This window comes from Massilia sp. P1_C10 (assembly GCF_056406475.1).
The window spans coordinates 392,488-619,988 of the sequence record NZ_JBFUAC010000002.1 but is presented as its reverse complement, the minus strand read 5'-3'; the positions used below and the strand labels follow the sequence as shown (position 1 = coordinate 619,988).

The 227,501-nt window shown below is 65.2% G+C and carries 212 protein-coding genes and 3 tRNA genes (1 of these 215 running past the window's edge); 147 read left to right on the top strand and 68 right to left on the bottom strand.

What is annotated here, in order from left to right; translation table 11 throughout:
• The 3 genes in view from thiD to AC1D02_RS07120 are tightly spaced (at most 1 nt apart) and all read left to right on the top strand, a layout consistent with a single transcriptional unit that may run on beyond the window.
• Positions 1-628, top strand: the 3' portion of a protein-coding gene (gene thiD / locus AC1D02_RS07130; RefSeq protein WP_477315146.1) for a bifunctional hydroxymethylpyrimidine kinase/phosphomethylpyrimidine kinase. Its footprint begins 128 nt before the window's first position; only the last 628 of its 756 coding nucleotides appear in the window; its start codon lies off the left edge, out of view; it ends in the stop codon at positions 626-628.
• Positions 625-1,236 (top strand): thiamine phosphate synthase, encoded by a 612-nt coding sequence (gene thiE / locus AC1D02_RS07125; RefSeq protein WP_477315144.1) that lies wholly within the window; start codon positions 625-627, stop codon positions 1,234-1,236. Before thiD ends, thiE begins: the two co-directional genes overlap by 4 nt.
• Position 1,237: 1 nt before the next feature.
• On the top strand, positions 1,238-2,494 hold the full coding sequence (locus tag AC1D02_RS07120; protein ID WP_477315142.1) for a D-amino acid dehydrogenase: 1,257 nt from the start codon (positions 1,238-1,240) through the stop codon (positions 2,492-2,494).
• On the opposite strand, the gene AC1D02_RS07115 is transcribed toward AC1D02_RS07120, so the two are convergent.
• From AC1D02_RS07115 to AC1D02_RS07085, 7 genes are all read right to left on the bottom strand, one after another.
• Positions 2,477-3,070, bottom strand: a complete 594-nt coding sequence (locus AC1D02_RS07115) for a hypothetical protein (RefSeq protein WP_477315140.1) — start codon at positions 3,068-3,070, stop codon at positions 2,477-2,479. The two genes, AC1D02_RS07120 and AC1D02_RS07115, sit on opposite strands and share 18 nt — an antisense overlap.
• A 13-nt stretch (positions 3,071-3,083) precedes the next feature.
• A complete protein-coding gene (locus AC1D02_RS07110; RefSeq protein ID WP_477315138.1) occupies positions 3,084-4,037 on the bottom strand; it encodes a hypothetical protein in 954 nt (317 codons plus the stop codon).
• 95 nt (positions 4,038-4,132) lie between these two features.
• Entirely contained in the window at positions 4,133-5,152 is a 1,020-nt protein-coding gene (locus AC1D02_RS07105) for an NADP-dependent oxidoreductase (RefSeq protein ID WP_477315136.1), read from the bottom strand.
• A 132-nt stretch (positions 5,153-5,284) separates the two neighbouring features.
• Complete coding sequence (locus AC1D02_RS07100) at positions 5,285-5,713, bottom strand: hypothetical protein (protein ID WP_477315134.1); 429 nt, start codon at positions 5,711-5,713, stop codon at positions 5,285-5,287.
• A 314-nt stretch (positions 5,714-6,027) separates the two neighbouring features.
• A complete protein-coding gene (locus AC1D02_RS07095) occupies positions 6,028-6,216 on the bottom strand; it encodes a hypothetical protein (RefSeq protein ID WP_477315132.1) in 189 nt (62 codons plus the stop codon).
• Between the two features lie 82 nt (positions 6,217-6,298).
• Positions 6,299-8,869 (bottom strand): cyanophycin synthetase, encoded by a 2,571-nt coding sequence (gene cphA / locus AC1D02_RS07090; RefSeq protein ID WP_477315130.1) that lies wholly within the window; start codon positions 8,867-8,869, stop codon positions 6,299-6,301.
• A 64-nt stretch (positions 8,870-8,933) separates the two neighbouring features.
• Positions 8,934-11,111: a cyanophycin synthetase gene (locus tag AC1D02_RS07085; protein ID WP_477315128.1), complete on the bottom strand. Its 2,178-nt coding sequence runs from the start codon at positions 11,109-11,111 to the stop codon at positions 8,934-8,936.
• Between the two features lie 333 nt (positions 11,112-11,444).
• On the opposite strand from AC1D02_RS07085, the gene AC1D02_RS07080 reads away from it, so the two are divergent.
• The 5 genes from AC1D02_RS07080 to AC1D02_RS07060 all read left to right on the top strand — a co-directional run bounded on the left by AC1D02_RS07080 (position 11,445) and on the right by AC1D02_RS07060 (position 17,288).
• Positions 11,445-13,721 (top strand): cyanophycin metabolism-associated ABC transporter, encoded by a 2,277-nt coding sequence (locus tag AC1D02_RS07080; RefSeq protein WP_477315126.1) that lies wholly within the window; start codon positions 11,445-11,447, stop codon positions 13,719-13,721.
• Between the two features lie 2 nt (positions 13,722-13,723).
• Positions 13,724-14,194 carry a cyanophycin metabolism-associated DUF1854 family protein gene (locus AC1D02_RS07075; RefSeq protein ID WP_477315124.1) on the top strand — a complete coding sequence of 157 codons (471 nt, stop codon included), beginning with the start codon at positions 13,724-13,726 and terminating at the stop codon, positions 14,192-14,194.
• 8 nt (positions 14,195-14,202) lie between these two features.
• Positions 14,203-14,505, top strand: a complete 303-nt coding sequence (locus AC1D02_RS07070; protein ID WP_477315122.1) for a YciI-like protein — start codon at positions 14,203-14,205, stop codon at positions 14,503-14,505.
• A gap of 174 nt (positions 14,506-14,679) precedes the next feature.
• Complete coding sequence (locus AC1D02_RS07065) at positions 14,680-16,839, top strand: putative bifunctional diguanylate cyclase/phosphodiesterase (protein WP_477315120.1); 2,160 nt, start codon at positions 14,680-14,682, stop codon at positions 16,837-16,839.
• Positions 16,840-16,853: 14 nt separating this feature from the next.
• Complete coding sequence (locus AC1D02_RS07060; RefSeq protein ID WP_477315118.1) at positions 16,854-17,288, top strand: GNAT family N-acetyltransferase; 435 nt, start codon at positions 16,854-16,856, stop codon at positions 17,286-17,288.
• A gap of 2 nt (positions 17,289-17,290) precedes the next feature.
• On the opposite strand, the gene AC1D02_RS07055 is transcribed toward AC1D02_RS07060, so the two are convergent.
• Positions 17,291-18,025 (bottom strand): Mut7-C RNAse domain-containing protein, encoded by a 735-nt coding sequence (locus AC1D02_RS07055; RefSeq protein WP_477315116.1) that lies wholly within the window; start codon positions 18,023-18,025, stop codon positions 17,291-17,293.
• A 55-nt stretch (positions 18,026-18,080) separates the two neighbouring features.
• Here AC1D02_RS07055 and AC1D02_RS07050 point away from each other — a divergent pair, with 55 nt between their 5' ends.
• The 16 genes from AC1D02_RS07050 to AC1D02_RS06975 all read left to right on the top strand — a co-directional run bounded on the left by AC1D02_RS07050 (position 18,081) and on the right by AC1D02_RS06975 (position 40,860).
• Entirely contained in the window at positions 18,081-19,376 is a 1,296-nt protein-coding gene (locus AC1D02_RS07050) for a glycosyltransferase (RefSeq protein ID WP_477315114.1), read from the top strand.
• A gap of 216 nt (positions 19,377-19,592) precedes the next feature.
• Complete coding sequence (locus tag AC1D02_RS07045; protein ID WP_477315112.1) at positions 19,593-20,735, top strand: OmpA family protein; 1,143 nt, start codon at positions 19,593-19,595, stop codon at positions 20,733-20,735.
• A 150-nt stretch (positions 20,736-20,885) separates the two neighbouring features.
• Positions 20,886-23,423, top strand: a complete 2,538-nt coding sequence (gene uvrA, locus AC1D02_RS07040) for an excinuclease ABC subunit UvrA (RefSeq protein ID WP_477315110.1) — start codon at positions 20,886-20,888, stop codon at positions 23,421-23,423.
• 78 nt (positions 23,424-23,501) lie between these two features.
• Positions 23,502-26,966: a response regulator gene (locus AC1D02_RS07035; protein ID WP_477315108.1), complete on the top strand. Its 3,465-nt coding sequence runs from the start codon at positions 23,502-23,504 to the stop codon at positions 26,964-26,966.
• 35 nt (positions 26,967-27,001) lie between these two features.
• Complete coding sequence (locus AC1D02_RS07030; RefSeq protein WP_477315367.1) at positions 27,002-27,793, top strand: CheR family methyltransferase; 792 nt, start codon at positions 27,002-27,004, stop codon at positions 27,791-27,793.
• Positions 27,790-28,389 (top strand): chemotaxis protein CheB, encoded by a 600-nt coding sequence (locus AC1D02_RS07025; RefSeq protein ID WP_477315106.1) that lies wholly within the window; start codon positions 27,790-27,792, stop codon positions 28,387-28,389. Before AC1D02_RS07030 ends, AC1D02_RS07025 begins: the two co-directional genes overlap by 4 nt.
• Positions 28,386-29,636: a hybrid sensor histidine kinase/response regulator gene (locus AC1D02_RS07020; protein WP_477315104.1), complete on the top strand. Its 1,251-nt coding sequence runs from the start codon at positions 28,386-28,388 to the stop codon at positions 29,634-29,636. Before AC1D02_RS07025 ends, AC1D02_RS07020 begins: the two co-directional genes overlap by 4 nt.
• A 76-nt stretch (positions 29,637-29,712) precedes the next feature.
• A complete protein-coding gene (locus AC1D02_RS07015) occupies positions 29,713-30,261 on the top strand; it encodes a peroxiredoxin (RefSeq protein WP_477315102.1) in 549 nt (182 codons plus the stop codon).
• A gap of 59 nt (positions 30,262-30,320) precedes the next feature.
• Positions 30,321-30,842 (top strand): carboxymuconolactone decarboxylase family protein, encoded by a 522-nt coding sequence (locus AC1D02_RS07010; protein ID WP_477315100.1) that lies wholly within the window; start codon positions 30,321-30,323, stop codon positions 30,840-30,842.
• Between the two features lie 330 nt (positions 30,843-31,172).
• The gene (locus AC1D02_RS07005; protein WP_477315098.1) at positions 31,173-32,870 is read left to right on the top strand and encodes a RecQ family ATP-dependent DNA helicase; all 1,698 of its coding nucleotides are present in this window, start codon (positions 31,173-31,175) and stop codon (positions 32,868-32,870) included.
• Positions 32,871-32,961: 91 nt separating this feature from the next.
• A complete protein-coding gene (locus tag AC1D02_RS07000; protein ID WP_477315096.1) occupies positions 32,962-33,984 on the top strand; it encodes a ligase-associated DNA damage response exonuclease in 1,023 nt (340 codons plus the stop codon).
• Positions 33,977-35,605, top strand: coding sequence for an ATP-dependent DNA ligase (locus AC1D02_RS06995; RefSeq protein ID WP_477315094.1), 1,629 nt, complete (start codon positions 33,977-33,979; stop codon positions 35,603-35,605). The genes AC1D02_RS07000 and AC1D02_RS06995 overlap by 8 nt, the downstream gene beginning before the upstream one ends.
• Positions 35,602-38,064: a ligase-associated DNA damage response DEXH box helicase gene (locus tag AC1D02_RS06990; RefSeq protein ID WP_477315092.1), complete on the top strand. Its 2,463-nt coding sequence runs from the start codon at positions 35,602-35,604 to the stop codon at positions 38,062-38,064. Before AC1D02_RS06995 ends, AC1D02_RS06990 begins: the two co-directional genes overlap by 4 nt.
• Positions 38,061-38,711, top strand: coding sequence for a ligase-associated DNA damage response endonuclease PdeM (gene pdeM / locus AC1D02_RS06985; protein ID WP_477315090.1), 651 nt, complete (start codon positions 38,061-38,063; stop codon positions 38,709-38,711). The genes AC1D02_RS06990 and pdeM overlap by 4 nt, the downstream gene beginning before the upstream one ends.
• Before the next feature lie 137 nt (positions 38,712-38,848).
• Positions 38,849-39,895 carry a glycine zipper 2TM domain-containing protein gene (locus AC1D02_RS06980; protein ID WP_477315088.1) on the top strand — a complete coding sequence of 349 codons (1,047 nt, stop codon included), beginning with the start codon at positions 38,849-38,851 and terminating at the stop codon, positions 39,893-39,895.
• Positions 39,896-39,981: 86 nt separating this feature from the next.
• On the top strand, positions 39,982-40,860 hold the full coding sequence (locus tag AC1D02_RS06975) for a PhzF family phenazine biosynthesis protein (RefSeq protein ID WP_477315086.1): 879 nt from the start codon (positions 39,982-39,984) through the stop codon (positions 40,858-40,860).
• A gap of 88 nt (positions 40,861-40,948) precedes the next feature.
• On the opposite strand, the gene AC1D02_RS06970 is transcribed toward AC1D02_RS06975, so the two are convergent.
• From AC1D02_RS06970 to AC1D02_RS06960, 3 genes are all read right to left on the bottom strand, one after another.
• On the bottom strand, positions 40,949-41,752 hold the full coding sequence (locus tag AC1D02_RS06970) for a Crp/Fnr family transcriptional regulator (protein WP_477315365.1): 804 nt from the start codon (positions 41,750-41,752) through the stop codon (positions 40,949-40,951).
• A 453-nt stretch (positions 41,753-42,205) separates the two neighbouring features.
• On the bottom strand, positions 42,206-42,850 hold the full coding sequence (locus tag AC1D02_RS06965; RefSeq protein WP_477315084.1) for a response regulator: 645 nt from the start codon (positions 42,848-42,850) through the stop codon (positions 42,206-42,208).
• Between the two features lie 118 nt (positions 42,851-42,968).
• Positions 42,969-43,433, bottom strand: a complete 465-nt coding sequence (locus tag AC1D02_RS06960) for a universal stress protein (RefSeq protein ID WP_477315082.1) — start codon at positions 43,431-43,433, stop codon at positions 42,969-42,971.
• A 377-nt stretch (positions 43,434-43,810) separates the two neighbouring features.
• On the opposite strand from AC1D02_RS06960, the gene AC1D02_RS06955 reads away from it, so the two are divergent.
• From AC1D02_RS06955 to AC1D02_RS06865, 19 genes are all read left to right on the top strand, one after another.
• Complete coding sequence (locus AC1D02_RS06955; protein ID WP_477315080.1) at positions 43,811-44,626, top strand: protein phosphatase CheZ; 816 nt, start codon at positions 43,811-43,813, stop codon at positions 44,624-44,626.
• Complete coding sequence (locus tag AC1D02_RS06950; RefSeq protein ID WP_477315078.1) at positions 44,626-46,506, top strand: chemotaxis protein CheA; 1,881 nt, start codon at positions 44,626-44,628, stop codon at positions 46,504-46,506. Before AC1D02_RS06955 ends, AC1D02_RS06950 begins: the two co-directional genes overlap by 1 nt.
• Before the next feature lie 255 nt (positions 46,507-46,761).
• Complete coding sequence (gene leuC / locus AC1D02_RS06945; protein ID WP_477315076.1) at positions 46,762-48,165, top strand: 3-isopropylmalate dehydratase large subunit; 1,404 nt, start codon at positions 46,762-46,764, stop codon at positions 48,163-48,165.
• Between the two features lie 65 nt (positions 48,166-48,230).
• Positions 48,231-48,878 (top strand): 3-isopropylmalate dehydratase small subunit, encoded by a 648-nt coding sequence (leuD, locus tag AC1D02_RS06940; RefSeq protein WP_477315074.1) that lies wholly within the window; start codon positions 48,231-48,233, stop codon positions 48,876-48,878.
• A 26-nt stretch (positions 48,879-48,904) separates the two neighbouring features.
• Positions 48,905-49,978, top strand: a complete 1,074-nt coding sequence (gene leuB / locus AC1D02_RS06935; RefSeq protein ID WP_477315072.1) for a 3-isopropylmalate dehydrogenase — start codon at positions 48,905-48,907, stop codon at positions 49,976-49,978.
• Positions 49,979-50,043: 65 nt separating this feature from the next.
• Positions 50,044-51,171: an aspartate-semialdehyde dehydrogenase gene (asd, locus tag AC1D02_RS06930; protein WP_477315363.1), complete on the top strand. Its 1,128-nt coding sequence runs from the start codon at positions 50,044-50,046 to the stop codon at positions 51,169-51,171.
• 273 nt (positions 51,172-51,444) lie between these two features.
• On the top strand, positions 51,445-54,276 hold the full coding sequence (locus AC1D02_RS06925; RefSeq protein ID WP_477315070.1) for a motility hub landmark protein FimV: 2,832 nt from the start codon (positions 51,445-51,447) through the stop codon (positions 54,274-54,276).
• A gap of 24 nt (positions 54,277-54,300) precedes the next feature.
• Positions 54,301-55,098: a tRNA pseudouridine(38-40) synthase TruA gene (gene truA / locus AC1D02_RS06920; RefSeq protein ID WP_477315068.1), complete on the top strand. Its 798-nt coding sequence runs from the start codon at positions 54,301-54,303 to the stop codon at positions 55,096-55,098.
• 9 nt (positions 55,099-55,107) lie between these two features.
• Positions 55,108-55,800, top strand: coding sequence for a phosphoribosylanthranilate isomerase (locus tag AC1D02_RS06915; protein ID WP_477315066.1), 693 nt, complete (start codon positions 55,108-55,110; stop codon positions 55,798-55,800).
• On the top strand, positions 55,784-57,031 hold the full coding sequence (trpB, locus tag AC1D02_RS06910) for a tryptophan synthase subunit beta (protein WP_477315064.1): 1,248 nt from the start codon (positions 55,784-55,786) through the stop codon (positions 57,029-57,031). The genes AC1D02_RS06915 and trpB overlap by 17 nt, the downstream gene beginning before the upstream one ends.
• Positions 57,032-57,076: 45 nt before the next feature.
• A complete protein-coding gene (gene trpA, locus AC1D02_RS06905) occupies positions 57,077-57,877 on the top strand; it encodes a tryptophan synthase subunit alpha (RefSeq protein ID WP_477315062.1) in 801 nt (266 codons plus the stop codon).
• A gap of 148 nt (positions 57,878-58,025) precedes the next feature.
• Positions 58,026-58,301: a DUF2277 domain-containing protein gene (locus AC1D02_RS06900; RefSeq protein ID WP_477315060.1), complete on the top strand. Its 276-nt coding sequence runs from the start codon at positions 58,026-58,028 to the stop codon at positions 58,299-58,301.
• Between the two features lie 173 nt (positions 58,302-58,474).
• On the top strand, positions 58,475-59,347 hold the full coding sequence (accD, locus tag AC1D02_RS06895) for an acetyl-CoA carboxylase, carboxyltransferase subunit beta (protein WP_477315058.1): 873 nt from the start codon (positions 58,475-58,477) through the stop codon (positions 59,345-59,347).
• Positions 59,348-59,414: 67 nt separating this feature from the next.
• Entirely contained in the window at positions 59,415-60,713 is a 1,299-nt protein-coding gene (folC, locus tag AC1D02_RS06890; protein WP_477315056.1) for a bifunctional tetrahydrofolate synthase/dihydrofolate synthase, read from the top strand.
• A 96-nt stretch (positions 60,714-60,809) separates the two neighbouring features.
• The gene (locus AC1D02_RS06885; RefSeq protein WP_477315054.1) at positions 60,810-61,640 is read left to right on the top strand and encodes an SPOR domain-containing protein; all 831 of its coding nucleotides are present in this window, start codon (positions 60,810-60,812) and stop codon (positions 61,638-61,640) included.
• Between the two features lie 20 nt (positions 61,641-61,660).
• The gene (locus AC1D02_RS06880; RefSeq protein ID WP_477315052.1) at positions 61,661-62,149 is read left to right on the top strand and encodes a CvpA family protein; all 489 of its coding nucleotides are present in this window, start codon (positions 61,661-61,663) and stop codon (positions 62,147-62,149) included.
• 42 nt (positions 62,150-62,191) lie between these two features.
• Positions 62,192-63,712, top strand: coding sequence for an amidophosphoribosyltransferase (gene purF, locus AC1D02_RS06875; RefSeq protein ID WP_477315050.1), 1,521 nt, complete (start codon positions 62,192-62,194; stop codon positions 63,710-63,712).
• Between the two features lie 14 nt (positions 63,713-63,726).
• Positions 63,727-64,968, top strand: coding sequence for a cystathionine gamma-synthase family protein (locus tag AC1D02_RS06870; RefSeq protein WP_477315048.1), 1,242 nt, complete (start codon positions 63,727-63,729; stop codon positions 64,966-64,968).
• Positions 64,969-64,990: 22 nt separating this feature from the next.
• Positions 64,991-65,755: a sel1 repeat family protein gene (locus tag AC1D02_RS06865; RefSeq protein WP_477315046.1), complete on the top strand. Its 765-nt coding sequence runs from the start codon at positions 64,991-64,993 to the stop codon at positions 65,753-65,755.
• Between the two features lie 3 nt (positions 65,756-65,758).
• On the opposite strand, the gene lexA is transcribed toward AC1D02_RS06865, so the two are convergent.
• Positions 65,759-66,397: a transcriptional repressor LexA gene (gene lexA, locus AC1D02_RS06860; RefSeq protein ID WP_477315044.1), complete on the bottom strand. Its 639-nt coding sequence runs from the start codon at positions 66,395-66,397 to the stop codon at positions 65,759-65,761.
• A 297-nt stretch (positions 66,398-66,694) separates the two neighbouring features.
• Between lexA and AC1D02_RS06855 the strand changes: the two genes are divergently transcribed.
• The 8 genes from AC1D02_RS06855 (at position 66,695) to AC1D02_RS06820 (ending at position 72,075) form a co-directional block, all read left to right on the top strand.
• Positions 66,695-67,183 carry a DUF29 domain-containing protein gene (locus tag AC1D02_RS06855; RefSeq protein ID WP_477315042.1) on the top strand — a complete coding sequence of 163 codons (489 nt, stop codon included), beginning with the start codon at positions 66,695-66,697 and terminating at the stop codon, positions 67,181-67,183.
• Between the two features lie 118 nt (positions 67,184-67,301).
• Positions 67,302-67,700, top strand: coding sequence for a 30S ribosomal protein S6 (gene rpsF, locus AC1D02_RS06850; RefSeq protein ID WP_477315040.1), 399 nt, complete (start codon positions 67,302-67,304; stop codon positions 67,698-67,700).
• A gap of 30 nt (positions 67,701-67,730) precedes the next feature.
• Positions 67,731-68,024 carry a primosomal replication protein N gene (gene priB, locus AC1D02_RS06845; RefSeq protein ID WP_477315038.1) on the top strand — a complete coding sequence of 98 codons (294 nt, stop codon included), beginning with the start codon at positions 67,731-67,733 and terminating at the stop codon, positions 68,022-68,024.
• Positions 68,025-68,055: 31 nt separating this feature from the next.
• Positions 68,056-68,346, top strand: coding sequence for a 30S ribosomal protein S18 (gene rpsR, locus AC1D02_RS06840; RefSeq protein WP_008450941.1), 291 nt, complete (start codon positions 68,056-68,058; stop codon positions 68,344-68,346).
• 26 nt (positions 68,347-68,372) lie between these two features.
• Positions 68,373-68,825 carry a 50S ribosomal protein L9 gene (gene rplI / locus AC1D02_RS06835; RefSeq protein ID WP_477315035.1) on the top strand — a complete coding sequence of 151 codons (453 nt, stop codon included), beginning with the start codon at positions 68,373-68,375 and terminating at the stop codon, positions 68,823-68,825.
• A gap of 144 nt (positions 68,826-68,969) precedes the next feature.
• On the top strand, positions 68,970-70,355 hold the full coding sequence (locus tag AC1D02_RS06830; protein ID WP_477315033.1) for a replicative DNA helicase: 1,386 nt from the start codon (positions 68,970-68,972) through the stop codon (positions 70,353-70,355).
• Between the two features lie 67 nt (positions 70,356-70,422).
• A complete protein-coding gene (locus AC1D02_RS06825; RefSeq protein WP_477315031.1) occupies positions 70,423-71,049 on the top strand; it encodes a DUF47 domain-containing protein in 627 nt (208 codons plus the stop codon).
• A gap of 15 nt (positions 71,050-71,064) precedes the next feature.
• Complete coding sequence (locus tag AC1D02_RS06820) at positions 71,065-72,075, top strand: inorganic phosphate transporter (protein ID WP_477315029.1); 1,011 nt, start codon at positions 71,065-71,067, stop codon at positions 72,073-72,075.
• A 49-nt stretch (positions 72,076-72,124) separates the two neighbouring features.
• On the opposite strand, the gene AC1D02_RS06815 is transcribed toward AC1D02_RS06820, so the two are convergent.
• Entirely contained in the window at positions 72,125-72,901 is a 777-nt protein-coding gene (locus AC1D02_RS06815) for a glutaminyl-peptide cyclotransferase (RefSeq protein WP_477315027.1), read from the bottom strand.
• A gap of 179 nt (positions 72,902-73,080) precedes the next feature.
• Here AC1D02_RS06815 and AC1D02_RS06810 point away from each other — a divergent pair, with 179 nt between their 5' ends.
• Positions 73,081-74,265 carry a TonB family protein gene (locus AC1D02_RS06810; RefSeq protein ID WP_477315025.1) on the top strand — a complete coding sequence of 395 codons (1,185 nt, stop codon included), beginning with the start codon at positions 73,081-73,083 and terminating at the stop codon, positions 74,263-74,265.
• A gap of 241 nt (positions 74,266-74,506) precedes the next feature.
• Here AC1D02_RS06810 and AC1D02_RS06805 read toward each other — a convergent pair whose 3' ends face one another.
• The 10 genes from AC1D02_RS06805 to AC1D02_RS06760 form a co-directional block, all read right to left on the bottom strand.
• Positions 74,507-76,267, bottom strand: a complete 1,761-nt coding sequence (locus tag AC1D02_RS06805) for a PhoH family protein (RefSeq protein WP_477315023.1) — start codon at positions 76,265-76,267, stop codon at positions 74,507-74,509.
• Between the two features lie 242 nt (positions 76,268-76,509).
• Entirely contained in the window at positions 76,510-76,980 is a 471-nt protein-coding gene (locus AC1D02_RS06800; RefSeq protein ID WP_477315021.1) for a peroxiredoxin, read from the bottom strand.
• Positions 76,973-77,977 carry a polysaccharide deacetylase family protein gene (locus AC1D02_RS06795; protein ID WP_477315019.1) on the bottom strand — a complete coding sequence of 335 codons (1,005 nt, stop codon included), beginning with the start codon at positions 77,975-77,977 and terminating at the stop codon, positions 76,973-76,975. The genes AC1D02_RS06800 and AC1D02_RS06795 overlap by 8 nt, the downstream gene beginning before the upstream one ends.
• A 4-nt stretch (positions 77,978-77,981) precedes the next feature.
• Positions 77,982-79,034 carry a bifunctional UDP-4-keto-pentose/UDP-xylose synthase gene (locus AC1D02_RS06790; protein WP_477315017.1) on the bottom strand — a complete coding sequence of 351 codons (1,053 nt, stop codon included), beginning with the start codon at positions 79,032-79,034 and terminating at the stop codon, positions 77,982-77,984.
• Positions 79,035-79,053: 19 nt separating this feature from the next.
• Complete coding sequence (locus tag AC1D02_RS06785; RefSeq protein ID WP_477315015.1) at positions 79,054-79,968, bottom strand: formyltransferase; 915 nt, start codon at positions 79,966-79,968, stop codon at positions 79,054-79,056.
• A complete protein-coding gene (locus AC1D02_RS06780) occupies positions 79,968-80,969 on the bottom strand; it encodes a glycosyltransferase (RefSeq protein ID WP_477315013.1) in 1,002 nt (333 codons plus the stop codon). Before AC1D02_RS06780 ends, AC1D02_RS06785 begins: the two co-directional genes overlap by 1 nt.
• Positions 80,966-82,108, bottom strand: coding sequence for a DegT/DnrJ/EryC1/StrS family aminotransferase (locus AC1D02_RS06775; RefSeq protein ID WP_477315011.1), 1,143 nt, complete (start codon positions 82,106-82,108; stop codon positions 80,966-80,968). Before AC1D02_RS06775 ends, AC1D02_RS06780 begins: the two co-directional genes overlap by 4 nt.
• Before the next feature lie 66 nt (positions 82,109-82,174).
• On the bottom strand, positions 82,175-82,546 hold the full coding sequence (locus AC1D02_RS06770) for a DMT family transporter (protein ID WP_477315009.1): 372 nt from the start codon (positions 82,544-82,546) through the stop codon (positions 82,175-82,177).
• Positions 82,543-84,210, bottom strand: a complete 1,668-nt coding sequence (locus AC1D02_RS06765; RefSeq protein ID WP_477315007.1) for a phospholipid carrier-dependent glycosyltransferase — start codon at positions 84,208-84,210, stop codon at positions 82,543-82,545. The genes AC1D02_RS06770 and AC1D02_RS06765 overlap by 4 nt, the downstream gene beginning before the upstream one ends.
• A complete protein-coding gene (locus AC1D02_RS06760; protein WP_477315005.1) occupies positions 84,210-84,593 on the bottom strand; it encodes an Mth938-like domain-containing protein in 384 nt (127 codons plus the stop codon). The genes AC1D02_RS06765 and AC1D02_RS06760 overlap by 1 nt, the downstream gene beginning before the upstream one ends.
• Positions 84,594-84,802: 209 nt before the next feature.
• On the opposite strand from AC1D02_RS06760, the gene AC1D02_RS06755 reads away from it, so the two are divergent.
• Positions 84,803-86,032, top strand: coding sequence for a pyridoxal phosphate-dependent aminotransferase (locus AC1D02_RS06755; protein ID WP_477315003.1), 1,230 nt, complete (start codon positions 84,803-84,805; stop codon positions 86,030-86,032).
• 21 nt (positions 86,033-86,053) lie between these two features.
• Complete coding sequence (locus AC1D02_RS06750) at positions 86,054-87,376, top strand: homoserine dehydrogenase (protein WP_477315001.1); 1,323 nt, start codon at positions 86,054-86,056, stop codon at positions 87,374-87,376.
• A 74-nt stretch (positions 87,377-87,450) separates the two neighbouring features.
• Here AC1D02_RS06750 and AC1D02_RS06745 read toward each other — a convergent pair whose 3' ends face one another.
• The 3 genes from AC1D02_RS06745 to AC1D02_RS06735 form a co-directional block, all read right to left on the bottom strand.
• Positions 87,451-87,648, bottom strand: coding sequence for a hypothetical protein (locus AC1D02_RS06745; RefSeq protein WP_477314999.1), 198 nt, complete (start codon positions 87,646-87,648; stop codon positions 87,451-87,453).
• Positions 87,649-87,719: 71 nt separating this feature from the next.
• Entirely contained in the window at positions 87,720-89,183 is a 1,464-nt protein-coding gene (locus AC1D02_RS06740) for a sensor histidine kinase (RefSeq protein ID WP_477314997.1), read from the bottom strand.
• 1 nt (position 89,184) lies between these two features.
• Entirely contained in the window at positions 89,185-89,877 is a 693-nt protein-coding gene (locus AC1D02_RS06735; RefSeq protein ID WP_477314995.1) for a response regulator, read from the bottom strand.
• Between the two features lie 134 nt (positions 89,878-90,011).
• On the opposite strand from AC1D02_RS06735, the gene AC1D02_RS06730 reads away from it, so the two are divergent.
• The 7 genes from AC1D02_RS06730 to AC1D02_RS06700 all read left to right on the top strand — a co-directional run bounded on the left by AC1D02_RS06730 (position 90,012) and on the right by AC1D02_RS06700 (position 97,659).
• The gene (locus AC1D02_RS06730) at positions 90,012-91,076 is read left to right on the top strand and encodes a porin (protein ID WP_477314993.1); all 1,065 of its coding nucleotides are present in this window, start codon (positions 90,012-90,014) and stop codon (positions 91,074-91,076) included.
• Between the two features lie 9 nt (positions 91,077-91,085).
• On the top strand, positions 91,086-92,042 hold the full coding sequence (locus AC1D02_RS06725) for a tripartite tricarboxylate transporter substrate binding protein (protein ID WP_477314991.1): 957 nt from the start codon (positions 91,086-91,088) through the stop codon (positions 92,040-92,042).
• Positions 92,043-92,067: 25 nt separating this feature from the next.
• The gene (locus AC1D02_RS06720) at positions 92,068-93,168 is read left to right on the top strand and encodes an ABC transporter substrate-binding protein (protein ID WP_477314989.1); all 1,101 of its coding nucleotides are present in this window, start codon (positions 92,068-92,070) and stop codon (positions 93,166-93,168) included.
• Between the two features lie 73 nt (positions 93,169-93,241).
• A complete protein-coding gene (locus tag AC1D02_RS06715; protein ID WP_477314987.1) occupies positions 93,242-95,011 on the top strand; it encodes an ABC transporter permease in 1,770 nt (589 codons plus the stop codon).
• A 27-nt stretch (positions 95,012-95,038) separates the two neighbouring features.
• Entirely contained in the window at positions 95,039-96,103 is a 1,065-nt protein-coding gene (locus AC1D02_RS06710; protein WP_477314985.1) for an ABC transporter ATP-binding protein, read from the top strand.
• Positions 96,100-97,146: an AbrB family transcriptional regulator gene (locus AC1D02_RS06705; protein WP_477314983.1), complete on the top strand. Its 1,047-nt coding sequence runs from the start codon at positions 96,100-96,102 to the stop codon at positions 97,144-97,146. Before AC1D02_RS06710 ends, AC1D02_RS06705 begins: the two co-directional genes overlap by 4 nt.
• A 57-nt stretch (positions 97,147-97,203) precedes the next feature.
• A complete protein-coding gene (locus AC1D02_RS06700) occupies positions 97,204-97,659 on the top strand; it encodes a cupin domain-containing protein (protein WP_477314981.1) in 456 nt (151 codons plus the stop codon).
• A 55-nt stretch (positions 97,660-97,714) separates the two neighbouring features.
• On the opposite strand, the gene AC1D02_RS06695 is transcribed toward AC1D02_RS06700, so the two are convergent.
• Positions 97,715-98,500 carry a DUF2145 domain-containing protein gene (locus tag AC1D02_RS06695; protein ID WP_477314979.1) on the bottom strand — a complete coding sequence of 262 codons (786 nt, stop codon included), beginning with the start codon at positions 98,498-98,500 and terminating at the stop codon, positions 97,715-97,717.
• 2 nt (positions 98,501-98,502) lie between these two features.
• The gene (locus AC1D02_RS06690) at positions 98,503-98,919 is read right to left on the bottom strand and encodes a hypothetical protein (protein ID WP_477314977.1); all 417 of its coding nucleotides are present in this window, start codon (positions 98,917-98,919) and stop codon (positions 98,503-98,505) included.
• 202 nt (positions 98,920-99,121) lie between these two features.
• On the opposite strand from AC1D02_RS06690, the gene AC1D02_RS06685 reads away from it, so the two are divergent.
• From AC1D02_RS06685 to AC1D02_RS06660, 6 genes are all read left to right on the top strand, one after another.
• Positions 99,122-101,008 (top strand): MFS transporter, encoded by a 1,887-nt coding sequence (locus AC1D02_RS06685; protein ID WP_477314975.1) that lies wholly within the window; start codon positions 99,122-99,124, stop codon positions 101,006-101,008.
• A gap of 145 nt (positions 101,009-101,153) precedes the next feature.
• Positions 101,154-101,230 (top strand) — tRNA-Pro (locus AC1D02_RS06680).
• A gap of 393 nt (positions 101,231-101,623) precedes the next feature.
• A complete protein-coding gene (locus AC1D02_RS06675; protein ID WP_477314973.1) occupies positions 101,624-103,045 on the top strand; it encodes an App1 family protein in 1,422 nt (473 codons plus the stop codon).
• A gap of 306 nt (positions 103,046-103,351) precedes the next feature.
• On the top strand, positions 103,352-103,627 hold the full coding sequence (locus AC1D02_RS06670; protein WP_477314971.1) for a hypothetical protein: 276 nt from the start codon (positions 103,352-103,354) through the stop codon (positions 103,625-103,627).
• On the top strand, positions 103,620-104,042 hold the full coding sequence (locus tag AC1D02_RS06665) for a response regulator (RefSeq protein ID WP_477314969.1): 423 nt from the start codon (positions 103,620-103,622) through the stop codon (positions 104,040-104,042). Before AC1D02_RS06670 ends, AC1D02_RS06665 begins: the two co-directional genes overlap by 8 nt.
• Positions 104,043-104,244: 202 nt before the next feature.
• Positions 104,245-104,529, top strand: coding sequence for a hypothetical protein (locus tag AC1D02_RS06660; protein WP_477314967.1), 285 nt, complete (start codon positions 104,245-104,247; stop codon positions 104,527-104,529).
• A gap of 99 nt (positions 104,530-104,628) precedes the next feature.
• On the opposite strand, the gene AC1D02_RS06655 is transcribed toward AC1D02_RS06660, so the two are convergent.
• Positions 104,629-104,859 (bottom strand): hypothetical protein, encoded by a 231-nt coding sequence (locus AC1D02_RS06655; RefSeq protein WP_477314965.1) that lies wholly within the window; start codon positions 104,857-104,859, stop codon positions 104,629-104,631.
• A gap of 304 nt (positions 104,860-105,163) precedes the next feature.
• Between AC1D02_RS06655 and AC1D02_RS06650 the strand changes: the two genes are divergently transcribed.
• Positions 105,164-105,631 carry a hypothetical protein gene (locus tag AC1D02_RS06650; RefSeq protein WP_477314963.1) on the top strand — a complete coding sequence of 156 codons (468 nt, stop codon included), beginning with the start codon at positions 105,164-105,166 and terminating at the stop codon, positions 105,629-105,631.
• 79 nt (positions 105,632-105,710) lie between these two features.
• On the opposite strand, the gene AC1D02_RS06645 is transcribed toward AC1D02_RS06650, so the two are convergent.
• On the bottom strand, positions 105,711-106,697 hold the full coding sequence (locus AC1D02_RS06645) for an NAD(P)H-quinone oxidoreductase (protein WP_477314961.1): 987 nt from the start codon (positions 106,695-106,697) through the stop codon (positions 105,711-105,713).
• A gap of 225 nt (positions 106,698-106,922) precedes the next feature.
• On the opposite strand from AC1D02_RS06645, the gene frc (AC1D02_RS06640) reads away from it, so the two are divergent.
• From frc (AC1D02_RS06640) to fdhF, 3 genes are all read left to right on the top strand, one after another.
• Positions 106,923-108,170 (top strand): formyl-CoA transferase, encoded by a 1,248-nt coding sequence (gene frc, locus AC1D02_RS06640; protein WP_477314959.1) that lies wholly within the window; start codon positions 106,923-106,925, stop codon positions 108,168-108,170.
• A 111-nt stretch (positions 108,171-108,281) separates the two neighbouring features.
• Positions 108,282-109,979, top strand: coding sequence for an NADH-ubiquinone oxidoreductase-F iron-sulfur binding region domain-containing protein (locus AC1D02_RS06635; RefSeq protein WP_477314957.1), 1,698 nt, complete (start codon positions 108,282-108,284; stop codon positions 109,977-109,979).
• A gap of 8 nt (positions 109,980-109,987) precedes the next feature.
• Entirely contained in the window at positions 109,988-112,828 is a 2,841-nt protein-coding gene (gene fdhF / locus AC1D02_RS06630; protein ID WP_477314955.1) for a formate dehydrogenase subunit alpha, read from the top strand.
• Positions 112,829-112,988: 160 nt separating this feature from the next.
• Here the strand turns inward: fdhF and AC1D02_RS06625 are convergent, their stop codons facing one another.
• From AC1D02_RS06625 to AC1D02_RS06615, 3 genes are all read right to left on the bottom strand, one after another.
• Positions 112,989-113,537 (bottom strand): hypothetical protein, encoded by a 549-nt coding sequence (locus AC1D02_RS06625; RefSeq protein WP_477314953.1) that lies wholly within the window; start codon positions 113,535-113,537, stop codon positions 112,989-112,991.
• Positions 113,538-113,547: 10 nt separating this feature from the next.
• Complete coding sequence (locus AC1D02_RS06620; RefSeq protein WP_477314951.1) at positions 113,548-113,934, bottom strand: CHAP domain-containing protein; 387 nt, start codon at positions 113,932-113,934, stop codon at positions 113,548-113,550.
• A gap of 127 nt (positions 113,935-114,061) precedes the next feature.
• On the bottom strand, positions 114,062-114,976 hold the full coding sequence (locus AC1D02_RS06615; RefSeq protein WP_477314949.1) for a LysR family transcriptional regulator: 915 nt from the start codon (positions 114,974-114,976) through the stop codon (positions 114,062-114,064).
• Between the two features lie 259 nt (positions 114,977-115,235).
• On the opposite strand from AC1D02_RS06615, the gene gcl reads away from it, so the two are divergent.
• From gcl to AC1D02_RS06590, 5 genes are read left to right on the top strand one after another with little or no spacing between them, the layout of a single operon-like run.
• Positions 115,236-116,984: a glyoxylate carboligase gene (gene gcl / locus AC1D02_RS06610; protein ID WP_477314947.1), complete on the top strand. Its 1,749-nt coding sequence runs from the start codon at positions 115,236-115,238 to the stop codon at positions 116,982-116,984.
• 13 nt (positions 116,985-116,997) lie between these two features.
• Positions 116,998-117,783 carry a hydroxypyruvate isomerase gene (hyi, locus tag AC1D02_RS06605; protein WP_477314945.1) on the top strand — a complete coding sequence of 262 codons (786 nt, stop codon included), beginning with the start codon at positions 116,998-117,000 and terminating at the stop codon, positions 117,781-117,783.
• Between the two features lie 15 nt (positions 117,784-117,798).
• A complete protein-coding gene (gene glxR, locus AC1D02_RS06600; RefSeq protein WP_477314943.1) occupies positions 117,799-118,689 on the top strand; it encodes a 2-hydroxy-3-oxopropionate reductase in 891 nt (296 codons plus the stop codon).
• Position 118,690: 1 nt separating this feature from the next.
• The gene (locus tag AC1D02_RS06595; RefSeq protein WP_477314941.1) at positions 118,691-119,953 is read left to right on the top strand and encodes a glycerate kinase type-2 family protein; all 1,263 of its coding nucleotides are present in this window, start codon (positions 118,691-118,693) and stop codon (positions 119,951-119,953) included.
• Between the two features lie 26 nt (positions 119,954-119,979).
• A complete protein-coding gene (locus AC1D02_RS06590; protein ID WP_477314939.1) occupies positions 119,980-120,909 on the top strand; it encodes a histone deacetylase family protein in 930 nt (309 codons plus the stop codon).
• A gap of 194 nt (positions 120,910-121,103) precedes the next feature.
• On the opposite strand, the gene AC1D02_RS06585 is transcribed toward AC1D02_RS06590, so the two are convergent.
• A complete protein-coding gene (locus AC1D02_RS06585) occupies positions 121,104-122,039 on the bottom strand; it encodes a LysR family transcriptional regulator (RefSeq protein ID WP_477314937.1) in 936 nt (311 codons plus the stop codon).
• 125 nt (positions 122,040-122,164) lie between these two features.
• Here AC1D02_RS06585 and AC1D02_RS06580 point away from each other — a divergent pair, with 125 nt between their 5' ends.
• The 4 genes from AC1D02_RS06580 to AC1D02_RS06565 all read left to right on the top strand — a co-directional run bounded on the left by AC1D02_RS06580 (position 122,165) and on the right by AC1D02_RS06565 (position 126,069).
• Entirely contained in the window at positions 122,165-122,485 is a 321-nt protein-coding gene (locus AC1D02_RS06580; protein ID WP_477314935.1) for an HAD family hydrolase, read from the top strand.
• Positions 122,486-122,876: 391 nt separating this feature from the next.
• Positions 122,877-124,193, top strand: a complete 1,317-nt coding sequence (gene oxlT / locus AC1D02_RS06575; protein ID WP_477314933.1) for an oxalate/formate MFS antiporter — start codon at positions 122,877-122,879, stop codon at positions 124,191-124,193.
• A 73-nt stretch (positions 124,194-124,266) separates the two neighbouring features.
• Positions 124,267-125,034, top strand: coding sequence for a fumarylacetoacetate hydrolase family protein (locus AC1D02_RS06570; RefSeq protein WP_477315361.1), 768 nt, complete (start codon positions 124,267-124,269; stop codon positions 125,032-125,034).
• A gap of 18 nt (positions 125,035-125,052) precedes the next feature.
• Positions 125,053-126,069 carry a 2-dehydropantoate 2-reductase gene (locus AC1D02_RS06565; protein WP_477314931.1) on the top strand — a complete coding sequence of 339 codons (1,017 nt, stop codon included), beginning with the start codon at positions 125,053-125,055 and terminating at the stop codon, positions 126,067-126,069.
• A gap of 67 nt (positions 126,070-126,136) precedes the next feature.
• On the opposite strand, the gene AC1D02_RS06560 is transcribed toward AC1D02_RS06565, so the two are convergent.
• From AC1D02_RS06560 to AC1D02_RS06550, 3 genes are all read right to left on the bottom strand, one after another.
• Positions 126,137-126,286 carry a hypothetical protein gene (locus AC1D02_RS06560; RefSeq protein ID WP_477314929.1) on the bottom strand — a complete coding sequence of 50 codons (150 nt, stop codon included), beginning with the start codon at positions 126,284-126,286 and terminating at the stop codon, positions 126,137-126,139.
• A 195-nt stretch (positions 126,287-126,481) separates the two neighbouring features.
• Entirely contained in the window at positions 126,482-126,652 is a 171-nt protein-coding gene (locus tag AC1D02_RS06555) for a hypothetical protein (RefSeq protein WP_477314927.1), read from the bottom strand.
• Between the two features lie 173 nt (positions 126,653-126,825).
• Positions 126,826-127,434, bottom strand: coding sequence for a Crp/Fnr family transcriptional regulator (locus tag AC1D02_RS06550; protein ID WP_477314925.1), 609 nt, complete (start codon positions 127,432-127,434; stop codon positions 126,826-126,828).
• Positions 127,435-127,627: 193 nt separating this feature from the next.
• Between AC1D02_RS06550 and oxc the strand changes: the two genes are divergently transcribed.
• From oxc to AC1D02_RS06535, 3 genes are all read left to right on the top strand, one after another.
• Entirely contained in the window at positions 127,628-129,343 is a 1,716-nt protein-coding gene (oxc, locus tag AC1D02_RS06545) for an oxalyl-CoA decarboxylase (protein ID WP_477314923.1), read from the top strand.
• 37 nt (positions 129,344-129,380) lie between these two features.
• Positions 129,381-130,634 carry a formyl-CoA transferase gene (gene frc / locus AC1D02_RS06540; protein WP_477314921.1) on the top strand — a complete coding sequence of 418 codons (1,254 nt, stop codon included), beginning with the start codon at positions 129,381-129,383 and terminating at the stop codon, positions 130,632-130,634.
• A 99-nt stretch (positions 130,635-130,733) separates the two neighbouring features.
• Positions 130,734-131,174, top strand: a complete 441-nt coding sequence (locus AC1D02_RS06535; protein WP_477314919.1) for a PAS domain-containing protein — start codon at positions 130,734-130,736, stop codon at positions 131,172-131,174.
• 54 nt (positions 131,175-131,228) lie between these two features.
• Here AC1D02_RS06535 and AC1D02_RS06530 read toward each other — a convergent pair whose 3' ends face one another.
• From AC1D02_RS06530 to AC1D02_RS06505, 6 genes are all read right to left on the bottom strand, one after another.
• The gene (locus AC1D02_RS06530) at positions 131,229-131,840 is read right to left on the bottom strand and encodes a DUF6932 family protein (RefSeq protein WP_477314917.1); all 612 of its coding nucleotides are present in this window, start codon (positions 131,838-131,840) and stop codon (positions 131,229-131,231) included.
• A gap of 30 nt (positions 131,841-131,870) precedes the next feature.
• Complete coding sequence (locus tag AC1D02_RS06525) at positions 131,871-132,434, bottom strand: HAD-IIIA family hydrolase (RefSeq protein WP_477314915.1); 564 nt, start codon at positions 132,432-132,434, stop codon at positions 131,871-131,873.
• A gap of 3 nt (positions 132,435-132,437) precedes the next feature.
• The gene (locus AC1D02_RS06520; protein ID WP_477314913.1) at positions 132,438-133,427 is read right to left on the bottom strand and encodes a glycosyltransferase family 2 protein; all 990 of its coding nucleotides are present in this window, start codon (positions 133,425-133,427) and stop codon (positions 132,438-132,440) included.
• A gap of 75 nt (positions 133,428-133,502) precedes the next feature.
• Positions 133,503-134,387: an alpha/beta hydrolase gene (locus AC1D02_RS06515; RefSeq protein ID WP_477314911.1), complete on the bottom strand. Its 885-nt coding sequence runs from the start codon at positions 134,385-134,387 to the stop codon at positions 133,503-133,505.
• Positions 134,388-134,391: 4 nt separating this feature from the next.
• Positions 134,392-135,267, bottom strand: a complete 876-nt coding sequence (gene ypfJ, locus AC1D02_RS06510) for a KPN_02809 family neutral zinc metallopeptidase (RefSeq protein WP_477314909.1) — start codon at positions 135,265-135,267, stop codon at positions 134,392-134,394.
• 142 nt (positions 135,268-135,409) lie between these two features.
• Entirely contained in the window at positions 135,410-135,742 is a 333-nt protein-coding gene (locus tag AC1D02_RS06505; protein ID WP_477314907.1) for a hypothetical protein, read from the bottom strand.
• A 302-nt stretch (positions 135,743-136,044) separates the two neighbouring features.
• On the opposite strand from AC1D02_RS06505, the gene AC1D02_RS06500 reads away from it, so the two are divergent.
• The 7 genes from AC1D02_RS06500 to AC1D02_RS06470 all read left to right on the top strand — a co-directional run bounded on the left by AC1D02_RS06500 (position 136,045) and on the right by AC1D02_RS06470 (position 140,898).
• Positions 136,045-136,395 (top strand): KGG domain-containing protein, encoded by a 351-nt coding sequence (locus AC1D02_RS06500; RefSeq protein WP_477314905.1) that lies wholly within the window; start codon positions 136,045-136,047, stop codon positions 136,393-136,395.
• 190 nt (positions 136,396-136,585) lie between these two features.
• Positions 136,586-136,948: a hypothetical protein gene (locus AC1D02_RS06495; RefSeq protein WP_477314903.1), complete on the top strand. Its 363-nt coding sequence runs from the start codon at positions 136,586-136,588 to the stop codon at positions 136,946-136,948.
• Positions 136,949-136,958: 10 nt separating this feature from the next.
• Positions 136,959-138,080 carry a M14 family metallopeptidase gene (locus AC1D02_RS06490; RefSeq protein ID WP_477314901.1) on the top strand — a complete coding sequence of 374 codons (1,122 nt, stop codon included), beginning with the start codon at positions 136,959-136,961 and terminating at the stop codon, positions 138,078-138,080.
• Between the two features lie 3 nt (positions 138,081-138,083).
• The gene (locus AC1D02_RS06485; protein WP_477314899.1) at positions 138,084-138,548 is read left to right on the top strand and encodes a CYTH domain-containing protein; all 465 of its coding nucleotides are present in this window, start codon (positions 138,084-138,086) and stop codon (positions 138,546-138,548) included.
• The gene (locus AC1D02_RS06480) at positions 138,548-139,678 is read left to right on the top strand and encodes a serine hydrolase domain-containing protein (protein WP_477314897.1); all 1,131 of its coding nucleotides are present in this window, start codon (positions 138,548-138,550) and stop codon (positions 139,676-139,678) included. Before AC1D02_RS06485 ends, AC1D02_RS06480 begins: the two co-directional genes overlap by 1 nt.
• A 30-nt stretch (positions 139,679-139,708) precedes the next feature.
• Positions 139,709-140,356, top strand: coding sequence for a dihydrofolate reductase family protein (locus tag AC1D02_RS06475; RefSeq protein WP_477314895.1), 648 nt, complete (start codon positions 139,709-139,711; stop codon positions 140,354-140,356).
• A 74-nt stretch (positions 140,357-140,430) separates the two neighbouring features.
• Positions 140,431-140,898 (top strand): YbhB/YbcL family Raf kinase inhibitor-like protein, encoded by a 468-nt coding sequence (locus tag AC1D02_RS06470; RefSeq protein ID WP_477314893.1) that lies wholly within the window; start codon positions 140,431-140,433, stop codon positions 140,896-140,898.
• Between the two features lie 56 nt (positions 140,899-140,954).
• On the opposite strand, the gene AC1D02_RS06465 is transcribed toward AC1D02_RS06470, so the two are convergent.
• The 5 genes from AC1D02_RS06465 to AC1D02_RS06445 form a co-directional block, all read right to left on the bottom strand.
• Positions 140,955-142,232: a DUF2863 family protein gene (locus AC1D02_RS06465; RefSeq protein WP_477314891.1), complete on the bottom strand. Its 1,278-nt coding sequence runs from the start codon at positions 142,230-142,232 to the stop codon at positions 140,955-140,957.
• Positions 142,233-142,363: 131 nt separating this feature from the next.
• Complete coding sequence (gene acnA, locus AC1D02_RS06460; protein ID WP_477314889.1) at positions 142,364-145,072, bottom strand: aconitate hydratase AcnA; 2,709 nt, start codon at positions 145,070-145,072, stop codon at positions 142,364-142,366.
• Positions 145,073-145,104: 32 nt separating this feature from the next.
• Positions 145,105-146,040, bottom strand: a complete 936-nt coding sequence (locus AC1D02_RS06455) for a hypothetical protein (RefSeq protein WP_477314887.1) — start codon at positions 146,038-146,040, stop codon at positions 145,105-145,107.
• On the bottom strand, positions 146,040-147,038 hold the full coding sequence (locus tag AC1D02_RS06450) for an HpcH/HpaI aldolase/citrate lyase family protein (protein ID WP_477314885.1): 999 nt from the start codon (positions 147,036-147,038) through the stop codon (positions 146,040-146,042). The genes AC1D02_RS06455 and AC1D02_RS06450 overlap by 1 nt, the downstream gene beginning before the upstream one ends.
• Positions 147,039-147,141: 103 nt before the next feature.
• Complete coding sequence (locus AC1D02_RS06445) at positions 147,142-148,131, bottom strand: malate dehydrogenase (protein WP_477314883.1); 990 nt, start codon at positions 148,129-148,131, stop codon at positions 147,142-147,144.
• 269 nt (positions 148,132-148,400) lie between these two features.
• Between AC1D02_RS06445 and AC1D02_RS06440 the strand changes: the two genes are divergently transcribed.
• The 8 genes from AC1D02_RS06440 (at position 148,401) to AC1D02_RS06405 (ending at position 155,028) form a co-directional block, all read left to right on the top strand.
• The gene (locus AC1D02_RS06440; RefSeq protein WP_477314881.1) at positions 148,401-149,186 is read left to right on the top strand and encodes a GntR family transcriptional regulator; all 786 of its coding nucleotides are present in this window, start codon (positions 148,401-148,403) and stop codon (positions 149,184-149,186) included.
• Between the two features lie 247 nt (positions 149,187-149,433).
• Entirely contained in the window at positions 149,434-149,856 is a 423-nt protein-coding gene (gene sdhC, locus AC1D02_RS06435) for a succinate dehydrogenase, cytochrome b556 subunit (RefSeq protein ID WP_477314879.1), read from the top strand.
• Between the two features lies 1 nt (position 149,857).
• Positions 149,858-150,223 carry a succinate dehydrogenase, hydrophobic membrane anchor protein gene (sdhD, locus tag AC1D02_RS06430; RefSeq protein ID WP_477314877.1) on the top strand — a complete coding sequence of 122 codons (366 nt, stop codon included), beginning with the start codon at positions 149,858-149,860 and terminating at the stop codon, positions 150,221-150,223.
• Between the two features lie 2 nt (positions 150,224-150,225).
• Positions 150,226-152,004 (top strand): succinate dehydrogenase flavoprotein subunit, encoded by a 1,779-nt coding sequence (sdhA, locus tag AC1D02_RS06425; RefSeq protein WP_477314875.1) that lies wholly within the window; start codon positions 150,226-150,228, stop codon positions 152,002-152,004.
• Between the two features lie 13 nt (positions 152,005-152,017).
• Positions 152,018-152,728: a succinate dehydrogenase iron-sulfur subunit gene (locus AC1D02_RS06420; protein WP_477314873.1), complete on the top strand. Its 711-nt coding sequence runs from the start codon at positions 152,018-152,020 to the stop codon at positions 152,726-152,728.
• Between the two features lie 72 nt (positions 152,729-152,800).
• Positions 152,801-153,067: an FAD assembly factor SdhE gene (locus tag AC1D02_RS06415; protein ID WP_477314871.1), complete on the top strand. Its 267-nt coding sequence runs from the start codon at positions 152,801-152,803 to the stop codon at positions 153,065-153,067.
• 53 nt (positions 153,068-153,120) lie between these two features.
• Positions 153,121-154,422, top strand: a complete 1,302-nt coding sequence (locus AC1D02_RS06410; RefSeq protein ID WP_477314869.1) for a citrate synthase — start codon at positions 153,121-153,123, stop codon at positions 154,420-154,422.
• Between the two features lie 234 nt (positions 154,423-154,656).
• Positions 154,657-155,028 carry a hypothetical protein gene (locus AC1D02_RS06405; RefSeq protein WP_477314867.1) on the top strand — a complete coding sequence of 124 codons (372 nt, stop codon included), beginning with the start codon at positions 154,657-154,659 and terminating at the stop codon, positions 155,026-155,028.
• A gap of 257 nt (positions 155,029-155,285) precedes the next feature.
• Here the strand turns inward: AC1D02_RS06405 and AC1D02_RS06400 are convergent, their stop codons facing one another.
• Positions 155,286-155,711, bottom strand: coding sequence for a hypothetical protein (locus AC1D02_RS06400; protein WP_477314865.1), 426 nt, complete (start codon positions 155,709-155,711; stop codon positions 155,286-155,288).
• 185 nt (positions 155,712-155,896) lie between these two features.
• Between AC1D02_RS06400 and AC1D02_RS06395 the strand changes: the two genes are divergently transcribed.
• The 3 genes from AC1D02_RS06395 to AC1D02_RS06385 all read left to right on the top strand — a co-directional run bounded on the left by AC1D02_RS06395 (position 155,897) and on the right by AC1D02_RS06385 (position 158,311).
• On the top strand, positions 155,897-156,388 hold the full coding sequence (locus AC1D02_RS06395) for a nuclear transport factor 2 family protein (protein WP_477314863.1): 492 nt from the start codon (positions 155,897-155,899) through the stop codon (positions 156,386-156,388).
• 1 nt (position 156,389) lies between these two features.
• Complete coding sequence (gene gluQRS / locus AC1D02_RS06390) at positions 156,390-157,289, top strand: tRNA glutamyl-Q(34) synthetase GluQRS (protein ID WP_477314861.1); 900 nt, start codon at positions 156,390-156,392, stop codon at positions 157,287-157,289.
• Positions 157,290-157,351: 62 nt separating this feature from the next.
• Positions 157,352-158,311: a hypothetical protein gene (locus tag AC1D02_RS06385; protein ID WP_477314859.1), complete on the top strand. Its 960-nt coding sequence runs from the start codon at positions 157,352-157,354 to the stop codon at positions 158,309-158,311.
• A gap of 4 nt (positions 158,312-158,315) precedes the next feature.
• Here the strand turns inward: AC1D02_RS06385 and AC1D02_RS06380 are convergent, their stop codons facing one another.
• From AC1D02_RS06380 to AC1D02_RS06370, 3 genes are all read right to left on the bottom strand, one after another.
• Complete coding sequence (locus tag AC1D02_RS06380) at positions 158,316-158,651, bottom strand: hypothetical protein (protein WP_477314857.1); 336 nt, start codon at positions 158,649-158,651, stop codon at positions 158,316-158,318.
• 162 nt (positions 158,652-158,813) lie between these two features.
• Positions 158,814-159,464 (bottom strand): response regulator, encoded by a 651-nt coding sequence (locus AC1D02_RS06375; protein ID WP_477314855.1) that lies wholly within the window; start codon positions 159,462-159,464, stop codon positions 158,814-158,816.
• Positions 159,461-160,957 (bottom strand): ATP-binding protein, encoded by a 1,497-nt coding sequence (locus AC1D02_RS06370; protein WP_477314853.1) that lies wholly within the window; start codon positions 160,955-160,957, stop codon positions 159,461-159,463. Before AC1D02_RS06370 ends, AC1D02_RS06375 begins: the two co-directional genes overlap by 4 nt.
• A gap of 273 nt (positions 160,958-161,230) precedes the next feature.
• On the opposite strand from AC1D02_RS06370, the gene AC1D02_RS06365 reads away from it, so the two are divergent.
• From AC1D02_RS06365 to AC1D02_RS06340, 6 genes are all read left to right on the top strand, one after another.
• The gene (locus tag AC1D02_RS06365) at positions 161,231-164,086 is read left to right on the top strand and encodes a 2-oxoglutarate dehydrogenase E1 component (protein WP_477314851.1); all 2,856 of its coding nucleotides are present in this window, start codon (positions 161,231-161,233) and stop codon (positions 164,084-164,086) included.
• A 60-nt stretch (positions 164,087-164,146) separates the two neighbouring features.
• The gene (gene odhB, locus AC1D02_RS06360; protein WP_477314849.1) at positions 164,147-165,394 is read left to right on the top strand and encodes a 2-oxoglutarate dehydrogenase complex dihydrolipoyllysine-residue succinyltransferase; all 1,248 of its coding nucleotides are present in this window, start codon (positions 164,147-164,149) and stop codon (positions 165,392-165,394) included.
• A gap of 62 nt (positions 165,395-165,456) precedes the next feature.
• Positions 165,457-165,792 (top strand): PspC domain-containing protein, encoded by a 336-nt coding sequence (locus AC1D02_RS06355; protein WP_477314847.1) that lies wholly within the window; start codon positions 165,457-165,459, stop codon positions 165,790-165,792.
• Between the two features lie 12 nt (positions 165,793-165,804).
• Positions 165,805-167,232, top strand: coding sequence for a dihydrolipoyl dehydrogenase (gene lpdA, locus AC1D02_RS06350; protein ID WP_477314845.1), 1,428 nt, complete (start codon positions 165,805-165,807; stop codon positions 167,230-167,232).
• 60 nt (positions 167,233-167,292) lie between these two features.
• Positions 167,293-168,390: a cell division protein ZapE gene (zapE, locus tag AC1D02_RS06345; RefSeq protein ID WP_477314843.1), complete on the top strand. Its 1,098-nt coding sequence runs from the start codon at positions 167,293-167,295 to the stop codon at positions 168,388-168,390.
• Positions 168,391-168,406: 16 nt separating this feature from the next.
• Positions 168,407-169,021 carry a hypothetical protein gene (locus AC1D02_RS06340; protein WP_477314841.1) on the top strand — a complete coding sequence of 205 codons (615 nt, stop codon included), beginning with the start codon at positions 168,407-168,409 and terminating at the stop codon, positions 169,019-169,021.
• Between the two features lie 52 nt (positions 169,022-169,073).
• Here AC1D02_RS06340 and AC1D02_RS06335 read toward each other — a convergent pair whose 3' ends face one another.
• The gene (locus AC1D02_RS06335; RefSeq protein ID WP_477314839.1) at positions 169,074-169,883 is read right to left on the bottom strand and encodes a PP2C family protein-serine/threonine phosphatase; all 810 of its coding nucleotides are present in this window, start codon (positions 169,881-169,883) and stop codon (positions 169,074-169,076) included.
• Between the two features lie 152 nt (positions 169,884-170,035).
• Here AC1D02_RS06335 and AC1D02_RS06330 point away from each other — a divergent pair, with 152 nt between their 5' ends.
• Both AC1D02_RS06330 and AC1D02_RS06325 read left to right on the top strand, forming a co-directional pair.
• Positions 170,036-170,236 (top strand): YdcH family protein, encoded by a 201-nt coding sequence (locus AC1D02_RS06330; RefSeq protein WP_477314837.1) that lies wholly within the window; start codon positions 170,036-170,038, stop codon positions 170,234-170,236.
• Positions 170,237-170,264: 28 nt separating this feature from the next.
• Positions 170,265-172,295 carry an ATP-dependent DNA helicase gene (locus tag AC1D02_RS06325; protein ID WP_477314835.1) on the top strand — a complete coding sequence of 677 codons (2,031 nt, stop codon included), beginning with the start codon at positions 170,265-170,267 and terminating at the stop codon, positions 172,293-172,295.
• A gap of 58 nt (positions 172,296-172,353) precedes the next feature.
• Here the strand turns inward: AC1D02_RS06325 and AC1D02_RS06320 are convergent, their stop codons facing one another.
• Positions 172,354-173,328: an NADPH:quinone oxidoreductase family protein gene (locus tag AC1D02_RS06320; protein WP_477314833.1), complete on the bottom strand. Its 975-nt coding sequence runs from the start codon at positions 173,326-173,328 to the stop codon at positions 172,354-172,356.
• A gap of 152 nt (positions 173,329-173,480) precedes the next feature.
• Between AC1D02_RS06320 and AC1D02_RS06315 the strand changes: the two genes are divergently transcribed.
• The 7 genes from AC1D02_RS06315 to rlmD all read left to right on the top strand — a co-directional run bounded on the left by AC1D02_RS06315 (position 173,481) and on the right by rlmD (position 181,554).
• A complete protein-coding gene (locus AC1D02_RS06315) occupies positions 173,481-174,089 on the top strand; it encodes a toll/interleukin-1 receptor domain-containing protein (protein WP_477314831.1) in 609 nt (202 codons plus the stop codon).
• A gap of 10 nt (positions 174,090-174,099) precedes the next feature.
• Positions 174,100-176,361 carry a tetratricopeptide repeat protein gene (locus tag AC1D02_RS06310; protein ID WP_477314829.1) on the top strand — a complete coding sequence of 754 codons (2,262 nt, stop codon included), beginning with the start codon at positions 174,100-174,102 and terminating at the stop codon, positions 176,359-176,361.
• A gap of 157 nt (positions 176,362-176,518) precedes the next feature.
• Positions 176,519-177,256 (top strand): 5'/3'-nucleotidase SurE, encoded by a 738-nt coding sequence (gene surE, locus AC1D02_RS06305; RefSeq protein ID WP_477314827.1) that lies wholly within the window; start codon positions 176,519-176,521, stop codon positions 177,254-177,256.
• On the top strand, positions 177,253-178,134 hold the full coding sequence (locus AC1D02_RS06300) for a protein-L-isoaspartate(D-aspartate) O-methyltransferase (RefSeq protein ID WP_477314825.1): 882 nt from the start codon (positions 177,253-177,255) through the stop codon (positions 178,132-178,134). The genes surE and AC1D02_RS06300 overlap by 4 nt, the downstream gene beginning before the upstream one ends.
• A gap of 37 nt (positions 178,135-178,171) precedes the next feature.
• The gene (locus AC1D02_RS06295) at positions 178,172-179,083 is read left to right on the top strand and encodes a peptidoglycan DD-metalloendopeptidase family protein (RefSeq protein WP_477314823.1); all 912 of its coding nucleotides are present in this window, start codon (positions 178,172-178,174) and stop codon (positions 179,081-179,083) included.
• Positions 179,084-179,104: 21 nt separating this feature from the next.
• On the top strand, positions 179,105-180,121 hold the full coding sequence (gene rpoS, locus AC1D02_RS06290) for an RNA polymerase sigma factor RpoS (protein ID WP_477314821.1): 1,017 nt from the start codon (positions 179,105-179,107) through the stop codon (positions 180,119-180,121).
• Positions 180,122-180,207: 86 nt separating this feature from the next.
• Complete coding sequence (gene rlmD / locus AC1D02_RS06285; protein ID WP_477314819.1) at positions 180,208-181,554, top strand: 23S rRNA (uracil(1939)-C(5))-methyltransferase RlmD; 1,347 nt, start codon at positions 180,208-180,210, stop codon at positions 181,552-181,554.
• 97 nt (positions 181,555-181,651) lie between these two features.
• On the opposite strand, the gene AC1D02_RS06280 is transcribed toward rlmD, so the two are convergent.
• Positions 181,652-182,335, bottom strand: coding sequence for a Bax inhibitor-1/YccA family protein (locus tag AC1D02_RS06280; RefSeq protein ID WP_477314817.1), 684 nt, complete (start codon positions 182,333-182,335; stop codon positions 181,652-181,654).
• 227 nt (positions 182,336-182,562) lie between these two features.
• Here AC1D02_RS06280 and ndk point away from each other — a divergent pair, with 227 nt between their 5' ends.
• The 17 genes from ndk to AC1D02_RS06195 all read left to right on the top strand — a co-directional run bounded on the left by ndk (position 182,563) and on the right by AC1D02_RS06195 (position 199,531).
• Positions 182,563-182,976 carry a nucleoside-diphosphate kinase gene (ndk, locus tag AC1D02_RS06275; RefSeq protein WP_477314815.1) on the top strand — a complete coding sequence of 138 codons (414 nt, stop codon included), beginning with the start codon at positions 182,563-182,565 and terminating at the stop codon, positions 182,974-182,976.
• 95 nt (positions 182,977-183,071) lie between these two features.
• Positions 183,072-184,241 carry a dual-specificity RNA methyltransferase RlmN gene (gene rlmN / locus AC1D02_RS06270; RefSeq protein ID WP_477314813.1) on the top strand — a complete coding sequence of 390 codons (1,170 nt, stop codon included), beginning with the start codon at positions 183,072-183,074 and terminating at the stop codon, positions 184,239-184,241.
• Positions 184,238-185,029 (top strand): type IV pilus biogenesis/stability protein PilW, encoded by a 792-nt coding sequence (gene pilW / locus AC1D02_RS06265; protein WP_477314811.1) that lies wholly within the window; start codon positions 184,238-184,240, stop codon positions 185,027-185,029. The genes rlmN and pilW overlap by 4 nt, the downstream gene beginning before the upstream one ends.
• A 13-nt stretch (positions 185,030-185,042) precedes the next feature.
• On the top strand, positions 185,043-185,978 hold the full coding sequence (locus AC1D02_RS06260) for a helix-turn-helix domain-containing protein (protein WP_477314809.1): 936 nt from the start codon (positions 185,043-185,045) through the stop codon (positions 185,976-185,978).
• 16 nt (positions 185,979-185,994) lie between these two features.
• On the top strand, positions 185,995-187,254 hold the full coding sequence (ispG, locus tag AC1D02_RS06255) for a flavodoxin-dependent (E)-4-hydroxy-3-methylbut-2-enyl-diphosphate synthase (protein ID WP_477314807.1): 1,260 nt from the start codon (positions 185,995-185,997) through the stop codon (positions 187,252-187,254).
• Complete coding sequence (gene hisS / locus AC1D02_RS06250; protein WP_477314805.1) at positions 187,255-188,583, top strand: histidine--tRNA ligase; 1,329 nt, start codon at positions 187,255-187,257, stop codon at positions 188,581-188,583.
• 28 nt (positions 188,584-188,611) lie between these two features.
• A complete protein-coding gene (locus AC1D02_RS06245) occupies positions 188,612-189,268 on the top strand; it encodes a YfgM family protein (protein ID WP_477314803.1) in 657 nt (218 codons plus the stop codon).
• A 56-nt stretch (positions 189,269-189,324) separates the two neighbouring features.
• Positions 189,325-190,479, top strand: a complete 1,155-nt coding sequence (gene bamB / locus AC1D02_RS06240; RefSeq protein ID WP_477314801.1) for an outer membrane protein assembly factor BamB — start codon at positions 189,325-189,327, stop codon at positions 190,477-190,479.
• Between the two features lies 1 nt (position 190,480).
• Complete coding sequence (der, locus tag AC1D02_RS06235) at positions 190,481-191,818, top strand: ribosome biogenesis GTPase Der (protein WP_477314799.1); 1,338 nt, start codon at positions 190,481-190,483, stop codon at positions 191,816-191,818.
• Between the two features lie 142 nt (positions 191,819-191,960).
• Positions 191,961-192,197, top strand: coding sequence for an RNA chaperone Hfq (gene hfq, locus AC1D02_RS06230; RefSeq protein ID WP_211463703.1), 237 nt, complete (start codon positions 191,961-191,963; stop codon positions 192,195-192,197).
• A 39-nt stretch (positions 192,198-192,236) separates the two neighbouring features.
• Positions 192,237-193,421 (top strand): GTPase HflX, encoded by a 1,185-nt coding sequence (gene hflX, locus AC1D02_RS06225; protein ID WP_477314796.1) that lies wholly within the window; start codon positions 192,237-192,239, stop codon positions 193,419-193,421.
• 1 nt (position 193,422) lies between these two features.
• Positions 193,423-194,709, top strand: a complete 1,287-nt coding sequence (hflK, locus tag AC1D02_RS06220; protein WP_477314794.1) for an FtsH protease activity modulator HflK — start codon at positions 193,423-193,425, stop codon at positions 194,707-194,709.
• Positions 194,709-195,605, top strand: a complete 897-nt coding sequence (hflC, locus tag AC1D02_RS06215; protein WP_477314792.1) for a protease modulator HflC — start codon at positions 194,709-194,711, stop codon at positions 195,603-195,605. Before hflK ends, hflC begins: the two co-directional genes overlap by 1 nt.
• Before the next feature lie 167 nt (positions 195,606-195,772).
• A complete protein-coding gene (locus tag AC1D02_RS06210) occupies positions 195,773-196,927 on the top strand; it encodes an ATP phosphoribosyltransferase regulatory subunit (protein WP_477314790.1) in 1,155 nt (384 codons plus the stop codon).
• A gap of 5 nt (positions 196,928-196,932) precedes the next feature.
• Positions 196,933-198,246 carry an adenylosuccinate synthase gene (locus tag AC1D02_RS06205; protein ID WP_477314788.1) on the top strand — a complete coding sequence of 438 codons (1,314 nt, stop codon included), beginning with the start codon at positions 196,933-196,935 and terminating at the stop codon, positions 198,244-198,246.
• A 27-nt stretch (positions 198,247-198,273) separates the two neighbouring features.
• A complete protein-coding gene (locus AC1D02_RS06200) occupies positions 198,274-198,819 on the top strand; it encodes a phosphoribosyltransferase (protein ID WP_477314786.1) in 546 nt (181 codons plus the stop codon).
• Between the two features lie 115 nt (positions 198,820-198,934).
• Positions 198,935-199,531, top strand: a complete 597-nt coding sequence (locus tag AC1D02_RS06195; protein WP_477314784.1) for a MarC family protein — start codon at positions 198,935-198,937, stop codon at positions 199,529-199,531.
• Positions 199,532-199,556: 25 nt separating this feature from the next.
• Here AC1D02_RS06195 and AC1D02_RS06190 read toward each other — a convergent pair whose 3' ends face one another.
• Positions 199,557-199,871 carry a hypothetical protein gene (locus tag AC1D02_RS06190; protein WP_477314782.1) on the bottom strand — a complete coding sequence of 105 codons (315 nt, stop codon included), beginning with the start codon at positions 199,869-199,871 and terminating at the stop codon, positions 199,557-199,559.
• A 489-nt stretch (positions 199,872-200,360) separates the two neighbouring features.
• On the opposite strand from AC1D02_RS06190, the gene AC1D02_RS06185 reads away from it, so the two are divergent.
• Complete coding sequence (locus AC1D02_RS06185) at positions 200,361-201,428, top strand: SDR family oxidoreductase (RefSeq protein WP_477314780.1); 1,068 nt, start codon at positions 200,361-200,363, stop codon at positions 201,426-201,428.
• 220 nt (positions 201,429-201,648) lie between these two features.
• Here the strand turns inward: AC1D02_RS06185 and AC1D02_RS06180 are convergent, their stop codons facing one another.
• Both AC1D02_RS06180 and AC1D02_RS06175 read right to left on the bottom strand, forming a co-directional pair.
• A complete protein-coding gene (locus AC1D02_RS06180; RefSeq protein WP_477314778.1) occupies positions 201,649-202,116 on the bottom strand; it encodes a hypothetical protein in 468 nt (155 codons plus the stop codon).
• Between the two features lie 78 nt (positions 202,117-202,194).
• On the bottom strand, positions 202,195-204,240 hold the full coding sequence (locus tag AC1D02_RS06175; RefSeq protein WP_477314776.1) for a S9 family peptidase: 2,046 nt from the start codon (positions 204,238-204,240) through the stop codon (positions 202,195-202,197).
• A gap of 197 nt (positions 204,241-204,437) precedes the next feature.
• On the opposite strand from AC1D02_RS06175, the gene AC1D02_RS06170 reads away from it, so the two are divergent.
• The gene (locus AC1D02_RS06170) at positions 204,438-204,806 is read left to right on the top strand and encodes a hypothetical protein (protein WP_477314774.1); all 369 of its coding nucleotides are present in this window, start codon (positions 204,438-204,440) and stop codon (positions 204,804-204,806) included.
• Here AC1D02_RS06170 and AC1D02_RS06165 read toward each other — a convergent pair.
• The 3 genes from AC1D02_RS06165 to uvrB all read right to left on the bottom strand — a co-directional run bounded on the left by AC1D02_RS06165 (position 204,754) and on the right by uvrB (position 207,595).
• Complete coding sequence (locus AC1D02_RS06165; protein ID WP_477314772.1) at positions 204,754-205,071, bottom strand: hypothetical protein; 318 nt, start codon at positions 205,069-205,071, stop codon at positions 204,754-204,756. The genes AC1D02_RS06170 and AC1D02_RS06165 overlap by 53 nt on opposite strands.
• Before the next feature lie 200 nt (positions 205,072-205,271).
• Positions 205,272-205,496 (bottom strand): hypothetical protein, encoded by a 225-nt coding sequence (locus tag AC1D02_RS06160; RefSeq protein ID WP_477314770.1) that lies wholly within the window; start codon positions 205,494-205,496, stop codon positions 205,272-205,274.
• Between the two features lie 11 nt (positions 205,497-205,507).
• A complete protein-coding gene (gene uvrB, locus AC1D02_RS06155; protein WP_477314768.1) occupies positions 205,508-207,595 on the bottom strand; it encodes an excinuclease ABC subunit UvrB in 2,088 nt (695 codons plus the stop codon).
• Between the two features lie 109 nt (positions 207,596-207,704).
• On the opposite strand from uvrB, the gene AC1D02_RS06150 reads away from it, so the two are divergent.
• The 5 genes from AC1D02_RS06150 (at position 207,705) to AC1D02_RS06130 (ending at position 211,791) form a co-directional block, all read left to right on the top strand.
• Positions 207,705-208,919, top strand: a complete 1,215-nt coding sequence (locus tag AC1D02_RS06150) for an amino acid aminotransferase (RefSeq protein ID WP_477314766.1) — start codon at positions 207,705-207,707, stop codon at positions 208,917-208,919.
• Between the two features lie 119 nt (positions 208,920-209,038).
• Positions 209,039-209,114: transfer RNA gene (locus AC1D02_RS06145), tRNA-Asn, on the top strand.
• Positions 209,115-209,261: 147 nt separating this feature from the next.
• Positions 209,262-209,609, top strand: coding sequence for a hypothetical protein (locus AC1D02_RS06140; RefSeq protein ID WP_477314764.1), 348 nt, complete (start codon positions 209,262-209,264; stop codon positions 209,607-209,609).
• 109 nt (positions 209,610-209,718) lie between these two features.
• A tRNA-Asn gene (locus tag AC1D02_RS06135) sits at positions 209,719-209,794 on the top strand.
• A gap of 143 nt (positions 209,795-209,937) precedes the next feature.
• Positions 209,938-211,791, top strand: coding sequence for a di-heme-cytochrome C peroxidase (locus AC1D02_RS06130; protein WP_477314762.1), 1,854 nt, complete (start codon positions 209,938-209,940; stop codon positions 211,789-211,791).
• On the opposite strand, the gene AC1D02_RS06125 is transcribed toward AC1D02_RS06130, so the two are convergent.
• On the bottom strand, positions 211,792-212,466 hold the full coding sequence (locus tag AC1D02_RS06125) for a glutathione S-transferase family protein (RefSeq protein WP_477314760.1): 675 nt from the start codon (positions 212,464-212,466) through the stop codon (positions 211,792-211,794). It abuts the gene before it with no gap.
• A 122-nt stretch (positions 212,467-212,588) separates the two neighbouring features.
• On the opposite strand from AC1D02_RS06125, the gene AC1D02_RS06120 reads away from it, so the two are divergent.
• From AC1D02_RS06120 to AC1D02_RS06110, 3 genes are all read left to right on the top strand, one after another.
• A complete protein-coding gene (locus AC1D02_RS06120) occupies positions 212,589-212,981 on the top strand; it encodes a YybH family protein (RefSeq protein ID WP_477314758.1) in 393 nt (130 codons plus the stop codon).
• Positions 212,982-213,018: 37 nt separating this feature from the next.
• The gene (locus AC1D02_RS06115) at positions 213,019-213,741 is read left to right on the top strand and encodes an SDR family oxidoreductase (RefSeq protein WP_477314756.1); all 723 of its coding nucleotides are present in this window, start codon (positions 213,019-213,021) and stop codon (positions 213,739-213,741) included.
• Positions 213,742-213,860: 119 nt separating this feature from the next.
• The gene (locus tag AC1D02_RS06110; protein ID WP_477314754.1) at positions 213,861-215,474 is read left to right on the top strand and encodes a response regulator; all 1,614 of its coding nucleotides are present in this window, start codon (positions 213,861-213,863) and stop codon (positions 215,472-215,474) included.
• 6 nt (positions 215,475-215,480) lie between these two features.
• On the opposite strand, the gene AC1D02_RS06105 is transcribed toward AC1D02_RS06110, so the two are convergent.
• The 3 genes from AC1D02_RS06105 to AC1D02_RS06095 form a co-directional block, all read right to left on the bottom strand.
• Positions 215,481-215,924, bottom strand: coding sequence for a response regulator (locus AC1D02_RS06105; RefSeq protein WP_477314752.1), 444 nt, complete (start codon positions 215,922-215,924; stop codon positions 215,481-215,483).
• Positions 215,925-216,045: 121 nt separating this feature from the next.
• Positions 216,046-216,507 carry a response regulator gene (locus tag AC1D02_RS06100; RefSeq protein WP_477314750.1) on the bottom strand — a complete coding sequence of 154 codons (462 nt, stop codon included), beginning with the start codon at positions 216,505-216,507 and terminating at the stop codon, positions 216,046-216,048.
• Positions 216,508-216,529: 22 nt separating this feature from the next.
• Positions 216,530-218,755 carry an ATP-binding protein gene (locus AC1D02_RS06095; protein WP_477314748.1) on the bottom strand — a complete coding sequence of 742 codons (2,226 nt, stop codon included), beginning with the start codon at positions 218,753-218,755 and terminating at the stop codon, positions 216,530-216,532.
• Positions 218,756-219,040: 285 nt separating this feature from the next.
• Between AC1D02_RS06095 and AC1D02_RS06090 the strand changes: the two genes are divergently transcribed.
• Both AC1D02_RS06090 and AC1D02_RS06085 read left to right on the top strand, forming a co-directional pair.
• Positions 219,041-221,305, top strand: coding sequence for a polysaccharide biosynthesis tyrosine autokinase (locus AC1D02_RS06090; protein ID WP_477314746.1), 2,265 nt, complete (start codon positions 219,041-219,043; stop codon positions 221,303-221,305).
• A gap of 200 nt (positions 221,306-221,505) precedes the next feature.
• Positions 221,506-222,033 carry a CHRD domain-containing protein gene (locus AC1D02_RS06085; RefSeq protein WP_477314744.1) on the top strand — a complete coding sequence of 176 codons (528 nt, stop codon included), beginning with the start codon at positions 221,506-221,508 and terminating at the stop codon, positions 222,031-222,033.
• 68 nt (positions 222,034-222,101) lie between these two features.
• Here AC1D02_RS06085 and AC1D02_RS06080 read toward each other — a convergent pair whose 3' ends face one another.
• Both AC1D02_RS06080 and AC1D02_RS06075 read right to left on the bottom strand, forming a co-directional pair.
• Entirely contained in the window at positions 222,102-223,622 is a 1,521-nt protein-coding gene (locus AC1D02_RS06080; protein ID WP_477314742.1) for a serine hydrolase domain-containing protein, read from the bottom strand.
• Positions 223,623-223,715: 93 nt separating this feature from the next.
• Complete coding sequence (locus AC1D02_RS06075) at positions 223,716-224,720, bottom strand: phenylacetate--CoA ligase family protein (RefSeq protein ID WP_477314740.1); 1,005 nt, start codon at positions 224,718-224,720, stop codon at positions 223,716-223,718.
• Positions 224,721-224,835: 115 nt separating this feature from the next.
• Here AC1D02_RS06075 and AC1D02_RS06070 point away from each other — a divergent pair, with 115 nt between their 5' ends.
• Positions 224,836-225,258: a hypothetical protein gene (locus AC1D02_RS06070; protein ID WP_477314738.1), complete on the top strand. Its 423-nt coding sequence runs from the start codon at positions 224,836-224,838 to the stop codon at positions 225,256-225,258.
• Complete coding sequence (locus tag AC1D02_RS06065) at positions 225,255-226,175, top strand: pyridoxal-phosphate dependent enzyme (RefSeq protein ID WP_477314736.1); 921 nt, start codon at positions 225,255-225,257, stop codon at positions 226,173-226,175. Before AC1D02_RS06070 ends, AC1D02_RS06065 begins: the two co-directional genes overlap by 4 nt.
• A 136-nt stretch (positions 226,176-226,311) precedes the next feature.
• Here the strand turns inward: AC1D02_RS06065 and AC1D02_RS06060 are convergent, their stop codons facing one another.
• Positions 226,312-227,487, bottom strand: coding sequence for a dienelactone hydrolase family protein (locus tag AC1D02_RS06060; RefSeq protein WP_477315359.1), 1,176 nt, complete (start codon positions 227,485-227,487; stop codon positions 226,312-226,314).
• Positions 227,488-227,501: the final 14 nt, after the last annotated feature.

The window sequence follows — 227,501 nt, the reverse complement described above, 5'->3', positions numbered from 1 at the left end:
GCAGGATAACGACCGCGTGTTCGAGGTTCTTCCGGTGGATGCCGATGTGGTGAGCCGACAGGCGCGCGCGCTGATCGACAAAATCGCGATCGGCGCGGTAAAGATCGGCATTCCGGGCAGCCGCGGCAACGCCGAGGCGATCGCCGCCCTGATCTGCGAACTGCGCCGCGATAACCACGGATTGCCAGTGGTGCTCGATCCGGTCCTCGCGAGCGGGGCCGGCGATGGGCTGTCGTCGATCGGGGCGCTGGCGCCATTGCTGCCGCTGGTGACGGTGATCGTGCCGAACCTGCCGGAAGCGCGCGCGCTGTCTGTCCTGACGGACGATTTCGCCAACGTGCTGGTGACCGGCGGCCACGCGGATGGCGCGATGGTGGTCAATCGCTGGACCGGGGAGGGCGGCGAACGGGAATGGCGCTGGCCGCGCCTGCCGGGCGAATTTCACGGCAGCGGCTGCACGCTGGCTGCGGCCATTGCCGCGCGGCTGGCGTGCGGCGACGCCATCGAGGTCGCGTTGACGGCGGCGCAGGCTTACTGTCACCGAGCGCTGGCGGAATCGTATTCGATCGCCGATGGCCAGCGCATTCCGCTGCGCTCCTTTCAAACTACTTCGCAGGGATCCCCATGAAAGGCCTTTACCTCGTCACTCCCAACTGGGACGACACCGCCGCGCTGGTCGACAGGACGGAGCAGGCGCTGCGCGCGGGCGCCGCGCTGGTGCAGTATCGCCACAAGAGCGCGGGCCCGCAACTGCGCCGGGAGCAGGCGGCGCTGCTGCTGGCGCTGTGCCGCCGTCACGGCCGTCCGTTCATCGTCAACGACTTCATCGACCTGTGCCAGGAACTCGATGCGGACGGCGTTCACGTCGGCGGCACCGATGCTTCGGTGGCGCAGGCCCGCAAGGCGCTTGGCGCCGGCAAGATAGTCGGCGCCTCCTGCTATGGCGACCGGCAACTGGCGCGCGACGCCGCGGCGGGCGGCGCGAGCTACGTCGCGTTCGGCGGCTTTTACCCTTCGCGCGTCAAGCAGTACCCCGTCACCACGGCGCCGGACATCGTCAGCTGGGCCAAGGCGGAAATCGCGCTGCCGTGCGTGGTCATCGGTGGCATGACGCCGGAAAACGCGGCGCCGCTGGTGGCGCGCGGCGCCGACATGGTGGCGGCCATCAGCAGCGTGTACGGCGCCCCGGCGATCGACGGCGCGACGCGCGCGTTCTCACGCCTGTTTTCTCGATGAGATGAAAGTCATCGTACTGGGCGCCGGCGTGGTCGGAACCGCGTCCGCATGGTACTTGCGGCAGGCCGGCCATGAAGTCACGGTGCTGGAGCGGCAGGGCGGGGCGGCGCTCGAAACAAGCTTCGCCAACGGCTGCCAGATATCGGTGTCGCACGCCGAGCCGTGGGCGAATCCCGCGTCCCTGCTCAAGGTGCTGGGTTCCCTCGGCCGCGAGGACGCGCCGCTGCTGTTTCGCCTGCGCGCCGATCCGCAGCAATGGCGCTGGTGCCTGCGCTTCCTGCGCGAATGCCAGCCGGCGCGCGTCGCGGCCAACCTGCGCCGCATCGTCGCCATCGCCGAGTACAGCCGCCGCAGCCTGCAGGCGCTGCGGCGCGAGACCGGCATCGAATACGACCATCTGACGCGCGGCATCCTGCACTTCTACACCGACCGGCGCGAGTTCGCGCGCTCGGCCGGCGCCGCCGCCGCGATGCGCGCGCTAGGCTGCCCGCGGGAGCCGGTCAGCGCGGACGAGGCGCTGCGCATCGAACCCGCGCTGGCCGGCGCGCACGAGAAAATCGTCGGCGGCGATTTCACCGCCAGCGACGAATCCGGCGACGTTTTCAAGTTCACGTCCCGGCTTGCGCGGCTCGGCGCGGCGGCCGGCGTCGAGTTCCGCTACAACTCCGGCGTGACGCGCCTGCTCGCGGAGGGCGGCAAGGTACAAGCGGTCGAGTTTATCGACAGCGATGGGCGACACGCCAGGCTGCGCGCAGATGCCTTCGTGGTCGCACTGGGAAGTTTTTCGGCGCCGCTGCTGGCGCCGTTGGGGATTCGCCTGATGATCTACCCGGGCAAGGGCTATTCGGCGACCTACCGAATCGTCGATCCCGTCAAGGCGCCGACCGTGTCGCTCACGGACGACGGCCACAAGCTGGTGATTTCGCGCCTCGATTCGCGCCTGCGCGTGGCCGGCACCTGCGAATTGAACGGCTATTCACGCGCGTTGAACCCGGTGCGCTGCGAGGCGATCACGCGCCGCGTGCGGATGCTGTTCCCGGGTGCCTGCGACTACGACGCGCCGGCATACTGGGCTGGGCTGCGGCCCTTGACGCCGTCGGGCGTGCCCTACATCGGCAAGAGCGCTTTTCGAAACCTGTACCTCAATACCGGTCACGGCACGCTGGGTTGGGCGATGGCGTGCGGCTCCGGCCGGGTCATCTCCGACATCGTTTCGGGCCGCGCGCCTGACCTGGAGGCTTCAATGCGGATGAGCTGACGGGATGTGGCGCAGCACTTTTGCCGCGAGCTTGCGCCATTTTTTGTGCGCCGTAGCGGCCGATGCGGGCGGCTCGCCGGCGTCGGCGCGCAGCGCCAGTGCGCCGCGCTCGGCGCCGACCCGGATCACGCGGTAGCAGTAGGCGCCGCCGGCCTCGGGCGCCGGCGCCTTGGCGACCAGGACGAATTCCCCGGCCGCCGCGGCCGCAGTCCCGGGCCTGGCGCACAGGGGCACCGGCCCGAAGCGATCGGGCACGCCGTGTTCGGCCGCCTCTGCCAAAAAATCGGATTTGATGAAGCGCGTCCCTTCCAGCTCGAGTCCGGCGCGGCCGGTCGCGCCGCGGTCGAACAGATAGGTCCGGGTGCCGTCGGCCGCGCCGCACTGGATCAGCGTCGCGCCGCTCGATTCGCTGTAGGCGACCAGCACCGGCTGTCCCTTGCACGGCGCCTCGCGCACCTGGCTGGCGGCGACGTTGAAGCCGCATACGCCGCCGGCGCAGGCGAAGCGCGACACCTTGCCGGCGCCGCTGGCGGGCAGCGCGAGCGACATCGCGGCCGCCAGGAGCAGGATGCGCATTGCGGCGCTTCGTTCAGATGCCGGCAACTCGCGCGGCTCCGAACTGTCCGATCAGCACCAGCTGCGGATTGGCGCGCTTCTTGGTGACGCCTTGTTCCGACGATTCGAACGGCGCGCCGGTAAGGATACCCATGCGGCGGCTGATGCAATCGGACTGGAAACCGGGCTTCCCGCGCCTGGCACGCTCGACGACGGCAATCTTCAGCAGCGCGGACTGGGTGGCCGGTTTCTCGTTCTTCACGCGCAGCTTGATCTGGTCGAGCGCCTTGGTGAGGCCGCTCTGCTGCACGCAAAGGTCGAACAGTGCCGCATAGCTGCGAAACTGCACCGCGCCCATCAGCGCCGGCGCGATGAGCCGCAGCTGGCTGACCGCCTGCATCGCCAGCGGATGGAAGGCGGCCTCCGCCTCGGCCAGCTGGATGGCGTTGAACCGGTCGATGGCGCCGAGCGCGTGGAAGGCGGCGCGCCATGCCGGCTTGTCGCGCGCCTGGAGTTCGCGCGTCCAGTCGAGTTGGGCCTGCTGGTCGTTTCGGTCGAGCGCCGACTTTAGGACCGAGAATCTGGTGCTGGGAGCGAAGCAGGCCGCGAAGGCCGGCTGGTCGGCGGCCAGCATCTTGTTCAGCAGGGGCCCCAGCGTGTCCTGGCCGAAGTTCCATTGGATCAGCCCGAAAGACATGCCCTGCAGGTCGAAGTCGTCGGCCAGCGCCTGGTAATCCATCGACTTGCTGCTCTCGAAGAAGGTGGTGATACGCAGGGCCATCTCCTGCGCTTGCGCCAGCGTCACTTGTGCGGCGGGCCCGGCGGGGGAGGTTGCCAGCGGCGGCGCGGCGCCCGAAATGGCCTGGTTGCCGGCGGCGTCGAACTGCCGCGCGCCGGCGCTGCCCGGGCTGCCCTGCTGGCTCTGGTGTCCGCCGATGAAGCCTGGCTTGTCCGCGCCGGCGGGTTCGCTTCTGTTCGAATTTCCCATACCAACCTCCATGCTGTGCAAGGGCGATTGCCTGATATTCTCACCTATAGAACAGGTATGACAGTATCAAATGTGATGGGTTCCTTCGCGCGCGCTTATACGCGCACCAGCAGCTTGCCCAGGTTCTTCCCTTCGAACAGGCTGTTGAGCGCGGCCGGCAGCTGGTCGAAGCCGTCGACGTAGGTCTCCTGCGAGACGATCTCGCCGCTCCTGACCCACGGCGCCACGGTCTTGACCATTTCGTCCATGCGGCTGGTGAAGTCGCGCGCCAGGATGCCCTGGATCGTCGCGCGCTTGAACAGCATGTGCTGCAGGAAGCGCGGCGCCAGGTCGGGCGTGTCGAGGCCGCCGTCGTATTGCGCGATCGCGCCGCAAATGATGATGCGCGCGCGCAGTTTGATCAGCGGGATCACCGCGTCGGTGACCATGCCGCCGACGTTGTCGAAGTAGATGTCGACGCCGCCGGTGGCTTGTTCGATCGCGGCGCGCAGGCCCTCGACCGTCGGATGCGCGCGATAGTCGACGGCGCCGTCCAGCTTCAGGGTGTCGGTCAGGAAGGCGCACTTGGCGGCGCCGCCGGCGATGCCGATCACGCGGCAGCCGGCGCGCTTGCCGAACTGCGCGACCAGCGAGCCGACCGCGCCGGCCGCGCCGGACACCACCAGCGTGTCGCCCGGACGCGGCTTGCCCGCTTCGGTCAGGCCGAACCACGCGGTGCGGCCAGGCATGCCGAGCACGCCGAGCGCGGTCGATACCGGCGCGGCGGCCGGATCGAGCTTGGTCAGTTCGCTGTGGTGGCACTTGGCGTACAGCTGCCAGCCGCTGTAGGCCGACACCCAGTCGCCTTCCTTGAACAGCGGGCTGGCGGACGCCACGACTTCGCCGACCACGCCGGCGCGCTGGACGATGCCGAGCGGATGGGGCACGTCGTAGGTGTTGCGCTTGTGCTGCTGGATGCGGATGTAGGGATCGACGCTGACGATGCGCGCGCGGATGATGACTTCGTTGGCCGCCAGCGTGCCGTCGAGCTCCGTCTCGCGCAGCTCGTAATGCTCGTCGCTGACGCGCGCGTCGGGACGTTTGACGTAAAACCACTGTCGGTTCTGAAAGCTCATGGGAATAGGCCGCGCTGCTGAAATAGGGCAGCCATTTTATCAGCAAAGGAATTGCGCCACGGCCGGGTAGGCCGCGGAACGCATGATGCCTGCGCAGGTGACGCAAGCTTGCGTGTGGCGCGACAGGCGATGCTAGACGGTGTCGCCGAGTGCATCGATCCGCCTGACTTCGGCGGCAATCATCTTGCGCAGGTTCTCCTTGTGCAGCTCAGCCACCTGGCGCGCATGGTGCAATGCCTCGCCGCTGAAGTCGATCTGCATCGGCGTCATGGCGGGAAACACCAGCGACGGCGCCAGCAGCTGCATCAGGCGCCCGGTGGCGTCGGGATCGGCCAGGGTGGCGGCCAGCGTCGATTCGGGCTGGGTCAACGCTTGCAGCTTGTGGTACTTGGCGCGGTCCGCCACGATTTGCGCCATGTAGGTCGAGTGGGCGATTTGCGCGCCTATCCGCTCCACCTCGTCCATCGCTTCGGCCAGCTGCCCGAGGGATTGTTCCAGCCGGGCTGCCGCATGCAGATACGCTTCGGAATGCCTGCTGGGAGGGTCGATTGTGCCGTTCATGATAATTCCTTCGAAGTTCGTCGGAATCTTCATTGTGCGCCGAAATAGTTAATTTTGCTGCACGCATTTTTACCCGCAGATCAGGGCGTCCTGTGTATATTTCTGCGATGGAATAGCGCGCATTTCACCATGGATGCGGGGTTCGGCGAACAGCTCTGCGGTAAGCGCTGGCGGCGCGCGCACGTTTGATCCAGCGCAAGGCGCGGCCCGCGGCGGCGGGTCAAATTAACAATTCGGCCGGCTGCCGGTCAGCCGGGCGGCTGCCGGTGCAGCGCATCGTGGCGGCGTCCCGGCGCGTCAGCCGGCCGACGCGATTACTGCGATGGCGTGGTCGTGCCGGCGCACAGCTTGTCGTTTCGTCGGCGACGGTGGGAAGGAGAAGCGGGGACCCCGGCCTGTGCGGCGCGGCGGTCGGTTTGTGCGCGCGGCCTGTATTCGGCCCGGACCGATGATGCCGGCTCCGGGTCGTGGCGCGTGAGATAGTCGGTGGTGAGATCCAGCATGGCAGCTCCCGAACGGTAAATCCTGCTTGCAGGATAAGTTTAACCGGACGGAAGCGCAGTGGAAGCCCTATCGCAAGATTTCTTAGCCTTGCGCAACACGTGCCGCGATATGGGCCAGCGCCTCGTCGACCTGGTCGATCAGGATCAGGCACAGGTCGCCTTCGGACAGGCGCGCCAGCGCCTTGTCGATCGCCACGAACTCGCCGTTGATCTCGTCGATATGCGTGGTGCGGCGCGCACCTTGCAGGCCCTGGCGCAGCAGCGCGACGACTTCGCCGTCTTCGCGCCCGCGCTGGCACTGGTCCTGGTACAGCAGCACGTCGTCGAACGCGTTGCCGAGGATCTCGGTCTGCTGGCGGATGTCCTCGTCGCGGCGGTCGCCGGCGCCGGAGATGACCACCGAACGGCGCTTGGCCGGCATGCTGTCGACCGCCTGCACCAGCGCGATGATCGCGTCCGGATTGTGGCCGTAGTCGGCGATCACGGTGGCGCCGCGGTAGGGGAACACGTTGAAGCGGCCCGGCGCGTTGTCGCTCTCGTTGGCGAACGACTTCAGGCCGGCGCAGATCGCGTCCCACGGCATGTTGACGCCCCACGCCGCGGCCACCGAGGCCATCACGTTCTCGACCTGGAAGCCGACCGTGCCGCCGCGCGTGATCGGCACTTCGGTCAGCGCGACCTTGTACTGGGTCTTGCCTTGCGCGGCGACCAGGTAGCCGTTGTCGATGTAGACCACGCGCCGTCCCTTGGCGCGGTGCATCGACATCACCGGATGCTGCGAGTCGGCGGCGAAGAAAGTCACGTCGCCGCGGCAGTTGTCGGCCATGCTGACGACGATCGGATCGGCGGCGTTGAGCACCGCCATGCCGCCGTCGGCGACGTTCTGCACGATCACGCGCTTGAGGACCGCGAGGTCTTCCAGCGTGGTGATGTAGTTCAGGCCGAGGTGGTCGCCCGAGCCGATGTTGGTCACGACAGCGACCTGGCAGCGGTCGAAGGCCAGGCCTTCGCGCAGCAGGCCGCCGCGCGCGGTTTCGAACACGGCCGCGTCGACGTCCGGGTGCATCAGCACGTTGCGCGCGCTGCGCGGGCCGCTGCAGTCGCCGCGGTCGATCGCGCGGCCTTCGATATAGACGCCGTCGGTGTTGGTCATGCCGGTGCGCAGGCCGCCAGCGGTGAGCAGGTGGGCGATCAGGCGCACCGTGGTGGTCTTGCCGTTGGTGCCGGTGACGGCGACGACCGGGATGCGGCCGTCCTCGCCGTCGGCGAACATCGACGAGATGATCGCTTCGCCGACCGCGCGGCCTTTGCCGAACGACGGCGACAGGTGCATGCGCAGGCCCGGCGCGGCGTTCACTTCGACCACGCCGCCGCCTTGTTCTTCAATCGGTTTCAAGACGCTGTCGCACACCAGGTCGACGCCGCAGATGTCGAGGCCGACCATGTGCGCCGCGGCGACCGCGCGCGCGGCCACTTCCGGATGCACGTCGTCGGTGACGTCGGTGGCGGCGCCGCCGGTCGAGAGGTTGGCGTTGTTGCGCAGGATGACGCGGCGTCCGCGCGGCGGCACCGACTCGGCTTCGTAGCCTTGCGCGGCCAGGCTGGCCAGCGCGATGTCGTCGAAGCGGATCTTGGTCAGCGACGTCGAATGGCCGTTGCCGCGGCGCGGGTCGAGGTTGACCTGGTCGACCAGCTGGCGCACCGACAGCACGCCGTCGCCGATCACCTGCGGCGGATCGCGGCGCGCGGCGGCCACCAGCTTGTCGCCCACCACCAGCAGGCGGAAGTCGTTGCCGGGCAGGTAGCGCTCGACCATGATGTCGTCGCGGAATTCGGACGCGGCCACGAAGCCGGCCGTCATCTGTTCCTTGGTCGTGATGTTGACCGTCACGCCCTTGCCCTGGTTGCCGTCCTTCGGCTTGATCACGACCGGCAGGCCGATCTCCAGCGCGGCGGCCCAGGCGTCGTCGGCGTCGACGGCGACGCGGCCGTGCGGCACCGGCACGCCGGCGGCGTCGAGCAGCTTCTTGGTGAGGTCCTTGTCCTGCGCGATCGACTCGGCGATGGCGCCGGTGCGGTCCATTTCGGCCGCCTGGATCTTGCGCATCTTGCTGCCCCAGCCGAAGGCGACCAGGCTGCCTTCGGTCAGGCGGCGGAACGGGATGTTGCGGGCGACGGCCGCGTGCACGATCGAGCCGGTCGACGGGCCGAGGCGCAGGTCTTCATCGAGCTCGCGCAGCTGGGCCAGCGCGCCGTCCAGGTCGAACGGGGCGTCGTCCAGCGCGGCCTTGATCAGCTGCTCGGCCAGTTCCAGCGCGAGGCGGCCCACCGCTTCTTCCGAATATTCGACCACGACCTGGAATACGCCTGGCTCGGTGGTGGCGGTGGTGCGGCTGAAGGTGACCGGGCAGCCGGCCTGCGCCTGCAGGTCGAGCGCGGCCAGTTCGAACACGTGCGCCATCGGGATGCGGTCGTCGTGGCCGGTCGGCTGCAGCGGCGACAGGGCGGGGAAGCGCGCGCGCAGGCGCGTTTCGAAGCCGGCGAGGTTGCCCACGCATTCTTCGTCGGGAGTGCAGTTGAGGACCGCCTCGACCGACGTGTGGTGACTCCAGAGGTTGGGGCCTCGCAGCGCCCGTACGCGTGAAACTTGCATAAACCGTTAATCCTGTCTGATGGGCTGTGCCCGGAACCTGGCGCGCGGCGCCAGGCTTGATTCGTTAATGAGGCGCGTGCTTGGCGGCCGGGTCGAAGGTACGCAGGCCGGCGGCCATGATTTCCGCCTCGACGCCCAGCGCCCAGGCCGCCGCGACCGCCGCCAGCACGCTGGCGGGGTACTTGACGGTGGCGGGATTGAGCGCGGACAGCGGCAGCAGCACCGCTTCGTCCTGGCCGTCGGCCATCACGATGGCGCCGTCACGCACGACCACGCTGCGCTTGCCGGCGGCGCGATGGGCCGCCACCACGGCGTTGTCCGGGTTCTCGGCGTAGAAGATCACGTCGCCGTCGCACAGGTCGGCCAGTTCGGCCACCGCTTCGTTTTCGGCGTTGAGCACCGCCACGCCGTGCGGCAGGATCACGTCGACCTGGGTGCGCAGCACGTTGGCCATGTCGTCGGCGTCGCGGATGTAGAACTCGGCGAGGCCGTCGATGCCTTCCATGTCGGTGACGATGCCGACCTGGCACTTGTCGTAGGCCAGGCCTTCGGACAGGATCATGCGGGCATTGCTCTCGAAGACCGCGGTCTTCAGGGTGCGGTTGATCAGCAGGCGCTGGCCGGCTTCCCACTTGATGCAGTCGCCCTTGACCACTTGGCGGTGATCCAGGTAAAGGCCCTGGCCGCTGGCGACGCCGACGTGGATGCCGGTCAGGTTGACCAGGCAGCCGACCATGCGCGCGATCAGGCTGGTGCCCTGGGTGCCGGTGACGCCCACGATCGGAATGCGGCCGCTGTCGGCAGGCTCGAACAGGTGGGCGACGATGGCCTTGCCGACCGGGCGCGCTTCGCCGTTGGCCGGCTTCAGGTGGGCCAGCAGGCCCGGGCTGGCGTTGACTTCGATGACGGCGCCGCGCTGCTCGTCGAGCGGGCGCGAGATGTCTTCGCACACCAGGTCGACGCCGGCGATGTCGAGGCCGACCACGCGCGCCGACAGGGCGGCCGCGTGCGCGACCGACGGATGGATCCTGTCGGTGACGTCCCAGGCCACGTTGCCGTTCGGCTGGATCAGCACCTTCTGGCCGTCCTGCGGAATCGAGTACGCGGTCATGCCCTGGCGCTGCAGTTCGAGGATGATCTCGGCGCCTTTTTCCGGCGCCAGCGCGTTCAGCGGCGCGTCTTCGGTGGTGCCGCGGCGTGGATCGGTGTTGATCTGGCTGTCGACCAGTTCGATGATGTTCGATTTGCCGTCGCCGGTGACCCACAGCGACTCGCCCTTGGCGACCGCGACGACTTCGGTGCCGACCACCAGGATGCGGTGTTCGTCGCCGGTGATGAAGCGCTCGACGATGACGCTCTGGCTGCCGCCCTTGCGGCTGGCCAGCTCATACGCCGCGGTGACGTCGGCCTCGGTCATCAGGTTCAGCGATACGCCGCGGCCGTGGTTGCCGTCGTACGGCTTGACCACCACCGGCAGGCCGATGTCCTGGGCTTCTTCCCACGCTTCGGCGGCGCTGCGCACCAGCGCGCCTTCCGGCACCGGGATGCCGCACGACTTGAGCATCGACTTGGTCAGGTCCTTGTCGCTGGCGATCGACTCGGCGATCGCGCTGGTGCGCTCGGTTTCGGCGGTCCAGATGCGGCGCTGCGCGGCGCCGTGGCCCAATTGGACCAGGTTGCCGTCGGTGAGGCGGATCGACGGGATGCGGCGCTCGGTGGCCGCTTCGACGATGTGCGCGGTGGACGGGCCGAGGCAGTGCTCGTCGACCAGTTCCTTCAGCGCCGCGACCTGCGCGGCAAGATCGTATTCGGTGTCGTTGATGGCGGCCAGCAGCAGCTCGCGGCCGGCGGCCAGCGCGGCGCGCCCGACATGCTCGTCGCGGGTGCGGAAGGCCATCTTGTAGATACCCGGCTCGCCGGTCGAGCGGGTCTTGCCGAAGCCGGTCTTCATGCCGGCCAGGTTCTGCAGCTCCAGCACGACGTGCTCGAGGATGTGGCCGGCCCAGGTGCCGTCGCGCAGGCGCTCGAGGAAGCCGCCATGCTCTCCGACGCCGCAGCGGTGCACCACCAGTCCTGGCAGCCATTCCACCAGGCGTTCGTACAGGCCAGGAATCTTGTTCGACGGCGCCTCTTCCAGCGCGCCGATATCGACCACGACCTCGATGACGGGGCGGTAGGTCCAGATGTTCGGACCGCGCAGATGCGTCACACGGAGGAACTCAAGGTCTTTCTTGTTTGTCATGTAAATAATTTCTTGATAACGGTTGCGCATTCTTCGGACGCGCTGAGCCGTTCCGAGGCATTGCCTGTGTTTGACTGCATCTGCGTTCTTCAGGCGCGCCAAGGCTTCCAAAAGAACATCATGTTGTATACTTGCTGAAACGAAGCTTACCGTGCCGAACCGATTTCTGCCAGTCTGGGCCCTCCGATAGAATACCGTAGATTGCTCCTTCGCTCTGGGAGCACCCTGTATCGGCTAGACCTGCCTGCAACAGTTTCCTCGGGCAGACAGTGCGGGCCGAAGCGGCCTTTCCTAATTACTCGAGAAGACTTGCCTGTAACAGGCGGCATGACAATGACATCTCAACAACTCGTTGCTCCTTTGACGCCAGCCCTGACGGCCAGTTTCCTGCCCGATTCGTGGTTACCTGACGTCGAGAAAAAACTTTTACCGGGAGAGAACGTTCTAAGTAGCGTCGAGGTTGACCTCGACGCGAAATTACGTTTCACAAAAGGGATCGTGGTCATCACCGACCGCCGCCTGATCGCGCGCACGCCCGGCGAAACCGAATGGCGCGACTGGTCGTACCGCCCCGGCCTGCGGCTTAAGCATCACGATCACGCCGGCGTCGGCCACCTCGAGCTGGTCGACCAGCAGGGCAGGCTGGCCGCCTGGCGCTTCACGCTGGGCCAGAACCTACACGCGATCCGCGTGCTCGACCAGTTCCGCGAGCAGCAGGAAAGCCACGTCAGCGGCCGGCCGGTGCAGGTCGCCGAGCAGCACGTCTGCCCGAGCTGCAAGGCGCCGCTCGAGCCCGACCAGGAAGAGTGCCCGATCTGCACCAAGGTGCTGTACACGCCGCCGTCGACCTGGACCCTGTTCCGCCTGTGGAAATTCGCCAAGCCGTACAGCGGCCAGCTGGCGCTGGGCTTCTTCCTGATGGTGGCCAGCACCGCGGCGCACATGATCCCGCCCTACCTGACCATGCCGCTGATGGACAACGTGCTGATCCCTTTCCAGAACGGCCAGCCGGTCGACCAGAAACTGGTGTGGCTGTACATGTCCGGCCTGTTCGGCGCCGCGGTGCTGGCCTGGCTGCTCGGGTGGTGGAAGACCTACGTGCTGGCGCTGGTGTCCGAGCGCATGGGCGCCGACCTGCGTTCGACCACCTACGAACACCTGATGCGGCTCTCGCTCGAATTCTTCGGCGGCAAGCGCACCGGCGACCTGATGTCGCGCATCGGCAGCGGCTCCGACCGCATCTGCGTGTTCCTGTCGCTGCACCTGCTCGATTTCGCCTCCGACGTCCTGATGATCATCATGACCGGCGTGATCCTGTGCTCGATCAATCCGCTGCTGGCCGTGATTACGCTGGTGCCGCTGCCGTTCATCGCATGGATGATCCACATCGTGCGCGACCGTTTGCGCACCGGCTTCGAAAAGATCGACCGCGTGTGGGGCGAAGTGACCAACGTGCTGGCCGATACAATTCCCGGCATTCGCGTGGTGAAAGCCTTCGCCCAGGAAAAGCGCGAGGCGGTGCGCTTCCGCGAAGCGAACAAGCACAACCTGGCGGTCAACGACAAGCTGAATAAAGTGTGGTCGCTGTTCTCGCCGACGGTGTCGTTCCTGACCGAGCTTGGCCTGCTGGTGGTGTGGGTGTTCGGCATCTGGCAGGTATCGAAGGGCGACATCACGGTCGGCGTGCTGACCCTGTTCATCACCTACAGCAGCCGCTTCTACGGGCGCCTCGATTCGATGAGCCGAATCGTGTCGGTGACGCAGAAATCGGCGTCGGCCGCCAAGCGCATCTTCGACATTCTCGACCACGTGTCGAGCGTGCCGGAGCCGGCCAATCCGGTCAGGCTGGACAAGATCGAAGGCCGCATCGACCTGCGCGAAGTCGGCTTCAGGTACGGCAACCGCGCCGTCAACCGCGGCATCTCGCTCAATATCAAGGCGGGCGAATTCGTCGGCCTGGTCGGCCACAGCGGCTCGGGCAAGAGCACCCTGGTCAACCTGATCTGTCGCTTCTACGACGTGTCCGAAGGCGCGATTTTGCTCGACGGCGTAGACATCCGCTCGTTCGCGGTGGCCGACTACCGCCGCAACATCGGCCTGGTGCTGCAGGAGCCTTTCCTGTTCTTCGGCACCATCGCCGAGAACATCGCCTACGGCAAGCCGGGCGCCACCCGTGAAGAGATCATCGCCTCGGCGCGCGCCGCGCATGCCCACGAATTCATCCTGCGCCTGCCGCAGGGCTACGACTCGATGGTCGGCGAACGCGGGCAGGGCCTGTCGGGCGGCGAGCGCCAGCGCATCTCGATCGCGCGCGCGCTGCTGATCGACCCGCGCATCCTGATCATGGACGAGGCCACGTCCTCGGTCGACTCCGAGACCGAAAAGGAAATTCAGAAGGCGCTCGACAACCTGGTGCAGGGCCGCACCACGATCGCCATCGCGCACCGCCTGTCGACGCTGCACCGGGCCGACCGCCTGGTGGTGCTCGACCGCGGCGTGGTGGTGGAAGAGGGCAGCCACGACGAGCTGATGGCGCGCGAGGGCGCCTACCACCGGCTGTATGAAGCGCAGGCGCGCAACGTCGACTCCGACATGGACGAGGAAGAATAACGATGGCGACAAGTAAATTCGCATTGGCACGCGACAGCTTCGGCGTGCTGTCGCTGACGGCCGAAGACGGCCAGGTGCACCAGGGCGTCGCGCCGGTGCGCGCGTTCCCGATCCAGTCGCCCAGCCAGGGCATCTCGCTGGTGCTGGGCGACGGCAAGGAAGTGGCGTGGATCGACGACATCGCCGACCTGCCGGCGGCCGAGCGCGCGCTGCTGCAGGACGAACTCGATGGGCGCGAATTCATGCCCGAGATTTCGCATATCTCCAGCGTCAGCAGCTTCGCCACGCCGTGCACCTGGTTTGTCAAGACCGACCGCGGCGACACCGAATTCACGCTCAAGGACGAAGGCGATATCCGCCGCATCGGCGACGCCTCGCTGCTGGTGGCCGACAACCACGGCATCCACTACCTGATCCGCAACATGTTCACGATCGACAAACACACCCGCAAGATCCTCGACCGCTTCCTGTAGGAGTTCGCATGCACTATCTGCTCTGTTACGACCTGGCCCCCGACTACCTCGAACGGCGCACGCAGTACCGCGCCGAGCACCTCGAACTTGCGTGGCAGGCGCAGGAGCGGGGCGAGCTGGTGCTGGCCGGCGCGCTGTCGGACCCGGTCGACACGGCCGTGCTGATGTTCCAGGCCGATTCGTCCGAACCGGTCGAATCGTTCGCCAAGTCCGACCCGTACGTGATCCACGGCCTGGTGACCTCGTACAAGGTCCGGCCGTGGAACACGGTGGTGGGCGAAGCGGCGACGACCCCAATTCGTCCGTCCTGACGCGACGCGGAACAGGAACCGGGGGGCAGGTTAGGTGGACCTGACGCCCGGTTTCGTCGGCGCCGCGAACCAAGGTTCAAGCGCGCCATCGCTCTAATATTTAAGATAGACTGAGTGATCGTGGTTCGAACACCGGCCTGAGTCGCCGGCCTGCACGTTTAGACGGAGTGGCGGATGGCGCAAGCTGGCGACGCGGTTTTCGACGAGAGGCGGCTGGAGCTGGCCGTCCTTGACCGCGAACGCTCGCAAGCGCTGCTGCGCCACGCCAGCGACGGCATCCACATCATCGATCTCCACGGCTTCCTCACCGAGGCCAACGACGCTTTCTGCGCCATGCTCGGCTACGCGCCGGGCGAAATGGTCGGCATGCGCATCTCGCAGTGGGACGCCCAACTCGACGAATCCCGGATCAGCGCCAATATCGAGCAGCTGCTGTTGCACCGGCGCCGCATCCAGTTCGAGACCACCCATCGCCGCAAGGACGGCTCGCTGCTGGACGTCGAGGTGAGTTGCAGCCCGGTCGAAATCGGCGGCCAGCTGGTGATGTTCAATTCATCGCGCGACATCAGCGAGCGCAAACAGGCCGAGCTTGCGCTGCGCCTGCAGCAGCGCCAACTTGCCGAGAGCGAGGCGCGCTACCGCGAGTTGCTGGAGAACCTGCACACCGCCATCGTCGTCCACGCACCCGACACCTCGGTCGTGTTCAGCAATCCGCGCGCCTCTGCGCTGCTCGGCATGACCGACGGCCAGATGCGAAGCAAGAGCGCGCTCGATCCGACCTGGCACTTCATCGACGAGCACGGCGAGCGCATGGCGGTCGAGGACTATCCGGTCAACCGCGTGCGCGCCACCCTGGAACCGCTGCAGGCGCTGGTGGTCGGGGCCGTCGGCGGCGCCAGCGACACCGTCACCTGGCTGCTGGTCGGCGCCTTTCCCGATTTCGACTCGGACGGCAAGCTCAAACAGATCGTCGTCAACTTCGACGACATCAGCGCCCGGAAACAGGCCGAAGAGAGCGTGCACCGGATGGCGTTCTTCGACATCCTGACCCACCTGCCGAATCGGCGCCTGCTGATGGACCGCCTGAACGCGGCGCTGGCGTCCTCGGCGCGCAACCGCCACTACGGCGCGGTGCTGTTCATCGACCTCGACAAATTCAAGAACATCAACGACGTCTACGGCCACGACGCCGGCGACCTGCTGCTGGTGGCAGTCGCCGAGCGCGTGCGCGGCTGCGTGCGCGAGGAGGATACGGTGGCGCGCCTGGGCGGCGACGAATTCGTCGTGCTGCTCGCCGAGATCGGCGCCGAAGTGGAGGCGGCATCGCAACGCAGCGCCCTGGTCGCCGAGAAGATCCGGCTGGCGCTGAACGCGCCATTCGAGCTGCACGGGCATGCGCACCACACCTCGCCCAGTATCGGCGTGGCGATGTTCTTCGGCGCCGCCGAGGCGCCCGACGTGCTGCTGCGCCAGGCCGACATGGCCATGTACAAGGCCAAGGACGCCGGCCGCAACACGCTGCGCTTTTTCAGCGCCGCCATGCAGATGGCGGTCGAGACCCACGCCGCGCTCGAGGCGGACCTGCGCCACGCCGTGCCGCGCGGACAGCTGTCGCTGCATTACCAGCTGCAGGTCGACGCCGCGCTGCGGCCGGTCGGCGCCGAAGCGCTGGTGCGCTGGATGCACCCGCGGCGCGGCGCGGTGTCGCCGCTGCAGTTCATCCCGATCGCCGAGGACAGTTCGCTGATCCTCGAAATCGGCGCCTGGGTGCTCGACACGGCCTGCGCACAACTGGCGCGCTGGGCCGGCGACGCGGCGCTGGCCGGGTTCACCCTGGCCGTCAACGTCAGCGCGCGCCAGTTCCGCCAGGACGAATTCGTCGACTCGGTCGAAGCGGCGCTGGCGCGCCACGCGTTCGACCCGGCCCGCCTCAAGCTCGAACTGACCGAAAGCGTGATCGTCAACGACGTCGAGGACGTGGTCGGCAAGATGCAGCGGCTGCGCGCGATGGGCGTGTCGCTGTCGATGGACGATTTCGGCACCGGCTACTCGTCGCTGGCCTACCTGAAGCAGCTTCCGCTCGACCAGATTAAAATCGACCAGAGCTTTACGCGCGACATCACCACCGACCCGAACGACGCGGTGATGGTCAAGACGATCATCGGCCTGGCCGTCAACTTCCGGATGCAGGTGATCGCCGAGGGCGTGGAGACGGCCGAGCAGCTGGAATTCCTGCGCGCGCACGGCTGCATGGCCTACCAGGGCTACCTTTTCGGCAAGCCGACGACGATCGACGCGTTCGAAGCGCTGGCGCGGCAACCCGGTTCAATGTAATCAAAGGAGGGGAAGTGGCACTGGAATGGAGTGAATCGATCGAGTCGTTCGACTGGGAGGCGCTGTCGGCGCTATTCGAGGCGTCGCCGCCGTTGGGCAACAAGAAGCCCGCCGACCTGGAAATCGCCTTCGGCAACAGCATGTTCCGCTGCTTCGTGCATGACGGCGACAGGCTGGTGGGCGTGGGCCGGGCGCTGGCCGACGGGGTCTACACCTGCTACCTCGGCGACATCGCGGTTCATCCCGAGTACCGCGGAATCGGCCTGGGAAAGCAGATCGTCGCCGAACTGCTGCGCCGCTCCGCAGGGCACAAGAAGGTGATCCTGTACGCGGCGCCAGGCGCGGAGGGGCTGTACCGGAAGTTCGGATTCCGGCGCATGCGCACGGCGATGGCGCTGTTCGAGAATCAGGAGCTGGCGATGGAGCGCGGCTACCTCGAGGCGGCATAGCGTTACACCGACCCCTCGCGCGCAAGCGACGCGTCCAGCAGCGCGCACATGCGCTTCCAGTGCGAGCCTTTCCAGTACACCCGCCCGCACTGGTCGCAGGTGGAAAACTGCTGGTGGTGCGCGCGCACGCTGTCGGGCAGCCGGTCTTCCACCTGCTCCTTGGCGACCTCGCGCAGCGGCGCATTGCAGTGCAGGCAGACGGTGAACGGCGCGGCGTGCGGCGCCAGCGCAAGGCGTTCGACCACTTCGGCCAGCTGCTGCGCGGGGCGCAGGGCGTGCACGTAGCGCCCATAACTGACGCCGCGCCGCTTGAGCAGCTCGCGGTCGCGCGTCAGCACTACCCGTTCCCCGGCGGCGGCGAGCGCGGCGATCGTGGCGTCGTCGAAGCCGTTGTCGTACAGCGTGTCGAAGCCGGCCATGCGCAGCATCCGCGCCAGTCCGCCGAGGTGGGCGTCGGCGACGAAGCGCCAGGCCGGCGGCTGCGGCGCGCCGACGTCGAATAGCGCGAAGCGCGGATACACCGCCAGCCGGTCGCCGTCGCGCAGCAGCCGGTCCAGCGGCGCCGCCTCGCCATTGAGCAGCGCCAGCGCCACTTCGGTGTGCGGCACCCCGAGCGCTTCGACCACGTGCTTGACCGTGGCGTTGCGCGCACACGACGCCGCGAAGGTCCGCTGGCGCCGCGCCGGGGCGAGAAAGGCGTTCAGTTCAGCGTAAAAGCGGAATGTGGCGGTGGTCATCGGAGAAGCCGTTGGATATTTACGCGCTTTGTCGTAAAGTATAGCCAAGATAGCAATGCAGGGGAGGCACACGATCGAAGCGAATCGCATTCATGCAGTGGTGGTTTCCATTGGATCCGCGGGGGACCTGTTTCCCATGCTGGCGATGGCGCTCGCGCTGCGCGACGCCGGCCACAAGGTCAGCTTCCTCGCGCCCGGCCAGTTTCGGGAGCAAGTGGCCCCCACCGGGCTGGCGTTTCATGCGCTGGCGGTCGATGAAGCGGTGCTCGACGATCCCGAACTGTGGGATGCGCGCAAGGGCTTCGGCGTGGTCTGGCGCGCCACCCGCGCCGCCGCGGCGCAGCTGCCGGCCTTCGTCGACACCTTGCCGGCGTCCGAAGCCTGCGTGCTGCTGGTGCACCCTCTGGTGCTGCCCGAAGCGGACCTGTGCCGCGCCGCGCGCCCAGACATCCGCATCGCCTGCGCCTGCCTGGCGCCGTCCAATATGCCTACCGTGCACGACCCGTTGACCATCGGCCCGCTGCGGATCCCGCCGTGGATGCCGTTCGTCGTGCGGCGCTGGCTGTGGCGGCGCGCCGGCGCCAGGGTGATCGACCCGGTGGCGCTGCCCGGCATCAATGACGCGCGGCGCCAGCGCGGGCTGCCCGCGGTGCGCAGCCTGCTGACCTGGATGTACACCGTGCCCGACCTGACCATCGCGCTGTTCCCCGAGTGGTTTGCGCGCACCCAGCCGGACTGGCCGCGCCCGCTGCTGCACGCCGGCTTTCCGCTGTACGACCCGGATCCGGCCAGCGCCATCGACCCCGAGCTGGCGCGCTTTCTCGACGCCGGCCACGCCCCGATCGCCTTCACGCCCGGCACCGGCAACCGCCAGGCGGCGCGGTTCTTCGCCAGCGCGCTGACGGCGGCGCACAAGCTTGGACGGCGCGCGCTGTTCCTGACGCCGCACCGGGACCAGCTGCCGCCCGCGCTGCCGGCCGGCGTGCTGTGGCGCGACTATGTGCCGATGGCCGCGCTGCTGCCGCGCGTGGCCGCGCTGGTGCACCACGGCGGCATCGGCACCACCGCCGAAGCGCTGCGCACGGCGACGCCGCAGCTGGTGGCGCCGTTCGCCCACGACCAGTTCGACAATGCGGCGCGGGTCGCGGCCCTCGGCGTCGGCCAGGTGTTGCCAGGCGCGCGCCTGGACGCGGCGCGCCTCGAGCGCAGCCTGCGCAAATTGCTGTCTTCACCCCATGTCACGGCGCAGTGCGAGGCGGTCGCACTGCGTTTCGGCCAGGGGCCGGCCCTCGGCGCCGCATGCGCCGCGCTGGCCGCTTTGCCCCTGCCGGTGCAATCGGTTCGACCATGATGTTGTTTAGTTGGTACAAATGCGCAAATACTTTTCCTTATGAGCGTTAGCGAACAGAGCGGTATATGGCAGATCGGCAATAGTTGAGTCCATGGTCGACAGCCCTTTTGCATAGACCGACAAGGTTCCTGTCCTGGCGAGGCGTATTTCTCCAGGCGGGTTTGAAATTCAGGCTTTTACCACCCCCATCAAAAATACTTAGAACGGATACCAACCATGAAAATTGCTAAAAACATGCTCAAACTGACCGCTGTAGCCGCCGCCATCCTGGCTAGCCAGGCCAGCTTCGCCGGTGAAAACGACTTCGTCAATCCGGACTGGGCCGACCACGCATGGTACGTCGGCCTGGGCCTGGGCCAGTCGCGCGCTTTCATCGATCAGGACCTTAACCTGGGCGGCCTGGCTCGCCAAGGCACGATCAACGCCTACTCGGAAGACCACAAAGGCGTGGGCGGCAAACTGATCACCGGTAAGCAGCTGAACCGCAATTTCGCGGTCGAGTTTTCGTACTACGACCTGGGCAAGTTCGACTACAACGCATCGACCTCGAACGGCCGCATCCTGAACCGTAATGTCGGCATTCGCGGCGGTTCCCTCGACCTGGTCGCAATGATGCCGCTGTCGCAGCGCTTCTCGGTACTGGGCCGCATCGGTGGTACCTACAGCATGACCAAAGAGCACTACACCGGTAACACCCTGCAGGCGATCGACGGCAACAGCAACCCGCGCTACAAGTCGGGCGGCTACAAGGCCGGCCTGGGCCTCGAGTACAAATTCACCGAAGCGCTGGCAGTGCGCGGCGAGATCGAGCGCTATCGTACCAAGGACGCGTGGACCCGCCGCGCCGACGTCAACCTGGCATCGGTCAGCCTGATCTGGAAAATGGGCCGTCCGGTCGCAGCGCCAGTGGTCTACACCCCGCCGCCGGCACCAGAGCCAATGCCAGCTCCGGCTCCAGTCGTGCAGACCCCGCCGCCACCGCCGCCAGCACCAATGCCAGTGTCGGAAAAAGTCTCGTTCGCTGCTGAAACCCTGTTCGACTTCGACAAGTCGGTCGTCAAGCCAGCCGGCAAGGCAGCGCTGGACGACCTGATGATGAAGCTGCAGGGCATGAACACCGAAGCCATGGTCACCGTCGGCCACACCGATTCGATCGGCACCAACGAGTACAACCAGCGCCTGTCGCTGCGTCGTGCCGAAGCCGTCAAGGCTTACCTGGTGTCGAAAGGCGTCGATGCATCGCGCGTGTTCATCGAAGGCAAGGGCGAGACCCAGCCAGTCGCTGACAACAAGACCGCTGCCGGCCGCGCTCAGAACCGTCGCGTCACCGTCGAAGTCGTCGGTACCCGCAACAAGTAATACTGCGACGTTCCGCTGAAAGCCGCCCGGTGCAAGCCGGGCGGTTTTTTTACGTCCATGCATAAGCTTTTCTTATGCATGGAAACGGTGTGGCAACGAACCGATTTTTAACGCCAGCGGCGGTTTAATCGAACCCTTGCTGACAGGGAGATGACGATGCCGGACACGATGGACGGGCCTTTGGCCGGATTTGTACAGGTGCGCGGCGCGCGCGAGCACAACCTGAAAAATGTCTCGCTCGATATTCCGCGCGATGCGCTGGTGGTGTTTACCGGCGTGTCCGGCTCGGGCAAGTCCTCGCTCGCCTTCGGCACCCTGTACGCCGAGGCGCAGCGGCGCTACCTCGAATCGGTGTCGCCCTACGCGCGCCGCCTGTTCCACCAGATGCCGGTGCCCGAAGTGGACGACATCACCGGCCTGCCGCCGGCCGTCGCCCTGCAGCAGCAGCGCGGCTCGCCCACCACCCGGTCCTCGGTCGGCAGCGTCAGCACCTTGTCCAATTCGCTGCGCATGCTGTATTCGCGCGCCGGCGACTACCCGCGCGGCCAGGAGCTGCTGTACGCCGAATCGTTTTCGCCCAACACGCCGGAAGGCGCCTGCCCGGAATGCCATGGCCTCGGCCGCGTCTATGAAGTGACCGAAGCGTCGATGGTGCCGGACGATACGCTGACCATCCGCGAGCGCGCGGTGGCGGCCTGGCCCACCGCCTGGCACGGCCAGAACCTGCGCGACATCCTCACCACCCTGGGCTACGACGTCGACACGCCGTGGCGCGACCTGCCGAAGAAGGACCGCGACTGGATTCTGTTTACCGACGAGCAGCCGACCGCGCCGGTGTACGCCGGCTTCACGCCGAAGGAAGTGAAGGCCGCGCTGAAGCGCAAGGAAACCCCCAGCTACCAGGGCACCTTCACCGGCGCGCGCAAGTACGTGCTGCAGACCTTCGCCACCACCGAAAGCGCCTCGATGAAAAAGCGCGTGGCGCGCTACATGGTCAGCTCGGAGTGCCCGCAGTGCCGCGGCAAGCGCCTGCGCGGCGAGTCGCTGTCGGTGACCTTTGCCGGCTACGACATCGCCGACATCTCGCGCCTGCCGCTGGAACGGCTGGCGGCGATTCTGCGCCCGCACGCGGAGGGCAGCGCGCGCAAGGACGCGCAGGCCGCCGCCGCGCATCCGGAAAAGGCGATCGTCACCCAGCGCATTGCGCAGGACGTGTGCGCGCGCCTCGGCGTGCTGCTCGACCTGGGCCTGGGCTACCTCGCGCTCGAGCGCAGCACGCCGACCCTGTCGCCGGGCGAACTGCAGCGCCTGCGCCTGGCGACCCAGGTGCGCTCGAACCTGTTCGGCGTGGTCTACGTGCTCGACGAGCCGTCGGCCGGCCTGCACCCGGCCGACACCGAGGCGCTGCTCACCGCGCTGGCCCAGCTCAAGGCGTCCGGCAATTCGCTGTTCGTGGTCGAACACGCGCTCGACGTGATCCGCCACGCCGACTGGATCGTCGACGTCGGCCCGGCCGCCGGCGAGCAGGGCGGCCATGTGCTGTACAGCGGCGCGCCGGACGGCCTGAAGAAGGTCGAAGAATCGCAGACGCGGCGCTTCCTGTTCGCCGCCGACAAGCCGCCGCGGCGCGAACCGCGTGTGCCGGCCGACTGGCTGCGCCTGGAAGGCGTCACCCGCAACAACCTGCACAAGCTGAAGGCGGAATTCCCGCTCGGCGTGCTGACCGGCGTGACCGGCGTGTCCGGCTCGGGCAAATCGAGCCTGGTCAGCCAGGTGCTGGTGGAACTGGTGGCGGCCGGCCTGGGCCACGCGCTGGAAGCGGAGCCGGAGGAGGGCGACGCGCTGGCGCAGGAGGAGGCCCTGCCGCTCGAAGGGCGCATCGTGCACGGCCTGGCCGGGATCAAGCGCCTGGTGCGGGTCGACCAGAAGCCGATCGGGCGCACGCCGCGCTCCAACCTGGCCACCTACACCGGCCTGTTCGACCATGTGCGCAAGCTGTTCGCCGCGACGAAAATGGCCAAGTCGCGCCGCTACGACGCCGGGCGCTTTTCTTTCAACGTGGCCAAGGGCCGCTGCGAGCATTGCGCCGGCGAGGGCTTCGTGATGGTCGAACTGCTGTTCCTGCCCAGCGTGTACGCGCCGTGCCCGACCTGCGGCGGCGCGCGCTACAACGCCAAGACGCTGGAAGTGCGCTACCAGGACAAGAACATCGCCGAGGTTCTGGCGCTGACGGTCGATGCGGCCGCCGAATTCTTCGCCGACGATCCCTCGGTGGCGCGCTCGCTCGAGACCCTGCGCGAAGTCGGCCTGGGCTACCTGCGCCTTGGCCAGCCGGCCACCGAGCTGTCCGGCGGCGAGGCCCAGCGCATCAAGCTGGCCACCGAACTGCAGCGCGCCGCGCGCGGCAACCTGCTGTATATATTGGACGAGCCGACCACCGGCCTGCATCCGGCCGACGTCGAGAAGCTGGTGGTCCAGCTGGACCGCCTGGTCGACGCCGGCAACACCGTCATCGTCGTCGAGCACACGATGCGCGTGATCGCCGCCTGCGACTGGGTGATCGACATCGGACCGGGCGCGGGGGAGCAGGGCGGCACCATCGTCGCCGCCGGGCCGCCGCGCGAAATCATCAAGGCCGCCGCCAGCCGTACGGCCCCCTATTTAACCCGGTATTTTGACCAAAAGTGACTGCTGGAATCGCTCGTGCGCGCCCTCTCATACGTTAAACTAAGGGAATTTTGTTAACAGACCAGGTATTCAACGACGATGATCGATAACACTCAGTTCCGGCGCATCCTGTCCCGCAACGTCGCCATGCCGCTGGGCGTGGGTTTTCTCAGCGCAGTGGTGTTCGTCGCCGTCATCGTTTACCTGATCAGCGTCCTGAACTGGGTTGAGCACTCGCAGCGCGTGATCGGCGACGCCAACCAGGTCAGCAAGCTGTCGTCCGACATGGAAACGGGGATGCGCGGCTACCTGATCAGCGGCGATCCTGCGTTCCTGGCCCCTTACCGGACCGCCAAGCCTCAGATCGAGTCCGAACTGGAGGCACTGGTGGCAGAGGTGTCGGACAATCCGCAGCAGGTTGCGCGCCTGCGCAAGGTGCAGTCGGCCCAGAAGCTGTGGGAGGAGTTCGCCAATGAAGCGATCGAGCTGCGCCGCACCGACGGCGATTACGTCGCGGCGGTCAAAAGCGGCCGCGGCAAGGCGCTGACCGACGAGGTCAGGCGCCAGTTCGCCAGTTTCCTCGAAACGGAAGAGAAGCTGCTGGCAGTGCGCAACGAAGAGGCGAAAAGCACCACGCGCTGGTCGGTCATCATCTTCCTGTTGTTCAAATTCGGCGTGTCCGGCATGCTCGCCTTCTTCGGCCGGCGCGACCTGGTCGGCTTGTCCAAGTCCTACACCAGCGCGATGGAGCAGCAGCGCGCCCATACCGAGCTGCTGGAAAGCCAGTCCTGGCTGCGCACCGGCCAGTCCGAACTGGCCGTGGCCATGACCGGCCACCATGCGATGGCGCCGATGGCCCAGGCCGCGCTCGAGCAGATCACCCGCTACGTCGACGGCCTGGTGGCCGCGATGTACGTGCGCGAAAACGGCGGCGCCATGCGCCGCGTCGCCACCTACGGCTTCTCCGAAGCGTGGGCCGGGCAGAACCAGATCTTCCAGCCGGGCGAGTCGCTGGTCGGCCAGGCCGTGCGCGAGGACCGCATCCTGGCGCTCGACGAGCTGCCGGCCGATTACATCAAGGTGTCGTCCGGCCTTGGCCGTTCGGCGCCGCGCCAGCTCGTGATCGCGCCGTTCCGCAACGAAGGCGAAGTCAACGGCGTCATCGAAATCGGCTTCCTGCACGAGACGTCCTCGCGCGACCTCGAATTCCTGCAGCTGGTGAGCGAGGGCGTCGGCGCCGCGGTCGCGGCGGCGAAATACCGCAATCGCCTGCAGGAGTCGCTGGCCGAGACCCAGCAGCTCAACGAAGAACTGCAGGTCCAGCAGGAAGAGCTGCGCACCGCCAACGAGGAACTCGAAGAGCAGTCGCGCGTGCTGGAGGAGTCGCAGTCGCACCTGGAAAACCAGCAGGCCGAACTCGAACAGACCAACGACCAGCTGGCCGAGCAGGCCCTGAGCCTCGACGCCAAGAACAGCGCACTGAACGCAGCCCAGGACGAATTGCGCCAGCGCGCGCAGGACCTCGAACGCGCCAGCCGCTACAAGTCCGAATTCCTGGCCAATATGTCGCACGAGCTGCGCACGCCGCTCAATAGCTCGCTGATCCTGGCCAAGCTGCTGTCCGATAACGTCAAAGGCAACCTCTCCGAGGAACAGGTCCGCTTCGCCCAGACCATCTACTCGGCCGGCAACGACCTGCTGCACCTGATTAACGACATCCTCGACATCTCCAAGGTCGAAGCGGGCAAGCTGGAACTGGTGCTCGAATCGCTGCCGCTGCGCCGCGTGGTGGAGTCGCTCTCGATGACGTTCGAACCGCTCGCGCACCAGAAGCAGCTGCGTTTCAACGTGCAGGTCGATCCGTCCGTCCCGGCGACCATCTGGACCGACCGCCAGCGCCTCGAACAGGTGCTCAAGAACCTGCTGTCGAACGCCGTCAAATTTACCGAAGCGGGCGCCGTGACCATGACCGTCAGCAGCACCCCGGGCGGCCCGGTGAAGTTTGCGATCGAGGACTCCGGCATCGGTATCTCGCCCGACCAGCAGCAAAAGATTTTCGACGCCTTCCACCAGGCCGACGGCACCACCAGCCGGCGCTTCGGCGGCACCGGCCTTGGCCTGTCGATTTCGCGCGACCTGGCCGCGCTGCTGGGCGGCGAGATCAGCGTCACCAGTTCGCCCGGCAACGGCAGCGTGTTCACCCTGACCATGCCCCGTACCTGCCCGGCCGAAGCGGCGCCCAACGCGCCGGCCGAGCCTTACGTGCAGGCCGCTCCGGCGCCAATTCCGGCGCCCGTCGCCGCGCCCGCTCCTGTTGCGCCTCCGGCCGAAACGGTGGCGTCGTTTGCCGACGATCGTGCGCTCGCCACGTCGGACGACCAGCGTTCCGTGCTGGTGATCGAAGACGATCCGGCGTTTGCCGCCATTTTGTTCGACCTGGCTCACGAAATGCGTTACCGCTGCCTGGTCGGGCTGACGGGGGCCGAAGGCCTGCAACTGGCGACCCAGTTCCTCCCCGACGCGATCCTGCTCGACATGCGCCTGCCGGACCGCTCCGGTTTGTCGGTGCTGCAGCTGCTGAAGGAAAATGCCCAGACGCGCCACATTCCGGTGCACGTGGTGTCGTCGACCGACAACGGCGGCGAGGCGCTGAACCTCGGAGCGATAGGCTACGCCCTTAAGCCGACCACCCGCGGCGACCTGGAACAGGTCTTCCGCAAGCTGGAAGAAAAATTCACCCAGAAGATCAAACGCATCCTGCTGGTCGAGGACGACGAACGCCAGCGCGAAAGCGTGGTCCAGCTGATCGCCGACAGCGATGTCGAAATCGCCGCCGTCGGATCGGGCGAGGAAGCGCTGGCGCTGCTGCGCACCAATGTCTTCGACTGCATGATCATCGACCTGAAGCTGCCGGACATGCAGGGCAAGGAGCTGCTCGAAAAAATGTCGACCGAGGACCTGTGCTCGTTCCCGCCGGTGATCGTCTACACCGGCCGCAACCTGACGCGCGACGAGGAAAACGACCTGCTCAAGTACTCCCGCTCGATCATCATCAAGGGCGCGCGTTCGCCCGAGCGCCTGCTCGACGAAGTCACGCTGTTCCTGCACCAGGTCGAAGCCAAGCTGTCGACCGAGCGCCAGAGCATGCTGAAAACCGTGCGCGGCCGCGACCGTGTGTTCGAGGGCCGCACCATCCTGCTGGTGGACGACGACGTGCGCAACGTGTTCGCGCTGACCTCCGCGCTGGAGCAGCGCGGGGCGAAAGTGGAAGTCGGCCGCAACGGCTTCGAGGCGATCAGCAAGCTCGATGAAGTGCCGGGCATCGACCTGGTCCTGATGGACATCATGATGCCTGGCATGGACGGGATGGAGGCGATGCGCCGCATCCGTGCCGATGGCCGCTACGGACGGCTGCCGATCATCGCCATCACCGCCAAGGCCATGAAGGACGACCAGGAGCAGTGCCTGGCCGCCGGCGCCAACGACTACCTGGCCAAGCCGATCGATTTGAACCGCCTGTATTCGCTGCTGCGGGTCTGGATGCCCAACCTGGAACGTATTTGAAAACTCCGCTGCACGTCACCGACATTGAATTGCGGATGTTGATCGAGGCCGTCTACCTCCAGTACAACTACGACTTCCGCGATTACACCGGCGCTTCGCAAAAGCGCCGGGTGCTGCACGCGTTGCGCGAAATGGGCTGCGACAGCATCTCGGCGCTGCAGGCGCGCGTGATGCACGACGCCGCGGCGTTTTCGCAGCTGCTGCAATACCTGACCATTCCCGTCACCGAGATGTTCCGCGACCCGAGTTTCTATGCCGCGCTGCGCGAACACGTGGTGCCTTTCCTGAAAACCTACCCCTCGCTGAAAATCTGGGTGGCCGGCTGCAGCACCGGGCAGGAAGTCTATTCGATGGCGATCATGCTGCGCGAAGAGGGCCTGCTCGAGCGGGCTATCCTGTACGCGACCGACATCAATCCGGAGTCGCTGGAGATGGCCAAGCGCGGCGTGTTCCCGCTCGAGCAGATGCAGCTCTACACCGAAAATTACCAGGCCGCCGGCGGCAAGCGCGCGTTTTCGGATTACTACACGGCGGCCTACGGCGGCGCCCTGTTCGACAAGTCGCTGGTGGAGAACGTGACATTCGCCGACCACAGCCTGTCGACCGACAGCGTGTTCTCGGAGACCCACCTGATCAGCTGCCGCAACGTCATGATCTACTTTAACAAGCGCCTGCAGAACCGCGTGTTCGGCCTGTTCCACGAGTCGCTGTGCCACCGCGGCTTCCTGGCGCTGGGCAGCAAGGAGAGCATCGAATTCTCCGAATACGCCGGCCAGTTCGAACCGCTGGTCAAGCGCGAGAGGATTTACCGGAAGGCCGGCAAATGACCGCGTTCGCCCCCGAGATCCTGGCGCGCCGCCCCGAGGCGATCATCGTCGCCGGATCGGCCGGCGGCGTCGAAGCCCTGGTCAAACTGCTCGCGGGCCTGCCCGACACGATGCGGGTGCCCTTGATCTGCATGCTGCACATGCCCGCCAACCGCGACAGCCGGCTGGCCGAGCTGTTCGACGAGCGCATGGCGGTGCCGGTGCTGGAAGCTGTCGACAAGCAGGCGATCGCCGATGGCACCGTCTACTTCGCCGCATCGGGTTACCATCTGTCGGTCGAACAGGATCGCAGCTTTTCCCTGAGCTGCGAGCCGCCGGTGCATTTCGCGCGGCCGGCGATCGACGTGCTGATGACATCGGCGGCCGACGTCTACGGCCGCGCGCTGGTCGGCATCCTGCTGACCGGCGCCAACATGGACGGCGCCGACGGCATGGCGGCGATCCATGCGCGCGGCGGGCTGACCGTGGTGCAGGATCCGGCCGAGGCGCAGGTGCCGACCATGCCGCAGGCGGCGATCGACGCCTGCGCCCCCGACCTGGTGCTGCCGCTGGCGGGCATCCATGAATTGTTGCAGTTGATGGTGGAGAGAACATGAAGGATCCGGTCTTGAGCAAGGTACTGATCGTCGACGACCTGGCGGACAACCTGCAGGCGCTCGACGCGCTGATCCGCGACGAAAAGCGCTTGATTTACCACGCGTCGTCCGGCGAACAGGCGCTGCAGCTGCTGCTCGAACACGAGTTCGCGCTGGCGATCCTCGACGTGCAGATGCCGGGCATGGACGGCTTCGAGCTGGCCGAACTGATGCGCGGCACCGAGCGCACCCGCCACATCCCGATCGTGTTTACCAGCGCGGCGGGGCGCGAACTCAATTACGCCTTCAAGGGCTACGAGACCGGCGCCGTCGACTTCCTCTACAAGCCGCTCGACAGCGATGCGGTGCGCAGCAAGGTCAATGTGTTCGTCTCGCTCGACCAGCAGCGCCACGAAGTGCGGCGCCAGGTCGCCGCGCTGGAAGAAAGCCGCAAGGAGCAGCAAGTGCTGCTCGAGCAGCTGCGCGAGACCCAGGGCGAGCTGCAACGCTCGCTGCGCATGCGCGACGACTTCATGTCGCTGGTGGCGCACGAACTGCGCACCCCGCTCAACACCCTGTTCCTGGAAAGCCAGATGCGCATGCTGCAGCTCCAGCGCGGCAACGTCGAGGCGCTCGGCCCGGACCGGCTGCCGGCGATGATCGCGCGCGACCAGCGCCAGATTCAGTCGATGATCCGCCTGATCGACGACATGCTCGACGTCTCGCGCATCCGCAGCGGCAGCCTGTCGATCCGGCCGACCGATTTCGAGCTGGTGGCGCTGTTGAAGCGGGTGGTGGCCGACCTGTCGCTGCAGGCTTCCGGCTACGGCGCCAGCATCAAGCTGCATCCGCACGGTCCGGTCGAAGGGCGCTGGGACGAGTTCCGCATCGAGCAGGTGGTGATCAATCTGCTGACCAACGCGCTACGCTACGGGAACGGCAAGCCGGTCGACATCGTGGTCGAGGCCGACGCGCAGGAAGTGCGGATCGACGTCATCGATTCGGGCATGGGCATCTCCGAAGAGGACCAGCGCCGCATCTTCGAGCCGTTCGAGCGCGGCACCGGCAGCGGCGAAGTCAAGGGGCTCGGCCTCGGCTTGGCGATTTCGCGCCAGCTGGCCGCGGCCCACGGCGGGCGCCTGTTCGTGACCAGCGACGGGCAGACCGGGTCGATTTTCAGCCTGGTGCTGCCGCTGTTCGCCAGTCCGGACGTGAGCGCCAACGCGGCCGCCGCGGCCGAAGCCGCAAGCTATCGTCCTGCTCAATAAATACTATTTCTACTATCAATCCATTAGTTCTATACTAGACAACCTGATTCACTCAACAACGCAAGGAAACTAAACAATGAAAACTGTCGGCGATAAATTGGACGCATTCAGCGTCACGGCTGCCAAGCCAGGTTTTAACCAGCACGAAGAAAATGGCGTCTCGGCGTTCGAGCAAATCACCGAATCGTCGTTCCCGGGCAAGTGGAAAGTCATCTACTTCTACCCGAAAGACTTCACCTTCGTCTGCCCGACCGAAATCGTTGAATTCGGCAAGATCGCCGACGACCTGGCAGACCGCGATGCGGTGCTGATGGGCGGCTCGACCGATAACGAGTTCTCGAAGCTGGCATGGCGCCGCGAACACAAGGACCTGGACAAGCTGAACCACTTCTCGTTCGGCGACTCGAAGGGCGCCCTGGTCGACATGCTCGGCGTGCGCGACAAGCAGGCCGGCGTCGCACTGCGCGCGACCTTCATCGTCGATCCGGAAAACACCATACAGCACGTGTCGGTGAACAATCTGAACGTCGGCCGTAACCCGCAGGAAATCCTGCGCATCCTCGACGGCCTGCAAACGGACGAACTGTGCCCTTGCAACCGCGCCCTGGGCGGCAACACGCTGTAATCAGCCTCATCCAACCCGCTTCGGCGGGTTTTAAAAACCCGACACGATAGGATTTAACAATGGACTTCTTGAATTCGATTAAGGAATTGATTCCCGACTATGCGAAGGATATTCGCCTGAACATCGACGGCACCATCGCGCGTTCCAGCCTGCAAGGCAATGACGCGGTCGGCGTGGCCCTGGCGGCTGCGTTTGCGTGCAAGAGCCGCAAGATCATCGACATCATCGTCGCCAGTGGCGCGCTGTCGGAGGAAGAGAAGAATGCGTGCCTGACGGCATCGGCCCTGATGGGCATGAACAACGTGTGGTATCCGTATGTCGAGATGACGGAGGACGCAGACCTGAAGACTCAGCCGGCCCAGTTACGGATGAATGCCTATGCGACCAATGGCGGCATCGACAAGCGGCGCTTCGAGATGTTCGCGCTGTCGGCGTCCATCATCGGCAAGTGCCAGTTCTGCATCAAGTCGCATTTCGATTTGCTCAAGCATGAAGGGATGTCCTCGCAGCAACTACGCGACGTCGGCCGGATTGCGGCGGTCGTGAATGCGGCTTCGCAGGTCATCGCGGCGTCGAACTGATTAGTGCAGGAAGATCGCGGCGCCGCGCAGCAGGTCGGTGGTGCAGACCAAGTAAGCCGAAGCGCCGGCCAGTGCCATTTGGATTCCGGTCCAGGTCATTGGGAGTTTGCTCATCATGGTAGTGCCCCTTAAAAATTTGTTGGTGTGTTTGTATGACTCCATCTTATCGACGGTAGTGACATAAAGCATCGGCAAAGGGACTGTCGTCTTGTAGGACATTGCCGTAAGACCTTGTATGACACGCAACGACAGGGCAGGGGCGCGCCTCCTACGCAGGACGTAGGCTGCGTCCTATGGCAAGCGCCAATCGTGCGCCATACAGTTGGTTCCATGACAAAACATGACCCCCAACTGATGCATAAAGGCATGCGCGCCGTGCGCCGCAACGCCATTGCCAAGCTGCTGCGCGGCGTCTTCGGAGTCGAGCGCCTGCGCGCCGGCCAGCAGGACGTCATCGACAGCGTCCTCGACCGTAAAGACACCCTGGCGATCATGCCCACCGGCAGCGGCAAATCGCTGTGCTACCAGATCCCCGCCAAGATCCTCAGCGGCGCCACCATCGTGGTGTCGCCGCTGATCTCGCTGATGAAGGACCAGCTCGAAAAGCTGCAGGAGCTGGGCATCCACGCCACCCAGGTCAACAGCAGCTTGTCCGCCGACGAGGAGCGCGCCGCGCTGGAAGGCATTCGCAATCGCAGCCACGAGATCGTGTTCTGCACGCCCGAGCGGCTGGCGCAGCCGGAATTCCTGTCGGTCTTCAAGGAGCTCGACATCGCGCTGGTGGTGATCGACGAGGCGCACTGCATCTCGCAATGGGGCCACGACTTCCGCCCGGCCTACCTGGAGATGGCGGCGTCGATCGACGCCTTGGGCAAGCCGCCGGTGCTGGCGCTGACCGCCACCGCCACCGACGACGTGATCGAGGACATCGGCAAGCAGCTTGGCCGGCGCCTGAACACCATCAACACCGGCATTTACCGCCCGAACCTGCATTACAGCGTGGTGCAGGTGGTGAACGCGCGCGAGAAGATCGGGGCGGCGCTGCGCATCGTGCGCGACTCGAACGGCTTCGGCATCGTCTACGCCGCCACCGTCAAGGCGGCCGAGGAGATGCTCGAGGCGCTGACCGAGGCGGGCGAGAGCGCCACCATCTATCACGGCAAGCTGTCGGCGCGCGAACGCAAGGAAAACCAGGACCTGTTCATGGAAGGCCAGCGCCGCATCATGGTGGCGACCAATGCCTTCGGCATGGGCATCGACAAGGCCGACACGCGCTTTGTGATCCACCTGCAGGTGCCGGCCAACCTCGAGGCCTATTACCAGGAATCGGGCCGGGCGGGGCGCGACGGCCAGGACGCCTGGTGCACGCTACTGTTCCTGCAGGACGACAAGCGCGTGCAGCAGTTCTTCCTGGTGAAGCACTATCCGACCGCGCCCGAGCTGATGGGCGTTCATCAGGCAGTGACCGAATTGCTCGGCAGCGGGCCGGTGAACTTCGAGCGCATCGACGAGGCGATCGACGAGCTGGCCGCCAGCAAGCTCAAAATCTGCCTGAAGCTGCTCAAGGACGGCTGCCTGCTGCGCCAGAACCGTTCGCTGCAGTTCGTTCTTGGCAAGGCCGAGCCGACCCTGGCGCTGTTCGAGGAGCTGGCGCAGTTCTACGCGCAGAAGCAGGAACGCGACCGCGAAGCGCTCGAGCAGATGGTGTCGTACGCGGTCAGCGGTTTTTGCCGCTGGAAGGTGATGCTCGATTACTTCGGCGACCAGGTGCCCGGCTTCGAGAAGTGCTGCCGCTGCGACAACTGCCTCAAGCCGCCCGTCCCGATGGAGATCGACGAGATCCGCGACGACGAATTCGCGCCCGCAGTTGCCGAAGCCGAGGCGCCCTTGTTCGAAGTCGGCGCAAAGGTCACGGTGGCGAAGCACGGCGAAGGCATCGTGCAGAGCGTCGCCGGCGACCAGGTCACGATAGAATTCCCCGACCAGAGCAGCCGGACCTTCATGGCCGATTTCGTCGAGCCGGCGTGACTCTCGAACGTTGGCGTCACAAAATGGGGTCAGGTCCGCCGGACCTGACCCCAGGGTTGACGCCGACTCCATTTTGACCAGGAGGGCATGAATGGCCGACATGGTAGTGGTGCGCAAGGAAGGCCTGTACTGCGTTCCGGGACAGTTCTACATCGATCCGTGGCGCCCGGTTGACCGGGCGGTGATCACGCACGCCCACGGCGACCACGCGCGCATGGGGCACGGCCACTATCTGTCGGCCGCCAGCGGCGTCGGCATCCTCAAGTCGCGCCTGGGACAGGACATTCACATCGACGGCCTCGAATACGGCGCGCGCATCGAGCATAACGGGGTGACCATCTCGCTGCACCCGGCCGGCCATGTGCTCGGCTCTGCGCAGGTGCGCATGGAGCACAAGGGCGAAGTGTGGGTGGCCTCGGGCGACTACAAGGTGGAGCCGGACCGCACCTGCGTGCCGTTCGAGCCGGTCAGGTGCGACACCTTCATCACCGAATCGACCTTCGGCCTGCCGATCTACCGCTGGGACCCCGAGCAGTCGATCTTCGACGACATCAACGCCTGGTGGCGCAAGAACGCCGCCGAGGGCCGCTGCAGCGTGATATTCGCCTACTCGTTCGGCAAGGCCCAGCGCATCCTGTCCGGCCTCGATCCGTCGATCGGGCCCATCGTCTGCCACGGCGCGGCCGAACCGCTGAACCGCGTGTACCGCGAAGGCGGGGTGGCCTTGCCGCCCACCGTGATGGTCACCGACGTCGAGAAGGCCGCGCTGAAATCGGCGATCGTCATCGCGCCGCCGTCGGCCGCCGGCTCGCCGTGGATGAAGCGCTTCGGCGACTACAGCGACGCCTTCGCCAGCGGCTGGATGCAGCTGCGCGGCGCGCGGCGGCGCCGCGGCGTCGACCGCGGCTTCGTGCTGTCCGACCACGCCGACTGGCCCGGCCTGATGACCGCGATCCGCGCCACCGAGGCGCCGCGCGTGATCGTTACCCACGGCTCGATCCCCGTGATGGTGAAGTGGCTGCGCCAGGTCGGACTCGACGCCTCCGGTTTCGATACCGAGTACGGCGACGATGAAGCGGACGAAAAGGCGCCGGTGGAGACCACGAATGCGTGAATTCTCCCGCCTGTTCGCCGAGCTTGACGAGACCACCGCCACCAACCGCAAGCTCGAGGCGCTGCAAAACTATTTTTCCAGCGCGGCGCCGGAGAACGCCGCGTGGGCGGTCTATTTTCTTGCCGGCGGCAAGCCGCGCCAGGCGGTGCCGACCAAGCTGCTGCGCCAGTACGCGATCGAATACGCCCAGCTGGACGACTGGCTGTTCGAGGAGTGCTACCAGGCGGTCGGCGACCTGGCCGAGACCATCGCCCACATCCTGCCGCCGCCGGAGCGCCAGAGCGACATCGGGCTGGCCGAGTGGATGCAGGAGCGCATCGGCCCATTGCGCGGCGCCGATCCCGCGACCATCCGCGAGGCGCTGTTCGGCTTCTGGAATGAGCTCGACACGCGCGAGCGCTTCCTGCTGACGAAGCTGATCGGCGGCGGCTTCCGGGTCGGCGTCTCGAAACTGCTGGTCACGCGCGCGCTGGCGAGCATCGCCGCCGTCGACAGCAAACTGATTGCGCAGCGCCTGATGGGCTGGACCGACGGCAGCGTGAGGCCCACGGCGCAAGGCTTCCTTCAACTGATCGCCGAGCAGTCCGACGACGAGCACAAGCTGCGCGGAGGCCAGCCATACCCGTTCTTCCTCGCGCACCAATTGCAGGGCGAGCCTTCCGCGCTGGGCGACTTGAACGGCTGGCAGGTGGAGTGGAAGTACGACGGCATCCGCGCCCAGCTGGTCCGGCGCGGCGGCCAGAACTACCTGTGGTCGCGCGGTGAGGACCTGATCACCGAGCGCTTCCCGGAACTGGCCGCATTGCGGCTGCCCGAAGGCACGGTGGTCGACGGCGAGGTGCTGATCTGGGATAACGGCCCGGCGCCGTTCGCCGACCTGCAAAAGCGCATCGGCCGCAAGACCCTGAGCGCGAAACTGCTGGCCGAACTGCCGGCGGTGCTGGTCGCCTACGATTTGCTGGAAGAGGATGGCGTCGACTTGCGCACGGTGCCGCAGCATGAGCGCCGCACCCTGCTCGAAGCATTGGTGGAATCCAGCGCGCAGGAGCAGCTGAAGCTGTCGCCGCTGGTGCAGGCGGAGAGCTGGGACCAGCTGGCCGAGATCCGCACCGAGTCGCGCGCGCGGGGCGTCGAGGGCATGATGGTCAAGGCGAAGAGCGCGGAGTACGGCGTCGGCCGCACCAAGAACGTCGGCACCTGGTGGAAGTGGAAGATCGACCCGTACAGCATCGACGCGGTGCTGATCTACGCGCAGGCGGGCCACGGCCGCCGCGCCTCGCTCTACACCGACTACACCTTCGCGGTGTGGGATTCCGACGAAGACGGCGAGCGCAAGCTGGTGCCTTTCGCCAAGGCCTACTCGGGCCTGACCGACGCCGAGATCGCGGTGGTGGACAACGCCATCCGCAAGACCACGGTGGAAAAGTTCGGACCGGTGCGCAGCGTGCGTCCGACGATGGTGTTCGAGATCGGTTTCGAGGGCATCGCGCTGTCGTCGCGCCACAAGGCCGGCATCGCGGTGCGCTTCCCACGTATCCTGCGCAAGCGCGACGACAAGACCATCGACGACGCCGATTCGCTCGACACCCTGAAAGGCCTGCTGGCCACGGCGCAGGCATGAGCAAGAGCCAGGCGGCGCAGGCCGTGGATACCTGGTTCGCCGCGCGCGGCTGGAAGGTGTTCCCGTTCCAGCGCGCGGTGTGGCGCGCGGCGGTGGCCGGCGAATCCGGTTTGCTGCACGCGAACACCGGCTCGGGCAAGACCTACGCCGTGTGGTTCGCCGCGCTGCTGCGCGGGATGGCCGCGAAGGGCCGCAAGAAGAGCGGCCTGCGGGTGCTGTGGATCACGCCGATGCGCGCGCTGGCGGCCGACACCCAGCGCGCGCTGGAAGAATCCGCGGCGCAGTTGTCGCCCGGCTGGACCATCGGTTCGCGCACCGGCGACACCAGTTCGGCCGAACGCGCGCGCCAGTCGCGCAAGCTGCCGACCGCTTTGATCACCACGCCGGAAAGCCTGTCGCTGCTGCTGTCCCACGCCGCGGCGAAGGAGCAGTTCGCGAACCTGGACATGATCATCATCGACGAGTGGCACGAGCTGATGGGCAGCAAGCGCGGCGTGCAGGTGCAGCTGGCGCTGGCTCGCCTGCGCCACTGGAACCCGGAACTGGTGGTGTGGGCGCTGTCGGCCACGATGGGCAACCTGGACCAGGCGCGCGCGGTGCTGCTGGGAGAAGGGCAGGGCGTGCTGGTCGAAGGCGACCTGAAAAAGCAGATCGTGGTCGACGCGCTGGTGCCGGCCAACGTCTCCCGCTTCCCGTGGGGCGGCCACCTCGGCATCCAGATGCTGCAGCCGGTGATCGACGAGATCGAGCACTTCAACGCGACGCTGGTCTTCACCAACACGCGCTCGCAGTCGGAGCTGTGGTACCAGAACATCCTCGAGGCGCGTCCCGACTGGGCCGGCCTGATCGCGCTGCACCACGGCTCGCTCGACCGCGAGGTGCGCGACTGGGTCGAGCTGGGGCTGAAGAAGGGCGAGCTGAAAGCGGTGATCTGCACCGCCAGCCTGGATCTCGGCGTCGATTTCCTGCCGGTCGAACGGGTGCTGCAGATCGGCAGCGCCAAGGGAATCGCGCGCCTGCTGCAGCGGGCAGGGCGCAGCGGCCACGCGCCCGGGCGGATCTCGCGTGTGACGCTGGTACCGACCAACAGCCTCGAACTGCTGGAGGCGGCGGGCGCCAAGGAGGCCGTCGCCTCGCGCCGCATCGAAGCGCGCCTGGTGCCCAACAAGCCGTTCGACGTGCTGGTGCAGCACCTGGTGACAGTGGCGCTGGGCGGCGGCTTTCGCTCGGAGGAGCTGCTGGCCGAGGTGCGCACCGCCTGGTCCTACCGCCACATCAGCGATGAGGAGTGGCAGTGGGCGCTCGATTTCGTCGCGCGCGGCGGCCAGAGCCTGACCGTGTATCCCGAATACCGCCGCGTGCTGCCCGACGAGGAGGGCGTCTACCGCGTGCCCGATGCGGCTGTCGCGCGCCGGCACCGCATGGGCATCGGCACCATCATGTCCGATTCGAGCGTGCAGGTGAAGTACATGAGCGGAGGGCGCATCGGCAGCGTCGAGGAGTCCTTCGTCGGGCGCCTGAAGGCCGGGGACCATTTCCTGTTCGGCGGCAGGATTCTCGAATTCGTCCGGCTGCACGAGATGACGGCATTCGTCAAGCGCGCCACCGGCAAGCGCGGCGCGGTGTCGCGCTGGATGGGCGCCAAGATGCCGCTGTCGTCCGAGCTGGCGCACGCGGCCCTCGAACAGTTGCGGCTTGCGGCGGCGGGCCAGTTCATCGGCCCGGAGATGGAGGCGCTGCGCCCGCTGATCGAGATCCAGCAGCGCTGGTCGGCGCTGCCCACCATCGACACGCTGGTGATCGAGGCGATGAAAAGCCGCGAGGGCCATCACCTGTTCATGTATCCGTTCGCGGGACGCTCGGTGCACATGGGCCTGGCCTCGCTGCTGGCGTACCGGGTCGGCCGCATGCTGCCGATCACCTTCTCGATCGCGATCAACGACTACGGCTTCGAGCTGCTGTCGGCCGAGCCGGTCGACTGGAAGGCGCTGTTCGCCGGCGCCACCGGCGCGCAGGTCGGGCTGCTGTCGACCGGGCGTCTGCTGGAGGACGTGCTGGAGAGCCTGAACGCCACCCAGCTGTCGCAGCAGCGCTTCCGCGAAGTGGCGCGCATCGCCGGGCTGGTGTTCCAGGGCTATCCGGGCCAGCCGAAAAGCGCGCGCCAGCTGCAGGCTTCGTCCTCGCTGTTCTTCGAGGTGTTCCGCAAGCACGACTCCGGCAACCTGCTGCTGACGCAGGCGCAGCGCGAAGTGATGGAGCAGGAGCTGGAGCTGACGCGCCTGCGCGACACGCTCGACGAGCTGCATGCGCGCGCCATCGCCTACCGCGAGGTCAAGCGCGGCACGCCCTTCGGCTTCGCGCTGATGGTCGAGCGCTTCCGCGAAAAGGTCACCACCGAGAAGCTGTCGGACCGCGTGGCGCGCATGGTGCGCGAGCTCGAAAAGGCGGCGCAGCCGTGAGCGCGCGGGAGGCGATCGTGGCCGGCGAGACGGTGCTGCTGCTGGCGCAAAAGGCGCTTTACTGGCCGCGCGAGAAGATGCTGGTGATCGCCGACATCCACTTCGGCAAGGCCGCCTCGTTCCGCGCCCAGGGCGTGCCGGTGCCGCGCGGGACCACCACCCAGAACCTGGCCGAACTCGATGCGCTGATGATGGAACACGAGGTCGCGCACATCATGTTCCTCGGCGACTTCCTGCACGCGCGCGCCGCGCACGCCATCGCCACCGTGGCCGCAATGCTGGCCTGGCGCCTGCGCCATCCCGCGCTGAAGCTGACCCTCGTGCGCGGCAATCACGACCGCCACGCCGGCGATCCGGCGGCCTCGCTGGCGATCGACATGGTCGACGAGCCGCACGTCATCGGGCCGTTCGGATTCTGCCACCACCCCGACATCGCCACCGACGCGTACGCGTTGGCCGGCCACATTCACCCGAGCTACCTGCTGGCGACGCGCTTCGACGCGCTGCGCCTGCCGTGCTTCGTGGTTGGCCCGAAGCGCATGATCCTGCCGTCGTTTGGCGCCTTCACCGGCGGATACCTCATCACGCCCGAGGTGGGCGACGCTATTTACGTTACTTCGGGCGAAGCGGTGCACTTTGTACGGTAGCGCACGGACGTACAGACGAGCTGAAGGGTACCTTAAGGGTACTCGCTGTAAATACGCAGCCAACTGCTAAGGAGAATATTATCAAAACATCAAATAAACTCATCGCCGGACTGGTCTCAGTGCTGCCACTGTTTTCCATGACTTTCGCCGCAGCGCCTGCCCAGGCCCAGCAATACAACACCGCCGAACGCGGCTACGCGCCTGTGATCCGCGGTTTTAACGTCGACGAAGTACGCCGCCTGGCTCCAGGCGTCGAGCTGAACTTCGACGTCTACGGCACCCCTGGTGGCCGTGTCTACCTGCAGATCGCCGGCGCCGCCCGCGGCCTGCAGCTGACCGAAACCGCGCCGGGCCAATATGAAGGCACCTACACGATCGGCACCCGCGACCGTATCGCCGCCAACAGCGCGGTGACCGCGAACATGCGCGTCGGCAATCAAGTGACCACTGGCGTGCTGAGCGAATCGCTGCTGCGCGGCGTTGGCCGTCACAACGCACCGCGCCGCGGCGACCTGGCCGACATGCCGCGCGTCGAGCGTTTCGAAGTGGCGCCGGAAACCGACCTGCGTCCGGGCAACGAGCTGAACTTCCGCCTGCACGGCACCCCTGGCGCCAAGGTGGAAATGGCGATCTCGGGCACCCGCGGCGTGTTCTTCATGCCTGAAGTGCGTCCGGGGGACTATGAAGGCTCGTACGTGATTCGTCGCGGCGATCGCCTGACGCCGACCACGCCGGTTACCGCCACCATGCGCCTGAACGACCGCGTCGCGACGGCGACGCTGCGTACCCCGCTGGTCGTGGCGGGCGCCGTGCCGCTGACCTCCGACGCCCGCGTGGTGCGCTATTGCACCAACTGCGCGACCGTGGAAGCGATCAACGTGATCGAAGTGAACGGTGAAGGCAACTACATCGGCACCCTGGGCGGCGCGGTTGTCGGCGGCCTGCTGGGCAGCCAGGTGGGCGGCGGCAGCGGCAAGACCGCGGCCGAAGTGGCCGGTGCACTGGGCGGCGCGTATGCCGGCCGTAACTACGACCGCAACAACGCTCGCCAGACCCGTCACTTCGAGGTCGTGATCCGCTTCGCCAACGGCGGCACCCAGACCGTGCAGTATGCCAACGATCCTGGCCTGCGCGTCGGCGAAAAAGTGAAAGTCAACGACGGCGTGCTGACCCGCGACAACTAATCGTCGCAGCCGTCCTCGAAAAGCCGGTCCCGCAAGGGGCCGGCTTTTTTCATTACAATGGAGATCGCTCATATTAAGAGGGATCCATGCGCAGCCTTTCATTCAAGCAGGTCGACGTCTTCACCAGTGTCCGCTTCATGGGCAACCCGGTTGCGGTGGTGCTGGAGGCCGACGGCCTGAGCAGCGGCCAGATGCAGCAGATCGCCAACTGGACCAACCTGTCCGAGACTACCTTCGTGCTGCCCGCCACCGATGCCGGCGCCGACTACCGCCTGCGCATCTTCACGCCCAACGCCGAACTGCCGTTTGCCGGCCATCCGACGATCGGCACCGCGCATGCGCTGATCGAGGCCGGCGCCGTGCAGCCGAAGGACGGCGTGCTGGTGCAGCAATGCGCCGCGGGACTGGTTCGGCTGAAGGTGTCGGAGCAGGCGGGCGGCGAACGCTGGGTCGCGTTCGACCTGCCGCCGGCAGTGCTGACGCCTTTGTCGGCCGATCGCATCGGGGAACTCGAGACGATACTGGGCGCCTCGCTGGAGCGCGAACCGCCGCCGAAGATCGTCGACGTCGGCCCGCGCTGGCTGGTCGTGCAGCTCGAGTCGGCCGAAGCGGTGCTGGCGCTGCGGCCCGACATCGCGCGCATGAAGGAGCATGACAAGCGGATCGGCATCACCGGCATCGTGGCGTTCGGCGAATACCCGGATGGCCATTCGGCCCGCATCGAAGTGCGCGCCTTCGTGCCGGCGCACGGCATCGACGAAGACCCGGTGTGCGGCAGCGGCAATGGCGCGGTCGGCGCCTTTATCCGCGACAGCGGCCAGGTGCACCATTTCGGTACCGAATTCATCGCGGCCGAGGGCGTGGTGGTGGGCCGGGCCGGTGTGGTGCGGCTGTCGGTGACGCCCGACCGCATCCAGGTCGCCGGCAAAGCAGTCACCTGCATCGACGGCAGCTTGAGGGTCTGACCTTGATTGTCGTACCTGCCTTCGAAGGTGCGACAAGCTGAATAAAAAACCCGCCTTCGCGGCGGGCAAAAGGGGATCGTTGGAGCGGTCAGGCCGTGGTGGCCAGCACCTGGTCGTCGCCCGGCGGCTCGGCTTCGGCCTTGAGCTTGGCGGCGGTGGCCTGCTTGGTGCGCGAGCGCGATGGCGGCAGCCGGCGCAGTGTCTTGAGCGCCTCGGCGTCCTTGATGCCGATGGTGCGCTGGTCCACCGTGATCAGGCCGATTTCATTGAACGCCGACAGCGTGCGGCTGACCGTCTCGAGCGTCAGCCCGAGATAGCTGCCGATCTCGTGGCGCGTCATGCGCAGGTTGAACAGTTTGCTGGAATAGCCCATCGCGGCGAAGCGGTCGGCCAGCGACACCAGGAAGCGCGCCACCCGCGCCTCGGCCGACAGGGCGCCGAGCATGCCGATCATGGCCTGCTCGCGCACCAGCTCGCGGCTCATCACGCCGTACATGACGTTTTCCAGTTCCTGGTGCACGCGCCCGAGCGCGGTCAGCTTCTTGAATGGCAGCAGGATCAGGTCGCAGTCCGACAGCGCCACCGCTTCCGATGCGTAGTGGCGCGTGTGGATGCCGTCCACGCCGAGCATGTCGCCCTTCATCGGGAAGCTCAGCACCTGCTCGTTGCCGAATTCGTCGATCAGCACCGTCTTGAGGAAACCGGAGTTGACGATGTACAGGGTGTCGAAGGACTGGCCGATGGTGTGCACGCGCTGGCCGGTCTTGAACTGGACGTGCTGGAACAGCAATTCTTCGGTGTTGACCGAGACCGCGGCGGTGATATGGAGCAGGTCGCAGACTTCTTTCAGGTTCGACCACAGGCGTCCCTGGCGCTGGCGGCCGGCTTCCATCGGCGACGAGTGCATGGTCGACGAGGAAGGGGAACGTGGTTCTGACGTTTGCGTGGACATTATTCTCATCTCCATGTGAAGGAACTTTTAGTTTCAGGCTGCAGGCGATCACGAGTGGGAACATCGATCGGGAACTGCAGGGACCGGTGCTTCAACAGTGATGGAACAGTGCGCTGGGCCAAACTCACGTAAATGAAAATTACCGCGAGCAAGTCGGATCGCTGAATTCAGTATGCCAACACGAGTCCGGCATGGATATCAGCGAACCCTGAATCTGACGGTAGGAAGCGGCGCGAAAGTGTAGGACTACTCTTACGTCGACGACCTCGCGCCAGAGTGAAACCCGCAGCTCGCGCGAAACTGCAAATAAAGTGATAGGGAAATACCAGGTACCCTGGGTGCGACACGAATGGCACAAAACCGTGGCGCCGTTGTCTAATTCTTTTCGCCGTTTCAGGTCTTGAAAGGCGACAGCAGGCGGTGCGCGACGGCGTACTGCACCATCTCCGACAGGGAGGTCATCCCCATCTTCTGCATGATCCGCGTCTTGTGGGTACTAACGGTTTTCACCGACAGGTGCAGGCTGTTGGCGATCTCGGTGATCGACTTGCCGCCCACCAGCAGCGAAAACACCTCGAACTCGCGGTCCGACAGTTGCTTGTGCAGCAATTGCTCGTTCGGCGTCATGATGTTCAACGCCAGTTGCTCGGCCACCTCGGTGCTGATGTAGGGCCGCCCCGACGCCACCTTGCGGATCGCGCCCACCAGCTGGGTGCCCGCGCTTTCCTTGGTCAGGTAGCCCTGGGCGCCGGCGCGGATCGCGCGCACCGCGTACTGCTCTTCCTCGTGCATGGTCAGGATCAGGATCGCCAGCTTCGGCGCCTCGTTCTTGATCTGGCGGATCAGGTCGACCCCGCTGCGGCCCGGCATCGACAGGTCCAGCAGCAGCAGGTCGAAGCCGCCCTGGCGCACGTGTGCGAGCACTTCGAAGCCGTTGATGGCTTCTCCGACGATATCGATGTCGGCGGCGCCGTCGAGGATGCGCTTGAGTCCTTCGCGCATGATCGTGTGGTCGTCAGCGATGACAATGCGGATCATAAGGTCGCCATATAAATAAGAGGGTTGCAAACCGGCCTGGCGTACACCTAAGCGTACGTCCATCTTGCGCCAGGGCGCAATACAGGAAGTGATAGGTTGACGAAGCCGCCCTGCTGGACTAGCTGCCCGGTTCCTTGATGAGGCGGTGCACCAGCACCGGCTTCTGGGTGTGCGACAGCACCTTGTTGGTGACGCTGCCAAGCAACAACTGGCCCCAGCCGCTGCGCCCGTGCGAGCCCATGAAGATCAAGTCGCAGCCGCGCTCCTCGGCCACCTCGACGATCTTCAGCGCGGCCGAGTCGGCGAACGCGGTCATCGCGCTGTGCACCAGCCCGCATTTCTGCGCCTCCGCCTCGATCGGCGCGGTGTGCTCGGCCCCGGTGCGCTCCATGGTCTCGACGTACTCCTCCTCGATCGGGTAGGAGGGCGGGATGATTTCCACGTACACCGGATACTGGTACTCGGGCGCGACGAACAGCACCAGGACCTCGGCGCCCATCTGCTGGGCGAACTTGACCCCGGCGCAGGCGGTCTGCTTCGACACGGCCGAGCCATCGGTCGTGATCAGAATTTTCCGGTACATGGTGAGCTCCTCCGACAAGACATGTCATTTTGTATTGTAGTTTGGCTTTCGCCTATTGTAAGAACGCACACGATTGATCTTGCTCAACCATTAATGCCGCGCGGCCGGTCGCGGCCTCATGCGGTTCGCCTGCGCGTCGAAATACAACACTTCCTGGCCCCAAAGTGTTGCTATCGCGCGATTTGATTGGCATCGGAATAAGTTTCCCACTTGAAATCAATCAAGCCTTGCGACAGGAGATTTACCAACGGCAACTACGCTGCTAAACTCGGGGGAACGCGGCTAAAGGTCGCATCCGCTTTGCCCGAACCCCGCACAGCCCCACCCCGACACCGCAATGATTCATTGCAAAATTAGCAAATTATGGAGAAGCAGGTATGAGCAACGCCGCTGATGATTTCGACGCACTATTCGACGAGGTGTCCGCCCAGCGCGACGTCGCGCCGGTGGCGCAGCCTGCCGTCGCCGCGGCCGCCGCCGAAGACGACCTCGAGGCATTGTTCGACCAGGTAGCGTCCGCGCAGCCGGTCGCGCCTGCCGCGCCGATGGTTGCCGAGGCAGCGCCGGCCGATACCGCCGCGTCGGCCGACGGCTCCGCCAATCCGATGTTCGAACGCCTCGGCGGCATCGTGCGCCTGCTGCACGACTCGCTGCGCGAACTGGGTTACGACAAGGCCCTGACCGAAGCGTCGTCGCAGATCGTCGACGCCCAGGACCGTCTCGAATACGTCGCCACCCTGACCGAACAGGCCGCCAACAAGGTGCTCAACACCCTCGACGACGGCATGCCGGCCCAGGACGTGCTGTCCAAGCAGGCCAGGGAAATGGAAACGCGCTGGACCGAGCTGTTCGACGGCAAGCTGTCGATCGACCAGTTCAAGGCCCTGGCCGGCGATTCGCGCGAGTTCGCCAGGAAGGTGACCGCCGCGACCGACGCCGAAAAGGCCCGCCTGCTCGACATCATGATGGCCCAGGACTTCCAGGACATCACCGGCCAGCTGATCAAGAAAGTGGTCGCGATCACCAAGACGGTCGAGCAGGATCTCGCCCAGCTGCTGCGCGATAACGCGCCGCCGGCGGTGCGCGAAAAGCTGGCGGCCGCCAAGCCGGCCCTGATGTCCGGCCCGTCGGTGCCGTCGGTGGCGCTGGACCAGGATAATGTCGACGACCTTCTTGCCGATCTGGGGTTCTGATGGACGATATGCTCAAGGATTTCGTCGTCGAGGCGATGGATCTGGCGGTCAACGTGGAAGAGCACCTGCTGCGGCTCGAGCGCGATCCTGACAACAAGGAAACGCTCAACGCGGTGTTCCGCTCGTTCCACACGATCAAAGGCGGCGCCGGCTTCATGAACCTGACGGCGATGGTGGCGGCATGCCACCTGACCGAAAACCTGTTCGACGCGCTGCGCAATGGCGCCGCGCCGGTCACCCCGCTGGCGATCGAGGCCGCGCTGCAGGCGTCGGGCTTCGTCGCCGACCAGCTGACCGACCTGAATAACGGCGCCGCGCCGGAGCAGCTGGCGTCGATGCCGGACTCGCTCGAACGCATCCTGGTCGACGCCATCGAAGGCAAAGTCAACGTGCCGGCCAAGGCCGCCGCGCCGGCGCCCGCCGCCGCACCCGCGCCCGCGCCGGTCGCCGCCGCCCCTGTCGTCACTACGCCTGGCGCGGATGGACTGGACTGGGAAGCGATGTACATGGCCGTGGTGCCCGCCGGGACCTACACCCCGGCCGTCAGCGCGCGCGACGAAGGCGTCGCCGCAGCCCGCGCCGCCGCGGTCGAAACGGCGCCGCTGTCGGTTGCCGCCGTCGCCGCCAAGCAGGCATGGGACGGCGTGGATCGCCGCGAAGAGAAGGTGCAGGAATTCCGCGCCGCCTCCGCGCCGGCCAAGGAAGACTCGATCCGCGTCGACGCCGTCAAGCTCGACGCGCTGCTGGAAGTGGCCGGCGAATCGGTGCAGGCCGCCAACCAGGCCGCCGTGCTGCTCGAACGCCTGCTGCAATTCAAATTCGAAGGCCCCGCCGCCGGCCTGATGGCGACCCTGACCGAAACGCTGGAACGCGCTTCGCGCTACTCCGCCGAACTGCAGCGCGCCACCCTGGCGACCCGCATGCAGCCGGTCGGCCGCCTGTTCCAGAAATTCCCGCGCCTGGTGCGCGAGCTGGCCAAGGACCTCGGCAAGGACGTCGAGCTGACCATCGAAGGCGCCGAGACCGAAGTCGACCGCGTCGTCGTCGACAGCCTGTACGACCCGCTGGTCCACATGCTGCGCAATGCGCTCGACCACGGCGTCGAATCGCCCGAGCAGCGCGTCGCCTCCGGCAAGCCGGCAAAGGCGTTCATCTCGCTCAAGGCATGGCAGGAAGCGAACAGCGTCATGATCGTGCTGCAGGACGACGGCAAGGGCATGGACCCGGCCGCGCTGCGCAAGAAGGCCTTCGAAAAAGGCCTGATCAACGAGAACGGCGCCCCGAGCGACGAAGAAGCCTACCAGCTGGTATTCCTGCCTGGCTTCTCGACCAAGGAGCAGGCCACCTCGGTGTCCGGCCGCGGCGTCGGCATGGACGTGGTGAAGACCGCCGTCGAGAAGAACCGCGGCGCGATCCACATCGACTCCTCGCTGGGCCACGGCACCAAGTTCGCGATCCGCCTGCCGATCGAACTGTCGATCGTGCCGACCATGCTGGTGTCGACTTCCGGCGCCGCGCTGGCCCTGCCGATGGCGGTGGTCCAGCGCGTCGTCGAACTGCCGGACACCTTCATGAACGTCGGCGGCGCCCCGGTACTGAAAGACCAGGGCCGTCCGCTGCCGGTGCGCTCGCTGGCCGCGTCGCTCGGCTACGAGCCGTGTTCGGAGAAGGTCGGCATCGTCGTCGCCGCGCCGCAGCCGTACATCCTCGCGGTCGCCGCGGTCGACGGCACCGCCGACCTGGTGATCAAGCCGATGACCGCGATCGCGGTCGAAGGCATCACCGGCACCGCGCGTTCGGCCGAGGGCGAACTGGTGCTGGTGGTCGGCCTGTCGTTCCTGATGGACGGCTGCCGGGGAGCGGTGAAGCTCGCGGCGTAAATTAGTTGCACAAAATCGGTGCGTGGGCGAAAAAATCCCGCACCGCAGAAACACATGAAAATGCCCGCTGGCACCCGGCGGGCATTTTTTATTTGCAAAACGGATTGCGATTGCAAAGGGAATTTGCATAAATCGAATTAAATGCAAATTATGTTCAAAATGGCCGCCCCTGCTGACGCACTGCACAAATATGGCATAATCAATCGAGCTACCTGATCCACGCAGTCGTTTCATCTTAAGTTCGACCTTAAAGACATGAATAAAACGCTCTACGACAAACTCTGGGAATCGCACGTGGTGCGTGCCGACGACGACGGCACCACGGTCCTCTACATCGACCGCCACCTGGTCCACGAGGTCACCAGCCCGCAAGCGTTCGACGGCCTGCGTGCAGCGCACCGCCCGCTGTGGCGCACCTCCGCCAACCTGGCCGTGGCCGACCACAACGTGCCGACCACCGACCGCAAGGGCGGCATCGCCGATCCCACCTCGCGCCTGCAGGTCGAAACGCTCGACGCCAACGCGAAAAGCTACGGCCTGACCTACTTCAACATGAACGACGCGCGCCAGGGCATCGTCCACGTGATCGGGCCGGAGCAGGGCGCCACCTTGCCCGGCATGACGGTTGTCTGCGGCGACTCGCACACCTCCACCCACGGCGCCTTCGGCTGCCTCGCGCATGGCATCGGCACCTCCGAAGTCGAGCACGTGCTGGCGACGCAGACCCTGCTGGCCAAGAAATCGAAATCGATGCTGGTGCAGGTCGACGGCGCGCTGCCGGCCGGCGTCACCGCCAAGGACATCGTGCTGGCCGTGATCGGCAAGATCGGCACCGCCGGCGGCACCGGTTACGCCATCGAATTCGGCGGCTCGACGATCCGTTCGCTGTCGATGGAAGGCCGCATGACGGTCTGTAACATGGCGATCGAAGCGGGCGCGCGCGCCGGCATGATCGGCGTCGACGACACCACCATCGACTACGTCAAGGGCCGCCCGTTCTCGCCCGCCGGCCCGCACTGGGATATGGCGGTCGCCTACTGGCGCACCCTGCACACCGACCCGGGCGCCAAATTCGACCTGGTCGTCACGCTCGACGCCTCCCAGGTCAAGCCGCAGGTCACCTGGGGCACTTCGCCCGAGATGGTCACCTCGATCGACGGCCGCGTGCCCGACCCGGACAAGGAACACGACGCGGTCAAGCGCGACGCGATGGAAAAGGCGCTGGTCTACATGAACCTGAAGCCGAACACGCCGATCGCCGACATCCGCATCGACAAGGTCTTCATCGGCTCCTGCACCAACTCGCGCATCGAAGACCTGCGCGCGGCAGCGGCGGTGGTGCGCGGCAAGCAGCGCGCCTCGAACGTGCGCCTCGCGCTGGTGGTCCCGGGTTCGGGCCTGGTGAAAGCCCAGGCCGAGCGCGAAGGCCTCGACAAGATATTCAAGGACGCCGGCTTCGAATGGCGCGAGCCGGGCTGCTCGATGTGCCTTGCGATGAACGCCGACCGGCTCGAACCGGGCGAGCGCTGCGCCTCGACCTCGAACCGCAATTTCGAAGGTCGCCAGGGACAGGGCGGACGCACCCACCTGGTGTCGCCCGCAATGGCGGCGGCGGCCGGCATCACCGGCCATTTCGTCGACGTTCGCGCGCTGGGCTGAAAGCAAAACTACCACCACGTCGCTCCCGCAGGCGGGAGCCCATACTGAGCAAGCATCCCGAGGTCATGGACAAATTTACGATATATGAAGGCTTGGTGGCTCCTCTGGACCGCGCCAACGTCGACACCGACGCCATCATCCCGAAGCAGTTCCTCAAGTCGATCCACCGCACCGGCTTCGGCCCGAACCTGTTCGACGAATGGCGCTATCTCGACCACGGCGAGCCGGGACAGGACAACAGCCGCCGTCCGCTCAATCCCGACTTCGTGCTGAACCAGCCGCGCTACCAGGGCGCCTCAATTCTCCTGACGCGCAAGAATTTCGGCTGCGGCTCCTCGCGCGAACACGCGCCGTGGGCGCTCGACCAGTACGGCTTCCGCGCCATCATCGCGCCGAGCTTCGCCGACATCTTCTTCAACAACTGCTACAAGAGCGGCCTGCTGCCGGTCGTGCTGCCCGAATCGCAGATCGACCACCTGTTCAACGAAGTCAAGGCCTTCCCCGGCTTCCGCCTGGTGGTGGACCTCGAGCAGCAGCGCGTATCGACGTCCGACGGCGCCATCAGCTACCAGTTCCAGATCGATCCGTTCCGCAAATACTGCCTGATGAACGGCCTCGACGACATTGGCCTGACCTTGCGCCACGCCGACGAGATCCGCGCCTTCGAAGAGCGCCACCTGGCCAGCCAGCCCTGGCTTGCCAACGTCATCTAAGAATTCAACACTACGAGAACAAGAACATGAAGATCGCAATCCTGCCCGGCGACGGCATCGGCCCCGAAATCATGGCGCAAGCGGTGAAGGTGCTGAACGTGCTGGGCGAGCAGTTCGAGATGGAGACCGCCGACGTCGGCGGCGCCGGTTACGCCGCCCACGGCCACCCGCTGCCCGAAGGCACGCTGGCGCTGGCCAAATCCGCGGACGCGGTGCTGTTCGGCGCCGTCGGCGACTTCAAATACGACGCGCTCGAGCGCTCGCTGCGTCCCGAGCAGGCGATCCTCGGCTTGCGCAAGGAGCTTTCGCTGTTCGCCAACTTCCGCCCCGCGATCCTGTATCCCGAACTGGCCGGCGCCTCCACGCTCAAGCCCGAAGTCGTGTCCGGCCTCGACATCCTGATCATCCGCGAACTGACCGGCGACATCTACTTCGGCAAGCCGCGCGGCGTGCGCGAATGCCCGGACGGCCCGTTCAAGGGCGAGCGCGAAGGCTTCGACACCATGCGCTACGCGGAATCCGAAATCCGCCGCATCGCCCACGTCGCCTTCCAGGCCGCGCGCAAGCGCGACCGCCGCGTTACCAGCGTCGACAAGGCCAACGTGCTCGAGACCTTCCAGTTCTGGCGCGACATCGTCACCGACGTGCACAAGGAATACCAGGACGTCGCGCTCGACCACATGTACGTCGACAACGCCGCCATGCAGCTGGTGCGCGCGCCGAAAAAATTCGACGTGCTGGTGACGGGGAACATGTTTGGCGATATCCTGTCAGACTGCGCCGCGATGCTGACCGGCTCGATCGGCATGCTGCCGTCGGCGTCGCTGGACGCGAATAACAAAGGGCTGTACGAACCGTCGCATGGTTCGGCGCCCGACATCGCCGGCAAGGGCATTGCCAATCCGCTGGCGACCATCCTGTCGGCCGCGATGATGCTGCGCTTCTCGCTGGGCCGCGAAGCGCAGGCGGCGCGCATCGAGAACGCGGTCAAGTCGGTGCTGGCGCGCGGCTTGCGCACCGCCGACATCTACGAAGAGGGTACGACGCGTGTCGGTACCGAGGAAATGGGCAACGCGGTGGTGAAAGCGCTGGCCAACTGAAACATGGGGTCAGGTCCGCCGGACCTGACCCCGCCTTTGCACAGAAACTGATAAGAGAGATGATGATGAAATTAGTAGGCTTGGTAGGTTGGCGCGGCATGGTCGGTTCGGTCCTGATGCAGCGCATGCGCGACGAGGGCGATTTCGAGCACATCGAACCGGTTTTCTTCACCACCTCGAACCCGGGCGGCAAAGCGCCGGCGATGGCGAAAAACGAAACCACGCTGAAAAGCGCGAGCGACATCGCCGAGCTGTCGAAATGCGAGATCATCATTTCCTGCCAGGGCGGCGACTACACCAGCGAGGTATTCCCGAAGCTGCGCGCCTCCGGCTGGAACGGCTACTGGATCGACGCCGCGTCGACCCTGCGCATGAACGACGACGCCGTGATCGTGCTCGACCCGGTCAACCTGGACGTCATCAAGAACGCGATGACAAAGGGCGTCAAGAACTTCGTCGGCGGTAACTGCACCGTGTCGTGCATGCTGATGGGCCTGGGCGGCCTGTTCGAGCACAAGCTGGTCGACTGGATGTCGTCGATGACCTACCAGGCCGCATCGGGCGGCGGCGCGCAGCACATGCGCGAGCTGCTGACGCAATTTGGCACCATCAACGGCGCAGTGCGCGGCCTGCTCGACGATCCGGCGTCGGCCATCCTCGAGATCGACCGCACCGTGCTGGCGATCCAGCACGGCATGTCCGCCGACGAGACCAAACAGTTCGGGGTGCCGCTGGCCGGCAACCTGATTCCGTGGATCGACAAGGACCTGGGCAACGGCCAGTCGAAGGAAGAGTGGAAGGCCGGCGCCGAGACCAACAAGATCCTCGGCCTGGGCGAAGGCTTCGGCACGCCGGCAATTCCGGTCGACGGCCTGTGCGTGCGCATCGGCGCGATGCGCTGCCACTCGCAGGCGCTGACCATCAAGCTGAAGCGCGACGTGCCGCTGGACGAAATCAACGACATCATCGCCTCGAACAACCAGTGGGTGAAGGTGGTGCCGAACAACCGCGAAGCGTCGATGCGCGACCTGTCGCCGGCGGCCGTCACCGGCAGCATCACGATCCCGGTCGGACGCCTGCGCAAAATGTCGATGGGCGGCGAATATCTGTCCGCGTTCACGGTTGGCGACCAGCTGCTGTGGGGCGCGGCCGAACCGCTGCGCCGCATGCTGCGCATCGTGCTGGACAAATAAGCTTCTGTTAACGGTCGTTATTCGGGTGGCATGAAACCGGGTCGGATTGTTCCGGCCCGGCCCGGTTTACAGCGCAGTTTTCATTCTGTAGCATGGCAAGAATAACAGCGGCGGATGTGCGAAAAAGTCGCGTTAACTGAGCATCCTGCTCACATCCTTTGCGTTGTAGCTGGGGAAACAGCCCTAAAGCTTGCATGCTCCAGAGCATGATGATATGTTGGGACCTCCCGGGACATGCCTTGCCCCTCGACAACTCTTAAGACGCTGCCCATTATGCATTTGAAAACTCGCCCACGGATCCTGTCGTTTGCGCTGAAAACCCTTTACGGCGCCGTCGCCGGTGCGGTGTTTTTCTCCTCCGCGGCCACCGCGGCAGGGCTCGGCAAACTGACCGTTCTTTCCGCGCTCGGCCAACCCCTGCGCGCCGAAATCGAGTTGACCGCGGTGTCGGCCGAAGAGGCCAACGGCCTGGTCGCCAAGCTGGCGCCGGCCGACGCGTTCCGGGCCGCGAACATCGAATTCAATCCGGCGCTGATGTCGCTGCGCTTCGCCGTCCAGCAGCGCAACGGCCGCCAATACATTCAAATCACCTCGTCGCAGCCGGTCAATGAGCCGTTCGTCGACATGCTGCTCGAACTGAGCTGGAACAGCGGCCGCCTGGTGCGCGAGTACACCTTCTTGCTCGACCCGGCAGAACTGCGCGCCACCCAGCCGGCGCAAGTGGCCGCGGCGCCGGTCGCCGTCCCGCAAAGCACCCGTCCGACGCCTGCGCCGGCACGCCCGTCTAGCCAGTCAAGCCAGGCAAGCCAGGAACCGTCGCAGCCGGCGCCGCAGGCCGCCCAGCCGACCCGTCCGAAAGTGGAGCGCGCGGAATCGTCGCGCGCGCCGACCGTCGACGCCACCGAATACAAGGTCAAGTCCGGCGACACGCTGGGCGGCATCGCGGCCCGCCTGAAGCCGGCCGAGATCTCGCTCGACATGATGCTGGTGGCTCTGTACCGCGCCAATCCGGACGCCTTCATCGGCAATAACATGAACCGCCTGAAGTCGGGCCAGATCCTGAGCGTGCCCGATTCCGACGCGATCAAGGGCGGCTCCGACAGCGAGGCGCGCGGCGTCGTGGTGGCCCACGCAGCCGACTTCAACGCCTACCGCAATAAGCTGGCCGGCCAGGTCGCCAGCGCGGCGCCGTCCAGGACGCCGGAAGCGACGCAGAGCGCGGCCGGGAAGATCACCGCCAAGGTCGAGGAACGCCCGACCGCGGCCAACGAATCGAAGGACCAGCTCAAGCTGTCGAAAGCCGGCGCCGGCGGCGGGGCCACCGGCAAGAGCGCGGCGCTGGAGGCCGAAGACAAGATCGCCAAGGAACGCGCGCTGGCCGACGCCACCGCCCGCGTCAAGGAACTGGAAAAGAACGTCAACGACCTCGAGAAGCTGATGGTCGTCAAGAGCAAGGCCGGCACCGAAGCGTCGAAGACCGCGATGGCGGAAATCGCACCGGCCACGCCGGCGGCGCCCGCGACCGTCGTCACGCCCGCGCCGGCCGCCCAGCCGCCGGCGGCCGCCGTGCCGGCGCCGGTCAAGCCGAAGCGCATCATCACCACGCCGCCGCCTCCGCCGGAGCCGACACTGGCCGACACGCTGATGGACAACATCGCCTACATCGGCGCCGGCCTGGCCATCGCGCTGCTGGCGCTGTTCGGCCTGTCGCGCCGCCGCAAGAAGGACGCGGTCGCGCCGACCGAGCCGTCGATCCTCGGCGCGCCCACCGACCAGGCCCAGTCCATGTTCGCCGAAACCGGCGGCCAGAGCGTCGACACCAGCAACAGCGTATTCAATTCCAGCTTCGCCCCTTCGGCCAGCCAGCTCGACACCAATGAAGTCGATCCGGTCGCCGAGGCGGACGTCTACATCGCCTACGGCCGCGACGCCCAGGCCGAGGAAATCCTCAAGGAAGCCCTGCGCACCCATCCGGAGCGCATGCCGGTCCGCCTCAAGCTGCTCGAGATCTACGCCGCCCGCAAGGACCTGCGTTCGTTCGAAACCCAGGCCGGCGAGATGTACGGCCTGACCAAAGGGCAGGGCGAGGACTGGGCGCAAGCCGCCGCGCTGGGCATGACGATCGATCCGGCTAACCCGCTGTACGCCAGCGCCGGCGCCGCCGCGCCGGTCGTGCCGAGCACCCCGGAAGCGATCGCCGAACACGCCATCCTCAGCCAGATGCATGAAGAAGGCGTGTCGACCGAACCGGACGCGATGGACCTGACCTTCGCCGACAGCGAGCCGACCGCCTTGCCGGAGCCGGTGCAAGCCGCCGCCGCGCCGGCCGACGACCACACGCTCGACTTCGACCTGGGCGGCCTGAGTTTCGAGCCGATCACCGACGAACCGACGCCGACGCCGGCGCCAGCGCCGCTCGCCGCCGCGCTGGAAGCCAATCCGCACGAAATGGAATTCACCTCCGAGCCGATCGCCGCAGCCGCGCCGCCGGCCGAAGCGGAGCCGTCGTTCGACATGGCCTTCGACATGGACTTCGATGCGCCGCCGGCGGCCGCGACCCAGGCGGTCGAAGAAAAGGCGCTGGACGACATCAAGCTGGACTTCTCCAGCCACGCCGAACTGCCGGCCGAAATCCACATGGCCGACCCGGTGCACAGCTTCGATTTGCCGACGCTCCCTGAAGCGGCGCCGGCCGCCGGGGCGCATCCGCTGGCCGACCTCGACGCGATGAACTTCGACCTGCCGATGACGCCTGCCGCCGCGCCGGCGGAAGATCCGTTCGCGCTGCCGGAACTGCCGGAAGCGGCGCCGAGTTTCGCCGCGTCGCCGACCTTCACGGCCGCGCCGCAATTCGACATGTCCGGCATCGACCTGGACCTGCCGTCGGACAGCCTGCCCGTGTTGGCGACCGAAGAGCTGGCGCCGGTCGGCCAGGTCGACCTGTCGGCCTCGCACATGGAAATGGAAACCAAGCTTGACCTGGCGATCGCCTACCAGGAGATCGGCGACAAGGAAGGCGCGCGCGAACTGCTCGACGAAGTGATCAAGGGCGGCAGCGCCGACCAGGTCAGCAAGGCCAACGACATGCGCGCCAAGCTGGCATAAGACACGACAAGTAATGGATATGATTTGAAACGGATAGCACTCGGCGTCCAGTACGACGGGTCGCCCTGGAGCGGCTACCAGAAGCAGTCAGATAAAAACACGGTGCAGGACCGGCTCGAAATCGCGTTGCGCGAATTCGGCCGGGTCGATTTTGCCACCACCTGCGCCGGCCGCACCGACACCGGCGTCCACGCCCTCGAACAGGTGGTCCACTTCGACACCGACCTCACGCGCGACATGCAGTCGTGGGTGCGCGGCGTGAACGCCTTCCTGCCCGATTCGATCGCGGTGCGCTGGGCCGCGGAGATTCCTTCCGATCCCGAGCACGAATTCCATGCGCGCTTCTCGGCGCGCGCGCGCACCTATCACTACGTCCTGTACAACAACCCGGTGCGCTCGCCGCTGCTGGTGGGCCGCGCCGGCTGGACCTTCCGTCCGCTCGACCTCGAGCGCATGCGCGAAGCGGCGCAGCACCTGGTCGGCGTGCACGACTTCTCGGCGTTCCGCTCGTCGCAGTGCCAGGCCAAGTCGCCCATCAAGCAGATGCACGAGGTGTCGGTGGAACGGCGCGGCGAGGCGCTGGTTTTTACTTTGCGCGCCAACGCCTTCCTGCACCACATGGTGCGCAACCTGATCGGATCGCTGATCTACGTCGGCAACGGGCGCCATGAGCCGTCCTGGCTGGCCGACGTGCTGGCGGGGCGCGACCGCAACGACGCCGCGCCCACTTTCATGCCCGACGGCCTGTACCTGGCCAAAATAGATTACGATCCGAAGTGGGGACTGCCGCAGGAAGCGACCAGCCCATTGCCCTGGTTTTGATCGACATCCATGCACCGTACCCGTATCAAAATCTGCGGGATCACCCGCGAGCAAGATCTCCGCGCCGCCGTTGACTCCGGCGCCGACGCGCTCGGCTTCGTGTTCTACGCGCCCAGCCCGCGCTTCGTCAGCGCGCAGCAGGCCGGCGCGCTGATCGCGGCCCTTCCGCCGTTCGTCACGCCGGTCGCGCTGTTCGTCAACGCATCGCTGGAAGAGGTGGCCGAGGTGGCGCGCCATGCGCCGTTCGCGCTGCTGCAGTTCCATGGCGACGAGACGGCGGCGCAGTGCGCGGCCATCGCCGCTGCGGTCAATCGCCCCTTCATGCGCGTGTTCCGGATGAAGCCCGACACGAGCGCGGCCGATTTGCTAGAATATGAAGATCAATACCGCGCCGCCAGTCCCTTGTTCTCGAGCCTCTTGCTCGACACCTATGTGGACGCCTACGGTGGGGCAGGAAAGGTTTTTGATTGGTCTCTCATCCCAAAAGAACTCGCGCCTCGGGTCGTTTTAAGTGGTGGCTTGAGCGTAAACAACGCGACTGACGCGGTAGCACGTGTTCGTCCCTTTGCCGTTGACATCAGCAGTGGAGTCGAAGCGCAGAAGGGGATCAAGGACGCCCGCAAGATCGCCGCCTTCATCGACGCGGTGCGGGCGGCAGACGCCACCTACGAAAGCGACAATCCTCATGAAAGCAGCACCTGAACGCGGCCCGGCCGCGCCATTGTTCCAGACCACCGACTACCAGCTTCCCGACGCACGCGGCCACTTCGGCCCGTACGGCGGCTCTTTCGTCGCCGAGACGCTCAGCCACGCGCTGGCCGAACTGAACGAGGCGTACGCCAAGTACAGCCATGACCCCGAATTCCTCGACGAGTTCCGCTATGAGCTCAAGCACTTCGTCGGCCGGCCTTCGCCGATTTATCACGCGAAGCGCTGGTCCGACCAGATCGGCGGCGCGCAGATCTACTTCAAGCGCGAAGACCTGAACCACACCGGCGCCCACAAGATCAACAACGTGATCGGCCAGGCGCTGCTGGCCAAGCGCATGGGCAAGCCTCGCATCATCGCCGAGACCGGAGCCGGGCAGCATGGCGTGGCCACCGCCACCATCTGCGCGCGCTTCGGCCTCGAATGCGTGATCTACATGGGCAGCGAGGACGTCAAGCGCCAGGCGCAGAACGTGTACCGCATGAAGCTCCTGGGCGCCACCGTGGTGCCGGTCGAATCGGGCTCGAAGACGCTCAAGGACGCGCTCAACGAAGCGATGCGCGACTGGGTTACCAACATCGAAAACACCTTTTACATTATCGGCACCGTGGCCGGTCCGCACCCGTATCCGATGATGGTGCGCGACTTCCAGTCGGTGATCGGCGAAGAGTGCCTGGTGCAGATGCCCGAGATGACGGGGCGCCAGCCCGATTACGTGCTGGCCTGTATTGGCGGCGGCTCGAACGCGATGGGCATCTTCTATCCCTACATCGACGAGAAAAACGTCAAGCTGATCGGCGTCGAAGCGGCGGGCGAGGGCATCGAGTCGGGCAAGCACGCGGCGTCGCTGTCCGCCGGATTCGCGGGCGTCCTGCACGGCAACCGCACCTACCTGCTGCAGGACGCGAACGGCCAGATCATCGAGACGCATTCGGTGTCGGCCGGCCTCGATTATCCCGGCGTGGGTCCGGAGCACGCCTGGCTAAAGGACCTGGGGCGCGCGCAGTACGTGTCGATCACCGACGACGAAGCGATCGCCGCGTTCCACGACACCTGCCGCATCGAAGGCATCATCCCGGCGCTCGAATCGTCGCACGCGATCGCGTACGCCACCAAGCTGGCCGCCACGCTGCCGAAGGACCAGATCATCCTGGTCAACCTGTCGGGCCGCGGCGACAAGGACATGCACACCGTGGCCGAGAGGATGGGGCTCGACTTCAGCTGACCGATTGCTGAATCGCCTTCATCCATCCACTACGAGAGAACAACAATGTCCAGAATCGAAGCTACATTTTCCGCGCTCAAAGCGCACAACAAGACCGGCCTCGTGACCTTCATCACCGCCGGCGACCCGGGGCCCGAACTGACGGTGCCGCTGATGCACGCGCTGGTCGCGGGCGGCGCCGACGTGCTCGAACTCGGGGTGCCGTTTTCCGATCCGATGGCCGAGGGGCCGGTGATCCAGCGCGCCTGCGAGCGCGCGCTCAAGTTCGGCATCGGCCTGCCCGACGTCTTCAACTTCGTGCGCGAGTTCCGCAAGACCAACCAGACCACGCCGGTGGTGCTGATGGGGTATGCCAATCCGATCGAGCGCATCGGCCCGAATGCCTTCATCGCGGCGGCGAAGGACGCGGGCGCGGACGGCGCCATCGTCGTCGACTATCCGCCCGAGGAGTGCGAAGAGTTTGCCGCGGCGATGCGTGCGGCCGGTCTTGACCTCATCTTCCTGCTGGCGCCGACGTCGACGCCGGAGCGCATCGCGCAAGTGGCGCGGGTCGGCAGCGGCTTCAGTTACTACGTGTCGCTCAAGGGCGTGACGGGCGCCGGCACGATCGACACGGCCGACGTGGCGCGCCGGGTGGCGGCGATTCGCGAGCACGTCAAGCTGCCGATCGGCGTCGGCTTCGGCATCCGCGACGGCGCGACCGCGAAGGCGGTGGCGAGCGTGGCCGACGCCGTGGTGATCGGCAGCCGCATCATCCAGGAGCTGGAGAACACGCCGAAGGAGGGCGCGGTGGCGGCGGTGCAGGCATTCGTGGCCGGCATCCGCAGCGCGCTGGACGAGGCTTAAGCTTCACGCGGCGCCGACCAAGGGTTGGGGGTCAGGTCCACCGGACCTGACCCCGGGGTTGTCGGCGCCGCGGATCCCAGGGGGAACGAACGTTTGATGACAAAATGGGTCAGGTCCGGAGGGCCAGACCCCGCCGCAGGAGCAAACTATGTGCAGAAATATCAAGACGTTGTTTAACTTCGAGCCGCCCGCCACCGAAGACGAAATCCGCGCCGCCTCGGTGCAGTTCGTCCGCAAGTTGAGCGGCTTCAGCAAACCGTCGCAAGCGAACCAGGCCGCGTTCGACAAGGCGATCGAGGAGGTCACTACCGCTGCGGCCGCGCTGATCGGCGCGCTCGTCACCAACGCCGAGCCGCGCGACCGCGAAGTCGAAATCCTGCGCGCCCGAGCCCGCAATGCGGTGCGGTTCCAGCCGCGCGAATAGGCCTGGCCGCACGGCAATCGCACGCCGCGCTCGCGCGTCCGGTGCTATGCTGGCGCGATTACTGCCATTCCTGCAACCATGCCAAAACAATCAGGTTTTGGCGCAATGTTCGACAAGGCGGCCTTCAGCGGCTAAACTACCGCAACTGAAGAATAGCCGCAGAAGGAGAATGTATGAGTTGGTTGGAAAAACTGCTGCCCCCCCGGATCCAGCGCTCGGACGCCGCTTCCCGCAAGACCATGCCGGAAGGACTGTGGGTCAAGTGCCCATCGTGCGAAGCCGTGCTGTACCGCACCGACCTGGAATCGAACCTGCACGTTTGTCCAAAATGCAGCCACCACATGCGCATCCGCGCCCGTTCACGGCTCGACAGCCTGCTCGACGAAGGCGGCCGCTACGATATCGGCCAGGAAACGCTGCCGGTCGATACGCTGAAGTTCAAGGATTCCAAGAAATACCCCGACCGCCTCAAAGCGGCGATGGACGCGACCGGCGAGACCGATGCGCTGATCGTCATGGGCGGCGCCATCATGAGCCTGCCGGTGGTCGTGGCCTGCTTCGAATTCGAATTCATGGGCGGCTCGATGGGCTCGGTCGTCGGCGAGCGCTTCGTGCGCGGCGCCCAGGTCGCGCTCGAGCAGAAGGTGCCATTCATCTGCATCACCGCCACCGGCGGCGCGCGCATGCAGGAAGGCCTGCTGTCGCTGATGCAAATGGCCAAGACCACCGCGATGTTGACCAAACTGTCGGAGAAGAAGCTGCCGTTCATCAGCGTGCTGACCGACCCGACCATGGGTGGCGTGTCCGCGTCGTTCGCCTTCATGGGCGACGTTGTGATCGCCGAGCCGAAAGCACTGATCGGCTTCGCCGGCCCTCGCGTGATCGAAAACACCGTGCGCGAAAAGCTGCCGGAAGGTTTCCAGCGCGCCGAGTTCCTGGTCACCAAGGGCGCCGTCGACATGATCGTCGACCGCCGCAAGATGCGCGAAGAAATCGCCCGCCTGATGGCGCTGCTGCAAGACCAGGCCGCCGAAGCCGTCGCGTAACACCCGCCGTTCCATGGGCGCCCGCAGGCCGAGCTTGCGGGCGCCCGTTTCACCTGAAGTCGATCCCATGCCCACGCTCCCGACCACATTGCCCGACTGGCTGGCCCTGCTCGAGTCGCGCCACGCCGAAGTTCACATCAACATGGGCCTCGACCGCGTGCGCGCGGTGAAAGAGGCGATGGGCCTGCATTTCGACTGCCCGGTCATCATGGTGGCCGGCACCAACGGCAAGGGCTCGACCTGCGCCATGCTCGAATCGATCCTGCTGCGCGCCGGCTACAAGGTGGGCCTGTACATCAAGCCGCACTTCCTCGACTTCAACGAGCGCGCGCGCATCGGCGGCGAGCTGGCCACCGACCAGCAGCTGATCGACGCCTTCAACGCCGTCGAAGCCAAGCGCGGCGCGACCGACCTGACGTACTTCGAATTCACCACGCTGGCCATCATGCACCTGCTCGCCGCCAGCAAGCTCGACGTGGCGATCCTCGAAGTCGGCCTGGGCGGGCGCCTCGACGCGGTCAACGTGATCGACGCCGACGTGGCCATCGTCACCAGCGTCGACATCGACCACACCGACTTCCTCGGCACCACGCGCGAGCAGATCGGCTTCGAAAAAGCCGGCATCTTCCGTCCCGGCAAGGCGGCGATCTGCAGCGACCCGGTGCCGCCCGCATCGCTGGTGGCGCACGCCGAGGCGATCGGCGCCGACCTGTGGCTGCTCGGCCGCGATTTCAATTATTCCGGCGACAAGCAGCAGTGGAACTACGGCGGCCGCAGCCAGCGCCGCAACTCGCTGGCCTACCCGAGCCTGCGCGGCGCCAACCAGCTGCTCAACGCCTCGGCCGCGCTGGCCGCGCTCGAGGTGCTCAAGCTCGAACTGCCGGTCGGCGCCCAGGAAGTGCGCACCGGCCTGGTGGTGGTCGAACTGCCGGGACGCTTCCAGGTGCTGCCTGGCCGCCCGACCGTGATCCTCGACGTCGCGCACAATCCGCACGCCGCCTCGGCGCTGGCCCAGAACCTCGGCAACATGGGCTTTCACCCGTACACCTACGCCGTGTTCGGCGTCATGCAGGACAAGGACATCGCCGGGGTGATCGCCCCGATGGCCCAGTACGTCGACCACTGGTGCATCGCCGAACTGCCGTCGCCGCGCTCGGCGCACATGGACGAACTCATCGCGATCATCGACGGCCTGGCGCCGGAAGACGGCAAACCGGGCGAGCGCTCGGTGACCGCGTTCGCCGATCCGGCAAAAGCTTTTGCGAATGCAATGAGCCGTGCGGGGGAGAATGATAGAATTGTGGTCTTTGGTTCGTTCTATACGGTTGCCGGCGTGATGGCAGCCCGAAAATCCTCCTCACACTGAAAAATATATCGCATGGGCTTGTTCTCATTTCTCAATAAAAACAAGCAAGACACCACTGGCGACGACAGTGGTTATTATTCCCGCGACTCAGATCCGGTGGCCGCCAAAGCCCGTTCCAAGCGCGCCTCGAGCGCCGGCGAACCGGCCGCGCCGCGCGGACGCAGCCGGACCCGCAGCGAAGACGATCCGGTCCTCCCAGAAAAGAAACGCGCGCGCCGCCGCCTGGTAGGGGCGATCGCGCTGGCGCTGGCCGTCGCCGTCGGCCTGCCGATGCTGCTCGACTCCGAGCCGAAGCCGCTGGCGAACGACATCGCGATCCAGATCCCGGCGCGCGACAAGGCGCCGCCGCTGCCGATGCCGGCCGCGCCACCGCCGGTCGCTCCCGCCGACACCCTCGACAAGCGCGAGCAGTTCGTCGAGCCGGCTAAGCCGGCCCCGACCGAGATCAAGACCGTGGCGCTGGACACCCGCGCCGCCGAGCCGAAGCCGGAAGCCGCGCCCGCGCCGAAGAAGGAAGATCCGAAGCCGGCCGCGAAGGCCGAGGTCAAGCCGGCGGAAGCGAAGCCGGCGGCAAAGCCGAAGGCCGAAGAAAAGGTCGAGAAAGTCGCCGCCAAGCCGGCGCAGTCGCCGGAAGACGCTGCGCGCGCGCTGGCCATCCTCGAAGGCAAGGCTGCCGACAAGCCGAAGGCGCCGGAAAAATTTGTGGTGCAGGTCGCCGCGCTCGGTTCGGCCGACAAGGTCGCCGAACTGCAGGACAAGCTCAAGGAGGCCGGCATCCGCTCCTTCACCCACAAGGTGGCGACGTCCTCGGGTGAGCGGATCCAGGTCAAGGTCGGCCCGTTCTCGCGCGAGGAAGCCGACAAGATGCGCGCAAAGCTGGACAAAGTTGGCTTGTCGGGCAGCATGGTCAAGCCTGACGGCAAATAGCGAAGGCAGGCGACCCCGGCGTGACGATTTTCGATTATTTGGTATTGTTCGTGCTGCTGGCCTCGGTCGTGATCAGCACCATGCGCGGCCTGGTCAAGGAGATCCTGTCGCTGCTGAGCTGGGTGGTGGCCTTCGTCGTCGCCAACATGTACGGCGCCACGCTGGCCCCGATGCTGCCGGCGATGATTCCCGGCGAGGCGGTGCGCCTGATGGTGGCCTTCGTGGCCCTGTTCCTCGGCGTGCGCATCCTGATGGGCCTGCTCAGCATGGCGGCCGAGGCGGTGATCAAGGCCAGCGGCCTCTCGCTCGCCGACCGCGGCCTGGGCGGGCTGTTCGGCCTGGCGCGCGGCATTGTAATCGTGCTGTTCGGCGTCATATTGTGCGGGATGACCTCGATCCCGCAACAGGATTTCTGGAAGAACGCGCTGCTCGCGCCGATGGCGGAAACCGGGGCGCGCACCGTCAAACCTTTCTTGCCGGCTGCGCTGACGCAGCACGTGCATTTTTAGAACGATTTTCAATTTTTGCTGTCCAGGCTTTAGGAGTGCACCATGTGTGGCATCGTCGGCGTCGTCTCCCATCAACCCGTCAATCAAGTCCTGTATGACGCCTTGCTGCTGCTGCAGCACCGCGGCCAGGATGCGGCGGGCATCGCAACCAATCACAGCAGCATGTTCTCCATGCACAAGGCCAATGGGCTGGTGCGCGACGTCTTCCGCACCCGCAACATGCGTTCGCTGCAGGGCAATTCGGGTATCGGCCACTGCCGCTATCCGACCGCAGGTTCGTCGAGCGAGGAAGAAGCGCAGCCGTTCTACGTCAACGCACCGTTCGGCATCACGCTGGCGCACAACGGCAACCTGACCAACCAGGAAGAGCTGAAGCAGGCGCTGTTCAAGAACGACCGCCGCCACATCAACACCGATTCCGATTCCGAAGTATTGCTCAACGTCCTGGCGCACGAGATCCAGGAAGCCGCCACCGGCTACACGCTCGATCCCGACGCCGTGTTCAAGGGCGTGGCGATGGTGCACCGCCGGGTGCGCGGCGCCTACGCCGTGGTGGCGCAGATCGCCGGCCACGGCCTGCTGGCGTTCCGCGATCCCTTCGGCATCCGTCCGCTGTGCCTGGGCGTCAACGAAACGGATGACGGCGTCGAATACATGGTCGCCAGCGAATCGGTGGCGCTCGAAGGCATCGGCTTCCGCTTCCTGCGCGACATCGCGCCGGGCGAGGCGGTGTTCATCGACAACGACGGCGTGCTGCACCAGCGCCAGTGCGCCGACAATCCGTCGCTCAACCCGTGCGCCTTCGAATACGTCTACCTGGCCCGCCCCGACTCGATCCTCGACGGCGCCTCGGTCTACGCCACGCGCCTGAAGATGGGCGAGCACCTGGCCGAGAAGATCCGCAAGGAATTCTCGTCGGGCGAGATCGACGTCGTCATGCCGATTCCCGATTCGTCGCGCCCGGCCGCGATCCAGCTGGCGCTCAAGCTCGGCATCGAGTACCGCGAAGGCTTCATCAAGAACCGCTACATCGGCCGCACCTTCCTGATGCCAGGCCAGGCGATGCGCAGCAAGTCGGTGCGCCAGAAGCTCAACGCGATCGCCTCCGAATTCAAGGGCAAGAACGTGCTGCTGGTGGACGACTCGATCGTGCGCGGCACGACCAGCCGCGAGATCGTCCAGATGGCGCGCGAAGCCGGCGCCAAAAACGTCATCTTCGCCTCGGCCGCGCCGCCGGTGCTGTTCCCCAACGTGTACGGCATCGACATGCCGACCCGCGGCGAGCTGATCGCCTACGGCCGCAGCAACGAGGAAATCTGCCGCGAGATCACCGCCGACAAGCTGGTGTACCAGGACGTCGACGCGCTCAAGCGCTCGATCTCGGACGTCAACCCGGCGCTGACCAATTTCGAGGCATCGTGCTTCGACGGCATCTACGTGACCGGCGACATTTCCCAGGCTTACCTGGACCGGCTCGAATTCGCGCGCCACAATCCCAAGAACGCACCGCTGGAAGACGCGGTCACGACCCAGTTGCACCTGAAACCGGTGACGGCGGAATAAGGGCGCGGCACACCATGAGCGAGAAGAAGACCTTCGGCTTCACCACCACGGTCCTGCACAACGACCGGCGCAAGCCGATCGAGCAGGGCTCGCTGCACAAGCCGGTGCACACCTCGGTCGCGTTCGGCTACACCGACGCGCGCCAGCTGGCGTCGGTATTCCAGGGCAAGGAGCCGGGCTTTCGCTACGGCCGCCAGGGCAATCCGACGGTGGCCGCGCTGGAAGACAAGGTCACGCGCATGGAAGACGGCGTCGCGACCTTGTGCTTCGCGACCGGCATGGGCGCGATCGGCGCCATCTTCCAGGGCCTGCTGCGCGCCGGCGACCACGTGGTGTCGTCGTCCTTCCTGTTCGGTAACACCAACAGCCTGTGGCAGACAGTGGCGGGGCAGGGCGTGGCGGTCGATTTCGTCGACGCCACCGATGTCGCCAACGTCGAAGCGGCGCTGAACGCGAACACGCGGCTGGTGTTCGCCGAGACCATCGCCAACCCGCGCACCCAGGTCGCCGACCTGGCCCGCATCGGCGCGCTGTGCCGCGCGCGCGGCATCCTGTTCGTGGTCGACAACACCATGACCACGCCCTGGCTGTTCCGCCCCAAGGCGGTCGGCGCCGGCCTGGTGGTCAACTCGCTGACCAAGTCGATCGGCGGCCACGGCATCGCGCTGGGCGGCAGCCTGACCGACACCGGCGAATACGACTGGAACAACTACCCCAATATCGCCGACAACTACAAGCGCAATCCGCCGGCCCAGTGGGGCATGGCGCAGCTGCGCGCCAAGGGCCTGCGCGACTTCGGCGCCTCGCTCGGGCCGGAAGCGGCGCACCACATCGCGGTCGGCGCCGAGACGCTGGCGCTGCGCATGGAGCGCAGCTGCGCCAACGCGATGGCGCTGGCGCGCATGCTCGAAGCCGACCCGCGCGTGGCGGCGGTGCACTATCCGGGCCTGGTCTCGCATCCGCAGCACGACCTGGCCGGCGCGCTGTTCCGCTCCTACGGCTCGCTGTTCAGCTTCGAGCTGGCGGACGGCATCGATTGCTTCGACTACCTGAACCGGCTGAACATCGGCATCCCGGCCAGCAACCTGGGCGACACCCGCACCCTGGTGATCCCGGTGGCGCACACCATCTTCTTCGAGATGGGGGCCCAGCGCCGCGCCAGCATGGGCATCGCCGAATCGCTGATCCGCGTGTCGGTCGGCATCGAGGATACGGCGGACCTGCTGGCCGATTTCAAGGGCGCGCTGGACGCCTGACACTTTCGAAAGACTGGACCCGATGAAGAAATTTGTACTCTGCCTGAGCCTTTCCTTCGCTGCCCTGGGCGCCAGCGCCGACGAACTCGCCGACGCGAACGCCCAGTTCCAGAAAAAGGCTTACCCCCAGGCATTGCAGGCCTACACCAAACTGGCCAATGGCGGCAATGCTGAAGCCCAGCGCCACCTGGCCGAGATGTACTGGTACGGCGAGGCGGGCGCGATCGACGACGCCAAGGCGCAGTTGTGGTTCACCAAGGCGGCGGCGAAGGGCGACAAGGTCGCCGTGGCGGCGCTCGAAGTGATGCGGCAGCGGACGGCGCGGCGCGCCGAGATCGACTACTGGGTGACGAAGTACGACGGCGCCGACCTCAAATCGGGCAAGTTCAGCTGCGCCGCACCGCGCATTCCCGCGATCTCGAAGGGCAACGACGACATCAAGCGGGTCGCCGACAAGGTCGAAATCTGGCAGGATTGCTATAACGGCTTCGTGGCTAACATGAACGCGCACGCCACGCTGGAGTCGGTGGTGCCCGACGACCTGTTCAAGTTATTCAACCAGCAGGAGACGGAAGCGGCGAGGGCGCGCCTGGAAGAGGCGCGGCAGCGTATCGTGGCCGACGCCTCGATCGGCGCAAAGCTGACGCTGGCCGACTACGCCGCCTGGCGCGGCGCGACCGAGGCCTGGGTCAAGGAGCACAACGAACTGGTCAAGTCCTCGGACAGCGGCGGCCGTGCCGCCGAGCTCGAGGCGCGCAAGAACAACTACGTACCGGTCAGCAAATAAGGCTTAGTGCCAGGTCCGCATCAGGCCGACGGCGAGTCCTTCGAGGGCGAAGTCGTCGACTGAGGGATCGACCTTGATCACCTTGAAGTCCGGGTTCTCCGGCAACAATTCAATCAGCGCGCCGGTCTTGCGGTAGCGCTTGACGGTGACGTCGTCGCCGATGCGCGCGACCACGATCTGGCCATTCTTCGCGCTGTCGATCTTCTTCACGGCCAGCAGGTCGCCGTCCATGATGCCGGCGTCGCGCATCGACAGGCCGCGCACCTTCAGTAGGAAGTCCGGTTTCGACGAAAACATCGCCGGGTCGACGCTGTAGGTGGCCTCGACATGCTCGAGCGCCAGGATCGGCGAGCCGGCGGCGACGCGGCCGACCAGCGGCAGCGACATCATCAGCGTCGGCGGCGGCATCGGCATCGATTCCGGGATGCCGGCGCCGACCAGCCGGATGCCGCGCGAGGTGCCGGGCGAGATTTCGATGACGCCCTTGCGCGCCAATGCCTGCAGGTGCTCCTCGGCGGCGTTGGCCGACTTGAAGCCCAGTTCGGTGGCGATTTCGGCGCGGGTCGGCGGAAAGCCCGTGTTCTCGATTGCATCCCGAATCAGGTTAAGGATCTGTTCTTGCCGTGCTGTGAGCTTGATCATTGGGTGTGCGGGTGCTGGTTGTATGAACAGACTGTATTTTTGTACAGTATTTCGTCCAGCGCAAGGGAAACTTCACAAAAAACCGGTGTCAGCGCTCCGAAAATTCGAAAAACCGCAGTTTTCCACCCAAATTGAGCAATTTTCCCGATCAAGCCAAGAGCGAAACCCGATATTCACGTCACTGTTTGCCGGCGGAGTTCGATGCTTCCGGAGGTCTGACCCCGATTGGTGCATGTTGCCGGGTTCGCTGGACGAGTCGATAAGCGAGTGCTAACGTGACTCAATAGGAGGTTCACCATGTTGGAACTCAAAACGGACAGGCAGGATAGCGCCGACTATGAAGCGGATATGGTGCTGTGGTTCGAGCATCAGATCGCATTGTTGCGCCAGCGCCGCTTCACCGAGCTGGACCTGGAAAACCTGATCGAGGAACTTGAGTCCATCGTGAAACATGAGCGCAGGGCGCTGGAAAGTCGCCTCGAGGTGTTGCTGATGCACTTGCTGAAGTGCGAATTCCCGCCCGAACGCATGTCAAAGAGCTGGTTGCGCACGCTGTACGAACAACGTCGGCGGATCGAAAGAAAGCTGAAAGATAGTCCCAGCCTCGTGCCTGCACTGGCAGAGGTTGCGGAAGAGGCGTATCCGCACGCCGTTCAGCTTGCGGCCATCGAGACCGGCCTTGCGCCTTCCGCCTTCCCTGCCGCTAATCCGTATACCCTGGCCCAGCTGCGCGACGCCGGTTTCGTGCCTGGCAGCGCGGCTGGATCCGCTCCGCCCGCGCCCTGACGCCACAAACCCATTGCCAGCGCCGCCGCTTCCGCGCTATAATTGCCGGCTTTCCCTTCCCACACTCGTCTTGACGCCGAGGTGGGCTTTTGTTTTAAACGTCCCTAAGGAGTTATGCATGCGTCATTATGAAATCGTTTTTATCGTCCACCCGGACCAAAGCGAGCAAGTCCCGGCGATGATCGAACGTTACAAGGCCAGCGTCACCGCGCGCGGCGGTAACATTCATCGCGTCGAAGACTGGGGCCGTCGTCAGATGGCTTACTCGATCCAGAAGCTGCCTAAGGCACACTACATCTGCATGAACATCGAGTGCGACAACGAGACCCTGGTGGAACTCGAGACCGCATTCAAATTCAATGATGCCGTGCTGCGTCACCTCACCGTTAAGATGAAGAAGGCTGAAACCGCGCCGTCGCCGATGATGAAGTCGGTACAACGTGAAGACGCAGCCAAGAGCCACCGCACGGAAGCGCCGGCTGCCGCCGCTGCTCCAGCACCCGCCGCCGCTGCCTGATTGTTTGGGCTGGAACCTTAAGCTGGTGAAGTGAATCAACTTCAGTTTGTAGCATCGATTTCGGAGCGCGACGTATTGCGCTATACCCCGGCCGGCGTGCCGATCGTGTCCGCCACCCTGACGCATAGTTCGCAGCAGGTGGAAGCAGGGGTAGCCAGGTTGACCGAGTTTGAAATTACCGCGCTCGCCGCGGGTGAAATTTCAGGACGGTTTGCACGGGCCGAGTTGGGCGCAGTCCACCAGTTCACGGGATTTCTGGCCAAAAAGAATCGCAACAGCAAAGCGCTGGTGTTTCACATCATTGATTTCAGTGCCGCCGCCTAAGCGGGGTACTTTTTAGATACAGGAGCCTCAAATGGCATTCGGTAAAAAATTCGACAAGAACAAGCTCAAGCTTAAAGAAAAGCGCAAACAACAGAACCCACTGTTCAAGCGTAAGAAATTCTGCCGCTTCACCGCAGCAAACGTGGAGCAGGTCGACTACAAAGACGTCGACACCCTGAAGGACTTCGTCCAGGAAAACGGCAAGATCATGCCAGCACGCCTGACCGGCACCAAGGCGCACTACCAGCGCCAGGTTGACACCGCCATCAAGCGCGCACGCTACCTCGCGCTGCTGCCATACACCGACCTGCACCACGCTTAATCGCTGCAGAGAACCTGGAGAAAAATATGCAAATCATCCTGTTAGAAAAAGTCGTTAACGTCGGCAACCTCGGCGACGTCGTCAAAGTCAAAGACGGTTACGCTCGTAACTTCCTGATCCCGCAAAAGATGGCCCGCCGCGCCACCGCTTCGGCGGTCGCCGAATTTGAAGTCAAGCGCGCCGAACTGGAAAAAGCCGCCGCCGCCAAACTGGCAGCGTCGCAAGCCCAGGGCGAGAAACTGTCCGGCATGACCATCACCATCGCTCAAAAAGCGGGCGTCGATGGCCGTCTGTTCGGTTCCGTGACCAACTTCGACATCGCTGAAGCGCTGTCGAAGCAGGGTTTCGCGGTCGAGAAGGCCAATGTGCGCATGCCGACCGGCCCGCTCAAGACCGCCGGCGAGCATCCAGTCGCCGTCGCTCTGCACACCGACGTCGTGGTGGAAATCACCGTGTCCGTCGTTGGCGAAGCAGCCTAAGCAGCACGATCGGAGCGCGGGCCATGCGCCCGCGCGATGACACCATAAAGCCGGGTTATCCCGGCTTTTTTTACGTCCCTGCACGGCACTTTTTTCTCACCAATTATTGCTAGTGGGCGACCCGGAGCGGGTATAATTCGCGCCATGAATGCCCCCTCCGATCCGCAAGTCGACGCCCTCCGCATCCCCCCGCACTCGATCGAGGCGGAACAGTCCGTCATCGGCGGCCTGTTGCGCGACAACGCCGCGTGGGACCGCATCGCCGACTTCATGCATGCGGAAGACTTTTACCGCTACGACCACCGCATCATCTTCGAGCAGCTCGTCAAGCTGATCAACGCGGCCAAGCCGGCCGACGTGATCACCGTGTTCGAAGCGCTCAACAATCTCGGCAAGGCCGAGGAAGTGGGCGGCCTGCAATACCTCAACGCGATGGCGCAGAACACGCCGTCGGCGGCCAACATCCGCCGCTATGCCGAGATCGTGCGCGACCGCGGCATCCTGCGCAAGCTGATCACGACGGCCGACGAAATCTCCGGCAACGCGTTCAACCCGCAGGGCAAGGAAGTCAAGCAGATGCTCGACGAGGCCGAGTCGAAGATTTTCGCCATCGCCGAAGCCGGCTCGCGCGGCCAGCAGGGCTGGGTCGCGGTCCAGCCGCTGCTCACCCAGGTGGTCGAGCGCATCGACGAGCTGTACTCGCGCGACAACCAGAGCGAAATCACCGGCGTGCCGACCGGCTTCATCGACCTCGACCGCATGACTTCGGGCCTGCAGCCGGGCGACCTGGTGATCGTCGCCGGCCGTCCGTCGATGGGCAAGACCGCGTTCTCGGTCAACATCGGCGAGAACGTCGCGATCGACGCCGGCCTGCCGGTGGCCGTGTTCTCGATGGAGATGGGCGGCGCCCAGCTGGCCATGCGTATGCTCGGTTCGGTCGGCCAGCTTGACCAGCATCGCCTGCGCACCGGCCGCCTGCTCGACGAGGACTGGCCGCGCCTGACCCACGCGATCCAGAAAATGAACGACGCCCAGCTCTACATCGATGAGACGCCGGCGCTCAATTCGATCGAACTGCGCGCGCGCTCGCGCCGCCTGTCGCGCCAGTGCGGCAAGCTGGGACTGATCATCGTCGACTACCTGCAGCTGATGACGGGTAACCAGCCGGGCGACAACCGCGCTTCCGAGATTTCCGAAATCTCGCGCGGCCTGAAGGGCCTGGCCAAGGAACTGCATTGCCCGGTGATCGCGCTGTCGCAGCTGAACCGCTCGCTCGAGCAGCGCCCCAACAAGCGCCCGATCATGTCCGACTTGCGCGAGTCGGGCGCTATCGAGCAGGACGCCGACGTCATCATCTTCCTGTACCGCGACGAGGTCTACAACCCGGACTCGCCCGACAAGGGCACCGCGGAGATCATCATCGGCAAGCAGCGTAACGGTCCGATCGGCGCGGTGCGCCTGACCTGGATCGGCCAGTACACCAAGTTCGGCAACTACAGCGGCGGCCTGGCACTGTACCAGGGCGACTAACCAATCCGAAGGCGGCCACGCCGCGTGGACGCCTTCAGCACTTGCAGCACCCCTAACGGAGAATAATATGTTTGGACGCTTGATGCCCACCGAGGGCAAATTCTTTGACCTGTTTAACCAGCACGCCGCACTGTGCGTCAAGGGCGCCCACGAAATGGTCGGCCTGATGACCAATTTCGACGACCTGGAAAACCGCTGCCACGCCATCGAAGGCATCGAGAAGCAGGCCGACAAGATCACTTACGCCACGGTCGACATGCTGCACAAGACCTTCATCACGCCGATCGACCGCGACGACATCCACCAGCTGATCACACGCATGGACGACATCCTCGACCTGATGGAAGACGCTGCGCAGACCGTATCGCTGTACGACCTGAAGGCCGTCACGCCGGAAGCGAAGCGCCTGGCCGAACTGTCGCTGGCGTGCTGTGAAAAAGTGCAGGCCGCCGTCGGCATGCTGCACAACATGGACAACTCGCAGAAGATCGTCGCCATCTGCGAAGAGATCGACCGCCTCGAGTCGGACGCCGATCACGTGATGCGCGCCGCGATGTCCAAGCTGTTCCGCGACGAGCCGGACGTGCGCAACCTGATCAAGCTGAAAGCGATCTACGAGATCCTGGAAACCGTCACCGACCGCTGCGAAGATGTTGCCAACATCATCGAAGGCATCATCGTCGAAAACGCGTAAGCGGAAAGCCTGTACATGCAAACTCTTCACATGAGTATCTATGTGCTCGGGCTGTTGATTGCCCTGGCGCTGCTGTTCGACTTCATGAACGGTTTTCACGACGCGGCCAACGCGATCGCCACGGTGGTCTCGACCGGCGTGCTGAAGCCGCAGACCGCGGTCGCCATGGCGGCGGTGTTCAACTTCATCGCGATCTTCATTTTCGGCCTCGGCGTCGCCGCCACGGTCGGCAAGGGCACGATCGATCCGCATGTGGTCGACCAGTACGTGATCTTCGGCGCGCTGGTTGGCGCGATCATCTGGAACATCATTACCTGGTACTACGGCATTCCATCGTCGTCCTCGCACGCGCTGGTCGGCGGCCTGGTCGGCTCCGCGGTGGCCAAGGCCGGCACCGGCGCGCTGGTCGGCGGCGGCCTGCTCAAGACAGTGATCTTCATTGTCGTCTCGCCGCTGCTCGGCTTCGTATTCGGTTCGATCATCATGTTGATCGTGTCGTGGGTATTCGTGAAGTCCACGCCGCGCAAGGTCGACACCTGGTTCCGCCGCTTCCAGCTGTTCTCGGCCGCGGCATATAGCCTCGGCCACGGCGGCAACGACGCGCAGAAGACCATCGGCATCATCTGGATGCTGCTGATCTTCGCCGGCTACTCGCTGCCGACCGATCACGCGCCGCCGATGTGGGTGGTGATCTGCTGCTATACGGCGATCAGCTTCGGGACCTTGTTCGGCGGCTGGCGCATCGTCAAGACCATGGGCCAGAAGATCACCAAGCTCAAGCCGGTGGGCGGCTTCTGCGCCGAAAGTGGCGGGGCCATGACCTTGTTCATCGCCAGCGCGCTGGGCGTGCCGGTGTCGACCACCCATACCATCACTGGCGCCATCGTCGGCGTCGGCTCGGCGCAGAAGATGTCGGCGGTTCGCTGGGGCGTGGCGGGTAACATCGTGTGGGCCTGGGTCTTCACGATCCCGGCGTCGGCCTTCATGGCGGCGATCGCCTGGTGGATCGGCACCCACGCGCTGTAAGCATCGAGATTCAAGCGAAAGGGCCAGGTTCGTCGAACCCGGCCCTTTTTTATTTGCGGCCGGTGCGCTCCACCAGCTCGATCTCGAACAGCTTCGGCCAGTGCTTCCCCGTCACGAACAGGCGCTTGTGCTGCGCGTCGTAGGCAATCCCGTTCAGCACATCGTCCGGCCCCATGCCTTTCCAGCTCTTGTCGGCCAGGCCGGTCAAGTCGATCCAGCCGACCACATTGCCGCTGGCCGGGTCGATCCGCGCAATCACGTCGCTGCCCCACACGTTGGCGAACAGCTGGCCCTCGACCCATTCCAGTTCGTTCAGGCTGGCGATGGGCCGGCCTTCGGCGTTCACCTGGATGCGCCGCACTTCGGCCAGCGTCTTCGGATCGAGCACGCGGATCGCCGCGGTGCCGTCGCTCATGAACAGGTTGGCGCCGTTGGAGGTCAGGCCCCAGCCCTCGCCGGTGTAGGCGAACTTGCGCTTCATCGCGAAGGTCTTGGCGTCGAACACGAAGCCGACCTGGGTGGTCCAGGTCAGGCTGACGATCTCGTTGCCGACCGGCGCGATGCCCTCGCCGAAGAATTCGTCGGCGATGTCCTTCTTCTGCAGCACGCGGCCGGTCTCCAGCTGGACCCGGCGGATCGACGACTGGCCTTTCAGTCCGGTGCTCTCGAACAGCGCGCCGTCCTTGATGAACAGGCCCTGGGTGAACGCGCCGGTGTCGTGCGGATAGGCGTGCTTGACCATGAAAGCGTAGATCGGGATGGCGGCCTGCGCCGTTCCCGCGGCCAGCACGAGGGCGCCGGCGGCGGCGTAAGTCAGTTTTTTCAATTGGCACCTGTAGTGATGGCGGCTCGCTGCCGCTGCCAGACTCTACCTCAAAATGCGGCGCGCCGTCACCCACCGCGCCCGCCGCAATTTTGTTGATTGTCGGAACGGAAAACGGCATACTTGTGACCACTTGGACAAGATGGGCATTTTGCCAATCGTCCTTTTCCGGAACCAACGCCATGATTCGTGCAGCAATCCTCCCCTGCCTGATCGCCGCCGCAGTCAGCCTTCCGCTCGCGGCGCATGCCGCCGACCCCGGCACGCGTGCGGCGGTCGCCGATTTCAACACCTGCGCCAAGCCGGAATGGCCGAAGGACGCGCTGCGCAAGGAACAGACCGGCAAGGTCACGCTGGCCTTCCTGATCGGCGCCGACGGCCAGGTCAAGGACAGCAAGCTGAAGGCGTCGAGCGGATTTCCGCTGCTGGACGAAGCAGCCCTGAACGGCGTGATGCGCTGCAAGTTCAAACCCGCGCTGCGCGGCGGCGAGCCGGTCGAGGCGTGGATGCAAATGCAGTATGTGTGGACGCTCGAAGGAAGCCCGGCGGCAGTGAACATCGCGGCGTTGACCGAGGCGGCCAATCGCGGCGACGCGGAGGCGCAGAACAACCTGGGCCTCGCGTATGAATACGGGCGTGGCGTCAAGCGCAATATGGCCGAGGCGGTGGCGTGGTACCGCAAAGCGGCCTTGAATGGGCACGCGTGGGCCCAGTCCAACCTCGGGTTTGCCTACGCGCACGGGCGTGGCGTCGAACGCAACGACGTCGAAGCGAACGCCTGGCTGCTCAAGGCGGCCGAACAGGGCCTGGCGCGAGCGCAGGTGGGGCTTGGATTCCGCCTGATCAACGGCATCGGCGCACCGCGCGACGAAGTGGCCGCGACCGCCTGGTACCGCAAGGCCGCCGACCAGGGCGACCCGATGGGGCAGAACAATCTCGGCTACAGCTACGAACTCGGGACCGGCGTGGGGCGCGACTATGCAGAGGCGCTGCGCCTGTATCGTATCGCGGCGGCGCACGGCAACGCATACGCCGAAGAGGCGCTCGGCAACCTGTACGACAACGGGCTCGGTGTCGCGGCGGATTTGCCGACCGCGTTGGGCTGGTACTACAAGGCCGCCGCGAAAAACAATCCGCCTGGCTTGCGCAAGTTGGGCATGCTGCACGAGGCTGGCCGCGGCGTCGAAAAGAATCCGGCGATCGCGCTGGGCTACTTTGAGCGCGCCGCCGCCGATGGCGACCAGGCCGCGATGCGGCGGCTGGCCAGGGCCTATGCGTCCGGCGAGCTGGGGCTGGCGCCGGATGCCGCCATCGCAAAGCAGTGGCAGGAGCGGGCGGAGCGCGTCTACGCCACGGTCAACCGCTGACTGATTGAGATGAAAAAATCCCAGTAAATCCCAGTGGGGTCAGACCCGCTTAAAAAACGGGTTTGTCCGTCGCTGCGAATAAAAAAGTCGGCTGAACCACTTCTTTGTATTAGAAAAATCGCGTTTTTATTGAATTGGCCGATTAAAAAGCGGGTCTGACCCCGACGGTTTTATAGTGTTGAGGCGAAAAAAATCCCGCATACCGGAAAGTATGCGGGATTTTGCATCATCGCAGACTGGCCTACAGCACTTCGCTCGCGTGGTCCGCCAGGCGCGAACGCTCGCCGCGCGCCAGCGTCACATGCCCGCTGTGCGACCAGCCCTTGAAGCGGTCGACCACGTAGGTCAGGCCGCTCGAGCCTTCGGTCAGGTAGGGCGTGTCGATCTGCGCGATGTTGCCCAGGCAGAGGATTTTGGTGCCCGGACCGGCGCGCGTGACCAGCGTCTTGATCTGCTTCGGCGTCAGGTTCTGCGCCTCGTCGATGATCAGGAACTTGTTCACAAAAGTGCGGCCGCGCATGAAGTTGAGCGACTTGATCTTGATGCGCGAACGAATCAGGTCCTGCGTGGCCGCGCGGCCCCACTCGCCGCCGTCCGAATCGGACTTGTTGAGCACTTCGAGGTTGTCGTCGAAGGCGCCCATCCACGGCGACATCTTTTCTTCCTCGGTGCCCGGCAGGAAGCCGATGTCTTCGCCCACCGGCACCGTGACGCGGGTGACGATAATTTCGTTATACAGCTTGGTCTCGAGCACCTGTGCCAGCCCCGCCGCGAGCGCCAGCAGGGTCTTGCCGGTGCCGGCCTGGCCGAGCAGGGTGATGAAGTCGCATTCGGGATCCATCAGCAGGTTCAGCGCGAAGTTCTGTTCGCGGTTGCGCGCGGTCACGCCCCACACGTTGTTCTTGTTGTGGCTGAAGTCGCGCAGGGTGCGGATCACCGCCGTCTTGCCGTTCAGCTGCTTGACCTGGCCGTAGAAAGGCGCCTCGCCGTTCTTCGGTTCCATGTAGACGAACTGGTTCACCAGCAGGGACGGGATGGTCGGGCCGGTGACGCGGTAGAACGTCGACGACGCGCCGTTCTTGCTCTCCTGCCAGGACTCCATGTCCTTGCCGTTCTTGTTCCAGAAGTCGTCCGGCAGCTGCACGATGCCCGAATACAGCAGGTCGGTGTCTTCCAGCACGTGGTCGTTGAAATAATCCTCGGCCGGCAGGCCCAGCGCGCGCGCCTTGATGCGCATGTTGATGTCTTTCGACACCAGCACGATGGCGCGGCCCGGCAGCTCGCTCTCGAGGTTGCGCACGACGCCCAGGATCTGGTTGTCGGCCTTGCCGACCGGCAGGCCTTCCGGCAAGGTCGGACCGCTCTGCAGGCGCGTCTGGAAGAACAGGCGGCCCTTGGCGTCCTTGTTGCCCAGCTTGTTGAGCGGGATGCCTTTTTCGATCGCGTCGTCGTCGATGTTGGCGATCAGCGCGTCGAGCGTGCGCGACACCTGGCGGGCGTTGCGCGCCACTTCCGACATGCCTTTCTTGTGATCGTCGAGTTCCTCGAGCGTCATCATCGGCAGGTAGACGTCGTGCTCCTCGAAGCGGAACAGCGACGTCGGGTCATGCATCAGCACGTTGGTGTCGAGCACGAACATCTTGGTGGTGCCGCTCTTGTCGGCCAGGCGGCTGGTCGACGACTTGATGACCGCCTCGACCGGCTTGTGCTTGGCCGGATGCGGCGCGCCGCGTTCGTTGTCGACCGGCTGCGGCGCGCGCGCGAGCGGCGCCGCCACGGCGGCGATCGGCGTCACGGCGGCCACCGGCGCCTTCTTGCGCGCGGCCGGCTTCGGCGCGGCCACGGCCTTGCCGCTGATCAGGTCTTCGACCGGATCGAGCGGGGCGGCGGCGACCGCAGGGGCCGGCACGGCGCGCATGGCGCCCTTGCGCGGTTCGGCTTTCGGGTAATCTTTGGCCAGCAGCAGCGCGGCTGGCTTGGTCGGAATTTTTGGCAGTGGCATCAGGGTCTCAATCTAAAAAAGTTCCGAAGGACAGCGCGGCGGCGAATGCAAGCGGGGCTTGCACGACGCGGTCGGCGCGGCCTGGTCGAAGGATGGGAGAGTGGCGCTGGACAGCTCCGGCACGGTTGCCGGCCTGGCGGCGCGCCAGATCAAGATGATGCGAAGTGAAAAAGCGGTGACTCAAAATGGGCGGCGGCAATCGACGTTTTACAGCAGGGTTGATCGACGAGGAGCCATCCTTGCTAAGGCTGGCTCTTCACAAACTCCAGCACTTCATCGGCGTGCTCTGCAACCTTCACGCCACGCCATTCTTTCACCAATTTGCCCTCAGCGTCAACGATAAACGTGCTGCGTTCGATGCCGCGAACTTGCTTACCGTACATATTCTTCATCTTCATGACGCCGAACTGCTGGCAGACCAGTTCTTCCGGGTCGGAAATGAGCTCGAACGGCAGTCCCAGCTTCGATTTGAAGCCTTCGTGCGAGCGCAGCGAATCGCGGCTGATGCCGTAGATTTCGGTGCCGGCCGCGGCGAACTGCTCGTGCAGCTCGCGAAATGCGATGCTTTCGGTGGTGCAGCCTGGCGTGTTGTCCTTCGGATAGAAGTACAGCACGGTGTAGCGCGCGGGGCGCCCGGCCAGCTGGAACGTCTTGTCGCTGGTCATGGCGGCGGAAAAATCGGTGAAGCTTGCGGTCGATGGGCTGTCAGCCACGGTGTTCTCCTGGACGCGCTGCGATCGGGGCGGGCACGATCAGTTCGCCTGATCGGCCCGGCACTTCGCCCCAGCTGACCGGATAGTCGGGCAGGGGCAGGTCCTTCACTTTCTGGTAGTAGTCGGCCATCGACGCCAGCTGGTAGCCCTGGGCCTTCCAGCCGTTCAACAGCTCTTCGAAGATGGGGGCCAGTTTCTGGCCTTCAAGCTCGGCGTGCAGGGTGTAGACGTGGTCGCGGCGGTACGGCGCTCCGGCGGCGCCGGCGGTCAGCTTGAGCAGGTGGGCGGCGATGTTGCGCGTGGTGATGGTCACGCCGTCGATGGTGCGGCCCAGCAGCTCGTCGAGCGTCGGCAGCGTGGTCGGCAGCTGGATGCAGCGCGTGCCCTGCACGCGGTACGGGCCGATGTCCGGATCCTTCAGCGAGCCGTCTTCGTTCAGCAGCGCGCGCCCGTCCGACGCGTAGGCGTAGCCGGCCGCGTCGTGTTCGGCGAAGGCGAAATTGTTCATCTGCCAGCCGGCCGCGCCGTGGGTGTGCGGCGAAATGCCGAACACGTAGCGGAAGCGGTCTTCGGCGCGCCGCATCACGTGCGAGGTCCAGCCGGCGCCGCGTTCGCGCACATGGTCCTGCCACACCACGTGGTCCCAGGTGTGGATGCCGCACTCGAAGCCGGCGTGCGCGACCTTGCGCAGCTCGTCGATGCAGCGGCGGCCGATGTCCGGGCCGGGCAGCATGACGCCGTACATCAGCGTCTTGAAGCCGTAATGTTCCAGCACCGAGGTGCGCGAGACTTTCTTGAAGAAGCCGGGCCGGAAAGCGCGGCGCAGGGCCCAGCCGGTGTGGTCCGGGCCGAGCGAAAACAGGAAGGTGGCGTGGGCGCCGTGATCGCTCAGCATGCGCACCAGGTTCGGCACGCCTTCGCGCGTGCCGCGATAGGTGTCGACGTCGATCTTGAGCGTCAGCAGCGGGCCCTGGTTGTTGGAGGTGGGTTCGGTCAAATCGTCAGTCCATCAAGGCTTTGGCTTCGGCGACCTGGCCGCGGTAGGCGTCGAAAATGCCGCGCAGCGCGTCGGCCATCGTCACCTGCGGTTTCCAGCCCAGTTCGGATATCGTGTTGTCGATCTTCGGCACGCGGTTCTGCACGTCCTGGTAGCCCTTGCCGTAGTAGGCGCCCGAGCTGGTCTCGACCAGCTTGACCTTGGCGGCCGAGTCGGCGTACTCCGGGTATTCCGCCGCCAGCGTCAGCATCATGCCGGCCAGTTCGCGGATCGAGTAGTTGTTGGCCGGGTTGCCGATGTTGTAGATCTTGCCGCTTGCGACACCGCCTTCGTTGGCGATGATGCGCACCAGCGCGTCGATGCCGTCGTCGGAATAGGTGAACGAGCGTTTCTGCTCGCCGCCGTCGACCAGCTGGATGTTCTCGCCGCGCACGATGTGGCCGAGGAACTGGGTCAGCACGCGCGACGAGCCTTCCTTCGGCGTGTGGATCGAATCGAGGCCGGCGCCGATCCAGTTAAACGGACGGAACAGCGTGAAGTTCAGGCCTTCCATGCCGTAGCCCCAGATCACGCGGTCCATCAACTGCTTGGCGCAGGCGTAGATCCAGCGCGGCTTGTTGATCGGGCCGTACACCAGCGCCGAATTCTCCGGATCGAACTCGGCGTCCGGGCTCATGCCGTAGACTTCCGAAGTGGACGGGAAGATCAGGTGCTTGCCGTACTTGTGCGCCGAACGCACGATCGGCAGGTTCGCCTCGAAGTCCAGCTCGAACACGCGCAGCGGATCGGTGACGTAGGTCGACGGCGTGGCGATCGCCACCAGCGGCAGGATCACGTCGCATTTCTTGACGTGGTACTCGACCCATTCCTTGTTGATCGTGATGTCGCCTTCGAAGAAGTGCAGGCGCGATTTGAACGCATCGTTCTCGAGCAGGTCGGTGATGCGGTTAGACTGCATGTCCATGCCGTACACGTCCCAGTCGGTCGTTTCGAGGATGCGCTTGGACAGGTGGTGGCCGATGAAGCCGTTGACGCCGAGGATGAGGACTTTTTTCATGGAGTGGGCTCTTGTCTTGTTAGGCCGTCAGGCGCTCTTGCAGCTGCGCCGGCGTGACGGGAACGCCATCGGCGAGCAGGCTTGAAATTGCCAGCAGGCGGCCGTCGCCGCACACACCGACGACGCGATTATCCACCACAGCCAGCCCGGGTGGCAAATCGACCGGCGCGCTGCGGGAAAGCCGTGCACGTTCGATAACATAACGCTGGCCGCCGGCGTCGGTGAAGGCGCCGGGGTAGGGCGGCGCCACCGCCCGGTGCAGGTTGTAGACCTGCTGCGCCGGCAGGGTCCAGTCGATGCGGCCGTCTTCCGGCTTGCGCCCGCCGAAGTAGCCGCCCTGCCGCAGGTCGTTGACGGTGCGCGGCGCGGTGCCATCGAGCAGCGCGGGCAGCACGCGCCACAGGCATTGTTCGGCCGCGACGGTGACCTTGCCGAACACCTCGAACGCAGTGTCGTCGGGCAGGATCGGCACGGCGCTTTGCGCAACGATGGCGCCGGCGTCCGGCTTGACCGTCATCTCGTGCAGGGTGGCGCCGGTCTCGCAGGCGCCGTGCAGCACCGCCCAGTTGACCGGCGCGCGGCCGCGGTACTGCGGCAGCAGCGAGCCGTGCATGTTGAACGCGGGCGCCACCGCCAGCAGCGCGGCCGGCAGCATGTTGCGGTAGTAGAAGCTGAACATCAGGTCCGGCTTGCAGGCTTCGACCTGCGCCAGCAGCCCGGGCGAATTCGCGTCGCTCGGCGTGATGTAGGGGATGCCTTCGGCCTGGCACAGCGAGACCACCGATTCGAACCAGATGTTCTCGCTGGCGCTGTCCTCGTGCGTGACCACCAGCGCGACGTCGACCCCGCCGGCCAGCAGCACTTTCAGGCAGCGGACGCCGACATTATGATACGCAAAAACGACTGCGCGCTTGTTTTTTGTATCATTAACCACTAGCGGCTCACCTGGCGTTTTTCGACGGCGAGGTCGATCTGTTCATCCTTGCCCGGCACGTGCTGCAGGATGGTCTGCACCACGTAGCGCGGCCGGGCGCGCACCTGCTGGAAGATGCGGCCGACGTACTCGCCCAACAGGCCAATGCCGAACAGGATCACGCCCATGAAGAAGAAGGCGATGGCGAACAGCGTGAACACGCCTTCCGCCTCCGCGCCCATCACGAAGCGGCGAATCAGCAGCATCAGCACCAGCAGCGCCGACGCCAGGGACATCATCATGCCCAGCATCGAGAACATCTGCAGCGGCACCAGCGAGAAGCCGGTGACCAGGTCGAAATTCAGGCGGATCAGCGAGTACAGCGAATACTTCGATTCGCCCGCCGCGCGTTCCTCGTGCTCGACGGTGATCTCGGTCGGCTTGCGCGCGAACTTGTAGGCCAGCGCCGGCACGAAGGTATTCACCTCGCCGCACTGGTTGACCAGGTCGATCACGTTGCGCCCGTAAGCGCGCAGCATGTTGCCCTGGTCGGTGATCTTGATGTTGGTGATGCGCTCGCGCAGCCGGTTCATGGCCTTCGAGGCGATCGTGCGCCACGCCGAATCCTGGCGCTTGCGGCGGATCGAGCCGACGTAGTCGTACCCTTCGCGCATCTTCTCGACCAGCTTGTGGATTTCCTCCGGCGGATTCTGCAGGTCGGCGTCGAGCGTGACGGTGATCTCGCCGCGGGTCGCTTCGAAGCCCGCCAGGATCGCCATGTGCTGGCCGTAGTTACCGTTGAACAGGACCACGCGCGTGACGTCCGGGCGCGCGCGGAACTGCTCGGCCAGGATCGCCACCGAGTTGTCGCGGCTGCCGTCGTTGACGAACACGATCTCGTAGGGGATGCCGATCTTGTCGAGCGCCGGGTACAGGCGCGCGAACAGCGAGGCCAGTCCCGCCTCTTCGTTGTAGATCGGGATGACGACCGACAGTTCCGGTTTCAGTGCGTCGAGATTCATTTCGCCAGCACCGCGTTGACCGCGCCGACCACGCGCTCGACGTCCGCCTTGGTCATCGCCGCGAATATCGGCAGGGTGACGGTCAGGCGCCCGATGCGCTCGGACTCGGGGAACATCCCCTCGTGGAAGCCGCGCTCGCGGTACATCGTAAACAGGTGGATCGCCGCGTAATGAAAGCCGGTGGCGATGTTGTGCTCATTCTTCAGCGCCGTCATGAAATCGGCGCGCGTGTTCGGGCCGCGGTCCGGCAGGATGATCTGGAACAGGTGCCAGTTCGACGTGTCGAAAGCCTGCACCGGCAGCTGGGCGCCGGTGCGCGCTTCGAAGTCGGCGCCGAAGGTGTCGAAGTAGTGATGCGCCAGTTCCGCGCGATGCGCGGTGACGGCGTCGATGGTCTTCATCTGGCCAAGGCCGATCGCCGCGGCGATGTCGGTCATGTTGTATTTGCCGCCCAGGACATCGACGTCGATGCCGTCCACGCCGGAGCGGGTCACGCCCTGCAGGCGGTACTTCTCGGCCAGCACGGCTTCTTCAGGCGTGTTCATGACCAGGCAGCCGCCTTCGCCGGTGGTCAAATTCTTGTTGACCTGGAAGCTGAACGAGACGAAGTCGCCGAACGCGCCGATGCGCTGGCCTTTCCAGGTCGAGCCGAAGGCCTGGGCCGCGTCTTCGACCACGCGCAGATTGTGCTTTTTGGCGATCGCGTACAGGCGGTCCATGTCGACCGGCAGGCCGGCCAGGTAGACCGGGATGATGGCGCGGGTGCGCGGGGTGATCGCCGCTTCCACCTTATCGAGGTCGATGTTGCGCGTGACCGGGTCGATGTCGGCGAACACCGGCGTGGCGCCCACTTCCAGGATGACGTTGGCGGTGGCGACCCAGGAGATCGGGGTGGTGATCACTTCGTCGCCCGGACCGATGCCGGCGATCCGCAGCGCGATCTCCATCGTGCAGGTGCCAGAATTGTAGGTGCGCACCGGGCGCCCGCCGAAGTACGCGGACAGCTGGGCCTCGAACTCCGCCACTTTCGGGCCGCCATTGGTCAGCCATCCGGAGCGCAGCACGTCGCCGACCATGGCGATCGTTTCTTCGTCGATGGTCGGTTTTGAAAAGGGCAGGAACGGCAAAGGGGCGGTCATTGATTTCTCTTATTAAATTGTTATTGCTGACACGTCAAGGCGTGCCAAAAGCGCATTCTATCAGCGTTAGGTACGCGAAAGCAGCACCACGCCAAGCAGGATCACGGCCATCGCGCCGATGCGCTGCAGCGTGACGGCCTCGCCCAGGAACATCCAGGCGCCGACCGCGCTGACGACGTAGCCGAGCGAGAGCATCGGGTAGGCGATCGTCACGTCCGTGCGCGACAGGCCCATGATCCACACCAGCAGCGAGATCACGTAGCAGGCCAGGCCGGCCAGGATCGGCAGCTGGGAAAACACCTTCACGCCGGTGGAGAACCAGTTCTGCGCGTTGACGTGAATGACGCCGAGCGCGTTGGTGCCGGCCTTGAGCAGCAGCTGGGCGGCGGCGTTGAGCAGCACGCCGGTGATGATGAAAGCGAAAGCGGATAGGTTCATGGTGTCTTTACGTCGTTGGCGATGATGGTGCGGCGCGAATCCCGCGCCACGATGCGCACCGGGACGCCTTTCTGTTGGAGGTCCTTGACGATGTCGGCGCGTATGATCGCCACGTCGCGCACGCCGGCGGCGGCGTCGCGGGTCCACTGCTCGACGAACTTGTCGACGGTCGGAATGGCCAGCGCCGGCTGCTGTTCCAGCCCAAAGGTGAATTCGTCCAGGTAGTCGACCAGGATGACCGGGCGGCGCAGGTAGAACGTCAGCGACTGCTCATAGGTCCCGACCGAATAGATCCTGGTGTCCGGCTTCAGTTCGGCCTGGATGGCCGGCAGCAGCCTGGTGCCGGCGCGGCCCTGGCCGAGCGGCTCGAAGCCGGGAATCAGGAGGGCCCAGGTGGCAAATCCGGCGATCGCCAGGGTGACGACGAACAGGTCGCGCTGCATCTGGCGCGCGTAAATGAAGGCGAGGCCGCCGCCGGCCAGCGCGACGAAGCCGCTGGCGAGCACCCACGGCTGGAACGCCTGGTACAGCACCGACTCGCCGGAGTGGCCGGACATCTTTGGCAGGAAGGGCACGGTCGCCAGCAGCGCGACGCCGATCAGCGACAGCAGGACAGCCGTCACTGCGCGGCTGGTGCGTGTGCCGGCTTCAAGGTAGTTCGCCGCCAGCAGCGCCAGGGCGGGGAATATCGGCAGGATGTAGCCGGGCAGCTTGGAGTTCGACTTGGTGAAGAACAGGATGATGAACACGGCCCACACCAACGCCATCAGGCGCGGGCGGAACTGGCCCGCTTCGCGCTGGGCGCCCAGCTTCAGGCTCTGGAACAGGATGCCGACCCACGGCGCCATGCCCGCAACGGCCAGCACGAAGAAGGTATACCAGGCCTGCTCGCGGTGATGCTCGGTCTTGAAGTAGCGGTCCCAGTGTTCGTGGATGAAGAAGAAGTGCGGCTGCTCGGGATTGCGCATTGCGACCAGCACGAACCACGGCGCGGCGATGGCGAGGAACAGCAGCAGTCCCTTGACCAGGTGCAGGCGGGTCCACAGCTTCCAGTCGCGCGTGATCAGCGTGTAGACCACCAGCACGCCGCCCGGCAGCACCAGGCCGATCAGGCCTTTTGCGAGCACCGCCAGCGCCATGCCGGCCCAGCAAACCAGCATCCAGTTGCGCCGTTCGGCGGGCGTGGCGGCGTCGCGCTGGGCGATCAGCAGAGCGCACAGCGAAATCGTCATCATGCCGGACAGGCTCATATCGAGCGAATCGATCTGGCTGCAGGCGGCCCAGTAGAAGCACGATCCCAGCACCAGCGCGGCGTAGAAGCCGATGCGGCGGCCGAACACCCTGGCGCCGGCGTAACCGGTCAGGGCCACGCCGCCGATGCCGCACAGGCCAGTCCACAGGCGCGCCTGCCAGTCGCCCAGCCCGAACAGGGTGAACGACAGCGCGTTCATCCAGGTCTGCAGCGGCGGCTTCTCGAAGTACTTGATGCCGTTCAGGCGCGTGGTGACCCAGTCGCCGCTGGCGAACATCTCGCGCGCCATCTCGGCGTAGCGGCCCTCGTCGGGCGGCACCAGGGTGCGCACGCCGAGCAGGTACAGGGTGGCGATGGCGAAGGCGGCGAACAGGCTCCAGGCGAGTTTGTTGGACAGGTGGAGTTCTTTCATCAGGCGCCCGGCGCTCCGAGGATCAGCGCCAGCGTGACCTTGCGGCCTTCGCCCATCAGGATGTTGTACGTACGGCAGGCGGCCTGGTTGTCCATGCACTCGACGCCGATGCGGCGCGACGACAGGGCCGTGACCAGGCGCGGGTGGATGAAGCGCTGCTTGTCGCCAGTGCCAAGGATGACGACGTCGGGCGATTCCACGGCGATCGCGTCGAAGTGCGCCTCCGTCAGATCCTCGAACGCGGCCACGGGCCACGGCCGCGGCGGCACTTCCGGCATCACCAATAGGCTGTAGTCAAAGGGCGCGGCGTTGATTTCGACACCGCCGTCGAAGTAGCCGGTGACGGTCTGGTATTGTTGGGTCGAGCTGGAGTGGAGCTTCATGTGCGGATATGGTTGACGCGGCAGGCAGGCCGCTTGCGGGCGTTAGCATGCCACAAACGGCAATAAAGCGCGAATTTCTCCTATCCTGCGAGCAATTCGTGCCATCGGGCAGCATGTAGCGGCCTTGGCGGTTGATTAATTCGGGCGCTTTCGGCAGAATGGGATTTTTCGCACTGCAACATAGCGCGCCACCGGACAGGGAAAAGACTTTGCGACCGATTCTGAAATCGAACAAGCTCGACGACGTGTGCTACGAGATCCGCGGCCCGGCCATGGAAAAGGCGCGCCAGATGGAGGAGGACGGCCACAAGATCATCAAGCTCAACATCGGCAACCTGGCGGTGTTCGGCTTCGACCCGCCGGACGAGATCGTCCAGGACATGATCCGGAACCTGCACGGCGCGGCCGGCTACACCGACTCGAAGGGCATGTTCGCGCCGCGCAAGGCGGTGATGCACTACACCCAGGGCAAGAAGATCGCCAACGTCAAGATCGACGACATCTACCTGGGCAACGGCGCCTCCGAGCTGATCGTGATGGCGATGAACGGCCTGCTGAACAACGGCGACGAAGTGCTGGTGCCGGCGCCCGACTACCCGCTGTGGACCGCCGCGGTCAGCCTCTCGGGCGGCAATCCGGTGCACTACGTCTGCGACGAGCAGGCCGGCTGGTTCCCCGATATCGAGGACATCCGCCGCAAGATCACCTCGAACACCAAGGCGATCGTCGTCATCAACCCGAACAACCCGACCGGCGCGCTGTACCCGCGCGAGGTGCTGCTCGAGATCATCGAACTGGCGCGCCAGCACCAGCTGATCATCTACGCCGACGAAATCTACGACAAGACTTTATATGACGGCGAGGAGCACGAGTCGATCGCCGCGCTGGCCGACGACGTGCTGTTCGTGACCCTGAACGGCCTGTCGAAGAACTACCGCTCGTGCGGCTACCGCGCCGGCTGGATGGTGGTGTCGGGCGAGAAGCGCCACGCCAAGGACTACATCGACGGCCTGAACATGCTCGCCTCGATGCGCCTGTGCGCCAACGCGCCGGGCCAGTTCGCGATCCAGACCGCGCTGGGCGGCTACCAGAGCATCGCCGACCTGGTCGGCCCGGGCGGGCGCCTGCTCAAGCAGCGCGACCTTGCGCACAAACTGTTAACCGATATACCGGGCGTTACCTGCGTCAAGCCAAAAGCTGCGCTGTACATGTTCCCGCGCCTCGACCCCGCGATGTATCCGATCGCGGACGACCAGCAGTTCGCCTGCGACCTGCTGTCCGAGGAAAAAGTCCTGATCGTGCAGGGCACGGGATTCAACTGGATCGCGCCGGACCATTTCCGGCTGGTGTTCCTGCCGAACTCCGATGACCTGACCGATGCATGCGGCCGCATCGCCCGCTACCTCGATGGCTACCGCCGGAGGCACGGGCGCGGCTGAAACCCCTCACCGTCAAAGAATATGAAACCCATCAAAGTAGGCCTGCTAGGCATCGGCACCGTCGGTGCGGGCACATTCCACGTCCTGAAACGCAACCAGGAAGAGATCCGGCGCCGCGCCGGCCGCGGCATCGAGATCGCCATGGTCGCCGCGCGCAATACCGAGCGCGCCGGCAGCCTGGTCGAAGGCCAGTGCCAGGTCGTCGGCGACCCGTTCGCCGTGGTCGACCATCCCGACATCGACATCGTCGTCGAACTGATAGGCGGCTACGAGCTGCCGTACGAACTGGTGATGCGCGCCATCGCCAACGGCAAGCACGTCGTCACCGCCAACAAGGCGCTGCTGGCGCTGCACGGCAACGAGATTTTCGCCGCCGCGCAGGAGAAGGGCGTGATGGTCGCGTTCGAGGCCGCGGTGGCCGGCGGCATCCCGATCATCAAGGCGCTGCGCGAAGGCCTGACCGCCAACCGGATCGAATCGGTGTGCGGCATCATCAACGGCACCACCAACTTCATCCTGTCCGAAATGCGCGACAAGGGGCTCGACTTTTCGACCGCGCTGGCGCAGGCGCAGGGACTGGGCTACGCCGAAGCCGATCCGACCTTCGACATCGAAGGCGTCGACGCGGCGCACAAGCTGACGATCATGTCGGCGATCGCGTTCGGGATCCCGGTGCAGTTCGACAAGGCGCACATCGAAGGCATCAGCAAGCTCGAAGCGGTCGACATCAAGTACGCCGAGCAGCTGGGCTACCGCATCAAGCTGCTGGGGATCACGCGGCGCACGGTGATCGACGGCGTCGAAGGCATCGAACTGCGCGTGCACCCGACCCTGATCCCGGCCAAGCGGCTGATCGCCAACGTCGAAGGCGCGATGAACGCGGTGCTGGTGCAGGCCGATGCGGTCGGCGCCACGCTCTACTACGGCAAGGGCGCCGGCGCCGAGCCGACCGCGTCGTCGGTGATCGCCGACCTGGTCGACATCACCCGCCTGGCCACCGCCGATCCCGAGTACCGCGTGCCGCACCTGGCGTTCCAGCCGAACCAGATGACCGACGTCGCGATCTGGCCCATGTCCGAGATCAACACTAGCTACTACCTGCGCGTGTACGTGAAGAACCGCTTGGGCGTGATGGCGGACCTGACGCGGATCCTGGCGGACGCGCGGATCTCGATCGACGCGGTGCTGCAGAAGGAGCCGGCGGAAGGGGCGACGCGACTCGACATCATCATGCTGACGCACCAGACGCGCGAGAAGAACATCGACGCGGCGATCGAGAAGATCGAAGCGCTGGAGACGGTGGTAGGCAATGTGACGCGCATCCGCCTCGAAAGCCTGAGCTGACCTGCGGCCGCCGCTAACCCGGGGGTCAGGTCCGTCGGACCTGACCCCAGACCGTGGTCAGCGGCGCCGGCCAATCACCCATTGTTATCATCAGCGCGCCTGCTTCGCGGCGCCTGCAGCAGGAATTCATCGGAAAACTCATCGACCGGCTGACAGGGCGGGGCGTCGTCGTCGTGCTCCAGGTCGACGCTGATCAGCGCGCGCAGTTCCTGGTCCTCGTCCTCCGGACCAAGCGTGTCCGGCGCGATCAAATTGTCATTTGGCGTTTTCATCCGGCGATTCTACGCGCCTCGCGCCGCGCCGAAACTCCCGGCCCGCGCGACCTTTGAGCCTACTCAACGCCCTATGGCGCAGCGGAATCTTGTTGCCGCGCAGGCGGAAAGCCGACGCTGATTCTCAGCCCGCGGCCGTCGGCCCCCTCCGACAGCGTGATGCCGGCCCCGTGCAGCATCGCAATGTCGCGCACGATCGCCAGCCCGAGCCCGGTGCCGTCCTGGTTGGTCGCCAGCGATGCGCTGGAACGGTAGAACGGCCGGAACACCTTTTCGCGCTCGGCCTCGGCGATCCCTTCGCCGCTGTCCTCCACCTGCAGCAGCGCGCCCGACGGCGTCGCCCGCACGCGCAGGATCACGTGGCCGCCGGCCGGCGTGTAGCGGATCGCGTTGTCGACCAGGTTGCTGACCATCTCGTGCAGCATCAGCGACTGGCCGTCGACCAGCACCTCGCCTGCCGCTTCCAGCGACAGGTCGATCTTCTTCTGCACCGCCGGCAGCGCCAGCTCCAGCGCGACCTGGTGCACGATCTGCGTCAGCGACACGGGCGCCAGCGCCGCCGCTTCGCTGCCATGCTCGATGCGCGCCAGCGTCAGCAGCCGGTTGGCCAGGTGGACGGTCGAATCGGTGGTCGCCGCGATCGACGCGACGATGGAGCGCATCGCGTGCACGTCGTTCTCGCGCAGCGCCAGCTCGGCCTGGGTCTTGAGCACCGTCAGCGGCGTGCGCAGCTGGTGCGAGGCGTCGGCGATGAAGCGGCGCTGGCCGGCGATCAGCTTCTGCATGCGGCTCATGGTGGTGTTCATCGCGGCCACCAGCGGCCGCACTTCGCGGTGCACCAGCGCCGGGTCGACGTCCGACAGGTCGCGCACCTCGCGCCGCTCGACCTCGTTTTTCAGGCGCATCAGCGGCGCCAGCACCAGCCGCACCGCGAACCACACCAGCGCGGCCACGGCCAGCAGCATCGCGCCCTGACGCAGCAGCGTGTCGAACAGGATCTTGCGCGACAGGCCGCGGCGCGCCTCCATCGTCTCGCCGACCTGGATCAGGGCGATGCCGCGCATCGAATCGTCGAACACCGGCTGCAGCAGCGCGGCGATGCGCACCGGCTCGCCGTTGTAGTCGGCCTTGTAGAAGCGCACCAGCGCGGGATAGGCTTCCGAGCGCGGCACGTTGGCCGGCACCGGCGGCAGGTCGCCGAAGCCGGACACCGTCTCGCCTTTGAGGCCGGTGACCTTGTAGTAGATGCGGCCCAGGGTGTCGGTCTCAAAGCTGTCGAGCGCGACGTAGGGCACGTCGGCGACCACCTTGCCGTCCTTGATCGAGACCCGTTCTGCCAGCGCCCGCGTCGATGCCAGCAGCGAGCGGTCGTAGGCCAGGTCGGCCGCGTCGATGCCGTTGTTGTAAGCCGAGATCGTGTTGACCGCCACCAGCAGCACCAGCGGCACCAGCAGCCAGCGCAGCAGCTGGCTGCGCAGGCTGCCGAGCGGCGTGGCGGCTAGCCGCCGCTGCAGCAGGGTGGCCAGCGGCGCCATGTCAGGCCGGGTCGCGCGGCTGCAGCATGTAGCCGATGCCGCGCAGGGTGGTGATGGCGGCGCCGTTACTGGCGACCTTGTCGAGCTTCTTGCGCACGCGGTGGATGTACAGCTCGATGGCGTCGACGTTGGCGTCGTCCGACAGCGCGAACACTTCGTCGAACAGTTTTTCCTTCGGCACCGCGCGGCCCGGGCGGGTGATCAGCGCTTCGAGCACCGCGTGCTCGCGCGGCGTCAGCGCCAGCGGCGCGCCGTCGTAGGTGAACATGCGCGTGACGGTGTCGAACGACAGCGCGCCGCACTGGTGCACCAGCGCTTCGTTGCCCTGGCTGCGCCGCAGCAGCGCTTTCACGCGCGCCTCCAGCTCGGCCAGTTCGAACGGCTTGGCCAGGTAATCGTCGGCGCCCAGGTTCAGGCCCTGCACGCGTTCTTCCAGTCCGCCGCGCGCGGTCAGGATCAGCACCGGCGTCTTGGCGCGCGGGCCGCCGCGCGCGCGCAGCCGGCGCAGCACTTCCAGCCCGTCCATCTTGGGCAGGGTCAGGTCCAGCAGCACCAGCGAATAGTCCTGGGTGTGCAGCAGGGCGTCGGCGTCGGCTCCGTTGGTCGCCGTTTCGACGGTGAGCTTGGCGTCGCGCAGGGCCTTGGCCAGCCAGTGGGACAGTTCGAGGTGGTCTTCAACTAAAAGTATGCGCATGGGGTGAAGTGTAAGCCCAACTGTGATCTTTGCGCTACAGGCGGGGCTGAAAGCGAATTGAAAGGATGGGAGCCATATAGTATGGCCAGAAACACCAGCATTCAAAACCATAACTAACGTCCAGGAGACATTTAATGAAGAAGTCCGTCCTTTCGCTCGCCGTTTTCGCAGCCCTCGCCACCGCCGGCGCGGCCCACGCGCAATCCAACGTCCAGGTCTACGGCCTGCTCGACGTGGGCGTCGAAGAACTGAATCATGCCAACGCGAACCAGAACACCGTCACCAAGGTCATCTCAGGCGGCAAGAACACGTCGCGCTGGGGATTCCGCGGCACCGAAGACCTGGGCAGCGGCCTGAAAGCCGTGTGGAACCTCGAAGGCGGCATCCTGATGGACACCGGCGCGGCGGACGGCGCGATGTTCAAGCGCCAGGCCTACGTCGGCCTCGAAGGCGGTTTCGGCCGCCTCGTGATCGGCCGTTCGTTCACCACCACCTACGACTTCGTCATCCTGTTCGACCCGCTCGGCTACGCGCCGAACTACTCGTGGGCGACCTCGTCGAACGCGACCGGCCCGTCGAAATACGGCATGACCACCGCCTTCGACAACCTGGTCAAGTACTCGGGCAGCACCGGCGAATTCAAATACGGCGCGACCATTGGCCTGGGTGAAGTCGCCGGCAGCGCCGCCGACAGCCGCAAGTATGCTGTGGGCGGTTCGTGGACCCACGCCGGCCTTGGGCTGATGGCCGCCTACGAGCAGATCAACGGCAACACCGTTGTCGCCACCGGCAACCGCGACGAAACCAAAGCCTACCACCTGGCCGCCGACTACAAGACCAACGACTGGCGCTTGACCGCCGGCATGCGTGGCTACAAGCTGGTGGCCGGCAAAGCCGCCACCGCCGACGTGCGCGCCGATACCTACTGGGGCGGCGTGAGCTACTACATCAAGCCGGCCATCACCGTGACCGGCGCGGTCTACCACGTCAACGTCAAGGAAGTCGCGGCCGGCCAGGACGCCGATCCGACCATGTACGTCGCGCGCATCCTGTACGCGCTGTCCAAGCGCACCGACCTGTACACCTCGGCCGCTTACGCCAAGGCCAAGAACGGCAAGCTGGTCGGCCTGTCGCGCGACGATGCCGGCTTCGGCAACTCGCAGACCGGCGTCACCGTCGGCATCCAGCACCGCTTCTAAGGCGACCAGATGAACGCCCGCCTGCCGTTGTTCGCCGCTGTCGTCCTGCTGCTGGCAGCGGGCGGCGCCGCGCGCGCGGCCGACGCCGAGTGCATCGTGCCGTCCAAGCCGGGCGGCGCGATGGACCTGACCTGCAAGCTGGCGCAGAAGGCCCTGCACGGCAACGGCCCGATGCGGCTGAACTACATGCCGGGCGGGATCGGCGCCGTGGCCTGGCATACGCTGGTGTCGCAGCGCGCCAGCGAGCCGAACACCCTGGTCGCGTTTTCGGGCGGTTCGCTGCTCAATCTCGCGCAGGGCAAGTTCGGCAAGGCCAAGGCGTCGGACGTGCGCTGGGTCGCGGCGCTGGGCGCGGACTACGGCATGATCGCGGTGCGCTCCGACTCGCAGTACAAGACGCTGGCCGAACTGCTGGCGGCGCTGAAGAAGCATCCCGAAAAGGTGCTGATCGGCGTGTCCGGCACCATCGGCAGCCAGGACTGGCTGAAGATGGCGCTGGTGGCCAGGCTGGCGGGCGTCGACCCGAAGGTGCTGCGTTTCGTGGCACTCGAAGGCGGCGGCGAATCGTTCACCGCGCTCGACGCCAGCTTCGTCCAGGTGGTGTCGGGCGACGCGTCGGAAGCGTCGCTGTACGCCGGCGCCGGCAAGGTGCGGGTGCTGGCGGTGCTGTCGGAGAAACGCCTGCCGGGCATTCTTGCCGGCGCGCCGACCGCGCGCGAGCAGGGCATCGACGTGGTGTGGCCGATCATCCGCGGCGTGTGGATGGGGCCGAAGGTTTCCGATGCCGATTATCGGCGCTGGGTGCATGCCTTCGAACAGGCGGAAGCGAATCCCGAGTTCGCGCAAATCCGCGCATCGTATGGGTTTTACCCGTTCAGCATGACGGGCGAAGCATTGACGCAGTATGTGACAAAAGCGATCGACGATTACAACCGGCAGGCCAGGCAGTTCAAGCTGGTCCGCTAAAAAAACATAAACCAGGAGACGAGACATGAAACTTACCAAGACCATTTTGAGCGCTGCCATCGCAGCGACCCTGGCCGGCGCCGCAATGAGCGCGTTCGCCCAGGTCCCGGCCGGCTATCCGGCCGACTACCAGAAGCTGATCGACGGCGCCAAGAAGGAAGGCAAGCTGGTGATCTACGGCGCCACCGACAGCAAGGCCACCCAGCCGCTGATCAAGGACTTCAGTGCGTTGTACCCGGGCATCACCGTCGAATACAACGACATGAATTCGACTGAAGTGTACAACCGCTTCATCTCCGAAGCGGCGGCCGGCGGCAATACCGCCGACGTGATGTGGTCGTCGGCGATGGACCTGCAGGTCAAGCTGGCGTCGGAAGGCCACGCGATGGCCTACAAATCGGTCGAAGCGTCGAAGATCCCTGGCTGGGCGGTGTGGAACGACATGGCCTACGGCACCACGTTCGAGCCGGCGGCCATCGTCTACAACAAGCGCCTGGTCGATGCCAAGGAAGTGCCGCAGACGCACGCCGAATTCGCCAAGCTGATCACGGCCGAAAAGTTCAAGGACAAGGTCACTACCTACGACATCGAGAAATCGGGCGTCGGCTTCATGTTCATGACCCAGGATGCGCAGGACTATCCGCAGTTCCCGGTACTGGCACAGGCCCTCGGCACGGCGCGCGTGCGCGTGCAGTCGTCGACCGGCACCATGCTCGAACGGATCTCGTCCGGCGAGAACCTGATCGGCTACAACGTGCTCGGCTCCTACGCGCTGGTGCGCGCCAAGACCGACCCGTCGATTGGCATCGTCCTGCCGAAGGACTACACGCTGATCATCTCGCGCGTCCAGTTCATCAACAAGGCGGCCAAGAACCCGAACGCGGCAAAGCTGTGGATCGACTACATGCTGTCGCACCGCGGCCAGACCGTGATCGCCAACGAATCGAAGCTGTATGCGATCCGCGCCGACGTCAAGGGCGAAACCACTTCGGCCGACCTGATCAAGCTGATCGGCGAGAAGAACATCAAGCCGGTGCCGGTCGGACCAGCCGTGCTGACCTACCTGGCGCCTGCCAAGCGCATGGCCTTCCTGAAGCAGTGGAAGGAAACTGGCGGTAAGAAGTAATTTGCAAGATGGCGGGCCGCGGCGCGGCCTGCCTTGTCGGTCGCCGTACCCCATCCTTCATCGGGAAATTCTCATGTCTACCTTATCCTTGTCCGGATCGCGCAGCCTTAACTGGCCGCGCGGCCTGGTGGTGACGCTCACCTGTATCGCCGTCTTCCTGCCGCTCGCGCTGATCTTCTACCAAAGCTTCCTGTCGGCGCCGTTCTTCATGCCGACCAAGGTGCTTGGGCTGGAAGCCTACCAGTTCATCTTCGACGACTCCGACTTCTGGATGGCGGCCAAGAACGGCTTCATCCTGGCCACGGGCCTGGCCGCGATCGCCGTGCCGCTGGGCGCCATGCTGGCATTCCTGATGATCCGCACCGACCTGCCGGGCCGCGGCTGGATCGCGCCGCTGCTGCTGGTGCCGATCTTCGTGTCGCCGATGGTGATGGGCTTCGGCTACGTCGTCTCGATGGGACCGGTCGGCTTCTACTCGACCTGGGCCAAGCAGCTGCTCGGCTTCGTGCCCTGGAATATCTACTCGTTCACCAGCATTGTCGTCATCGCCGGCCTGACCCACGTGCCGCACGTCTACCTGTACGCCTCGTCGGCGCTCAAGAGCCTGGGCTCGGACGTCGAGGAAGCCGCCCGCGTGGCCGGCGCCTCGCCGCTGCAGGTGATGCTCAACGTGTCGCTGCCGATGATCATGCCGGCGCTGGCGTATGCCGGCGTTCTGGTGTTCTTCCTCGGTTTCGAAGTGTTCGGCCTGGTGCTGGTGCTGGGCGACCCGGAAGGCCACCTGGTGCTGGCGACCTACCTGTACAAGCTGACCAACAAGCTCGGCACCCCGTCGTACCATCTGATGGCCGCCGTCGCGGTGTGCCTGGTGATGGTGACGATGCCGCTGGTGATGGCGCAGCGCTGGCTGCTCAAGTCGGCCAATAAATACGTCTCGATCAAGGGCAAGGGCGCGCGCCAGAAGGTGATGCCGCTGGGCCGCTGGAAGTGGATCGCGTTTGCGCTGCTGGCCGGCTGGCTGATCTTCACGATCATCATGCCGATCAGCGGCATCGTGCTGCGCTCCTTCGTGCAGTACTGGGGCGAGGGCGTGCACCTGGCCGACGTGCTGACCCTGCAGCACTTCCGCGACATCTTCGAGCAGCCGTCGCTGATGCGCGGCATCTTCAACACGATCCTGATCGGCGTGGTCGGCGGCGCGCTGGCCGTGGCCTGCTACAGCGCGATCGCACTGGCGATGCATCGCAAGCCGGACGGCATCACCCGCCTGCTCGATTACAGCGTGCTGGTGCCGCGCGCCGTGCCTGGCCTGCTGGCCGGCCTGGCCTTCCTGTGGGTGTTCCTGTTCGTCCCGAGCTGGCTCGATGGGATGCTCCAGGGTAGCGACAGCGGCATCGCGGTGTACCTGCACGAGCACCTGATCCCGGCGCTGCGCGCGGTGCGCTCGACCATCTTCGCCCTGTGGCTGGCGTATTCGGTGGTGTGGCTGGCCTACGGCATGCGCCTGATTTCGACCGCGCTGCTGCAGGTCGGACCGGAACTGGAAGAAGCGGCGCGGGCGGTGGGCGCGAGCCGCGGCCAGGTGACGCGCGACGTCACGCTGCCGCTGGTCAAATTCGGCCTGCTGGGCGCCTGGCTGATGGTGTTCCTGATTTTCGAGCGCGAATATTCGACCGGCGTCTACCTGCTGTCGCCGGGTACCGAAGTGATTGGCGCAATGCTGGTATCGTTGTGGGCGGGCGGTTCGACGGACCTCGTGGCCGCGCTCTCCTTCATCAACATCACACTGGTTGCGATCGGCCTCGGCCTCGCGTTGCGCTTCGGCGTCAAGCTGCATAACTAATATACGATCATGAAACGAGACCTCAACATGAATGAACTGTCCGTCACCGACCTGCACCTGGACTACGGCACGGGCGCTTCCGCCAACCCTATCCTCAAGGGCGTATCGATGCACCTGCAGCGCGGCGAAGTGGTGGCGCTGCTCGGGCCTTCGGGCAGCGGCAAGACCACCTTGCTGCGCGCGGTGGCCGGCCTGGAAAGCCCGAAGCTGGGTACCATCGACATCGGCGAGCGCCGCGTGTTCGACGGCGCCTCCGGCATGGAGATGCCGGCCGAAGCGCGCAACCTGGGCCTGGTGTTCCAGTCGTACGCGCTGTGGCCGCACAAGACGGTGTTCGACAACGTCGCTTACGGCCTCAAATTGCGCAAGATGGCAAAGAACGAGATCGAAGCGAAGGTCAACGACGTGCTGGCGCAGCTTGGCTTGGGCCACCTCGGAGCCCGCTTCCCGCACCAGCTGTCTGGCGGCCAGCAGCAGCGCGTGGCGATCGCGCGCGCGCTGGTGTACAACCCGCCGGTGATCCTGCTCGACGAGCCGCTGTCGAACCTCGACGCCAAGCTGCGCGAGGAAGCGCGCGCTTTCCTGCGCGAGCTGATCGTCCGCCTCGGCCTGTCGGCGCTGATGGTCACGCACGACCAGGCCGAAGCCATGGCGATTTCGGACCGCATCCTGCTGCTCAATAACGGCAAGATCGAGCAGCAGGGCAGCCCGCAAAGCATGTACGAGACGCCGGACACGCTGTTCACCGCCGAATTCATGGGCAGTAACAACCGCCTGCCGGGCAAGGTGGTCAGCCGCGACGGCGCCAATGTGCAGCTGGTGGTCGACGGCGTGCCGATGAAGGGTACCGCGCGCGGCGCCAACACCGGCGCCGACGTTCAGCCGCTGATCCGCGTCGAGGAAGTGCGCGTCAGCCCGACCCCGGTCGACAATGCGCTCGAATTGCCGCTGCTGACCTGCATGTACCTGGGCGATCGCTGGGAGTGCCTGTTCACGCGCGGCGAATTGAGCCTGCGCGCCTACTCGAAATACCGCCTCGACCCGGGCAACTACTGGCTGCACATGCCGGCCGATAAGCTCTGGGTATTTTGAAGCCATCCGAGCAGCTTCCGCTGCTTGGCGCATTGCTGCTCGCGCTGATCGCGGCGCAGCTGTGCGTGTGGCTCGACACGCCGCTGCCGTGGATGATCGGGCCGCTGTTCGCCACCGCCGCGGCCTGCATGTTCGGCGCGCAGCTGCATGCACCGGTGCAGGTGCGCTGCGCCGGCCAGTGGGCGATCGGCACCGCGCTTGGACTGTACTTCACGGCGCCGGTGTTGGCGGTGCTGGCGTCGTACGCCGGCTGGATCGTGCTCGCGGTGCTGTTTGCGATGGTGCTGGGCGCCTTGTCCGGCAAGCTCCTGCAGCGCCTCTCCGGCGCCGACAAGGTGACGTCGTTCTTCGCGATGGCAGTCGGCGGCGCCTCCGAGATGGCGGCGCAGGGCGAGCGCCATGGCGCCGCGGTCGAACGCGTGGCGGCCGCGCACAGCCTGCGCATCATGATGGTGGTGGCGACGATTCCGTGGGCGATCCGCTGGTGGAGCGGCCATGGCCTTGGTCCCGGCCTCGACATGTACGTGCCCGGCGCGGCGGAGGTCCACTACGGTTACCTGCTGATCCTGGTGGCGCTGACTGTGCTCGGCGCGCTCGCGATGATGCGCATCGACGTGCCCAACGCCTGGGTGATCGGGCCTTTGTTCGTGGCGCTGATGCTGACCGCGAGCGGTATCAACCTGAGCCGGCTGCCGGAATGGATGATTCGCCTCGGCCAGCTGTTTATCGGCGTCTCGCTCGGCACGCGCTTCACGCCGGCGTTCGTCCACACGGCGCCGCGCTACATGGCCAGCGTGGCGATCTGCACCTTGTTGATGATGGTACTCGGCGCCGGCTTCGGCACCGGGCTGGCGGCGTGGGCGGGCATCAATCCCGGCGTCGCGATCCTGGCGACTTCGCCGGGCGGCATTGCCGAGATGTCGCTGACGGCGCGCGTGCTGCACCTGGGCGTGCCCATCGTCACCGCGTTCCACGTCTCGCGCATGGTGTGCGTGGTGTTGCTGATCGGACCGTTGTACCGGCTGGTCATTCACGAGGATTGAAAATCGGTCGCGCGCCGCTATGATGAAAAGATCATCGACGATAGCGAGGTGATTGCCATGAAGCGAATAATTCTGATGGCGGCGATGCTGGTGACGGCAACGGCTGCCTACCCGCAAGAAGCCAAGTTCATCAATTCGTCGGACATCAAATGGGAAGACGGTCCCCCTTCGTTGCCGAAGGGGGGCAAGGTCGCGGTGCTATTCGGCGACCCATCCAAGGACGGACCATTTTTAATGCGCGCGAAGATGCCGGCTGGCTACATGGTGGCGCCGCATTTTCACACCAATGGCGAGAGCCTGACGGTGCTTAGCGGCGCGCTGTATATCGGCATGAGCGACACGGTCGACAAGAAAACGGCGCAGGCGCTCAAGGCCGGCGGCTTCCACCACATGCCGGGCAAGGTGCATCATTACGCGTTCACCAAGGCGCCGACCGTGCTGCAAATTGCTGGCGACGGGCCGTTCGACATCAACTATCTGAATGCCGCGGACGATCCGCGCACCAAGAAGTAAGCTTGCGGCGCAGACCAACGCCCGGGGCCAGGTCCGCCGGACCTGACTCCGAACTTCAGAGGGCGACCAGGATCTCCCACGACCCTGGATCGCGCTGATGGACGAAGCGAACCACCGAATCGACCGTCACCGTGTCGATGCGTCCCGCCATGCGCCGCTCGAACGGCTGGTCGTCGAATGAGACGTTGGCGCGGAACATGCGCGCGCCCAGCCGCGTCATCGCCGGAATGTCGATCGTGATCGGCGCGAAGCCGGCCAGCTTGAGCCATGCTTGCGCCTGCGCGCGCCCGTCGATCGGCAGGTCCGATACGCTCGCGGCCCAGGTCTCGAGCAGCCACTGGTTCGAGTTCTGGTAACTGGTCGCAAACGGAAACGCCAGCATGTTGTAGCGCTCGTCGTGCAGCCGCAGCGGCGTGGTCGACGCCAGCATCGCGGCGATACGCTGCTGCACCTGCGGGCTCGGAACGACGATGCGCGTCTCGTAGGCGTGCATGTCGTCCAGGAAGAAGTTGCCCAGGCCTTCGTCGAACAGCGCCGACTGCGCGGTGCCGCAGCGGTTCAGTTCATGCACCACCAGCCAGCGTCCCTGCGGATGGTCGCGCCACACGTAGCCCATGTGCGAGTAGCGCAGGCCGTACTTCGACAGGTCCTGGCCGGCGCGCGCGATCAGCGCCACCTGGGCGCCGGACTTGTCCAGCGCCGTCATGGTGCGCTCGGCCAGCGTCATTGCCTTGACGAAGGTGGCGACGTCGGTCTTCTTCGGCTCGCACGATGTGCCGGCCGATGCGAGGCCGGTGGCCAGCGAGGCGGCGAGGATCGCCATGGTGAGCAGGCGCCGCACGGTCAACCCCTGGCGCTGACGCGCGAGTGGTGCAGCAGCGCCTTGCCCATCTCGTTCGGGATGAAGGCGAGCACCTTTCCGGCCGAGACCAGCATGCAGCCGGTGGACGTTGCGACCACGTTGACCGAGGCGCCGGCCGCCAGCGACGCCTCGCGCGCCGCGCTTCCGGACAGGCGGATCGTCGCGCGCGACGCGTCGGACACGCCGACAAGCACCACAACACTGACGTCGCCCGTCGCGACGACGCTGTCGACCACCACCGTGCCCGACGCCGCCACCGCCGACAGCGAGCCGTAGACCACCGTCGCCGAACCTTCCGTCACCAGTTCCGACGCGTTGGACATGTCGGTGCTGCCTTGTTGTTCGGCGGCGCCGGCTGCCAACGAGCAGCACAGCAGCATCAGGACGATCGGTTTCATGGTCAGGCTTTCTTGAGGGAGGGCCGGGTTGGCAAAATCATCATTGGCGATTTTGGCGCGCCGCTCAAGTCATGCCGGGGAAGTATCGCGGCGCAATCCCGTACGTATCGTTTGACGCACCGCAGTGTTCCGGGGAAACATTGTTTGTTCGGAGCGGCAATGTGCGATAGATTACGGGTCTGACCAAAGGGATACTTCCAGCATGAGCAAACCGAGCCAATTTTCCCTGTTAGCGCAGCGCCGTTTCGCGCCGTTTTTCTGGACCCAGTTTTTCGGCGCCTTCAACGACAACCTGTTCAAGACCGCGCTGCTGGTGATGCTGACTTTCGACGCGCTGGCCTGGACCTCGATCAGCGCGGCGACGCTCAACATCGTCATCCCGGCGCTGTTCATCCTGCCATACGTGGTGTTCTCCGCGACGGCCGGCCAGATCGCCGACAAGGTCGAGAAGTCGCGCCTGGCGCGCTTCGTCAAGTGGCTCGAACTGGCGATCATGCTCGTCGCCGGCATCGGCTGGATGACGCACACGCTGTGGGTGCTGGTGGCCGCGGTGGTCGGCATGGGCGTGCACTCCACGCTGTTCGGGCCCGTCAAATATGCTTACCTGCCGCAGAACCTGAAGTCCGAAGAGCTGGTGGGCGGGAACGGCGTGATCGAGATGGGCACCTTCGTCGGCATCCTGCTCGGCGAGATTTTCGGCGCGCTGCTGGTGTCGCACAAACCGTTCGGCATCGAGATGGTGGCCGCCGGCACGCTGTTCTTCGCGGTGCTCGGCCTGATCGCCAGCTATCGGATCCCGCTGTCGCCGGCGCCGGAGCCGAACCTGGTCATCAGCGCCAACCCGTTCGCCGAGTCGCTGCGCAACCTCGCTTTCTCGCGCCAGAACCGCACGGTGTTCCTTTCGATGCTCGGGAACTCGTGGTTCTGGTTCTACGGCGCGCTGATGCTGTCGCAGTTCCCTGTGTACGCAAAGGACTACCTGCACGGCGACCATGGCGTGTTCGTGCTGCTGTTGACGGTGTTCTCGCTGGGGATCGGCACCGGCTCGCTGCTGTGCGAGCGGCTGTCCGGCCACAAGGTCGAAATCGGGCTGGTGCCGTTTGGCTCGATTGGCCTGTCGGTATTCGGCATCGACCTTTACTTCGCCAGCCTGGCCTACGCGAATACGGCGGCGGTCGATGTCGCGGGCCTGCTGCATCAGACGGGCGTGATGCGCATCCTGGCCGACGTTGTGCTGATCGGCGTGTTCGGCGGCTTCTTCATCGTCCCGCTGTTCGCGCTGATCCAGACGCGCTGCGATCCGCGCCACGTGTCGCGCACGATCGCCGGCATGAACATCATGAATGCGCTGTTCATGGTGATGTCGGCGCTGGTGGCGATGGTGCTGCTGCACTTCGGCGCGACGATCCCCGAGATGTTCCTGGCCACCGCGGTGCTGAATGCGCTGGTGGCGGTGTACATCTTCTCGCTGGTGCCGGAATTCCTGATCCGCTTCCTCGCCTGGATGCTGATCCACACGATCCACCGCGTGAAAGTGGAGGGCGCCGACCGCATTCCCGAAAGCGGCCCCGCGGTCCTGGTCTGCAACCACGTCAGCTACGTCGACGCGCTGGTGATCGGCGCCGCGAGTCCGCGTCCAATCCGCTTCGTCATGGACCACAAGATTTTCGCGATGCCGGTGATGGGCTGGATTTTCCGCTCCGCGAAGGCGATCCCGATCGCGTCGGCGAAGGAAGACCCGTGGCTGATGGAGAAGGCTTACGTCGACATCGCCAAGGCGCTGCACGACGGCGACCTGGTGTGCATTTTCCCGGAGGGGAAGCTGACCGGCACGGGCGAGATGAACGAGTTCCGCGGCGGCGTCGCCAAGATCGTCGAGCGCAGCGAAGTGCCGGTGATCCCGATGGCCTTGCGCGGACTATGGGGCAGCGTGTTCACGCGTGATCCGAACAACCTCTTTGGACGCGTCTTCACCCGCGGCCCGCGCTCGCAGCTGGCCCTGGCGGTCGGCGCCCCGGTAGCGCCGCAGGAAGTCACCCCCGAGTACCTGCACCAGCAAGTAAAAGAGCTGCGCGGCGAGTGGAAGTAGTGGCAGTGGCCGGGGTCTGGTCCGGCGGGCCTGACCCCATCTTCAGCGTCTCCTCAATGCTCCAGCGACCGCCGGTTTTGCGTCAACCCCGCCCCCCGCAATGCTGGCAATTCTGGCAAACCCAATGTTATAATTCCGACCTCGTCGGGGCGTAGCGCAGCCTGGTAGCGTACTTGCATGGGGTGCAAGGGGTCGTGTGTTCGAATCACACCGTCCCGACCAATAGAATCAATCACTTAGGCCAGCTTCTCAGCTGGCCTTTTTCAATTCAGGTTAGGTCAGCCGGTTTTAGCTTTAGGGACGAATGCTGCGCGTATTGCCCCACCGCTTGTCCGCCGAATTTCAACTTGGCCGGCACCCGCGTGACGGAGCGACGGAGCAGGGCGTTTAGTAACGAGGAACTGACGGAGTTGATCCCGTGCTGAGGGATCAGACAGAATGCCATAGGCGCCGCACAACGTCCTTTGGAGACAGACACGACCGCTGATAGGCAGGTTCTCGTTCGCGCCGCTGATCCGAACAATCCGCCATACTTGTTGATATGACTCTAGATTGGGGACGGAACATGCGGGTGCGGACTAAGCTGGAAGGTGATACTTGGGGAGGACAATCCTCGTGTCATTCCTGATCCTCACTCGGGCTGGGCTGCGCGACTTCCTGGGCCATCCACCCGGCGTGGACGCCGTTGTTTACCTCAATCCTGACGCCGCTGCCGAAGGCGAGATGGAGCGACTTCGCGCCGCCGGCGTTCAGGTCACCCTGTTGACGCGCCCCATCGATCCAACCGACGAAGACGATATCGCCGCGGCGTTACGAGAAGCCAGCGGCGAGGGCGCCGTGGTTTGGCTTGAACGCAGCGCGCCGTCTCAACCTCTTGCGCAAGCGCCAGCAGCCGCGAATCGCGTGCCTGCGCGCCGTCTTGGTGGCGCCGCCGGCAAGGTCGCCGGCGACGCCTGGCGCTTCATCGGCCGTCAGCTGCGCGGCGGCCCCTCGCTGATGATCATCCCCTACATCGGCTACGGCAACGCCACCATGCTGAGCGTGCGCGGGCGCGTCCTCGACGAACATGCGTTCCGGCCGCAGGGTTTGGAAGACAGCGGCTGGCGCAACCTGGCGGCGCTCTACCAGCGGCTGGAGTCGGACGAAGTGCGCGGCACCCGCGTGCGCGCCAGCTTCCTCGGCGCCCAATACGAGACCCTCACTGATCGCGGCGGCTACTTCCAGTTCGAGATCGCGCTGCCGGCGCCGCTCGAACGCAGCGGCTGGCATTCGGTCGCCCTCGATCTACCCGACGCCGCAGCCAGCGCGCCGGTCCGCGCCACCGCCGAAGTGCTGGTGCCGCCGGCGTCGGCCAAATTCGGCGTGATCAGCGACATCGACGACACGGTGGTGTGGACCAACGTGACCAACAAATTCAACATGGCCATGATGCTGGCGCGCCTCAATCCGCACACGCGCCGCCCGTTCAAGGGCGTGGCCGCGTTTTACCGCGCCTTGCACGAGGGCGCGGCCGGCAACGAAGCCAATCCGGTGTTCTACGTGTCGAGCAGTCCGTGGCACCTGTTCGAGCCGCTGGTCGAGTTCATGCGCCTGCAGGGGATTCCGCTCGGCCCGCTGCTGCTGCGCGAATTGAGCTTCGGCGCGCTGATCAAGCCTGAACTGTCGCGCAATCACAAGCTCGAAAAAATCGAGGCGATCCTGCGCGCGTATCCGGACCTGAAGTTCGTCCTGATCGGCGACAGCGGCGAGCGCGATCCCGAAATCTACGCCGAGATCCTGCGTCGCCATCCGCATTCGGTGCGCGTCATCTACATCCGCAACGTCAATCCGGACCCGTCGCGGATCGATGCGGTCGACCGGCTGACGGAGGAGGTCAGCAACTCCGGCGCGCAGCTGGTGCTGGCGGCCGACAGCGTCGCCGCGGCCTCGCACGCGGCGGCCGAGGGCCTGATCCGCGTGGAGGCGCTGGCCTTGGTCCGCGCGGACAAGAAGGCGGGCGCGCCGGCTGCGGCGGAGGGCGGCGGATCGGCGGAGTAATTGTCGTCGGCTGGCGCGGCGCCGCGACCGCATTAATGTAACAATCCGCCGTGCCTGGAGACAAGATCCCGCTGTTTTGCTACACTGCACGCTGTCGTTGCCCTGTCCTGGCGCAACCGTCTTGTCGGCCTGATACTCGCCGGCACCGCTAGCTCTGTTCACACTCGTGGACCACCCTGCTCACTGACCCCGCATCCAATTGCCAATTGCGCAATCGCCCCGGTCATGCGCGACCGCCTTCCGCCTTGTCGCCGCACCTCTCCTGTTATTCATTTCACCATCAGGTTCGGCCTTAAGGAACGAAGCATGATTTACGAATTTGACGGCGGTTCGCCCGGCCGCAGTTCTGTAGGAAGTTTCACCGCCGCCCTGTATGGAATTGCGAGGCCAAAAATGTTCAAGATTCCCAACGCGGGCGGGCGCTGCGTCCCTGCTCGCATCTTTCCGTTCAGCGATCAGGTGGTCGCCGGCGTGCCGCCGGTCGCCCCCGGCAATGCCATGCTGTGCCGCATCCCTACCGGCCCTGGTATCTCGTCGCGACCCGATCTCGGCGCGTCCGGCGACAAGGACCGTCATGACTGACGCCGATTTCAAAGCCGTTGCGCCCGCGAAGCCGCCGCTGCGCGTGCTTGTGGTCGACCGCAATGCAGAGATGCTGGATCTGCTCGGCACGCTACTGGAGCACCACGGCTGCTCGGTCTCCTGCACCCCCTGTGCGGATGAGGCGCTGGCGCTGGCGACGCAATTCCGCCCGCATGCCGTCTGCTCGAGCATTGTCCTGGGCCGCGTGGACGGGTTCACGCTGGCGAGCCGCCTGCGCGCGCTGCCGGAAACCGCGGCGAGCTTGCTGATCGCCGTCTCTGGCCGGCAGCACCCGGAAGACCAGGCCAACGCGCTTGCTGCGGGTTTCGACCATTTCATCGCCAAGCCCTTCATGCTGGATGAGGTGATAACACCGCTGAACGCGCTGCGCCTATCCTTGAACCCACCTGCCTGAACGCTGGCTGTTTCGGAATGCGAGCGACCGGCTAACTGAGGTGGACAGCACGCTGCGCCGGCGCTGGTGCGCCAGGACAAGAAAGCCGGCGACCCGGGCGCGGCGGATAAAGGCGGAACGAGCGTCAACCCGCCGAATCGTTCAGCCGTTAAACATTGGCATCTCCGGTGTCTCTTTCATTGATTTCTTTAAAGGATGAATTATGAAAACATTGTTGACCCTGGCCGCCGCCAGCCTGATCGCCATTTCCACTTCCGCGTTTGCCTCGCCGCAGGCTCCCGCGACCGCGCCGGTCGCCACCACGGCGGCGCCGACGGCCAAGATGACGCGCGCCGAGCGCAAGGCCGCCAAGAAGCAAATCGAAGCCGACGAGAAAATGGCGATGGCGGAGTGCAAAAAAATGAAGGGCGACGAGAAGAAGGCTTGCAAGAAGGAAGCCGAAGCCAAGGAGAAGGCTGCAAAGGCGGAGCTCAAGGCGAAGCCGTAATCGTGCCGCTGTATGGGGTCGGGTCCCTGCGACCTGACCCCGAATTTGTCGACGCCGCGCGAACGCTCCTTCAGCGCCGTCGAAACGGGATCGAACCGCTCACTGCAGCTTGAGCTGGTCGAACCGGAATCCTATCTGCTCAAGCGCCTGCGCCGCGCCGTCGAGCGTGTCGAACACCTGCGCGTCCAGCGTTTTCACGTCGAGCAGCATGCCGGCGTCGCCCTTTGCGCCGCTCAGCCGCACGGTCCAGCCCGACCGGCTCATCGGCACGCGGATCAGCACTGCCGCGCTCAGCCGGCCGAGCGAGAAGTCGCGCCTCGCCTGTTCCATCGTTCGATTGCATTCGATCATCGGTTCCCTAAACAACGCAGACCGCGTTGTGATGCGGATTGCGCGAATAAAACGCGTAAGGTGTGTCAATCGACAAGATTGTAATATACACTTCACGTCGACAGGCATTCCGGCCGCACTCTCGCCGGATCGCCTTTGACTGCGCCGGCGCTCACCGCCGCGCCCCCCCGCTTGCCGACCCGCGGTTCCCCGACTGCCCCGGTCTTGCGCGACCGCTTCCTGCCTCGTCGCTGCTCTTATCCCTGCCAATTCACCGACCGGTTCGGCTTTCAAGGAACGCAGCATGATGTACGAATTCGACGGCGGCCCGTTCGGCCGCTGCTTCATAGAGAGCTACACGTCCGGTCTGCACGGATTCGCCAGGCCGAAGATGTTCAAGGTAACCAGCGCGGAAGGGCGGTTCGCCGCCGCGCACACGTTTCAGTTCAGCGACAAGGCGCCGGCCGGCGTGTCGCATGCCGCGCCGCCGACCAATGCGACGCTGTGCCGCATCGCGATCGCGCAGTTTCGCGTCGCCACGAACGATCCGAACCACGCCACCGTTGCCGCGCTGGATCTCGCGCTGGCGCCGTTCGACGGTCCGATGGTCAACGGTCGCGGCACGGTGCTCACGGGCCCAGGGTTCATGCCGCTGCCCGACAAGGCGGCGACCCGCGCGCGGGCGCCGTTAAAAATCGCGGCGGGGCCGCAGGATCATGCGCCGGCCGCGGCCACTTCGGCGGCTGGTCCCGCGGATCTGCCGCCGTCCTGACCGGCCGCGCCCAAAGAATGCCGTCGTTTCCACGCCCAGCAGCTGCAGTAGCGATGACCCCGGCCTTTGGGCAGCGGCGTCAGCGCGGCACCACCTCCAGGACGATCTTCCCGACGTGCGAGCTCGATTCCATCAGCGCGTGCGCCTTCGCCGCCTGATCGAGCGGGAAGGTCTGGTAAATCACCGGCTTGATCTTGCCCGCGTCCAGCAGCGGCCACACATGCTTGCGCAGGTTGTCGGCGATCTTCGCCTTGAACGACAGCGGCCGCGGACGCAGGGTCGACCCGGTCACAGTGAGGCGCCGGATCAGGATCTGCCCCAGCGGCACGGTCGCCTTGCCGCCCCCGAGCAGCGCGATGAACACCAGCCGGCCGTCGTCGGCCAGGCAGCTGATCTCGCGCGGCACATAGTCGCCGCCCACCATGTCGAGGATCACGTCGACGCCCTTGCCGCCGGTCTCCGCCTTGACGATCTCGACGAAGTCCTCGGTCTTGTAATTGATCGCGCGGTCGGCCCCCAGCGCCTCGCAGGCGCGGCACTTCTCGTCCGAGCCGGCGGTGGCGAACACCTTGTGCCCGAGCGCCTTGGCCAGCTGGATCGCCGTCACGCCGATGCCCGACGAGCCGCCTTGCACCAGTAAAGTTTCGCCCTCGGCCAGCCCGGCGCGGTCGAACACGTTGCTCCACACGGTGAAGAAGGTCTCCGGCAGCGACGCCGCCTCGATCGCGCTCATGCCCTTCGGAATCGGCAGGCACAGCTCCAGCGCCGCCGCGCAATACTCCGCGTAGCCGCCGCCCTGCACCAGCGCGCACACCATGTCGCCCTTCTTGAAATCGCTGCCGTTGAGGTCCCCATCGACGATCTCGCCGGCGATTTCCAGCCCCGGCAGGTCGGAGGCGCCCTTCGGCACCGGATAATTGCCGGTCCGCTGCAGCACGTCGGGCCGGTTGATGCCGGCGGCGTGCACCTTGATCAGCACGTGGCCGGGCGCCAGTTCCGGCATCGGCCGCTGGCACGGTTGCAGGACGTCGGGTGGGCCGGGCTGGGTAATTTCGATTGCGCGCATTGCTGCTTCTCCTTGTTTGAATTATCGAAAGCATACAACGGGAGCGGCGCCGCAGTAGCCCGTTGGGGCCATCTGGCTAATCTTGACCGTGGTCAATGAGCAAACATGGGCCGCGTCGATATCATGGCCTTCGCGTCATCGCCATTGGTTAAAAGAGCGAGCTGCAACTAGAGCGTACTTTGTCGGGCATAATTAAAACAGAGTGATTCTTCGGAGAGTAGTGCCATGAGCAAAGCATTAGAAGGAGTTCGCATCCTCGACTTCACACACGTGCAGTCTGGCCCGACCTGCACCCAGCTGCTGGCCTGGTTCGGCGCCGACGTGATCAAGGTCGAACGGGCCGGCGAAGGCGACGCCACGCGCGGCCAGTTGCGCGACATCCCCGGCGTCGACAGCCTGTATTTCACCATGCTGAATCACAACAAGCGCTCGATCACGCTCGACACCAAGAAAGCGGCCGGCAAGGAAGTGCTGGAAACGCTGATCAAGGATTGCGACGTGCTGGTCGAGAACTTCGCGCCCGGCGCGCTGGACCGCATGGGCTTTTCGTGGGAACGCATCCAGGAACTCAATCCGAAGATGATCGTCGCGTCGGTCAAGGGCTTCGGCCCGGGCCCGTACGAGCATTGCAAGGTCTACGAGAACGTCGCCCAGTGCGCCGGCGGCTCGGCCGCCACCACCGGCTTCGCCGACGGCCCGCCGACGGTCACCGGCGCGCAGATCGGCGACAGCGGCAGCGGCCTGCACCTGGCGCTCGGCATCGTCACCGCGCTGTACCAGCGCACCGTCACCGGCCGCGGCCAGAAGGTGCTGACCTCGATGCAGGACGCGGTGCTGAACCTGTGCCGCGTCAAGCTGCGCGATCAGCAGCGCCTCGAGCGCACCGGCGTGATGGAAGAATACCCGCAATACCCGAACGGCGAGTTCGGCGACTCGGTGCCGCGCGCCGGCAACGCCTCCGGCGGCGGCCAGCCGGGCTGGATCCTCAAGTGCAAGGGCTGGGAGACCGACCCGAACGCCTACATCTACTTCGTCGCGCAGTCGCAGGCCTGGGGCGCGATCTGCCGCGTGATCGGCAAGGAAGACTGGATCTCGCATCCCGATTACGCGACCCCGCGCGCGCGCCTGCCGCGCCTGATGGAGATCTTCGCGACGGTCGAGGAGTGGACCAAGACCCTGACCAAGTTCGAGGCGATGGACGCGATGAACAAGTTCGACATCCCGTGCGGACCGATCCTGTCGATGAAGGAAATCGCCGAGGAACCTTCGCTGCGCGAGACCGGCACCATCGTCGAAGTCGATCACCCCGAGCGCGGCAAGTACCTCACGGTGGGCAACCCGATCAAGCTGTCGGACAGCCCGACCCGCGTCGAGCGTTCGCCGCTGCTGGGCGAGCACACCGACGAAGTGCTGTCCCAGCTTGGCTACAATGCCGACCAGATCGCGCTGCTGCGCGCGGAACACGTAATTTGATGGACGAACAAGGGGACGCCCGCAACGGCGCTCCCGGATTTTTTTAACAGAGGCCGCGACCACGATCGCGACCCTCGGGCCCACAAGGCCTGCAGAGACCAGGAACAGAGTATGGGACAGATGATCATTCCGATTAAAGTTGAAGGCGCGTCGCGCCAGCGCAAGCGCGAAGCGCCGAAAGGCCGCCGGGTCGATCCCGCCGCGCTGGCGCAGGTGCAGGCGCTGCTCGGGGACGAGTCGCGCAACGCCGACATGCTCATCGAACACCTGCACAAGATCCAGGACACCTACAACTGCCTGTCGGCCGAACACCTCGCCGCGCTGGCCGCCGAAATGAAGCTGGCCCAGACCGAAGTCTACGAAGTGGCCACTTTCTACCACCACTTCGACGTGGTGAAAGAGGGCGGCGAAGCGCCTGCCGCGATGACCGTGCGCGTCTGCGACGGCCTGTCGTGCGAAATGGCCGGCGCCAAGGACCTGATCGCCAGGCTGCCGGCGATCCTCGGCCGCGACGTGCGCGTCATCGCCGCGCCATGCGTCGGCCGCTGCGAGCAGGCGCCAGTGGCCGTCATCGGCCAGCATCCGGTGCCGCATGCGACGGTGGAAGAAGTCGCCGCCAAGGTCGAAGCGAAAGTCGTCACCCACACCCACACCGGCCATATCGACTACGCCGGCTACAAGGCCAATGGCGGTTACCGGCTGCTGCGCGACTGCGTCGGCGGCGTGCGCGACGTCGAAGGCATCATCAGGACGATGGAAACCTCGGGCCTGCGCGGCCTGGGCGGCGCCGGCTTCCCGGCCGGCCGCAAGTGGCGCATCGTGCGCAACGAAGCCGGCCCGCGCCTCATGGCCATCAACATCGACGAAGGCGAGCCAGGCACCTTCAAGGACCGCTTCTACCTCGAGCAGGACCCGCACCGCTTCATCGAAGGCGCCCTGATCGCTGCATGGGCGGTCGGCATCGAGACCATCTACATCTACCTGCGCGACGAATACCACGGCTGCCGCGGCATGCTCGAAGCCGAGCTGGCCGCGCTGCGCGCCGATCCGCCGCTGCCGAATATGCCCGAGATCATCCTGCGCCGCGGCGCCGGCGCCTACATCTGCGGCGAAGAATCCGCGATGATCGAGTCGATCGAAGGCAAGCGCGGCATGCCGCGCCTGCGTCCGCCGTACGTGGCGCAGGTCGGCCTGTTCGGCCGTCCGACCCTGGAACACAACTTCGAAACGCTGCACTGGGTGCGCGAGATCATCGAGAAGGGCGGCGAGTGGTTCAGCAGCTTCGGCGCCAACGGCCGCAAGGGCCTGCGCTCGTTCTCGGTATCGGGCCGCGTCAAGAACCCGGGCGTGAAGCTGGCTCCGGCCGGCATCACCATCCAGCAGCTGATCGACGACCACTGCGGCGGCATGCTGGAAGGCCAGACCTTGTACGGCTACCTGCCGGGCGGCGCCTCGGGCGGCATCCTGCCCGCGTCGCTGAACGACATCCCGCTCGACTTCGACACGCTGCAGCCGTACGGCTGCTTCATCGGATCGGCCTCGGTGATCGTGCTGTCGAACCTCGACACCGCCACCGAAGCGGCGCGCAACATGATGAACTTCTTCAAGCACGAATCCTGCGGACAGTGCACCCCATGCCGCGTCGGCACCGCCAAGACCCACGCGATCATCGAGAAGCCGCACTGGGACCTGGGCATGCTGGCCGACCTGTCGCAAGTGATGCGTGACGCATCGATTTGCGGCCTGGGCCAGGCAGCGCCGAATCCGGTCGACTGCGTCATCAAATATTTTCCGCACGAGTTGGGATAAGAGACACCATGAACGCGATTACCCGTAACGAAATGGCGCAGATCGTTGTGCCGACCGTCACCTTCGAACTGAACGGCCGTGAAGTCACCGGCCGCGCCAGCGAAACCATCATCGAGATCGCCGACCGCGAAGGCGTCGAGATCCCGCGCCTGTGCTACAAGGAAGGCCTCGACGTGGCCGGCAACTGCCGCTCCTGCATGGTCGAGATTAACGGCGAGCGCGTGCTGGCGCCGTCGTGCTGCCGCTTCCCGACCGAAGGAATGAAGGTCAACTCGGTCAGCGACCGCGCCGTCGCCGCCCAGAAGATGGTGCTCGAGCTCCTGCTGTCGGACATGCCGGAAACCGAATACACCCGCAACAACGAAGTCGACCAGTGGGCCGCGAAGCTCGAAGTGGGCAAGCCGCGCTTCGAAGCGCGCGCCCGCGTCGCGCCCGACCTGTCGCACGCGGCGATCGCCGTCAACCTCGACGCCTGCATCCAGTGCACCCGCTGCGTGCGCGCCTGCCGCGACGAGCAGATGAACGACGTGATCGGCCTGTCGCTGCGCGGCGAAGGCACCAAGATCGTGTTCGACATGGACGACCCGATGGGCAACTCTACCTGCGTCGCTTGCGGCGAATGCGTGCAGGCCTGCCCGACCGGCGCCCTGATGCCGGCGCGCGAAGTCGCGCTGACGGTGCCGGACAAGCAGGTCGAGTCACTGTGCCCGTTCTGCGGCGTCGGCTGCCAGCTGACCTACAACGTCAAGGACGACAAGATCCTTTACGTCGAAGGCCGCGACGGTCCCGCGAACGCCAGCCGCCTGTGCGTCAAGGGCCGCTACGGCTTCGACTACGCGCACCACCCGCACCGCCTGACCATGCCGCTGATCCGCCGCGCCGACGCGCCGAAGCGCGGTGACGTCGAGATGGATCCGAGCCGCGTGATGGAATACTTCCGCGAAGCGAGCTGGGAAGAAGCGCTGGAACTGGCCGGCGGCAAGCTGGCGCAGATCCGCGACACCTACGGCAAAAAATCGCTGGCCGGCTTCGGCTCGGCCAAAGGCTCGAACGAAGAAGCCTACCTGTTCCAGAAACTGGTGCGCACCGGCTTCGGCTCGAACAACGTCGACCACTGCACCCGCCTGTGCCACGCCTCGTCGGTCGTCGCGCTGCTCGAAGGTATCGGCTCGGGCGCCGTCTCGAACCCTGTGATGGACGTGACCAAGGCCGAGGTGATTATCATCATCGGCGCCAACCCGACCGTCAATCACCCGGTCGCCGCGACCTGGATCAAGAACGCCGTCGCCAACGGCTCCAAGCTGGTCGTGATGGATCCGCGCCGCTCCGAACTGGCGCGCATGTCGCACCGCTTCCTGCAGTTCAAGCCGGACACCGACGTCGCCATGCTCAACGCGATGATGCACGTGATCGTCCACGAAAACCTGGTCGACCAGGAATTCATCGACAGCCGCACCATCGGCTACGAAGACCTGAAGAAGAACGTCGAAGGCTACAGCCCTGAGCTGATGGCGCCGATCTGCGGCATCGACGCCGAAACGCTGCGCTATACGGCGCGCCTGTATGCGACCTCGAAGGCGTCGATCATCCTGTGGGGCATGGGCGTGTCGCAGCACGTGCACGGCACCGACAACGCGCGCTGCCTGATCGCGCTGGCGCTGATGACCGGCCAGATCGGCCGCGACGGCACCGGCCTGCATCCGCTGCGCGGCCAGAACAACGTGCAGGGCGCCTCCGACGCCGGCCTGATCCCGATGATGTATCCGGACTATCAGCACGTGACCGATCCGAAAGTCCAGGCCAGTTTCGAGAAGGCATGGAAACTGGAGCCGGGCACGCTCGACTCCACGCCCGGCCTGACCGTGGTCGAGGTCATGCACGCGATCAAGAAGGGCGGCGTGCGCGGCATGTACGTGATGGGCGAGAACCCGGCGATGTCCGATCCGGACGCCAACCACGCCCGCGACGCGCTGGCTTCGCTCGACCACCTGGTGGTGCAGGACATCTTCCTGACCGAGACCTGCTACCTGGCCGACGTGATCCTGCCGGCCACCGCCTTCCCCGAGAAGGACGGCACTTTCACCAACACCGACCGCCTGGTGCAGATGGGCCGCAAGGCCGTCAACGCGCCTGGCGAAGCGAAACCGGACCTGTGGATCATCCAGCAGATCGCGAACCGCATGGGCCTCGACTGGCAGTACAAGCACGTGTCGGAAGTGTTCGACGAGATGCGCCACACCATGCCTAGCATCGGCGGCATCACGTGGGATCGCCTCGAGCGCGAGCACGCTGTCACGTATCCGTGCGTGAAAGAGGGCGATCCTGGCCAGTCGGTGGTGTTCACCGAGACCTTCCCGCGTGAATCGGGCCGCGCGAAGTTTGTCCCGGCCGACATCATCCCGGCGGCCGAACGTCCAGATCCCGAGTACCCGATGGTGCTGATCACCGGTCGCCAGCTCGAACACTGGCACACCGGCAGCATGACGCGCCGCGCGCTCGTGCTCGACGCGCTAGAGCCGGATCCGGTCGCCCTGATCCACCCGCTCGACCTGGCGGACATGGGCGGCCAGCCTGGCGACATCGTCACCATCGAATCGCGCCGCGGCGTCGTGCAGCTGTACGCGCGCGCCGACGAAAGCTCGCCGCGCGGGGCAGTGTTCGTCCCGTTCTGCTACTACGAAGCGGCGATCAACCGGCTGACCAACGCCGCGCTCGATCCGTTCGCGAAGATCCCGGAGTTCAAGTACTGCGCGATCCGCATCACGCTGGGCGGCGATGCGCCGGTGCAGGGAACTTACGGTGGCGGCCAGGTGCTGGCCGCAACGGAGTTGGCGCGCGCCGCACGCTAACGTAAAAGTTCAGCAAAGTTGGGGCCAGGTCCTTCGGGGTCTGGCCCTTTTTTTGTTCCTCCCGGGGCGCGTCTATAACGCCATTGGAACAATTTGTCCTCGGTCAAAGATGCATTTTGATCGACAATCTGGCCAAAGCCTTCACCCGTCCGCTGTGCGGCTACTCTTTGAAATACTTTTTGAATGCTATCCGCAATTCCGGGGAAAGTGTGGTGGATTCGATATGCTGGTGCTGGAATTGGCTGGCCAGCTGATTCGGTCCGCCGAACGCACGCGACAGCCTTTGCGCAAGGTCGGCGGCCAGCGACTGCAGCACTGGCTGCGGAGTCTCTTCGAAAAAGCGCGCGTCGAAAGTTTCTCGCGCCGGCCCGGTCACTTTGCATTCGCGGCCCTGGACATAGAAGACAGCTCCAAGGGTGTCCAGCACATAGCGTGGGGACTCCGCCTTGTTCGCGTCGGGGCGAATGTAATAGCCCCCTACCACGTAATAGGTGCGCGCCGCATCGTGCGCGATTGCGTATTGCCAGAGGCGCATTTGTTCCTGTTCGTTGCTCAGGTCCGGACACAGCTTCAATACTTCGGCCGGAAGTTCGTCCAGCTTCACTTGGGCGATCTCAAACCGGAGGCCGAATATGGGCTCCTGCAAGACGCGTGGAGCAATGTCGTCGGCGATCGCCGGGCTGAAGGCCACGGAAAATAATGCACTCATAAGGACGCGCCTAGCGACGGTAGACGACATAAGACGGCCTTTCCTTGCGATAGGCCGGTCCCGGCCAGAACCCGCTCTGAACGAAATCGGAAATCCAGTTCTTCCCATCGTAACCCGCTATGTGCCCTTCCTGTCGGCCAAGTTTGGGTGGATCCATGACAACGATGTCACCTTTCATGAAGCGGAAACTTTCAGGGTTCTCAACACCGAGATCACGAAACCCGTTCTTTACGAGGATAGGGCCATATGTCTTGGCCGCCACCAGATGGCCGCTCGTATCGGCGCCGCCTGCATCAAGTGCGATGCGGACGAACTTTGCGCATTCGCCGTTCCCGAATCCTACTTGGTGAGCTCGTTCGCGCAGCTTCGCCGCAAATACGTCGACATTGAATGCCATGGTTGTTTTCCTTTCGTTCGATTTTGCGCTGACGCGCGCCGAGTTGCTCGACGGGTATCCAGCTTAATTTCGTGGGAAAAGAAGTTATTAACCATGCGCAAGTAATTTTAATCCCGCACTCCGACGTTCAATGGGAAGCGCGTGTCCAGTACCCAGGTTGCGCGTACGTCGCCTTCAGCGCGTCGATGAAGAAGCGCACCTTGGCCGGCAGATGCCGCTGCTGCATGTACACCGCCGTGATGTCGTAGTCCGGCAGCGCGAAGTCGTCCAGCACCGTCATCAATTCGCCGGACGCCAGCTGCGCCTGGATCTCCCAGGTCGAACGCCACGCAAGTCCGATCCCTTCGCTGGCCCAGCGGTGCAGCAGTTCGCCGTCGTTGCAGTCCAGGTTCCCTTGCACCTTGACCGTGACCGGCTTGCCGTCCTTCTGAAAATACCAGCCGCGCTGCTGGCCGCCCTGCAGGTTGAACGCGAGGCAGTTGTGGCCCGCCAGGTCGTCCAGCGTGCGCGGAATGCCGTGGCGCTCGAAATACTCCGGCGTGCCGCACACTACGCGCCGGTTGGTCGCCAGCTTCACCGCGACGAAATTCGGATCGAGCACGCCGCCGATGCGGATGCCCACGTCATACCCCTCGCGCACCAGGTCCACCACGTGGTCGGTCAGGTTGAACGAGATCTGTACCTTCGGATTGGCCGCGACGAACGCCGGCGCGTGCGGCGCCACGTGCAGCCGCCCGAACGCCGCCGGCGCCGACACGATCAGGTGGCCGCTGGCCTTGTGCCTGCCCTCCGACACGATGGTCTCCGCGATATCCACGTCCGCCAGCAGCTTGCGGCAATGGTCGAGGAACACCTGGCCCTGCTCGGTGAGGGTCAGGTGGCGCGTGGTCCGGTGCATCAGCTTCACGCCCAGCCGTTTTTCCAGCGCGTCGATGCGCCGTCCCAGCATCACCGGCGTGATGTGCTGCTCCAGCGCCGCGCGCGCCAGGCTGCCTTTTTCGACCACGTCGACAAAGGCTTCCATCTGCTTGAGTTTATCCATGGTCCCATGCTTTTGCTTGTAAAAATCATCTGGCTTTGCCAGGGATTTTTGCCTGACTGGCCGTGCGTCTGGTAAGCCGGTTTTCCATCTTGGCTCACTGACCAGATCCAAACAAAAGCAGGTTTTTACTTTTGTTTGATTTGTATTATTCCATACCTGGAGTATCGAATAAACCGATATTTTGTCGTCTTATCACAGGACCGTTAAACCTCTAGCATACGTTCATCGACTACATGCAATTTAAATCCTGGAGAACGACATGGCAAAGATGACCGCAGCGGAAGCAGCAGTCCACGTGATGGAAAAAGAGGGCGTCAGCGTCGCGTTCGGTGTGCCCGGCGCGGCAATCAACCCGTTGTACGCGGCGCTCCGCAAACGCGACAGCATCCGCCACATCCTGGCGCGCCACGTCGAAGGCGCCTCGCACATGGCCGAAGGGTACACCCGCGCCAAGGCCGGCAACCTCGGCGTGTGCATCGGCACCTCCGGCCCGGCCGGCACCGACATGATCACCGGCCTGTATTCGGCCCAGGCCGATTCGATACCTATTCTTTGCATTACCGGCCAGGCGCCGCGCGCCCGCATGTACAAGGAAGACTTCCAGGCGGTCGACATCGAGTCGATCGCCAAGCCGGTCACCAAGTGGGCCGTCACCGTGCGCGAACCGGCGCTGGTGCCGCGCGTGTTCCAGCAGGCCTTCCACCTGATGCGCTCCGGCCGCCCCGGCCCGGTGCTGATCGACATGCCGTTCGACGTCCAGATGGCGATCATCGAATTCGATCCTGACACCTACGAGCCGATGGAGCTGTACAAGCCGAAGGCGACCCGCGCCCAGGCCGAAAAGGCGCTGACGATGCTGAACGAAGCCGATCGTCCGCTGATCACCGCAGGCGGCGGCATCATCAACGCCGACGCCTCCGCGCTGCTGGTCGAATTCGCCGAAATCACCGGCGTGCCCGTGATCCCGACCCTGATGGGCTGGGGCTGCATCCCGGACGATCACCCGCAGATGGCGGGCATGGCCGGCCTGCAGACCAGCCACCGTTACGGCAACGCCACCGTGCTGGCATCCGACTTCGTGATCGGCATCGGCAACCGCTGGGCCAACCGCCACACCGGCAGCGTCGAAGTGTTCACCAAGGGCCGCAAGTTCGTCCACATCGACATCGAACCGACCCAGATCGGCCGCGTCTTCGGCCCCGATTTCGGCATCGTCTCCGACGCAAAAATCGCGCTGCAGCTGCTGATCGAAGTGGCGAAAGAATGGAAGGCCGCCGGCAAGCTGGCCGACCGCTCCGAGTGGCTGGCCGAATGCCAGGAACGCAAGCGCACCATGCTGCGCAAGGGCGACTACGACAGCGTCCCGGTCCAGCCGCTGCGCGTGTACCACGAGATGAATGAATACTTCGGCCGCGACGTGCGCTACGTCGCCAGCATCGGCCTGTCGCAGATCGCCGCGGCGCAGTCGCTGCACGTGCACCATGCGCGTCACTGGATCAACTGCGGCCAGGCCGGCCCGCTCGGCTGGACCATCTCGGCGGCCCTTGGCGTGCGGGCTTCCGATCCGACCGGCGACATCGTCGCCATCTCGGGCGACTACGACTTCCAGTTCATGATCGAGGAGCTGGCTGTCGGCGCCCAGTTCAAGCTGCCCTACATCCACGTCCTGGTGAACAACTCCTACCTGGGCCTGATCCGCCAGTCGCAGCGCGGCTTCGAGATGGACTACTGCGTGCAGCTGGGGTTCGAAAACGTCAACGTCGACACGCCGGAGCTGGAGGGCAGGGGCGTCGACCACGTCGCCGTCGTCGAAGGCCTGGGCTGCAAGGCGCTGCGCGTGTTCCGTCCCGAAGACATCATCCCCGCCTTCGACAAGGCGCGCGACCTGATGGCGCAGCACAGCGTGCCGGTGGTCGTCGAGATCATCCTCGAACGCGTGACGAACATCGCGATGGGCGTCGAAATCGACGCAATCAATGAATTTAACGACGTCCTCGATGTCAAATAAGAAGGAGCGCACCATGCCGAAATTAGCTGCAAATCTGACGATGCTGTTCAACGAAGTCGACTTCCTCGACCGCTTCGGCGAGGCCGCGAAGGCCGGCTTCAGGGGCGTCGAATTCCTGTTCCCGTATGCGTACGAAGCGGGCCGTATCGTCGAACAGCTGGAGACCAACGGCCTTCAGCTGGTGCTGCACAATCTCCCCGCCGGCAACTGGGAAGCGGGCGAGCGCGGCATCGCTTGCCACCCGAACCGCAAGGGCGAGTTCCAGGACGGCGTCGGCAAGGCGATCGCCTATGCCAAGGCGCTCGGCGTGAAGCAGCTGAACTGCCTGGCCGGCATCAAGCCGCCCAACGTCACCGACGGCGAAGCCTATGGCGCGCTGGTGGACAACCTGAAGTTCGCCGCCAAGGCGCTGGCGGCCGAAGACATCCGCCTGCTGGTCGAGCCGATCAACACCTTCGACATCCCGGGCTTCTACCTGCACGGCACCGAGCAGGCGCTCGGCATCATCCGCGAGACCGGCTCCTTCAACATTCAGGTCCAGTACGACATCTATCACATGCAGCGCATGGAAGGCGAGCTGACGGCGACCATCAAGGCCAACCTGGCCAAGATCGGCCACATCCAGCTGGCCGACAATCCGGGCCGCTTCGAGCCGGGCACCGGCGAAATCAACTACCGCTACCTGCTCGGCATGCTCGACGAGATCGGCTACACGGGCTGGGTAGGCTGCGAATACAAGCCGAAGGACGGCACGGCCAAGGGACTGGCCTGGATCGCCGCGCACGGCTTCAACCAATAATCGGAGGAGACAATAATGACAACCAAAGTAGGCTTTATCGGTCTGGGCATCATGGGGGCGCCAATGGCGGCCAACCTGCAGGCGGGCGGCTGCAAGCTTTACCTGCACGACACCAAGAATCCGCCGGCCACCCTGATCGACGGCGGCGCCACGGTCTGCACCTCGGGCGCCGAAGTGGCCAAGCGCGCCGACATCATCATCGTGATGGTGCCGGACACGCCGCACGTCGAAGCGGTGCTGTTCGATGCCGACGGCGTCGCGGCCGGCCTCTCGACCGGCAAGATCGTGGTCGACATGAGCTCCATCTCGCCGATGGCCACCAAGGAGTTCGCCAAGCGCATCAACAAGCTCGGATGCGACTACCTCGACGCGCCGGTGTCGGGCGGCGAAGTGGGCGCGCGCGCCGCATCGCTGACCATCATGGTCGGCGGCGCCGAAGAAGCGTTCGGCCGCGTCAAGCCCCTGTTCGAGATGATGGGCAAGAACATCACGCTGGTCGGCGGCAACGGCGACGGCCAGACCACCAAGGTGGCCAACCAGATCATCGTCGCGCTGAACATCCAGGCGGTGTCGGAGGCGCTGCTGTTCGCGTCCAAGGCCGGCGCCGATCCGGCCAAGGTGCGCCAGGCGCTAATGGGCGGCTTCGCCTCGTCGCGCATTCTCGAGGTGCACGGCGAACGCATGGTCAAGCGCACCTTCGCGCCGGGCTTCCGCATCGAGCTGCACCAGAAGGACCTGAACCTTGCGCTGCAGGGCGCCAAGGCCCTCGGCGTGTCGCTGCCGAACACCGCCACGGTGCAGGAGCTGATGAACTCCTGCGCGGCGCACGGCGGCAGCGCGCTCGATCACTCGTCGCTGTGCCAGGCGATCGAGCGCATGTCCAACCACCAGATCGCCAAGGGCTGACATGATTGACCCGCGCGGCTTCCTGCTCGACCTGTTCGGCGCGGCGGTCGGCGCCGTGACCGCCGAGGGCTGCATGCCGGCGTTCCTGCCGGCGCCGCCCGCGAACGGCCGCACCATCGTGGTCGGCGCCGGCAAGGGTGCCGCCGAGATGGCGCGCGTGCTCGAATCGCACTGGAAAGGGGCGCTCGAAGGCGTGGTGGTCACGCGCTACGGCCACCGCGTGCCGTGCGAGCATATCGACGTGGTCGAAGCCTCGCATCCGGTGCCCGACGCGGCCGGCGAGCAGGCCGCACGGCGCATCCTCGACACCGTCAGCGGCCTGACCGAAAACGACCTGGTGATCTGCCTGATTTCCGGCGGCGGCTCGGCCTTGCTGGCGCTCCCCGCCGAAGGCGTGACGCTGGCCGACAAGCAGAACTTGAACCGCGCGCTGTTATCGAGCGGCGCCACCATTGGCGAGATGAACTGCGTGCGCAAGCATCTCTCCGCCATCAAGGGCGGACGCCTGGCGCTCGCGTGCGCGCCGGCGCGCGTGGTCACCTTGCTGATCTCCGACGTGCCGGGGGACGATCCCGGCGTGGTCGCCAGCGGCCCGACGCTGGCCGATGCCGGCACCTGCGCCGACGCGCTGGCGATCCTGGCGCGCTATCGCATCGAAGTGCCGGCGAGCGTGCTGCGCGTGCTCGAATCGGGCGCCGGCGAGACGCCCAAGCCCGGCGATCCACGCTTCGCCCGCAACAGCGTCCACATCATCGCCTCGGCGCAGATCGCGCTGGAAGCGGCCGCCGACAAGGCGCGCGCGGCCGGCATCAGGCCGTACATACTGTCCGATGAAATCGAAGGCGAGGCGCGCGACATCGCGCTGATGCATGCGGCGATGGCGCGCGCGGTATCGCTGCGGGGCCAGCCGTTCGTCAAGCCGTGCGTGATCCTCTCCGGTGGCGAAACCACCGTGACGGTGCGCGGCAAGGGCCGGGGAGGGCGCAACACGGAGTTCCTGCTCAGCCTCGCGGTCGCGCTGAACGGCCAGGCGGGCATTCACGCGATCGCCTGCGACACCGACGGCATCGACGGCTCCGAGGACAACGCCGGCGCGTTGCTGGCGCCGGACTGCCTGTGCCGCGCCGGCGCGCACGGTTTGCGCCCGCGGGCAATGCTGGACAATAATGACGGGTACAGTTTTTTCGAAGCGCTGGGAGACCTGGTCGTTTGCGGTCCAACGCTTACCAACGTCAATGATTTTCGCGCGATCCTGGTCTTGTGAGCGGGAGCGGGCATGAAGGGATAGCCATGACCACACTGATATATACGCACCAGGACTGTTTCAAGCACGAGCCGGGGTCCAGCCACCCCGAGTCGCCGCAGCGGCTGAAGGTGGTGCTCGAGACGTTGCGGTCGCCCGAATTTGAAGCGCTGTCGTGGCGTGACGCGCCGATGGGAACGCGCATGCAGGCAATGCTGGTGCACGACGAGGACTTCGTCGACGCGATCGCCGATGCGGCGCCCGACAGCGGCCACGTGGCGCTGGATGGCGGCGATACGGTGATGTCGGCCGGTTCGTGGAACGCGGTGATGCGCTGCATCGGCGCGGCCTGCGCCGGCGTGGACGCCGTGATGGCGGGGGAGGCCGACAACGTGTTCTGCGCCACCCGGCCGTGCGGCCATCATGCCGAGCCGAATCGCGCCATGGGCTTCTGCATCTTCAACCAGGCCGCAATCGCCGCGGTGCACGCGGTGCGGAAGCACGGGCTGGAACGCGTCGCGGTGGTGGACTTCGACGTCCATCACGGCAACGGCACGCAGGCGGCGTTCTATGCGCGGCCGGAGCTGTTCTATGCGTCGAGCCACCAGTCGCCGTTGTATCCGGGCACCGGCAGCCGGACCGAGACGGGCGTGGCGCACAACATCGTCAACGTGCCGCTGCCGCCGGGCTGCGGTTCGGCGCTGTTCCGCGAGCGGCTCCAGGCCGAGATGCTGCCCCAGCTGCGCGCGTTCAGGCCGGACTTCATCATCATCTCGGCCGGCTTCGACGCGCACAAGCTCGATCCGCTGGCGGGCATGAGCCTGGAGGATGACGACTTCCGCTGGGTGACCGAGAAGCTGATGGAGATCGCGGACGAACAGTGCGCCGGGCGCATCGTGTCGATCCTGGAGGGGGGGTACAGCGGCGAGGGGCTGGCCGGCGGCACCGCGGCGCACGTTCGGGCTTTAATGGCGTAACAGTATTCCGCGGCGCCGACAAAGACGGGGTCAGGTCCGCCGGACCTGACCCCAAGGTGCTGGTCCGCGGCGCGTGCACGCGAAAAAAAACCGCGGCCCTCGCGGGTCGCGGTGAAAATACTTCGGAGTGAAACGTGGGCGATTCTGCACGCCCAACCGTTCGCTCGCCTTGACTGAAGTCAAGAATCCGGGATTCACCGCCCGGTCGCCATCGACATCGGAATCAGCTTGTCGATCAGTCCCGCGCCTTCGTCGAGCAGGAACTGCTTGAACGCCCGCGCTACCGGCGGCAGCCGCTTGTCGCGCCGGTGCACCACGTACCAGTCCAGCATCAGCGGGAAGCCCTGCACCGGCAGGACTACCAGGCTGCCGGCGCGCAGCTCCGGCCCGATCGTGTGCGCCGACAGGAAGCCGATCCCCATGCCCGCGATGATCGCCTGCTTGATCGTCTCCGTGCTCTTGATCTCCATGCCGATGTTCAGGTCGCGCAGGTGCTCGCCGAAGCCTGCCTCCATCGAGAACCAGGTGTCGGATCCCTTTTCGCGCACCACGAACGATTCCTTCATGATGCTCTCCATCGAGATCCGCTTGCGCCCCGCCAGGTGATGCCCAGGCGCGGCGACGATCACGTACGGGTGCGGCGCGAACGATTCGTTCAGCGTATCGAGGTCGTGCGGCGGCCGCACCATGATGGCGAGGTCGGTCAGGTTGTTGGCCAGCTGTCCGAGCAGCTCCGGGCGGTTGTGCACCGTCAGGTTCAGCGTCACGCCTGGGTTCTTGCGCGCGAATTCGACCAGCAGGTGAGGGAAGAAATAGTCGCCCGCACTGATCACCGCCACGTTCAGGCGTCCGCCCGAGATGCCCTTGAAATGCGCCAGCGCTTCCTCGGCGTCCTGGAACTGCTTGATGATCGCGCGCGAATGCCACAGCAGCTCGGCGCCGCCCTGGGTCAGGTAGACCTTCTTGCCGAGCTGCTCGAACAATTCGAGGCCGACGTGGCTCTCGAGCGTCTTGATCTGAGTGGAGACGGCCGGCTGCGTGAGGTGCAGCTCCTCGGCCGCGCGCGAAAAACTCAGGTGGCGCGCAACCGCTTCGAACACTTTCAGCTGGCGCAGGGTGGCGTTCTTCATGGGGACTCATTCCGATGTATTCAGGATCATGAATCATTATGCTTAATAAGTTTAACTATTACTAATCATTTGTGCGGGTTACATTGAACTCACCGAATTCCAACCGCACCTTTCCGGAGAATGCCATGTCCACCACGCGCAGCAGCACTCAAGCCGATGCCCACCGCAACGCCTACAACGCCGCATTCCACGAGCTGGGACTGCGCTTTCACTGGGACAGCGCGACCTACGAGGGCGTGTTGTGCCCGGACGGCGAGCGCGAATGCCTGCGCCGCTACCTCGAGCAGCACCAGCCGCACCTGCTCAAGGCCTACGACACCCAATTCCTTGTCGACGCCATCCAGACGGCCAAGGAGCGCTGCTTCGATATGATGTCGGCGGCCGGCGGACACCCCGGCGCCTTCATCAATTGGGCAGAAATCCAGCAGCACCATGCTGGGGTTTGAACAAATAAATTCAATGGCCCAAATGTCAAAACTTAACCGAGGTCAAGGATTAAGAAAAACGCTTCTTCCACAATCGGGCATCTGTTCGAACTTCCGTGTAATGGCGACCCTGGTGCAAAACTAGGGCGCCAGTCGGGTTGAAATGCTGGTCTTCTCCCGCCATCACGAAGTTTCGCGGTTCTTGCCCACCAGGGGAGAGCGGACAGAAAAGTCCATGGCATGTAAAACAACATCAGGAGACAGAGCTTCATGAACACCTTTTCAACCGGCGGCAACGGGAACACCGAAGTCCAGGGATTTTCCACAGCAATGGCGGGGGTAGCACGGGCCTGACCCACTACTACCCGGACGCGCAGAGACGCGACAATCAAACCATCACGGAGACATGGAAATGACAAACGCAGCAATCAACAACCCGGCCAAGCCGGGTGCAAACCGCTGGATTCAGCTGGTAATGGGCATCATCTGCATGGCGATGATCGCCAACCTGCAGTATGGCTGGACCCTTTTCGTCAACCCGATCGCCGACAAGTACCACTGGTCGAAAGCGGCAATTCAAGTGGCCTTCACGATTTTCGTGCTGACCGAAACGTGGCTGGTGCCGATCGAAGGCTGGGCCGTCGATAAATTCGGTCCGCGTCCGGTGGTCCTGTTCGGCGGCCTGCTGTGCGCACTGGGCTGGGTCATGAACTCGTTCGCCGACTCCCTGACCCTGCTGTACGTCGCAGCGGCAGTCTCCGGTATCGGCGCCGGCGCCGTCTACGGCACCTGCGTGGGTTCGGCACTCAAATGGTTCCCGGATCGTCGCGGCCTGGCGGCAGGCTTGACGGCGGCCGGCTTCGGCGCGGGCTCCGCGGCGACCATCATCCCGATCTCGATCATGATCGCGGAGCAGGGCTACGAGAAGACCTTCCTGTACTTCGGCCTGGGCCAGGGCATCATCGTCATGCTGCTGGCACTGATGATGGTTCGTCCTCCTGCGCACTCCGCCGCGGCCAACAAGGCCAAGGTCCAGCAGGGCAAGGCTGAATTCAGCCCGACGCAGATCATCCGCAAGCCGGTGTTCTGGGTCATGTACCTGATCTTCGTGCTGGTTGCCGCCGGCGGCCTAATGGCTACCGCGCAAATGGGCCCGATCGCCAAGGACTTCGCCATCGACGGCGTCAAGTTCAACGTCATGGGCATGATCCTGCCGGCACTGACCTTCGCCCTGGCGATCGACCGTGTGCTGAACGGCCTGACCCGTCCATTCTTCGGCTGGGTATCGGACCAGATCGGCCGCGAAAAGACCATGTTCATCGCATTCACGATGGAAGCAGTCGGCATCCTGGCCCTGTACTACTATGGCCGCGATCCAATCATGTTCGTGATCCTGACCGGTATCGTGTTCTTCGCCTGGGGTGAGATCTACTCGCTGTTCCCTGCGACCTCGGCCGACACCTTCGGCACCAAGTACGCCGCTGGTAACGCCGGCCTGCTGTACACCGCGAAGGGCACCGCATCGATCTTCGTGCCGATCTCGTCGATGATCATGGCCGCCTCCGGCAGCTGGGAATCGGTGTTCTTCATCGGTTGCGGCATGAACGCCCTGGCCGCGATCCTGGCCTGGTTCGTCCTGAAGCCGATGCGCTCGAAGTTCATGGCGGAGGCGGTAACGCCAGTCGAGAACGGCGTCGAAATCACCGCGGCAGCACGCATGGCCAACTAAGCAAGTCAAGGCGCCGGCCACCCCGGCCGGCGCCTCTCCCGACGACTCCGGCGTATTACGAGGTTAAATCATGATGATCAAACGCTGGATTCGCTTCCATCACATGGATGCGGTGTGCTTCGGCACGCTCGAAGGCGAGAAGATCCGGGTCTACGAGGGCGACATGTTCGACGCTCCCGAGCCGACCGGCAAATCGATGCACGTCAACGAAGTACAGATGCTCGCACCCGTGGTGCCGGGCAAGATACTGGCGATGTGGAACAACTTCCACGCGCTGGGCAAGAAGCTGGGACTGGAGCCTCCTCCGGAACCGCTCTACCTGATCAAGACTCCGAACTCCCTGCTCGCCCCTGGCGGCACGATCAAGAAGCCCCTGTGCGACGGCAAGGTGGTGTTCGAAGGCGAATTGGCAATCGTGATCGGCAAGACCTGTTTCAACGTCAGCGAGGAAGAAGCGAGCGGCTACGTGTTCGGCTTCACCTGCGCCAACGATGTGACGGTGGCCGACATCATCAACCGCGATCCGACGTTTGCGCAGTGGTGCCGGGCCAAGGGCTTCGATACCTTCTGCCCGCTCGGCCCTGTGATCGCGACGGGACTCGACCCGGCGATGCTGGTGGTGCGCACGATCCACAACAACGAAGTACGGCAGGACTACCCGGTGAACGACATGGTGTTCTCGGTGGCCCAGCTGGTGAGCAAGATATCGAAAGACATGACTTTAAATCCGGGCGACGTGCTGTTGTGCGGGACGTCGGTCGGCGTGGGCTCCATGCGACCAGGAAGTACGATCGAAGTCGAGATCGATGGCATAGGCAAGCTCAAAAACCGGTTCGAGTAAACTAGGTGGGAGCACGTCATGAAGATAGCAGTGATCGGAGCTGGGGCAATCGGCGGGTATGTCGGCGCGAAGCTGGCATTGGCCGGCGAGGATGTGACGTTCATCGTCAGGGGCGCCAACCTGGAGGCAATTAGCGCCAGGGGCATCAAACTGATCGAGAACGACGGAACCGAAAAGGTGGCTGGCAATGTGAAGGCCACCGACAACTACGCGCAGGCGGGTGTGCAAGAGCTGGTGATCCTGGCGCTGAAGGCACACCAGGTCGACGCCGTCGCCGACGAGGTGTCGAAACTGATGGGCCCGGACACCGTGGTGGTGACCATGCAGAACGGCATCCCGTTCTGGTATTTCCACCGTCACGGCGGGCCGTTCGAAGGACATACGGTGCACAGCGTGGACGCGACCGGCAATCTGGCGAGCAAGATCGCGCCGGAGCGCATTCTCGGCTGCGTGGTGTACCCGGCGGCGGAGCTGATTGCGCCGGGCGTGATCCAGCACGTCGAGGGGGAGCGTTTCCCGCTGGGCGAGCTGGACGGATCGATCAGCGCGCGGGCGCAGGCAGTTTCCGAAGTGTTCCAGCACGCGGGATTGAAGGCGCCGGTGCTGGACAACATCCGGGCCGAAATCTGGCTCAAGCTGTGGGGCAACGTCTGCTTCAACCCGATCAGCGCGCTGTCGCATTCGACCCTGGTCGATATCTGCCAGTTCCCGCTGGCGCGCGAACTGGCGGCGGAAATGATGCTCGAAGCGCAGGCGGTTGCCGCCAAGCTGGGGATATCGTTCCGGGTCACGCTGGATCGCCGCATCGAAGGCGCCGAAAAGGTCGGCAAGCACAAGACCTCGATGCTGCAGGATGTGGAAGCGGGGCGCGGGCCGGAAATCGACGCGCTGGTGGGATCGGTGGTGGAGCTGGGCAAGCTGACCGGCACCCCGACGCCGCACATCGACTCGGCCTACGCGCTGGTCAAGCTGCTCGAGCGCACCATGACCGAGGAGCACGGCGGCGTGAAGATGCACAAGACCGCGATGGCCTGATGACTGTCTAGTTCTTCAAAAACAAAACCCACCGCATGCGGTGGGTTTTTTCTTGCCGCGGCGTCAATTACAGGCCGTAAGCGTAAGCCGCGTCCGACTTGTCTCCGCCGGTCTCGGCGTCGAGCTGTTCGCGCAGGTCGAGCATGAAGAAAGCGGCGATCAGCGAAGCGAAGGAGAAGGCCGGGCGGGCTGCTGCGGTAGCGGTGATCGTCGTCATGTCATGCTCCTGAAGGTGAATTGAATTCGATAGGAAGAAGTCTACGGAAGACTGTCGATCCGATCCAATTGCGAGTTCTGATATGGGATATAAGCGTGGCGCAGAACAGCCTGCCCTGAAAAACAAAACCCACCGCTTGCGGTGGGTCTTTGATGGCGCCGCGCGCTTGCCGCGGCATCGCTGCTGGAGCGTGGATTACAGGCCGTAAGCGTAAGCTGCGTCCGACTTGTCGCCGCCGGTTTCAGCGTCGAGTTGTTCGCGCAGGTTGACCATGAAGAAAGCGCCGATCAGCGAAGCGAACGAAAAGGTCGAGGTCGGTGCTGGGTAGGTCGAGCCGGCTGGTGCGGTAGCGGTGATGGTGGTCATGTGAAGCTCCTGAAAGTTGGTGGAATTCGATAGGTACGACTTTACCGAAGACCGTCGATCCGATCCAATTTCAAGTTCTGATATGCGTTATAAACGCTGCGAATATTGCCTATGGAGAACCGGGCTTTTGGCCGGTTCTCTTTTTTTGTTGCGGCGAAAAATGCGGAAAACGCTTAAATCTTGCCCTGGTTTTTCAGGCGCGACAGCGTTTCCGGCGACAGGTTCAGGTAGGACGCCAGCTCCTTCTTAGGCAGCCGGTCGAACAGCTCGGGATGCTTGCGCATGAAGCGGTGCACGCGGCCAGGCGCGTCGAGCAGGTGCAAGGTAATGGTGTGCGCCATGATCGAGCTCATCAGGTTCATCACCTCGTATTCGAACGCCGCCTTGACCGCGCTGTGGCTCTCGAGGAAGTTGACCCACTGGTGCAGGGGCAGGCGCGCAATGCGCACTTTGGTCACGCACACGATGCTGTAGGGCGTCGGCGTGTGCAGGCGCCACGCGGCATAGCTGGTCTCGATCTCGCGTTCGGCCGAGAAGCGCAGGATCATCTCCTTTGCTTCCTGGTTGGTGACCACGCGCTTGAGGATGCCGTCGAGCACGAAGTATTGCTCCATGTCGTGCACGCCCTGGTTCAGCAGCAGGTCCCCCTTCTGGTGGTTCTCCACGATCAAGTAGGGTTCGAGCGCTTCCATCTCGCTTTCGCGCAACTCTTTCAGCACGACATTTTGCTTGAGCTGGACGCGAATAATGTTTCGCTCGGGGTGGTTGGCGACTAACGTCATGAGTGATTTGCTACCTAATTTCACAAGAGCCGACATCATGCGGCGAAAATTGACCTCGGTCAATGAGAGATATCAGAGCGACTCGCTATAGTGGGCGCACTAAAAGACGGGCTGCACATCGACTCAGATCAAAGCTTGTACTGACAGTCCAAACCGCAGCACCTTATCGAATTACTGGAGGAGACATCTCATCATGACAGACACCACGCAAGCAACAGAAATGACCGACGGTTTCCATCTGGTCATCGATGCCCTCAAGCACAACGACATCGACACGATCTTCGGCCTGGTCGGCATTCCGATCACCGACCTGTGCCGCCTGGCGCAAGCGCAAGGCATGAAATTCATTGGTTTCCGCCACGAGCAACACGCAGGCAACGCTGCCGCGATTGCCGGCTACATGACCAAGAAGCCAGGCATCTGCATGACCGTGTCGGCGCCAGGCTTCCTGAACGGCCTGACCGCACTTGCCAATGCTACCACCAACTGCTTCCCGATGATTCTGATCTCGGGCTCGTCCGAGCGCGAAATCGTCGACCTGCAGCAGGGCGACTACGAAGAGATGGACCAGCTTAACGCCGCCAAGCCATACTGCAAGGCCGCTTATCGCATCAACAAGGCCGAAGACATCGGCATCGGCATCGCCCGCGCGATCCGCTCGGCCGTGTCGGGCCGTCCAGGCGGCGTCTACCTCGACCTGCCGGCCCAGCTGCTGGCCCAGACCCTCGACGCCGCCCACGGCAAGCGTTCGCTGGTCAAGGTCGTCGATGCCGCTCCAGCTCAGCTGCCTGCTCCCGATTCGGTCGAGCGCGCGCTGGACCTGCTGAAGTCCGCCAAGAAGCCGCTGATCCTGCTGGGCAAGGGCGCCGCTTACGCGCAAGCCGACGCCGACATCCGCGCGCTGGTCGAGAAATCGGGCATTCCTTACCTGCCGATGTCGATGGCCAAGGGCCTGCTGCCCGACACCCACGCGCAGTCCGCATCGGCGGCCCGCTCGTTCGTGCTGGCCGAAGCCGACACGGTCCTGCTGATCGGCGCACGCCTGAACTGGCTGCTGTCGCACGGCAAGGGCAAGACCTGGGGCGCGATTCCGAAGAAATTCATCCAGATCGACATCTCGCCGACCGAGATCGACAGCAACGTGGCGATCGCCGCACCGCTGATCGGCGACATCGGCTCCTGCGTGCAGGCACTGGTCAAGGGCATCGATGCCGGCGGCTACCAGAAGCCTTCGGCGGAGTGGACCGGCGCCATTGCCGAGCGCAAGGACAAGAACCTGACCAAGATGGCCGCGACGCTGGAGCAGAATCCATCGCCGATGAACTTCCACAGCGCGCTGCGCGTGATCCGCGACGTCGTCAAGGCCAATCCGGAAATCAACATCGTCAACGAAGGCGCCAACACGCTCGACTACGCACGATCGATCGTCGACATGTACCAGCCGCGCAAGCGTTTCGACTCGGGCACCTGGGGCATCATGGGCATCGGCATGGGCTTCGCGATCGGCGCGGCCGTCATCTCCGGCAAGCCGGTGATCGCGATCGAAGGCGACAGCGCATTCGGCTTCTCGGGCATGGAACTGGAAACCATCTGCCGCTACGACCTGCCGGTCATCACGGTGGTGTTCAACAACAACGGCGTCTACAAGGGCACCGATCCTAACCTGAACCCGAACAACCCGAACGACGTGCCGGTCACCTCGTTCGTCAAGGGCGCGCGTTACGACAAGATGATCGAAGCGTTCGGCGGCATCGGCTACAACGTCGAGACCCCGGAAGAGCTGGACAAGGCGCTGAAGGAAGCGCTCGCTTCGGGCAAGCCAACCCTGATCAACGCGGTCATCGATCCGAATGCAGGTACCGAGTCGGGCCGCCTGACCAACCTGAATCCGCAAAGCGGCAAGAAATAATTAAAAGCGGCATCAACGAATACTTAAGGAGAACAGCATGAGCAACAAACCGTTGGAAGGCATCAAAATCATCGACTTCACCCACGTCCAGGCAGGACCGGCTTGCACCCAGATGCTGGCATGGTTCGGCGCCGACGTGGTCAAGGTCGAGCGCCCAGGCGCCGGCGACGTGACCCGTTCGCAGCTGCGCGACATCCCTGGCGTCGATGCCCTGTACTTCACGATGTTGAACAGCAACAAGAAGTCGCTGACCCTTGACACCAAGACCGCGGCCGGCAAGGAAATCCTGACCAAGCTGATCAAGGAATCGGACGTGCTGGTCGAGAACTTCGGTCCGGGCGCACTGGATCGCATGGGCTTTACCTGGGAGCACATCCACTCGCTGAACCCTGGCATGATCGTCGCATCGGTCAAGGGTTTCTCGGATGGCCACCACTACGAAGACCTGAAAGTGTACGAGAACGTTGCGCAGTGCGCGGGCGGCGCCGCCTCGACCACCGGCTTCGACGACGGTCCTCCGACCATCTCGGCCGCGGCGCTGGGCGATTCGAACACCGGCATGCACCTGGCCATCGGCATCCTGACCGCCCTGCGCGGCCGCGACAAGACCGGCCAGGGCCAGAAGGTTGCTGTCTCGATGCAGGACTCCGTGCTGAACCTGTGCCGCGTGAAACTGCGCGACCAGCAGCGCCTGGACCGCGTCGGCTACCTGGAAGAGTATCCACAGTACCCGCACGGCAAGTTCGCCGACTATGTGCCACGCGGCGGCAATGCTGGCGGCGGCGGCCAGCCAGGCTGGGTTCTGAAGTGCAAGGGCTGGGAAACCGATCCTAACGCCTACATCTACTTCACCATCCAGGGTCATGCCTGGGAGCCAATCACGCGCGCCATCGGCAAGCCTGAGTGGGCCAACGACCCGGCGTACATGACGGCGTCGGCACGCCAGGACAAGATCTTCGACATCTTCGCCGTGATCGAAGACTGGCTCAAGGACAAGACCAAGTTCGAAGCGGTCGACATCCTGCGCAAGTTCGACATCCCATGCGCACCGGTGCTGACGATGAAGGAAATCCTGAACGACGAGTCGCTGCGCGCCAGCGGCACGATCGCCGAAGTGCAGCACAAAGAGCGTGGTTCGTACTTCACGGTCGGCAGCCCGATCAAGTTCTCGGACACCACCGTCGAGATCACCGGTTCGCCGCTGCTGGGCGAGCACACCGATGAAGTGCTGGAAAGCCTCGGCTACAACCAGGCGCAGATCGCTGCCCTGCACGAGCAGAAGGTAGTTTAAGCATACCGGCGGCCATGAGCCGCCGGTGAAAAGGGCGGCGCGTTGTGGCATCATGCTGCGGCGCGCCGTTTTTATTCCTTCAGCAGAAAAGGAGCTTGCATGACCTCCAATATCGATTTCAACCAGTTCGTCGGCGCCTTGGGCGACGGCGTCATCGTGTGCGACGCCGGCGGTGCGATTACCGTCTGGAATGCTGCCGCAACGCGCATCTTCGGCTTCACCGAAGAAGACGCGATCGGCAAGTCGCTGGACCTGATCATCCCTGAGCGCCAGCGCCAGCGCCACTGGGACGGCTACCACAAGACCATGGCAACGGGCGAGACCCGCTACGGCAGCGACGTGCTGCGCGTGCCGGCGCTGCACAAGGAAGGCAAACCGCTGTCGATCGCGTTCACCGTCGCGATGCTGTACGAGCCGGACGGCAAGGTGTCGGCGATCGTCGCCATCGTGCGCGACGAGACGGTGCGCTGGAGCGAAGAGCGCGCGCTGAAGACCAGGCTGGCGCAACTGGAAGCGAAGGCTGCCGCGCCCGCGGCGTAATCGCCAGCGTCGTTTTGCTCTCGAACAAAAGCCCGCATGCTGCGGGCTTTCTGCTTACTTGGGCTCGAGTACCGCGCGCTGTTGTTCGATGTCTTGCAGGTGATAGCGCAAGGACCTCACAGTCATGGATGTCGCAAAGTCCTGCGGCTTCGCTTCGCGTTCCTTGAGCAAGTTTTTGACCAGCTCGATACGCTTGTCAAGCCGGTCAAGCTCTACTGATTTCATAGCGAAATTACTCCTATGCCTTTCGGGGTCCTGCCGTCGCGCATGAAGCCGAACAATCCCCTCCAGTATTCCATCATGCCCATATCGGTGTTCTCGGCACTGTAAATCGCATCGGTATCGCTTCATCGCACGAGCTCTGTCGAGCAAATGGTCGAACCGTTCCAGATCTTCAGCGTTCAGTCTGGTCTGCCATGAACGGTCCCATACCACAACCAAGTCCACGTCATTGGGTTCCACCTTATCGGTAGTGAATGAACCATCGATCCATACTTCACATTTGACCTTGGTTGCTGCCAAATCGTTCAAAAGATGTAGAAGGCCCGCTACCAGCATTGGCCGCCTGAGTGACAGCGGCATGGGGTCGAGGAAGATATTTGCTGTCTGCGCCGGTGTGATTTCATGAAACCCAGGTGCGAGCAGCGGACGGTTGGCGATTGGCATCGTGGATCATTTGCGTCAAGGCGGGCGCGGCTAATGCCGCTCCTCTCCTTCGATCGAGATCAGCCGGGCCGCCGCGTACAGGTCGGGCGCGATGCGCGTGGGCACGCGGCGCGGACCCAGCCGCCATTCGATTTCCGTACCGTTGTCGATCAGCACCGTGCGGCAGCCGGCGCGGTTGCCGGCCTCGACGTCGTGCAGGCTGGCGCCGATCATCCACGAGGCGCGCAGGTCGATCTCGTGCTCCATCGCCGCCTTCAGCAGCATGCCCGGTTGCGGCTTGCGGCAGAAGCACTCGAGGCCGTTTCGCGGCGCCGGGGTGTAGCGATCGTGCGGGCAGTAATAGAAGCCTTCCAGCGTGAGCCGCTCGCGAAACAGCAGGTCGCCGAGCCGGTGCGCCACGCGTGCCATCATGTCCTCGTCGACGCGGCCGTCGTCGCCGGTCTCCTGGTCGCTCACGGCGAAGAAGCGGTAATCGAGCCGCGCCAGCAGCCGCAGGGCAGGGCCGGCGCCGGCGCGCAGCGACAGGCGGCGCTGGCCGTTGCAGGCGAAATCGTCCACCAGCGCGCCTTGCTTGTCGAGGAATACGGCTTTCATGATTCAGGCGAAGCCGACACGGTACTTGATGGCCCCCACCAGCCGCCAGAACACCGCCAGCGGCGGGATCAGCGGCGACGTCAGCAGCACTTCGGCGACCAGCCCCGCGCTCTTGGGCACGTCGTGCAGGCGCCGTACGCACAGCATGCCGGTCAGCACCAGCCAGGTGCCGGCGCCGATCACGGCCACGATTTCCTGGCCCAGGCCCAGCCCCAGCCCCGCCATCAGCAGGGCGGCGACGGTGGCGTAGTCTTCCCAGCAGGGCAGGCGGCGGATTTTCTGCCGGTACAGCGCGGGATGCTTCTTGTAGAGCAGCGCGTCGAAGGCGACGGCGTGCAGCTGGAACAGGCTGGCGCCCCAGGCCGGCCGCTGCACCGGCTGCGTCACCAGCGCCTGCGGGGCGCGGCCGATGCGGGCGTTCATTTCGAGCAGGCGGAAATGCATGTCGGCGTGTTCGCGCCAGCCGGCGGCAAAGCGCTCGTCGAAACCGTCCAGCGCTTCGAGCACCTTGACGCGGCAGAAGCAGTTGGCGGCGGAAAATCCGGCGGGCTCGGCGTCGGTCGCCGCGGAATGCGAAGTGTCGATGCGGCCGCACAGCACGTCGGTCTGGTCGTCCAGCGCCGCCATGCCCTGCGACAGCCAGGCCGGCGACGGCACGGTGTCGTCGCCGGTGAATGCGATCACCTGGGCCCGGGCGGCGCGCCAGCCGCGGTTGCGCGCGGCGCCCGGCCCGTGCGGGCCGTCTTCGTTGGCGAGGTACACCAGGCGCGGCCCGCGCTCGACCGTGCGCGCGCGCCAACCGGCCACCAGCTGCAGGGTGTTGCGGTCGGGATCGTCGTCGACGATGATCACTTCGTAGGCGCCGGCGGGGAAGTCCTGGCGCGTCAGCGCGTCGAGGCTGCGGTCGAGCAGGTCGAGGTCGCCGTTGGTCGGCACCACCACCGACACGGCAAAGGTCAGCTCGGCGACGGTTCCGTTTGCTGTTGATTGCATGACGCCTCCCCCCACGATCCGCTGCTGCGGTTTATGTGGTTGGAGCGTCGCCGGCGCCGCCTGGTTCCTGCTGACTTACATCGCTTGAACCTGGATCAAAGTGGCGTGGACGCGAATGAACTTGTCAACCGCGTCGAGCGTCGGCGCGAGCGAGCGCAACGGCGCCGAGAGCGAGGCCACCAGGGTGGTGTGGGTCACGCCATCGTAATAGATTTCCTCGACCGGCACGCCGCGCGCGCGCAACTGCCTGGCCAGGCCGCCGGTGTTGCGCACCGGGTTGACCAGCTTGTCGCTGTTGGCGGCGATCAGCAGCGCCGGCACGCGCGGGCCGTCGAGGTGGTTGACCGGCTGCGATGCCGGCGGAGTGTCGGGGAAATGGAACACCGGCCGCGCCGTGGGATTTTCGACCGGCAGGAAATCGTAGGGACCGGCCATGCCGATCCAGCCGCGCAGCGCTGCCGGCGTCATCCCCTGTTTGGCCAGCCAGCGGCTGTCGAGCGCGATCATCGCGGCGTTGTAGGCGCCGGCACTGTGGCCCATCACAAACAGCTTGTTCGCGTCGCCGCCGTAGCGCGCGATATTTTTCGCGGTCCACGCCACCGCCTGCGCGGAGTCGTCGAGGAAATCGGGGTAGCTCACTTCGGGAAACAGGCGGTAGTCCGGGATTACCACGACATAGCCGCGCGCGGCCAGGGCGCGGCCGACGAAGGCGTAGCCGGCGCGATCGCCCGCGACCCAGTTGCCGCCGTAGAAGAACACCACGACCGGCGCCGCCGCGCCCGCGTTGGCGGGCCGGTATATGTCCAGCTTGAGGCGCGCATTGGCGCCGTAGGCGAGGCCGGTGGTGGCCTGAATGCCGTTGGCCGGCGACAGCGCGTTGAGCGCGGTCAGCGGCGAGCAGGCGGCCAGGCAGGCCAGCGCAACGACGACGGCGGCCAGGCCCAGCCCGATCTTGGTCATCAGGTTACAGCTGGCTTGCGCCGAAGGTGTCGCATTGCTCGAACTGGCCCGACTGGATGCCTCGGGTGAACCAGCGCACGCGCTGGGCCGAGGTGCCGTGGGTGAACGAGTCCGGCACGATGCGGCCCTGCGACTGCTTCTGCAAGGTGTCGTCGCCGATCGCGGTCGCCGCCGACAGGGCGCCTTCGATGTCGCCTTGTTCCAGGATGCTGCGCGCCTTGTTGGCATGGAAACCCCACACGCCGGCGAAGCAGTCGGCCTGGAGTTCGAGCTTGACCGACAGCGCGTTGGCCTGGAGTTCGCTGCCGCGCTCGCGCGCCGCCGACACTTGCTGGTCGATGCCGAGCAGGTGCTGCACGTGGTGGCCGACTTCGTGCGCGATCACGTAGGCGTTGGCGAACTCGCTCTTCACGTTGAAGCGCTGCTGCATCAGGCGATAGAAGGCGAGGTCGATGTACACCTTCTGGTCGCCAGGGCAGTAGAACGGACCCGAGGCGGTCTGGCCGGTGCCGCAAGCGGTGGCGGTGGCGCCGGTGAACAGCACCAGCTTCGGCTTGACGTACTGCGCGTTCTGGGCGCGGAAGAGCTGCGTCCAGACGTCTTCGGTGTCGGCCAGCACGACCGAGACGAACTTCGCCTCGCGGTCGTCCTTCGGTGGCGCATGCGCCGGCTGTTCCTGCTGCACGGGCATCGAACCGCCGCCGCTGATGGCGTTGATGATCGTCATCGGGCTGACGCCCAGGAAGTAGGAGCCGATCAGCGCGATGGCGATGGTGCCGATGCCGATCGAGCGCCCGCCCAGGCCGAAACCGCCGCCGCCGCCGCCGTCGCCGCGGCGGTCTTCTACGTTATCGCTCTCGCGATTGCCTTCCCATTTCATATCGAGTACTCCTGTTATCTAATGTAAAAATGCTAATTTCTGTCAATATACCGGGAAGGGGGAAATAGCAGCGCCCGCATGCAAAACCGGGGTCAGGTCCGACGGACCTGACCCCAGCCGTTGGTCCGGGACGGGAAAAAAATCAGTCCGGCGTGCCGTCGCTGCGGCGCCCGACGTTGCTCTGGCGTTCCTGCTTCAGGTTCTGGTCCAGCTCCGACGGCTCGCGGTTGGCCGTGTTCGACAGGCCGGTGTCGTCATCCATCTTTTCGTCGGCCGACTGGCGGTTGCCACCGGGGCTGCGCGGATAGCCGCCGGCCGCGTCGTTGGACTGGTGCTCGCCAGGCCTGGCCGATTGCTGCGACTGGTTCAGATTGCCTTTGTCGGCGGTGCTGCCGGCGCGCGAGGACGACACGTTGAGGTCGTTGCCGCCGTTATCGGACTGGTTGTTGGCTTCGTTGCGCTGGTTGGTGTTCATGGGCTCTCCAATGGTGATGGTCGGTGTTGCCATCATGCGCGGCGCGCGTGCTGTACAGAATAGGATCGCGGAGCGGCCTCGTGTAGGACGGAGGCTGACGGGAGTGCCCCACTCAGTGCGCTGTTTATTGTCGACATTTTCTGTAGCGCGTTGTCCTACAGAGGGCGCTGCCGCTGTCCTATACCGCCTTCCAGTTGCCCTGCATAAGATGAATTCAGCCGGTCGCTCATCTGCGCTCTTTCTGGGGACCGGTCATCGACCTCCGCAATCGCGGTGGATGGAACAGAGGATGGAGGTTCACCATGGCTTCGAGTAATCAAGGCAGCAAGCAGAGTGGCAACCAGGGCGCAAGCCAAGGTGGCGGCACCAAGAACCGCGGATTCGCATCAATGGATCCGGCCCGCCAGCGCGAAATCGCCAGCGAAGGCGGCAAGGCGGCACACCAGAAGGGCACGGCGCATGAATTCACCTCCGAGGAAGCACGCCGGGCCGGCAGCATGAGCCACGGCAATCGCCAATCGGCCGAATCGAGCGCCCGCACGGCCAGCAGCGCCCGTACCAATGCCAAGCAGCCCGACACCCAGGGCGAACAAGGCGCCAGCCGCGCAGGCGAAAAACCCGCCGCGCCGGACACGCAGAAAAAGTCGCGCTGACCGTGCGGCGGATGCGCCCGCCACTGGGCGCGTCTTCATTAGTTGAACAGGGGAGCGCGAGCTCCCCGTTTTATAGGCAGATTCATACAAAAGACGGAATGGATGGGGTAGAATCGACGCGCATTTTCAATCCACCCTGGGGAATTTCGTCGTGAAACAAGCGGTAATCCGTCAAGTCAAAAGCATGGCCATGTCGTGCGATCCGGTCGGCAATCTGCTGCTGGCCAAATTTTCCTGCGAAGGCGGCAAGGACGCCTGCGTGTTCATTCCCGCCTCGATCGTGTTCTGGCTGCTCGACCATCTGCCCGTGAACCAGGATCCCACGTTGCAGGCGCCGCCTGCGCCGCCGCAGATCACCCAGTACGACTGGGACGACCAAAGCACGCCGCGCGCGCTGTCGGTCAACTGCAAGGAACTGCCGGGCGCGATCCGCATGGCGCTGGAACTGGACCGCCTGCCGGGCCTGACCATCCTGCTGAACCGCTCGAACGTCGAAATGATGCGCCAGATCTTCGGCCATTATTCGACCGACCTGATGAACCTCGACGCCTAAAGGACCGCCCATGCCCATCAAGATCAGCCAGGTGTTCGATTCGGGCGCCATCGACGTGGTCAGCGCCGACAGCGCCGCGCGTATCGACCTCAACCTGCGCAGCGATTCGCACGCCGACATTCACCAGTGGTTCCACTTCCGCCTGCAGGGCGCCAGCGGCCAGGCTTGCACGATGCGTTTCCTGAACGCCGGCCAGGCGACCTATCCGAAGGGCTTCGAGGGCTACCAGGCCGCGGCCAGCTACGACACGGAGAACTGGTTCCGCGTGCCGACCAGCTTCGACGGCCAGGTCATGACGATCAACCACACGCCTGAGCGCGACAGCGTCTACTACGCCTACTTCGAGCCGTACTCGTGGGAGCGCCACCTGCGCCTGCTGGGCGAAGTGGCCGAGAACCCGCTGGCGCGCGTGTCCGACATCGGCAGCACCGTCGATGGCCGCGACATGAACCTGGTCGTGATCGGCGACCCGAACGCCGAGAAGAAGATCTGGGTCATCGCGCGCCAGCACCCTGGCGAGACGATGGCCGAATGGTTCGTCGAAGGCATGATCGACGCCTTGCTCGACGACGCCAACCCGGTCGCGCGCAAGCTGCTGCAGCGCGCCGCGTTCTACATCGTGCCGAACATGAATCCGGACGGCGCCTATCGCGGCAACCTGCGCACCAACGCCGCGGGCGCCAACCTGAACCGCGAGTGGATGACGCCGTCGATCGAGCGCAGCCCGGAAGTGCTGTGCGTGAAGAACAAGATCCACGAAGTCGGTTGCGACATGTTCTTCGACATCCACGGTGACGAGGCGCTGCCGTACAACTTCGTGGCGGGCAACGAGATGCTGGCCGATTTCACGCCCGAGCGCGCGGCCAGGCAGAAGGCGTTTGTCGACCAGTACATGGCGGCCAGTCCGGACTTCCAGAACGTCTACGGCTACGCGGCCAGCAAGTACAACGAAGACATGCTGACGCTGGCGTCGAAGTACATCGGCCACACCTTCAAGTGCCTGTCGCTGACCCTGGAGATGCCGTTCAAGGACAACGCCGACCTGCCGGACGCTTACACCGGGTGGAACGGCGCGCGCAGCAGCGAGCTGGGCGCGGCGATCCTGCAGCCGATCCTGCAGTCGCTGGACTGATCCGTGGGCGTCGAAATCGAGCGCAAGTTCCTGCTGACCGGCGACCGCTGGCGCACGCTCGGCACCCCGGTGCTGCTGCGCCAGGGTTACCTGTCGTCCGACCCGGGCCGCGTGGTGCGGGTGCGGGTCGACGGCCAGCATGCGTATCTCACCATCAAGGGCCGCAGCGAGGGCGCCACGCGCGGCGAGTGGGAGTATCCGATCCCGCTCGACGAGGCGAACGAACTGCTCGAACGGCTGTGCGAGCAGCCGTTGATCGAGAAGACGCGGCGCCAGATCAGCTTTCGCGGCAACACCTGGGAAGTCGACGAGTTCCTCGGCGCCAACCAGGGCCTGGTGGTGGCCGAGATCGAGCTGACGTCGGAAGACCAGCAGTTCGACAAGCCGGACTGGATCGGCGCGGAGGTGACGCACGATCCGCGCTATTACAACTCCAGCCTCGTCCGTAAACCTTTTTCGAGCTGGTGATGATCCGGCGCGCCTTTCTGACTGTTTGCCTGCTGGCGTGCGTGTCCGCCTCGGCGGGCGCGCCGGCCTACTTTCCGCCGGCAGGGGAGTGGGCGCGCAAGTCGCCTGCGGAACTCGGCATGAATCCGGCGCTGCTGGATGCGGCGGTGGCCTACGCCAGGTCGCACGAGACCGAGCGTGCCATCGATTTCTCCGACCAGGAACGTACCTTCGGCAGCCTGCTCGGCTCCATGCCGACCAGGCGCGCGCATACCAACGGCCTGGTGATCTACAAGGGCTACGTGGTCGCGGAGTTCGGCGACACCGGCTTCGTCGATCCGACCTACTCGGTGGCCAAGAGCATGCTGTCGACCGTGGCCGCGCTTTCCGTGCGCGACGGCAGGATCACCTCCGTCGACGACCCCGTCGGCAAGGTTGTCGGCGACGGCGGATACGCGTCGCCGCACAACGCGAACATCACGTGGAAGCACCACTTGCAGCAGGAGTCCGAGTGGGAAGGCGAGATGTGGGGCAAGCGCCACGACTTCATCGGCGCATCGGCATTCGGCGCGGGCGAGCGCAAGCCGCGCGCGCTGTCGGCGCCGGGCGAGTTCTACGAATACAACGACGTGCGCATCAACCGCCTCGCGCTGTCGCTGCTGCGCGTGTGGAACAAGCCGGTGCCGGACGTGTTGCAGGACGAGGTGATGGGACCGATTGGCGCGTCGAACACGTGGAAGTGGGTGCCCTATCACAACAGCTACGTCGACCTGAACGGCAAGCGCACCGCGTCGGTCAGCGGCGGCACGCGCTGGGGCGGCGGCATGTGGATCAATTCCTGGGACATGGCGCGCTTCGGCTACCTGTGGCTGCGCGGTGGCGCATGGGGCGGCCGCCAGATCTTGCCAGCGTCGTACGTCCAGGCCGCGCTGGCGCCGAGCGCGCACGGTCCCGACTACGGCTACCTGTGGTGGCTGAACACCAAGGGCAAGAATTTTCCCGGCATGCCGGCGAGCACCTACGGCGCGCTTGGCGCCGGCAGCAATACCATTACGATTTCGCCCGAGCACGACCTGGTCGTCGTGTGGCGCTGGCATGCCGGCAACCAGGCCGAATTCGCGCGGCGCGTGATCGAGGCAATCCGAAAGTAGTCTTTCGTTCCAATCGTCCAGGGAGATCTGATGTCCGAACTCAAAGTACGTAGCTTCACCGTGTCGCTCGATGGCTTCGGCGCTGGCCCGAACCAGAGCCTGCAGAATCCGATGGGCGAGGGCGCCGGCGGGCTGCACCAGTGGTTCCGCGGCACCCGCACCTTCCAGCGCATGATGGGAGACGAATCCAAAGGCGTGGACGGTCCGGACGAGGACTTCGCCGCCCGCGGCTTCGAGAACGTCGGCGCCTGGATCCTGGGCCGGAACATGTTCGGCCCGATCCGCGGCGAATGGCCGGACGACGAGTGGAAGGGCTGGTGGGGAGACGAGCCGCCGTATCACGTTCCCGTGTTCGTCCTGACCCATTATCCGCGCGCTCCGCTGGAGATGAAGGGCGGCACAACCTTCTACTTTGTCACCGACGGCATCGAGTCCGCCTACCAGCAGGCCATGCAGGCGGCCAATGGCAAGGATGTGCGGCTGGGCGGCGGCGTGGAGACGGTGCGCGAGTATCTGCAGGCCGGGCTGCTCGACGAGATGCACCTGGCGATTTCCCCGGTGCTGCTGGGATCCGGTGAATCGTTGTTCGCGGGGCTCGATCTGAAATCCCTCGGATTTCGCTGCACCGAACACGTGCCGACGCAGAATGCCACCCACGTCGTTCTCCGCAAGGATTAAGGAAGCGCCGATTCGCGCTCTCCCGATTCGCGAAATGGCGCAAAATCCTCTCTGACATCATTGCGGAGGATTCCATGACGCTGACCCTGACTTCAACCGCGTTCGACGCCGGCGGTCCGATTCCGCCGATCTATACCTGCGACGGCAATGACATTTCGCCGCCGCTGGCCTGGTCCGGCGCGCCGGCCGGCACCAAGAGCTACGCGCTGATCGTCGACGATCCCGACGCGCCCGATCCGGCGGCGCCGCAGCGCACCTGGGTGCATTGGGTGGCCTACAACCTGGGGCCGGAAGTGTCGATGCTCGAGCAGGCCGGCAGGCATTCGCCGTCCGGCTCGCTCGATGGACTGAACGACTGGAAGCGGGCCGGCTATGGCGGGCCGTGTCCGCCGATCGGGCGCCATCGCTACTTCTTCAAGCTGTACGCGCTCGACGCCATGCTGCCCGACCTGAAGCAGCCGACCAAGCAGCAGCTGGAGAAGGCAATGGAGAAACACGTGCTGGCGAAGGCCGAACTGATCGGGACGTACCACAAGGCGTAAACGGAAAAGGGTCAGGTCCGCCGGACCTGACCCTGAATTTGTCGCCGTCATCTGCCTTAGTGGAAGTGCTCGCCCCCCTGCGGCGTGTCTTCCGGCATCTCGGCGTGCACCAGTTCGCCCGACGGATCGGCGAAGTAGGGCGCGCCGCAATCGTCGCAGTACTCGACCACGAAGCGCTCGCTGTGCTTCTTGACGTGCGTGACGCCCGCCTCGTTCAGGTGCGCGATGATCTCGTCGACCGGAGCGCGCGGCGCGTCCAGTTCGCCGGCCTCGCCGACGCCGCCGATATTGCCCAGGCCCTCGACCGGCGTGCCATCCTCGTCTTCCTGCCCGTACAGCGGCCACACGATGCCGTAGATGACGTCCGACTCGGCGCGCAGCGTGAAGCCGACGCGGTACTCGTCGATCTGGCCGTCCGGCGATTCCTCGCCGAAGCCGGCGATCACCGCGCGCAGGTCGCCCGGCTCGATGCCCAGCGTGTTGGTCAGGTAGTGCACCGCGGCGCGGATCGACACCGGGCGTATCAGCTTGTCCGCTTCGCGGCAGGCGACGTAATACGCTTCCGGCAGCAGCAGTTCGATGCCGCAGCCCGGCAGCAGGCGCGCGACGTTCGGCGTGGCCTGCTCGCGCCACTGGTTCAGCGCGCGCGCTCGCTCGCCGGCGAAATCGATCTGGTGCTGCGTTTCCTGCCAGCGGAACATCGGCGCGCCCAGCGGCGCGACGACGGCGACCAGCAGGTAGCGGGTGTCGGCAAGGAAGGGCGCGGTTTCCGGCGGCCGGCTGGCAGGCTTGATGCTGCCGCCCTTGAACGCGGCCTGCGCCAGCTTGTGCGTGATCGCGTAGGCTTCGACGTGGGTGCGCGGCAGCTGGTCGATCGAGTACAGCGTCGGCGCCATCGCCACGCGGGTGCCGGCGGCCAGCAGGTGCGCCGAGAAGTGCGCGGTCAGGGTGGTCAGCAGCTGGGCCGGGATGGTGCCCGAGCCGATGGAGAAGCGGGTCCACGCCAGGATCGGCGCGGCCACGAGCAGCGCCTGCCAGCCGGTTTCCACGCCGTCGACCAGCTCCGTCATGGTCGACGACTCGCTGATCGCCTCGACGCCTTCCATCAGGGTGTCGTAGCCGTTCAGGTCATCCTTGAACAGCATGTTGAGGGTGGCGTCGACGGTGTCCTGGTGGCCCGACTTGAGCAGCTTCTGCAGCTGCGTATCCAGTTGCTGCTCCAGCACGCGCTCTTCGATGCGGCTGCCGGCCTGCGCGATGGCCTGGGAGAGGCTGGCGAGGCGCTGGCTCTCGGCAGAGAGTTTATTGGATGGATCTTTTGATGGACGACGCATGGCGCTGATGAATTCCCTAATAGTTGAAACAGTATTGTAGTTGATTCATGGGCCAATAAAAAACGCCGGACGAATCCGGCGTTTTTGAAGGGCAGGGGCCTGGTCCGGCGGACCCGCTGCCATTTCTCCGATTACGCTGCCAGAAGCTGGCGCAGCACGAACGGCAGGATGCCGCCATGCTTGTAGTAGTCGACTTCGATCGGGGTGTCGATACGCAGCAGCACGCGCGCTTCGGTGGTCTCGCCGTTGGCGCGGTGGATCACCAGGGTCGCCAGTTGCTGCGGCTTGATCTCGCCTTCCAGGCCCTTCAGGTCGAACGTCTCGTTGCCGGTGATGCCCAGCGTCTGCACGCTGTCGTCGCCGATGAACTGCAGCGGCAGCACGCCCATGCCGACCAGGTTGGAACGGTGGATGCGCTCGAACGAACGGGTGATCACGGCTTTCACGCCCAGCAGCTGGGTGCCCTTGGCCGCCCAGTCGCGCGACGAGCCGGTGCCGTACTCTTCGCCGCCGAACACCATCGTCGGCACGCCGTCGGCGACGTACTTCATCGCCGCGTCGTAGATCGACATCTGTTCGCCGCTCGGCTGATGGATCGTGATGCCGCCTTCGACCGCGGAGCCGTCGGCCTTGGCCGGGATCATGCGGTTCTTGATGCGCACGTTCGCGAACGTACCGCGCATCATGATCTCATGGTTGCCGCGGCGCGAGCCGTACGAGTTGAAGTCGGCCTTCAGCACGCCGTGGGCCTTGAGCCATTTGCCGGCAGGGCCGTTTTCCTGGATCGAACCGGCCGGGGAGATGTGGTCGGTGGTAATCGAGTCGCCGAATACGCCCAGCGCGCGCGCGCCGGTGATGCCGGTGGCGGCCGCTTTCGGGGTCATGTCGAAGTCGTTGAAGAACGGCGGCTCGGCGATGTAGGTCGACTCAGGCCAGTTGTAGACCTGGCCGGACACGGTGGTGACTTTTTCCCACAGCTTGCCCGGCGCGTTCTTGACGTCGGCGTAGTTGGTCTTGAAGGTCGAGGCGTTCATCGCGAACTTCATCATCGCGGCCACTTCCTGCGAGGTCGGCCAGATGTCGCCGAGGTAAACGTCGCGGCCATCGGCGCTCTTGCCGACCGGCTGGGTCATCAGGTCGGTCGTCATGTTGCCGGCGATCGCGTAGGCGACCACCAGCGGCGGCGAGGCCAGGAAGTTCGAACGGATGTTCGGGTGGATCCGCGCTTCGAAGTTGCGGTTGCCCGACAGGACCGCCGACGCGACGATGTCGTTGTCGGTGATGGTCTGGTTCATTTCAGGCGTCAGGTCGCCGGCGTTGCCGATGCAGGTGGTGCAGCCATAGGCGGTCACGCCGAAGCCCAGCTTCTCCAGGTACGGCAGCAGGCCGGCGGCGGTCAGGTACTCGGTGACGACGCGCGAGCCCGGAGCCAGCGAGGTCTTGATGTGCGGCGCGACGGTCAGGCCGGCTTCGACGGCCTTCTTGGCCAGCAGGCCGGCGGCCAGCATCACGCTCGGGTTCGAAGTGTTGGTGCACGAGGTGATCGCGGCGATCAGCACGTCGCCGTTCTTCACGTGCACGCCATTGCTGGTGGTGTAGACGTTCGTCAGGTCGTCGGCGACCTTGTTGAAGCCGTTTTCGGTGGTCGGCTTGGAGAACAGCTCGGCGAAGTTAGCCTTGACGTTGCCCAGTTCGATGCGGTCCTGCGGACGCTTCGGACCCGCCAGCGACGGCGTGACGGTGCCCAGGTCGAGCGTGACGACGCGGGTGTAGTCGATCTCGCCGGCCTTCGGGATGCCGTACATGCCCTGCGCCTTGTAGTAATTCTGGAACGCGGTGATTTCATCGGCGGTGCGGCCGGTGCCTTCGAAGTATTCGACGGTCGCGTCGTCGACCGGGAAGAAGCCCATCGTCGCGCCGTATTCAGGCGCCATGTTGGCGATGGTGGCGCGGTCGGTCAGCGACAGCGACTCGGTGCCTTCGCCGAAGAACTCGACGAACTTGCCGACGACTTTCTCCTTGCGCAGCAGTTCGGTGATGGTCAGCACCAGGTCGGTCGCGGTGCAGCCTTCGCGCAGCGCGCCGGCCAGGTGGACGCCGACCACGTCCGGGGTCAGGAAGTAGACCGGCTGGCCCAGCATGCCGGCTTCGGCTTCGATGCCGCCCACGCCCCAGCCGACCACGCCGATACCGTTGATCATGGTGGTGTGCGAGTCGGTGCCGACCAGGGTGTCAGGGTAATAGGTGTCGCCGGCCTTGTGCACGCCGCGCGCCAGGTACTCCAGGTTGACCTGGTGGACGATGCCGAAGCCCGGAGGCACGACGCCGAAGGTGTCGAAGGCCTGCATGCCCCACTTCATGAACTGGTAGCGCTCGTTGTTGCGCGAGAATTCCAGCTTCATGTTCAGGTCCAGCGCGCCCTTTTCGCGGAAGTGGTCGATGGTGACCGAGTGGTCGACCACCAGGTCGACCGGCACCAGCGGCTCGATATTCTTCGGGTTCATGCCCATCTTGTGGGCGACGTTGCGCATCGCGGCCAGGTCGGCCAGCAGCGGCACGCCGGTGAAGTCCTGCAGCACGACGCGTGCGACCACGAACGGGATTTCATCGGTACGCTCGCCATTCGGCGCCCAGCTGGCCAGCTGGCGCACGTGTTCTTCGGTGACCTTCTTGCCGTCGCAGTTGCGCAGCACCGATTCGAGCACGATGCGGATCGACACCGGCAGGCGCGAGATGTTCACGCCGAGGCTTTTTTCCAGCGCGGGCAGCGAGTAGAACTGGCCTTTTTTGCCAGCCGATAGTTTGAAATCCTTGAGCGTGTTCAGAGTGTTGCGGGACATGACCTCTCCTTCAGTGGTGTTTTGTTGTTCGATTAAATCGGTGCGGCTTTAGGCTGTGCTGCGGCCGGGGCGGGAGCCGGCGCCGGTTGCGGCGTGGCGGCTGGTTCGGCAGGAGCTGGTGCAGCCACTGGCGCCGGTGGCGGCGTCACGGCTGGTTCGGCGGCGGCCGGTGCAGCAACAGGGGCGGCGGGAGCTGCAACAGGCGCGCTCACTGGTGCGGCAGGAGCTGCGACCGGGGCTGCGACAGGAGCTGCGACCGGGGCTGCGACAGGGGCTGCGACCGGGGCTGCGACAGGGGCTGCGACAGGGGCTGCGACTGGGGCGGCGGCAGGGGCAGGCTCAGGCTGCGCAGGCGCCGCGCCGGGTGCGACCGGCGCGGCCGTTGCCGCAGGCGCTGGCTGCGCAGGCGCGACGACAGCCGCAGCGGGTGTACCGGCGGGCAGCGGCGGCACGATCGGCTCGACCGTTTCCTTGACCTTGGTCGACACTGCCTTCGCGACCCGCGCTGTCGGCACGAAGTCGGGACGCGCCTGGTCGGCATCCTTGCACTCGTTGGCCAGCTGACGGTTCAGCTTCGCGTCGAGCAGCATGCCTTTCGACGGGATGCCGATCCAGGTCAGTCCGAACGTCTCGTTGGTGTAGCGCTGCGCGCCTGTCGTGGTGCTGACCTTTTCGAGACGGTGAATGCGCTTTTTCCAGCGCAGCGCGATGTGCGAATCGTCCTCGTCGTTATGGTAGATCGTGACCTTGTTGCCCAGTTCGCAGTTGTACTCGGTGGTCGTGGTGTCGGTGATGTCGGCGTCCGGCCCGTCCGGGATCGCATCTTCCTGCACGGCCTTGGGCTTGGCTTTGGTCGCGGCCTTGGCCGGCTTCTTTTGCGCCGCGGCGACGGCCGGGGCTCCGCACAGGCTGACGGCGGCCAGCGCGAGGCCGGCGGCGATCAGGGACTTCTTGAAGGTGTTGGACATTAATTGGCTTCCGGTTGTGTTGCGTAGTTGACGAGCGCCGCCGCGTTGTCGGGCAGCGCCAGGCCGGCCAGCTTGGCGCGCTGCAGGACGGTCCAGAAATAACGGTAGCTGGCCCGGTCGTGCAGCCGGCCGTGCTGGGAAATCGGCCCCCAGTTGGCGTTGATGGCTTCGGTGAGGATGTTGGCCGCCTCGTTCACTTCCGACAGCCGCGGCGTGAACGCCTTGATGATCGGCTTGATCTGGTCCGGATGGATGCTCCACATGCGGGTGAAGCCGAATTCGCCGGCGGCGCGGGTGGCGTCGTTGGCCACCACCGCGCTGTCCTTGATTTCGGTGGTCACGTTATGCGACGGCACCTTGCCGTGGGCGTGGCAGGCCGCCACCACTTCCAGCTTGGCGCGCACCACCAGCGGGTGCGTGAACTGGCCGGGCGTGCGCATCGCGCTGCCCGGAATCGCGCCGTAGTGGGCCGAGACGAAATCCATGATGCCGAACGACAGGCACTCGACCTGGGGCAGGGCGGCGATGTCCCACGCGTCGCGCAGGGCGCCGTGGGTTTCGATCAGCACGTGGATCGGCAGCGATGGGCGGCCGGCCGCCACGGCGTAGCGGTTGACGAATTCGATCACGCGGGTGACGTCCGACAGGCTTTCGACCTTCGGGATCACCAGGAACGCGAGCTTGTTCGCGCAGGCGCCGACGATGGTGGCGACGTCGGCGGCGAAATGGGCGCTGCGCGGATCGTGCACGCGCGCGCCGATGCGGTTGAAGCGGTTGCCTTCATCGTTGACAAGGGCGGCAACCAGCTGGGCATGCTCCTTCTCGGCGCCGGCGGCGGCGCCGTCCTCGCAGTCGAAGGTGATGTCGAACAGCGGGCCGAGCTCCTGCTGCAGCGCCATGGACTTGCGCATCAGCTTTTCGGAGCCGGCGTAGTGGTCGCAGGCGGGCAGCAGCAATGGCTGGCGCTTGCCTTGAAAGAGGACTTCGGATGGATGCATGCGTGATGTTTGGGGTGCGACAGCGCCCGTGCCGCTAGTGGCGGCACGGGGCTTGCGGCGAACTGGTGGGGGCGATGGCTCCACGTCGTGCGCCGCGCTCTGCTTAGGCCAGCAGGTGGGCGACGCCTTCGCGCTCTTCGGTCAGTTCCTTGAGCGTGAGGTTGATGCGCTCTTGCGAGAACTCGTCGATGGCCAGGCCCTGGACGATCTTGTACTCGCCGTTTTCGACCGTCACCGGGAAGCCGAACATGGTGTCCTTCGGGATGCCGTACGAACCGTCCGATGGAATGCCCATGGTGGTCCACTTGCCGGCGGTGCCGAGGTGCCAGTCGTGCATGTGGTCGATCGCCGCGTTGGCAGCGGAAGCTGCCGACGACAGGCCGCGCGCTTCGATGATCGCCGCGCCGCGCTTGCCCACGGTTGGCAGGAAGGTGTCGCGGTTCCAGGCGTCGTCGTTGATCATGTCCTTGACCGACTTGCCGTCGATGGTGGCGAAGCGGTAGTCGGCGTACATGGTTGGCGAGTGGTTGCCCCACACGGCCAGCTTCTCGATCGACGCGACCGGCTTGCCGGTCTTGGCGGCCACTTGCGACAGCGCGCGGTTGTGGTCCAGGCGCAGCATGGCGGTGAAGTTCTTGGCCGGCAGCGACGGCGCCGATTTCATGGCGATGTAGGCGTTGGTGTTGGCCGGATTGCCGACCACGAGCACCTTGACGTTGCGCGAAGCGACGGCGTCGAGCGCCTTGCCCTGCACCGTGAAGATCTGGGCGTTCGCTTCGAGCAGGTCCTTGCGCTCCATGCCTGGGCCGCGTGGACGCGCGCCGACCAGCAGGGCGAAATCGGCGTCCTTGAACGCGGTCATCGGGTCGCTGTGCGCGGTCATGCCGGCCAGCAGCGGGAATGCGCAGTCGTCGATTTCCATCATCACGCCTTTGAGCGCTTTCTGGGCTTTCTCGTCGGGGATTTCCAGCAGTTGCAGGATGACCGGCTGGTCTTTGCCGAGCATGTCGCCATTGGCGATGCGGAACAGCAGGGAATAGCCGATCTGGCCGGCGGCGCCGGTAACAGCAACGCGCATTGGGGTTTTAGCCATGAGAATCTCCAAAGTGGGAAAGAAAAACGGTCGAAGCTGAGGATACGCTTGTTCCCGAGCGTCGGCCGGGAAAACTGCAATCATACCAAAACTGCACATCCAACGACCGCCGGCGGGGCCGCGGAAGCAGGCGGGCGTAAGCCGGATCGACCGCGAGTGTAGGCCTGCGGGACTCATCTGTCAATTTATATCATATGTCTTATATAAGACAGCTAATTTTTGGGGTTATTGCTGGACTGGAAAGCCCAATTGTGTTGAAATCTTGGTCTATGAATTCACTCCCGTCCCAGTCGACCGACGATGCCAGCACCCCGAGCGGGGCCGGCGGAACCGGCAACCTGCCGACTTTCAGCCCGCTGTACCAGCAGATCAAGGCGCTGCTCACGCAAAGCCTGCAGTCGGGCGAGTGGAAGCCGGGCGAGCTGATTCCCAGCGAAGTCGAGCTGGCGGCGCGCTTCAAGGTCAGCCAGGGCACGGTGCGCAAGGCGATCGACGAGCTGGCCGCCGAGAACCTGGTAATGCGCCGCCAGGGCAAGGGCACCTTCGTGTCGACCCACCATGAGGAGCGCGCCCACTTCCGCTTCCTTAAGCTGGTGCCCGACGAAGGCGTGCCGCACCATGGCGACAACCGCATCCTCGAGGTGAAGCGCTTGCGTGCCCCGCCCGAGGTGGCCAGCCTGATCGACCTGAAGTCGGGCGACGCGGTGATCTATATCAAGCGCCTGATGTCGTTCGACTGCGCGCCGACCATTCTCGAAGAGCTGTGGCTGCCCGGGGCCATCTTCAAGGGGCTGACGGCCGAGCGCCTCGACCAGTACAAGGGGCCGATGTACGGGCTGTTCGAATCGGAGTTCGGCACGCGCATGATCCGCGCCACGGAAAAGATCCGCGCGATCGGCGCCGACGCCGACGCCGCCGCGCTGCTGGGGGTGGCCGAGGGCACCCCGCTGCTGTGCTCCGAGCGGGTGTCGTTCACCTATGGCGACAAGGCGGTGGAGCTGCGCCGCGGCCTGTATCTGACGGCGCACCATCACTACCAGAACGAATTGTCATAGTGCCTGTCGTTACCTGCGCAGGCAGGTACCCATACTGAGCTGGCAGCAGGGTGGAAGCATTTTCAGTATGGGTACCAGCCTTCGCTGGTACGACTTTCCAAGTCAGCAGCGTTGGGCCGATGGGATTAAAATGGCTGGGTTTACCGAAAAATTTCAAGGTTCGGCGATTTAGATATTGTTGCATCGCAATAAATCGTCGAAAATAGCGGGTTTTCTTTTTTGTCTGTCAGTTTAAGGGAGGTGTTTCATGTCCGAAGCCGTGCGCGAAGGTCCAAAAAAACAGCGGCCGCAATTCCGTAACATCCACGTTACCGAGTTGAGCAATTACCGCTTGCCGCTGGCCGGCATCGTGTCGATCCTGCACCGCATCAGCGGATTCGCGATGTTCGCGGCATTGCCGGTCATCCTCTACCTATTCCAGATGAGCCTGCTCTCGGAAGACACCTTCAAGCATTTCGCCGGCATCGCGCAGCACCCGCTGGTAAAGCTGGTGATCCTGGGCCTGTGCTGGGCCTACTTCCAGCACTTCTGCGCCGGCGTGCGCCACCTGTTCATGGACCTGCACATGGGCCTGGACAAGGATTCGGCCCGCACCAGCGCGGCGACCGTGATCGGCGCCAGCCTGTTCCTGACCTTCATCACCGCCCTCAAACTGTTCGGAGTCTTCTGAGATGGCTAACAATAACATCGGTCCAAAACGCCTGGTCGTCGGCGCCCACTACGGCCTGAAGGACTGGCTGGCGCAGCGCATCACCGCCGTCGTCATGGCGGTCTACACCTTCACCTTGCTGTTCTCCTTCCTCTCCGGCCACAACTTCACTTATGAAGGCTGGGCCAGCCTGTTCGCGCACCAGTGGTTCAAGCTGTTCTCGCTGGTGACCTTCGCCGCGCTGTTCTACCACGCCTGGGTCGGCATGCGCGACATCTGGATGGACTACGTCAAATCGGTCGGCCTGCGCCTGACCCTGCAAATCATCACCATCGTGTGGCTGGTCGTGTGCGCCGCATGGGCAGTACAAATTCTCTGGAGCGTGTAATCGTGGCAGCCAACAAACCTGCAATTCCTACCCGCCGCTTCGACGCGGTGATCATCGGCGCCGGCGGCTCCGGCATGCGCGCCTCGCTGCAGCTGGCCGAAGCCGGCCTGAATGTCGCGGTGCTGTCCAAAGTGTTCCCGACCCGTTCGCACACCGTCGCGGCGCAGGGCGGCATCGGCGCCTCGCTGGGCAACATGAGCGAGGACGACTGGTACTGGCACATGTTCGACACGGTCAAGGGCGGCGACTACCTGGGCGACCAGGACGCGATCGAATTCATGTGCCGCGAAGCGCCGAAAGTGGTGTACGAGCTCGAACACTTCGGCATGCCGTTCGACCGCAACCCTGACGGCACCATCTACCAGCGTCCGTTCGGCGGCCACACCGCCAACTTCGGCGAGAAGCCGGTGCAGCGCGCCTGCGCCGCGGCCGACCGCACCGGCCACGCGCTGCTGCACACGCTGTACCAGCGCAACGTGCGCGCCCGCACCCACTTCTTCGTCGAGTGGATGGCGCTCGACCTGATCCGCGACGCCGACGGCGACGTGATCGGCGTGGTCGCGCTCGAGATGGAAACCGGCGAGACCATGATCCTCGAAGCGAAGACCACCATCATGGCCACCGGCGGTGCAGGGCGCATCTTCGCCGCATCGACCAACGCCTTCATCAACACCGGCGACGGCATGGGCATGGCGGCACGCGCCGGCCTGCCGCTGCAGGACATGGAGTTCTGGCAGTTCCACCCGACCGGCGTGTCCGGCGCGGGCGTCCTGATCACCGAAGGCGTGCGCGGCGAAGGCGGCATCCTGATCAACAGTAACGGCGAGCGCTTCATGGAGCGTTACGCGCCGACCCTGAAGGACCTGGCGCCGCGCGACTTCGTGTCGCGTTCGATGGACCAGGAAATCAAGGAAGGCCGCGGCTGCGGTCCGAACAAGGACCACGTGCTGCTGGACCTGCGCCACATCGGCGCCGACACCATCGCCAAGCGCCTGCCGTCGATCCTGGAAATCGGCCACAAGTTCGCCAACGTCGACGCCACCAAGGAGCCGATCCCTGTCGTGCCGACGATTCACTACCAGATGGGCGGCATCCCGACCAACATCCACGGCCAGGTCGTCGCGCCGAAGGATGGCAACCCGGTCGCCGTCGTCAACGGCCTGTACGCGATCGGCGAGTGCGCCTGCGTGTCGGTGCACGGCGCCAACCGCCTGGGCACCAACTCGCTGCTCGACCTGCTGGTGTTCGGCCGCGCGGCCGGCAACCACGTCGTCGCGTCGAACCTGAAGCAGAAGGAAAACAAGCCGCTGCCGGCCGACGCCGCCGACTTCGCGCTGAGCCGCCTGAACGCCCTGGAAAACTCCAAGGGCACCGAGAAGGTGCAGGACGTCGCCAACGCGATTCGCGCCACGATGCAGAAATACTGCGGCGTGTTCCGCACCGACGACCTGCTCAAGCAGGGCTACGACGAGATCATGAAGCTCGACGAGCGCCGCAAGAACGTGTCGTTCAAGGACAAGTCGAAGGTGTTCAACACCGCGCGCGTCGAAGCGCTCGAGCTGGACAACCTGATCGAGACCGCCAAGGCGACCATCACTTCGGCGGTGGCGCGCAAGGAATCGCGCGGCGCGCACGCGCACAGCGACTTCCCGGCGCGCGACGACGAAGTGTGGATGAAGCACACGCTGTGGTACTCGCAGGGCAACCGCCTCGAGTACAAGCCGGTGATCACCAAGCCGCTGACGGTCGACACATTCAAGCCAAAAGCTCGTACATTCTAAGTAAGGCCACGACATGACACGCACAGTAAAACTGAAAATCTACCGTTACGATCCTGATCGCGACGCCAAGCCGTACATGCAGGACGTCACCGTCGAACTGCAGGACAACGACAAGATGCTGCTCGACGCGCTCCAGCGCATCAAGTCCGACGTCGACGACTCGCTGTCGCTGCGCCGCTCGTGCCGCGAAGGCGTCTGCGGTTCTGACGCGATGAACATCAACGGCAAGAACGGCCTGGCCTGCACTACCAACCTGAACGAACTGACCCAGCCGATCGTGCTGCGTCCGCTGCCAGGCCTACCGGTGATCCGCGACCTGATCGTCGACATGACCCAGTTCTTCAAGCAGTACGACTCGATCAAGCCTTACCTGGTGAACGATTCGATCCCGCCGGAGAAGGAACGCCTGCAGTCGCCCGAGCAGCGCGAAGAGCTCGACGGCCTGTACGAGTGCATCCTGTGCGCCTGCTGCTCGACCTCGTGCCCGTCGTTCTGGTGGAATCCGGACAAGTTCGTCGGCCCGGCCGGCCTGCTGCAAGCCTATCGCTTCATCGCCGATTCGCGCGACGAAGACACCGGCGCGCGCCTGGACAACCTGGAAGATCCGTACCGCCTGTTCCGCTGCCACTCGATCATGAATTGCGTCGACGTTTGCCCGAAAGGCCTGAACCCGAACAAGGCGATCGGCAAGATCAAGGAACTGATGGTGCGCCGCGCCATTTAAGTACAGTAATACTACCGTACTGCCTTTCGCGGGCAGGCGGAGTATGATGTTGACCCAACAACGGACTCTAGTGTGACTACGCATCAATCCGACCCGGCCAATCGCGCCCGCCTGCGCTGGCGCAGCCGCCGGGGGCTGCTCGAAAACGACCTGATCCTGACGCGCTTCCTCGATGCGCATGAGGCGGACCTGAGCGATGACGATGTCGATGCGCTGACGCGGCTGCTGGACCTGGCGGACAATCCGCTGATGGACTTGCTGCTGGCGCGGACCGAGCCCGAAGGCGAGGTCGACCTGCCGAATGTGCGCGCCTTGCTGGCGCGGCTGCGGCAAGCGTAGCAATTTCGGTTCGTTTTTTTATTTTGTAGTCTCGCACCCAAGAAGGAAGTGCCATGAATATCTCCGATACCAAAGCCACCCTGTCGTTCTCCGATGGCAGCGCCGCCATCGACATGCCGATCTACAAGGGCACCGTCGGCCCGGACGTCATCGACATCCGCAAGCTGTACGCCCAGACTGGCAAGTTCACCTACGACCCAGGCTTCATGTCGACCGCCGCCTGCAATTCGTCGATCACCTACATCGACGGCGACAAGGGCGAGCTGCAGTACCGCGGCTACCCGATCGAGCAGCTGGCCGAGCACTGCGACTTCCTCGACACCTGCTACCTGCTGCTGAACGGCGAACTGCCGAACGCCGCGCAAAGCAAGAAGTTCGACGAGACCGTCACCAAGCACACCATGGTGCACGAGCAGATGCAGTTCTTCTTCCGCGGCTTCCGCCGTGACGCGCACCCGATGTCGGTGCTGGTCGGCACGGTCGGCGCGCTGGCCTCGTTCTACCACGACTCGCTCGACATCAACGACCCGCATCACCGCGAAGTGTCGGCGATCCGCCTGATCGCCAAGATGCCGACCCTGGTGGCGATGTCGTACAAGTACTCGATGGGCCAGCCCTTCATGTACCCGCGCAACGACCTGTCGTACAGCGCCAATTTCATGCGCATGATGTTCGGCAACCCGTGCGAAGAGTACGTCGTCAACGACGTGCTGGTGCGCGCGCTCGACCGCATCCTGATCCTGCACGCGGATCACGAGCAGAACGCGTCGACCTCGACCGTCCGTCTGGCCGGTTCGTCGGGCGCCAACCCGTTCGCCTGTATCGCAGCGGGCATCGCCTGCCTGTGGGGCCCGGCGCACGGCGGCGCCAACGAAGCGGCGCTGAACATGCTCAAGGAAATCGGCAGCGTCGAGAACATCCCGGCCTTCATCGAGAAGGTCAAGGACAAGAACTCGGGCGTCAAGCTGATGGGCTTCGGTCACCGCGTCTACAAGAACTTCGACCCGCGCGCCAAGCTGATGCGCGAGACCTGCCACGAGGTGCTCGACGAGCTGGGCCTGCACGACGACCCGCTGTTCAAGCTGGCCATGGCGCTGGAAAAAATCGCGCTGGAAGACGAGTACTTCGTGTCGCGCAAGCTGTACCCGAACGTCGACTTCTACTCGGGCATCGTGCAGTCGGCGCTGGGCATCCCGGTGTCGCTGTTCACCGGTATCTTCGCGATGGCGCGCACCGTCGGCTGGATCGCCCAGTGGAACGAGATGATCGCCGATCCTGAGCAGAAGATCGGCCGTCCGCGCCAGCTGTTCATCGGCTCGCCGAAGCGCGATGTGCCGCCGATGGACAAGCGTTAATCAGTCCGCGGCATCAACAAAAAAGCGAGCTTCGGCTCGCTTTTTTTGCTTTGTGCGGCTTCCTCAAGCGTGTGAACGTTCGGGATCACGCTTTGTGATCTCCAATCTCTCGTTCGAAACGAAAGAGTGAGCAAGTGTTGACGTGGGCTGTTGACGATTCGGCACCCCTGTTCAAAGATCGATTGCACTCATCCCTGGGGGCCGACAATGCACAAGAAACGGACCAGGTGGCTCGTGTACACCGTGTTGGTTGGTCTCATTCCTATCGTATCAAGGGCGTTCGCATGGCTGGTCACGCGTCATGGCACACTCGACGCAATTGCGCCGACCGATTTTGTTGCTTTTGGTTTGGTGCTGCACATATCGGCGATTAATGAACTCGAGCATTTCTCGACTTACGACTCATCTTGGAAAACGGCACAGAACGGCGTTGCCGTGTTTTTTGTCGCACTCTACAGCGTGCTGTATTCAGTCGATCTTGTTGGGGCGATGGTCGTAGAGAAATTGACGTTGAAGTACTGTGTGATGATCTTGGCTTGTATCTCCTTCTTGCTAAACTACTCTGTATTCAAGGACTTGGACGGTGCGGACGGAAGGAAGGTGTGACGTGCAAACGTTTGTGATTGCGCTGACAGTGATTGGCTGTTTCGTTGGCGGAGGAGTGGCCATCTGGTCGCTTCGTCGAACTAGCAAGCGTCGCAGGGCTATTGAAGAGACGCGGCTGAGCGGGTAGTCCACCGTGCACGCAACCCCGCGTATAGATAGCCGGCCTGGGTGGTGCCGTGTGGTCGATCACGCGATCGAATAATACGCATGAAACAACGGCGGACTTACGTTCCATGACCGGTAGGGCCGCGTCAGAATTATTTGCACTTGCCGCGGAGCTTGGCCACCAACACGAACGGTATCCCCAACAAGCCGCCAAAGACGACCGGGCCGATGGCCGGCGGCTGGAACTTGAGTCCGTCGGCTGCCAGGCAATGCGGAATCCTGGCTGCAGCGAACTGGCGCGTGAATTCTTCGTTTTGGCGGTTCGCGCTGAACACCGGCGCGAGCAGGGCGGTCTGGCGGTTGGCGGGAGTGCTCTCCCGGTCGGGAATCTCCGCCAGCGTGGCGGCGACAGCCTGCTTGATCGCCGGGCCGGTCAGCGGAATGGCGGGTGGCGACTGCGGGACGGACGCCGCGGCAACCGGCGCCGAGGGAGCAGGCGGCGCCGCCCAGTCCGCGCTGACGACAATGGCAGGCTGCGCTGGCTCCGGCGGCGGCACGGCAGGTACGGTCGCTTGCATGATGTGGTCCTCTGGCGGGCCGCCGCTCAAATGGCGCGGCCTCCCGCTCACTTTACCGCAAGAAACTGATTTTCAGTCAATCTTGCCAAAATATTCGAGTGACATCCGCCAACATTGTGCGGTGTACAATCTGCCTCCATGCGCCGTCGTCCGATGGCGGCAATCACACCGTCACCGGAGCCGACATGAAACGCCTGATCCTTGCCTGCTGCCTGTTCCTGTCCAGCTTTGCCGCTAGCGCCGAGACCGCCGACGCCGCGCTGGCGAAACAGGTCAACGCCTTCGTCGACTCCTGGCATGACGACGCCGCCAACGCCCGCATGGCGTACTTCGACAAGATCGCCAAGGACGGCGTCTACATCGGCACCGACAAGACCGAACTGTGGCACAAGGACGAGTTCAAGGTGTGGGCCAAGAAGTACTTCGACCGCAAGTCGGCGTGGGCCTTCAAGACCATCCGCCGCAACGTCTACACCACGCCCGACAAGCACATCATCTGGTTCGACGAGCTGCTCGACACCCAGATGGGCGTGTGCATGGCCAGCGGCGTGATCCACCGCACCGCGACCGGCTTCGAGATCGAGCACTATCAGCTGTCGATCGCGGTGCCGAACGACGTGTCGAAGTCGGTGACCCAGACCATCAAGGAATTCGAGGCGAAGCCCGCCGCGAAATAGGATGCCGCAAACGCGCTATATCGGACGCTTCGCGCCGTCGCCGACCGGCCCGCTGCACGCCGGCTCGCTGGTTGCGGCCGTATCCAGCTATCTCGACGCGCGCGTCCACCGTGGCGCCTGGCTGCTGCGGATCGAAGATGTCGACGAAGGCCGCAGCGTGCCGGGCGCCGCCGAAGGCATGCTCGACCTGCTGCGCCGCCTTGGCATGCAGTGGGACGGCGACGTGCTCTGGCAAAGCCGCCGAGGCGCGGTCTACCAGGCCGCCTTCGACCGCTTGTGGCAGCACGCGTATCCGTGCGGTTGCAACCGCCGCGAGATCGCCGATTCGCGCCTCGGCACCGCGCCGGATGGATCGGCCATCTATCCCGGCACCTGCCGCCTCGGGCTCGGCCCCGGCAAGACCACGCGCAGCCTGCGCCTGCGCGTGCCTGAACCGGGTATGGACACGATCTCGTTCATCGACCGCTTCGCCGGCAAGGTCGAACATCATCTTGCGCTCGACGCCGGCGACTTCGTGCTGAAACGCGCCGACGGCTTCTGGGCCTACCAGCTGGCGGTGGTGGTCGACGACGCGGAGCAGGGCGTCACCGACATCGTGCGCGGCGCCGACCTGCTCGACTCCACGCCGCGCCAGATATATTTGCAGCGCCTGCTCGGCGTGCCGACCCCGCGCTACCTGCACGTGCCGGTGCTGCGCAACGCGCAGGGCGAAAAACTGTCGAAGCAAACTGGCGCTGCCGCAGTGGCGCCGGCCGATGAGGCGGGGGCGGTGGCGGCGTTGATGGATGCGGCGCGCGGCCTGGGCATCGCGCTGGCGCCGGCCGCTTCGCTGGATGAATTCTGGCGCGCGGCGATTCCCGCCTGGGCGGCGCTGCTGGCGGCGAGGGGCGAGCGTACCTGATCCGTGCGACCCAAAATCGCGCGGCCCGGCATGATGACGAAACGAAAAGGAACTGTCTCTCCATGCATAAGAAAAACTTAGTCATCGCGCTGCTGCTCGCCGCCGGCGCCGCGCAAGCCCAGGACGCCTCGCTGCTGGCCGGCGGCCTCAATAACACCGGAGTGCACGAGAAGTCCTTCGCGGTGGAACTGGGCTTCGCGCAGCGCATGAACGACATCGTCTCGATCAGCGCCGAGTACCTCAACGAAGGCCACCCCGGCAAGCATCACCGCGATGGCCTGGGCGCGCAATTCTGGCTGCACACGCCGGTGCCGGAGCAGGGCGCCTCGTTCGCCGTCGGCATTGGACCCTACTACTATTTCGACACCACCACCGGGCTCGGCGCGGCGAGCGACTACCGCAACGTGCACGGCTGGGGCTCGCTGTCGAGCCTCAGCGCCAAGTGGCATTTCGAAAAGCGCAGCTACGTGGAAGTGCGCCTGAATCATGTAAGGACGCACGGCGCCGGCGATTCCAACAGCCTGCTGGTCGGCATGGGCTACGAACTGAAAAACGTCCCCGACCACGAGCGCCAGAAAACCGAGCGCGCCGGCGACCGCCTGCTGATGGTGCTGGGCGGCCAGGCGATCGTCAACAGCTTCGAATCCGAGCGCGCCCGCGCGTACGGCATCGAATACCGCGACACCGTCACCCAGAACATGGAGTGGAGCGTGGCCGCGCTGAACGAAGGCCGCGTGGGATTGGCCGAGCGGCGCGGCGCGGTCGCGCAGTTATGGCTGCTGCGGCCGTTCACCGACCGCACCGTGCTCGAACTGGGCGGCGGCGGCTACCTGATGCGCGACCGGATCGACCGCGACAATGCGTTCGAGCCGTCGCGGACGCACCTGGTGCCGATCGCCACGATCGGCATGCGCTACCGGATGTCGCCCGACTGGCGCGCGCAACTAAGCTGGAGCCGCGTCATCACGGACTACCATCGCGATTCGGACGTGATCCTGGTCGGCATCGGTAAAGTCTTCTGATTCTTTATCCAGCGTTGGTATAAGACTCCAGAATGAACAGCATCTTGCCGCCCTCGCTTTCGCAGGTGCCGGTCATGACCTCGTTTTTCGAAATCACGTAAGTCATCCTGGTGCCCGCGCTCTTGGTGGCGCAGGCGGCATGCGCTTTGGCCGGGATGTCCGGTAAAGGCGGCGGTGCAGGCGGAACCGGAGGCACCGGCGGCACTGGCGGCACCGGCGGAATCGGCGGCGGCGGGCATTTCCCGCCGTTCGCCTTGCAGGTGTAGTGATACGTCGTTTGCGTCGCTGCGCCGGCGGCGGAGCTGATCGCTGCGAGCAGCAGCAGGGCGATGATCTTCATGAGGTCTCCTCGGGTTGGTATGGCTGTAGTGTGCCGTCCGATTGTGGAGAGATTGTGGAGCCGGCCGATGTCGTTTCTGCGAAGGCAGGAATCCCTGCTGACTAAGCTTTAGAGTTCTGCGCCCTCAGCATAGGAACCTTGCCTTCGCAAGGTACGACGTGCTTAAAGATCGAGCCGGTAGCCCAGCCCGTAGATCGAATGGATTGCCTCGACGCCCGGCAGCGCCGCCGCCAGCTTGCGCCGCAGGTTCTTGATATGGCTGTCGACCGCGCGGTCGGTGACGTCGAGGCTGTCCTCGCGCGCCAGGTCGAGCAGCTGCGCACGCGAAAACACCTGCCCCGGCCGGCGCGCCATGGCGGCCAGTATGACGAATTCGCTCGGCGTCAGCTCCAGCGGCCGGCCATGCGCCAGAATGCGCAATCCGCGCTCGTCGATTTCGATCGCGCGTTCCCTGGCGCCGGCGCGCCGCAGGATCGCCTTGATGCGCGCCATCAGCTCGCGCGGGCTGAACGGCTTGCACAGATAGTCGTCGGCGCCGGCCTCGAGTCCCAGCAAGCGGTCGATCTCCTCCACGCGCGCCGTCACCATCACGATCGGCACCTCCGAAAACGCCCGCACTTCGCGGCACACGGACAGGCCATCGAGGCCTGGAAGCATCAGGTCGAGCACCACCAGGTCCGGCGCGCCGGCGCGGATCCCCGCCAGCGCCTCGGCGCCATCGGCGAAAAGCACCGGCTCGTGCCCGGCCGCCCGCGCGTAATCGGCGACCAGCGCCGCCAGTTCCGGTTCGTCCTCGACGATGAATATCTTCACGCGGTCACCATCGGCAGGGATATCTCCGCGCGCAGCCCGCCCAGCGGAGAGTGCGCGAACGCCAGCGTGCCGCCCTGGTCCTCGACGATGCGACGGCACAGCGCCAGCCCGAGGCCCGCGCCGCCCTTGTCGCGGCCGCGCGATGCATCGACCCGGAAGAAGCGCTCGCCCAGCCGCGCCAGCGCGTCGTCCGGCACCGCGGGCGCGCTGTCGTCCAGCGTCAGATGAATGGCCCCGCCGTTGACGCGCGCATGCAGCGACACCGTCCCGCCATGCGCGGTATAGCGAACGCAGTTCTCGAACAGGTTGGCGAACACCTGGCGCATCGACTCCGGATCGGCCGCCACCGTGCTCGCCCCCGGTGGCGCGCCGGCCGCGAAACGCAGCCCGGCGCCGGCCAGCTTGTCCTCGAACGCCATCGCCTGGTCCAGCGCCAGCGGCCACAGGTCAAGTTCGATGCGCTGGTACGACGGCGTGCCGACATCCGAGCGCGCCAGTGCATAAAGGTCGTCGATCAGTTTGTTGAGCGACAGGACCTGGCGCAGCATCGACGCCACCGTGGCCGGATCGGCCGCGCGCACGCCGTCCTGGATCGCTTCGAGCTGGGCGCGCAGCACCGACAGCGGCGTGCGCAATTCGTGCGAGGTGTCGGCCACCCACTGCCGGCGAGAGCCCTCGGCGGCTTCGAGTTTGTGCGCGAGCTGGTTGAAGCTGTGCGCCAGTTCGCCCAGTTCGTCGCTGCGGTCGATCGGCAGGCGCACGCCGAAGCGGCCCTCGGCGAGCTCGCGCGCGGCGCCGGCGAGGCGGCCGATCGGCTTGCGGAAGTGCGCCGCCAGCAGCGTCGCGGCGGCGGCGCTGAGCGCGATGCTGGCGCCGACGATCCACAACAGGCTGTCGCTCAGTTCACGCAGGAAGGCGCGCGCCAGCGCGTCGCTTGGGCGCGGCGGCCGGCTCACCGCGAGAAAGCCGAGCGGCGCGGAGGCCGGTCCGATGGCGCGCCGAGCCGAGGGGCCTGAGTCGAGCGGGCGTCCGGCGAGATAGGCGCCGGCGCCATCGAGAAGGGTGATGCGGTCCTGCAGCGTGGGCGCGGATTCGGCGGTGACGAGCAGCGGCGGCAGCGGGGGCGCCGGCGGCACCGGTGGAACTGGCGGCACTGGCGCGACAATGGGGTCGGGTCCGCCGGACCTGACCCCGGTGTTGATCGGCGGCGGCGGCACGTCGAAACGCCGCTGTTCCAGCCGCTCCAGTTCCAGCGTGATCCACCGGCGTCGCTCTTCGGCGGAAGCGGGCAGAAAACTCCAGCCGCCGCGCGCCTTGACCTGCTTCGCCAGCGCGCCAGACAGCTCGTCGAGCCGGTCCAGTTCGATGTTCAGCGCGTATTCGCCGAAACTGGCGGTGACGTTCTGCCGCATCAGCGCGATGCCTGCGGCAGCCACGGCGAGGATCGCCAGCAGCACGGAGACAAACAAGCGGTGACCGATCGAAATGCGCAAAATGTTAATTCTCCGACCATGAAAAGCATGAGTGTAATGGCAACAGCGTGGCGCCGGCATCATTTTTCGCCGCCAAATCGGCCATTCTTTTTCGCGCAACCGAATGCTGCCTTATAATAACGCGTGCTATATTCTGATGAGCAGTCAGCGTAGTCCGAAGCTTTACAGTCCTTCCCCACAACTTGATGTGCAATCCGCTAACCGGTCAGGCCGTGTCGCGGAAGGTTAGATTAACCCGCCAATTTCGCGAAGCGCGAACGAAAGGTGAGCAAGATGATGCAACAACAGACAGCGAACTCGTATCTGTTCGGTGGCAACGCGCCATACGTAGAAGAGTTATACGAGGCCTATCTCGACAATCCTGGCTCGGTGCCGGACAATTGGCGAGCCTACTTCGACTCCATGCAGAACGTGCCTGCGGTCGATGGTTCCAACAAACCCGACGTCGTCCACGCCTCCGTGATCGCCTCCTTCGCCGAACGCGCGAAAGCGGGCCCGATCCGCGTGGTGCACGCCGCCGCCGACGCCGACATGGGTCGCAAGAACGTCTCCGTGACCCAGCTCATCGCCACCTACCGCAACCTCGGTTCGCAGTGGGCCAACCTCGATCCGCTGCAGCGCCAGGAGCGCCCGACGATTCCCGAACTGGAACCGGCGTTCTACGGCTTCACCGACGCTGACATGGACACCCAGTTCAACATCAGCAATACCTACTTCGGCCAGGAGACGGCGTCGCTGCGCGACCTGATCAACTTCCTGCGCGATACCTACTGCCGCTCGATCGGCGCCGAATTCATGTACATCAGCGACCCGGCCGAAAAGCGCTGGTTGCAAGAGAAGCTGGAATCGATCCGCTCGACCCCGAGCTTCTCGGCCGAGAAAAAAGTCCACATCCTCGACCGCCTGACCGCGGCCGAAGGCCTCGAGCGCTACCTGCACACCCGCTACGTCGGCCAGAAGCGCTTTTCGCTCGAAGGCTCGGAGTCGTTCATCGCGTCGATCGACGAGACCATCCAGCGCGCCGGCGAAAAAGGCGTGCAGGAGATCGTCATCGGCATGGCCCACCGCGGCCGCCTGAACGTCCTGGTCAACACCCTGGGCAAGTCGCCAGCCGACCTGTTCGAAGAATTCGAAGGCAAGCACGGCGACGAACTGCCGTCCGGCGACGTCAAGTACCACCAGGGCTTCTCCAGCGATATCGCTACCGCCGGCGGCCCGGTCCACCTGTCGCTGGCGTTCAACCCGTCGCACCTCGAGATCGTCAACCCGGTCGTCGAAGGCTCGGTCAAGGCGCGCATGGACCGCCGCGGCGACAAGGACGGCGCGCAAGTGCTGCCGATCCTGGTGCACGGCGACGCCGCATTCGCCGGCCAGGGCGTGGTCATGGAAACGCTGAACCTCGCGCAGACCCGCGGCTACGGCACGGGCGGCACGGTGCACATCGTGATCAACAACCAGATCGGTTTCACCACCTCGGATCCGCGCGATGCGCGCTCGACGCTGTACTGCTCGGACGTCGTCAAGATGATCGAAGCGCCGGTTCTGCACATCAACAGCGACGACCCGGAAGCGGTGGTGCTGGCGACCCAGATCGCGCTCGACTACCGCATGCAGTTCCAGAAGGACATCGTCCTCGACATCATCAGCTACCGCAAACTGGGCCACAACGAGCAGGACACGCCTGCACTGACCCAGCCGCTGATGTACAAGAAGATCGGCCAGCATCCAGGCACGCGCAAGCTGTACGCGGACAAGCTGATCGCCCAGGGCGTGATTCCTGCCGACGGCGGCGACAAGATGGTCGCCAAGTTCCGCGATGCGATGGACGCCGGCAAGCACACGGTCGATCCGGTCATCTCGAACTTCAAGAACAAGTACGCGGTCGACTGGCTGCCGTTCCTGAACAAGAAGTGGACCGACAGCGCCGACACCGCCGTGCCGATGACGGAGCTGAAGCGCCTGGCCGCCCGCATCACCGTGGTGCCGGAGCAGTTCAAGGCCCACTCGCTGGTTGAAAAGGTTCTGGCCGACCGCGCCGCCATGGGCCGCGGCGAGATGAACCTCGACTGGGGCATGGGCGAGCACCTCGCCTACGCGTCGCTGGTGTCGTCCGGCTACGCGATCCGCCTGACCGGCCAGGACGCCGGCCGCGGCACCTTCGTGCACCGCCACGCCGTGCTGCACGACCAGAACCGCGAGCGTTGGGACGCGGGCACCTACGTCCCGCTGTGCAACGTGTCCGACACCCAGGCCCCGTTCACCGTGATCGACTCGGTGCTGTCCGAAGAAGCGGTGCTCGCATTCGAGTACGGCTATTCGACCGCCGAACCGAACACGCTGACGATCTGGGAAGCCCAGTTCGGCGACTTCGCCAACGGCGCGCAAGTCGTGATCGACCAGTTCATCAGCTCCGGCGAAGTGAAGTGGGGCCGCGCATCGGGCCTGGTGATGATGCTGCCGCACGGTTACGAAGGCCAGGGCCCCGAGCACTCGTCGGCGCGCCTCGAGCGCTTCCTGCAGCTGTGCGCGGACAACAACATGCAAGTGGTGCAGCCGACCTCCGCGTCGCAGATCTTCCACCTGCTGCGCCGCCAGATGGTGCGCCAGTTCCGCAAGCCGCTGGTCATCATGACGCCGAAGTCGCTGCTGCGTAACAAGGACGCCGGCTCGCCGCTGTCGGATCTCGCCAAGGGCGCGTTCCAGACCGTGATCGGCGAAGTGGACGACAAGATCGACGGCAAGAAGGTCAAGCGCGTGATCGCCTGCTCGGGCAAGGTCTATTACGACCTGGTCGCGCAGCGCAAGACGCGCGGCGTGTCCGACGTCGCCATCATCCGCATCGAGCAGCTGTATCCGTTCCCGCACAAGTCGTTCGCGGCCGAACTGAAGAAGTTCCCGAACTTCACCGAGCTGGTATGGGCGCAGGATGAGCCGCAGAACCAGGGTCCGTGGTTCCAGATCCAGCACAACATTTTCGAAAGCCTGGAATCGGGCCAGCGTCTCGCGTATGCGGGCCGCCCGGCTTCGGCCTCGCCTGCGGTCGGTTACTACGACAAGCACTACGCGCAGCAGAAGGAGTTGCTGGAGACTGCGTTCTCCAAGCTCAAGGGCTTCATCCTCACGAAATAATAATCGGCGCGCCCCGTCACGAGCGGGGCGCAGCACCCAAAACAGAATACGGAGTTTTACATGGCACAAATCGAAGTCAAGGTTCCACAACTGTCGGAGTCGGTAGCAGAAGCGACCATGCTTGCATGGCACAAGAAAGTCGGCGAGCCGGTCTCGCGCGACGAAAACCTGATCGACATCGAAACCGACAAGGTGGTCCTTGAACTGCCGGCGCCGGCCGCGGGCACCATCGTCCAGATCATCAAGGGCGACGGCAGCACCGTGGTCGCCGGCGAAGTCATCGCCATCATCGACACCGAAGCGGCCGCGCAAGTGAGCCCGCTGGAAGTCAAGGCCGTCGCCACCCCGAACGCACCGGCGCCAAGCGTCGACTCGCCGTCGCCTGCGTCGAAGGGCGACATCGCGATGCCTGCCGCCGCGAAGATCCTGGCCGAAGCTTCCATGACCGCCAGCCAGGTCGCGGGCACCGGCAAGGACGGCCGCGTCACCAAGGGCGATGCGCTGAGCGCCGTCGCCGTCAAGCCGGCAGCGCCGGCGCCGCTGGCTCCAGTGGCTGCCAAGCCTGCGCTGCAGCAGGTCTCCGCGCCGGCCATCGCCAGCCTGGGCGACCGTCCGGAAGAACGCGTGCCGATGAGCCGCCTGCGCGCCCGCATCGCCGAGCGCCTGGTGCAGTCGCAGTCGACCAACGCGATCCTGACCACGTTCAATGAAGTGAACATGCAGCCGGTGATCGACCTGCGCAACAAGTACAAGGACAAGTTCGAGAAAGAGCACGGCGTCAAGCTGGGCTTCATGTCGTTCTTCGTCAAGGCCGCCGTCGCCGCGCTGAAGAAGTACCCGATCATCAACGCCTCGGTCGACGGCAACGACATCGTCTACCACGGCTACTTCGACATCGGCATCGCGGTCGGTTCGCCGCGCGGCCTGGTGGTGCCGATCATTCGCAACGCCGACCAGATGTCGATCGCCGACATCGAACGCAAGATCGGCGAATTCGGCGCCAAGGCCAAGGAAGGCAAGCTGACCCTGGACGACCTGACCGGCGGCACCTTCTCGATCTCGAACGGCGGCACCTTCGGCTCGATGCTGTCGACCCCGATCATCAACCCGCCGCAGTCGGCCATCCTGGGCGTGCACGCGACCAAGGATCGCGCCGTCGTCGAAAACGGCCAGGTCGTGGTGCGTCCGATGAACTACCTGGCGATGTCGTACGACCACCGCATCATCGACGGCCGCGAAGCCGTCCTGGGCCTGGTCACGATGAAGGAAACGCTGGAAGATCCATCGCGCCTGCTGCTGGACCTGTAATCGGTCGTATCCAGCGCGCCGCCCGCGGCGCGTGCCAACCATGTTTTTGAGAGGTGGTCGTCATGAGTGTCTCCGATGAAATCAAGCGTTTGCACGAACTGCACCAGGCCGGCGCGCTGAACGACGCCGAGTACGAGCAGGCCAAGGCCAAGGTGCTAGGCGGCGGCGTCGACTTGAACAAGCCGGCGCCCGGTTCCGACTTCGCCAGCGAGATCGGCGCACTGCGCCGCTCGCGCACCGACCGCTGGCTCGGTGGCGTCTGCGGCGGCCTCGCGAAAGCCTCCGGCATGGAATCGTGGATCTGGCGCCTGGTGTTCGTGCTGTTTACCGTCACCTTCGGCTTCGGCCTGCTGATCTACCTGCTGCTGTGGATTTTCGTCCCCGAAGAATCAATCTAGGAATATCAAACAATGAGCAAACAATTTGACGTCGTCGTCATCGGCGCCGGACCTGGCGGCTACATCGCCGCTATCCGCGCCGCGCAACTGGGTTTTTCCGTCGCCTGCATCGATGAATGGGCCAACGCCAAGGGCGGTCCCGCACCGGGCGGCACCTGCACCAACGTCGGCTGCATCCCGTCCAAGGCGATGCTGCAATCGTCCGAGCATTTCGAGCACGCCGGCCACAGCTTCAAGGAGCACGGCATCGACGTCGCCGGCCTGTCGCTGAACCTGCCGCAGATGTTGAAGCGCAAGGACACCGTCGTCAAGCAGAACAACGAAGGCATCCTGTACCTGTTCAAGAAGAACAAGGTCACCTTCTTCCACGGCCGCGGCGCGTTCGCGGGCAGCGCGGAAGGCGGCTACACGGTCAGCGTCACCGGCGCCAATGCCGAGACCCTGACGGCAAAGCACGTCGTCGTCGCAACCGGTTCGAACGCACGCGAACTGCCGGGCGCCCCGTTCGATGAAAAACTGATCCTGTCGAACACCGGCGCACTGGCGATCGACGCCGTGCCGGCCAAGCTGGGCGTGATCGGCGCCGGCGTGATCGGCCTCGAGATGGGCAGCGTATGGCGCCGCCTCGGTTCCGAAGTCACCGTGCTGGAAGGCCTGCCGACCTTCCTGGGCGCGGTCGACGAGCAGATCGCCAAGGAAGCGCACAAGCTGTTCACCAAGCAGGGCCTGAAGATCAGCCTTGGCTGCAAGATCGGCAAGATCACGCCTGCCGGCGACAAGGTCACCGTGGCGTACGCCGACGCTTCCGGCGCCGAGCAGACCGCCGAATTCGACAAGCTGATCATCTCGATCGGCCGCGTCCCGAACACCAACGGCCTGGGCGCCGAAACGGTCGGCCTGAAGTTGGACGAGCGCGGCTTCATCGCCGTCGACGACGACTGCAAGACCAGCCTGCCGAACGTGTGGGCGGTGGGCGACGTGGTGCGCGGCCCGATGCTGGCGCACAAGGCCGAGGAAGAGGGCGTGGCGGTTGCCGAGCGCATCGCCGGCCAGCACGGCCACGTCAACTTCAACACGGTTCCGTGGGTGATCTACACCTCGCCGGAAATCGCGTGGGTCGGCCAGACCGAGCAGCAGCTGAAAGCCGCCGGCACCGCGTACAAGGCGGGCAGCTTCCCGTTCATGGCGAACGGCCGCGCGCGCGCGCTGGGCGACACCTCCGGCATGGTCAAGGTGCTGGCCGACGCGACGACCGATGAAATCCTCGGCGTTCATATCGTCGGCCCGATGGCGTCCGAGCTGATTTCGGAAGCCGTGGTCGCGATGGAGTTCCGCGCTTCGTCGGAAGACATCGCGCGCATCTGCCACGCTCACCCGTCGCTGTCCGAGTCGACCAAGGAAGCCATGCTTGCCGTCGACAAGCGTTCGCTGAACTTCTGATCAATAACCCCCAGAGCGGGCCGGCCACAAGCCGGCCCGTTTTGCTTTATACCGTAGCCAATGAACGTCCAAGAGTTTTACCAACATTCGCTGGCCCAGCGTGGCTACCAGTCCGACGAGGCGCAGCAGCGCGCGGTGGACCGGCTCCAGCGCGCCTACGACGAATGGGTCGCCTACAAGGACCGCCGCTCATCGAGCTTCAAGCGCCTGATCAACCGGCCGGACGTCCCGCGCGGCGTCTACCTGTGGGGCGGGGTGGGGCGCGGCAAATCGTTTTTGATGGACAGCTTCTACTCGGTGGTGCCGGTGGTGCGCAAGACGCGCCTGCACTTCCACGAATTCATGCGCGGCGTGCACCGCCAGCTCGACGAGCTGAAGGGCGTGGCCGATCCGCTCGACGAAGTCGCGCGCCGCATCGCCAAGAAGTACCGCCTGATCTGCTTCGACGAATTCCACGTCTCAGACATCGCCGATGCGATGATCCTGTATAACCTGCTCACGGCGCTGTTCAACAACGGCGTCTCGTTCATCATGACGTCGAACTACGATCCGGACCTGCTGTACCCGGACGGGCTGCACCGCGACCGCATGCTGCCGACCATCGCGCTGCTGAAGGAAAAGCTCGACGTGCTGAACGTCGACGCCGGCGTCGACTACCGCAAGCGCGCGCTGGAACAGGTCGACTCGTACTACACGCCGCTGGGCGCCGCCTCCGACCAGGCGCTGCGCACCGCGTATTCGAAGATCGCCGAGACCGCGGACGAAGACCCGCGCGTGCACATCGAGCAGCGCGAGATCCGCGCGCTGCGCCGCGCCGGCGGCATCATCTGGTTCGACTTCGCCACCCTGTGCGGCGGCCCGCGTTCGCAGAACGACTACCTCGAAATCGCCAGCCGCTTCCACACCGTGATCCTGTCGGGGATTCCCGCGATGTCGGCCGGGCAGTCGTCCGAGGCGCGCCGCTTCACCTGGCTGGTCGACGTGTTCTACGACCACAAGGTCAAGCTCCTGATGTCGGCCGAAGTCGAGCCCGAGGAGCTGTACACCGAGGGCATGCTGGCGAACGAGTTTCACCGCACCGTCTCGCGTATCATTGAAATGCAGTCGCGCGAGTACATGGAAACGGCGCGCCGCGACGCCGCCGATGCAATTGCCTAACCGGAGAACCAGGACGATGATCAAGCAGCTTTCAGTGTGGATGGTGCTGCTGGCGCTGGCCGGCTGCGCGGGAGTGAAACCGTCGCCGCCGCCGCCGCCGGCGCCCGCGAGCCATTCGGTCGCCGAAGCCCAGGGCAAGCTGGCGAAGGCCGCGCGCGAACGCGCAAGTGCCGAAGCCGAATACGCGGTCAGCGAGCAGCAGTGCTACTCGAAATTCCTCGTCAACAACTGCCTGGACAAGGCGCGCGAGAAGCGCCGCACCGCGCTCGCCGCGCTGCACGCGATCGAGAACGAGGCCGAACGCTATCAGCGCCAGGCCAAGGTCGATGAGCGCGACCGCGAGATGGCAAAGGCCGACGCGGAATTCAAGCAGGAAGAGGCGCGCCAGGCCGCGCTGCCGCCGGCGCCGCCGTACCAGCCGCGGGCGGATGCGCCGCGCAAGCCGCAGCCGGTCGTGGACCGAAGCGCGCAGCATGCGGCCAGAATGAAGCAGATTGCGGAACAGGAGAAAGCGGGCGCCGCCAAGCGTGCGGCCAATGTGGCGGCGTTCGAAAAGCGCAAGGCGGAGTCGGAGCGGCGCCAGCGCGAGATCGAAGAGAAGAAGAAGCAGAAGGCCGAAGAAACGAAATAAGAAAAAGTGTCAGGTCCGGCGGAGCGACGGGGACACCTGGTCCCCATTTTTATCAGACCGCGCGGCCCATCTTCTGGACTTTGTAGACCGGCGATGCCTCTTTCGGCAGCGCCACCAGCTTGACGATCGCCATCGTGCAGTTGCCGCCTTTGCCCTGGGCCCGTTCGCCGGCTTTGTCGATCAGCATCCCGGACGCCTGCCGCGGCGAGTTCTTCGCCAGCACCGCGCCCAGTTCGGCGTCGGTGAAGAAGTGCCACAGGCCGTCGGTGCACAACAGGAAGGAATCGCCCACCTTCAGTCCTTCGTGGCTGCCGATCGCGACGAACGGCTCCTTGCGGCTGTTGCCCAGCACATTGACCAGCAGCTTCGAGTGCCGATGGTTTCGCGCCGCCTCGGCCGGCAAGCGGTCGGTCTCCATCAGGTGGTCGATGTAGCTGGCGTCGCCGGTGCGCGACTTGCATTCGGATTTCTCGAAGCGGTACAGGCGCGAATCGCCCACGTGCGCCCACACCGCCTGGCCCGACGGCGTCAACAGCAGGGCGACGAAGGTGCATTGCTGCTCGTTCTCGATGGCCACCGCATTGAGCTTGATCACCAGGTGGGTCTCGTGGACGATCTCGCGCAGCAGCCCTGACAGGCGTTCGATGCTGGGCGCGTCGCCCGGCTTGAATTCGTCGAACAGCTGCTTGGCCGTGTGCAGCACCTGTTCCGAGGCCGTGGCGCCGCCGGCCACGCCGTCGGCCAGCACGGCGAGCATGTAACCGGGCGCGCGGGCGCCCGAATACACCGCCACCCGGTCGTTCTGCTGGGGGCGGTTTCCGATATGTTGCGCTGTTCCGGCTTCGATCTTGTATGAATTCATATCTATGTTGGCGGCAACCTCTGGGTAGATTAAACTATGCACTGATTCCACCGAATGTTGCAAGCGGTAACTAATTCTTGCGCTCGATTGTATGCCTTTCCCTGCGCTCCCTCGAAAGGTAATTGTAAAAAACTGTTGAGAACAACAAAACTATGCCAGATGTCCAGGAAATCCAGCGCCGCCTGATCGAACTCGACGTGGAACATCGCGACCTCGATGCGGTCATAGATATGCTGGTGCTCGATGGCCATCACGACCAGTTGCAGTTGCGCCGCCTCAAGAAGCGCAAGCTGCAGCTGAAAGACCATATCACCTTGTTGAAAATGCAATTGGTGCCGGATGTTCCGGCCTGATCCGTCTTCGCATCACTGACACTCCATTTTGACCGATTCCAACCAGGCGCCCGGCGAACAGCTTCCCGGCGCCGCTGACAAGGGCGAGCAGCCGGTCGGCAAATACGACGCCGAGATCGACCGCCTGTTTTCCGCCGGCGGCCCGCTCGCGCCCGCCGTCGGCAGCTTCAGCCCGCGCCGCTCGCAGACCGAGATGGCCAAGTCGATCGCCCAGGCCATCGCCGACCAGAAGACCCTGATCGCCGAGGCCGGAACCGGCACCGGCAAGACCTTCGCCTACCTGGTGCCGGCGCTGATGTGGGGCGGCAAAACGATCGTCTCGACCGGCACCAAGAACCTGCAGGACCAGCTGTTCCTGCGCGACATCCCCACCGTGCGCGCCGCCTTGCGCGCGCCGGTGTCGGTCGCGCTGCTCAAGGGCCGCTCGAACTACGTCTGCCACTACAACCTCGAGCGCACCATGCAGAACGGCCGCATGACCTCGCGCGACGACGTCGGCCACCTGCGCGAGATTTCGCGCTTCATCAAGATGACCAGCTCGGGCGACAAGGCCGAACTGTCCAAGGTGCCGGAGAACGCGACGATCTGGAACCTGGTCACCTCGACCCGCGACAACTGCGTCGGCGCCGAGTGCCAGTACTACCAGGACTGCTTCGTCATGAAGGCGCGGCGCGAGGCGCAGCAGGCCGACATGGTGGTGGTCAACCACCACCTGTTCTTCGCCGACGTGGCGCTGAAGGACACCGGCGTGGCCGAGCTTCTGCCGTCGGCCAACACCATCATCTTCGACGAGGCGCACCAGCTGCCGGATACGGCGACGCTGTTCTTCGGCCAGACCGTGTCCACTTCGCAGATCCTCGAACTGTGCCGCGACGTGCTGGCCGAGGGCCTGGCGCACGCGCGCGGCGGGCCTGACTGGGCCAAGGTCGTCACCGCGGTCGAGAAGGCCGCGCGCGACCTGCGCCTGACCTTTTCGCAGGACATCGTGCGCATGTCGCTGGCGCAGATCCCGGCCTCGTCGCCGTTCTTCCCGGCGCTCGACACCGTCAAGGAAAAGCTGGGCGAGATGATCGCCGTGCTGGAAGACCAGTCGGCGCGCGCCGAGACCATCGAGCAGTGCCGCGTGCGCGCGGTCGAACTGGGTCAGTCGCTCGATGGCTGGAAGGCGGACGGCAAGGGCAAGATGGTCGAAGGCGACGACGCCGTGCTGTGGGTCGAAGCCTTCGCCTCGTCGCTGCAGCTGCACAAGACGCCGCTGTCGATCGCGCCGATCTTCAACAACCAGCGCGAAGGCACGCCGCGCAGCTGGATCTTCACGTCGGCGACGCTGGCGGTGAAGAACGACTTCAAGCACTTCACCGAGCAGATGGGACTGGCGGGGGAGGCGGCGCAAACCTGGCCGAGTCCCTTCAACTACGAGCAGCAGGGCATCCTCTACGTGCCGACCGGGCTGCCCGATCCGAACGCGATGGGCTACACCGACGCGGTGATCGACGCCGCGCTGCCGGTGATCGAAGCGGCCGGCGGGCGCACCTTCTTCCTGTGCACGACGATTCGCGCGGTCAAGCACGTGGCCGAGCGGCTGCGCAAGGAGTTCGACGACCGCGGCCTCGAGTACCCGCTGTTCGTGCAGGGCGAGCGCGGGCGCACCGAGCTGCTCGACTCGTTCCGCAACGCCGGCAACGCCGTGCTGGTGGGCAGCCAGAGTTTCTGGGAAGGCGTCGACGTGCGCGGCGACGCGCTGTCGCTGGTCATCATCGACAAGCTGCCGTTCGCGCCGCCCGACGACCCGGTGCTGGCCGCGCGCATCGACGTGATGGAGAAGCAGGGCATGAACGGCTTCATGCACCACACGCTGCCGGAGGCGATCATCAACCTCAAGCAGGGAGCGGGGCGCCTGATCCGCGACGAGACCGACCGCGGCGTGCTGATGATCTGCGATCCGCGGCTGATCAGCAAGTCGTACGGCAAGCGCGTGTGGCAAAGCCTGCCGCCGTTCAAGCGCACGCGCGTCCAGCAGGACGTCATCGACTTCTTCAAGCCGCCGGCCGGGGCCTGAGCCGCGGCTTGAAGCCTGGGGTCAGGCCCGGCGGACCTGGCCCCGTCTTTGTCGACGGCTACGGCACGATCACCACTTTGCCGGTGACCTTGCGCGCCGCCATGTCGTTCAGCGCCAGGTGCGTATCGGCCAGCGCATACCGGTTCGAAATCAGCGGCCGGATTTTGCCTTCGCCCAGCCACCCGAGCAGCTCGTGCATCGCCGCCAGGTTCGCCTTCGGCTCCTTGCGCACGAAATCTCCCCAGAACACCCCGACCACCGACGCGCCTTTCAGCAGCATCAGGTTGAACGGCAGCTTCGGGATCTCGCCGTTGGCAAACCCAACCACCAGGTAACGCCCGCGCCAAGCGATCGAGCGGAACGCCGGCTCCGCATACTGTCCTCCAACCGGATCGTAGATCACGTCCGGCCCCTTGCCGCCGGTGGCCTGCTTGATCGCTTCGCGCAGATCCTCGGTGGTGTAATTGATGGTCGCGTCGGCGCCGTGCGCGCGGCACACCGCCAGCTTCTCCTCGCTCGACGCGGCCGCGATCACGCGCGCGCCCAGCGCCTTGCCGATCTCGATCGCCGCCAGCCCGACGCCGCCGGCCGCGCCCAGCACCAGCATGGTCTCGCCGGCCTTCAGCGCCGCGCGGTCCACCACCGCGTGGTGCGAGGTGCCGTAGGTGAGGGTGATCGCCGCCGCGGTGTCGAAGTCCATCCCCGGCGGCATCGGCATCACCATCTGCGCCGGCGCCGCCACCTGCTCGGCGAACGCGCCCTGCTGCGTGAAGGCGATTACTTTGTCGCCGGCCTTGAGGTGCGAAACTCCGTCGCCCACCGCGCGCACCACGCCGGCCAGCTCGTTGCCCGGCGTGAACGGCAACTCCGGCCTGACCTGGTACTTGCCCTGGATGATCAGCACGTCCGGAAAATTCACCCCGGCCGCCTTGACGTCGATGACCACCTGGCCCGGCGCCGCCCGCAGGTCCGGCAATTCCTGCACTTCCAATGTGTCAGGCAATCCCCACGCTTTGCATACCACCGCTTTCATCGCCGTCTCCGCTTGTGATGTTGAAAAAGTACGATCGTTTGATTTTTCATTATGCCCGCTCCCGGCCATTTGCGCCGACGCAAAGTGACAATGGACGAGCTTGATACAGTCGTCCGAGCGCAGTTGGCACTATTTGTTCACGGGAGGTCGATATGGGAATTCGCTACGGCTGTTTCTTCAGTTACGCCCACGGCAAATACGACCTGATGAACCGCTTCAAGACCGCGCTGGCCGACGCGCTGCGCTGCTACCTCGAGCCGCATTTCGACCGCGAGGACGAACTGTTCGTCGACCACGAGCAGCTCGGCGGCGGCGACGACATCGACCGCAAGATCGCGCGCGCGATGTGCGAAAGCGTGGCCATGATCATGATCTACACGCCGAAGTACGAGGCCCATCCCTACACCCGCCGCGAGTACGCCGGCATGGTGCAGCTGGAACAGGAGCGGCGCCGCTACTACGACTTGCCGAGCCACCTGATCATCCCGGTGGTGATGACGCGCCACCCCGACGGCCTGCCGGCGCAGATCACCGAGTCCGGCATGTACGTCGACTTCTCGCGTTTCACGATGGCCACGCCGGACCTCAAGTCGAACATGGATTTTCTTCCCGATATCGAGAAGATCGTCGAACGCATCGTGCAGCACTACCAAATTCTAAAAAAATGCTCGCTGACCGGACACGATTGCAACCAATTCGTGCTTCCCGGTGTCCCACCTGAATGGCGTGACATCCCGGAAGTCTCGTTCCCAAAAAAATAAAAGGAGTCCTATGGAAATCAACCGCATTACCCTGCCGCCGATACCCGCTCCCGGCGACGTGACCACCTTCTATTCGTTCGAGAGCGGAACGGCGCGCAGCGGCGCGCTGGCCAACATGGCCGTGCTGCTGGCCGGCGGCAACAACGCCACCGTGCCGGTGCTGATGATCGACTGGGACACCGAGTCGCCCGGCCTGCATCACGCCTTCGGCGGCGACGCCGGTCGTCCCGGCCTGCTGGAATATTTCGCGGCCCTGCGCGAGCACCTCGACATGCTGGTGCGCAGCCAGGCCGAATGCGCCGGCGACGATGTGCGCCTGGCGCGCGCCGTGCTCGAAGCGATTGACTGGATGCCCTACGTGGAGCGGGTCGACCAGAGCCGCCCGCTGTACCTGATGCGCGCCGGGCGCTTCGACGACACCTATGGCGAGCGCGCCGACGCGATGGATTGGGATGGCCTGTTCGCCGCCTGCCCGGCCTTGTTCCGCAGCTTTGGCGAACACATGGCGCTCCGCTTCCGGCACGTGCTGGTCGACGCGCGCAGCGGCCGCTCGGCCGCCGTCAGCATCTGCACCACGCTGTTGCCGCGCAAGCTGGTGGGCTTGTTCACGCCCAGCCAGCGCAGCCTCGACGGCCTGTGCGGCGCGGTCCAGCGCGCCATCGAATACCGTTGCAGCCACGAAGACGAACAGCGTCCGCTGCTGCTCTACCCGCTGCCGTGCTCGATCGACAGCGCCGACAGCGAGCGCCGCCTGCAGTGGCGCCGCGGCGACGCGGTCAAGGGCGGCGGCTACCAGAGCGCGCTGGAAAAGCTGCTGCGCGAGTCCTACGGCGTCAGCAAGATATCGCTCGACAGCTACCTCGACGAAGTGCAGCTGCAGCAAACCAACGCCATGGCCGGCGGCGACCGCCTGGCCGAAAGCGCCGGCCGCGAGGGCGACCGCTTTTCGCTGGCGCGCACCTTCGAGACCTTGCTCGACTGGGTGGCCGAGGGCCATTTCCCGTGGCAGTCGCACGCCGAGGTGGGGCTGCTGGGGCGCGTCGCGGCCGCGCGCGCGCTGTCGGCCGACGGCATTTCCACCGCGGTGTCGGTGCCGCTGGCCGGCGACCTGCGCCGCCTGGGCGAACTGTATCGGCGCCAGGGCAGGGAGCGGCAGGCGCAGGAATGCTTCAAGGAGAGCATGCAATTGCGCGAGCGCCTGCTCGGCCAGGACCACGCCGACACCCGCGCCAGCCGCGCCAGCCTGGCCTGCGTCCTGCGCCAGACCGGTAAGCTGCACGAAGCCAAATTCCTCTACGAGCTGCTGGAACACGACTGCCGGCGCCTGCTCGGCGACGATCATCCCGAGACGCTTTCGGTGCGCGGCGAACTGGCCGCCACGCTCGCCGACCTTGGCGACTTCGCCGCCGCGCTCGCACTGCACGAAGAACTCGACGCCGCCTGGGAGCAGCGCTTCGGACCGGACCACGCAATGACCCTGGCCAGCCTCGACGCCCACGCGGGCACGCTGGCGCGCGCCGGCAAGCTCACGCTCGCGCGCATGAAATACGAACGCGTGCTGGTGGGGCGCGAACGCCTGCTCGGGGCCGAGCACGACGACACCCTGCGCTGCACCCAGCAGCTGGCGCTGGTGCTGCGGCGCCTGGGCGACCTCGCCAACGGGCGCAAGCTGCAGGAGGGCGTGGTGCGGGCGCGCGAGCGCCACGCCGGCGCCGACCATCCCGACACCTTGCAGGCGCTGGAAACGCTGGCCGACATGTTGGCCGACCAGTGCGACGTCAAGGGCGTGCAGGAAGTCGACGCCGCGCTGGCGCGTTCCTACCGGCGCCGTTTCGGCGTCGAGCCGCCGGAGGCGGCCAGCGTCGAGCGGCGCCTGGCCGCGCGGCTGGGGCGGCAGGGCGAATCGGCGCCAGGGGGAGGGGCGCGCATGCAGGCGGCGCTGTCGGCCGGCCCGCACGAAGCCGAAACCGGTCCGGCGGCGGTGCGCCAGCCGTTTCGCGACCTGCGCGGCGCCGATTCCGACGGCCTCGCACTGCAGCTGGCCGAACTGGAGCACCTGATCGACAACCAGAACCAGGCCGAAGCGCGCGAACTGGCCGACAGCCTGCGCAAGGTCGTGCTGCGGCCCAGCGTGGCGCCGCGATTGCGGCGGCGCGGCGCCGCCCTGATCCGCCAGGTGTACGACATGCAGGGCGACAAGGACGCGCGCATCGCGTTCGGCGAAGCCGAGGTCGAGTCGCTGGAAGGCGCGCTGGAGGCCAGGGGCGGGTAGCAGCTGGATGATTCATGCGCCGCCGCCCAAGATCTTGGGCCAGGTCCGGCGGAGCGACGGGGACGCCTAGTCCCCGGGTTTGTCGCCGCCGCGTGCCATCCCCCAATGTTTACGGCGAAGGCGCCGATGCGGCCGCAGGTTCAGGTAAAATTGCCGCATGAGAATACTTATCAGCAATGACGACGGCTATCTCGCCCCCGGCATCAACGCATTGGCCGAGGCGCTCGCCGCGGTGGCCGACATCGTGGTGGTCGCTCCCGACAGCAACCGCTCGGGCGCGTCGAATTCTCTGTCGCTCGACCGCCCCCTGTCCGTGACCCAGGCCGCCAACGGTTTCTATTTCGTCAACGGCACCCCCACCGACTGCGTCCACGTGGCCCTGACCGGCATGCTCGACTACCGGCCCGACCTGGTCGTCTCCGGCATCAACAACGGCCCCAACATGGGCGACGACACCCTGTATTCCGGCACCGTCGCCGCCGCCACCGAAGGTTTCCTGTTCGGCATCCCGGCGATCGCCTTCTCGCAGGCCGAGCACGGCTGGGCCCACCTCGACGCCGCGGCCCGTGTCGCGCGCGAGATCGTGCTGCGCCGCTTCGACGCGCTGCAATCGCCGTGGCTGCTGAACGTGAATATCCCGTGCCTGCCCTACGAGCAGCTGGGCAAAGTCAGCGCGACCCGCCTCGGCCGGCGCCACCAGGCCGAGCCGGTGATCCGCGCGCAGGACCCGCGCGGGCGCGAAATTTTCTGGATCGGCCCGCCGGGCGCGACCAAAGATGCCGGCGAAGGCACCGATTTCCACGCCACCGCCAACGGTTTCGTCTCGATCACCCCCTTGCAGGTCGACCTGACCCACAAGACCCAGCTGGCCCAACTGGCCGGGGACCTGGCATGAAAGAAAAGAGCAGCACCTTCCCCTTGCCGCTGTCCTCGGTGACCGGGGCCGCCGAGCGCAAGCGCGAGACCTACGGGCCGCCCGGCGCTCCCGCGGCGCGCGTGGCCACGCCGCAGACCGCGACCCGCAACGCCGTCGGCACGCCGTACGTGGCGCCGAAGGCCAGCGCGGCGCCGTCGAAGTCGCACAGCGACGCCCTCCAGCGCGCCCAGCCGGCGGCGCCGAGCGCGCCGCGTCCGGACCTGATGGTGTCGGACGCGATCCGCCGCGCCATGGTGCTGCGGGTGGCCAAACAGGGCGTGCAGGACCGGGTGGTGCTGGGCGCGCTGGAAACCGTGCCGCGCCACGCCTTCATCGAGCAGGCGCTGTCGGCCCAGGCCTACATCGACGCCTCGCTGCCGATCGGCCACAACCAGACCATTTCCCAGCCCTACATCGTGGCGCGCATGATCGAGGTGATGCGCAACGGCGGCCAGCTCAGGCGCGTGCTCGAGATCGGCACCGGCTGCGGCTACCAGGCCGCGGTGCTGGCCTGCGTCGCCCAGGAGGTGTATTCGATCGAGCGGATCAAGCCGCTGCACGAGCTCGCCAAGGCCAATTTGCGCCCCCTGCGCATCGCTAACCTGCGCTTGCACTACGGAGATGGTATGCTTGGCCTGCCGCAGGTCGCCCCTTTCGACGGTATCATTCTGGCCGCAGCCGGCCTCGAAGTGCCGCGCGCCCTGCTCGAACAACTCGCCATCGGCGGCCGGCTGGTCGCGCCGGTCGGCGCGCAGGTGCAGCACCTGCAACTGATTACCCGCACCGGCAAGGCTGAATGGATGAGTGAAACGCTGGAAGGCTGCCACTTCGTGCCGCTGCGTCCGGGCACCGTCTGAGCCCGCTCCGAGAAAGTCGAACCGAATAAATATGAGAATGAAACAAACACGTCCCTTCGCACTCCTGATCCTCACCGTTGGCCTGCTCAGCGCCTGCAGCACCGCGAGCCGGCGCGCGCCGATCGTCGACCGCGCGCCGCCGCCGGTCGCGACACGGCCCGCCGCCCCGGTGCTCGTCGAAGAACCGAAAGAGGAAGCGCGCGGCAACTACATCGTCAAGCGCGGCGACACCCTGCTGCGCATCGCGCTCGACCACGGCCTGAACTACCGCGACGTGGTGGCCTGGAACCGCCTGGCCAACCCGGACGACATCAAGGTCGACCAGGTGCTGCGCCTGAGCGCGCCCGAGCACGTGGCCGGCGCCATGCAGACCAACCCGGTGCCGATGCCGGAAGTGCGTCCCGCCCCGCCGAAGAAGACCGGCCCGCGCGGCGACAAGAAACCCTACACCGACGGCGCGCTGGCCGATGCGAAGAAGGACGACGACGGCAAGCCGGACGCGCCGAAGGTCGAGAAGGCCGCTGTCGTCAATCCCGCGCCCGCCGTCTCGCCAGGCAGCGTGGTGCGCGCCGACGACGACGAGAGGCTGAGCTGGATGTGGCCGTCCGACGGCAAGATCGTCGCCACTTTCGATGAAGGCAAGAACAAGGGCATCGACATCGCAGGCAAGCCCGGCCAGCAGGTGATGGCCGCCGGCGCCGGAAAAGTCATGTACGCGGGCTCCGGCATCCGCGGATATGGTAATCTAGTCATCGTCAAGCATAGCAACAGCTTGCTGTCGGCCTATGCCCACAATCGCACCATCGTGGTCAAGGAAGGCCAGACCGTCAACAAGGGAGAGAAGATCGCCGAAATGGGCGATTCCGATTCCGATTCGGTCAAGCTGCACTTTGAAATACGCCAGCAGGGCAAGCCGGTCGATCCGTCGAGGTTCCTGCCAAACCGTTAAAGTCGATGCGATGAAGCGCCCATGACACATCCGCCGCACCAGCTGGAAGAGGACTCGGGCCCGGACGATTTTCCGGATGGGCCGCTGGACGACACCATGAGCGATCCGGACGACGCGGCCGAGTCGGACGAGCAGGTCGCGCCGCAGCCGGACGTGGTGCTGGCCACCGTCGACGAACTGAAAAAGGTGCTCGCGGCCGAGCTGTCGACCGACACCACCCAGCATTACCTGAACCAGATCGGCACCCGCCCGCTGTTGACCGCGCCGCAGGAAGTCCACTTCGCCACCCTGGCCAAGGCCGGCGACTTTGCCGCGCGCCAGACCATGATCGAGCACAACCTGCGGCTGGTGGTGTCGATCGCCAAGCACTATATCAACCGCGGCGTGGTCCTGCTCGACATGATCGAGGAGGGCAACATCGGCCTGATGCGCGCAATCGACAAGTTCGAGCCCGAGCGCGGCTTCCGCTTCTCCACCTACGCCACCTGGTGGATCCGCCAGAGCATCGAGCGCGCCATCATGAACCAGGCCCGCACGGTGCGCCTGCCGGTGCACATGGTGCGCGAGCTGAACCAGGTGCTGCGCGCCAAATACCACCTCGAAGCCCAGCACCACAACGGCAAGGACGCCACTGCCGAGGACATCGCCCACCTGGTCAGCCGGCCGGTCGAGGAAGTGCAGGACATCCTCGCGCTGTCCGAGCACGCCACCTCGCTCGACGCCCCGCTCGACAACGATCCCCAGTCCAGCCTGATGGACATGCTGCCGGGCGAAGCCGACGACAGCCCCGACGCCCGCGCCGAGCACCACGAAATGACCATGCTGGTGCGCGATTGGCTGACCAAGCTGCCGGACAAGCAGCGGATCGTCGTGATGCGCCGTTTCGGCCTCGACAACGACGATCCGGCCACGCTGGAAACGCTGGCCGAAGAGATGGGCGTGACGCGCGAGCGGGTGCGCCAGATCCAGCAGGAAGCGCTGGTCAAGCTGAAGCGGGCCATGGCCGCCCGTGGCGTGGTGCGCGATTCCTTGTTATGATGCGCCCGGGCCGAACGGCCCGCACCGACACCCTGTTCCCCTGATTTCACCGACGGCGCCTGCAAGCGGCCGCTATGCTCATTTTTATGCCAGATATCCAGATTGACATCAAATCCCTCGACATGGACGCGCGCGGCGTGGGCCACCTCGAGAACGAAGACGGTTCGCCAGGCAAGGTGATTTTCGTTGAAGGCGCCTTGCCGGGCGAACGCGTCAGCTTCCTGACGTTCAAGAAAAAGAAGAACTGGGAAGCGGCGCGCATGACCGAGCTGCACCGCGAAACGTCGATGCGCGTCACCCCGTACTGTCCGCATTTCGACAATTGCGGCGGCTGCTCGATGCAGCACCTGGAGCCGTCGGCGCAGGTCGCGATGAAGCAGCGCGTGCTCGAAGACAACCTCTGGCACATCAGCAAGGTCAAGGCCGAAAACATCATGCGCCCGATGCAGGGGCCGACGTGGGGCTACCGCTACCGCGCGCGGCTGTCGGTGCGCCACGTTGCCAAGAAGGACGCGGTGCTGGTCGGCTTCCACGAAAAGCGCTCGGCGTTTGTGGCCGACATGACCGCGTGCAAAATCCTGCCGCCGCACGTCGAAGCGATGCTGGTGCCGCTGCGCGGGCTGATCGGATCGCTGACGATTTTCAACCAGGTGCCGCAGATCGAAGTGGCGGTGGGCGAGGGCGTCACCGCGCTGGTGCTGCGCATCATGGCGCCTCTGGCGCCGGCCGACGAGACGCTGTTGAAAGCCTTCGCCGACCAGTGGAACATCCAGTGGTGGCTGCAGACCAAGGGGCCGGAGACTGCGGCGCCGTATTATCCGCTCGACAAGGAACTGTTCTACACCTTGCCCGAGTTCGGCGTGAAGATGCCGTTCAAGCCGGTCGACTTCACCCAGGTCAACCACATGATCAACCGGGTGCTGGTGTCGACCGCGCTGCGCCTGCTCGACGTGCAGCCGCAGCACCGCGTGGCCGACCTGTTCTGCGGCCTCGGCAACTTCACCCTGCCGCTGGCGACGCGTTCGCGCGAAGTGGTCGGCATCGAAGGCAGCACCGCGCTGACCGAGCGCGCCCTGGACAACGCGAAGAAAAACGGCCTGTCGGACAAGACGTCGTTCGAGACGCGCAACCTGTTCGAAGTGACGACCGAGGACCTGGTCGCGCTGGGCAAGTTCGACCGCATGCTGATCGACCCGCCGCGCGACGGCGCGATGGCCCTGTCGCAGGCGCTGGCCGGGCTGCGCGCCAGCCATCCCGCGATGCTGCCGGAGCGGATTGTGTATGTGTCGTGCAGCCCGTCGACCCTGGCGCGCGATGCCGGCATCCTGACCCACGAGGCCGGCTACGTGCTGAAGAAGGCAGGGGTCGTGAACATGTTCCCGCACACCTCCCACGTCGAATCGATGGCCGTCTTCGAGCTGCCGGCGGCATGAACCTGGGGTCTGACCCCCGGGGTCAGACCCCAGACGCACAGGCGTAAAAAAGCCGACCCGCGGGTCGGCTTTTTAATTACTTGACTACTCAAGTATCTTAGTCGCGGCTACCGCCCAAGCCCAGCAGCGACAGCAGGTTCACGAAGATGTTGTAAACGTCGAGGTAGATTTTCAGCGTGGCGGTGATGTAGTTGGTTTCGCCGCCGTTGACGATCTGCTGCACGTCATACAGGATGTAGGCCGAAAAGATGCCGATCGCCATCACCGACACCACGATCGACAGCGCCGACAGGTGCAGAAAGATGTTGGCGAACGAGGCCAGCACCAGCACGATCACGCCGGCGAACAGCCATTTGCCCATCAGCGAGAAGTCGCGCTTCGACACGGTCGCCCAGCTCGCCATCACGGCGAAGATGCAGGCCGTGCCGCCGAACGCGGTCATGATCAGGCTGCCGCCGTTGCTGTAGCCCAGCGTGTGGCGCAGGATCGGCGTCAGCATCAGGCCCATGAAGAAGGTGAACAGGAGCAGCACGGCGACGCCCATGGCCGAGTTCTTGGTCTTTTCGATCGCCCAGATGCAGCCGAACAGGATCGCCATGAACACGATGAAGCCCATCGCGCCCGACAGGATCGGCAGGTTCATCTGCACGCCGACGAAGGCGCCGAAGACCGTCGGGATCATCGACAGCGCCAGCAGCCAGTAGGTATTGCGCAGCACGCGGTGGCGGATCGCCTGGCTGCTTCCCGCCAGGTCGTAGCCTTTTTGCAGGTTGGTGATCATGTTGACTCCAAGTCGTGGATAGGGTTAAGTCTCGCTCAAAGCATAGCACGCAGGCGCAAAAGCGCGCAAAATTGCGTCAATGCAGCTTCGAATGGCTGGCGCCACTCTATCACTACCGCGCCCCGTGGTGCAATATAGGGCAGGTGGGGTTTGTATGGTAAAATCAAAGGTTGATTGAGTTCTTATTTTCTCGATTTAAACCTTTCTTTTTATTGGAGTTTTTACACATGGCTATCGAACGCACCCTGTCGATCATCAAACCAGACGCAGTTGCAAAAAACGTCATCGGCCAAATCTACAGCCGCTTTGAAAACGCTGGCCTGAAAATCATCGCCGCCCGCATGACCCAGCTGTCGCGCGAGCAGGCCGAAGGCTTCTACGCCGCTCACAAAGAGCGCGGCTTCTTCAAAGACCTGGTCGACTTCATGGTGTCCGGTCCAGTCATGATCCAGGCCCTGGAAGGCGAAAACGCCGTCCTCAAGCACCGCGACCTGATGGGCGCGACCGATCCGAAGAAGGCTGAGCCAGGCACCATCCGCGCCGATTTCGCCGATTCGATCGACGCCAACGCCGTCCACGGTTCGGACGCTGTCGACGCTGCAAAAGTAGAGATCGCTTACTTCTTCCCGGAAGTGAAGTAATCAGCAACAAGGTGATGGCGCCATCCGCGGCGCCGCCACCGCCACCGTTCCCTGCTGCGCTTGCGCGCGGGAACGGGCTTTTTGGAATACAGAATATGACGACACTCACCAACCTGCTGGACTTCGATCCCGCGCAACTCGTCGCTTACTGCGCCGACTTGGGTGAGAAGCCGTTCCGCGCCAAGCAGCTGCAGCGCTGGATCCACCAGTTCGGCGCCAGCGACTTCGACAGCATGACCGACCTGGCCAAGTCCCTGCGCGACAAGCTCAAGGGGCGCGCCGAAATCCGCTCGCCGGCCGTCATCAGCGACCACACCTCGACCGACGGCACCCGCAAGTGGCTGGTCGACGTCGGCAATGGCAACGCGGTCGAAACCGTGTTCATCCCGGAAGAGAACCGCGGCACGCTGTGCATCTCGACGCAGGCCGGCTGCGCCGTCAACTGCCGTTTCTGCTCGACCGGCAAGCAGGGCTTCAACCGCAACCTCACGGTGTCCGAGATCATCGGCCAATTATGGATGGCCGAATTCGAGCTGCGCCGCACCAAGGGCATCGAGCCCGGCCCGAAAGGCGAGCGCCAGATCACCAACGTGGTCATGATGGGCATGGGCGAGCCGCTGCTGAACTTCGAGCCGACCGTCACCGCGCTCAAGCTCATGCTCGACGATAACGCCTACGGCCTGTCGCGCCGCCGCGTCACCTTGTCGACCTCCGGCGTGGTGCCGAACATCGACAAGCTGTCGCAGGAAGTGCCGGTCGCGCTGGCCGTGTCGCTGCACGCGTCGAACGACAAGCTGCGCGACGGCCTGGTGCCGCTGAATAAGAAATACCCGCTGCGCGAGCTGATGGCCGCCTGCAAGCGCTACCTCGAATTCGCGCCGCGCGACTTCATCACCTTCGAATACTGCATGCTCGACGGCGTCAACGACAGCGACGAGCACGCGCGCGAACTGCTGGCGCTGGTCAACGACCCGGTCGTCGGCGTGTCGTGCAAATTCAACCTGATCCCGTTCAACCCGTTCCCCGAGTCCGGCCTGCTGCGCTCGAAGAACCCGCGCATCAAGGCCTTCGCCCAGGTGCTGATCGACGGCGGCCTGGTGACCACCATTCGCAAGACCCGCGGCGACGACATCGACGCCGCGTGCGGCCAGCTGGCCGGAGAAGTGCAGGACCGCACCCGGGTCCAGGAACGGATGGAGAAAATGGACGAATACAAGCAGAAGTTCGGCGCCAATTTCGGCAAAATCGTGGAGATCCGTTCTTGAGCCGGCTCCTGACGCTGGTCCTGTGCGCGCTGACCCTGGCCGGCTGCGCCGGCAGCGGCGGCGGCTCGGGCAGCGCGGACATCAAGACCGCGTCCGACCAGACGACCGCCGACAAGCGCGCCGCGATCCGCCTGCAGCTGGCGATCGGCTACTTCCAGGAAGGGAAGATGGAAGTCGCGCTCGACGAGGTCAAGCAGGCCATCGTGATCAGCCCCGACAGCGCCGATGCGTACGGCGTGCGCGCCCTGATCTACGACCGCATGGGCGAAGAGAAGCTGGCCGACGAAAGCTTCCAGCGCGCGCTGCGCCTGGCGCCGCGCAACCCGGAACTGGCCAACAACTACGGCTCCTTCCTGTGCCAGCACAACCGCGCCGCCCAAGCCATGCCTTACTTCGAATCGGCGCTGAAGAACCCGACCTACCAGTCGCCGGTCAAGGCCCTGATCAACGCCGGCTCGTGCAGCGTCAGGATGAAGAACTACGAGGCGGCCGAGCGCTACCTGCTTGACGCCTTGCGCTACGAGCCGGATTATCCTGCCACCAACGCCGCACTGGCGCGGGTGTACTACGAGCGGCGCGACATCCAGCGCGCCGGATTTTTTATCAATCGCGTGAAGTCCGATGCGAAGCTCGACAGCCTGTCGGCCGAAGTGTTGTGGCTGGCGGTGCGGATCGACCGCAAGCTGGGCGACAAGGCATCCGAGGCCAGCATGGCGACGATGCTGCGCCGCCACCATCCCGGTTCGCCGGAATATGCGGCACTTCAGCGCGGTGCATTCGATGAATGAAACAGGAACGACAATGAGTTCAGAGTGGGCAGAACAGCCGGCCGGCGGCGATAACCACGGCGTGCCGGGCAAGACCCTGGCGGCGCAACGCGAGGCCATGGGCTGGACCGTCGAGCAGGTCGCCGACCAGCTCAAGCTGGCCGTGCGCCAGGTCGTCGCGCTCGAAGCGGGCGATTACGCCTCGCTGCCGGGACCGGCCGTGGTGCGCGGCTTCGTGCGCGCCTACGCCAAGATCGTCAAGCTCGATCCGGCGCCGCTGGTGGCGCAGATCCCGCTCGACACCCCGAGTCCGAGCGACGCCACCGGCACCACGATCCGCGGTCACAAGACCCAGGCCTCGTTCTCCGAAGTGCGCTTCCCGACCCACGGCAAGCGCGCGTCGCTTCCGATCGTGCCGATCGTCGCCGTCGTCGTAGTGGTGGGCGCGATCGCCGCGGCCTGGCATTTCGGCCTGGTGGCCAGGCTGATGAACCGCGGCGAGACCGCCGCGCCGGCGTCCGCCACCGTGCCGCAGGCGACCGCTCCGGCGTCCGTCGCGCCGGCGGCCAGCGCGGCGGCCGCTCCGCTGCCTACCTTGCTGAACGCCTCGGTGCCCCTGATTTCTGTGCCGCCTCCGAGCACCTCGGCCGCCGGCTCGCCGTCGGCCGGCGTTGCACCCGCGCTCGCACCTGCCGCCACGCCTGAAGCGGCGCCGGCGCCGGCGCCCGCGAACGCAGCCAACGCGCTGGTGATCACCGTGCGCGAAGACTCGTGGATCGAAGTCAGGCGCGCCAAGGGCGCGCCGCTGATCTCGCGCCTGGTCAAGGCCGGCAGCACCGAGACTTTCGACGTCACCGAGCCGGTCACGCTGGTGGTCGGCAAGCCAAGCGGCGTCAGCGCCACCTTGCGCGGCGCCGCGGTCGAACTGCCGGCGGCAGCGGGCGCGGTCGCCCGCGTGAACCTCAAGTAATCGAATTTAATTGCATATGTCTTCTTCGAATTTGGCGATACCCTCCGGCCCCCTCGCGCGGCGCGCCAGCCGCAGCGTCCTGATCGCCCACGGCGACCGCAAGGTCTGGGTCGGCGGCGACGCACCCGTGGTGGTGCAGTCGATGACCAACACCGACACCGCCGACGCGATCGGCACCGCGATCCAGATCAAGGAGCTGGCGCGCGCCGGCTCCGAGCTGGTGCGCATCACCGTCGACCGTCCGGAAGCGGCGGCCGCCGTGCCGGCGATCCGCGAGCAGCTCGACAAGATGGGTATCGACGTGCCGCTGGTCGGCGACTTCCACTACAACGGCCACACCCTGCTGCGCGACTTCCCCGAGTGCGCGCGCGCGCTGTCGAAGTACCGCATCAATCCGGGCAACGTGGGGCAGGGCGCCAAGCGCGACTCGCAGTTCGCCCAGATGATCGAAGTGGCGGCGCAATACGACAAGCCGGTGCGCATCGGCGTCAACTGGGGCTCGCTCGACCAGTCGCTGCTGGCGCGCATCATGGACGAAAACGCCGCGCGTTCGCAGCCATGGAGCGCGCAGGCGGTGATGTACGAGGCCCTGATCACGTCGGCCATCGACAACGCCGTGCGCGCCGAAGAACTGGGCCTTGCGCGCGACAAGATCATCCTGTCGTGCAAAGTCTCGGGCGTGCAGGACCTGATCGCGGTGTACCGTGAACTGGCGCGCCGCTGCGACTATCCGCTGCACCTCGGCCTGACCGAAGCGGGCATGGGCAGCAAGGGCATCGTCGCCTCGACCGCGGCGCTGTCGGTGCTGCTGCAAGAGGGCATCGGCGACACCATCCGCATCTCGCTGACGCCGGAACCTGGCGGCGACCGCACGAAAGAAGTGGTGGTCGGCCAGGAGATCCTGCAGACCATGGGCCTGCGCAAATTCGCGCCGATGGTGATTGCCTGCCCTGGCTGCGGCCGCACCACCTCGACCACCTTCCAGGAGCTGGCCGACGACATCCAGACCTTCCTGCGCGAGCAGATGCCGGAATGGAAAAAGCTGTATCCGGGCGTCGAAGGCATGAACGTGGCCGTGATGGGCTGCATCGTCAACGGACCGGGCGAATCGAAGCACGCCAACATCGGCATCAGCCTGCCGGGCACCGGCGAATCGCCGGCCGCGCCGGTGTTCGTCGACGGCCAGAAGAAAGTGACCCTGCGCGGCGAGAACATCGTCCAGGAATTCCAGCAGATCGTGCTGGATTATGTACAAACGAATTACGGCAAAAAATAAATGAGCAAACAAGAAAAGATCGTGGCCGTAAAGGGCATGAACGACATCCTGCCGGCCGAAGCGCCGCTGTGGGAACTGCTGGAAAACACCACCGAGTCGATCCTGAAAAGCTACGGCTACCAGAAGATCGTCACGCCGATCCTCGAAGAGACCGGCCTGTTCGCGCGCGCCATCGGCGCCGTCACCGACATCGTCGAAAAAGAGATGTACTCGTTCGAAGACTCGATGAACGGCGACAAGCTGACCCTGCGCCCCGAAGGCACCGCCGGCACCGTGCGCGCGGTCCTCGAGCACAACCTGGTCTACGACGGCCCGAAGCGCCTGTGGTACAAGGGCCCGATGTTCCGCCACGAGCGTCCGCAGCGCGGCCGCTACCGCCAGTTCTTCCAGTTCGGCGCCGAAGCGGTCGGCTTCGCCGGCCCGGACATCGACGCCGAGATGATCATGCTGTGCCGCCGCCTGTGGGACGACCTGGGCCTGGATAACATCAAGCTCGAGCTGAACTCGATCGGCGACGCGGCCGAGCGCCTGCGCCACCGCGCCGACCTGATCGCCTACTTCGAGCAGCACTTGGACACGCTCGACGCCGAAGCGAAGCGCCGCCTGCACACCAACCCGCTGCGTATTCTGGACACCAAGAACCCGGCGATGCAGGAGCTGGTCAACGGCGCGCCGAAGCTGCTCGACTACCTCGAAGGCGAGTCGCTGGCCCACTTCGAAGGCGTCAAGAAGATCCTCGACCATAACAACGTGCCGTACACGGTCAACACGCGCCTGGTGCGCGGCATCGACTACTACAACCGCACCGTGTTCGAGTGGGTGACCACCGAACTGGGCGCGCAGGGCACCGTGTGCGCGGGCGGCCGCTACGATCCGCTGATCGAAATGTTCGGCGGCAAACCGACGCCGGCGGTCGGCTTCGCGATGGGCATGGAGCGCCTGATCGAGCTGATGAAGTCGGCCGGCGAGCCGAACGAGCCGTCCCAGTGCGACGTCTACATGGTGCACCAGGGCGAAGCGGCGCAGATGCAGGCCTTCGTGCTGGCCGAGCGAATTCGCGATGCCGGCCTCGATGTTGTGCTACATTGCGCGGCTGCGAGCGGCGCCGGCAGCTTCAAGAGCCAGATGAAGAAGGCCGACGGCAGCGGTGCGGTCTTCGCGGTGATCCTCGGCGACGACGAGATTGCCAACAACGTCGCCGCGGTCAAGGCCATGCGCGCCAGCGCCGACGGCCAGCAGCAGGCCACGGTGCCGTTCGACGAAGTGGTCGACTACCTGGTCGACCAGATCGTCGGCGACGACCACGATCACGTGCACTACCACCATTAATCCATCCACATACTGACACGACAAGACCATGGCATACGATCTCGAAGAACAAGAACAATTGGCGGACCTGAAGGCGTTCTGGAACAAGTTCGGCAATCTGATCACCTGGGTGCTGATCATCGCGCTGGGCTCCTACGCAGGATGGAATTACTGGAACTACCACCAGCGCACCCAGGCCGCCGAAGCGTCGGCGATGTACGACGCGCTGCAGAAATCGGCGAGCGCCAGCGACAATGCGCGCACCCAGAAACTGGCCGCCGACATCGAAGCGAAGTACGCCGGCACCGCGTATGCGCAAATGTCCGCGTTGGTCGCCGCCAAGGGCGCCTTCGAAGCGAACGACATGAAGGCCGCCAAGGCCCAGCTGCAGTGGGTCGTCGATCACGGCAGCGACGAATACAAGTCGATCGCCAAGCTGCGCCTGGCCGGCGTGCTGCTCGACGAGAAAGCCTACGATGAAGGCATGAAGCTGCTCGGCACCGAGTTCCTGCCGCAGTTCTCCGCTTCCGTGGCCGACCGCAAGGGCGACATCCTGGTGGCGCAGAACAAGCTGGCCGAGGCGCGCACCGCCTACATCGCCGCGCTGGCCGCGATGGGCAAGAACAACCCTGGCCGCAAGCTGGTCGAAATCAAGCTCGAGTCGATCGGCGGCACCGCTCCGGCCGACGCCAAGGCGGCCGCCTGATTCGCGCAAGCGACGCGTACGAGCCCACAACAAGTCAAAGAACAAGGTTAAAGACTATGCGTATTACCCAGAAACTGCTTGGCGTGAGTGTGCTGGCCCTGATGGCCGGATGTTCCACCATTAGTTCGCTCAACCCGTTCGCTTCCAAGCCCAAGGGCAACATCCCCGTGCCGCTGGTCGAGCTGAAAGGTTCGATGGCGGTGCGCACCGCCTGGAAACTCGAAGTCGGCAAATCGCAGAACTACGAATTCACGCCGGCGCTGGTCGGCTCGACCCTGATCGTGGCCGGCGCCGACGGCACCATCGCGCGCGTCGACGCGGCTACCGGCAAGGCGGCATGGCGCATCAAGGCGTCCAAGCCGCTGTCGGCCGGCGTCGGCTCGGACGGCAACCTGCTGGTGGTCGGCGCCGTCAAGGGCGCCGTGATGGCCTTCGACATGAACGGCAAGGCGCTGTGGACCGCGCAGGCTTCCAGCGAGGTGCTGTCGGCGCCGGTGGTGGGGCAGGGCATGGTGGTGGTGCGCTCGATCGACAACCGCATCATCGGCCTGGACGCGAAAACCGGCGAGAAGAAATGGACCGTGCAGCGCCCATCGCCGCCGCTGACGCTGCGCACCGCGCCGGGCATGACCATCGCCGGCAAGGACGTGCTGGTCGCCCAGCCGGGCGGCAAGCTGGTCTCGCTGCTGATCGCCAACGGTTCCCCGCGCTGGGAAATCGCCGTCGGCGAATCGCGCGGCGCGACCGAACTCGAACGCGTCACCGACATAGGCGGCACCCCTGTCGTCGTCGACAACGACGTCTGCGCCGTGTCCTACCAGGGCCGGGTCGGCTGCTTCGACCTGATGACCGGCACCGCGCGCTGGACCAAGGAGCTGTCGTCGCAAGTCGGCGTGGCCGTGGACCAGCGTTTCCTGTTCGCCACCAGCGACAAGGGCGACGTGCTTGCCTTCAACCGCGAAGGCGGGGTGAGCGCCTGGAAGAACGACAAGCTGGGCTTCCGCCGCCTGTCGACCCCGGTCTCGTACGGCCGCGCGGTCGCGGTCGGCGACTATCAGGGGTATATTCACTTCCTGTCCCGCGAAGACGGCGCCTTTTTGGCGCGCGCGGCAACCGACGGCAGCGCTGTCACGGGCACCCCGCTGGTGGCCGGATCGAACCTTATTTTTCAAACACAGAATGGAACCGTGACCGCAATCGCGGTCGAATAACATGAAGCCGGTAATAGCATTAGTTGGTCGCCCCAACGTCGGGAAATCGACCTTATTCAACCGCCTCACCCGCTCGCGCGACGCGCTGGTGGCGGACCTGCCTGGCCTGACGCGCGATCGTCACTACGGCGAAGGCCGCGTGGGCGAGCGTCCCTTCCTGGTCATCGACACCGGCGGTTTCGAGCCGGTCGCCAAGGAAGGCATCATGCACCAGATGGCCCTGCAGACCAAGCAGGCCGTGGCCGAAGCGGACGTCGTGGTGTTCATCGTCGACGGCCGCCAGGGCATGACGCCGCACGACAAGACCATCACCGACTTCCTGCGCAAGTCCGGCCGCAAGGTCATGCTCGTGGTGAACAAGGGCGAGGGCATGAAGTACACCTCGGTCGTGGCGGAATTCTACGAGCTGGGCATGGGCGATCCTTACGTGATCTCGGCCGCCCACGGCGACGGCGTCGCCGACCTGGTCGAGGAAGCGCTGAACGAAGCCTTCGCTTCGCGCGCGCCGGACGCCGAGGAACTCGAGCCGGCCGCGCGCGGCATCAAGATCGCCATCGTCGGCCGCCCGAACGTGGGCAAGTCGACGCTGGTCAACACCCTGATCGGCGAGCAGCGCGTGATCGCCTTCGACATGCCGGGCACCACCCGCGACTCGATCGAAGTGCCGTTCGAACGCGACGGCAAGAACTACACGCTGATCGACACCGCCGGCATCCGCCGCCGCGGCAAGGTGTTCGAGGCGATCGAGAAGTTCTCGGTCGTCAAGACGCTGCAGTCGATCTCGGAAGCCCACGTGGTGATCCTGCTGCTCGACGCCCAGCAGGACATCTCGGAGCAGGACGCGCACATCGCCGGCTTCATCCTGGAATCGGGCCGCGCGCTGGTGGTCGCCGTGAACAAGTGGGACGGCCTGCAAAGCGACCAGCGCGACGAGATCAAGATCGACCTCGATCGCAAGCTCGACTTCCTGTCGTTCGCCAAGATGCATTTCATCTCGGCCCTGAACAACACCGGCATCGGCCCGATGATGAAGTCGGTCGACGCCGCCTACGCCGCCGCCACCGCCGACCTGTCGACGCCGCGCCTGACGCGCGCGCTGATCGAGGCGGTCGAGAAGCAGGAGCCGAAGCGCAAGGGCTCGATCCGGCCGAAGATGCGCTACGCCCACCAGGGCGGGCAGAATCCGCCGATTATCGTGATCCACGGCAACGCGCTCGACGCCATCGGCGAGCCGTACAAACGTTACCTGGAAAAGCACTTCCGCGACACCTTCAACCTGGTCGGCACGCCGCTGCGGATCGAATTAAGGATGGGTAAGAATCCATTCGCAAAGAAATAAAGTCGGGCGTACGACAAAGACCGGCAAAACAGGTTACAGTAGCTTATCGACATTATTGGCCTCTTAGGAAAGATACAGTTCCCCACTTGAAATCGCCCGAGTCGCCTCCAACTTTTGAAGTACAACAACACACGGAGCTGTTATGAGCAACAAAGGGCAACTGTTACAAGACCCATTCCTCAATGCCTTGCGCAAAGAGCACGTTCCCGTTTCGATCTACCTGGTCAACGGGATCAAACTGCAGGGTCACATCGAATCGTTCGACCAATATGTCGTTCTGCTGCGTAACACGGTTACCCAGATGGTCTACAAGCATGCGATCTCCACCGTTGTTCCCGCGCGCGCCGTCAACCTCAACCTCGAGACTGAAGCTGAGTAAGGCCGCGGGCGTATCGGCCATGGCCCAGGCGAAGTGCGTATGCGCGCCGCGCTAGTCGGCATCGATTTCGGCGCCGGCGACTTCGACGCCAGCGTCGAAGAGCTGTCGCTGCTCGCGCGCTCGGCCGGCGCCGAGCCGATCACCATCATCACGGCCAAGCGCTCCAGCCCCGATCCCGCCTACTTCGTCGGCAGCGGCAAGGCCGACGAGATCGGCCAGGCCTGCCTGGCCGAGAACATCGAAATCGTCATCTTCAACCACGCCTTGTCGCCGGCGCAGCAGCGCAACCTCGAGAAGCGCATCAACATCCGCGTGCTCGACCGCACCAGCCTGATCCTCGACATCTTCGCCCAGCGCGCCAAGAGCCACGAGGGCAAGCTGCAGGTCGAACTGGCGCAGCTGCAGCACCTGGCCACGCGCCTGATCCGCGGCTGGACCCACCTGGAACGGCAAAAGGGCGGTATCGGCCTGCGCGGTCCGGGCGAGACCCAGCTCGAGACCGACCGCCGCCTGATCGGCGAGCGCGTCAAGGCGCTGCGCGCGCGCCTGGTCAAGCTGCGCAAGCAGCACGAGACCCAGCGCCGTGCGCGCGGGCGCAACACCACGTTTTCGGTCTCGCTGGTCGGCTACACCAACGCCGGCAAGTCGACGCTGTTCAACGCCCTCACCAAGGCCGGCGTGTACGTCGCCGACCAGCTGTTCGCCACCCTCGACACCACCTCGCGCCGCCTGTACCTGGGCCAGGAAGTGGGCAACGTCGTGGTGTCCGACACGGTCGGTTTCGTGCGCGAACTGCCGCACCAGCTGGTCGCCGCGTTCCGCGCCACGCTGGAGGAGACCATCCACGCCGACCTGCTGCTGCACGTGGTCGACGGCGCCAGCCCGGTGCGCATGGAACAGATCGACCAGGTCAACGAAGTGCTGCGCGAAATCGGCGCCGACCATATTCCGCAGATCCTCGTATGGAACAAGATCGACGCGGCCGGCCTCGAGCCGGCGATCGAGCGTGATGAATATGATAAAATCAGCCGCGTTTTTATCAGCGCCCGAAGTGGCGAAGGCCTCGATCTGCTGCGCGAGGCGATCGTCGAAGCGGCCAGGGCCGCGCCAGGCCTGGCCCACCTTTTCGAAGAGCAGGACGATGCCGGCGAAGTGAGCGTGTTGCAGGAAGACGCCGACACCGCCGAGTTTAATAACACTACTAATAACGTCGGACCACGATAGCATGCTCGTTTCCCTGATCAGGCGCCTTGGCGTCAAGTTGTCGCTCAACGATCCGCGTTGGGGCCACAAGCCCGAAGGCGACAACAAAAAACAAGAAGGCAAGAAGCCCGGCGGGGAAGGTCCTCCAGACCTCGACCAGATGTGGCGCGACTTCAACGCGCGCCTGAACCGCATGTTCGGCCAGAAGAACAATGGCGGCGGCGGGGGCAACGAGTACCGCCCCGACATGAAAGGCGCCGGCGTCACCGCCGGCGTGGTCGGCGCGATCGTGATCTTCATCTGGCTCGCCAGCGGCGCGTTCATCGTGCAGGAAGGCCAGGTCGGCGTGGTCACCACCTTCGGCAAGCTCAGTCACACCACCGGCGCCGGCTTCAACTGGCGCTGGCCGTACCCGTTCCAGTCGCACGAGACGGTCAACGTGTCGCAGGTGCGCACGGCCGAAGTGGGCTACCGCGGTTCGGTGCGTTCCAAGAACACCAAGGAATCGCTGATGCTGACCGATGACGAGAACATTATCGACATCCAGTTCGCCGTGCAGTACACGCTGAAGGATCCGGTCGCCTGGATCTTCAACAACCGCGACCACGACGACGACGCGGTGCGCCAGATCGCCGAGACGGCGGTGCGCGAAGTGGTCGGCAAGAGCAAGATGGACTTCGTGCTGTACGAGGGTCGCGAAAAGGTCGCGCTCGACGTCAACCGCCTGATGCAGCAGATCGCCGACCGCTATTCGCTGGGCGCCCAGATCACCAACGTGACGATGCAAAGCGTGCAGCCGCCGGAGCAGGTGCAAAGCGCCTTCGACGACGCCGTGCGCGCCGGCCAGGACCGCCAGCGCGCGCGCAGCGAAGGCGAGGCGTATGCCAACAACGTCATCCCGAGCTCGCGCGGCGACGCGATCCGCCTGACCCAGGAAGCCGAGGCGTACCGCGCCAAGGTCACCGAGAACGCCACCGGTAACGCCTCGCGCTTCTCGCAGGTGCTGGCCGAATACCAGAAGGCGCCGGCCGTCACGCGCGACCGCATGTACCTCGACACGATGCAGGAAATCTTCACCAGCTCGAGCAAGGTGATGGTCGACGCCAAGTCGGGCAGCAACCTGCTGTACCTGCCGCTCGACAAACTGATCGCCCAAAGCGCCGCCGGGGCGCCGGGTTCGAAATCCGGACCGGTGCAGCCGGCGCCGGCCGTCACCCCGACGCCACAGGAAACCATGCAGACAGTTGAACAAGTACGCCAGCGCGAAAGCCGCGGCCGCGATACCTCGCGCGATCGGGAGACGCGCTGATGAACCGCCTCGTCACCCTTTTCGTCGCCGGCTTCATCGCCCTGATGCTGCTGTCGTCGACCGTCTTCGTGGTCGACCAGCGCCGCTTCGCCATCGTGTTCGCGCTGGGCGAAGTGCGCGAAGTGATCAACCAGCCTGGCCTGCATTTCAAGCTGCCGCCGCCGTTCCAGAACGTGCTGTACCTGGACAAGCGCATCCTCACGCTCGACACGCCCGACGCCGACCGCTTCATCACGGCCGAGAAGAAGAACATCCTGGTCGATGCCTTCGTCAAGTGGCGCATCGTCGATCCGCGCCTGTACTACGTCAGCTTCAGCGGCGAAGAGACGCGCGCGCGCGACCGCCTGTCGCAGATCATCAAGGCGGCGCTGAACGACGAGATCACCAAGCGCACCGTGCGCGAAGTCATCTCCGGCGAGCGCGGCAAGGTGATGGAAGGGATCCGCACCAAGGTCGTGGCCGAGGCCAAGCAGATCGGCATCGAGATCATCGACGTGCGCCTCAAGCGCGTCGATTACGTCGACCAGATCAACGCCTCGGTGTATGACCGCATGAAGGCCGAGCGTACCCGCGTGGCCAACGAGCTGCGCTCGACCGGCTCGGCCGAATCGGAAAAGATCCGCGCCGACGCCGACCGCCAGCGCACCGTAATCCTGGCCGAAGCGTTCCGCGACGCCGAGAAGATCAAGGGCGAGGGCGACGCCAAGGCGTCCGAAATCTACGCCCAGGCGTTCGGCAAGAACCCCGAGTTCTACAAGTTCTACCGTTCGCTCGAAGCCTACCGCGCCACGTTCAAAAACCGCGGCGACGTGATGGTGCTCGATTCGGGCTCGGAATTCTTCAAGTACTTCCGCGCACCGGGCGGCGCCTCGGCTCCCGCTCCGTCGAAGAAGTAAGCGCAGCGACAATTCGGGGTCAGGTCCGGCGGACCTGACCCCATTTTTGTTTGCTGGCCGTTGATTCGCATTTTCGGGTAAAATTGATGGTTCGGCGCTCCATTTGCGCGAGCCGGTTTTCGCATCTTGCCCGATATTTAATAAACTCCCGTTACCGCCCCTAGCCCATGCCGAACTGGCTTCTGCCCGAGAACATCGCCGACGTCCTGCCGTCCGAAGCGCGCAAGATCGAAGACCTGCGTCGCCAGATGCTCGACAACTTCCGCCTGTACGGCTACGAGCTGGTGATGCCGCCGCTGCTCGAGTACGTCGACTCGCTGCTGACCGGCGCCGGCAAGGACACCGACCTGCGCACCTTCAAGCTGGTCGACCAGATCTCCGGCCGCATGCTGGGCCTGCGCGCCGACATGACCACCCAGGTCGCGCGCATCGACGCCCACCTGCTCAACCGCGAGTCGGTCACCCGCCTGTGCTACGCCGGCAGCGTGCTGCACACCCGTCCTTCGGGCCTGCACGCGACCCGCGAGCCGCTGCAGATCGGCGCCGAGATCTACGGCCACGCCGGCCTCGAAGCCGACGCCGAGATCCAGGAACTGGCGCTGGCCTCGCTGGCGATGGCCGGCTTCGACGACGTCCGCCTCGACCTGTCGCACGTCGGCGTGCTGCGCTCGATCATCGCCGATGACGCCGCGGCCTGCCGCGACGAGTCGGCGTTGTATGCCTTCCTGCGCGCCAAGGACAGCCCTGGGCTGGACTCGATCACTAAGAACTACGCGCCGCAGACGCGCGAGGCGCTGCTGGCGCTGCCGCACCTGTACGGCGACGTCGATGTGCTGACCCGCGCGCGCGACGTGCTGCCGCAGTCGCACGGCATCGCCAAGGCGCTGGCCGAACTGGCCGCGCTGGCCGGCTCCGCGCTGGGCCGCGCCGAAGTGGCGATCGACCTGGCCGACCTGCGCGGCTACCAATACGAAAGCGGCGCGATGTTCGCGCTGTACGTGCCCGGCCTGCCGAACGCGGTGGCGCGCGGCGGGCGCTACGACCACGTCGGCGAAGCGTTCGGCCGGGCCCGTCCCGCGACCGGCTTCTCGCTCGACCTGCGCGAACTGGCGCGGCTGCTGCCGAGCGCCGAGCGCAAACATGCAATCCGCGCGCCGTGGGGCAATGCGCCGGAACTGCGCGAACAGATCGCCGGGCTGCGTAAAACAGGCGAGGTCGTGATCCAGAGTCTGCCGGGTCACGACGACGATCAGGACGAGTTCGAGTGCGACCGCGCGCTCGTGCTCGAAGATGGAAATTGGATTCTCAAAAACTTAGGCTGAGTGTGATGTCAAAGAAAAACGTGGCAAAGAACGTCGTCGTCATCGGTACCCAATGGGGCGATGAAGGCAAGGGCAAAATCGTCGACTGGCTGACCGACCATGCGAAGGGCGTCGTGCGCTTCCAGGGCGGCCACAATGCCGGCCATACGCTGGTCATCAAGGGCCAGAAGACCGCGCTGCAGCTGATCCCGTCGGGCATCATGCGCGAAGGCGTGGCCTGCTACATCGGCAACGGCGTGGTCGTGTCGGTGCCGGACATCATGCGCGAGATCGACAAGCTGCAGGCGATCGGCGTCGAAGTCGTGTCGCGCCTGAAGATCTCCGAGGCTTGCCCGGCGATCCTGCCGTACCACGTCGCGATCGACGTGGCGCGCGAGAAGAAGCGCGGCGACAACAAGATCGGCACCACCTGCAAGGGTATCGGCCCGGCCTATGAAGACAAGGTCGCGCGCCGCGCGATCCGCATCGCCGACATGCTCAACGAAGAGCGCTTTGCCGAGAAGCTCAAAGAGAACCTCGACTACCACAACTTCGTGCTGACCAACTACCTGGGCGGCGAAGCGATCGACTTCCAGAAGACCTTCGACGACGCGATGGCCCTGGTGCCGCGCCTGCGTCCGATGGTCGCCGACGTGCCGTCCGCGCTGCACAACACCTTCAAGGCCGGCGGCAACCTGCTGTTCGAAGGCGCCCAGGGTTCGCTGCTCGACATCGACCACGGCACCTATCCGTACGTGACCTCGTCGAACTGCGTGGCCGGCAACGCATCGGCCGGTTCGGGCGTCGGTCCGGGCATGCTGCATTACATCCTCGGCATCACCAAGGCCTACACCACGCGCGTCGGTTCGGGCCCGTTCCCGTCCGAGCTGGCCACCGACAGCGGCGTCGGCGAGCACCTGTCGCGCGTCGGCCATGAATTCGGCACCGTCACCGGCCGCGCGCGGCGCTGCGGCTGGTTCGACGCCGCGCTGCTGCGCCGTTCGGTCCAGATCAACGGCGTGTCGGGCATGTGCCTGACCAAGCTCGATGTCCTCGACGGCATCGAGTCGCTCAAGCTGTGCACCGGCTACACCATCGACGGCCGCGCCGTCGACATCTTCCCGGTGGGCGCCGAAGAAGCGGCCAACTGCGTGCCGGTGTACGAAGAGATGCCTGGCTGGACCGAGAGCACCGTCGGCGCCAAGTCGCTGGCCGAGCTGCCGGCTGCCGCGCGCAACTACATCAAGCGCATCGAAGAGCTGGTCGGCGTGCCGATCGACATGGTGTCGACCGGTCCTGACCGTGTCGAGACCATCGTCCTGCGCCACCCGTTTGAATAATCCCACGACTTCAGAAGAGGAATGAACATGACCACGCCACCATCGACCGACAAGGACCTCTGGGTCTCCTGGGACGAATACCACCGCCTGATCGAGCGCCTGGCGCTCAAGGTGTACGAATCGGGCTGGAAGTTCGACCAGGTCCTGTGCCTGGCGCGCGGCGGCGTCCGTCCGGGCGACGTGTTCTCGCGCATTTTCGATGTGCCGCTGGCGATCCTGTCGACCAGCTCGTACCGCGAAGAAGCCGGCACCGTGCGCGGCGACCTCGACATCGCCAAGTACATGACGATGACCAAGGGCCCGCTGGCCGGCAAGATCCTGCTGGTCGACGACCTGGCCGATTCGGGCGTCACGCTCGACAAGGTCACCAAGCACCTGAGCGACAATTTCGCCGGCGTGACCGAAGTGAAATCGGCGGTCATCTGGGTCAAGGGCACCTCCTCGATCATGCCTGACTACTTCCTCGAAGAGCTGCCGCACAATCCGTGGATTCATCAGCCGTTCGAAGACTACGACGGCCTGCGCCCGCACCAGCTGGCGGCGTGGATGAAAAAGGGCCGCGCCGCGCTGTAACGCGCCGCCGTGCCCCGAAGGCCAGAGCGTGATGCTCTGGCCTTTTTGCATCTGGGGTCAGGTCCGGCGGACCTGACCCCGCCCTTGACGCCGTCGCGTGCATCATCGATCGACCATGACCCAGACCTTCCTGCAAACCTTCATCCTGCTGCTGCTCGTCACCGACCCCTTCGGCAACGTGCCGATTTTTGTGAGCGCGCTGTCCGGCGTCGAGCGCGCGCGCCGTCCGCGCATCGTGCTGCGCGAGTGCGCGATCGCCTTCGTGGTGCTGCTGGTGTTTATGTTCTTCGGCAGTCCGCTGCTGCGCGCCTTGCAGCTGTCCGAAGTCTCGCTGCGCATCGGCGGCAGCGTGATCCTGCTGCTGATCGCGATCCGCATGGTGTTCCCGCATCCGGACGGCGTGCTGGGCAAGACCGACGGCGGCGAACCGTTCATCGTCCCGCTGGCGATTCCCGCGCTGGCCGGCCCGTCGGCCCTGGCCACGGTGCTGCTGTTCTCGCGCGACACGATGGGCGAGGTGATGATCCACGTCGCCGCGCTGGCGGCGGTAGCGGTGGTGTGGCTCGCGGTGTTCCTCAGCGCCGAGAAGCTGCAGAAGGCGCTCGGCCCGCAGGTCATGACGGCCTTCGAGCGCCTGATGGGGCTGATCCTGACCGCGATGTCGGTGGAGATGCTGCTGGGCGGCGTGCGCGCCTTCATCAAGACGCTGTAGTCCAGCGGGCGGGGAGGCGCGGCGCTTACTTTGCGCGCTTCGGGGCAACCGGCCTGTAGCCCCAAACGAATACGCCGGCGAGTCCTGCGGCTGGTCCGATCACGGCGGCGATCGCCAGCAAATTGGCGTGACGTTCGATCCCAAACGCGCACAGCGCCAATGAACCTCCAGCCAGGACAATGCCCGAGAATACACTCGAGTAGCGATACACGCGCAGGTGCTTTGCTTGCCGGCACTCTTCGGCCCAAGCTTCATCCATACGGCGTTCGTGATTTTCGATCGTGCAAAGTTCGCGGTTCGCGTCGGCTTTCTTTGACGACGAATTCAACGTGGCGGGCACGACGATGCTCCATGAACTGGACGATCATTTCGCTTGTTCCGGGTGCAATTCGCTCATATTCCAGCAAGTCTTGCTGCTGCGGCATACGCACGCGTTCGCCGCTTCCGAACAGGTCGGTCTGTTGGGCAATTTCTCCTGCCGATGAATTCGCGCGCGGGATAGCTCCATCGTGCGTCGCCTCCCGCAGGACAGAGAGGATTCTGGTCAAATGCATAGATTCTTTCGTGCGGAAAAAATCGAATGGGTCCACAGCGATGTTGAAATCATAACCTACACCGAACGACGTTGCGCACCATTGGGGGAATTTGCTGTTGCTTGAGATTACACGGACGGGAGTGCGGTGACTGGAAATAGTTCACACGCGTTCCTGATTTGCGATTTTCCAACTGCTGGGCGGCATGTGTGCTGTCATCAAGAACGTGTTGGATCGCGCCGAGATTTGAGGGATGGCGGTAGACTGGACGATTCTTCACGGAGTGGACACCAATAATGAACAAGATCGCCCTGGTAGTAGGCGCAAGCGGCATCGCCGGCAGCAACCTCTGCGCTGAACTGATCGGCAAAGGATGGGACGTCCACGGCCTGGCGCGCAAGCCGCAGCAGGACGTTCCGGGCGTGCGCCCGGTGGCCGCCGATTTGCTCGATTCGGCCAGCCTCGAAGTAGCGCTGGCCGACATTGCGCCCACCGACGTCTTCATCACCGCCTGGCTGCGCCAGGACACGGAGGCGGAGAACATTCGCGTCAATGGCGCCATGGTGCGCAACGTGCTCGCCGCGCTGTCGTCGAAAAAAACGGTGCGCCACGTGGCGCTGGTGACGGGACTGAAGCATTATCTCGGCCCGTTCGAAGCGTATGCGAGCGCCGGCACCTTGCCCGACACGCCGCTGCGCGAGGAGCAGCCGCGCCTGCCGATCGAGAATTTCTATTACGAGCAGGAAGACGAGCTTTACGCCGCCGCGGCGCGCGATGGCTTCAGCTGGAATGTGCATCGTCCGCACACCGTGATCGGCAAGGCGGTCGGCAACGCGATGAACATGGGGACCACGCTGGCCGTCTACGCATCGATCTGCAAAGAGACGGGCCGGCCGTTTCGATGGCCAGGCTCGCAGGCACAGTGGCAAGGGCTGTCCGATGTCACCGATGCGCGCCAGCTGGCGCGCCAGCTGGTTTGGGCGGCCGACACGCCGGCGGCGCACAACATGGCATTCAACATCGTCAATGGCGATGTGTTCCGCTGGCAGTGGCTGTGGGGCCGCCTGGCGAACTGGTTCGGCGTCGAAGCGGCCAGCTTCGACGGCACGATCCATCCATTGGAGGGCGCCATGCAGGGCGACCATGCCTTGTGGCGCGACATGGCCGCGCGCCACGGCCTGGTCGAGGCTGACCTTGCGCGCCTGGCGTCGCCGTGGCACACCGACCTGGATCTGGGCCGGCCCATCGAAGTGATGACCGACATGGCGCGCAGCCGCAAGCTGGGCTTCGCCGGCTACCAGTCGACCGCGGACTCGTTCTACGATTTGTTCGCGCAGCTGCGCGCCGAGCGGCTCATCCCGTAAGATTGTAGTTGTCGCTTGCCGCTTCCAATATTGGCTCGCCCTGACTGCGAGGTTTTTTGAAGCGTTTCGCGCGAAATCAGTGAACCATTTGCGCTGCGGGAGGTCGAACATACATGTTCGACCGCTGCTTCAACCGACCTTGGCTTTCGTCCAGCCATCTCGCGGAACTTCCGATCCTCTTCGATTTTTCTGTATTTGTGTGGCGCACGCCGGCAGCTTTTTAGCAGCGCATATCCTTGAAGCGCTTGCGCGATATGAGCAGGTCTCGCTGAATCGTGGTGCGATCGGCGCCTGCCGCAGTCTTCTCCAGCGATTCGAGGCGCGGGATGCTTTGATCGAGCGCCTGGCATTCCGCCTGCGTGTAGCTGCCCAGACCTTGGCGATGCGTCTCGACGGCGAAGCGATCGGGCGACATTCCTGTCACAGGGCGAAGGGCCTGTGCTAAGGACTCGCGCCGGCGTTCATTGCCGACGTCCGCTCCGGTCCTCTCCTTGCCGGATAATTTGTTCAGCCCACGCGGCACCACGAGGTCGAGTTTCCTGGCACCGAGGCATGGCTCGTCGGAGTAAGCGACTTTCCCCGCCATTTCGCATTTGTAGATATGCCTGGTCGGCGCAGGCAAGGACTGGCCTGCCGCCATCAACGGCAGCGCCATGAGCACGCACGCAAGCGAAGGTACTGGTTTCATTTCAGTTTCCGATTTAGGCGAGGGCGGTGCAAAAAAAATGGGGTCAGGTCCGCAGGACCAGACCCCAACTGACGACGCTTACTTCGGCGTCTTCAGGTGGCCGTCCAGCCAGTCGATCACGGTGTGGTGCCACAGGATCGAGTTGGCCGGCTTGAGCACCCAGTGGTTCTCGTCCGGGAACACCAGCAGCTTGCTCTCGACGCCCTGGCGCTGCAGCGCGGTGAACGCGCCCAGGCCCTGCGACACCGGAATGCGGTAGTCCTTCTCGCCGTGGATCACCAGCATCGGCGTCTTCCACTTGGCGACGTGGCTGACCGGATTGAACTTCTCGTGCTTCTGCGGCGCGGCGAAGTAGCTGCCGCCGTTTTCCCACTCGTTGAACCAGAGTTCCTCGGTCGAGTAGTACATCGCGCGGTTGTCGAACACGCCGTCGTGGTTGACGATGCACTTGAAGCCGTTCGACCAGTTACCTTCGATCCAGTTCATCATGAAGCCGCCGTACGAGGCGCCCAGCGCGCAGGCGTTGCCGGTGTCGAGCCACGGATACTTGGCGCCGGCCGCGGCCAGGCCTTTCTTCAGGTCTTCCAGCGGCGCGCCGCCCCAGTCGCCGCTGATGGCGTCGGTGAACTTCTGGCCGTAGCCGGTCGATCCGTGGAAGTCGATGAACACCGTGGCGTAGCCGGCGCCCGCATAGGTCTGCGGATTCCAGCGGTAGCTCCAGCTGTTGCCGAAGCTGCCCTGCGGGCCTCCGTGCACCAGGAAGGCGACCGGATATTTCTGGCCAGGCGCGGCGTTCCACGGCTTCATCACGTGGCCGTAGACCGTCTCGCCCTTGGCGCCCTTGAACGAGAACTGCTCCGGCTCGCCCATGCGCACGTCGGCCAGCGCTTGTGCATTCAGATTGGTGAGCTGGGTCATTGCGTCCGAGCCGAGGCTGCGCTTGAACAGCTGCGCGCCCGAAGTCAGGCTGGCCTGGCTGACGACGATGGTGTCGCGCGCGATGTCGAAAGCGCCGACGTAGCCCTTGCCGGTCAGCGGCGTCACCTTGCCGCTTTGCGCGTCGATCGAGAACAGGCGGTGCTGGCCGACGTCGTCGGCGGTCGCCAGCAGCGCCTTGCCGTCCGGCGTCCAGCGGAAGTCGGCGACCGAGCGGTCCCAGTTGTCGGCCAGCTTGCGCTTCTTGCCGGTGGCGACATCGAGCAGCACGAAGTGGAAGCGGTCCGCTTCGAAACCAGGGCGGTCCATCGCGATCCAGGCCAGGGTGCGGCCGTCCGGCGAGTAGATCGGCTTCGAATCCCAGGCCTTGTTTTCAGCCGACAGGTTCTGCGGCGTGCCGCCGGCTGCAGGCACCGAGTAGACGTCGAAGTTGGTCGACCACGATTCGGTCTTGCCGGCGATGCGCGCGGCGAACACGATGGTCTTGCCGTCGGGGCTGAAGTGGTATTCGTCATGGTCGCCGAACGGCTTGGACGGCACGTCGCCGTCGAGGGTGCCGGAAACGCTGACCGGCATGGCGCTGACTTTGCCGGTGCTGTCGATCGGCGCCGAATACAGCACGTTGTTGCGCAGGTCCGACCAGGTGTCCCAGTGGCGCACGAACAGGCGGTCGTAGACACGGCCGCTGGCCTTGTTTTTCGATTTGTCGTCGAGGCGCTTGACGGTGCAAGCCAGGTCGGCGCAGTCGCGGAACACGGCCAGGCTGAGGGCGATGCGGTCGCCCTGCGGCGACAGGCGGAAGTTGTCGACGTCGACCGGCAGGGCGGTGACCTTGGCGGCGGCGCCGCCGGCGGCCGGCATGCGCCACACCTGCGACTGCGACATGAAGTAGATCGCGTCGCCGGCCGGCGACCATTCCGGATCGGTGCTGCTGGCCTCTGCGCGGGTCAGGCGCTGCGGCGCCGCGTTCGGCGTGCGCAGGTCGAGCATCCACAGGTCGGTGTGGCCGCGGTTCTTGCCCATGTCGGTGCTGCGCACGCTGTAGACCACGCGCGTCGCGTCAGGCGACAGCGCCGGGCTGCCGACGCGTTCCATGGTGGCCAGGTCTTCCACGGTCAATCCGCGCGGCGCGGCGAACGCGCCGCCCGCCGCCAGCGCGGCTCCCAATACCAGCAGTCGTAATGTCATCTTGTCTCCGACGATGTGTGAAAAATGCCGGCATGGCGCCGGTCGCCGGACATGATACCAAGGTTGTTGCGGCAAAGACAGGATGCGGACGTCCTCGCGCGCGCGTGAAAAGTCGAATCCGTTTCGCGCGGCGATGCGTATATCGCAGTGTCGCTGCCGCGCGGCGAGCTTACTTTTCAGGAAAGAGGAGACGCATCTTGTACCGTTTCGACATCGCGAGCTGGGGGCTGTGCCAGATTGAAACCAGCACCTCAGGAAAATTCGGCTTCGGCCTGCCGAAGCAATTCAGGATCACCAGCTGCGAGGGCACGTTCAAGGGCGCGCACACGATCCGCTACACCGACCGGATTGCGCTGGGCGTGGGCGCGTTCGAGCTGAAACCGGCCGACCTGATCCGGCTGGCGATCACCCAGTTCATCGAGTGGCAGGGCGACCGCGACCAGGACGTGGACGCCGAGCTGGACCTGGCGCTGTGGCCGTTTCGCGGCGACGTGACGAACCGCCACGGCCGGATCATTTCGGAGAAGAGTCTGCTTCCGCGGTCGCGGGGTGAGCATTGCCCATGATGCCTTCCGGCCGGCGGCGCCGGCGCTGGGGAACGCGCTGCTGCGGTTCGCCTTTCCACACGGCAAGCAGGATGAAGGCCAGCGACAGCATCGACATATAGGACAGGAAGAGCAGGGTGTGGTCGGGCAGCATCGACGCGCCGAGCATGGTCATCAGCAGGAAGCCGACCAGGGCCAGCCAGCCTTCCCAGCTGAACGGCGGCCCCCATCCCCAGCCCGCGCCGTAGGGCTTGGCTGCGAACCAGTATCGTTTCCTTCTGTCCATTGGCTATCCTCTCGAATAACGCGGCGGTGCAATTGTGGGGCCGCGCTGATGCGGCGCACGGCGACGCGGCCATATGTACCGAGATTGTAATACTGATATCGCCTGGGCCGAAATAATGTTGCAAATTTGTAGGCGAAGCCGTACGCGGCAAGCCTGACGAGGCCGACGTGCCAGAAGGGGCGATCACGTTCTGGATCGACTCATGCTTTCGTCGCGTAGGCCGGCCCGACATGCTGGCTGATGTAGGTGGAAAGGCCGCGGCCGGCCTGGGCGCAGCGTTTCATTTCCTCAACCCGTTCCCGCGCGGCGCTGGCATACGAATACACGTAGGTGCCGCCGCCGGCGAACTGCACGGTGATGGCCTGAAGGGCGATCGTATAGGCGCGCACACCCGAGGCGCCGCTCAGATCCATATAACGCTTCATCGCGAAGACGCCTATTTGCCCAGCATGGAGACCACGTTGTCGGTGCCCGGCGCGCCGAACGCCTGCTGCTTGAGCACATGCAGCTGGTCGCGCACCTGCGCCGCCTTCTCGAATTCGAGATTCTTGGCGTGGTCCACCATCAGCTTCTCGAGGCGCTTGATCTCCTTGCTGATCTGCTTCTCGCTCATCGACTCGATCTTCGCGGTCTCCTGCATCTCGTCGAGCGTCTCGCGCGCCTGCTGCGGGCTGTACACGCCGTCGATCATGTCGCGGATGGTCTTCTTGATGCCGACCGGCGTGATGCCGTTGGCCAGGTTGAACGCGATCTGCTTGTTGCGCCGGCGCTCGGTTTCGTCGATCGCCTTGCGCATCGAATCGGTGACCCGGTCCGCGTACAGGATCGCCACGCCGTTCAGGTTACGCGCCGCGCGCCCGATGGTCTGGATCAGGCTGCGCTCGGAGCGCAGGAAGCCTTCCTTGTCGGCGTCGAGAATCGCCACCAGCGACACCTCCGGCAGGTCGAGGCCTTCGCGCAGCAGGTTGATCCCGACCAGCACGTCGAAGGTGCCGAGGCGCAGGTCGCGCAGAATCTCGACCCGCTCGACCGTCTCGATGTCGCTGTGCAGGTAGCGCACCTTGATGGCGTGGTCGGACAGGTATTCGGTCAGCTGCTCGGCCATGCGCTTGGTCAGCGTGGTCACCAGCACGCGCTCGTCCTTCTTGACGCGCTCGACGATCTCCGACATCAGGTCGTCGACCTGCGTCATGGCCGGCTTGACCACGATCATCGGGTCGACCAGGCCGGTCGGCCGCACCACTTGTTCGACCACGTTGTCGGCGTGCGCGTTCTCGTACTCGGCCGGCGTGGCCGACACGAACACGGTCTGGCGCATCTTGCGCTCGAACTCTTCGAACTTGAGCGGCCGGTTGTCGAGCGCCGACGGCAGGCGGAAGCCGTAGTCGACCAGGTTGGTCTTGCGCGAACGGTCGCCGTTGTACATCGCATTCAACTGGCCGATCAGCACGTGCGACTCGTCGAGGAACATCAGCGCGTCCTTCGGCAGGTAGTCGACCAGGGTCGGCGGCGGCTCGCCCGGCATCGCGCCGGACAGGTGGCGCGAATAGTTCTCGATGCCCTTGGTGAAGCCGATTTCGGCCATCATTTCGAGGTCGAAGCGGGTGCGCTGCTCGAGGCGCTGCTCTTCGATCAGCTTGTTTTGCTGGCGGAATTCCTCGAGCCGGTCGCGCAGTTCGAGCTTGATGGTTTCGATCGCGCGCAGCACCGTGCTGCGCGGCGTGACGTAGTGCGAGCCTGGATACACGGTGAAGCGCGGGATCTTCTGGCGCACGCGCCCGGTCAGCGGATCGAACAGCTGCAGCGACTCGATCTCGTCGTCGAACGTCTCGACCCGGATCGCCAGCTCCGCATGCTCGGCCGGGAAGATGTCGATGGTGTCGCCGCGCACGCGGAAGGTGCCGCGCCCGAAGTCGACTTCGTTGCGCGTGTACTGCATCTGGATCAGGCGCGCGATGATGTCGCGCTGCGCGACCTTGTCCTTGTGGCGCAAGGTCAGAATCATCTGGTGGTATTCGCTCGGATTACCGATACCGTAGATCGCCGAGACGGTGGCGACGATGATCACGTCGCGCCTCTCCATCAGCGACTTGGTGCACGACAGGCGCATCTGCTCGATATGCTCGTTGATCGACGAGTCTTTTTCGATGAACAGGTCGCGCTGCGGCACGTAGGCTTCCGGCTGGTAGTAGTCGTAGTAGCTGACGAAGTACTCGACCGCGTTCTGCGGAAAGAACTCGCGGAATTCGGCGTACAGCTGGGCGGCCAGCGTCTTGTTGGGCGCGAACACGATGGCGGGGCGGCCGGCGCGCGCGATCACGTTGGCCATGGTGTAGGTCTTGCCGGAGCCGGTCACGCCGAGCAGCGTCTGGAACGACAGGCCGTCGTTGATGCCTTCGACCAGTCCCTCGATCGCGGTCGGCTGGTCGCCGGCGGGAGGGAAGGGTTGATGCAGCTTGAATGGCGAATCGGGGAAGGTAATGACCGTGGGCGACGGGTCGTTAACTGGGGTGACTTCAACCATGTTTTGATACCTTTGTTAGAATGGAAGCTCGCTCGCGACCCTTGCCGGATATGGGGCGCTGTCTATACAACCCTGCTGCGAACCAGCCGATAATCAAGTTTAAACTACGATGACCTCTACCGCTTCCGCCAGTATCTTCAGCGCCATCGCCATGGCACCCCGCGACCCGATCCTGGGCATCACCGAAGCGTTCGTCGCCGATACCAATCCAGCAAAGATCAACCTGGGCGTCGGGGTCTATTATGACGACAATGGCAAGGTGCCGCTGCTCCAGTGCGTGCGCAAGGCCGAAGCGCTGATGATCGAGCAGCAGGCGCCGCGCACCTATCTGCCGATCGACGGCCTGGCCGCGTACGACAAGGCGGTGCAAGAGCTGGTATTTGGGGCCGGCAGCCCGGTTATTCAAGAGAAGCGCGCGGTGACGGTGCAGGCGGTGGGCGGCACCGGCGCACTGAAGATCGGCGCCGATTTCCTGCAGCGCTTCGCGCCCGAAGGCGCCCAAGTCTATATCAGCGATCCGAGCTGGGAAAACCACCGCGCGCTGTTCGAAAGCGCCGGCTTCGTGGTCAACAACTACACCTACTACGACGAAGCGACGCACGGCGTCAATTTCGCCGGCATGCTGGCGTCGCTCAAGGCCATGCCGCCCGGCTCGATCGTCGTGCTGCACGCCTGCTGCCACAACCCGACCGGCGCCGACCTGACGTCCGCGCAATGGGATCAGGTGATCGAGGCGGTCAGCGCCGGCGGCCTGATTCCCTTCCTCGACATGGCCTACCAGGGCTTCGCCGCGGGCATCGCCGAAGACGGCGCCGTGGTGCGCCGCTTCGCCGCGGCCGGCGGCGCGCTGCTGGTGTCGAACTCGTTCTCGAAATCGTTCTCGCTGTACGGCGAGCGCGTAGGCGCCCTGAGCTTCGTCGCCGCCAGCGCCGACGAAGCGGCGCGCGTGCTGTCGCAGCTCAAGCGCGTGGTGCGCACCAACTACTCGAATCCGCCGCTGCATGGCGGCAAGGTGGTCGCCACCGTGCTGGCCACGCCGGAACTGCGCCAGCTGTGGGAAGAGGAGCTGGCCGGCATGCGCGTGCGGATCAAGGAAATGCGCGGCGAATTCGTGCGCAAGCTGAAGGAAAAGGCGCCGGGCCACGACTTCGAGTTCGTGCGCGAGCAGGTGGGCATGTTCTCGTACTCGGGCCTGACAAAGAAGCAGGTCGAGTTGCTGCGCGAACAGTCGATCTACGCGGTCGACACCGGGCGCATTTGCGTGGCCGCGCTGAACTCCAAAAATATCGATGTCGTCATTGACGCGATTGCGAAAGTCCTTTAAGATCTTGCTTCTTCGGATCGGCGAATAGCTGGTTCGAAAGGCAGCAGCACCATATTGCAGTCGTCGCGGGGTCGGAAGTTTGACAGAGCGGTTTCGGGAATATATAATGTTGCCTCTTTTCCCTGATAGCTCAGTTGGTAGAGCGACGGACTGTTAATCCGCAGGTCCCTGGTTCGAGTCCAGGTCGGGGAGCCAGAATACAGAAAAAACCACGAGCGATCGTGGTTTTTTTTCGTCCCTACGTTAGCGTTCTTCCTACAACCACGCGCTCCTCGTGCCGATAGTCGCCTTGCGGGCGCCGGCGCATGATCGAATCAACTCGATTATTGCGAAGGAATCATCATGGGCGCACAGAATGCAGGCGGCAGCCAGTCGGTCGGGCCGGGGCCGGGAGACGACAGGCGCGGCGGCTTGCCCGGGCCGGACGGATCGCAGAAGGAAACCGGCGGCAGCGGTGGCGAGCAGCTGACGCGCAGCCTGGAAGACACGGGCAGCGACGATCCGATGATGCCGATTGACGCCGGCATGAACAACAAACTGCCCGAGCCCGAAGGGGCCGGCACGGCCGCCACCGCCGCGACGCGCGGCCCGCAGGATACCCATTCCAGCCAGGCTGGCTCGACCGGCACCGGTTTGGGCACAAAGGAAACCGGCGCCAACCAGTCGGCATCCGACTTCCCGAAGGAATAGGGACGCCCGGGGTCTGGTCCAGCGGTCCTGGGCCTTTTTTCGACACGCCGCTTGAACTTACGGCAGGGCTAGGCAATCCCGAAACCGCCAGCTATAATGCGCGCTCTTTTCCCTGATAGCTCAGTTGGTAGAGCGACGGACTGTTAATCCGCAGGTCCCTGGTTCGAGTCCAGGTCGGGGAGCCAGATTCAAAAGGCCACGTTGCAGAACGTGGCCTTTTTCGTTAACGCGACCCTTCTGGTTTTTGCATTGACGCAATAGATCGAAGCGAAAAGAGCGGATATTAATCAACGATTCATCCGAACGTTTTGCCGGTCCCGGGGGCGATATGTCGAACACCCAATTGCTGAAAGCCGGCGTACTAATGCTGGCGACGGTTTCCGTTATTGCGTTCACTGCCGAGGACGCGTCTTTGGAAATCGACCAGGGATGGACTTCCGCACAGAAGCAGCAGTGGTACACGCTGTCGCAGGGCTCGCGCCTGATTCCGCTGGCATGGCTCAAGGCGCTGGAACAGTCCGATTCCCAGGCGCCGCTTCTGGCGCGCGGCCATACCGAACGCTTCCGCTACCTGGCCGACCCATCGCCCGAACCGGCGCCGCTGCCGGTGGGGTTCGCGATCGACACCCAGAGCGATCAGAAATTCTCGGTCACGAAGCTGCGCTGGAAGCAGGGCCAGTCCGACAAGGAACCCTGGGTCGGCATGAATTGCGCGGCCTGCCACACCAATGAACTCACCTTCCAGGGCAAGCGCCTGCGCATCGAAGGCGCGCCGGCGCTGACGGATTTTGAAGGCTACCTGCGTTCGCTGAACGCGGCGCTGGCAACCACCCGCAACGATGCCGCAAAAATGGATCGCTTCGCCAGCAAGGTATTGCTGGACGCGGATACTCCGGCCAACCGCAAAATGCTCGAGACCGCGCTCGCCAGCCTGGTGGCCTGGCAGTCGAAGGTCGAACAGGCCAACGCCACCGACCTCGATTACGGCTTCGGCCGCCTCGATGCGTTCGGCCACATCTTCAACAAGGTGCTGCTGCGCACCGAGGGCAGCGATCAGCCCCGTAATCCATCGGACGCGCCGGTCAGCTATCCCTTCCTGTGGAACATCCACCAGCACGACAAGGTTCAATGGAACGGGATCGCCGCCAATCGTCCGATTGGCAAGCGCTTCGATATCGGCGCGCTTGGCAGGAACGTCGGCGAAATGACCGGCGTGTTTGCCGACCTGACCTTGCTGCCGCCCGGTCAGGCCGGCGGCGGCTACCGCACCAGCGCGCGGCTTGGCAATCTGCTGGCGCTGGAAAAGCAGGTCACCTTGCTGAAGCCGCCGGCATGGCCGGGCGCTTTCGGTCCCATCGATGCCGGCAGGTGGGAGACGGGGCAGCGCCTGTTCGACCGCGGCGTCAATGGTGCGGCGGCCTGCTCGAAGTGCCACGCCGTGCTGAAGCGCGATGACCTGACCACGCCGATCGTGGCCCGGATGGCAGCGCTGTCGGGTCCCGAGCCGATTGGCACCGATCCCTGGATGGCGTGCAACGCCTACACTTATCAAGCGAATACCGGCCTGCTGCGCGGGACATCCAAAAAATTCTTCCCCCTTCCCGGCGTCGGAAAGTACGGCGATACCGAACCGCTGTCCGATTTACTTGGCTCCACGGTCATTGGATCGATCTATTACAAGCGCCAGGAACTGGGTGCAGTCGGCGACCTGCGCGGCTTGCTGGCATCGGCGAATCTGTACGAGCGCCGCATCGCGCCGGCGGCTCTTGTGCAGGCCTTCAGCAAGGCCGACCGGCTGCGCCGCTGCATGACCGAATCGAGCGAGATTCTCGCCTACAAAGGCCGTCCCTTGGCGGGCGTATGGGCGACCCCGCCATTTCTGCACAATGGTTCGGTGCCGACGCTGTACGACCTGCTGCTGCCGCCGAGCCAGCGCCCACCGGCGTTCCTGATGGGGACACGCGAATTCGACCCGCGCAAGGTAGGACTCGTGACCGGCACGGCAGCCGGAAACACCTTCGTCTTCAACACGCGCGATGCGGCCGGCGCTGTCATCGCAGGCAACTCCAACCTTGGCCACGACTATGGCAACGCACGGATGACCGATGACGAGCGCTGGGCGCTGGTGGAGTACATGAAGGCGGTCGGCGGCACCCGCGTCGGCGACCGGATCGTGCCTTAGTCATCGCGGCGCGCGCGACGGCTTGGGATCGAGCGGATACATCGCGAAGCTCGGCTCCGCTTCTTCCAGCACGCGCGCATACGACGGCCGCGCCATCAGCCGGTTCAAATAGGCCGTCAGCGCCGGCATGCCCGCACCGATCGGCTCCAGCGTGTCGGCGTAGAACAGCGCCGGCGCCGCGGCGCAATCGGCCATGCTGAAGGCAGCGCCGGCGATCCATTCGCGCGCGCCCAGCGCCTGTTCCACCATCTCGTACGAGCGCCGGATCAGCGCGCGTGCCTCCGCCACTCCCGCCGCATCGTGCGCGCCCGCCGGCCGGAACGAGTCGCCGACGACCTTCTGCATCGGCAGGTGCACGTACAGGTCGAACAGCCGGTCCCACAGCCGCACCTCGGACGCGAGCCGCGCATCGGACGGAATCAATGTGACCGGCCCCGGATGCTCCGCTTGCAGGTATTCGATGATGATCGACGTTTCCGGCACCACCCGGTCGTTGGCGAGGTCGCGCAGCAGCGGCATTTTCGACGTCGGCCACAGCCGCGCGAACTCCGCCAGCGTGGCCGGATCCGTTTGCTCGAGCAGGCGGCCGTCGAATGGCGTGCCGTTCTCGTACAGTGCGATCAGCACCTTATGGCAGAACGACGACAGCGGGTGGTAGAACAGTTGCAGCGACATGGTGGCCTCCGGCGGGTTCGATGGGTTAAAAGGATACACTTTTTATAATCAAAAATATGTTGCCCTGGATTAAATTGGTGTAGCATTGGCAACGTTGTGCATACCACGAAAAGGGGGACCCGATGAGCCTGAAAGAGCAGATTCAAGGCGCGCAGCATTTGCTGGCGCAAGCGTTCGGCGCGCGCGATGCCGAGCGCGCAGCGGCGCTATACACCGAGGACGCGCGCCTGATGGCCGAAGGCATGCCGACTTTCCAGGGGCGCGAGGCGATCCGGGGATTCTTCGGCGGGGCGATCGCGCAGGGTGTGGTCGCGGCGCGCTTCACCACCCAGGAAGTGGACGGCGACGACGCGCAGGCGCTTGAAATCGGCCGCTACGAATTGTTCGCCGCCTTGCCGAACGGCGAGCGCGTGTGCGTCGACGACGGCCGCTACTTCGTCGCGTGGCGCAGGGTCGACGGCGCCTGGCGCATGTATCGCGACATGTTCAATCGCGCCACCCCGGTTCCGGCATAATCGTCGCACCGCGTGGGGTAGCGATTTCGGAACATCCATGATCCAGGCCATCCTCACCGGCCACACGCACGGCCTCGGCGCCGCCATCGCCGCGCAATTGCTCGCGCGCGGCATCCCCGTGCTCGGCATTGCGCGCGGCGCGGCGCCCGATGCCGCGCCGGCGATGCGTCAGGTCGCGCTCGACCTTTCCGACAGCGCCGCCCTCGGCGCCTGGCTCGCCGGTACAGAACTTGCAGCATGGCTTGCCGGCTGTCACACCGTCCTCCTGATCAACAACGCCGGCACCGTGCAGCCGGTCGGCCCGCTGGCGACGCAGGAGCCGATCGCCGTCGCGCGCGCGGTGGCGCTGAACGTCGCCGCGCCGCTGATGCTCTCAAGCGCCGTGGCCGCCGCGCGCCCGCCGTCGGCCGCCTGCCGCATCCTGCACGTCTCGAGCGGCGCCGGCCGCGGCGCCTATCCCGGCTGGAGCGTCTACTGCGCCACCAAGGCCGCGCTCGACCACCACGCCCGCGCCGTCGCGCTCGACGCCAACGCGAACCTGCTGGTCTGCAGCCTCGCCCCGGGCGTCATCGACACCGCGATGCAGGCCGAGATCCGCGCGACATCGCTGGATCAATTCCCCCTGCGCGAGCGCTTCGACGAACTCAAGCGCGCCGGCGAACTGACCGATCCGGCCGACTGCGCCGCGCGCCTGGTCGCTTACCTGCTCGGCGATCGGTTCGGCGCCGATCCGGTGGCCGACCTGCGCACGGTGGCGTGAGCCCATGGCGACGCCGGTGTACATACCCAGTTGTGCGCTCGATATTTCCCTTGTTCATGTAAAATTCTGCGACCTGTCCACTACACATCGGCTGCGTTGACGCCGAGCAATTCGCCTCGATGATTGACGACGATTTCAATTCCTGTTCGGTGCTGTTGATCGACGACGAGCCGTTCGCGCAAGACCTCATTTCCCACAGCCTGAAGGGCTGCGCCCAGCTGCGCCTGCGCTACGAACCGCACTCGCAGCGCGCGGTGGAACTGGCCGCCGAGTTCAAGCCCACCGTGGTGATCGTCGACTTGCGCATGCCGGAAGTGGACGGCTTCGAAGTGATCCGCCGCCTGCGCGCCGACCCTGCCACCGAGCGCATCCCGGTGATCCTGCTGTCGTCGGAGGACGATCCCGAAATCAAGGCCAAGGCCTTCGCCGCCGGCGCCAGCGACTACCTGGTGAAATGGCCCGATCCGCGCGAACTGGTCGCGCGCGTGCATCACCATCACGCCGCCTTCATCGCGCGCAAGGAACGCGACGAGGCCTTTGTGTCCTTGCGCCGCAGCCAGGAGGAGCTGGCAGCCAGCCAGCAGGCCCTGCACCAGGCCCAGAAGATGGAAGCGATCGGCCAGCTGACCGGCGGGGTCGCCCACGACTTCAATAATGTGCTGCAGATCATCGGCGGCAACCTGCAACTGATCAAGCTGCTCGGCGGGTTGAGCGACAAGGCCGCGGCGCGCATCGACATCGCGCTGGCCGGCGTCGAACGCGGCGCCAAACTGTCGGCGCACCTGCTGGCGTTCGCGCGTCGCCAGCCGCTGCAGGCCGCGGTGATCGATCCGGCCGTCCTGCTGCGCAACATGGACGAGATGATCGGCCGCGTGCTGGGCCCGCGCGCGACCGTGGTCAGCGACGTCGCGCCTGACCTGTGGACCATCACGGTCGATGCCAGCCAGCTCAACAACGTGCTGCTCAACCTGGTCATCAACGCGCGCGACGCGATGGGCGCCGGCGGCACGCTGACCATCCGCGCCCGCAACGTGGCCAGCAACGACGCCAGCGCGCCGGCGAGCGGCAATGGCGACTATGTAATGATCGAAGTGGTCGATACCGGCGTGGGAATGAGCGCCGAGGTGCTCGAGCGCGCGTTCGAGCCGTTCTTCACGACCAAGGCGACCGGGCAGGGGACCGGCCTCGGGCTGTCGATGGCCTACGGTTTCGTCAAGCAGTCCGGCGGCGAGATCGGTATCGACAGCGCCCCTGGCCGCGGCACCAGCGTGAAGATTTTCCTGCAGCGCAGCCGGGAGGCGGCGCCGGTCGTGGAGGCGTCCGCGGGTGCACAGCTGGTGGGCGGCCTGGAAACCATCCTGGTCGTCGAGGACGAGGAAGACGTTCGCAGCTCGACCGTCGAATTGCTGTCCGCGCTGGGCTATCAGGTGCTGTGGGCGGCGGACGCTGCCGCCGCGGTGGCGCTGATCGATTCCGGCGTGCACATCGACCTGGTGTTCAGCGACGTGATCATGCCGGGTCCGGTCAGCAGCCTCGAACTGCGCGATCACGTGCGCGCAAAATTGCCCGCCGCGCAGGTGCTATTTACGTCAGGCTACGCGGAAGGCGTGCTGTCCCACGAGGGCAAGGTCGACGCCTCGGTCAACCTGCTGCAGAAACCGTATGCCGCCGACGTGCTGAGCGCGCGCATCCGCCACCTGCTGCGCCGCAAGGAATCGGCACTGGCCGGCTGAGCAGGCTTAACCGGCCTGGTTCGATCGACTGGCGGCCGATGCAGTCACCCGCGGGCGCACCGACCCCAGCGTCGCCAGGATCGATTCGATCGATGCGGGCTTGACCAGGAAATGGTCGAAGCCGACCCCTTTCCCCAGTTCGACGTCCGACTGCCTGCCGCGTCCGGTCAACGCCACCAGCAGGCAGGCGGCAATGCGCGGCATCGAACGGATGCGCGCCGCCAGCACGTACCCATTGAAGTCCGACAGTTCGATGCCGGAGAAAATCGCGTCGGGAAGGTGCTGAACGGCCAGCGCCAGCGCCTCGGCGCCGTTCCTTGCGGAAAAGACGTGATGGCCTTCCGACTCCAGCACAGTGCTGATCAGGTCGGTGACATCGGGATCCTTCTCGACCACGAGAATGGTGTATGAATCGGGCACGTCGGCTTTCGGCGGGAGTTCGGATGGCATGAAAAGTCGCGTATGCAGGCGCAAGCAACTAATTGCTTATCACAATCATACAGGGATCGTTGGTGACGGGCGCGCCGCTGGCGGCGCGCCGTGCAGGACAAGCGGGGGACGGCGGCAGCGCTTACTTTGGCGGCGGACGCACGTAGCGCGCCGAGCCCGGCGGCGGTTCGTTCAGCACCGCCCAGAAAATGCCGAGGTCGGCAATGGCGCGCACGAATTCGGTGAAATCGACCGGCTTGACGACATACGCGTTCACGCCCAGCTCATAGCTGCGCAGCAGGTCCTGCTCTTCGCGCGACGAGGTCAGCATCACCACCGGCGTGCTTTTCAGGCCGTCGGTGCCGCGGATCGCCTTGAGCACTTCGAGGCCGTCCACTTTCGGCAGCTTCAGGTCGAGCAGCACCACGGCCGGGTTGCCGGCCTGGCGCTTGGCGAACTGGCCGCGGCAGTTCAGGTAGTCGAGCGCCTCCGCGCCGTCGCGCGCGATGATCACTTCGTTGGCCAGCTGGCTGCGCGAGAGCGCAATCAGCGTCAGTTCGAGGTCGTGGGGGTTGTCTTCGACCAGCAGGATGGGTTTTAACATGAAAAATAATTAACTATGCAGTTCATTTGGGAATGCTGAAATAAAATGTGGCGCCTTCACCCGGCGCCGACTCGGCCCAGACCCGCCCGCCATGGCGCTCGACGATGCGGCGCACGTTGGCCAGGCCGATGCCGGTGCCCTGGAAATCTTCCATCCGGTGCAGGCGCTGGAACACGCCGAACAGCTTGTGCACGTAGTCCATGTTGAAGCCTGCGCCGTTGTCGGCGATCCGGAATACGGTTTCCTTGTCCATGGCAGTTGCGTCAACCGAGATGATAGCGAACTCCTGCTGTCCCGTAAACTTGACCGCGTTCGACAGCAGGTTGTAGACCGCCAGTTGCAGGAAGGTCGGATCGGCCTGGATCGCCGGCAGCGCGCCGATGCGCCACTCGACCTGGCGCTCGCCCATCTCGGCCTCCAGCTTGTCGATGCTGCCCTTGACCAGGTCGTTCATGTCGACTGTCACCGGGCGCAGGGCGGCGCGGCCCATCTGCGAGAAGCTCAGCAGGTCGTCGACCAGCTTGCCGGCCAGCCGCGCCGAATCCTTGATGTTGGCCAGGAAGCGCTGGCGCATCTCGACATCGCTGTCGGACTCCATCAGCAGGTTGGAAAAGCCGACGATGTGGCGCAGCGGCGCCCGCAGGTCGTGCGACACCGAGTAGGAAAACGCTTCGAGCTCCTTGTTGGCGCGGCCCAGCTCGTCGGCCAGTTCGGCCATCTGCTCGGCCCGTTCCAGCGCGATGGCCAGCAGCGCCGAGCGGAACTCGATCGCCAGCTCCAGTTCGCCGCTGCGCCACGGCAGGCTGTTGCCGTGGATGGTCTCGCGCCAGGTGGCGAAGCTGGTGCGCGGCGACAGTTGCGCGTGCCGGTCCGGCGCGCCGTCCTTCTCGCGCGGATTGCCGGCCCAGTCGATGGTGTGCACCACCTCCGGGCGGAACCACAGCAGGTAGTGCTTGTGGATGCGCGAGATCGGCATCGCCAGCAGGCCGCTGGCGTTGCGCACGAATTCCAGCGCCGGCGCGTAGGCCGCCGACAGGTGGTCGGTCTGGTACAGGTCGTCATGGCAGTGCACATTGAGCCATTCGACCAGGTCGCGCACCTGCGCCTCGTCGGGCGCGTCGCCGTAACGAATGATGCGGTCGTCGACGACGATGGCGGCGCCGCCGGCGCGCGCGAAGCGCAGCAGCTCGGGGAACACCTGGCTCATGTTGTCGATGAAGTCCGATCCGTGCGTCAGGCCGGCCAGCATCGACACCATGATGCGGCGCAGTTCCAGCCGGAACTGCAGGTCGCCGGCGTCCTCGCGCGATTCGATCGACAGCGACAGCACCTGGCCCAGCTGCTCGCAGGCGCTGCGCTTGTCGAATTCGAGCGGGCAGGGCGTGGCGTTGTGGCACGAGATCAGTCCCCACAGCTGGCCCTTGACGATGATCGACACCGACATCGACGCCAGCGTGTCCATGTTGCGCATGTATTGCAGGTGGATCGGCGAGACGCTGCGCAGGGCCGCGAACGACAGGTCGTTCGGCTGTCCGGTCAGCGGATTGACTTCGGGCACCAGCCGCGACGGCGTGTAGTTGGCGTCCTGGATCAGCCGGATGCGGTTGATGGTGTACAGCTCGCGCGCCTGGCGCGGGATGTCGGTGGCCGGGAAGCGCTGGCCCAGGTAGGACGGATGCACGCCGTCGTTCGATTCGGCGATCACGTGGCCGTGGCCGTCGCGGTCGAACTGGTACACCATCACGCGGCCGAAGCCGGTCAGCTTGCGGATCTGGTCGGCCGCAGTCTGGCTCATCGCGTCGACCGAGGACGCGCCCGGCAGCTTCTGCATGAATTCGCCCACCAGCGGGAACAGGTCGCGGAAGTCGGCCGGCGCGGTGCGCGCGATCGCTTCGAATTCGAGCAGCACCAGGCCGTCGCCGGCGTGGCCGAGCACGTCGAACCAGGCGCCGTTGGGCAGGCGCACTGTGGCCAGGTAGGCCGGACGCTCGCCCAGCTGGCCGGCGTCGAGGCCGGGCAGCTGGGCCGCGGCGGCGGCGCCGATCACCTGGTCGAGCGGGCGGCCGATCGCCTCGGCGGCCGCCATGCCAGCGCGCGCGGCCAGGTTGTCGCTGGCCTGCAGCACCATCCGCGAGGGCGACAGGCAGAGCAGGAAACCATGGGGCTGGATGCTGCCGGGGAAGCGGATCGGTTCCTTGTCGCAGCTGGAAAGGTCGAAGGGGGAGATGGCGGAAGCGGACTGGGTCATCGGAACGGGGCGGCTGCCAATTGGCCGACTTTTTGCAGGAATCGCATTGTAGCCACAAAATTTTGGGCGTGACGCACGCACGAGCTGGCGTGTTGCAATATGTTAACGGCAAGTCGAATTATGCGAAATATTCCATAATTTTGCCCCGGAAGCGAACTCATCTTCGCGCAATGTCTTGCATCGGCGGCGATCTGCTGAGCCGTATGCGCCCGATTGATCCACCGCAAACGCGCCGGGGCGCGCTGCCGTAGCGTTGAGCTACCGAATCCCAGCGATAAGCCCACCATGTCCACCGCCACGCACATCAGCCACGCCCGCCCGCCGCGCCGGCGCGCCATCAGCCACCGCGGCATCGCGGCGCCCGCGCCCACGCGCGACCAGGACGATCCGCCGGCGCTCGCCTGGATCAACCTGCTGCGCGACCACTGCCGCCTGGTGGCCGCGATCGCCGCCGCCGTCACCTTGCTGGCGCTGGCCTACGCCGTGCTGGCGCGGCCGGTGTACGAGGCGAGCATGCTGATCCACGTCGAGGAAGCCTCGCCGTCGACTTCCAGGAACGCGCTCAACGACGTCGCCTCGATGTTCGACACCAAGAAGGCGGTCACCGCCGAGATGGAGCTGCTGCGCTCGCGCACCGTCATCGCGCCCGCGGTCGAGCGCCTGAACCTGACCATCGAGGCGCGGCCCGATTATTTCCCGCTGCTGGGCAAGCTGGTGCGCGACTTCCGGCCGGGGCAGCTGTCGCAGCCGGGCCTGTTCAGCTGGGGCAACGCGGTGTGGGGCGCCGAGCAGATCGACGTGCCGGTGCTCAACGTGCCGCCGGCCATGTACGACCGCGCGCTGGCGATCGTCAGCCTGGGCGGCGGCCGCTATTCCATGTTCGATCCGGCCGGCAACGTGCTGTTCCACGGCACGGTGGGGCCGCGGCTGCAGGTCGACACCCCGGCCGGCGGCATCGAAGTGCAGGTGACGCGGCTGGCGGGACTGCCCGGCGCGCGCTTCCTGGTCAAGCGCAGCTCGGCCAGCGCGGCGATCCACCAGCTGCAGGACGAGCTGATCGTCGCCGAGCGCGGCAAGCAGTCCGGCGTGATCGAGGTGCGGCTCGAAGGCGGCAGCGCCGAGCTGGTCAACGGCGTGCTGCGCGACATCGGCCAGCAATACATGGCGCAGAACATCGGGCGCAAGAGCGAGGAGGCGGAAAAGTCGCTGGCCTTCCTCGACCAGCAGCTGCCCAAGCTCAAGGCCAAGCTCGAGCGCGCCGAGGGCGAGTACAACGCCTACCGCAACGCCCATGGCACCATCGACTTCGCCGAGGAAGCCAAGCTGAGCCTGCAGCAGGCGGCCGCGGCGCGCATCCGCCGCGCCGAGCTGGTCCAGAAGCGCGCCGATCTGCTGACCCGTTTCACCATGCGCCATCCGGTGGTCGCCGCCGTCACCGGCCAGCTGCGCCAGGTCGACCGCGAACTGGCCGAGATCGCCGGCCACATCAGGACGCTGCCACTGCTCGAGCAGGATTCGCTGCGGATGGCGCGCGACATCAAGCTCAACACCGACCTCTACACGGCGCTGGCCAACACCGCGCAGCAGCTGCGGATCGTCTCGGTGGGCAAGGTCAGCAACGTGCGCATGGTCGATCCGCCGATGGTCAGCGACGACCCGGTGCGCCCGCACCGGCGCCTGATCGTCATCATCGGCGCGATGTGCGGCCTGCTGCTCGGCGTGCTCGGCGCGGTGCTGCGCAAGAACATGGGCGGCGCGGTCGACGATCCGCTGGCGATCGAAAAGCTGCTCGGCGCGCGCGTGGTGGTCGCCAGCATTCCGCACAGCGACGCCCAGGCCCGGTTGGCCCGGCGCGGCGGCGCGGCGGCGCTGCTGGCGCGCGACTGGCCGACCGACGGCGCCATCGAAGCGCTGCGCAGCTTCCGCGCCTCGCTGCAGTTCTCGATGCCGCGCCTGCACAACAACGTGATCATGTTCGCCGGGCCGACCAGCAGCCTTGGCAAGTCCTTCGTCTCGGCCAACTTCGCCGCCGTGATGGCCGCCGCCGGCAAGCGCGTGCTGCTGGTCGACGCCGACGTGCGCAACGGCCGCCTGCACCAGTATTTCGGCGTGCCGCGCGAGGGCGGGCTGTGCGAAGCGGTGAGCGGCGCCATCACGCTCGGCCAGGCGATCCGGCGCGGCGTGCTCGAGCGGCTCGACCTGGTCACCACCGGCACGCTGTCCGAGGGGCGGCCCGATTTCTTCATGCCGCTCGACGTAGGCGCGCTGCTCGCGTCGGTGCGCTCGCGCTACGACATGGTGCTGGTCGACTCGCCGCCGATCCTGGCGCTGGCCGACTCGCTGGTGATTGGCGGCCATGCCGGCGCCGTGTTCCTGGTGGTGCGCGCCGGCGTCAGCACCGAGCGCGAAATCACCGAAGCGATCAAGCGGCTGAACCAGGCAGGCGTGTCGCCGCTGGGGATCGTGTTCAACGACGTCAAGCCGCGCCTGTCGGGGTACGGGTATAAGTACGCGTATCGGCCCGTCGGCCAGCTGGAATTCGCGGCGTGAGGCCTTGAAGGTTCTGACCGCACTGGTCGGACCCTCGTGCAGTGACCACTCAATAATCGCCGTCCCCCGCCTGAGCGTCTCGATATCGATCTTCTTCTCAGGTGTGCGCTCGTTACCTCAGCAGTGATGTAATATGAACATCGGATTTGTGCGTCCGCGCATCGACGTATTTACACCGCAGTCAACCAGGAGAACGACGAATGAAGACCGTAAGAAAAGACGTCCGGGTGGTAGGGATTGCCGCTGTTGCCGCACTGCTGGCGCTGGCCGGCTGCGACTCGATGAAGGCAAAGGACGCCAGCGCGCCGATGGCCGTTGAAAAAACCGCGACCGCCATCAACCCGACGCCGATGCCGGCCGGGACGCCGGCCGTCATGCCGGGCGCCTCGATGATGCTGACCGGCGCCCAGGAGGTGCCGCCCAATCCGTCGACGGCGAGCGGCAAGAGCATGATCATGATCGGCGCCGACAAATCGGTGACCGGCTCGATCGAAGTGATGGGCATGACGCCGACGATGGCGCACATCCACGAAGCGGCGAAGGGCCAGAATGGCCCGGTGATCGTGCCGTTCACAAAGACCGGCGCCAATACGTTTGCGCCGGCTGCCGGCGCGAAACTGACCGATGCCCAGTACGCCAGCTACATGGCCGGCAAGCTGTACATCAACGTCCACAGTGCCGCCTATCCTGGCGGCGAAGTGCGCCTGCAGCTCTGGCCCGCCAAGTAACGATGGATGGGGTCAGGTCCGCCGGACCTGACCCCGGTTTTGTCGGCGCCAGCGAATAGCCGAGGTCTCTACTTTTCGGCCCGCACCTTCAAATCAATAAACTGCACCTTCGGCTCGCGCTCCGGCGTCAGCGTGAACGACACGTCGACCGTCCCCGTCTCCCCGACCAGCGGAAAACTTCCGCGCAGCTGATTCTCCGCCTTGATCGGCCCCACCGCGATCACCTTGCCGATCTTCGTCAACTGCGTCCGGCTGGCCGCCACCCAATCCTCGCGCGACCGGTCCAGGAAAAAATTCTCCGCCGCTATCGCCGCGCCGAGTGCCGGATCCCACGACTGCAGCAGTTCCGCCACCTGGCGCTGGCGCGTCGCCAGGATCGCCGACACCGCCGGCGGCCGCCGCTCCAGCTGCGCGCGCTCGATCAGCCGCTCCAGCACCTTGGTGGTCGGCGCATACACCGGCCCATAGCGCAGGTTGCTGAAGGCGATCACCCCGATGCCGTGCTGCGGCGCGAACCGGTACTGGCTGCCATAGCCGAGCAGCCCGCCCGAATGCCCGACGATGACGACGTCGCGGCTGTCGCGCGACCACCACAGGCCGTAGCCATAAAAGCTCACCTTCGGGTTCGGCGTCTTGTCGTCCGCCAGCGTGGCTTTCGGCGCCATGCCGGCGAACGCGCGCGGCTGCTGCATTTCGCGCACCGACGCCCGCCGCACCGGGCCGGTGTCCGGCCCGTCGCGCGCCGGCGACGCATCCAGGTGAAACGCCACGTAGCGCGCGAAGTCGTCCATCGTCGTCATCAGGCCGCCCATCGCGGCGCCGTCGCCGTCGTGCAGGATCGGCTCAAGCTTCCAGGCGCCGTGCTCCCATCGATAGCCGAGCGCCAGCTTGCCCGGCGCGGCCTGCGTGTATTCCCATCGCGTGTTCTTCATCCCCAGCGGCTGCAGGATCTCGCGCGTGACGTAATCCTGGAAGCGCATCCCCGCCACCTTCGACACCAGCTTGCCGAGCATGACGTAACCGAGGTTGCTGTATTCAAAGGCTTCGCCCGGCGCATTGGAAAACGACAGGCCGCCGCCGACCAGGCGCGCCAGTTCCGCATTATCGATCTGCATCTGGCGGTCTCCCCACGGATTGTCTTCGGGCAGGCCGGTCGTCATCGTTATCAGCTGGCGGATCGTCACGGCCGGCGAGTCCGCGGTCGGCAGCGCCACGCCGCGCAGCTCCGGCAGGTATTTCACGACCGGGTCGTCCAGTCCCAGCTTGCCCTGGTCGCGCAGCTTCATCGCCGCCATTGCGACGAAGCTCTTGGTCATGGAGGCGATCCTGAATTCGGTGTCGGCCGCCACCGGCGTCCTGCGCTCGACGTCGGCCAGGCCGAAGCTGCGCGTGTGGACCAGCTTGCCGTCCAGGACCACGCCGATCGAAAGGCCGGGCAGGTGCTCGGCGTTCGCCAGGTCGGCATACAGCTTGTCGATCTCCGGCATCAGCGCGGCCACCCGTTCGGCGCGGGTCGCCTCCGCCTTGGCCGATGCGGCGCCGCAGGCAATCAAGAGCAGGGCTGCGGCGCGTGCAATATGCAGGTTCATGATGGTCGATTCTTCGGCGGATAGGGTTCGTTGAACATCCGCCGGAACTGCCCGGCGGCGACCAAGTGAGGATCGGCCAGTGGAGGGATATTGTCAACCACGTGAGACCGGCCCTATCATCGGAAACGCCCGTCCGCACTGGCAGGCGCCGGGCTTCCACTGGGTGCGGTCGCCGGGCCGGTAGCGCACCAGCGGCATCGCCTGGTTGTGGAAGGTGGTGCCGACGACGAAGCCGTCGATGATCTCGACGTAGGCGTAATCGGGGTTGATGTGCAGGTTGCCGTGCTCGCACTCGGTGGCGAAGGCCACGCGCTCGGCCATGCCGTACATGTCCATCACCTTTGCGCCCAGCCGCCCGGCGATCAGTGCGCGCTGGTGGCCGTGCAGCGGCTCGGACGCGCTGAAGACGACCGGGATACGCAGGCGCCGGCCGCGCCGTTCCAGCAGGCCGGCCAGTGCGAACGCCGTCGACGGATACGCCTGCAGCATGGCCGGCGCCAGCGCCTCGAGCCGGTCGATGATCGCGTCCGCATGCTCCTCGCACAGATGGCGCGACGACACCAGCAGCTGGCGGTTGTAGCGGTTCCAGATCCAGAATGGCGGCCGGGTGCGCGCCGGGTCGACCGCCACGTCGCCGCGCAGGGTCGCGCGCACCATGCCGTCGCGATAGCCGGCCCAGCCCCAGTGGCGCTCGATGAAGGCCTGCTCCATCCGCGCCGACTCGGCGCTGCGCAGCACCGCGAGCGGCGTCCCGGTGGTGCCGCTGGTGCGGCCTGCCGCAAGCCACGGCGCCCTGAGCGGGTACAGGCTGCCTCTGTCCGCAAGCAGGGCCTGTCGGTCGATCACCGGGAACGCCTCGCGCAGCACGTCGAACGACGCGGCGACCGGGAAGCCGGGCCGGATGTGGGCGTAGCGGGGCAGGCGCGCGATCGCCGAATGCAGCGTGCGGTGCAGCAGTTCGGCCTGCAGGGCGTGCAGCTGCGCGGCCGTCATCGTCTCGGTGCAGGCGAGCGCGCGCAGGCGCCGGCGGCCGCCCGGGCCAGCGCGCAGCAGGGCGCGCGCGCCGAAGCGCAGTTCGTTCCAAAGTGGCGAAGTCATGACGACGAATGTTCCGCCGGATCGCACTGATTCGCCTCCGTTGGACGCAAGCCGGGGCCATTTGGCCGCATCGGTGGTAGAATTTTTTTCCTCGCCCCTGACAGGTTCGCCCACGATGCAGCAAACAGTCGACTTCACGATTCGCACCGAATGCCCGCCCGGGCTGTGCGTGTGCGATCGCGAGCGCCTGCTGGCCGATCCCGATTCGGACAAGCGGGTGCTGCGGCTCACGCGGGAGGAAGAAAAGCGCCTGGTCGACCGCATCGAGGCCGTGTCCACCTACGAGGACTTGCGCAAGCTCGAACAGCGCATGGTCCAGCTGCTGGGCATCAGGCTGTCGATCACTCCCGGCTCCAACGAAGTGCGCACCGTGCGCGGCTTCCGCATCGAGCTGGCCGAACTGCCGGGCCTGTGCCGCAAGACGCGCCAGTCGATTCCCGCCGCGGTGCGGCGCTGCCTCGACCAGCATCCCGAAATCGCCTACGCCATCCTCGATGCCGAAAGCCTGTTCGCACCACCACCGACCGACGCTCCATGACACTGCACATCCAGACTCCGCTGCTCTTATCGACCGCCTTTGCTGGCGTGCCTGGCCAATCGGTCTGGCTCAAGATGGACGCGCTGCAGCCGACCGGCTCCTTCAAGAATCGCGGTATCGGCCACGCCTGCGAAGAGTACGCGCGCCGCGGCGCCCGCCGTTTCATCTCCTCGTCCGGCGGCAACGCGGGCATCGCCGCGGCCTACGCCGGCCGCCGCCTGGGCATCCCCGTGACGGTGGTGGTGCCGGAGACCGCGACCGCGCGCGCGATCGAGCTGATTCGGCGCCAGCAGGGCGAAGTGATCGTGCACGGCGCCTCGTTCCAGGAAGCGAACGAGCGGGCGCAGTCCATGCTCACCGAGATCGACGCCTTCATCCATCCGTTCGACGACCCGCTGCTGTGGGCCGGCCACGCCTCCATGATCGACGAGGTTGCGCACGCCGGCGTCACGCCCGATGCGGTGGTGCTGTCGGTTGGCGGGGGAGGGCTGCTGTGCGGCGTGATCCAGGGGCTGCAGCGCAACGGCTGGGACGGCGTGCCGGTGATCGCAGTCGAAACCGCGGGCGCCGATTCGCTGGCGCAGTCGATCGCGGCCGGCGAGCGGGTCGAGCTGCCGCGCATTTCCAGCATCGCCTCGTCGCTGGGCGCGCGCAAGGTCGCCGAGCGGGCCTTCGCGCTGACCCGGCGCCACCCGGTGCGCAGCATCGTGGTGTCCGACGCGGCCGCGGTGGACGCCTGCATCCGCTTCATGGACGATCATCGCGTGGTGGTGGAGCCGGCGTGCGGGGCTTCGCTGGCCGTGGCCTACGATGCGGCCAATCAGCTGTCCGATTTCCGCAACGTGCTGGTGGTGGTGTGCGGCGGCGTCACGGCCACGGTCGCGCAGTTGCAACAGTGGGCGGCGGAGCGGCGGTGATTCTGACGCTGCGGCGACAATTCCGGGGGGGTGGGTTTGGCGAAGCGGAGCTTCGCGCCTGCGGAACGGTCGAGCCTTGCAAGGCTCGATTCCTCCCAGGTCCGGCGGAGCGACGGGGACGCGTAGTCCCCCTTCTTTACTTGGTGGTCGAGGCGCTGCCGCCGACCGTGCCCGCGGATTTGTCCAGGCTGCGGCTGGCGAGGATCTTGCCGCCCTGGTCCGGTGCCGGATCGTCGCGCCACACCACGTTGTCGTCGATCGAGTACAGCCTGCACGGCTGGCCGGCCTTCTTCTCGCAAGTGGCGAGGGCGCGCCGGTCCGGGTCTTCGCCTTCCTCGGCCCAGCACCAGCCGCCGTTCGGCGCCACCGCGAACGCGCGCGGCGTCAGCTTGTCCAGGTATTCACGATAGGCGCGCCGGCCGTTCTCTTTCAGGAACGGCACGGCATCGACATCGCCCAGCGGCGCGTAATCGGTTTTCGGCAGCGCCGGCTGCACCGCGACGGTGTAGCGCTCCTCGGTCGGCATGCCGATCTTCTTGAGGAAGGCCTCGGTTTCGCCCCACCACACTTTTTCGCCGTCGCGGCTGCCGATCATGCCGTGCGCGTCGCGCTTGAAGGCGCCGAATTCGACCAGCCGCGCCGTGCCGCCCGCCTTGACGAAGGCGTCGTGCATGTGCGTTACCAGCTCCGGCCCGAACAGCGAATCGTTGGCGCCGTACATCCACAGGCTCGGGAGCTTGTTGGCCGCGCCGTAGTTGGCGAAGGCGCGCACCAGTTCCGAGCGCCAGTCGCAGCGCTCGGCGTCGTCGCGCAGGCCGCCGGCGAAGTTGATCAGGCCGCGCACGCCGGGCAGCTGCTGGGTGCCCAGCGCCATCGTCGCCAGGCCGCCGTAGGACTGGCCCGCGACAACGATGCGGTCGGCGTCGATCCAGGGTTGCTGACGCGCGTATTCGACCGCGTCGCGCACGTCGCTGGCCTGGGCGATGCCGTTGGCCGTCATGTTGCAGCCGTATTCTTTATAGCGGCCGGTGGATGCGGCGAAACCCTGGCGCATCGGCACCATCACCGCGTAGCCGCGCTTGACGAAGGCGGTCGCCATGAAAATGAAGCGGTCGCGCGCCTGGTCGCTGGGCGCGCCGGCGTCCTTGCCGTGGTTGATGATCAGCAGGGGAAACGGGCCGTCGCCGTTGGGCCGGAAAATCGTGGTTTCCAGCATTGCCCGGTGTTGTTTTCCTGCCGGCACGCGGACGATGTGCTCGTTCAGGCGGTAGTCGAGGGGGAGCTCTTGCTCGTATGCCAGCGTTGGCCACATCACGAGGCAACTAA

Coding starts and splice junctions, on each gene's coding strand:
- AC1D02_RS06125 (WP_477314760.1), bottom strand. CDS start 212,466: ATGTCGCTGCAACTGTTCTACCACCCGCTGTCGTCGTTCTGCCATAAG.
- AC1D02_RS06700 (WP_477314981.1), top strand. CDS start 97,204: ATGAAGCGAATAATTCTGATGGCGGCGATGCTGGTGACGGCAACGGCT.
- AC1D02_RS07050 (WP_477315114.1), top strand. CDS start 18,081: ATGCAGGGGAGGCACACGATCGAAGCGAATCGCATTCATGCAGTGGTG.
- AC1D02_RS07115 (WP_477315140.1), bottom strand. CDS start 3,070: ATGCGCATCCTGCTCCTGGCGGCCGCGATGTCGCTCGCGCTGCCCGCC.
- AC1D02_RS06570 (WP_477315361.1), top strand. CDS start 124,267: ATGATCAAACGCTGGATTCGCTTCCATCACATGGATGCGGTGTGCTTC.
- AC1D02_RS06590 (WP_477314939.1), top strand. CDS start 119,980: ATGACCACACTGATATATACGCACCAGGACTGTTTCAAGCACGAGCCG.
- AC1D02_RS06660 (WP_477314967.1), top strand. CDS start 104,245: ATGAAAACATTGTTGACCCTGGCCGCCGCCAGCCTGATCGCCATTTCC.
- AC1D02_RS06690 (WP_477314977.1), bottom strand. CDS start 98,919: ATGAAACCGATCGTCCTGATGCTGCTGTGCTGCTCGTTGGCAGCCGGC.
- rpsR (WP_008450941.1), top strand. CDS start 68,056: ATGGCATTCGGTAAAAAATTCGACAAGAACAAGCTCAAGCTTAAAGAA.
- AC1D02_RS06420 (WP_477314873.1), top strand. CDS start 152,018: ATGACACGCACAGTAAAACTGAAAATCTACCGTTACGATCCTGATCGC.
- AC1D02_RS06980 (WP_477315088.1), top strand. CDS start 38,849: ATGACTTTCGCCGCAGCGCCTGCCCAGGCCCAGCAATACAACACCGCC.
- cphA (WP_477315130.1), bottom strand. CDS start 8,869: ATGCAAGTTTCACGCGTACGGGCGCTGCGAGGCCCCAACCTCTGGAGT.
- AC1D02_RS06925 (WP_477315070.1), top strand. CDS start 51,445: ATGCATTTGAAAACTCGCCCACGGATCCTGTCGTTTGCGCTGAAAACC.
- ypfJ (WP_477314909.1), bottom strand. CDS start 135,267: ATGAAATGGGAAGGCAATCGCGAGAGCGATAACGTAGAAGACCGCCGC.
- AC1D02_RS06465 (WP_477314891.1), bottom strand. CDS start 142,232: ATGCGTCGTCCATCAAAAGATCCATCCAATAAACTCTCTGCCGAGAGC.
- trpB (WP_477315064.1), top strand. CDS start 55,784: ATGAAAGCAGCACCTGAACGCGGCCCGGCCGCGCCATTGTTCCAGACC.
- AC1D02_RS06870 (WP_477315048.1), top strand. CDS start 63,727: ATGAGCGAGAAGAAGACCTTCGGCTTCACCACCACGGTCCTGCACAAC.
- AC1D02_RS06975 (WP_477315086.1), top strand. CDS start 39,982: ATGCGCAGCCTTTCATTCAAGCAGGTCGACGTCTTCACCAGTGTCCGC.
- AC1D02_RS07085 (WP_477315128.1), bottom strand. CDS start 11,111: ATGACAAACAAGAAAGACCTTGAGTTCCTCCGTGTGACGCATCTGCGC.
- AC1D02_RS06480 (WP_477314897.1), top strand. CDS start 138,548: ATGATCCGGCGCGCCTTTCTGACTGTTTGCCTGCTGGCGTGCGTGTCC.
- hflC (WP_477314792.1), top strand. CDS start 194,709: ATGAACCGCCTCGTCACCCTTTTCGTCGCCGGCTTCATCGCCCTGATG.
- AC1D02_RS06745 (WP_477314999.1), bottom strand. CDS start 87,648: ATGAAAACGCCAAATGACAATTTGATCGCGCCGGACACGCTTGGTCCG.
- AC1D02_RS06655 (WP_477314965.1), bottom strand. CDS start 104,859: ATGGAACAGGCGAGGCGCGACTTCTCGCTCGGCCGGCTGAGCGCGGCA.
- AC1D02_RS07100 (WP_477315134.1), bottom strand. CDS start 5,713: ATGAACGGCACAATCGACCCTCCCAGCAGGCATTCCGAAGCGTATCTG.
- AC1D02_RS07070 (WP_477315122.1), top strand. CDS start 14,203: ATGCACTATCTGCTCTGTTACGACCTGGCCCCCGACTACCTCGAACGG.
- AC1D02_RS07055 (WP_477315116.1), bottom strand. CDS start 18,025: ATGACCACCGCCACATTCCGCTTTTACGCTGAACTGAACGCCTTTCTC.
- AC1D02_RS06635 (WP_477314957.1), top strand. CDS start 108,282: ATGGGACAGATGATCATTCCGATTAAAGTTGAAGGCGCGTCGCGCCAG.
- lexA (WP_477315044.1), bottom strand. CDS start 66,397: ATGATCAAGCTCACAGCACGGCAAGAACAGATCCTTAACCTGATTCGG.
- AC1D02_RS06825 (WP_477315031.1), top strand. CDS start 70,423: ATGTTTGGACGCTTGATGCCCACCGAGGGCAAATTCTTTGACCTGTTT.
- AC1D02_RS06735 (WP_477314995.1), bottom strand. CDS start 89,877: ATGCGCATACTTTTAGTTGAAGACCACCTCGAACTGTCCCACTGGCTG.
- AC1D02_RS06200 (WP_477314786.1), top strand. CDS start 198,274: ATGACCACGCCACCATCGACCGACAAGGACCTCTGGGTCTCCTGGGAC.
- AC1D02_RS06855 (WP_477315042.1), top strand. CDS start 66,695: ATGTTGGAACTCAAAACGGACAGGCAGGATAGCGCCGACTATGAAGCG.
- AC1D02_RS06805 (WP_477315023.1), bottom strand. CDS start 76,267: ATGCCACTGCCAAAAATTCCGACCAAGCCAGCCGCGCTGCTGCTGGCC.
- hyi (WP_477314945.1), top strand. CDS start 116,998: ATGCCGAAATTAGCTGCAAATCTGACGATGCTGTTCAACGAAGTCGAC.
- AC1D02_RS07000 (WP_477315096.1), top strand. CDS start 32,962: ATGGCCGACATGGTAGTGGTGCGCAAGGAAGGCCTGTACTGCGTTCCG.
- AC1D02_RS06165 (WP_477314772.1), bottom strand. CDS start 205,071: ATGGACAGAAGGAAACGATACTGGTTCGCAGCCAAGCCCTACGGCGCG.
- odhB (WP_477314849.1), top strand. CDS start 164,147: ATGGCACAAATCGAAGTCAAGGTTCCACAACTGTCGGAGTCGGTAGCA.
- lpdA (WP_477314845.1), top strand. CDS start 165,805: ATGAGCAAACAATTTGACGTCGTCGTCATCGGCGCCGGACCTGGCGGC.
- AC1D02_RS06625 (WP_477314953.1), bottom strand. CDS start 113,537: ATGAGTGCATTATTTTCCGTGGCCTTCAGCCCGGCGATCGCCGACGAC.
- AC1D02_RS06620 (WP_477314951.1), bottom strand. CDS start 113,934: ATGGCATTCAATGTCGACGTATTTGCGGCGAAGCTGCGCGAACGAGCT.
- AC1D02_RS06210 (WP_477314790.1), top strand. CDS start 195,773: ATGCCGAACTGGCTTCTGCCCGAGAACATCGCCGACGTCCTGCCGTCC.
- AC1D02_RS07065 (WP_477315120.1), top strand. CDS start 14,680: ATGGCGCAAGCTGGCGACGCGGTTTTCGACGAGAGGCGGCTGGAGCTG.
- AC1D02_RS07005 (WP_477315098.1), top strand. CDS start 31,173: ATGACAAAACATGACCCCCAACTGATGCATAAAGGCATGCGCGCCGTG.
- AC1D02_RS06535 (WP_477314919.1), top strand. CDS start 130,734: ATGACCTCCAATATCGATTTCAACCAGTTCGTCGGCGCCTTGGGCGAC.
- AC1D02_RS06665 (WP_477314969.1), top strand. CDS start 103,620: ATGACTGACGCCGATTTCAAAGCCGTTGCGCCCGCGAAGCCGCCGCTG.
- AC1D02_RS06685 (WP_477314975.1), top strand. CDS start 99,122: ATGAGCAAACCGAGCCAATTTTCCCTGTTAGCGCAGCGCCGTTTCGCG.
- AC1D02_RS06075 (WP_477314740.1), bottom strand. CDS start 224,720: ATGACTTCGCCACTTTGGAACGAACTGCGCTTCGGCGCGCGCGCCCTG.
- AC1D02_RS06760 (WP_477315005.1), bottom strand. CDS start 84,593: ATGAAGCTCCACTCCAGCTCGACCCAACAATACCAGACCGTCACCGGC.
- AC1D02_RS07075 (WP_477315124.1), top strand. CDS start 13,724: ATGGCGACAAGTAAATTCGCATTGGCACGCGACAGCTTCGGCGTGCTG.
- hflX (WP_477314796.1), top strand. CDS start 192,237: ATGCGCGCCGCGCTAGTCGGCATCGATTTCGGCGCCGGCGACTTCGAC.
- AC1D02_RS06060 (WP_477315359.1), bottom strand. CDS start 227,487: ATGTGGCCAACGCTGGCATACGAGCAAGAGCTCCCCCTCGACTACCGC.
- AC1D02_RS06585 (WP_477314937.1), bottom strand. CDS start 122,039: ATGAAGAACGCCACCCTGCGCCAGCTGAAAGTGTTCGAAGCGGTTGCG.
- AC1D02_RS06770 (WP_477315009.1), bottom strand. CDS start 82,546: ATGAACCTATCCGCTTTCGCTTTCATCATCACCGGCGTGCTGCTCAAC.
- AC1D02_RS06995 (WP_477315094.1), top strand. CDS start 33,977: ATGCGTGAATTCTCCCGCCTGTTCGCCGAGCTTGACGAGACCACCGCC.
- AC1D02_RS07020 (WP_477315104.1), top strand. CDS start 28,386: ATGAAGGATCCGGTCTTGAGCAAGGTACTGATCGTCGACGACCTGGCG.
- AC1D02_RS06320 (WP_477314833.1), bottom strand. CDS start 173,328: ATGAAAGCGGTGGTATGCAAAGCGTGGGGATTGCCTGACACATTGGAA.
- AC1D02_RS06245 (WP_477314803.1), top strand. CDS start 188,612: ATGGCATACGATCTCGAAGAACAAGAACAATTGGCGGACCTGAAGGCG.
- gcl (WP_477314947.1), top strand. CDS start 115,236: ATGGCAAAGATGACCGCAGCGGAAGCAGCAGTCCACGTGATGGAAAAA.
- oxc (WP_477314923.1), top strand. CDS start 127,628: ATGACAGACACCACGCAAGCAACAGAAATGACCGACGGTTTCCATCTG.
- sdhC (WP_477314879.1), top strand. CDS start 149,434: ATGTCCGAAGCCGTGCGCGAAGGTCCAAAAAAACAGCGGCCGCAATTC.
- AC1D02_RS06490 (WP_477314901.1), top strand. CDS start 136,959: ATGCCCATCAAGATCAGCCAGGTGTTCGATTCGGGCGCCATCGACGTG.
- AC1D02_RS06645 (WP_477314961.1), bottom strand. CDS start 106,697: ATGCGCGCAATCGAAATTACCCAGCCCGGCCCACCCGACGTCCTGCAA.
- gluQRS (WP_477314861.1), top strand. CDS start 156,390: ATGCCGCAAACGCGCTATATCGGACGCTTCGCGCCGTCGCCGACCGGC.
- AC1D02_RS06095 (WP_477314748.1), bottom strand. CDS start 218,755: ATGACCCAGTCCGCTTCCGCCATCTCCCCCTTCGACCTTTCCAGCTGC.
- AC1D02_RS06110 (WP_477314754.1), top strand. CDS start 213,861: ATGATTGACGACGATTTCAATTCCTGTTCGGTGCTGTTGATCGACGAC.
- AC1D02_RS06400 (WP_477314865.1), bottom strand. CDS start 155,711: ATGCAAGCGACCGTACCTGCCGTGCCGCCGCCGGAGCCAGCGCAGCCT.
- fdhF (WP_477314955.1), top strand. CDS start 109,988: ATGAACGCGATTACCCGTAACGAAATGGCGCAGATCGTTGTGCCGACC.
- folC (WP_477315056.1), top strand. CDS start 59,415: ATGCCCACGCTCCCGACCACATTGCCCGACTGGCTGGCCCTGCTCGAG.
- der (WP_477314799.1), top strand. CDS start 190,481: ATGAAGCCGGTAATAGCATTAGTTGGTCGCCCCAACGTCGGGAAATCG.
- AC1D02_RS07120 (WP_477315142.1), top strand. CDS start 1,238: ATGAAAGTCATCGTACTGGGCGCCGGCGTGGTCGGAACCGCGTCCGCA.
- AC1D02_RS06810 (WP_477315025.1), top strand. CDS start 73,081: ATGATTCGTGCAGCAATCCTCCCCTGCCTGATCGCCGCCGCAGTCAGC.
- frc (WP_477314959.1), top strand. CDS start 106,923: ATGAGCAAAGCATTAGAAGGAGTTCGCATCCTCGACTTCACACACGTG.
- AC1D02_RS06495 (WP_477314903.1), top strand. CDS start 136,586: ATGTCGTGCGATCCGGTCGGCAATCTGCTGCTGGCCAAATTTTCCTGC.
- bamB (WP_477314801.1), top strand. CDS start 189,325: ATGCGTATTACCCAGAAACTGCTTGGCGTGAGTGTGCTGGCCCTGATG.
- AC1D02_RS06090 (WP_477314746.1), top strand. CDS start 219,041: ATGTCCACCGCCACGCACATCAGCCACGCCCGCCCGCCGCGCCGGCGC.
- AC1D02_RS06900 (WP_477315060.1), top strand. CDS start 58,026: ATGTGCAGAAATATCAAGACGTTGTTTAACTTCGAGCCGCCCGCCACC.
- AC1D02_RS06175 (WP_477314776.1), bottom strand. CDS start 204,240: ATGACATTACGACTGCTGGTATTGGGAGCCGCGCTGGCGGCGGGCGGC.
- AC1D02_RS06335 (WP_477314839.1), bottom strand. CDS start 169,883: ATGAATTCATACAAGATCGAAGCCGGAACAGCGCAACATATCGGAAAC.
- AC1D02_RS06765 (WP_477315007.1), bottom strand. CDS start 84,210: ATGAAAGAACTCCACCTGTCCAACAAACTCGCCTGGAGCCTGTTCGCC.
- AC1D02_RS07080 (WP_477315126.1), top strand. CDS start 11,445: ATGACATCTCAACAACTCGTTGCTCCTTTGACGCCAGCCCTGACGGCC.
- AC1D02_RS06990 (WP_477315092.1), top strand. CDS start 35,602: ATGAGCAAGAGCCAGGCGGCGCAGGCCGTGGATACCTGGTTCGCCGCG.
- acnA (WP_477314889.1), bottom strand. CDS start 145,072: ATGTCCCGCAACACTCTGAACACGCTCAAGGATTTCAAACTATCGGCT.
- AC1D02_RS06475 (WP_477314895.1), top strand. CDS start 139,709: ATGTCCGAACTCAAAGTACGTAGCTTCACCGTGTCGCTCGATGGCTTC.
- AC1D02_RS06205 (WP_477314788.1), top strand. CDS start 196,933: ATGTCAAAGAAAAACGTGGCAAAGAACGTCGTCGTCATCGGTACCCAA.
- accD (WP_477315058.1), top strand. CDS start 58,475: ATGAGTTGGTTGGAAAAACTGCTGCCCCCCCGGATCCAGCGCTCGGAC.
- AC1D02_RS06595 (WP_477314941.1), top strand. CDS start 118,691: ATGATTGACCCGCGCGGCTTCCTGCTCGACCTGTTCGGCGCGGCGGTC.
- AC1D02_RS06500 (WP_477314905.1), top strand. CDS start 136,045: ATGGCTTCGAGTAATCAAGGCAGCAAGCAGAGTGGCAACCAGGGCGCA.
- hfq (WP_211463703.1), top strand. CDS start 191,961: ATGAGCAACAAAGGGCAACTGTTACAAGACCCATTCCTCAATGCCTTG.
- AC1D02_RS06960 (WP_477315082.1), bottom strand. CDS start 43,433: ATGTACCGGAAAATTCTGATCACGACCGATGGCTCGGCCGTGTCGAAG.
- AC1D02_RS06670 (WP_477314971.1), top strand. CDS start 103,352: ATGATTTACGAATTTGACGGCGGTTCGCCCGGCCGCAGTTCTGTAGGA.
- AC1D02_RS06295 (WP_477314823.1), top strand. CDS start 178,172: ATGAAACAAACACGTCCCTTCGCACTCCTGATCCTCACCGTTGGCCTG.
- AC1D02_RS06470 (WP_477314893.1), top strand. CDS start 140,431: ATGACGCTGACCCTGACTTCAACCGCGTTCGACGCCGGCGGTCCGATT.
- AC1D02_RS06775 (WP_477315011.1), bottom strand. CDS start 82,108: ATGACCGCCCCTTTGCCGTTCCTGCCCTTTTCAAAACCGACCATCGAC.
- uvrB (WP_477314768.1), bottom strand. CDS start 207,595: ATGGTTGAAGTCACCCCAGTTAACGACCCGTCGCCCACGGTCATTACC.
- AC1D02_RS06105 (WP_477314752.1), bottom strand. CDS start 215,924: ATGCCATCCGAACTCCCGCCGAAAGCCGACGTGCCCGATTCATACACC.
- AC1D02_RS06440 (WP_477314881.1), top strand. CDS start 148,401: ATGAATTCACTCCCGTCCCAGTCGACCGACGATGCCAGCACCCCGAGC.
- frc (WP_477314921.1), top strand. CDS start 129,381: ATGAGCAACAAACCGTTGGAAGGCATCAAAATCATCGACTTCACCCAC.
- hisS (WP_477314805.1), top strand. CDS start 187,255: ATGAGCAAACAAGAAAAGATCGTGGCCGTAAAGGGCATGAACGACATC.
- AC1D02_RS06380 (WP_477314857.1), bottom strand. CDS start 158,651: ATGAAGATCATCGCCCTGCTGCTGCTCGCAGCGATCAGCTCCGCCGCC.
- AC1D02_RS06310 (WP_477314829.1), top strand. CDS start 174,100: ATGGAAATCAACCGCATTACCCTGCCGCCGATACCCGCTCCCGGCGAC.
- AC1D02_RS06965 (WP_477315084.1), bottom strand. CDS start 42,850: ATGATCCGCATTGTCATCGCTGACGACCACACGATCATGCGCGAAGGA.
- AC1D02_RS06970 (WP_477315365.1), bottom strand. CDS start 41,752: ATGGAAGCCGGCCGCCAGCGCCAGGGACGCCTGTGGTCGAACCTGAAA.
- oxlT (WP_477314933.1), top strand. CDS start 122,877: ATGACAAACGCAGCAATCAACAACCCGGCCAAGCCGGGTGCAAACCGC.
- AC1D02_RS06315 (WP_477314831.1), top strand. CDS start 173,481: ATGGGAATTCGCTACGGCTGTTTCTTCAGTTACGCCCACGGCAAATAC.
- thiE (WP_477315144.1), top strand. CDS start 625: ATGAAAGGCCTTTACCTCGTCACTCCCAACTGGGACGACACCGCCGCG.
- leuD (WP_477315074.1), top strand. CDS start 48,231: ATGGACAAATTTACGATATATGAAGGCTTGGTGGCTCCTCTGGACCGC.
- AC1D02_RS06790 (WP_477315017.1), bottom strand. CDS start 79,034: ATGAAAAAAGTCCTCATCCTCGGCGTCAACGGCTTCATCGGCCACCAC.
- AC1D02_RS06185 (WP_477314780.1), top strand. CDS start 200,361: ATGAACAAGATCGCCCTGGTAGTAGGCGCAAGCGGCATCGCCGGCAGC.
- AC1D02_RS06340 (WP_477314841.1), top strand. CDS start 168,407: ATGATCAAGCAGCTTTCAGTGTGGATGGTGCTGCTGGCGCTGGCCGGC.
- AC1D02_RS06780 (WP_477315013.1), bottom strand. CDS start 80,969: ATGAATCTCGACGCACTGAAACCGGAACTGTCGGTCGTCATCCCGATC.
- AC1D02_RS06450 (WP_477314885.1), bottom strand. CDS start 147,038: ATGCATCCATCCGAAGTCCTCTTTCAAGGCAAGCGCCAGCCATTGCTG.
- AC1D02_RS07110 (WP_477315138.1), bottom strand. CDS start 4,037: ATGGGAAATTCGAACAGAAGCGAACCCGCCGGCGCGGACAAGCCAGGC.
- AC1D02_RS06195 (WP_477314784.1), top strand. CDS start 198,935: ATGACCCAGACCTTCCTGCAAACCTTCATCCTGCTGCTGCTCGTCACC.
- AC1D02_RS06525 (WP_477314915.1), bottom strand. CDS start 132,434: ATGAAAGCCGTATTCCTCGACAAGCAAGGCGCGCTGGTGGACGATTTC.
- sdhD (WP_477314877.1), top strand. CDS start 149,858: ATGGCTAACAATAACATCGGTCCAAAACGCCTGGTCGTCGGCGCCCAC.
- AC1D02_RS06330 (WP_477314837.1), top strand. CDS start 170,036: ATGCCAGATGTCCAGGAAATCCAGCGCCGCCTGATCGAACTCGACGTG.
- uvrA (WP_477315110.1), top strand. CDS start 20,886: ATGACGATGCCGGACACGATGGACGGGCCTTTGGCCGGATTTGTACAG.
- AC1D02_RS06180 (WP_477314778.1), bottom strand. CDS start 202,116: ATGAAACCAGTACCTTCGCTTGCGTGCGTGCTCATGGCGCTGCCGTTG.
- AC1D02_RS06385 (WP_477314859.1), top strand. CDS start 157,352: ATGCATAAGAAAAACTTAGTCATCGCGCTGCTGCTCGCCGCCGGCGCC.
- AC1D02_RS06065 (WP_477314736.1), top strand. CDS start 225,255: ATGACACTGCACATCCAGACTCCGCTGCTCTTATCGACCGCCTTTGCT.
- glxR (WP_477314943.1), top strand. CDS start 117,799: ATGACAACCAAAGTAGGCTTTATCGGTCTGGGCATCATGGGGGCGCCA.
- rplI (WP_477315035.1), top strand. CDS start 68,373: ATGCAAATCATCCTGTTAGAAAAAGTCGTTAACGTCGGCAACCTCGGC.
- AC1D02_RS06140 (WP_477314764.1), top strand. CDS start 209,262: ATGGGCGCACAGAATGCAGGCGGCAGCCAGTCGGTCGGGCCGGGGCCG.
- AC1D02_RS07015 (WP_477315102.1), top strand. CDS start 29,713: ATGAAAACTGTCGGCGATAAATTGGACGCATTCAGCGTCACGGCTGCC.
- AC1D02_RS06515 (WP_477314911.1), bottom strand. CDS start 134,387: ATGACCAAGATCGGGCTGGGCCTGGCCGCCGTCGTCGTTGCGCTGGCC.
- trpA (WP_477315062.1), top strand. CDS start 57,077: ATGTCCAGAATCGAAGCTACATTTTCCGCGCTCAAAGCGCACAACAAG.
- rpoS (WP_477314821.1), top strand. CDS start 179,105: ATGACACATCCGCCGCACCAGCTGGAAGAGGACTCGGGCCCGGACGAT.
- AC1D02_RS06300 (WP_477314825.1), top strand. CDS start 177,253: ATGAAAGAAAAGAGCAGCACCTTCCCCTTGCCGCTGTCCTCGGTGACC.
- AC1D02_RS06830 (WP_477315033.1), top strand. CDS start 68,970: ATGAATGCCCCCTCCGATCCGCAAGTCGACGCCCTCCGCATCCCCCCG.
- asd (WP_477315363.1), top strand. CDS start 50,044: ATGAAATTAGTAGGCTTGGTAGGTTGGCGCGGCATGGTCGGTTCGGTC.
- ispG (WP_477314807.1), top strand. CDS start 185,995: ATGTCTTCTTCGAATTTGGCGATACCCTCCGGCCCCCTCGCGCGGCGC.
- zapE (WP_477314843.1), top strand. CDS start 167,293: ATGAACGTCCAAGAGTTTTACCAACATTCGCTGGCCCAGCGTGGCTAC.
- AC1D02_RS06085 (WP_477314744.1), top strand. CDS start 221,506: ATGAAGACCGTAAGAAAAGACGTCCGGGTGGTAGGGATTGCCGCTGTT.
- AC1D02_RS06530 (WP_477314917.1), bottom strand. CDS start 131,840: ATGCCAATCGCCAACCGTCCGCTGCTCGCACCTGGGTTTCATGAAATC.
- hflK (WP_477314794.1), top strand. CDS start 193,423: ATGCTCGTTTCCCTGATCAGGCGCCTTGGCGTCAAGTTGTCGCTCAAC.
- AC1D02_RS07095 (WP_477315132.1), bottom strand. CDS start 6,216: ATGCTGGATCTCACCACCGACTATCTCACGCGCCACGACCCGGAGCCG.
- leuC (WP_477315076.1), top strand. CDS start 46,762: ATGAATAAAACGCTCTACGACAAACTCTGGGAATCGCACGTGGTGCGT.
- AC1D02_RS07045 (WP_477315112.1), top strand. CDS start 19,593: ATGAAAATTGCTAAAAACATGCTCAAACTGACCGCTGTAGCCGCCGCC.
- AC1D02_RS06725 (WP_477314991.1), top strand. CDS start 91,086: ATGAACGCCCGCCTGCCGTTGTTCGCCGCTGTCGTCCTGCTGCTGGCA.
- AC1D02_RS06150 (WP_477314766.1), top strand. CDS start 207,705: ATGACCTCTACCGCTTCCGCCAGTATCTTCAGCGCCATCGCCATGGCA.
- AC1D02_RS06565 (WP_477314931.1), top strand. CDS start 125,053: ATGAAGATAGCAGTGATCGGAGCTGGGGCAATCGGCGGGTATGTCGGC.
- AC1D02_RS07105 (WP_477315136.1), bottom strand. CDS start 5,152: ATGAGCTTTCAGAACCGACAGTGGTTTTACGTCAAACGTCCCGACGCG.
- AC1D02_RS07025 (WP_477315106.1), top strand. CDS start 27,790: ATGACCGCGTTCGCCCCCGAGATCCTGGCGCGCCGCCCCGAGGCGATC.
- AC1D02_RS06080 (WP_477314742.1), bottom strand. CDS start 223,622: ATGAACCTGCATATTGCACGCGCCGCAGCCCTGCTCTTGATTGCCTGC.
- AC1D02_RS06915 (WP_477315066.1), top strand. CDS start 55,108: ATGCACCGTACCCGTATCAAAATCTGCGGGATCACCCGCGAGCAAGAT.
- AC1D02_RS06580 (WP_477314935.1), top strand. CDS start 122,165: ATGTCCACCACGCGCAGCAGCACTCAAGCCGATGCCCACCGCAACGCC.
- AC1D02_RS06650 (WP_477314963.1), top strand. CDS start 105,164: ATGATGTACGAATTCGACGGCGGCCCGTTCGGCCGCTGCTTCATAGAG.
- AC1D02_RS06160 (WP_477314770.1), bottom strand. CDS start 205,496: ATGAAGCGTTATATGGATCTGAGCGGCGCCTCGGGTGTGCGCGCCTAT.
- AC1D02_RS06365 (WP_477314851.1), top strand. CDS start 161,231: ATGATGCAACAACAGACAGCGAACTCGTATCTGTTCGGTGGCAACGCG.
- AC1D02_RS06710 (WP_477314985.1), top strand. CDS start 95,039: ATGAATGAACTGTCCGTCACCGACCTGCACCTGGACTACGGCACGGGC.
- AC1D02_RS06280 (WP_477314817.1), bottom strand. CDS start 182,335: ATGATCACCAACCTGCAAAAAGGCTACGACCTGGCGGGAAGCAGCCAG.
- AC1D02_RS06955 (WP_477315080.1), top strand. CDS start 43,811: ATGAGCAACGCCGCTGATGATTTCGACGCACTATTCGACGAGGTGTCC.
- purF (WP_477315050.1), top strand. CDS start 62,192: ATGTGTGGCATCGTCGGCGTCGTCTCCCATCAACCCGTCAATCAAGTC.
- AC1D02_RS06740 (WP_477314997.1), bottom strand. CDS start 89,183: ATGGCGCCGCTGGCCACCCTGCTGCAGCGGCGGCTAGCCGCCACGCCG.
- leuB (WP_477315072.1), top strand. CDS start 48,905: ATGAAGATCGCAATCCTGCCCGGCGACGGCATCGGCCCCGAAATCATG.
- AC1D02_RS06505 (WP_477314907.1), bottom strand. CDS start 135,742: ATGAACACCAACCAGCGCAACGAAGCCAACAACCAGTCCGATAACGGC.
- AC1D02_RS06520 (WP_477314913.1), bottom strand. CDS start 133,427: ATGCAATCAACAGCAAACGGAACCGTCGCCGAGCTGACCTTTGCCGTG.
- AC1D02_RS06445 (WP_477314883.1), bottom strand. CDS start 148,131: ATGGCTAAAACCCCAATGCGCGTTGCTGTTACCGGCGCCGCCGGCCAG.
- AC1D02_RS06455 (WP_477314887.1), bottom strand. CDS start 146,040: ATGTCCAACACCTTCAAGAAGTCCCTGATCGCCGCCGGCCTCGCGCTG.
- AC1D02_RS07030 (WP_477315367.1), top strand. CDS start 27,002: ATGTTGATCGAGGCCGTCTACCTCCAGTACAACTACGACTTCCGCGAT.
- AC1D02_RS06115 (WP_477314756.1), top strand. CDS start 213,019: ATGATCCAGGCCATCCTCACCGGCCACACGCACGGCCTCGGCGCCGCC.
- AC1D02_RS06410 (WP_477314869.1), top strand. CDS start 153,121: ATGAATATCTCCGATACCAAAGCCACCCTGTCGTTCTCCGATGGCAGC.
- AC1D02_RS06100 (WP_477314750.1), bottom strand. CDS start 216,507: ATGTTAAAACCCATCCTGCTGGTCGAAGACAACCCCCACGACCTCGAA.
- AC1D02_RS06395 (WP_477314863.1), top strand. CDS start 155,897: ATGAAACGCCTGATCCTTGCCTGCTGCCTGTTCCTGTCCAGCTTTGCC.
- AC1D02_RS06715 (WP_477314987.1), top strand. CDS start 93,242: ATGTCTACCTTATCCTTGTCCGGATCGCGCAGCCTTAACTGGCCGCGC.
- AC1D02_RS06730 (WP_477314993.1), top strand. CDS start 90,012: ATGAAGAAGTCCGTCCTTTCGCTCGCCGTTTTCGCAGCCCTCGCCACC.
- surE (WP_477314827.1), top strand. CDS start 176,519: ATGAGAATACTTATCAGCAATGACGACGGCTATCTCGCCCCCGGCATC.
- AC1D02_RS07035 (WP_477315108.1), top strand. CDS start 23,502: ATGATCGATAACACTCAGTTCCGGCGCATCCTGTCCCGCAACGTCGCC.
- AC1D02_RS06560 (WP_477314929.1), bottom strand. CDS start 126,286: ATGACGACGATCACCGCTACCGCAGCAGCCCGCCCGGCCTTCTCCTTC.
- AC1D02_RS06750 (WP_477315001.1), top strand. CDS start 86,054: ATGAAACCCATCAAAGTAGGCCTGCTAGGCATCGGCACCGTCGGTGCG.
- AC1D02_RS06865 (WP_477315046.1), top strand. CDS start 64,991: ATGAAGAAATTTGTACTCTGCCTGAGCCTTTCCTTCGCTGCCCTGGGC.
- ndk (WP_477314815.1), top strand. CDS start 182,563: ATGGCTATCGAACGCACCCTGTCGATCATCAAACCAGACGCAGTTGCA.
- AC1D02_RS07010 (WP_477315100.1), top strand. CDS start 30,321: ATGGACTTCTTGAATTCGATTAAGGAATTGATTCCCGACTATGCGAAG.
- rlmN (WP_477314813.1), top strand. CDS start 183,072: ATGACGACACTCACCAACCTGCTGGACTTCGATCCCGCGCAACTCGTC.
- AC1D02_RS06130 (WP_477314762.1), top strand. CDS start 209,938: ATGTCGAACACCCAATTGCTGAAAGCCGGCGTACTAATGCTGGCGACG.
- AC1D02_RS06550 (WP_477314925.1), bottom strand. CDS start 127,434: ATGACGTTAGTCGCCAACCACCCCGAGCGAAACATTATTCGCGTCCAG.
- AC1D02_RS06820 (WP_477315029.1), top strand. CDS start 71,065: ATGCAAACTCTTCACATGAGTATCTATGTGCTCGGGCTGTTGATTGCC.
- AC1D02_RS06070 (WP_477314738.1), top strand. CDS start 224,836: ATGCAGCAAACAGTCGACTTCACGATTCGCACCGAATGCCCGCCCGGG.
- AC1D02_RS06120 (WP_477314758.1), top strand. CDS start 212,589: ATGAGCCTGAAAGAGCAGATTCAAGGCGCGCAGCATTTGCTGGCGCAA.
- AC1D02_RS06950 (WP_477315078.1), top strand. CDS start 44,626: ATGGACGATATGCTCAAGGATTTCGTCGTCGAGGCGATGGATCTGGCG.
- AC1D02_RS06615 (WP_477314949.1), bottom strand. CDS start 114,976: ATGGATAAACTCAAGCAGATGGAAGCCTTTGTCGACGTGGTCGAAAAA.
- AC1D02_RS06260 (WP_477314809.1), top strand. CDS start 185,043: ATGAGTTCAGAGTGGGCAGAACAGCCGGCCGGCGGCGATAACCACGGC.
- AC1D02_RS06555 (WP_477314927.1), bottom strand. CDS start 126,652: ATGACCACCATCACCGCTACCGCACCAGCCGGCTCGACCTACCCAGCA.
- AC1D02_RS06355 (WP_477314847.1), top strand. CDS start 165,457: ATGAGTGTCTCCGATGAAATCAAGCGTTTGCACGAACTGCACCAGGCC.
- rpsF (WP_477315040.1), top strand. CDS start 67,302: ATGCGTCATTATGAAATCGTTTTTATCGTCCACCCGGACCAAAGCGAG.
- rlmD (WP_477314819.1), top strand. CDS start 180,208: ATGCCAGATATCCAGATTGACATCAAATCCCTCGACATGGACGCGCGC.
- AC1D02_RS06720 (WP_477314989.1), top strand. CDS start 92,068: ATGAAACTTACCAAGACCATTTTGAGCGCTGCCATCGCAGCGACCCTG.